The organism is Streptomyces sp. V3I7 (assembly GCF_030817495.1).
Lineage (GTDB): Bacteria > Actinomycetota > Actinomycetes > Streptomycetales > Streptomycetaceae > Streptomyces.
Window position 1 is genome coordinate 4,423,119 of the sequence record NZ_JAUSZK010000001.1, and the last position, 225,111, is coordinate 4,648,229.

The 225,111-nt window shown below is 70.9% G+C and carries 209 protein-coding genes, 3 tRNA genes, 2 pseudogenes and 1 riboswitch (2 of these 215 running past the window's edge); of the genes and pseudogenes, 124 read left to right on the plus strand and 90 right to left on the minus strand.

Annotation, left to right across the window (positions count from 1 at the left end; translation table 11 throughout):
• The 3 genes from QFZ74_RS20800 to QFZ74_RS20810 form a co-directional block, all read left to right on the plus strand.
• On the plus strand, positions 1-463 hold the 3' portion of the coding sequence (locus tag QFZ74_RS20800) for an anti-sigma factor (RefSeq protein WP_307622306.1). 473 nt of this gene lie to the left of the window's left edge; 463 of the gene's 936 nt are visible here — the last part of the coding sequence; the start codon falls outside the window, past its left edge; it ends in the stop codon at positions 461-463.
• A 267-nt stretch (positions 464-730) separates the two neighbouring features.
• On the plus strand, positions 731-1,177 hold the full coding sequence (locus QFZ74_RS20805; protein WP_307622307.1) for a sec-independent translocase: 447 nt from the start codon (positions 731-733) through the stop codon (positions 1,175-1,177).
• Between the two features lie 182 nt (positions 1,178-1,359).
• Complete coding sequence (locus tag QFZ74_RS20810) at positions 1,360-2,031, plus strand: hypothetical protein (protein ID WP_307622308.1); 672 nt, start codon at positions 1,360-1,362, stop codon at positions 2,029-2,031.
• A gap of 217 nt (positions 2,032-2,248) precedes the next feature.
• On the opposite strand, the gene QFZ74_RS20815 is transcribed toward QFZ74_RS20810, so the two are convergent.
• Genes QFZ74_RS20815 through QFZ74_RS20825 form a run of 3 tightly spaced genes read right to left on the minus strand, consistent with a single transcriptional unit; the run spans position 2,249 to position 5,344 of the window.
• Positions 2,249-3,382: an Mrp/NBP35 family ATP-binding protein gene (locus QFZ74_RS20815; protein WP_307622309.1), complete on the minus strand. Its 1,134-nt coding sequence runs from the start codon at positions 3,380-3,382 to the stop codon at positions 2,249-2,251.
• A gap of 44 nt (positions 3,383-3,426) precedes the next feature.
• The gene (locus QFZ74_RS20820; protein ID WP_307622310.1) at positions 3,427-4,056 is read right to left on the minus strand and encodes a DUF1003 domain-containing protein; all 630 of its coding nucleotides are present in this window, start codon (positions 4,054-4,056) and stop codon (positions 3,427-3,429) included.
• Positions 4,046-5,344, minus strand: a complete 1,299-nt coding sequence (locus QFZ74_RS20825) for a magnesium transporter MgtE N-terminal domain-containing protein (RefSeq protein ID WP_307622311.1) — start codon at positions 5,342-5,344, stop codon at positions 4,046-4,048. Before QFZ74_RS20825 ends, QFZ74_RS20820 begins: the two co-directional genes overlap by 11 nt.
• A 232-nt stretch (positions 5,345-5,576) precedes the next feature.
• On the opposite strand from QFZ74_RS20825, the gene QFZ74_RS20830 reads away from it, so the two are divergent.
• The gene (locus QFZ74_RS20830; RefSeq protein WP_373462421.1) at positions 5,577-6,323 is read left to right on the plus strand and encodes a hypothetical protein; all 747 of its coding nucleotides are present in this window, start codon (positions 5,577-5,579) and stop codon (positions 6,321-6,323) included.
• 47 nt (positions 6,324-6,370) lie between these two features.
• Here the strand turns inward: QFZ74_RS20830 and QFZ74_RS20835 are convergent, their stop codons facing one another.
• Positions 6,371-6,892: a hypothetical protein gene (locus QFZ74_RS20835; protein WP_307622313.1), complete on the minus strand. Its 522-nt coding sequence runs from the start codon at positions 6,890-6,892 to the stop codon at positions 6,371-6,373.
• A 70-nt stretch (positions 6,893-6,962) separates the two neighbouring features.
• Positions 6,963-8,111 (minus strand): magnesium and cobalt transport protein CorA, encoded by a 1,149-nt coding sequence (locus QFZ74_RS20840; RefSeq protein ID WP_307622314.1) that lies wholly within the window; start codon positions 8,109-8,111, stop codon positions 6,963-6,965.
• 510 nt (positions 8,112-8,621) lie between these two features.
• Between QFZ74_RS20840 and QFZ74_RS20845 the strand changes: the two genes are divergently transcribed.
• From QFZ74_RS20845 to QFZ74_RS20860, 4 genes and pseudogenes are all read left to right on the plus strand, one after another.
• Positions 8,622-9,218 carry a suppressor of fused domain protein gene (locus QFZ74_RS20845; RefSeq protein ID WP_307622315.1) on the plus strand — a complete coding sequence of 199 codons (597 nt, stop codon included), beginning with the start codon at positions 8,622-8,624 and terminating at the stop codon, positions 9,216-9,218.
• 189 nt (positions 9,219-9,407) lie between these two features.
• A pseudogene (locus tag QFZ74_RS20850) lies at positions 9,408-10,040 on the plus strand (DUF6758 family protein); the annotation flags it as partial.
• Positions 10,041-10,157: 117 nt separating this feature from the next.
• Entirely contained in the window at positions 10,158-11,015 is an 858-nt protein-coding gene (locus QFZ74_RS20855; protein WP_307622316.1) for a PHP domain-containing protein, read from the plus strand.
• 61 nt (positions 11,016-11,076) lie between these two features.
• On the plus strand, positions 11,077-11,679 hold the full coding sequence (locus QFZ74_RS20860) for a MarC family protein (RefSeq protein ID WP_307622317.1): 603 nt from the start codon (positions 11,077-11,079) through the stop codon (positions 11,677-11,679).
• A 134-nt stretch (positions 11,680-11,813) separates the two neighbouring features.
• Here the strand turns inward: QFZ74_RS20860 and QFZ74_RS20865 are convergent, their stop codons facing one another.
• Positions 11,814-11,966, minus strand: coding sequence for a hypothetical protein (locus QFZ74_RS20865; RefSeq protein ID WP_307622318.1), 153 nt, complete (start codon positions 11,964-11,966; stop codon positions 11,814-11,816).
• Positions 11,967-12,174: 208 nt separating this feature from the next.
• Between QFZ74_RS20865 and QFZ74_RS20870 the strand changes: the two genes are divergently transcribed.
• Complete coding sequence (locus tag QFZ74_RS20870) at positions 12,175-13,071, plus strand: NYN domain-containing protein (RefSeq protein WP_307622319.1); 897 nt, start codon at positions 12,175-12,177, stop codon at positions 13,069-13,071.
• A gap of 68 nt (positions 13,072-13,139) precedes the next feature.
• On the opposite strand, the gene QFZ74_RS20875 is transcribed toward QFZ74_RS20870, so the two are convergent.
• The gene (locus QFZ74_RS20875; RefSeq protein ID WP_307622320.1) at positions 13,140-14,012 is read right to left on the minus strand and encodes an alpha/beta fold hydrolase; all 873 of its coding nucleotides are present in this window, start codon (positions 14,010-14,012) and stop codon (positions 13,140-13,142) included.
• Positions 14,013-14,140: 128 nt separating this feature from the next.
• Positions 14,141-16,444 (minus strand): DEAD/DEAH box helicase, encoded by a 2,304-nt coding sequence (locus tag QFZ74_RS20880; protein WP_307624226.1) that lies wholly within the window; start codon positions 16,442-16,444, stop codon positions 14,141-14,143.
• 502 nt (positions 16,445-16,946) lie between these two features.
• On the opposite strand from QFZ74_RS20880, the gene QFZ74_RS20885 reads away from it, so the two are divergent.
• Entirely contained in the window at positions 16,947-17,729 is a 783-nt protein-coding gene (locus QFZ74_RS20885) for a ferritin-like fold-containing protein (RefSeq protein WP_307622321.1), read from the plus strand.
• A gap of 135 nt (positions 17,730-17,864) precedes the next feature.
• On the opposite strand, the gene QFZ74_RS20890 is transcribed toward QFZ74_RS20885, so the two are convergent.
• The 4 genes from QFZ74_RS20890 to QFZ74_RS20905 form a co-directional block, all read right to left on the minus strand.
• The gene (locus tag QFZ74_RS20890; protein ID WP_307624227.1) at positions 17,865-18,137 is read right to left on the minus strand and encodes a hypothetical protein; all 273 of its coding nucleotides are present in this window, start codon (positions 18,135-18,137) and stop codon (positions 17,865-17,867) included.
• A 210-nt stretch (positions 18,138-18,347) separates the two neighbouring features.
• Positions 18,348-18,575, minus strand: coding sequence for a DUF3107 domain-containing protein (locus QFZ74_RS20895; protein ID WP_307622322.1), 228 nt, complete (start codon positions 18,573-18,575; stop codon positions 18,348-18,350).
• A 129-nt stretch (positions 18,576-18,704) separates the two neighbouring features.
• Positions 18,705-19,346, minus strand: a complete 642-nt coding sequence (locus QFZ74_RS20900) for a TetR/AcrR family transcriptional regulator (protein WP_307622323.1) — start codon at positions 19,344-19,346, stop codon at positions 18,705-18,707.
• A gap of 178 nt (positions 19,347-19,524) precedes the next feature.
• Positions 19,525-19,749, minus strand: a complete 225-nt coding sequence (locus QFZ74_RS20905) for a hypothetical protein (protein WP_307622324.1) — start codon at positions 19,747-19,749, stop codon at positions 19,525-19,527.
• Between the two features lie 285 nt (positions 19,750-20,034).
• Here QFZ74_RS20905 and QFZ74_RS20910 point away from each other — a divergent pair, with 285 nt between their 5' ends.
• The 7 genes from QFZ74_RS20910 (at position 20,035) to moeZ (ending at position 29,340) form a co-directional block, all read left to right on the plus strand.
• Positions 20,035-21,117: an alpha/beta fold hydrolase gene (locus QFZ74_RS20910; protein ID WP_307622325.1), complete on the plus strand. Its 1,083-nt coding sequence runs from the start codon at positions 20,035-20,037 to the stop codon at positions 21,115-21,117.
• 437 nt (positions 21,118-21,554) lie between these two features.
• Complete coding sequence (locus QFZ74_RS20915) at positions 21,555-22,784, plus strand: DUF3152 domain-containing protein (protein WP_373462422.1); 1,230 nt, start codon at positions 21,555-21,557, stop codon at positions 22,782-22,784.
• Between the two features lie 258 nt (positions 22,785-23,042).
• On the plus strand, positions 23,043-24,878 hold the full coding sequence (locus tag QFZ74_RS20920; protein ID WP_373462423.1) for a glycosyltransferase: 1,836 nt from the start codon (positions 23,043-23,045) through the stop codon (positions 24,876-24,878).
• Positions 24,875-26,170: a hypothetical protein gene (locus QFZ74_RS20925; RefSeq protein WP_307622328.1), complete on the plus strand. Its 1,296-nt coding sequence runs from the start codon at positions 24,875-24,877 to the stop codon at positions 26,168-26,170. Before QFZ74_RS20920 ends, QFZ74_RS20925 begins: the two co-directional genes overlap by 4 nt.
• 234 nt (positions 26,171-26,404) lie before the next feature.
• The gene (locus tag QFZ74_RS20930) at positions 26,405-27,361 is read left to right on the plus strand and encodes an NAD(P)-dependent oxidoreductase (RefSeq protein WP_307622329.1); all 957 of its coding nucleotides are present in this window, start codon (positions 26,405-26,407) and stop codon (positions 27,359-27,361) included.
• On the plus strand, positions 27,349-28,098 hold the full coding sequence (locus tag QFZ74_RS20935; protein WP_307622330.1) for a spherulation-specific family 4 protein: 750 nt from the start codon (positions 27,349-27,351) through the stop codon (positions 28,096-28,098). Before QFZ74_RS20930 ends, QFZ74_RS20935 begins: the two co-directional genes overlap by 13 nt.
• Positions 28,099-28,161: 63 nt before the next feature.
• Positions 28,162-29,340 (plus strand): adenylyltransferase/sulfurtransferase MoeZ, encoded by a 1,179-nt coding sequence (gene moeZ / locus QFZ74_RS20940; RefSeq protein WP_307622331.1) that lies wholly within the window; start codon positions 28,162-28,164, stop codon positions 29,338-29,340.
• A gap of 71 nt (positions 29,341-29,411) precedes the next feature.
• Here moeZ and QFZ74_RS20945 read toward each other — a convergent pair whose 3' ends face one another.
• The 3 genes from QFZ74_RS20945 to QFZ74_RS20955 form a co-directional block, all read right to left on the minus strand.
• Positions 29,412-30,962, minus strand: a complete 1,551-nt coding sequence (locus QFZ74_RS20945; RefSeq protein WP_307622332.1) for an alpha/beta hydrolase — start codon at positions 30,960-30,962, stop codon at positions 29,412-29,414.
• A gap of 135 nt (positions 30,963-31,097) precedes the next feature.
• A complete protein-coding gene (locus QFZ74_RS20950) occupies positions 31,098-32,636 on the minus strand; it encodes an alpha/beta hydrolase (protein WP_307622333.1) in 1,539 nt (512 codons plus the stop codon).
• 123 nt (positions 32,637-32,759) lie between these two features.
• Entirely contained in the window at positions 32,760-35,474 is a 2,715-nt protein-coding gene (locus QFZ74_RS20955) for a lysylphosphatidylglycerol synthase domain-containing protein (protein WP_307622334.1), read from the minus strand.
• Between the two features lie 185 nt (positions 35,475-35,659).
• Here QFZ74_RS20955 and QFZ74_RS20960 point away from each other — a divergent pair, with 185 nt between their 5' ends.
• From QFZ74_RS20960 to nudC, 5 genes are all read left to right on the plus strand, one after another.
• Positions 35,660-36,046 carry an MGMT family protein gene (locus QFZ74_RS20960; protein ID WP_307622335.1) on the plus strand — a complete coding sequence of 129 codons (387 nt, stop codon included), beginning with the start codon at positions 35,660-35,662 and terminating at the stop codon, positions 36,044-36,046.
• A 267-nt stretch (positions 36,047-36,313) separates the two neighbouring features.
• Complete coding sequence (locus tag QFZ74_RS20965) at positions 36,314-39,760, plus strand: ATP-dependent DNA helicase (protein ID WP_307622336.1); 3,447 nt, start codon at positions 36,314-36,316, stop codon at positions 39,758-39,760.
• A gap of 126 nt (positions 39,761-39,886) precedes the next feature.
• The gene (locus QFZ74_RS20970; protein ID WP_307622337.1) at positions 39,887-43,405 is read left to right on the plus strand and encodes an ATP-dependent DNA helicase; all 3,519 of its coding nucleotides are present in this window, start codon (positions 39,887-39,889) and stop codon (positions 43,403-43,405) included.
• Between the two features lie 10 nt (positions 43,406-43,415).
• On the plus strand, positions 43,416-44,819 hold the full coding sequence (locus QFZ74_RS20975; RefSeq protein WP_307622338.1) for a dipeptidase: 1,404 nt from the start codon (positions 43,416-43,418) through the stop codon (positions 44,817-44,819).
• Between the two features lie 153 nt (positions 44,820-44,972).
• The gene (gene nudC / locus QFZ74_RS20980) at positions 44,973-45,917 is read left to right on the plus strand and encodes an NAD(+) diphosphatase (RefSeq protein ID WP_307622339.1); all 945 of its coding nucleotides are present in this window, start codon (positions 44,973-44,975) and stop codon (positions 45,915-45,917) included.
• An 85-nt stretch (positions 45,918-46,002) separates the two neighbouring features.
• On the opposite strand, the gene QFZ74_RS20985 is transcribed toward nudC, so the two are convergent.
• Positions 46,003-46,260 (minus strand): mycoredoxin, encoded by a 258-nt coding sequence (locus tag QFZ74_RS20985; protein ID WP_307622340.1) that lies wholly within the window; start codon positions 46,258-46,260, stop codon positions 46,003-46,005.
• 212 nt (positions 46,261-46,472) lie between these two features.
• Here QFZ74_RS20985 and QFZ74_RS20990 point away from each other — a divergent pair, with 212 nt between their 5' ends.
• The 5 genes from QFZ74_RS20990 (at position 46,473) to QFZ74_RS21010 (ending at position 50,381) form a co-directional block, all read left to right on the plus strand.
• Positions 46,473-48,671: an ATP-dependent DNA helicase UvrD2 gene (locus QFZ74_RS20990; protein WP_307622341.1), complete on the plus strand. Its 2,199-nt coding sequence runs from the start codon at positions 46,473-46,475 to the stop codon at positions 48,669-48,671.
• 162 nt (positions 48,672-48,833) lie between these two features.
• Complete coding sequence (locus QFZ74_RS20995) at positions 48,834-49,154, plus strand: hypothetical protein (protein WP_307622342.1); 321 nt, start codon at positions 48,834-48,836, stop codon at positions 49,152-49,154.
• Between the two features lie 174 nt (positions 49,155-49,328).
• Positions 49,329-49,697 (plus strand): WhiB family transcriptional regulator, encoded by a 369-nt coding sequence (locus QFZ74_RS21000; RefSeq protein WP_307622343.1) that lies wholly within the window; start codon positions 49,329-49,331, stop codon positions 49,695-49,697.
• Positions 49,694-50,023, plus strand: coding sequence for a hypothetical protein (locus QFZ74_RS21005; protein ID WP_307622344.1), 330 nt, complete (start codon positions 49,694-49,696; stop codon positions 50,021-50,023). The genes QFZ74_RS21000 and QFZ74_RS21005 overlap by 4 nt, the downstream gene beginning before the upstream one ends.
• Positions 50,024-50,171: 148 nt before the next feature.
• Entirely contained in the window at positions 50,172-50,381 is a 210-nt protein-coding gene (locus tag QFZ74_RS21010; RefSeq protein ID WP_307622345.1) for a hypothetical protein, read from the plus strand.
• A 48-nt stretch (positions 50,382-50,429) separates the two neighbouring features.
• Here the strand turns inward: QFZ74_RS21010 and QFZ74_RS21015 are convergent, their stop codons facing one another.
• Together QFZ74_RS21015 and QFZ74_RS21020 are read right to left on the minus strand one after the other, a co-directional pair.
• Positions 50,430-51,824 carry an AarF/ABC1/UbiB kinase family protein gene (locus tag QFZ74_RS21015; RefSeq protein WP_307622346.1) on the minus strand — a complete coding sequence of 465 codons (1,395 nt, stop codon included), beginning with the start codon at positions 51,822-51,824 and terminating at the stop codon, positions 50,430-50,432.
• On the minus strand, positions 51,817-53,025 hold the full coding sequence (locus QFZ74_RS21020; protein WP_307622347.1) for a TOMM precursor leader peptide-binding protein: 1,209 nt from the start codon (positions 53,023-53,025) through the stop codon (positions 51,817-51,819). The genes QFZ74_RS21015 and QFZ74_RS21020 overlap by 8 nt, the downstream gene beginning before the upstream one ends.
• Positions 53,026-53,252: 227 nt before the next feature.
• Here QFZ74_RS21020 and QFZ74_RS21025 point away from each other — a divergent pair, with 227 nt between their 5' ends.
• Positions 53,253-53,849, plus strand: a complete 597-nt coding sequence (locus QFZ74_RS21025) for a M48 family metallopeptidase (protein ID WP_307622348.1) — start codon at positions 53,253-53,255, stop codon at positions 53,847-53,849.
• A gap of 62 nt (positions 53,850-53,911) precedes the next feature.
• Here the strand turns inward: QFZ74_RS21025 and QFZ74_RS21030 are convergent, their stop codons facing one another.
• Complete coding sequence (locus QFZ74_RS21030; RefSeq protein WP_307622349.1) at positions 53,912-54,433, minus strand: NUDIX hydrolase; 522 nt, start codon at positions 54,431-54,433, stop codon at positions 53,912-53,914.
• Positions 54,430-55,881 carry a zinc-dependent metalloprotease gene (locus QFZ74_RS21035; RefSeq protein WP_307622350.1) on the minus strand — a complete coding sequence of 484 codons (1,452 nt, stop codon included), beginning with the start codon at positions 55,879-55,881 and terminating at the stop codon, positions 54,430-54,432. The genes QFZ74_RS21030 and QFZ74_RS21035 overlap by 4 nt, the downstream gene beginning before the upstream one ends.
• 192 nt (positions 55,882-56,073) lie before the next feature.
• Between QFZ74_RS21035 and QFZ74_RS21040 the strand changes: the two genes are divergently transcribed.
• The 4 genes from QFZ74_RS21040 to QFZ74_RS21055 all read left to right on the plus strand — a co-directional run bounded on the left by QFZ74_RS21040 (position 56,074) and on the right by QFZ74_RS21055 (position 59,316).
• Complete coding sequence (locus QFZ74_RS21040; RefSeq protein WP_307622351.1) at positions 56,074-57,201, plus strand: SDR family oxidoreductase; 1,128 nt, start codon at positions 56,074-56,076, stop codon at positions 57,199-57,201.
• Between the two features lie 155 nt (positions 57,202-57,356).
• Positions 57,357-57,818, plus strand: a complete 462-nt coding sequence (locus tag QFZ74_RS21045) for a molybdenum cofactor biosynthesis protein MoaE (RefSeq protein ID WP_307622352.1) — start codon at positions 57,357-57,359, stop codon at positions 57,816-57,818.
• 207 nt (positions 57,819-58,025) lie between these two features.
• The gene (locus QFZ74_RS21050) at positions 58,026-58,157 is read left to right on the plus strand and encodes a hypothetical protein (RefSeq protein ID WP_307624333.1); all 132 of its coding nucleotides are present in this window, start codon (positions 58,026-58,028) and stop codon (positions 58,155-58,157) included.
• Positions 58,158-58,218: 61 nt separating this feature from the next.
• Positions 58,219-59,316, plus strand: a complete 1,098-nt coding sequence (locus tag QFZ74_RS21055; protein ID WP_307622353.1) for a PDZ domain-containing protein — start codon at positions 58,219-58,221, stop codon at positions 59,314-59,316.
• A gap of 137 nt (positions 59,317-59,453) precedes the next feature.
• Here QFZ74_RS21055 and QFZ74_RS21060 read toward each other — a convergent pair whose 3' ends face one another.
• Positions 59,454-59,996, minus strand: coding sequence for a PPA1309 family protein (locus QFZ74_RS21060; RefSeq protein ID WP_307622354.1), 543 nt, complete (start codon positions 59,994-59,996; stop codon positions 59,454-59,456).
• Between the two features lie 175 nt (positions 59,997-60,171).
• Between QFZ74_RS21060 and QFZ74_RS21065 the strand changes: the two genes are divergently transcribed.
• From QFZ74_RS21065 to QFZ74_RS21080, 4 genes and pseudogenes are all read left to right on the plus strand, one after another.
• Positions 60,172-63,111: a UPF0182 family protein gene (locus QFZ74_RS21065; RefSeq protein WP_307624228.1), complete on the plus strand. Its 2,940-nt coding sequence runs from the start codon at positions 60,172-60,174 to the stop codon at positions 63,109-63,111.
• 41 nt (positions 63,112-63,152) lie between these two features.
• A tRNA-Met gene (locus QFZ74_RS21070) sits at positions 63,153-63,226 on the plus strand.
• A 218-nt stretch (positions 63,227-63,444) separates the two neighbouring features.
• A pseudogene (locus QFZ74_RS21075) lies at positions 63,445-65,281 on the plus strand (tetratricopeptide repeat protein).
• 493 nt (positions 65,282-65,774) lie between these two features.
• Positions 65,775-65,848 (plus strand) — tRNA-Met (locus QFZ74_RS21080).
• A 124-nt stretch (positions 65,849-65,972) separates the two neighbouring features.
• Here the strand turns inward: QFZ74_RS21080 and QFZ74_RS21085 are convergent.
• A complete protein-coding gene (locus tag QFZ74_RS21085; protein ID WP_307622355.1) occupies positions 65,973-66,389 on the minus strand; it encodes a Fur family transcriptional regulator in 417 nt (138 codons plus the stop codon).
• Positions 66,390-66,562: 173 nt separating this feature from the next.
• Here QFZ74_RS21085 and QFZ74_RS21090 point away from each other — a divergent pair, with 173 nt between their 5' ends.
• Positions 66,563-68,017, plus strand: a complete 1,455-nt coding sequence (locus QFZ74_RS21090; protein WP_307622356.1) for a catalase — start codon at positions 66,563-66,565, stop codon at positions 68,015-68,017.
• A 102-nt stretch (positions 68,018-68,119) separates the two neighbouring features.
• On the opposite strand, the gene QFZ74_RS21095 is transcribed toward QFZ74_RS21090, so the two are convergent.
• Positions 68,120-68,512: a cyclic nucleotide-binding/CBS domain-containing protein gene (locus QFZ74_RS21095; RefSeq protein WP_307622357.1), complete on the minus strand. Its 393-nt coding sequence runs from the start codon at positions 68,510-68,512 to the stop codon at positions 68,120-68,122.
• A gap of 182 nt (positions 68,513-68,694) precedes the next feature.
• Positions 68,695-69,492, minus strand: coding sequence for a histidinol-phosphatase (gene hisN, locus QFZ74_RS21100; RefSeq protein WP_307622358.1), 798 nt, complete (start codon positions 69,490-69,492; stop codon positions 68,695-68,697).
• Positions 69,493-69,834: 342 nt separating this feature from the next.
• Between hisN and QFZ74_RS21105 the strand changes: the two genes are divergently transcribed.
• A complete protein-coding gene (locus tag QFZ74_RS21105; protein WP_307622359.1) occupies positions 69,835-70,527 on the plus strand; it encodes a TetR/AcrR family transcriptional regulator in 693 nt (230 codons plus the stop codon).
• 34 nt (positions 70,528-70,561) lie between these two features.
• On the opposite strand, the gene QFZ74_RS21110 is transcribed toward QFZ74_RS21105, so the two are convergent.
• The 4 genes from QFZ74_RS21110 to QFZ74_RS21125 form a co-directional block, all read right to left on the minus strand.
• A complete protein-coding gene (locus tag QFZ74_RS21110) occupies positions 70,562-70,885 on the minus strand; it encodes a multidrug efflux SMR transporter (RefSeq protein ID WP_307622360.1) in 324 nt (107 codons plus the stop codon).
• Positions 70,886-70,973: 88 nt separating this feature from the next.
• Entirely contained in the window at positions 70,974-71,984 is a 1,011-nt protein-coding gene (rsgA, locus tag QFZ74_RS21115) for a ribosome small subunit-dependent GTPase A (RefSeq protein WP_307622361.1), read from the minus strand.
• 17 nt (positions 71,985-72,001) lie between these two features.
• The gene (aroA, locus tag QFZ74_RS21120) at positions 72,002-73,342 is read right to left on the minus strand and encodes a 3-phosphoshikimate 1-carboxyvinyltransferase (protein WP_307622362.1); all 1,341 of its coding nucleotides are present in this window, start codon (positions 73,340-73,342) and stop codon (positions 72,002-72,004) included.
• 126 nt (positions 73,343-73,468) lie between these two features.
• On the minus strand, positions 73,469-74,191 hold the full coding sequence (locus tag QFZ74_RS21125; protein WP_307622363.1) for a M50 family metallopeptidase: 723 nt from the start codon (positions 74,189-74,191) through the stop codon (positions 73,469-73,471).
• A gap of 60 nt (positions 74,192-74,251) precedes the next feature.
• Between QFZ74_RS21125 and QFZ74_RS21130 the strand changes: the two genes are divergently transcribed.
• The 10 genes from QFZ74_RS21130 (at position 74,252) to QFZ74_RS21175 (ending at position 84,403) form a co-directional block, all read left to right on the plus strand.
• Positions 74,252-75,067 (plus strand): SOS response-associated peptidase, encoded by an 816-nt coding sequence (locus QFZ74_RS21130; protein WP_307622364.1) that lies wholly within the window; start codon positions 74,252-74,254, stop codon positions 75,065-75,067.
• Position 75,068: 1 nt separating this feature from the next.
• A complete protein-coding gene (locus tag QFZ74_RS21135; RefSeq protein ID WP_307622365.1) occupies positions 75,069-75,695 on the plus strand; it encodes an alpha/beta family hydrolase in 627 nt (208 codons plus the stop codon).
• A 260-nt stretch (positions 75,696-75,955) separates the two neighbouring features.
• Positions 75,956-76,639, plus strand: a complete 684-nt coding sequence (gene sigR / locus QFZ74_RS21140; protein WP_307622366.1) for an RNA polymerase sigma factor SigR — start codon at positions 75,956-75,958, stop codon at positions 76,637-76,639.
• Complete coding sequence (gene rsrA / locus QFZ74_RS21145; protein ID WP_307622367.1) at positions 76,636-76,938, plus strand: mycothiol system anti-sigma-R factor; 303 nt, start codon at positions 76,636-76,638, stop codon at positions 76,936-76,938. The genes sigR and rsrA overlap by 4 nt, the downstream gene beginning before the upstream one ends.
• Positions 76,939-77,117: 179 nt before the next feature.
• Complete coding sequence (locus tag QFZ74_RS21150; protein WP_307622368.1) at positions 77,118-78,518, plus strand: HD-GYP domain-containing protein; 1,401 nt, start codon at positions 77,118-77,120, stop codon at positions 78,516-78,518.
• Entirely contained in the window at positions 78,515-79,774 is a 1,260-nt protein-coding gene (locus QFZ74_RS21155) for an HD-GYP domain-containing protein (protein ID WP_307622369.1), read from the plus strand. Before QFZ74_RS21150 ends, QFZ74_RS21155 begins: the two co-directional genes overlap by 4 nt.
• Before the next feature lie 111 nt (positions 79,775-79,885).
• Entirely contained in the window at positions 79,886-80,866 is a 981-nt protein-coding gene (locus tag QFZ74_RS21160) for a hypothetical protein (RefSeq protein WP_307622370.1), read from the plus strand.
• A gap of 125 nt (positions 80,867-80,991) precedes the next feature.
• Entirely contained in the window at positions 80,992-81,642 is a 651-nt protein-coding gene (gene def / locus QFZ74_RS21165) for a peptide deformylase (protein WP_307622371.1), read from the plus strand.
• A gap of 302 nt (positions 81,643-81,944) precedes the next feature.
• Positions 81,945-83,030, plus strand: a complete 1,086-nt coding sequence (cyc1, locus tag QFZ74_RS21170) for an epi-isozizaene synthase (RefSeq protein ID WP_307622372.1) — start codon at positions 81,945-81,947, stop codon at positions 83,028-83,030.
• On the plus strand, positions 83,027-84,403 hold the full coding sequence (locus QFZ74_RS21175; protein ID WP_307622373.1) for a cytochrome P450: 1,377 nt from the start codon (positions 83,027-83,029) through the stop codon (positions 84,401-84,403). The genes cyc1 and QFZ74_RS21175 overlap by 4 nt, the downstream gene beginning before the upstream one ends.
• Before the next feature lie 21 nt (positions 84,404-84,424).
• Here the strand turns inward: QFZ74_RS21175 and QFZ74_RS21180 are convergent, their stop codons facing one another.
• Entirely contained in the window at positions 84,425-85,390 is a 966-nt protein-coding gene (locus tag QFZ74_RS21180; RefSeq protein ID WP_307622374.1) for a GlxA family transcriptional regulator, read from the minus strand.
• A 93-nt stretch (positions 85,391-85,483) separates the two neighbouring features.
• Between QFZ74_RS21180 and QFZ74_RS21185 the strand changes: the two genes are divergently transcribed.
• Complete coding sequence (locus QFZ74_RS21185) at positions 85,484-85,726, plus strand: hypothetical protein (protein WP_307622375.1); 243 nt, start codon at positions 85,484-85,486, stop codon at positions 85,724-85,726.
• Here the strand turns inward: QFZ74_RS21185 and QFZ74_RS21190 are convergent.
• The 6 genes from QFZ74_RS21190 to QFZ74_RS21215 form a co-directional block, all read right to left on the minus strand.
• Complete coding sequence (locus QFZ74_RS21190; protein WP_307622376.1) at positions 85,639-86,652, minus strand: ribonucleotide-diphosphate reductase subunit beta; 1,014 nt, start codon at positions 86,650-86,652, stop codon at positions 85,639-85,641. The genes QFZ74_RS21185 and QFZ74_RS21190 overlap by 88 nt on opposite strands.
• Complete coding sequence (locus QFZ74_RS21195; RefSeq protein WP_307622377.1) at positions 86,652-89,033, minus strand: ribonucleoside-diphosphate reductase subunit alpha; 2,382 nt, start codon at positions 89,031-89,033, stop codon at positions 86,652-86,654. The genes QFZ74_RS21190 and QFZ74_RS21195 overlap by 1 nt, the downstream gene beginning before the upstream one ends.
• 146 nt (positions 89,034-89,179) lie before the next feature.
• A riboswitch (cobalamin riboswitch) is annotated at positions 89,180-89,288 on the minus strand.
• 87 nt (positions 89,289-89,375) lie between these two features.
• Positions 89,376-89,882 carry a GNAT family N-acetyltransferase gene (locus QFZ74_RS21200; RefSeq protein WP_307622378.1) on the minus strand — a complete coding sequence of 169 codons (507 nt, stop codon included), beginning with the start codon at positions 89,880-89,882 and terminating at the stop codon, positions 89,376-89,378.
• 83 nt (positions 89,883-89,965) lie between these two features.
• Positions 89,966-91,594, minus strand: coding sequence for a monocarboxylate uptake permease MctP (gene mctP / locus QFZ74_RS21205; RefSeq protein WP_307622379.1), 1,629 nt, complete (start codon positions 91,592-91,594; stop codon positions 89,966-89,968).
• Entirely contained in the window at positions 91,591-91,857 is a 267-nt protein-coding gene (locus QFZ74_RS21210) for a DUF3311 domain-containing protein (protein ID WP_307622380.1), read from the minus strand. Before QFZ74_RS21210 ends, mctP begins: the two co-directional genes overlap by 4 nt.
• Before the next feature lie 146 nt (positions 91,858-92,003).
• A complete protein-coding gene (locus tag QFZ74_RS21215) occupies positions 92,004-92,768 on the minus strand; it encodes a GntR family transcriptional regulator (RefSeq protein WP_307622381.1) in 765 nt (254 codons plus the stop codon).
• 283 nt (positions 92,769-93,051) lie between these two features.
• On the opposite strand from QFZ74_RS21215, the gene QFZ74_RS21220 reads away from it, so the two are divergent.
• Positions 93,052-94,554, plus strand: coding sequence for a glycoside hydrolase family 3 protein (locus tag QFZ74_RS21220; RefSeq protein WP_307622382.1), 1,503 nt, complete (start codon positions 93,052-93,054; stop codon positions 94,552-94,554).
• 23 nt (positions 94,555-94,577) lie between these two features.
• Here QFZ74_RS21220 and nagB read toward each other — a convergent pair whose 3' ends face one another.
• Positions 94,578-95,363: a glucosamine-6-phosphate deaminase gene (gene nagB, locus QFZ74_RS21225; RefSeq protein ID WP_307622383.1), complete on the minus strand. Its 786-nt coding sequence runs from the start codon at positions 95,361-95,363 to the stop codon at positions 94,578-94,580.
• A 468-nt stretch (positions 95,364-95,831) separates the two neighbouring features.
• Between nagB and QFZ74_RS21230 the strand changes: the two genes are divergently transcribed.
• Positions 95,832-97,298 carry a sensor histidine kinase gene (locus tag QFZ74_RS21230; RefSeq protein ID WP_307624229.1) on the plus strand — a complete coding sequence of 489 codons (1,467 nt, stop codon included), beginning with the start codon at positions 95,832-95,834 and terminating at the stop codon, positions 97,296-97,298.
• Between the two features lie 177 nt (positions 97,299-97,475).
• On the opposite strand, the gene QFZ74_RS21235 is transcribed toward QFZ74_RS21230, so the two are convergent.
• Positions 97,476-97,733, minus strand: coding sequence for a WhiB family transcriptional regulator (locus QFZ74_RS21235; protein ID WP_003992873.1), 258 nt, complete (start codon positions 97,731-97,733; stop codon positions 97,476-97,478).
• 322 nt (positions 97,734-98,055) lie between these two features.
• On the minus strand, positions 98,056-99,024 hold the full coding sequence (locus tag QFZ74_RS21240; protein WP_307622384.1) for a diacylglycerol kinase family protein: 969 nt from the start codon (positions 99,022-99,024) through the stop codon (positions 98,056-98,058).
• Positions 99,025-99,149: 125 nt separating this feature from the next.
• Here QFZ74_RS21240 and QFZ74_RS21245 point away from each other — a divergent pair, with 125 nt between their 5' ends.
• A complete protein-coding gene (locus QFZ74_RS21245) occupies positions 99,150-99,593 on the plus strand; it encodes a hypothetical protein (RefSeq protein ID WP_307622385.1) in 444 nt (147 codons plus the stop codon).
• Positions 99,594-99,850: 257 nt separating this feature from the next.
• Here the strand turns inward: QFZ74_RS21245 and QFZ74_RS21250 are convergent, their stop codons facing one another.
• The 3 genes from QFZ74_RS21250 to QFZ74_RS21260 all read right to left on the minus strand — a co-directional run bounded on the left by QFZ74_RS21250 (position 99,851) and on the right by QFZ74_RS21260 (position 102,038).
• Positions 99,851-101,062: an RNA polymerase sigma factor SigF gene (locus tag QFZ74_RS21250; protein WP_307622386.1), complete on the minus strand. Its 1,212-nt coding sequence runs from the start codon at positions 101,060-101,062 to the stop codon at positions 99,851-99,853.
• A 17-nt stretch (positions 101,063-101,079) separates the two neighbouring features.
• Entirely contained in the window at positions 101,080-101,493 is a 414-nt protein-coding gene (locus tag QFZ74_RS21255; RefSeq protein ID WP_307622387.1) for an anti-sigma regulatory factor, read from the minus strand.
• Positions 101,494-101,777: 284 nt separating this feature from the next.
• Entirely contained in the window at positions 101,778-102,038 is a 261-nt protein-coding gene (locus QFZ74_RS21260; RefSeq protein ID WP_307622388.1) for a UBP-type zinc finger domain-containing protein, read from the minus strand.
• A gap of 61 nt (positions 102,039-102,099) precedes the next feature.
• On the opposite strand from QFZ74_RS21260, the gene QFZ74_RS21265 reads away from it, so the two are divergent.
• Complete coding sequence (locus QFZ74_RS21265; RefSeq protein WP_307622389.1) at positions 102,100-103,695, plus strand: Na+/H+ antiporter; 1,596 nt, start codon at positions 102,100-102,102, stop codon at positions 103,693-103,695.
• A gap of 206 nt (positions 103,696-103,901) precedes the next feature.
• On the opposite strand, the gene QFZ74_RS21270 is transcribed toward QFZ74_RS21265, so the two are convergent.
• Both QFZ74_RS21270 and QFZ74_RS21275 read right to left on the minus strand, forming a co-directional pair.
• Positions 103,902-104,801 (minus strand): 1-aminocyclopropane-1-carboxylate deaminase/D-cysteine desulfhydrase, encoded by a 900-nt coding sequence (locus tag QFZ74_RS21270; RefSeq protein WP_307622390.1) that lies wholly within the window; start codon positions 104,799-104,801, stop codon positions 103,902-103,904.
• A 35-nt stretch (positions 104,802-104,836) separates the two neighbouring features.
• Positions 104,837-105,430 (minus strand): N-acetylmuramoyl-L-alanine amidase, encoded by a 594-nt coding sequence (locus QFZ74_RS21275; RefSeq protein WP_307622391.1) that lies wholly within the window; start codon positions 105,428-105,430, stop codon positions 104,837-104,839.
• 300 nt (positions 105,431-105,730) lie between these two features.
• Between QFZ74_RS21275 and QFZ74_RS21280 the strand changes: the two genes are divergently transcribed.
• From QFZ74_RS21280 to QFZ74_RS21295, 4 genes are all read left to right on the plus strand, one after another.
• Positions 105,731-107,137 carry a family 2B encapsulin nanocompartment shell protein gene (locus QFZ74_RS21280; protein ID WP_307622392.1) on the plus strand — a complete coding sequence of 469 codons (1,407 nt, stop codon included), beginning with the start codon at positions 105,731-105,733 and terminating at the stop codon, positions 107,135-107,137.
• Between the two features lie 112 nt (positions 107,138-107,249).
• Positions 107,250-108,458: a family 2 encapsulin nanocompartment cargo protein polyprenyl transferase gene (locus tag QFZ74_RS21285; RefSeq protein ID WP_307622393.1), complete on the plus strand. Its 1,209-nt coding sequence runs from the start codon at positions 107,250-107,252 to the stop codon at positions 108,456-108,458.
• Between the two features lie 139 nt (positions 108,459-108,597).
• Positions 108,598-108,840, plus strand: a complete 243-nt coding sequence (locus QFZ74_RS21290) for a hypothetical protein (protein WP_307622394.1) — start codon at positions 108,598-108,600, stop codon at positions 108,838-108,840.
• A 20-nt stretch (positions 108,841-108,860) separates the two neighbouring features.
• Entirely contained in the window at positions 108,861-109,193 is a 333-nt protein-coding gene (locus QFZ74_RS21295; RefSeq protein ID WP_307622395.1) for a DUF952 domain-containing protein, read from the plus strand.
• A gap of 17 nt (positions 109,194-109,210) precedes the next feature.
• On the opposite strand, the gene QFZ74_RS21300 is transcribed toward QFZ74_RS21295, so the two are convergent.
• Complete coding sequence (locus tag QFZ74_RS21300; RefSeq protein WP_307622396.1) at positions 109,211-109,627, minus strand: VOC family protein; 417 nt, start codon at positions 109,625-109,627, stop codon at positions 109,211-109,213.
• Between the two features lie 59 nt (positions 109,628-109,686).
• Complete coding sequence (locus QFZ74_RS21305) at positions 109,687-110,046, minus strand: helix-turn-helix transcriptional regulator (protein ID WP_307624230.1); 360 nt, start codon at positions 110,044-110,046, stop codon at positions 109,687-109,689.
• 151 nt (positions 110,047-110,197) lie between these two features.
• On the opposite strand from QFZ74_RS21305, the gene QFZ74_RS21310 reads away from it, so the two are divergent.
• On the plus strand, positions 110,198-110,545 hold the full coding sequence (locus tag QFZ74_RS21310; protein ID WP_307622397.1) for a hypothetical protein: 348 nt from the start codon (positions 110,198-110,200) through the stop codon (positions 110,543-110,545).
• A 115-nt stretch (positions 110,546-110,660) separates the two neighbouring features.
• On the opposite strand, the gene sodN is transcribed toward QFZ74_RS21310, so the two are convergent.
• A complete protein-coding gene (gene sodN, locus QFZ74_RS21315) occupies positions 110,661-111,056 on the minus strand; it encodes a superoxide dismutase, Ni (protein ID WP_307622398.1) in 396 nt (131 codons plus the stop codon).
• Between the two features lie 1,026 nt (positions 111,057-112,082).
• On the opposite strand from sodN, the gene sodX reads away from it, so the two are divergent.
• Positions 112,083-112,517, plus strand: coding sequence for a nickel-type superoxide dismutase maturation protease (gene sodX, locus QFZ74_RS21320; protein WP_307624231.1), 435 nt, complete (start codon positions 112,083-112,085; stop codon positions 112,515-112,517).
• On the opposite strand, the gene QFZ74_RS21325 is transcribed toward sodX, so the two are convergent.
• Positions 112,421-113,050 (minus strand): CGNR zinc finger domain-containing protein, encoded by a 630-nt coding sequence (locus QFZ74_RS21325; protein ID WP_307622399.1) that lies wholly within the window; start codon positions 113,048-113,050, stop codon positions 112,421-112,423. The two genes, sodX and QFZ74_RS21325, sit on opposite strands and share 97 nt — an antisense overlap.
• A gap of 99 nt (positions 113,051-113,149) precedes the next feature.
• On the opposite strand from QFZ74_RS21325, the gene QFZ74_RS21330 reads away from it, so the two are divergent.
• Positions 113,150-113,908, plus strand: coding sequence for a class I SAM-dependent methyltransferase (locus QFZ74_RS21330; RefSeq protein WP_307622400.1), 759 nt, complete (start codon positions 113,150-113,152; stop codon positions 113,906-113,908).
• A 79-nt stretch (positions 113,909-113,987) separates the two neighbouring features.
• Here the strand turns inward: QFZ74_RS21330 and QFZ74_RS21335 are convergent, their stop codons facing one another.
• Genes QFZ74_RS21335 through QFZ74_RS21345 form a run of 3 tightly spaced genes read right to left on the minus strand, consistent with a single transcriptional unit; the run spans position 113,988 to position 116,694 of the window.
• Positions 113,988-114,782 (minus strand): amino acid ABC transporter ATP-binding protein, encoded by a 795-nt coding sequence (locus tag QFZ74_RS21335; RefSeq protein WP_307622401.1) that lies wholly within the window; start codon positions 114,780-114,782, stop codon positions 113,988-113,990.
• Entirely contained in the window at positions 114,779-115,708 is a 930-nt protein-coding gene (locus QFZ74_RS21340; RefSeq protein WP_307622402.1) for an amino acid ABC transporter permease, read from the minus strand. Before QFZ74_RS21340 ends, QFZ74_RS21335 begins: the two co-directional genes overlap by 4 nt.
• A 29-nt stretch (positions 115,709-115,737) precedes the next feature.
• Complete coding sequence (locus tag QFZ74_RS21345) at positions 115,738-116,694, minus strand: ABC transporter substrate-binding protein (protein ID WP_307622403.1); 957 nt, start codon at positions 116,692-116,694, stop codon at positions 115,738-115,740.
• Positions 116,695-117,107: 413 nt separating this feature from the next.
• On the opposite strand from QFZ74_RS21345, the gene QFZ74_RS21350 reads away from it, so the two are divergent.
• Positions 117,108-118,331 (plus strand): NADP-dependent malic enzyme, encoded by a 1,224-nt coding sequence (locus QFZ74_RS21350; RefSeq protein ID WP_307622404.1) that lies wholly within the window; start codon positions 117,108-117,110, stop codon positions 118,329-118,331.
• 200 nt (positions 118,332-118,531) lie between these two features.
• Positions 118,532-119,497: a zinc-binding dehydrogenase gene (locus tag QFZ74_RS21355; RefSeq protein WP_307622405.1), complete on the plus strand. Its 966-nt coding sequence runs from the start codon at positions 118,532-118,534 to the stop codon at positions 119,495-119,497.
• Positions 119,498-119,578: 81 nt separating this feature from the next.
• Here the strand turns inward: QFZ74_RS21355 and QFZ74_RS21360 are convergent, their stop codons facing one another.
• Entirely contained in the window at positions 119,579-120,673 is a 1,095-nt protein-coding gene (locus tag QFZ74_RS21360) for a PadR family transcriptional regulator (RefSeq protein ID WP_307622406.1), read from the minus strand.
• A gap of 1 nt (position 120,674) precedes the next feature.
• Positions 120,675-121,652, minus strand: coding sequence for a DUF4097 family beta strand repeat-containing protein (locus QFZ74_RS21365; protein ID WP_307622407.1), 978 nt, complete (start codon positions 121,650-121,652; stop codon positions 120,675-120,677).
• Between the two features lie 177 nt (positions 121,653-121,829).
• Here QFZ74_RS21365 and QFZ74_RS21370 point away from each other — a divergent pair, with 177 nt between their 5' ends.
• Positions 121,830-122,009 carry a DUF6104 family protein gene (locus QFZ74_RS21370; RefSeq protein WP_030049542.1) on the plus strand — a complete coding sequence of 60 codons (180 nt, stop codon included), beginning with the start codon at positions 121,830-121,832 and terminating at the stop codon, positions 122,007-122,009.
• Positions 122,010-122,319: 310 nt separating this feature from the next.
• On the opposite strand, the gene QFZ74_RS21375 is transcribed toward QFZ74_RS21370, so the two are convergent.
• The 4 genes from QFZ74_RS21375 to QFZ74_RS21390 all read right to left on the minus strand — a co-directional run bounded on the left by QFZ74_RS21375 (position 122,320) and on the right by QFZ74_RS21390 (position 129,043).
• Positions 122,320-126,102 carry a multifunctional oxoglutarate decarboxylase/oxoglutarate dehydrogenase thiamine pyrophosphate-binding subunit/dihydrolipoyllysine-residue succinyltransferase subunit gene (locus QFZ74_RS21375; RefSeq protein ID WP_307622408.1) on the minus strand — a complete coding sequence of 1,261 codons (3,783 nt, stop codon included), beginning with the start codon at positions 126,100-126,102 and terminating at the stop codon, positions 122,320-122,322.
• A gap of 303 nt (positions 126,103-126,405) precedes the next feature.
• A complete protein-coding gene (locus tag QFZ74_RS21380) occupies positions 126,406-127,515 on the minus strand; it encodes a cell wall metabolism sensor histidine kinase WalK (protein ID WP_307622409.1) in 1,110 nt (369 codons plus the stop codon).
• A complete protein-coding gene (locus QFZ74_RS21385; RefSeq protein WP_307622410.1) occupies positions 127,512-128,252 on the minus strand; it encodes a response regulator transcription factor in 741 nt (246 codons plus the stop codon). Before QFZ74_RS21385 ends, QFZ74_RS21380 begins: the two co-directional genes overlap by 4 nt.
• Before the next feature lie 113 nt (positions 128,253-128,365).
• Positions 128,366-129,043, minus strand: a complete 678-nt coding sequence (locus QFZ74_RS21390; protein WP_307622411.1) for a spermidine synthase — start codon at positions 129,041-129,043, stop codon at positions 128,366-128,368.
• Positions 129,044-129,274: 231 nt separating this feature from the next.
• Here QFZ74_RS21390 and lon point away from each other — a divergent pair, with 231 nt between their 5' ends.
• Positions 129,275-131,704 (plus strand): endopeptidase La, encoded by a 2,430-nt coding sequence (gene lon / locus QFZ74_RS21395; RefSeq protein ID WP_307622412.1) that lies wholly within the window; start codon positions 129,275-129,277, stop codon positions 131,702-131,704.
• Between the two features lie 82 nt (positions 131,705-131,786).
• Here lon and QFZ74_RS21400 read toward each other — a convergent pair whose 3' ends face one another.
• Entirely contained in the window at positions 131,787-132,611 is an 825-nt protein-coding gene (locus QFZ74_RS21400) for a lysozyme (protein WP_307622413.1), read from the minus strand.
• A gap of 218 nt (positions 132,612-132,829) precedes the next feature.
• Here QFZ74_RS21400 and QFZ74_RS21405 point away from each other — a divergent pair, with 218 nt between their 5' ends.
• Entirely contained in the window at positions 132,830-133,321 is a 492-nt protein-coding gene (locus tag QFZ74_RS21405; protein ID WP_307622414.1) for a MarR family winged helix-turn-helix transcriptional regulator, read from the plus strand.
• 380 nt (positions 133,322-133,701) lie between these two features.
• Here QFZ74_RS21405 and QFZ74_RS21410 read toward each other — a convergent pair whose 3' ends face one another.
• A complete protein-coding gene (locus tag QFZ74_RS21410) occupies positions 133,702-134,490 on the minus strand; it encodes a protein phosphatase 2C domain-containing protein (RefSeq protein WP_307622415.1) in 789 nt (262 codons plus the stop codon).
• Positions 134,491-134,862: 372 nt separating this feature from the next.
• Here QFZ74_RS21410 and QFZ74_RS21415 point away from each other — a divergent pair, with 372 nt between their 5' ends.
• From QFZ74_RS21415 to QFZ74_RS21435, 5 genes are read left to right on the plus strand one after another with little or no spacing between them, the layout of a single operon-like run.
• Complete coding sequence (locus QFZ74_RS21415; RefSeq protein ID WP_373462424.1) at positions 134,863-137,649, plus strand: nitrate- and nitrite sensing domain-containing protein; 2,787 nt, start codon at positions 134,863-134,865, stop codon at positions 137,647-137,649.
• Complete coding sequence (locus QFZ74_RS21420) at positions 137,646-138,149, plus strand: roadblock/LC7 domain-containing protein (RefSeq protein ID WP_307622417.1); 504 nt, start codon at positions 137,646-137,648, stop codon at positions 138,147-138,149. The genes QFZ74_RS21415 and QFZ74_RS21420 overlap by 4 nt, the downstream gene beginning before the upstream one ends.
• A complete protein-coding gene (locus tag QFZ74_RS21425) occupies positions 138,146-138,571 on the plus strand; it encodes a DUF742 domain-containing protein (RefSeq protein ID WP_307622418.1) in 426 nt (141 codons plus the stop codon). Before QFZ74_RS21420 ends, QFZ74_RS21425 begins: the two co-directional genes overlap by 4 nt.
• Complete coding sequence (locus QFZ74_RS21430; protein ID WP_307622419.1) at positions 138,552-139,187, plus strand: ATP/GTP-binding protein; 636 nt, start codon at positions 138,552-138,554, stop codon at positions 139,185-139,187. Before QFZ74_RS21425 ends, QFZ74_RS21430 begins: the two co-directional genes overlap by 20 nt.
• Positions 139,188-139,213: 26 nt before the next feature.
• Positions 139,214-140,479 (plus strand): styrene monooxygenase/indole monooxygenase family protein, encoded by a 1,266-nt coding sequence (locus QFZ74_RS21435; RefSeq protein ID WP_307622420.1) that lies wholly within the window; start codon positions 139,214-139,216, stop codon positions 140,477-140,479.
• Here the strand turns inward: QFZ74_RS21435 and QFZ74_RS21440 are convergent.
• The 6 genes from QFZ74_RS21440 to QFZ74_RS21465 all read right to left on the minus strand — a co-directional run bounded on the left by QFZ74_RS21440 (position 140,440) and on the right by QFZ74_RS21465 (position 146,903).
• The gene (locus tag QFZ74_RS21440; protein ID WP_307622421.1) at positions 140,440-141,576 is read right to left on the minus strand and encodes a C40 family peptidase; all 1,137 of its coding nucleotides are present in this window, start codon (positions 141,574-141,576) and stop codon (positions 140,440-140,442) included. The genes QFZ74_RS21435 and QFZ74_RS21440 overlap by 40 nt on opposite strands.
• A gap of 348 nt (positions 141,577-141,924) precedes the next feature.
• Entirely contained in the window at positions 141,925-142,248 is a 324-nt protein-coding gene (locus QFZ74_RS21445) for a hypothetical protein (protein ID WP_373462425.1), read from the minus strand.
• Positions 142,241-142,891: a TetR/AcrR family transcriptional regulator gene (locus QFZ74_RS21450; RefSeq protein ID WP_307622423.1), complete on the minus strand. Its 651-nt coding sequence runs from the start codon at positions 142,889-142,891 to the stop codon at positions 142,241-142,243. Before QFZ74_RS21450 ends, QFZ74_RS21445 begins: the two co-directional genes overlap by 8 nt.
• Positions 142,892-142,947: 56 nt before the next feature.
• A complete protein-coding gene (locus QFZ74_RS21455; RefSeq protein WP_307622424.1) occupies positions 142,948-143,886 on the minus strand; it encodes a diiron oxygenase in 939 nt (312 codons plus the stop codon).
• A 111-nt stretch (positions 143,887-143,997) separates the two neighbouring features.
• A complete protein-coding gene (locus QFZ74_RS21460) occupies positions 143,998-145,506 on the minus strand; it encodes a penicillin-binding transpeptidase domain-containing protein (protein ID WP_307622425.1) in 1,509 nt (502 codons plus the stop codon).
• The gene (locus QFZ74_RS21465; protein WP_307622426.1) at positions 145,503-146,903 is read right to left on the minus strand and encodes an FtsW/RodA/SpoVE family cell cycle protein; all 1,401 of its coding nucleotides are present in this window, start codon (positions 146,901-146,903) and stop codon (positions 145,503-145,505) included. Before QFZ74_RS21465 ends, QFZ74_RS21460 begins: the two co-directional genes overlap by 4 nt.
• 265 nt (positions 146,904-147,168) lie before the next feature.
• On the opposite strand from QFZ74_RS21465, the gene QFZ74_RS21470 reads away from it, so the two are divergent.
• On the plus strand, positions 147,169-147,972 hold the full coding sequence (locus QFZ74_RS21470; protein WP_307622427.1) for a nuclease-related domain-containing protein: 804 nt from the start codon (positions 147,169-147,171) through the stop codon (positions 147,970-147,972).
• A gap of 192 nt (positions 147,973-148,164) precedes the next feature.
• Here QFZ74_RS21470 and ligD read toward each other — a convergent pair whose 3' ends face one another.
• Complete coding sequence (ligD, locus tag QFZ74_RS21475) at positions 148,165-149,046, minus strand: non-homologous end-joining DNA ligase (protein ID WP_307622428.1); 882 nt, start codon at positions 149,044-149,046, stop codon at positions 148,165-148,167.
• 71 nt (positions 149,047-149,117) lie between these two features.
• On the opposite strand from ligD, the gene QFZ74_RS21480 reads away from it, so the two are divergent.
• Both QFZ74_RS21480 and QFZ74_RS21485 read left to right on the plus strand, forming a co-directional pair.
• Entirely contained in the window at positions 149,118-150,227 is a 1,110-nt protein-coding gene (locus QFZ74_RS21480; protein WP_307622429.1) for a Ku protein, read from the plus strand.
• 441 nt (positions 150,228-150,668) lie between these two features.
• On the plus strand, positions 150,669-150,899 hold the full coding sequence (locus QFZ74_RS21485) for a hypothetical protein (RefSeq protein ID WP_307622430.1): 231 nt from the start codon (positions 150,669-150,671) through the stop codon (positions 150,897-150,899).
• 285 nt (positions 150,900-151,184) lie between these two features.
• On the opposite strand, the gene QFZ74_RS21490 is transcribed toward QFZ74_RS21485, so the two are convergent.
• Positions 151,185-151,598 carry a type II toxin-antitoxin system VapC family toxin gene (locus QFZ74_RS21490; RefSeq protein ID WP_307622431.1) on the minus strand — a complete coding sequence of 138 codons (414 nt, stop codon included), beginning with the start codon at positions 151,596-151,598 and terminating at the stop codon, positions 151,185-151,187.
• Positions 151,595-151,858, minus strand: a complete 264-nt coding sequence (locus tag QFZ74_RS21495) for a CopG family transcriptional regulator (protein WP_307622432.1) — start codon at positions 151,856-151,858, stop codon at positions 151,595-151,597. Before QFZ74_RS21495 ends, QFZ74_RS21490 begins: the two co-directional genes overlap by 4 nt.
• Before the next feature lie 490 nt (positions 151,859-152,348).
• Here QFZ74_RS21495 and QFZ74_RS21500 point away from each other — a divergent pair, with 490 nt between their 5' ends.
• The 3 genes from QFZ74_RS21500 to QFZ74_RS30465 all read left to right on the plus strand — a co-directional run bounded on the left by QFZ74_RS21500 (position 152,349) and on the right by QFZ74_RS30465 (position 153,795).
• Entirely contained in the window at positions 152,349-152,606 is a 258-nt protein-coding gene (locus tag QFZ74_RS21500; RefSeq protein WP_307622433.1) for a hypothetical protein, read from the plus strand.
• 82 nt (positions 152,607-152,688) lie between these two features.
• Complete coding sequence (locus QFZ74_RS21505; protein ID WP_307622434.1) at positions 152,689-153,204, plus strand: hypothetical protein; 516 nt, start codon at positions 152,689-152,691, stop codon at positions 153,202-153,204.
• A 276-nt stretch (positions 153,205-153,480) separates the two neighbouring features.
• Positions 153,481-153,795 carry an HNH endonuclease gene (locus QFZ74_RS30465; protein WP_373462491.1) on the plus strand — a complete coding sequence of 105 codons (315 nt, stop codon included), beginning with the start codon at positions 153,481-153,483 and terminating at the stop codon, positions 153,793-153,795.
• Between the two features lie 15 nt (positions 153,796-153,810).
• On the opposite strand, the gene QFZ74_RS21510 is transcribed toward QFZ74_RS30465, so the two are convergent.
• Entirely contained in the window at positions 153,811-154,518 is a 708-nt protein-coding gene (locus tag QFZ74_RS21510) for a hypothetical protein (protein ID WP_307622435.1), read from the minus strand.
• Positions 154,519-155,572: 1,054 nt separating this feature from the next.
• Between QFZ74_RS21510 and QFZ74_RS21515 the strand changes: the two genes are divergently transcribed.
• Entirely contained in the window at positions 155,573-155,791 is a 219-nt protein-coding gene (locus tag QFZ74_RS21515) for a hypothetical protein (protein ID WP_307622436.1), read from the plus strand.
• Positions 155,792-155,879: 88 nt separating this feature from the next.
• On the plus strand, positions 155,880-157,055 hold the full coding sequence (locus tag QFZ74_RS21520) for a phage major capsid protein (protein ID WP_307622437.1): 1,176 nt from the start codon (positions 155,880-155,882) through the stop codon (positions 157,053-157,055).
• Positions 157,056-157,220: 165 nt separating this feature from the next.
• Here the strand turns inward: QFZ74_RS21520 and QFZ74_RS21525 are convergent, their stop codons facing one another.
• Both QFZ74_RS21525 and QFZ74_RS21530 read right to left on the minus strand, forming a co-directional pair.
• Positions 157,221-158,012, minus strand: a complete 792-nt coding sequence (locus tag QFZ74_RS21525) for a hypothetical protein (RefSeq protein WP_307622438.1) — start codon at positions 158,010-158,012, stop codon at positions 157,221-157,223.
• Between the two features lie 241 nt (positions 158,013-158,253).
• A complete protein-coding gene (locus tag QFZ74_RS21530; protein ID WP_307622439.1) occupies positions 158,254-158,517 on the minus strand; it encodes a winged helix-turn-helix domain-containing protein in 264 nt (87 codons plus the stop codon).
• 128 nt (positions 158,518-158,645) lie between these two features.
• On the opposite strand from QFZ74_RS21530, the gene QFZ74_RS21535 reads away from it, so the two are divergent.
• Positions 158,646-158,864: a hypothetical protein gene (locus QFZ74_RS21535; RefSeq protein WP_307622440.1), complete on the plus strand. Its 219-nt coding sequence runs from the start codon at positions 158,646-158,648 to the stop codon at positions 158,862-158,864.
• A gap of 290 nt (positions 158,865-159,154) precedes the next feature.
• Here the strand turns inward: QFZ74_RS21535 and QFZ74_RS21540 are convergent, their stop codons facing one another.
• The 4 genes from QFZ74_RS21540 to QFZ74_RS21555 form a co-directional block, all read right to left on the minus strand.
• Positions 159,155-159,307 carry a hypothetical protein gene (locus tag QFZ74_RS21540; protein ID WP_307622441.1) on the minus strand — a complete coding sequence of 51 codons (153 nt, stop codon included), beginning with the start codon at positions 159,305-159,307 and terminating at the stop codon, positions 159,155-159,157.
• 92 nt (positions 159,308-159,399) lie between these two features.
• Positions 159,400-160,284 (minus strand): helix-turn-helix domain-containing protein, encoded by an 885-nt coding sequence (locus QFZ74_RS21545; protein WP_307622442.1) that lies wholly within the window; start codon positions 160,282-160,284, stop codon positions 159,400-159,402.
• A gap of 115 nt (positions 160,285-160,399) precedes the next feature.
• Positions 160,400-161,344: a site-specific integrase gene (locus tag QFZ74_RS21550; RefSeq protein WP_307622443.1), complete on the minus strand. Its 945-nt coding sequence runs from the start codon at positions 161,342-161,344 to the stop codon at positions 160,400-160,402.
• Between the two features lie 277 nt (positions 161,345-161,621).
• Positions 161,622-161,693: transfer RNA gene (locus tag QFZ74_RS21555), tRNA-Arg, on the minus strand.
• A gap of 164 nt (positions 161,694-161,857) precedes the next feature.
• On the opposite strand from QFZ74_RS21555, the gene QFZ74_RS21560 reads away from it, so the two are divergent.
• The 26 genes from QFZ74_RS21560 (at position 161,858) to QFZ74_RS21690 (ending at position 190,268) form a co-directional block, all read left to right on the plus strand.
• Positions 161,858-162,361: a response regulator gene (locus QFZ74_RS21560; protein ID WP_307622444.1), complete on the plus strand. Its 504-nt coding sequence runs from the start codon at positions 161,858-161,860 to the stop codon at positions 162,359-162,361.
• Positions 162,362-162,454: 93 nt separating this feature from the next.
• Positions 162,455-163,519 (plus strand): ArgS-related anticodon-binding protein NrtL, encoded by a 1,065-nt coding sequence (gene nrtL, locus QFZ74_RS21565; protein WP_307622445.1) that lies wholly within the window; start codon positions 162,455-162,457, stop codon positions 163,517-163,519.
• A 140-nt stretch (positions 163,520-163,659) separates the two neighbouring features.
• Positions 163,660-165,051, plus strand: coding sequence for a diaminopimelate decarboxylase (lysA, locus tag QFZ74_RS21570; RefSeq protein WP_307622446.1), 1,392 nt, complete (start codon positions 163,660-163,662; stop codon positions 165,049-165,051).
• A gap of 192 nt (positions 165,052-165,243) precedes the next feature.
• Positions 165,244-166,536: a homoserine dehydrogenase gene (locus QFZ74_RS21575; protein WP_307624232.1), complete on the plus strand. Its 1,293-nt coding sequence runs from the start codon at positions 165,244-165,246 to the stop codon at positions 166,534-166,536.
• 6 nt (positions 166,537-166,542) lie between these two features.
• On the plus strand, positions 166,543-167,601 hold the full coding sequence (thrC, locus tag QFZ74_RS21580; RefSeq protein ID WP_307622447.1) for a threonine synthase: 1,059 nt from the start codon (positions 166,543-166,545) through the stop codon (positions 167,599-167,601).
• Between the two features lie 299 nt (positions 167,602-167,900).
• On the plus strand, positions 167,901-168,818 hold the full coding sequence (thrB, locus tag QFZ74_RS21585; protein WP_307622448.1) for a homoserine kinase: 918 nt from the start codon (positions 167,901-167,903) through the stop codon (positions 168,816-168,818).
• Positions 168,819-169,220: 402 nt separating this feature from the next.
• Entirely contained in the window at positions 169,221-171,308 is a 2,088-nt protein-coding gene (rho, locus tag QFZ74_RS21590; protein ID WP_307622449.1) for a transcription termination factor Rho, read from the plus strand.
• A 246-nt stretch (positions 171,309-171,554) separates the two neighbouring features.
• The gene (locus tag QFZ74_RS21595) at positions 171,555-173,261 is read left to right on the plus strand and encodes a trypsin-like serine protease (protein WP_307624233.1); all 1,707 of its coding nucleotides are present in this window, start codon (positions 171,555-171,557) and stop codon (positions 173,259-173,261) included.
• Positions 173,262-173,459: 198 nt separating this feature from the next.
• Positions 173,460-174,581, plus strand: coding sequence for an LCP family protein (locus tag QFZ74_RS21600; RefSeq protein WP_307622450.1), 1,122 nt, complete (start codon positions 173,460-173,462; stop codon positions 174,579-174,581).
• A 148-nt stretch (positions 174,582-174,729) separates the two neighbouring features.
• Entirely contained in the window at positions 174,730-174,948 is a 219-nt protein-coding gene (gene rpmE / locus QFZ74_RS21605) for a 50S ribosomal protein L31 (protein ID WP_307622451.1), read from the plus strand.
• Positions 174,949-175,053: 105 nt separating this feature from the next.
• Positions 175,054-176,130 carry a peptide chain release factor 1 gene (gene prfA, locus QFZ74_RS21610; protein WP_307622452.1) on the plus strand — a complete coding sequence of 359 codons (1,077 nt, stop codon included), beginning with the start codon at positions 175,054-175,056 and terminating at the stop codon, positions 176,128-176,130.
• A gap of 102 nt (positions 176,131-176,232) precedes the next feature.
• Positions 176,233-177,072, plus strand: a complete 840-nt coding sequence (gene prmC, locus QFZ74_RS21615) for a peptide chain release factor N(5)-glutamine methyltransferase (RefSeq protein ID WP_307624234.1) — start codon at positions 176,233-176,235, stop codon at positions 177,070-177,072.
• Positions 177,073-177,142: 70 nt separating this feature from the next.
• Entirely contained in the window at positions 177,143-177,790 is a 648-nt protein-coding gene (locus tag QFZ74_RS21620) for an L-threonylcarbamoyladenylate synthase (RefSeq protein ID WP_307622453.1), read from the plus strand.
• Positions 177,787-178,464 carry a protein-tyrosine-phosphatase gene (locus QFZ74_RS21625; protein WP_307622454.1) on the plus strand — a complete coding sequence of 226 codons (678 nt, stop codon included), beginning with the start codon at positions 177,787-177,789 and terminating at the stop codon, positions 178,462-178,464. Before QFZ74_RS21620 ends, QFZ74_RS21625 begins: the two co-directional genes overlap by 4 nt.
• 347 nt (positions 178,465-178,811) lie before the next feature.
• Positions 178,812-180,050 carry a serine hydroxymethyltransferase gene (glyA, locus tag QFZ74_RS21635; RefSeq protein WP_307622455.1) on the plus strand — a complete coding sequence of 413 codons (1,239 nt, stop codon included), beginning with the start codon at positions 178,812-178,814 and terminating at the stop codon, positions 180,048-180,050.
• Positions 180,051-180,188: 138 nt separating this feature from the next.
• The gene (locus tag QFZ74_RS21640; protein WP_307622456.1) at positions 180,189-181,514 is read left to right on the plus strand and encodes an MraY family glycosyltransferase; all 1,326 of its coding nucleotides are present in this window, start codon (positions 180,189-180,191) and stop codon (positions 181,512-181,514) included.
• Positions 181,515-181,834: 320 nt separating this feature from the next.
• The gene (locus tag QFZ74_RS21645) at positions 181,835-182,281 is read left to right on the plus strand and encodes a hypothetical protein (protein WP_307624235.1); all 447 of its coding nucleotides are present in this window, start codon (positions 181,835-181,837) and stop codon (positions 182,279-182,281) included.
• A gap of 210 nt (positions 182,282-182,491) precedes the next feature.
• Complete coding sequence (gene atpB, locus QFZ74_RS21650; protein WP_307622457.1) at positions 182,492-183,328, plus strand: F0F1 ATP synthase subunit A; 837 nt, start codon at positions 182,492-182,494, stop codon at positions 183,326-183,328.
• A 74-nt stretch (positions 183,329-183,402) separates the two neighbouring features.
• A complete protein-coding gene (gene atpE / locus QFZ74_RS21655; protein WP_307622458.1) occupies positions 183,403-183,636 on the plus strand; it encodes an ATP synthase F0 subunit C in 234 nt (77 codons plus the stop codon).
• Positions 183,637-183,677: 41 nt separating this feature from the next.
• Positions 183,678-184,223, plus strand: coding sequence for a F0F1 ATP synthase subunit B (locus QFZ74_RS21660; protein WP_307622459.1), 546 nt, complete (start codon positions 183,678-183,680; stop codon positions 184,221-184,223).
• Positions 184,220-185,035, plus strand: coding sequence for a F0F1 ATP synthase subunit delta (locus tag QFZ74_RS21665; RefSeq protein ID WP_307622460.1), 816 nt, complete (start codon positions 184,220-184,222; stop codon positions 185,033-185,035). Before QFZ74_RS21660 ends, QFZ74_RS21665 begins: the two co-directional genes overlap by 4 nt.
• A 133-nt stretch (positions 185,036-185,168) precedes the next feature.
• On the plus strand, positions 185,169-186,761 hold the full coding sequence (gene atpA, locus QFZ74_RS21670) for a F0F1 ATP synthase subunit alpha (RefSeq protein ID WP_307622461.1): 1,593 nt from the start codon (positions 185,169-185,171) through the stop codon (positions 186,759-186,761).
• Between the two features lie 21 nt (positions 186,762-186,782).
• Positions 186,783-187,694: a F0F1 ATP synthase subunit gamma gene (locus tag QFZ74_RS21675; RefSeq protein ID WP_307622463.1), complete on the plus strand. Its 912-nt coding sequence runs from the start codon at positions 186,783-186,785 to the stop codon at positions 187,692-187,694.
• Positions 187,694-189,178 (plus strand): F0F1 ATP synthase subunit beta, encoded by a 1,485-nt coding sequence (gene atpD, locus QFZ74_RS21680; RefSeq protein WP_307622464.1) that lies wholly within the window; start codon positions 187,694-187,696, stop codon positions 189,176-189,178. Before QFZ74_RS21675 ends, atpD begins: the two co-directional genes overlap by 1 nt.
• A gap of 111 nt (positions 189,179-189,289) precedes the next feature.
• The gene (locus tag QFZ74_RS21685; protein ID WP_307622465.1) at positions 189,290-189,664 is read left to right on the plus strand and encodes a F0F1 ATP synthase subunit epsilon; all 375 of its coding nucleotides are present in this window, start codon (positions 189,290-189,292) and stop codon (positions 189,662-189,664) included.
• A gap of 157 nt (positions 189,665-189,821) precedes the next feature.
• Positions 189,822-190,268, plus strand: a complete 447-nt coding sequence (locus QFZ74_RS21690) for a DUF2550 domain-containing protein (RefSeq protein ID WP_307622466.1) — start codon at positions 189,822-189,824, stop codon at positions 190,266-190,268.
• A 100-nt stretch (positions 190,269-190,368) separates the two neighbouring features.
• Here QFZ74_RS21690 and QFZ74_RS21695 read toward each other — a convergent pair whose 3' ends face one another.
• On the minus strand, positions 190,369-192,090 hold the full coding sequence (locus QFZ74_RS21695; protein WP_307622467.1) for a glycosyl hydrolase family 18 protein: 1,722 nt from the start codon (positions 192,088-192,090) through the stop codon (positions 190,369-190,371).
• Positions 192,091-192,223: 133 nt separating this feature from the next.
• Between QFZ74_RS21695 and QFZ74_RS21700 the strand changes: the two genes are divergently transcribed.
• The 5 genes from QFZ74_RS21700 to QFZ74_RS21720 are packed head-to-tail and all read left to right on the plus strand — an operon-like array spanning position 192,224 to position 195,250.
• Positions 192,224-192,928, plus strand: a complete 705-nt coding sequence (locus QFZ74_RS21700; RefSeq protein WP_307622468.1) for a response regulator transcription factor — start codon at positions 192,224-192,226, stop codon at positions 192,926-192,928.
• Entirely contained in the window at positions 192,925-193,119 is a 195-nt protein-coding gene (locus tag QFZ74_RS21705) for a hypothetical protein (protein ID WP_307622469.1), read from the plus strand. The genes QFZ74_RS21700 and QFZ74_RS21705 overlap by 4 nt, the downstream gene beginning before the upstream one ends.
• Positions 193,116-194,579, plus strand: a complete 1,464-nt coding sequence (locus QFZ74_RS21710) for a sensor histidine kinase KdpD (RefSeq protein ID WP_307622470.1) — start codon at positions 193,116-193,118, stop codon at positions 194,577-194,579. Before QFZ74_RS21705 ends, QFZ74_RS21710 begins: the two co-directional genes overlap by 4 nt.
• Before the next feature lie 51 nt (positions 194,580-194,630).
• Positions 194,631-195,035, plus strand: coding sequence for a hypothetical protein (locus QFZ74_RS21715; protein WP_307622471.1), 405 nt, complete (start codon positions 194,631-194,633; stop codon positions 195,033-195,035).
• The gene (locus tag QFZ74_RS21720; protein WP_307622472.1) at positions 195,032-195,250 is read left to right on the plus strand and encodes a hypothetical protein; all 219 of its coding nucleotides are present in this window, start codon (positions 195,032-195,034) and stop codon (positions 195,248-195,250) included. The genes QFZ74_RS21715 and QFZ74_RS21720 overlap by 4 nt, the downstream gene beginning before the upstream one ends.
• A gap of 22 nt (positions 195,251-195,272) precedes the next feature.
• On the opposite strand, the gene QFZ74_RS21725 is transcribed toward QFZ74_RS21720, so the two are convergent.
• The gene (locus QFZ74_RS21725) at positions 195,273-195,845 is read right to left on the minus strand and encodes a cob(I)yrinic acid a,c-diamide adenosyltransferase (RefSeq protein ID WP_307622473.1); all 573 of its coding nucleotides are present in this window, start codon (positions 195,843-195,845) and stop codon (positions 195,273-195,275) included.
• 370 nt (positions 195,846-196,215) lie between these two features.
• Between QFZ74_RS21725 and QFZ74_RS21730 the strand changes: the two genes are divergently transcribed.
• The 3 genes from QFZ74_RS21730 (at position 196,216) to QFZ74_RS21740 (ending at position 200,404) form a co-directional block, all read left to right on the plus strand.
• Complete coding sequence (locus QFZ74_RS21730) at positions 196,216-197,064, plus strand: 3-hydroxyacyl-CoA dehydrogenase family protein (RefSeq protein WP_307622474.1); 849 nt, start codon at positions 196,216-196,218, stop codon at positions 197,062-197,064.
• 186 nt (positions 197,065-197,250) lie between these two features.
• Complete coding sequence (locus QFZ74_RS21735) at positions 197,251-197,574, plus strand: STAS domain-containing protein (protein ID WP_307622475.1); 324 nt, start codon at positions 197,251-197,253, stop codon at positions 197,572-197,574.
• A gap of 280 nt (positions 197,575-197,854) precedes the next feature.
• A complete protein-coding gene (locus QFZ74_RS21740; RefSeq protein WP_307624236.1) occupies positions 197,855-200,404 on the plus strand; it encodes an ATP-binding protein in 2,550 nt (849 codons plus the stop codon).
• A 100-nt stretch (positions 200,405-200,504) separates the two neighbouring features.
• Here the strand turns inward: QFZ74_RS21740 and nucS are convergent, their stop codons facing one another.
• Positions 200,505-201,176 carry an endonuclease NucS gene (gene nucS, locus QFZ74_RS21745; protein ID WP_307622476.1) on the minus strand — a complete coding sequence of 224 codons (672 nt, stop codon included), beginning with the start codon at positions 201,174-201,176 and terminating at the stop codon, positions 200,505-200,507.
• A gap of 357 nt (positions 201,177-201,533) precedes the next feature.
• Between nucS and QFZ74_RS21750 the strand changes: the two genes are divergently transcribed.
• The gene (locus QFZ74_RS21750) at positions 201,534-201,926 is read left to right on the plus strand and encodes an SCO5389 family protein (RefSeq protein WP_307622477.1); all 393 of its coding nucleotides are present in this window, start codon (positions 201,534-201,536) and stop codon (positions 201,924-201,926) included.
• A gap of 86 nt (positions 201,927-202,012) precedes the next feature.
• Here the strand turns inward: QFZ74_RS21750 and QFZ74_RS21755 are convergent, their stop codons facing one another.
• Positions 202,013-203,041 carry an LLM class flavin-dependent oxidoreductase gene (locus QFZ74_RS21755; protein WP_307622478.1) on the minus strand — a complete coding sequence of 343 codons (1,029 nt, stop codon included), beginning with the start codon at positions 203,039-203,041 and terminating at the stop codon, positions 202,013-202,015.
• A gap of 234 nt (positions 203,042-203,275) precedes the next feature.
• Here QFZ74_RS21755 and QFZ74_RS21760 point away from each other — a divergent pair, with 234 nt between their 5' ends.
• Positions 203,276-203,617 carry an ATP/GTP-binding protein gene (locus tag QFZ74_RS21760; protein WP_307622479.1) on the plus strand — a complete coding sequence of 114 codons (342 nt, stop codon included), beginning with the start codon at positions 203,276-203,278 and terminating at the stop codon, positions 203,615-203,617.
• A gap of 36 nt (positions 203,618-203,653) precedes the next feature.
• Here QFZ74_RS21760 and QFZ74_RS21765 read toward each other — a convergent pair whose 3' ends face one another.
• The 7 genes from QFZ74_RS21765 to mce form a co-directional block, all read right to left on the minus strand.
• Positions 203,654-204,532 (minus strand): ABC transporter permease subunit, encoded by an 879-nt coding sequence (locus QFZ74_RS21765; protein ID WP_307622480.1) that lies wholly within the window; start codon positions 204,530-204,532, stop codon positions 203,654-203,656.
• Positions 204,529-205,734 carry an ABC transporter ATP-binding protein gene (locus QFZ74_RS21770; protein WP_307622482.1) on the minus strand — a complete coding sequence of 402 codons (1,206 nt, stop codon included), beginning with the start codon at positions 205,732-205,734 and terminating at the stop codon, positions 204,529-204,531. Before QFZ74_RS21770 ends, QFZ74_RS21765 begins: the two co-directional genes overlap by 4 nt.
• 505 nt (positions 205,735-206,239) lie before the next feature.
• Positions 206,240-207,010 (minus strand): ABC transporter permease, encoded by a 771-nt coding sequence (locus tag QFZ74_RS21775; RefSeq protein ID WP_307622484.1) that lies wholly within the window; start codon positions 207,008-207,010, stop codon positions 206,240-206,242.
• Between the two features lie 3 nt (positions 207,011-207,013).
• A complete protein-coding gene (locus tag QFZ74_RS21780) occupies positions 207,014-207,967 on the minus strand; it encodes an ABC transporter ATP-binding protein (protein WP_307622485.1) in 954 nt (317 codons plus the stop codon).
• A gap of 83 nt (positions 207,968-208,050) precedes the next feature.
• Positions 208,051-208,986 (minus strand): cellulose-binding protein, encoded by a 936-nt coding sequence (locus tag QFZ74_RS21785; protein ID WP_307622486.1) that lies wholly within the window; start codon positions 208,984-208,986, stop codon positions 208,051-208,053.
• A 184-nt stretch (positions 208,987-209,170) separates the two neighbouring features.
• Complete coding sequence (gene scy, locus QFZ74_RS21790; protein WP_307624238.1) at positions 209,171-213,019, minus strand: polarized growth protein Scy; 3,849 nt, start codon at positions 213,017-213,019, stop codon at positions 209,171-209,173.
• Between the two features lie 209 nt (positions 213,020-213,228).
• On the minus strand, positions 213,229-213,669 hold the full coding sequence (mce, locus tag QFZ74_RS21795; RefSeq protein WP_307622487.1) for a methylmalonyl-CoA epimerase: 441 nt from the start codon (positions 213,667-213,669) through the stop codon (positions 213,229-213,231).
• 148 nt (positions 213,670-213,817) lie between these two features.
• On the opposite strand from mce, the gene QFZ74_RS21800 reads away from it, so the two are divergent.
• Together QFZ74_RS21800 and meaB are read left to right on the plus strand one after the other, a co-directional pair.
• On the plus strand, positions 213,818-215,020 hold the full coding sequence (locus tag QFZ74_RS21800; protein WP_307622488.1) for an acetyl-CoA C-acetyltransferase: 1,203 nt from the start codon (positions 213,818-213,820) through the stop codon (positions 215,018-215,020).
• A gap of 56 nt (positions 215,021-215,076) precedes the next feature.
• Positions 215,077-216,033 carry a methylmalonyl Co-A mutase-associated GTPase MeaB gene (gene meaB / locus QFZ74_RS21805; RefSeq protein WP_307622489.1) on the plus strand — a complete coding sequence of 319 codons (957 nt, stop codon included), beginning with the start codon at positions 215,077-215,079 and terminating at the stop codon, positions 216,031-216,033.
• A gap of 69 nt (positions 216,034-216,102) precedes the next feature.
• On the opposite strand, the gene QFZ74_RS21810 is transcribed toward meaB, so the two are convergent.
• The 4 genes from QFZ74_RS21810 to QFZ74_RS21825 form a co-directional block, all read right to left on the minus strand.
• Entirely contained in the window at positions 216,103-216,579 is a 477-nt protein-coding gene (locus QFZ74_RS21810) for a MarR family winged helix-turn-helix transcriptional regulator (RefSeq protein ID WP_307622490.1), read from the minus strand.
• A 95-nt stretch (positions 216,580-216,674) separates the two neighbouring features.
• Positions 216,675-217,430 carry an AIM24 family protein gene (locus QFZ74_RS21815; protein WP_373462492.1) on the minus strand — a complete coding sequence of 252 codons (756 nt, stop codon included), beginning with the start codon at positions 217,428-217,430 and terminating at the stop codon, positions 216,675-216,677.
• A gap of 44 nt (positions 217,431-217,474) precedes the next feature.
• Entirely contained in the window at positions 217,475-218,125 is a 651-nt protein-coding gene (locus tag QFZ74_RS21820) for an AIM24 family protein (RefSeq protein ID WP_307622492.1), read from the minus strand.
• 1 nt (position 218,126) lies between these two features.
• Entirely contained in the window at positions 218,127-218,765 is a 639-nt protein-coding gene (locus QFZ74_RS21825; protein ID WP_307622493.1) for an AIM24 family protein, read from the minus strand.
• A gap of 121 nt (positions 218,766-218,886) precedes the next feature.
• Between QFZ74_RS21825 and QFZ74_RS21830 the strand changes: the two genes are divergently transcribed.
• The 5 genes from QFZ74_RS21830 (at position 218,887) to QFZ74_RS21850 (ending at position 222,255) form a co-directional block, all read left to right on the plus strand.
• The gene (locus QFZ74_RS21830; protein WP_307622494.1) at positions 218,887-219,240 is read left to right on the plus strand and encodes a DUF3817 domain-containing protein; all 354 of its coding nucleotides are present in this window, start codon (positions 218,887-218,889) and stop codon (positions 219,238-219,240) included.
• The gene (locus tag QFZ74_RS21835; protein ID WP_307622495.1) at positions 219,237-219,536 is read left to right on the plus strand and encodes an MTH1187 family thiamine-binding protein; all 300 of its coding nucleotides are present in this window, start codon (positions 219,237-219,239) and stop codon (positions 219,534-219,536) included. The genes QFZ74_RS21830 and QFZ74_RS21835 overlap by 4 nt, the downstream gene beginning before the upstream one ends.
• Positions 219,537-219,578: 42 nt before the next feature.
• Positions 219,579-220,088: a MarR family winged helix-turn-helix transcriptional regulator gene (locus QFZ74_RS21840; protein WP_307622496.1), complete on the plus strand. Its 510-nt coding sequence runs from the start codon at positions 219,579-219,581 to the stop codon at positions 220,086-220,088.
• 43 nt (positions 220,089-220,131) lie between these two features.
• On the plus strand, positions 220,132-220,470 hold the full coding sequence (locus tag QFZ74_RS21845; protein ID WP_307622497.1) for a DUF3817 domain-containing protein: 339 nt from the start codon (positions 220,132-220,134) through the stop codon (positions 220,468-220,470).
• Positions 220,471-220,557: 87 nt separating this feature from the next.
• A complete protein-coding gene (locus QFZ74_RS21850) occupies positions 220,558-222,255 on the plus strand; it encodes a methylmalonyl-CoA mutase (RefSeq protein ID WP_307622498.1) in 1,698 nt (565 codons plus the stop codon).
• 37 nt (positions 222,256-222,292) lie between these two features.
• On the opposite strand, the gene QFZ74_RS21855 is transcribed toward QFZ74_RS21850, so the two are convergent.
• Positions 222,293-222,919 carry a TetR/AcrR family transcriptional regulator gene (locus QFZ74_RS21855; RefSeq protein ID WP_307622499.1) on the minus strand — a complete coding sequence of 209 codons (627 nt, stop codon included), beginning with the start codon at positions 222,917-222,919 and terminating at the stop codon, positions 222,293-222,295.
• A gap of 236 nt (positions 222,920-223,155) precedes the next feature.
• On the opposite strand from QFZ74_RS21855, the gene QFZ74_RS21860 reads away from it, so the two are divergent.
• The gene (locus tag QFZ74_RS21860; protein WP_307622500.1) at positions 223,156-224,127 is read left to right on the plus strand and encodes a tetratricopeptide repeat protein; all 972 of its coding nucleotides are present in this window, start codon (positions 223,156-223,158) and stop codon (positions 224,125-224,127) included.
• A 666-nt stretch (positions 224,128-224,793) separates the two neighbouring features.
• On the plus strand, positions 224,794-225,111 hold the 5' end (the start) of the coding sequence (locus QFZ74_RS21865; RefSeq protein ID WP_307622501.1) for a DUF6230 family protein. The gene runs 318 nt beyond the window's last position; the window shows 318 of its 636 coding nt (coding positions 1-318); its start codon is at positions 224,794-224,796; the stop codon falls past the right edge of the window.

A 225,111-nucleotide genomic window follows, 5' to 3' on the forward strand; every position in this document is an offset into this window, starting at 1 on the left:
CGCCTTCGTCGCCGCCGGCGCGGTGTCGCTGGCCGCGGTCGCCCTCGGCGGCGTGACCGCCGGCCTGCCCGGCGCCGCCGGGACGGACGCCCGCGGCGGCACCGGCGCGGAGAGCAACATGACCCCGGCGCGTACGACCGGCTCCGGCGGGGCGGCCACTCCCGACGCGCAGCGCCGCCGCTCGGCCGCGCCGCTGCTCGCCCAGAGCACCGCGTTCGCGGCGACCCCGGCGCCGCCGACCCTGATGTCGGCGCCACTGCTGCCCGGGATCACGGGCCCCTTCGGGCAGCGCCAGGACGTAGTGAACCCCCCGACCGCGCCCGGCGCGGCCGTCACGTCCCCGCTCATACGCCCGCTCAGCACCCCTCCGCCGGTCATCCTCACCTCGTGGCCCGCGGCCACCGAGTCCGCCACGGCCGGCCTGCTCTCCGCGCCCGCGACCGGCACGACGTCCTCTCCCTGACCCGCCGCGCAGCACGCCGGCCCCGGCCCCAGGGACCGCGGCCGGCGCGGCGCAGGGCAACCCCGCAGGTCAGGGCGATCGCCCGCGGCCCCGTAAGGCAAACAACGCGGAAAGCCCGAGCCCGCACGCCCGAGGAGCGCCCGGCACAGTACCGGTCGGCCAGGTGTGCCGGGTACCGTGGACCCGGCCCGGACCACGGCAGACCCCGCGACACAGACCGCCGAGGGGCTGAGGGCCGAGGGCCGAGGACATCGCAAGGAGCTTCAGGTGTTCAATGACATAGGACCGCTCGAGCTGGTGACGATCATCGTGCTCGCAGTGCTCGTCTTCGGGCCCGACAAGCTCCCGAAGGTCATTCAGGACACCATGCGGACGATCCGGAAGATCCGCGAGTTCTCCGAGAGCGCCAAGCACGACATCCGCAGCGAACTGGGTCCCGACTTCAAGGACTTCGAGTTCGAGGACCTCAACCCCAAGACCTTCCTCCGCAAGCAGATGGAGAAGGACGAGCTGGGGCTGAACGAGCTCCGTGGCAGCTTCGACCTGAAGAAGGAGATGGCCGAGGTCACCGACGCGGTCAACGGCCACGGCGGCGGGTTGCCCGCCCCGTCCGCCTCCGTCCCGTCCGCCTCCGCCCCGCGCGTCGACATGACCAAGAAGCCCGAGGAACCCGCCGGCCAGGAGCGCCCGCCCTACGACGCGGACGCCACCTGACCGTCGTACGCACGGCGTGATCCCGCCGTCCGCACGACCCACCCGCCGGGCGGTTTCCCAGCCGCTCCCACAGGTGTGGTTATGCTGCCGAGTTGTTGCGCGGACCGTACGCAGACATGCAAGGCCGCCCGAAGGGGGGCGGGCCGCCGCGGTCCGACCAGAGCGAGGAGGCGTCCGGGTACATGGAGACGACAAGTAGGGCAGCCGGGCAGGCGTCGGCCACCGAGGGCGGCCGGCAGTCCGCCTCGGCCCGGCGCAGCGTCGACGGCTACCTGCTGGCGCCCTTCCCGTGGTACGGCCTGGACGAGGCCTTCACGGGGCCGCGCTGGCTCATGCAGGTCGGTACGGCAGCCGACGGCGCCGTCCAGCACGGCTCGACCGGGCACGGTGACGAACCCTCCGTGCGCAACGAGCACACGGCCGCGTCCGCGTCCGACCCGCGCGAGAAGTTCGCCGTGGTCGTCACCGTGGCCGCCAACCCCGTACGCCGCAGCGCCGACGGCACGGGACTGCTGGAGGCCACCTCGGTGTCCTCGGCGGCGTGGCTGGCGGGCGTGGGGCTGCTGACGTTCACCTGGCCCGGGCAGATGGACCACACCCTGCGCGACGACTGGCTGGAGCAGCAGACGGAGACCGCCTGGGTGCTGGCCGACGACCTGTCCGGCCCGGCCTGGTCGACGCTGTCCCTGCCGGTCGACGGCGTGCCGACGCTCTTCCACTACCGGGAGTCCGAGTTCGGCTGGGTCCTCGCCGGGTCGACCCAGGAGGGCGTGCACCTGGGCGCGTACGGGCGCGGGATGAGCGCCTACGGTCTTGGCTTCGCCATGATCAAGGACATCAACGCCTACGCCTAGCCGGTGGGGCCCAGCGGAAAGGGGCGCCGTTGGTTCGCGGCGCCCCTTCGCCGTAGGGCTTGATGTGGTGTCGCGGGTGCGGGGCGCATGTGGCTGGTCGCTCCCCCAAAGCTCTCGACTTCGTTCGAGCAGGGAGGTACCCCCATCGCGGCGGAGCCGCAAATCGGACACAGTCCCGCGCCCCTGCGTCGGCTGCCCTTGAGCCGGCTGTGTGGCTCTAGAACTTGTTCCTCGGCGTGATGCCCAGGGACAGGCCCGACAGACCGCGCTGACGGCCGCCCAGCTTGCCCGCGATGGCGCGCAGGGCCGAGCCCGCCGGGGAGTCCGGGTCGCTCAGGACGACCGGCCTGCCGTCGTCGCCGCCCTCGCGCAGACGGACGTCGATGGGGATGGAGCCGAGGACCGGGACCGTCGTGCCGGTCGTGCGGCTCAGGCCGTCGGCGACCGTCTGGCCGCCGCCTGTGCCGAACACGTCGACCATCTCGTCGCAGTGCGGGCAGGGCAGACCCGACATGTTCTCGACGACGCCCACGATCTTCTGGTGCGTCTGCACCGCGATCGAGCCCGCGCGCTCGGCCACCTCGGCAGCCGCCTGCTGCGGCGTGGTCACGACCAGGATCTCGGCGTTCGGGATCAGCTGGGCCACGGAGATGGCGATGTCGCCGGTGCCCGGCGGCAGGTCGAGCAGCAGGACGTCCAGGTCGCCCCAGTACACGTCCGCCAGGAACTGCTGGAGCGCGCGGTGCAGCATCGGGCCGCGCCACACGACCGGGGCGTTGCCCGGGGTGAACATGCCGATCGAGATGACCTTCACGCCATTGGCCGAGGGCGGCATGATCATGTTCTCGACCTGGGTGGGCCGGCCGTCGGCGCCGAGCATGCGCGGCACGCTGTGGCCGTAGATGTCGGCGTCGACGACACCGACCTTCAGACCGTCCGCCGCCATCGCGGCCGCCAGGTTCACCGTCACGGAGGACTTGCCGACGCCGCCCTTGCCGGAGGCGACCGCGTACACCCGGGTGAGGTTGCCCGGCTTGGCGAAGGGGACCTCGCGCTCGGCCTGGCCGCCGCGCAGGGCCGCCGCCAGCTCCTTGCGCTGCTCGTCGCTCATCACATCGAGCGTGACGTCGACCCGGGTGACCCCGTCGACGCCGGAGACCGCCTCGGTCACGCGCTGCGTGATCGTGTCGCGCATCGGACAGCCGGAGACCGTCAGGTACACGGTGACCGCGACCGCTCCGTCGTCACCGATCTCCACCGATTTGACCATCCCGAGTTCGGTGATGGGGCGGTTGATCTCGGGGTCGTTCACCGTCGCCAGTGCCTCGCGCACCGCGTCTTCCGTAGCCATAGCACTGATGGTACGGCGCACGGTGGGGGCCACGGAAAGACCTCTCAGCGGTCGTCTGTGTCACGTACCGGCCGTTGTTGCCGCCGCTCGGGTGGCTCCGGACGCCCCGGCAGCTCCGCCGGGTAGGGAACCTCCCCGTCCTGCTGCCGCTTCTCCTCCAGCTCCCTGACCAGGTCCTGGAGCTCGGAGCGGATCCAGTCGCGGGTCGCCACCTCGCCGAGCCCCATGCGCAGCGCGGCGATCTCCCGGGTCAGGTACTCGGTGTCCGCGATCGACCGCTCGTTCTGCTTGCGGTCCTGTTCGAGGTTCACCCGGTCGCGGTCGTCCTGCCGGTTCTGCGCGAGCAGGATCAGCGGGGCCGCGTAGGACGCCTGGAGCGACAGGGCCAGCGTCAGGAAGATGAACGGGAACTCGTCGAAGCGCAGGTGCCGCGGCGCGCTGACGTTCCACAGCACCCACACGATGATCACGACCGTCATCCAGACGAGGAACCGTCCGGTGCCGATGAAGCGGGCGATCTTCTCCGACAGCCGCCCGAAGGCCTCCGGGTCCCATTCGGGCAGGATCCGGCGCTTGGGCGCGCGCGGCTGGTCGAGCCGGGCGCGCTGCGGCCGCGGCGCGGCGGTGGCCCCCGCCGGGGTGCGCTCGCGCGTGCTCTCCCGCTCAGGAGCCATTCGTGCCCGCCCCCTCCTCCGCCGGGCTCTCGTCGAGGTGGAACTCCGTCTCCCGCCAGTCGTCGGGGAGCATGTGGTCGAGGACGTCGTCCACGGTCACCGCGCCCAGCAGCGACCCGGACTCGTCGACGACGGGCCCCGCGACCATGTCGTACGCGGCGAAGAACCCGGCGATCACGGGCAGCGCGGCGTCCGGGGCGAGCGTCTGGAGCTCGTCGTCGACCAGCGAGCTGACCAGGGTGTACGGCGGGTCGCGCAGCAGGCGCTGGAAGTGGACGGTGCCCAGGTACTTGCCGGTCGGCGTCTCGTCGGGCGGGCGGCAGACGTAGACCTGGGCGGCGAGGGCGGGGGACAGGTCGGGGTTGCGGACGCGGGCGAGGGCGTCGGCGACGGTCGCGTCCGGCCGCAGCACGATCGGCTCGGTGGTCATGAGACCGCCGGCGGTGTGCTCCTCGTACTGCATCAGGCGCCGCATGTCCGCCGCGTCGTCGGGCGCCATCAGGCTCAGCAGCCGCTCCTTGTCGGCCTCCGGGAGCTCGGAGAGGAGGTCGGCCGCGTCGTCGGGGTCCATGGCCTCCAGGACGTCCGCCGCGCGCTCCTCCTTCAGCTTGCCGAGGATCTCGATCTGGTCGTCCTCCGGGAGCTCCTCCAGGACGTCGGCCAGACGGTCGTCGTCGAGAGCGGCGGCGACCTCGGCACGGCGCTTGGCGGAGAGGTGGTGCAGGACGTTGGCGAGGTCGGCGGGGCGCAGCTGCTCGAAGGTGGCGAGCAGGTTCTCGGCGCCCTGCCCGTGCTCCTCCAGGGCGAAGCCGGTGACGTCCGACCAGGGGACCGTCAGCGTCTCGCCCTTGGCCCGCCGGAAGGCGCCGCCCTTCTTGCCCTTGCGGACGAAGAGCCGGTCGACCTCCCAGTCCCGGCGGGCCGGCAGCTGCTGCACCGACAGGTCCAGGACGGTGACCTCCTCGCCGGTCTCGTCGAGCCTGACCCGCCGGTCGAGCAGTTCCCCGAAGACGAGGCGCTCGGTGGGCCGCTGCTCGAAGCGGCGCACGTTGAGCACGCCGGTGGCGATGACCTGCCCGGACTCGATGCTGGTCACCCGGGTCATGGGCAGGAAGATGCGGCGCCGGGTGGGCAGTTCGACGACCAGCCCGAGCAGCCGCGGCGGCCGCTTGCCGACGCGCAGCATCACGACCAGGTCCCGCACCCGGCCCACCAGGTCGCCGTTCGGATCGAAGACGGGGACACCGGCGAGGTGCGAGACGAAGATCCGGGGGGCGCCGGCTGCCATGGCTGTACTCCCTTGACGACCTCGTGCGGCGTCCTTCTCGTCCGAAGCGACATCCGAAGTGCCGCTGTACGCGCTCCTTGTCCCAATGGCCCGCTCAGTGGGGTTCAGGCTAGCCCGTCCTGATCCGGTACGCCCTGGTGAGCGGTCCGGACGGACTGGCTCCGCCGCGTCGCCGCAGCCCCGGTACGCTGCGGTACGCCCCCCCAGGACCGCCAGAAAGGCAGCCCCGCCCGTGACTGTGACTCCCCAGGGCCGAACGCGCCGCGCCGCACCGAGGATCGCGATGTGTGCGCTGGTCGTGGCGGGGACGGTGGCGCTCTCGGGGTGCGGCGGCGACGCGGACCCGGACGCCGGGACCAATGGGGTGGGCCGGCTGTCGGCCGCCAAGATCCAGACGAAGACCCGTACGGCGGCGGACGCGGCCGGGGCGGTGCGGCTGTCGGGGACGGTGGTCGCCGCCGGACGGACGTACACGCTGGACATGCAGCTGAAGGACGACGGCGGAACGGGGTCGGTCACCGCGAAGGGGAGCGCGTTCAAGCTGGTGCGCATCGGCAAGGAGCTGTATCTGAAGGCCGACGCCGCCTTCTGGAAGCACGCCGGCGGCGGCGGCTCGGCGACCGCGGACAAGCTGGGCGGCAAGTACGTGAAGGTGCCGCAGGACGACCCGGTGTACAAGAAGTTCAGCGGCTTCACCGACAAGGGCGTCCTCCTCGGCGGACTGCTGCCCCTGCACGGCAAGCTGGCCACGGACGGCCACCACGAGGCGTCCGGTGTGCGCACCGTCCGCATCACCGGCGACCACGGCTCGGGCGGCACCCTCGACGTCTCCCTGGAGGGCAAGCCGTACCCGCTGCGCCTGGTGCGTGGCGGTCACGCGGGCACGCTCAGCTTCTCCGACTGGGGCAAGGACTTCGCCCTGAAGGAGCCCGCGGGAGACGACACCGTGGACTACGGGCAGCAACTGCCGTCGTCCTGACGGCGGCGGCCGTGTGCCGTGACCAGGGTCTTTCGTGACGAGAGGCGCTACGCCCGCTTGCGTCCGCGCCGCTTCAGGAGCAGCCGGGGCAGCCCCGCCGGGATCGGCTGACGCGTCGTCGCCGGGGTCGGCATCGGAGGCTCGGCGAGGGAGCCGTCCGGCAGCGGAAGGAGCCCGCCCGTCGGGACCAGGCGCAGCACCCGGCACTCGCGCGCCCAGCGGCCCGTCATGGCCTCGCCGTCGGACGCGTTGAGGCGCTTGCCCTTCAGCTCCGCGACCGTCGCCTCCCACTCGGGGGAGCCCGGCGCCAGCTCGGACACCGTCGCCGTCCAGTCGACCAGCCGGCCGCCCTTGTCCTTGCCGCGCACGACCACCTCGGCGGTGCCGCCGTCGGTCAGTCCGGCCAGGGACTGCTCGCCGGGGCCGTCGCCGACCACACAGGCCGCGCCCTCGTGCCAGGCGTGCCACAGCGCCCGCGCGGCCGGAGCGCCGGCGCCCTTGACCCAGATGAGGCCGGACTTCTTGGTGGCCTCCTCGACGAGGGCCTGGTCGAGCAGCTCGCTAGTCATGTGCCCAAGCCTATCCAGCCGTCCGGCGGGCCCCCGGCCGTCGGCCGTCAGCGACCCCGGGCCGCCGCCCTCACAGCCAGCCGTTGCGCTTCAACGTGCGGTGGATGCCCAGACAGATGACCACGGTGACGCCCATGATCCCCGGGTAGCCGTACCTCCAGTGCAGCTCGGGCATGTGCTCGAAGTTCATGCCGTAGACGCCGCAGACCATGGTCGGTACGGCGATGATCGCCGCCCACGCCGTGATCTTGCGCATGTCCTCGTTCTGGGCGACCGACGCCTGGGCGAGGTTGGCCTGGAGGATGGAGTTGAGCAGTTCGTCGAAGCCCACGACCTGCTCGTGCACGCGGTCGAGGTGGTCGGCGACGTCGCGGAAGTACTTCTGGATGTCCGGGTCGATCAGCCGCATCGGACGCTCGCTCAGCAGCTGCATGGGACGCAGCAGCGGAGCGACCGCGCGCTTGAACTCCAGCACCTCGCGCTTGAGTTGGTAGATCCGCGCCGAGTCCACACCACGCGACACCCCGCCCTTGCGGCCTGGCGAGAAGACCTCGGTCTCCACGTCGTCGATGTCGTCCTGCACCGCGTCCACGACCGCCATGTAGCCGTCGACGACGTGGTCGGCGATGGCGTGCAGCACGGCCGAGGGGCCCTTGGCGAGCAGCTCGGGGTCGTCCTGGAGCCGGTGCCGCAGCGCCCGCAGGGAGCCCTGCCCGCCGTGCCGGACGGTGATGAAGAAGTCCCGGCCGGTGAAGCACATGACCTCGCCGGTCTCCACGACCTCGCTGTTGGCGGTGAGCCGGTCGTGCTCGACGTAGTGGATGGTCTTGAAGACGGTGAACAGCGAGTCGTCGTACCGCTCCAGCTTCGGGCGCTGGTGCGCCTGCACCGCGTCCTCCACGGCCAGCGGGTGCAGCCCGAACTCGCTTGCGATGCCCGAGAATTCGGCCTCGGTCGGCTCGTGCAGCCCGATCCAGACGAACCCGCCGTCCCGGCGTACCTGCCGCATCGCCTCCTGCGGGCTCAGCGGGCCCTCGCTCGGGACGCGGGCGCCCTCGCGGTAGACGGCGCAGTCGACGACGGCCGAGGGCGTCGACGGGTCGCGAGTGCTGTCGTACGGACCGGTGTCCATGCGCAGACCGTCCTTGAGCGGGCCGTCCTTGCGGAGCGAGGGGCGGGACGGGCGGACGGCGGCGCGCAGGTCGCGGATCATCGACATGGCGGGCTCCTTCGCAACGCGCAGCGAAGCGCAACGAAACCGCGGTGACGGGTGGAACCACCCGGAATGAGGACGTCCTGACCGCGGATGTCTGGCACGTCCACAAAGCGGGGAGCACCGCACCGTCGCGGTGACTGGCTTCACTGCTGATTCGGCTACTGACGCAGAGCAGGGTGCAGTTCAGCTGCGGATCAGACAGATCAGGCAAAACAGACGAAGTGCTCTTCCGCAGGCGGCAGGAGTGCGCGCGCAGTGATGAGGTGGCAGCCAGGCAGAGCGGGCCGGAGCGGCTACGTCAGAGGCCGGAAGAGCGCGTGGTACTGCACGGTCGACTTCGGTCCATCGCAGCCCCACCTCCTCCGGCCGGTCCCTCGTAAGGGAGATTCATCCGGGCCGGAACCTGATCGCAGACGCTTGACGTGCCGTCCCGAGCCACCGGCTCACAGTATCAGCCGCCCGAAGTGTCAAGGCGCCGCTTTGCCTGTCACTGACGAGATCTATGCTCACCGCATGGTTGATGTCCTTGCTCTGGTCGAGGCACGGTTGAGGACCGCGCTGGGCGAACCGGACGCGCGCGCCGCCGTCACGTTCCTGGGCGCGGACCGCGTCGAGGTACTCCGTTTCCAGGACCGCGATCACGAGGGTCCCGTGGTCCGCTACGCCACCCTCGGCATGTCGGCGAACCCCATGACGGACCCCACGGCGACGCTCGCCGACCCCGTCAAGGGCCCCCGCGCCGAGCTGGTCCTCTCGGTCCGCGCGGGCGTCGCCGACACCGGCAAGGTGCTCCGTCCGCTGGCCGTGCTCGCCGCGTCCCCGCAGGTGGAAGGGCTCGTGGTGGCTCCCGGCGCCTCTCTCGACGTAGGGGAACCGCTGTGGCCCGGCGCTCCGTTCAGCTCGGTCCTGGTCGCCGAACCGGGCGGCCTCGTCGAGGACCTGGAACTGGACGATCCGATGGACCCGGTGCGCTTCCTCCCTCTGCTGCCGATGACGGCGAACGAGGCCGCTTGGAAGCGTGTGCACGGCGCCCCGGCCCTCCAGGAGCGCTGGCTGGCGAAGGGCACCGATCTGCGGGATCCGGCCCGCCGCTCCGTCGCGCTGGACTGACCTGTCCGACCGTGATCCATCTCACCAACGGCGGCTGGTGCCAGGACAGTTGAGTGGGCCGACGGGGTGGCCCGCGCGGGGGTGGTCGGCGGGCCGCGCGGGGGCTCGCGGTCCGCGTTTCCGCCCGGACGGGTGATCGTCCTTGACGTGGGGGAGCGAGGGTAGGACCGTGGGGCCCTATGAGGGGCGGAACCCAGTTGCCCGAAGTGTGGTGGCCGGGTCAGGGCTCCCGGACTCTTCGCCGATTCCTGGCAGTGCGACGTGCACGGGACGGTGCATCCGCTGCAGCCCGTGATCCCGCCCAGCGTCGAGGCCCTCAGCGTCGTGGTGCATCGCACCCAGGTGCCGGTGTGGATGCCGTGGCCGCTGCCGGTCGGCTGGCTGTTCACGGGCGTGGCCTGCGCCGGCGACGACCGCAGCGGAGGCCGTGCGACGGCGGTGGCCTGCTCGGGCCCCGGGCCGCTCGGCGGCATGGGCGAGCTGATCCTGGTCGCCGAGGAGATCGGCGTCGGCCTCGGCGCGCGGTACGCGGGCATCGACGGCCCGGACCCGGGACCGCACATGAACGTCGAGAAGCCGCCCCAGGCCAAGATGCTGGCCGCCGGCCGTCCGACCCCGCTGTGGCACGTCTCCGACGCCCCCCACGACCGCGCCGTCTTCGCGGGCGAGGCGCTCGGGCTGTGGCTGTGGGCGGTGGTCTGGCCCGAGCAGACCGGACTGCTGATGTACGACGAACTCGTCCTCACCGACCTCCGCGACGCCGGCGCCGAACTCGACCTGGTGCCGTGCGGGGCGCTGTCGCCGAGACTGCTCAAGCCCTGAGACGGCGCGCACGGAATGTAGGGGGCGCATCGCGGCTGCGGGTGTGACAGGAGGACCTGCGGATCCCGCTATCCTTAGGTGTCACCTTCCGTCCTGTCACCGCCTGGAGCCCGCGTCGTGCGCATCGATCTGCACTGCCACTCCACGGCCTCCGACGGTACGGACACCCCGGCCGAGCTGGTGCGCAATGCCGCCGCGGCCGGTCTGGACGTCGTCGCGCTGACCGACCACGACAGCACCCGCGGATACGCCGAGGCCGTCGCCGCGCTGCCCCGGGGGCTGACCCTCGTGACCGGCGCCGAGCTGTCCTGTCGGGTCGACGGCGTCTCCATGCATCTGCTGGCCTACCTCTTCGACCCCGAGGAGCCCGCCCTGCTCGCCGAGCGCGAGCTGATCAGGGACGACCGGGTGCCGCGGGCCCAGGCGATGATCGCCAAGCTGAACGAGCTCGGCGTGCCGGTCACCTGGGAGCAGGTGAAGCGCATCGCCGGCGACGGCTCGGTCGGCCGCCCGCACGTCGCCTCCGCCCTCGTCGAGCTGGGCGTCGTACCGACCGTGAGCGACGCGTTCACGCCGGAGTGGCTGGCCGACGGCGGCCGCGCCTTCGTGAAGAAGCACGAGGCCGACCCCTTCGAGGCGATCCGGCTGGTCAAGAACGCCGGCGGCGTGACCGTCTTCGCACACCCGGCGGCCGCCAAGCGGGGCCGTACGGTGCCGGAGTCCACGATCGCCGAGCTGGCCGCGGCCGGCCTCGACGGCATCGAGGTCGACCACATGGACCACGACGCCGACGCCCGGACCCGGATGCGCGGGCTCGCGACGGATCTGGGGCTGCTGACCACCGGGTCCTCGGACTACCACGGCAGCCGCAAGGCGGTGGCGCTCGGCGCGAACACCACCGACCCCGAGGTGTACGGGGAGATCATCCGGCGGGCGACGGGGGCGTTCCCGGTGCCGGGGGCCGGGGGAGCCTGACACCCGCCCCGCGCCCGTTCCTCACCCTCTCTCCGTTCCTCCGCAAGGCCTGCTCTTCATCATGTTCGACCTCGCCGTCTTCGGCTCACTGTTCCTGACCCTTTTTGTCATCATGGATCCCCCTGGGATCACCCCGATCTTCCTGGCGTTGACCGCCGGGCGGCCCGCCAAGGTGCAGCGGCGGATGGCGTTCCAGGCCGTCTGCGTGGCCGGTGGCGTGATCGCCGTCTTCGGCGTGCTCGGCCACCAGATCCTCGACTACCTGCACGTCTCCGTCCCCGCGCTGATGATCGCGGGCGGGCTGCTGCTCCTGCTGATCGCGCTCGACCTGCTCACCGGCAAGACGGACGAGCCCAAGCAGACCAAGGACGTCAACGTCGCCCTGGTCCCGCTCGGCATGCCGCTGCTGGCCGGTCCGGGCGCCATCGTGTCGGTCATCCTGGCCGTGCAGAAGGCGCACAGCGTCACCACGCAGGTGTCGGTGTGGGCCGCGATTCTCGCGATCCACGTCGTGCTGTGGCTGACCATGCGCTACTCGCTGCTGATCATCAAGGTCATCAAGGACGGCGGCGTGGTCCTGGTGACCCGGCTCGCGGGCATGATGCTCTCCGCGATCGCGGTGCAGCAGATCATCAACGGCATCATGCAGGTGGTCAAGGGCTGACCCGGCGGCCATCGCGGGCACCCGGCGGCGCCCGCGCAAACGCAGAGCCCCCGCACGGCGTCGATGCCGTACGGGGGCTCTGAAGCTTCTGCGGTACTCCGCGTGCTACTTCATCACGTCACAACAAGTCCATGTCACGAGGCCGTGGATTCGGCCGGTCGGATCCACAGCCGCTGCCCGATCGAGGCGGCCTGCTGAACGATCCGGTTGACGGAGGCGGCGTCCACGACAGTGCTGTCCACGGGGGTTCCGTCGACCTCGTCGAGTCGCATGATTTCGAAGCGCATTGCTTCTCCCTTCGTCTGGTCATCCTCCTGAGGAGAACTACTGGCTACAGCTACACACCTCTTCAACGAGCTGCACCCTGAAAACATTCCCTACGCTAAGGAAATTTTTCGCGGCGCTAATTACCTGACGATGGGGGCCGTCGATGAGACGGATTGTGATCACTTGCGTTCGCAGCGTGACCGGTGGCGCAGAGGGACAATAAAGGCGATGAACGACGACCTCGCCGGCCTCCAAGCCCGCATCGACCGCACGAACGAGCTGCTCCATCGCATGCTCGCCGAAGTGGCGAAGACGCCCTCGACCCACGCGATCTTCGTCGACGCGGGCTATCTGTACGCGGCCGCGGGCCGGCTGGCCGCCGGGACGGAGGACCGCCGCGCCTTCGACCTCGACGCCGAGGGGCTGATCGAGGCGCTCATCGACCGTGCCCGCACGATCTTCGCGGACAGCAGGCTGCTGCGCGTCTACTGGTACGACGGCGCGCGCCGCCGCATCCACACCACCGAGCAGCAGTCCATCGCCGAACTCCCGGACGTGAAGGTCCGCCTCGGCAACCTCAACGCCAACAACCAGCAGAAGGGCGTCGATTCACTGATCCGCTCCGACCTGGAGTCCCTGGCCCGCCACCGCGCCATCAGCGACGCGGCGCTCATCGGCGGCGACGAGGACCTGGTGTCGGCGGTGGAGGCGGCACAGGGCTACGGCGCCCGAGTCCATCTCTGGGGCATCGAGGCGCCCGAGGGCCGCAACCAGGCGGAGCCCCTGCTCTGGGAGGTCGACAGCCAGCGCACCTTCGACCTGGACTTCTTCAAGCCGTACGTCTCCCGGCGCACCGCCGCCCCGGCCTACGACAGCACGGTCAGCCGCCCCACGCGCGAGGACGTCCGCTTCGTCGGCGCCCAGATCGCGGCCAAGTGGCTGTCCTCCCGCGGCCGGGACGCCCTCGGCGAGCTGCTCCCCGGCCACCCCTATCTGCCCGGGCCCGTCGACCAGGACCTGCTGGTCGAGGCCGAAGGGGTGCTCCAGTACTCCCTGCGCGGCCAGGCGGACCTGCGCCGCGCGCTGCGCGACGGCTTCTGGGGGCACCTCCAGACGCAGTACTGACGCGCCGTCCGCCCGCCTCTCTCCGCCCGCCTCTCTCCGTCCGCCTCTCTCCTTCCGACGACGGGACGCTACGGCCGTGCCGCGCGGTCCCAGAAGCCGGCGATCGCCCGGGCGGTCGGCAGCGGCTGGTCGGTGTTGGGGGAGTGCTCGGCGCCCTCGATGACCGTGCGGTGGGCCCCGAGGCGTACGGCCATCTCGTCCAGGAGCGCGACCGGCCAGGTGTCGTCGTGCGCACCCGACAGGACGTGGAACGGCAGCGGGAGCGCGGCCAGTTCGGCGACACGGTCCGGCTCGACGCACAACTGGGCGCCCGTGGCGAGAAGTTGAGCGGGCTTGGTGGCCAGCCAGCGCTGCCGCAGATCCTCCCGCTCGTCCAGCCCGCCGTCCAGCTCCTCCAGTTCCTCGGGTGCCTCCATGGCCCGCATGGCGACCCACACCTCGGCCATCGACATCACCGCGAGCGCGTCCCGCAGCAGCTTCACGCGCTCCCGCTGCGAGGGGGAGATCTGCGCCGGCCCCGAGGACATCAGGGTGAGCGAACGAAAGGGGGCGTGGTCGAGGAGCACGGCCGCGCGCGCGATCTGCCCGCCCAGAGAGTGCCCCAGCAGATGCACGGGCGTACCGAGCGCCTCCACCTGCGCGAGCACGTCCCGGGCCAACTCGCCCTGCGCGTACGCAGCTTCGTCGAGATCGGGGCCGGCGGACTCGTACTGTCCGCGTCCGTCCACGGCGACGGTGCGGTACCCGCGCTCCGCCAGCGTGCCGTGCAGCGGGTTGAAGTCCTCCTTGCTGCCGGTGAACCCGGGCAGCAGCAGCGCGACGCCCCTGGGCTCGACCCCGGGGGCCGCGGGAGCGTCGACGACGGCGAACTCACCGCGCGCGGTGCGCAGGGAGTAGGCACGCGCGCCGGGGGGCGGGACGAAGGTCGAAGGCCGGCTCATGTGCAGAGGTTATCGGGCGGCCGGCGAGGCCAGGAGGGCGCGGTTGCCCGGCGGAAACGGTGACGGCCCGGTCCCGCGTGAAGCGGGCCGGGCCGTCGGTGTTCCGTTGCCGAGTTCCGGATGCCGGATCAGGCCTCCGGGGCCTCCGAGGTCGCCGCGGTCTTGCGGGTGCGGCGCGCCTTGGGCTTGGCCCCGGCGGTCTCGGTCGCCTCCGTGGCGGCCGTGGCGGCCTTGCGCGTACGGCGGCGCGGGGCGGTCTCCGGCTCCTCGGCGGCCTGCGCCGGGATACCGGCACCCGCCGCCTCGGCGACGGCCTTGCGGGTCCGGCGCGCCTTCGGCGCGGCCTCGGCGACCTCGGCGGTCTCCGTGGCGGCCGCAGTGGCCTTGCGGGTGCGCTTCGGCTTCGCCTCCACGGCCTCGGCCGTGTCCACGGCGGCCTCGGCAGCGGCCGCGGTCTTGCGGGTGCGGCGCGCCTTGGGCTTGGCCTCGGCGGCCTCCGCCGTCTCGGTCGCCTCCGCGGCGGCCGTGGTGGCCGTGGTGGCCGTAGCGGCCTTGCGGGTGCGCTTGGGCTTGGCCTCGGTGCCCTCGGCCGTGTCCACGGCAGCCTCGGCGGCAGCCGCGCTCTTGCGGGTGCGCTTCGGCTTCACCTCGGCGACCTCGGCGACCTCGGCGGTCTCCGTGGTGGCCGCAGTGGCCTTACGGGTGCGCTTCGGCTTGGTCTCCGTGCCCTCGGCCGTGGCGACGGCCGTCTCGGCAGCGGCCTCCGCGGCCTTGCGGGTGCGGCGGCGCGGCTTGGACTCCGTGGCCTCGGCGGCCTCCAGGACCACAGGCGCCTCGGTCGTGCTCGCGACCGTCTCCGCCGTGCTCTCGGCCGGCTTGCGGGTACGGCGGCGGCTCGGCTTCTCGAGGGTGTCCAGCGCGGCCGGACCCTCCGCCGTCTCCACGGCGGCCGTGGCCTGCTCGGTCACCGGCGCGGTCGCGACCTGCTGCGGCTGCGCTCCGCCGCGCGTGCGGCGACGGCGACGCGGGGTACGGGGCGCGGCGGCCTCGTCCTCGGCGACCGCCTCGGCGGCCGGCGACGCGGACTCCACCGGAGCCGGTGCCGACGCGGAGTCGGCCGCTGCCCCGCCGCGCGTACGGCGACGACGGCGCGGCGTACGCTCCGGACGCTCGCGCTCCTCGGAGCGGGAAGCGCCGCGGGAGTCACCGCGACCGCCCCGGCCGCCGCGACCGCGGCCGCCGGTCTCGCCCAGGTCCTCCAGCTCCTCGGCGGCCAGCCCGGCGCGCGTACGCTCCGAGCGCGGCAGGACACCCTTGGTGCCCGCCGGGATGCCGAGGTCCTCGAAGAGGTGCGGGGAGCTCGAGTACGTCTCCACCGGGTCGTTGAAGTCCAGCTCCAGCGCCTTGTTGATGAGCTGCCAGCGCGGGATGTCGTCCCAGTCGACGAACGTGATCGCCGTACCCTTGGCGCCCGCGCGGCCCGTACGGCCGATGCGGTGCAGGTACGTCTTCTCGTCCTCGGGGGACTGGTAGTTGACGACGTGGGTCACGCCCTCGACGTCGATGCCGCGCGCGGCGACGTCGGTGCAGACGAGGACGTCGACCTTGCCGTTGCGGAAGGCGCGCAGCGCCTGCTCACGGGCGCCCTGGCCGAGGTCGCCGTGGACCGCGCCGGAGGCGAAGCCGCGGCGCTGGAGCTGCTCGGCGATGTCGGCGGCCGTGCGCTTGGTACGGCAGAAGACCATCGCCAGCCCGCGGCCGTCGGCCTGCAGGATGCGGGCGACCATCTCCGGCTTGTCCATGTTGTGCGCGCGGTAGACGAACTGCTTGATGTTCGCGACCGTAGCGCCCTCGTCGTCCGGCGCGGTGGCGCGGATGTGCGTGGGCTGCGACATGTAGCGGCGGGCGAGACCGATGACCGCGCCCGGCATGGTCGCCGAGAAGAGCATGGTCTGACGGCGGGCCGGCAGCATCTTCATGATCTTCTCGACGTCGGGCAGGAAGCCCAGGTCGAGCATCTCGTCGGCCTCGTCGAGGACCAGGCACCTGACCCGGCTGAGGTCCAGCTTCTTCTGGCCCGCGAGGTCGAGCAGCCGGCCCGGGGTGCCGACGATGACGTCGACGCCCTTGTTCAGCATCTCGACCTGGGGCTCGTACGCCCGGCCGCCGTAGATCGCGGCGACGCGCACGTTGCGCACCTTGCCGGCGGTCAGCAGGTCGTTGGTGACCTGCTGGCACAGCTCACGCGTGGGAACCACGATGAGCGCCTGCGGGGCGTCGGTCAGGTCCTCGGGACGGGCGCGGCCGGCCTCGACGTCGGCGGGGACGGTCACACGCTCGAGGAGCGGGAGGCCGAAACCGAGGGTCTTGCCCGTACCGGTCTTGGCCTGTCCGATGACGTCCGAGCCCGAGAGGGCGACGGGGAGGGTCATCTCCTGGATGGGGAAGGGGGCGATGATGCCGACGGCCTCCAGGGCCTCGGCGGTCTCGGGAAGGATTCCGAGTTCACGAAACGTCGTAGTCAGGGTGCTGCCTCTTCTGTGTGTGCGGCGCGAGGCGAGCGCGGGGGTCGTGTCAGACCGTGCCGGGACGTCGGCTGCCTTACGGGCGTACCGCGAAGGCAAGCCGTAGGACACGGGACCTCTGTCGACGCTCTAGCGCTCGAACCGCTGAGGGTCCCTCCGGCTTCGTACGCTTGGTGCCGTACTTGCGGCCGGGAGGGCTGTCAGGTCGGAGCCGATCGGGCCACCGACCGGGCATCCTCATGCGTGCGGCCTGTCGAAGTACGTCAAAACGCGTCGACGTACTCAGCAGGCGCATTACCACCATACCCCGGAATCGCACACATGCGACGGCCGGTTTGGTCACGTAGTCGTGGTCACACTGCTCGGCCAGGGGCTTCCCCCCGGCGAGCGGCGGGCTATTGTGCGCTTCATGACGAGCTCTGACAAGCCTGACAACGCCTCCGCCGCGCCCGCCGGATCCGCGGCCTCCGCCGACTCGTCCGAGGCGGTCGAGCGCACCGGTGTCGCCGCCCAGGACTGGGCCCGCGCGTCGGCCGAGCCGCAGTACCGCGCCGCGGTCGTGGACCTGCTCGGCGCGCTCGCCTACGGCGAGCTGGCGGCGTTCGAGAGGCTCGCGGAGGACGCCAAGCTGGCGCCGACGCTGGCGGACAAGGCGGAGCTGGCGAAGATGGCCTCGGCCGAGTTCCACCACTTCGAGCAGCTGCGTGACCGGCTCACGGAGATCGGCGAGGAGCCGACCGCCGCGATGCAGCCGTTCGTCGCCGCGCTCGACGGCTTCCACCGCCAGACGGCGCCCTCGGACTGGCTGGAGGGCCTGGTCAAGGCGTACGTCGGCGACTCGATCGCCAGTGACTTCTACCGTGAGGTGGCCGCCCGCCTCGACTCCGACACGCGCGAGCTCGTCCTCGCCGTCCTGGACGACACGGGCCACGCGGGCTTCGCCGTCGAGAAGGTACGCGCGGCCATCGACGCGGACCCGCGCGTGGGCGGCCGGCTCGCGCTGTGGGCGCGGCGTCTGATGGGCGAGGCGCTCTCGCAGTCCCAGCGGGTCGTCGCCGACCGGGACGCGCTGTCCACGATGCTCGTCGGCGGCGTGGCGGACGGCTTCGATCTCGCCGAGGTCGGCCGGATGTTCTCCCGCATCACCGAGGCGCACACGAAGCGGATGGCGGCGCTGGGTCTCGCCGCGTAGCCACTCCGTGAGGTCGGCCGGGTCGCGCTCCGTTCGGGGGTGGCCCGGCCGTTTTGCGTCTGCGGGTGCGTGTGCCGCCGGGCGCGCGGTTCCCCGCGCCCCTCGGCGGCTGCGCCGCCTCGCCGGTCTTCGGGTTTACGCCGGGGCGGAGCTGCGGCGCAGGGGGCGGGGCGTGGGACGGAGCAGCAGGGAGAGTGACGCCGCGGAGACGACGGCCGCGCCGAGCAGGCTGAGCAGGACCGTGCCCTGATCCAGCGCGCTGTGGGTGACGAAGTCACCGAAAAGGGCTCCGGCGATCGCGGTGGAGAAGACCAGCGGACGGGCGGGCAGGCGGTGGGCCAGGCGGTGCGTCGCCACCCACGCGAGCATCACTCCGAGCAGGGCGGAACCGACGGCTTCCACGATCAACAAGGGGGCCCTCCCGCTACCGGCATGCGCTTCACGGTCGTAGCCGGTCATACCCCTGACCTGCGGAATGCAACCCTCCTCGGTGGGGCGCATGTGCTCCACCCGTGGAGGTGTTCACACGAAGGGGCCCGGCGGCTGTGTGCCACCGGGCCTCTTCGGTTGTGTCAGCTGTGACAGCGACCGCTGTCGGCTCGTGACCGCCGGCGGTGACTACAGCGCGCTGAAGCCGACCTTGCGGGTGGTCGGCGCGCCGAGCTCCACATAGGCGAGACGGTCCGTCGGGACGAGGATCTTGCGACCCTTCTCGTCCTCGAGGCTCAGCAGCTGCGACTTTCCGGCCAGTGCGTCGGCCACCACGCGCTCGAGCTCCGCGCCGCTCAGCTCGCTCTCCAGAACGATCTCGCGGGGCGCGTACTGCACGCCGATCTTGACCTCCACGGCTATGTCCCTCCGACGGTCAGTGAAGTGCGCGGCCTGCCGCGCTGTACCCCGAACACATTAGCCCGGTGAGGGGACGTCCATGCTCCGCCCAAGAACGCCAGGAGCGAACAGCGGCCGCCGATGTTGTCAGTGGTGGTCGTTGCCGTGCAGCGGGAAGCCGGCGATGCCGCGCCAGGCGAGCGACGCCAGGAGCTGGACCGCCTGGTCGCGCGGGACGCTGCGGTCGCTGTGCAGCCAGGAGCGCGCGACCACCTGGGCGAGCCCGCCGAGGCCGGAGGCCAGCAGCATCGACTCGGCGCGGGACAGACCCGTGTCCTCGGCGATGATCTCGCAGATCGCCTCGGCGCACTCGTTGCTCACCTTGTCGACGCGCTCGCGCACCGCGGGCTCGTTCGTCAGGTCGGACTCGAAGACCAGCCGGAAGGCGCCGCCGTCGTCCTCCACGTACGTGAAGTAGGCGTCCATCGTCGCCCGCACGCGCTGCTTGTTGTCGATCGTCGACCCCAGCGCGGCCCGGACCGACTCGATCAGGGCCTCGCAGTGCTGGTCCAGCAGGGCGAGGTAGAGGTCGAGCTTGCCCGGGAAGTGCTGGTAGAGCACGGGCTTGCTGACGCCGGCGCGCTCGGCGATGTCGTCCATCGCGGCCGCGTGGTAGCCCTGGGCCACGAAGACTTCCTGCGCGGCACCCAGAAGCTGGTTCCGTCGGGCTCGGCGTGGCAGGCGCGTGCCCCGCGGGCGCGCCGCCTCTGTCTGCTCGATGGCTGTCACGCCGCCTCCCAAATCGTCCACGTGCGGTGTGCGCCGCGCGGCCATCGTACTTTTCGGTAACCGTGGTGCGCGCGGTGCGAGCGCAGAATTTCACGTACCGAGGGCGATAAAAACCGACCTAAGATCCGCAACCGGCACAGGTTACTCCCCGTGTCGTCCCGGATGTCAGCGGTAGTCGTCAGCGGTAGTCGTCCTCGTCGAGCGAGACGACGCGCGTCTGTTCGATCAGGTCGGCCTCGCTGGCGCGATCCGCGTCCTCGTCGGTGAGGGGGGTGTCGCGCTCCTCGGTGACGTCCGTGAGCTGCTCGGCGGCGTCGCCCTCGGGGGCCTCGACGTCGATCTCCGTGACGTCGGACTCCTCCAGTTCGGCGAGCTCCTCCGGATCGGTGGGGTCGAACTCCATGGCGGGCTCCCTTCCTAGTACGTCCCCGGAATGAGCAGGGGCCACAAACGGGTGCCCTGGTAAGAGCCTAGGAGACACCCGATGTGGACGCTATGCCATCCGGGGCCCGTTCCTCGTGTGGCGTTCGTGAACCGGGGCGGCGCCCGTGACAGTGGCTCCATGTGTGACTGTGGCTCCACGTGTGACCGCGGCTGCGCATGTGGCCCTGGCTCGGCGTGTGGCCCTGGCTCCGCCTGTGATGGCGAACACATGAACCAGAGCGTGATCGTCTCGTAACATTGCCGCATGTCTTCGACCGAGTTGCCGTCCGTGCCGGCCACCAGCGTCCTGCCGGAGGTGGCGCTCGTCAGGATCGCGGAGGGCGAGCGGCTCAGGTCAGTGGGGCTGCCGGGCGTCACGCTGTCGGTCCGGTCGCGGCCGCCCGCGCGCGAGGGACTGCCGCCCGCGCTGTACGTCCACGGGCTCGGCGGCTCCTCGCTCAACTGGTCGGCGCTGATGGCCGGACTCGACGGCGTCGTCGAGAGCGAGGCGCTCGACCTTCCCGGCTTCGGCGACTCCCCGCCCCCGGACGACGGCGACTACTCCATCACGGGGCACGCGCGCGCGGTGATCCGTTATCTCGACGCGACCGGGCGCGGCCCGGTGCACCTCTTCGGCAACTCGCTCGGCGGCGCGGTCACGACGCGCGTCGCCGCCGTCCGCCCGGATCTCGTGCGGACCCTCACGCTCGTGTCACCCGCGCTCCCGGAGCTGCGCGTGCAGCGCAGCGCGGTGCCGACGGGGCTGCTCAGCGTGCCCGGCGTCGCCGGGCTGTTCACCCGGCTCACCCGGGAGTGGACCGTCGAACAGCGGGTCCAGAGCGCCATGGCGCTCTGTTACGGGGACCCCGACCAGGTGACTCCGGAGGCGTTCCAGCACGCCGTGGATGAACTGGAACGGCGGCTGCGGCTGCCGTACTTCTGGGACGCGATGGCGCGCTCCGCGCGCGGGCTGGTGAACGCGTACACCCTGGGCGGCCAGCACGGGCTGTGGCGCCAGGCCGAACGCGTCCTCGCCCCAACCCTGTTGATCTACGGCGGCCGCGACCAGCTCGTCGGTTACCGCATGGCCCAGAAGGCCGCCCGCTCCTTCCGTGACTCCCGCCTGCTGTCGTTGCCGGAGGCCGGGCACGTCGCGATGATGGAGTACCCCGACATGGTCGCCGAGCGGGTCCGGGAACTTCTGGGCGAGGTGGGGGAGTTGGACCTTGTGGACGGAACAGAGGCTTCCGCCCGAGTGGGAGATGCCGTGGGCGACGGTGACTTCGGTTCCGCCGACGGTGGTGCGGCGGCCGGAGGCGCCGGCGCCGACGCGATTACGGGGAGCTGAGGGGCGAGGTGGGACGCCACAGTCGGCGCGGGCCGGCCGCCAAGGGTGACGGCGCGGACATCAAGGGCGACGGCGCGGACATATCGACGGGGCGACGGGCACGGGGCTCCGAGACGCCTCAGCCCGGACCTCAGCCCGGACGCCAGGGCGGGACGCGGGGTGGTGAGCCGGGGTCGGTTCCCGGGCAGCGGCCGGCTTCTGCGGCGGACGGTGTGTGCGGGTACGGGGGGCGGCAGGGGCAGTTCGCCGATGGTGCGTCGGGGCCGTTCGCTGGTGGTGCGTCGGTCCCCGGTGGTGCGTCGGCTCCTGGTGGTGCGTCCGTGTCCGGTGGTGCGGCGGCTCCTGGTGGTGCGTCCGTGTCCGGTGGTGCGTCGGTGCCGGGTGGCGCGGCCGCGCAAGGGGCGCGGCAGTTTCCGGGTGGTCCTTCTGTCCCGGGTGTGCCGCGGTTTCCTGACGGCACGCCCGCGCGTGGGGTGCCTCGTTTTCCTGACGGGACGCCCGCGCGTGGGGTGCCTCGTTTTCCTGACGGGACTCCGGCCCATGGGGTCCCGCGTGTTCCCGGCGGCACTCCCGCCCACGGCGTCCCGCAGGCCCGGGGTGGTCATCCCGAGCAGCGCGAAACCGGGGGCGGCTGGGGCGAGTTCACGGGGGCGCCCGGCGTGGACGTACCGCCGCAGCGGCGGATGCCCGCGGGCGGGCCCCGGCAGGAGTACATCGACGCGTTCGACGGCGACGATGTCTTCGCGCCCCGGCCGTCGGTGGGCGCCCAGCGCACGCACGCGTACGCCCCCGGAGCGCACCCGGCCCCCGACGAGGCCCCAGCGCACGACGAGGCGCTCCCCACCGGCCCGCCCGCGCCCGCCAAGGGAGGCAAGGGGCGGGCCTTCACCGGCATCGCGGCCGCCGCCGTCACCACCGTGCTCGCGGTGATCGTGGCCGGCCAGGTCGCCGACGACCGCGACGGCGCCGACGCGCAGTCCCGGGCCGAAGCGGGCGTCGACGCCCAGGGCACCGCCGCGCGCGATGCCGTGCCATCGCTCCCGCCCGCGGCGCCGGGCGTCGTCCCGCTGACGTACGCCCAGAAAATGGGCGTGAAGTACCCGCTCGGGGCCAGACTCAAGGGCTCGGGGAAGTTCTCCACGGTGCCCGGCTCCGCCAAGGCGCCGGGCGCGGGGCGCAAGTTCACCTACCGCGTCGACGTGGAGCAGGGGCTCGGCCTGGACGGCGAGCTGTTCGCGCAGGCCGTGCAGAAGACGCTCAACGACGGGCGCAGTTGGGCCCACGGCGGTGCCCGCACCTTCGATCGCGTCTCCTCCGGGCGGCCCGACTTCGTCATCACGCTCGCCAGTCCCGGGACGACTGCGCAGTGGTGCGCCAAGTCAGGGCTCGACACGACCGAGGACAACGTCTCGTGCGACTCGGCCGCCACCGAGCGCGTGATGATCAACGCGTACCGGTGGGCTCAGGGCTCGGTGACCTACGGGGACAAGATCTACTCGTACCGGCAGATGCTGATCAACCACGAGGTCGGCCACCGGCTGGGCTACGGCCATGTCACCTGTGACAAGGACGGCGACCTGGCGCCGGTCATGCAGCAGCAGACCAAGTTCCTCGACCACGACGGGATCCACTGCCGGCCCAACGTGTGGCCCTACCCCGGGAAGTGACGGGCGTCGTTCCGGGGCGTCGGGCATGACGTTCCGTGGGTGCTTGATCTCTTAGCGCGACAAAACGCGACCCGCACGGGAAAGTTACGACCGTTCACCCCTTTTGATGGCGCGACGGACAACCGTCCGTCGCGCGGCCGCCAACTCCGCATACCTTCGTGCCGCTGCGAGCCGCCGAAGCAACGGTGGCTCCCTGGACGGGAGATCGGGGGTGTGCACGTGCGCATCGGATTGCTTACGGAGGGTGGCTATCCGTATGTGAACGGCGACGCCAGGCTCTGGTGCGACCGGCTCGTGCGCGGGCTCGGGCAGCACGAGTTCGACATCTACGCGCTCAGCCGCACCCGGCAGCAGGAGGACGAGGGCTGGGTCCCGCTCCCGGAGCAGGTCGGCCGGGTGCGTACGGCGCCGCTGTGGTGCGCGGACGACGACGGAGTCGTGCACGGACGGCGCGCACGCCGGCGCTTCGCCGAGTGCTACGGGGAGCTTGCCCGGGCGATCTGCGGCGCCCCTGAGGGGCTGGACGGGGCGGCCTCGGTCGATGGTCGGAGCCGACTCGTCGGGGCGGACGGTGCCAGCGGTGCCAGCGGTGCCAGCGGTGCCAGCGGTGCTGGCGTTGTGGGCGGTGCCGGCGCTGCCTGTGTTGCGGGCGGTCCGGGCGGTCCGGCTGATCCTCGGCGGGCCGGGGACGGTTCCGCTGATCAGAAGGACCGTTTCGCCTACGCGCTGTACGGGCTCGCGGAACTGGCCCGTGAGGAGGGCGGACTGGTCGGCGCGCTCCGCTCCGAGAGCGCCGTGCACGCCCTGGAACGAGCCTGCCGCGCGCCCGGCGCCCCGCGCACGGCGCGCACCGCCCGCGTGCCCGACCTGCTCGCCGTCGCCGCACACCTCGAACGCGCCCTGCGCCCCCTCTCTCTCGACTGGTACGAGGACGACGACCTCGGCTCGGCCGACCTGTGCCATGCGACGGCCGGCGGCACGGCGGCGCTCCCCGGCCTGCTCGCCCGCCACTTCTTCGGCGTACCGCTGCTGGTGACCGAGTACGGCCTCCAACTGCGTTCGCACTACCTGGCCTCGGGCCCCGGCACCGCCGCCCCGGCCGTACGGGCGCTGCTCGCCGCCTTCCACCGCGGACTCGCCGCCGAGGTCTACCAGCGGGCCACGCTCATCACGCCCGGCAACGCCCACGCGCGCCGCTGGCAGGAACGGTGCGGCGCCGACCGCGCCAGGATCCGCACCGTCCACCCGGGCATGGAGGCCGACCGGTTCGCGGAGGTGGGCGAGTCCCCGGACCGCGGCGACCCCGGCACGCTCGTGTGGGTCGGCCGGGTGGAGCCCGCCAAGGACCTGGTGTCCCTGCTGCACGCCTTCGCGGAGGTCCGCAAGGCCGAACCCGAGGCCCGTCTGCGGATCCTGGGCGCGGCGGCCGGCGCCGAGGGCCAGGCATATCTGGGCCACTGCAAGGCACTTGCCGCCCAGCTCTTCCCCGACGAGGCGGACGGCGCGTACGCGGTCGGCGACAACCCCGTGTCCTTCGAGGAGATCGGCGGCCCGGAGGCCCCGACCCTCGCCGACGTCTATGCCGCCGGCGCGGTGATCGTCCTGTCCAGCGTCGTCGAGGGCTTCCCGGTCAGCCTGGTCGAAGCCATGTTCTGCGGACGGGCGACGGTGTCGACGGACGTCGGCGCGGTGGTCGAGGTCATCGGCGGTACGGGCCTGGTCGTCCCCCCGCGCAATCCGCGGGCGCTCGCCGAGGCGTGCGTGGCTCTGCTCCAGGACCCCGAGCGCCGTGAGCGCCTGGGCGCCGCCGCCCGCGCCCGCGCGCTGGAGCTGTTCACCGCCGAGCAGAACCTCGCGGCATTTCACGGAATTTACCTGGAGATCGTCGCGCACAGCCCGGTGGGCCACGTCGTCCTCGACGACACCGGCGAGCCCCTCCCGTTCGGCGCCCCGCCCGAATCCCGCATCCCCGGCCACTGGAGCGACCCCGCGCCCCGCACCGATCCGGCGCGCGGCGGCCCGAGTTGGGCCTCCGACACGCCTGACACGCCCGTACGAGGCACCCGTCTGGCAGCCCCGGAGGGGGCGCGATGACCGACCTGAGCAAAATCGACCACCCCACCGCCCCGGACAGTCCCGGCGCCTGGGACGCGCACTCGGAGGCGCGGCTGGAGAGCGACGCCGGGGGAGCGCCGGGCGAGGCCGACGCCGTCCCCGAGCCGCCCCCGACGCCCGTCGGCGTCGCAGCCGATCCGGAGACGGGCAAGAGCCGCAGACCCGCGGCCCGCCGTGGCGCGGCCGATCCCGTGAAGGCCCTGATGCGCCGCCACCGCGACCTGTGCGAGGGGGCCGTCGACCCCCTGGAGATCGCCGCCGGTCTGGAGGCGCACGGCGTGACCGACCGTACGGCCGCCCGCTTCCGCCACCGCGACGTCTTCTCCCTCGCCGAGGAGATGTACGCGCGCGTCCCCCGCGACGGCGACGCGCCCCCGCCCCCCGAGACGACCCCCGCCCCCAGGGCCCGCGCCGACTGGGCCCTGCTCGCGCTCCTCCCCGGCGCCCTGAGCGCGGCGACCGTGACCGGACTGCACCTCACCCACGGCCGGACCCGCTTCCTGGTCGCCGTCACCGGCGCCCTCGCGGTCGCCCTCGGCGTACGCGCCGCACTGCGCCGAGGCCCGCTGAGCATGCCCGCCGGCACCTCCGCCTGGCGCCTGGCAGCGCGCCCGCGCGCGTGGACCCTCTGGCTCCTCGGCTATGCCGCCTTCGGCGACGGCCTGCTCGGCGCCGTCGGCGGCGGTGGTCCCGACGGCCTGCCGAACGGTACGCCGGACGGCCCCTGGCCCACCGCCCTCGCACCGCTCCTGGCCCTCGCCTTCGCCTGCGCCCCAGCCACCTGGAGCGCGCATCTCTTCGCCGCGCGGGCGCGCCGCAGGCTCGCCGCCAGCCGCGGCCTGGAGGAGTTCACCACCGCCGTACAGCCGCTGCTGCTCGGCGCGTTCGCCCTGTTCCTGTGCGCCCTCGCGGCCCTGGCCGCCGTATGCGGCGCCGTCCTCGACGAGAGCGCCGCCTATCCCCAGACCCTCTCTCTGGGCGCCCTCCTCCTGCTCGCCCGGCTGCTCGGCATCCGGCACCTCTCCCACCTCGCCTCCGTCGCCCTCGCCGCGGCAGCCGTCGCCGAGGCGGCGGCTCCGGCCCTGGTGCTCAGCGGCCGGCTTCCGGGATGCGCCTTCCTGAGCGCCCCCGTCGACACCCTGGTGGAGGCCTGGGGTCCCGGCAGCGTGCCGGCCCTCGTCTGCACGGTGGCCGCGCTGACCCTGCTGTTCCGCGCCACCCGCACCCTCACCCGGGCCTCGGCCCACGCGCCGACGGGAGATCCCCGGTGACCGGTACGCGACGTCCCTCATGCCTCCCCTGTTTCCCACACCCCCCACTTCCCGCGCGGCGAGGCCGCCCACCGGACCCGGCCCCGCGCCCGGATCCGGACCACCCCAGGCCCCGGACGCCAGGTCAAGGCACCGCAGGCCACCGCACCACCCCCTCGAAGGAGAACGCCACATGACCACCTCCCGACCCGGAGCATCCGGTGCTCCCGGCGCGCACACCCCGGGAGCCGCGCGATGAGGGTCCTGCTGATCGGAGCCAACGGCTATCTCGGGCGTTTCGTCGCCGACCGGCTGCTCGCCGACCCGGCCGTCCAGCTCACCGCGCTCGGCCGCGGCGACGACGCCGACGTGCGCTTCGACCTCGCCACCGGCAGCCCCGGCGCGCTCACCCGCTTCCTCGACGCCGTCCACCCCGGGGTCGTCGTCAACTGCGCGGGCGCCACACGCGGGGGTGCCCGCGAACTCACCCGCCACAACACCGTGGCCGTCGCCACCGTCTGCGAGGCCCTGCGCCGCAGCGGCTGCGGTGCCCGCCTGGTCCAGATCGGATGCAGCTCCGAGTACGGCCCCAGCCAGCCCGGCTCCTCCACCGCCGAGGACGCCGTGCCCCGCCCCGGCGGCCCGTACGGCGTCAGCAAGCTCGCCGCCACCGAACTGGTCCTGGGCTCGGGCCTGGACGCCGTCGTCCTGCGCGTGTTCTCGCCGGCCGGACCCGGCACCCCGGCAGGCTCCCCGCTCGGCCGGCTCGCCGAGGCCATGCGCCGCGCCATGCAGTCCGGCGACGGCGAACTCAAGCTCGGCGGTCTGGGCACCCAGCGCGACTTCATCGACGTACGCGACGTCGCGCGCGCCGTGCACGCCGCCTCTCTCTCCGCCGCGCAGGGCGTCATCAACATCGGCTCCGGCCGAGCCGTGCGCCTGCGGGACGCCGCCGCCGTGCTCGCCCGCATCGCCGGATACGGCGGCGCCCTGCACGAACTCGACGGCCCGCCCGGCCCGTTGCGGTCCTCCCTCGGCCATCTTCGCCCCGAATCCGACCACGGCCCCGTCGCGTACCCGTACCCGGACGGCTGCGGCAGCTGGCAGCAGGCCGATGTGCGCACCGCGCGCGACCGGCTCGGCTGGCGGCCGCGGATCAACCTGGAGGAATCCCTCGCCGACATCTGGATGGAGGCGGCGTGCCGCATCTGACCCGCACCAGAACAGGCACCGCGAGCACCCGCGTCCGTACCGGTTTCGGGATCCCCGGCTATGCGCACCCCCTCGTCGCCCCGGCCGAGTGGGCCGAACTCACCCGGCCCGGCACGCCGTTGCACTGGGTCGTCCTCGACGTCGCGGGCGGCCCCGGCAGCCGCCCAGACCCGCACTGCCTGGAGGCGGCCGCCCGGTTGCGCACCGCGGGCGTCCGGGTCCTCGGGCGGCTGGACGCCGCCCATGGCGCCCGCACCTTCGTGGACCTGCTTCCCGAGGCGCAGCGCTACGCCGACTGGTACCGGGTCGACGGCTTCTACCTCGACCGCTGTCCGGCCGAGCGCGGCGCGCTCCCCGACGTACGGCGCACCGTCACCACGCTCCGCGCGATCCAGCCCGAGGCCCACATCGTCCTCGGCCACGGCACTCACCCCTACGCCGGCTACGCCGAGAACGCCGACCAGCTCGTGACCTTCTCCGGTCCCTGGTCCGAGTACCGCTGGTCGCAGGTCGCCGAGTGGACCGCCGACTACCCGCCCGACCGCTTCTGCCACTTCGTCCACGGCGTACCCCGCGGCCACCTGGAGGAGGCGCTGCGGATCGCCCGCTGGCAGGGCGCGGCGACGATCTACTTCACCGACCGCACCGATCGCGGCGGACGGATGGACCCGTGGGAGACCATGCCCGGCTACTGGGACGAGATCGTCTCGCACATCGGAACGGGTGTCTCGGAATGAAGAAGGCCGTGGCAGTGTTACAGGGAGAACGACTGTAGTGATCGACCGACCATCGGAGTCCCCGTGTCGCTGCCACCCCTGGTCGAGCCAGCTTCTGAGCTCACCGTAGACGAGGTTCGCCGGTACTCCCGCCACCTGATCATCCCCGATGTCGGAATGGACGGGCAGAAGCGGCTGAAGAACGCCAAGGTGCTCTGTGTGGGCGCCGGCGGTCTGGGCTCGCCGGCGTTGATGTACCTGGCCGCGGCGGGCGTCGGCACGCTCGGCATCGTGGAGTTCGACGAGGTCGACGAATCGAACCTGCAGCGCCAGATCATCCACAGCCAGTCCGACATCGGCCGCTCCAAGGCCGAGTCCGCGCGCGACACCGTCAAGGGCATCAACCCGTACGTGGACGTGATCCTTCACGAGGAGCGGCTCGAGGCCGACAACGTGATGGACATCTTCAGCCAGTACGACCTGATCGTCGACGGCACGGACAACTTCGCGACCCGCTACCTGGTCAACGACGCGTGCGTGCTGCTGAACAAGCCGTACGTGTGGGGTTCGATCTACCGCTTCGACGGCCAGGCCTCCGTCTTCTGGTCCGAGTACGGACCCTGCTACCGCTGCCTCTACCCGGAGCCCCCGCCGCCGGGCATGGTCCCCTCCTGCGCCGAGGGCGGCGTCCTGGGCGTGCTGTGCGCGTCCATCGGCTCCATCCAGGTCAACGAGGCCATCAAGCTCCTCGCGGGTATCGGCGATCCGCTGGTCGGCCGACTGATGATCTACGACGCCCTGGAGATGCAGTACCGCCAGGTCAAGGTCCGCAAGGACCCCAACTGCGCGGTCTGCGGCGAGAACGCCACGGTCACCGAGCTCATCGACTACGAGGCCTTCTGCGGCGCCGTCTCGGAGGAGGCCCAGGCGGCCGCCGCCGACTCCACGATCACTCCCAAGCAGCTCAAGGAGTGGATCGACGACGGCGAGAACATCGAGATCATCGATGTCCGCGAGCCGAACGAGTACGAGATCGTCTCCATCCCGGGCGCCAAGCTGATCCCGAAGAACGAGTTCCTCATGGGCAACGCCCTCCAGGACCTCCCGCAGAACAAGAAGATCGTCCTGCACTGCAAGACGGGTGTCCGCAGTGCGGAAGTCCTCGCGGTCCTGAAGTCCGCGGGCTTCGCGGACGCCGTCCACGTCGGCGGCGGTGTGATCGGCTGGGTCAACCAGATCGAACCGCAGAAGCCGGTCTACTGAGCCACGGCTCGCCCTGCTTTCCTGGCGGCGGGGGCCCTGGGCACCACGGGTGCGCGGGGCCCCCGCCGTCGTCATGAGCAGACCTTGCCGTCCTTGGGGACCTTGCCCTTCAGCAGGTAGGCGTTCACCGTCGAGTCGACGCATTCGCTGCCGTTCCCGTACGCGCCGTGGCCCTCGCCCTTCCAGGTCAGTTCCACGCCCACGCCCTTGCCGAGTTCGTCCGCCATCCTGCGGGCGCCCTCGTACGGGGTCGCGGGGTCCCCGGTGTTGCCGACGAGCAGGATCGGTGCCGCGCCCGGCGCGCTGACCTCCGGGGTGTCGTACTGCCCGGCCACCGGCCAGTCGTGGCACCAGCCGGCCGCGTCCCAACCGAGAAAGTCCCCGAAGACCGGCGAGATCCCCTCGAACTCGGGCAGCCGCCGCTTCGTCTCCTCGGGAGTCGGGCGCTGCCGGACATCCAGGCACGATATGACCCGTTGCGCATGGGTCCTCGTGCCGTAGTGCCCCGAGGAGTCACGGTCGTTGTAGCGGTCGGCGAGGGACAGCAACTCTGTGCCGTCGCCCTCCCGCGCCGCCCTCAGAGCACTGGTCAGCGTCGGCCAACTGGACCGGCTGTACAGCGGCAGGACGATGCCGGTGACCGCGAGACCCTGGGTGAGCCTTCGTCCGGAGGAGGTGGGGAGGGTCCTGGCGTCGAGGCGGCGGAGCAGGCCGGCGATCTCCCGTGAGCCCTTCCTCGGGTCCTGGCCCGTGGACTTGAGGTAGTCGTCCAGGGCCCGTTGGAAGCCCCGGGCCTGGTTCTCGGCGTGGCCCCAGGTGTCGGCGGTCGGGTCGACCACCGCGTCGAGGGTCATCCGCCCCACGTTCCGGGGGAACAAGTGGGCGTAGACGCCACCGAGTTCGGTGCCGTAGGAGATGCCGAAGTAGTGCAGATTGCGGTCGCCGAGCACCTGGCGCATCAGGTCCATGTCGCGGGCTGTGTCGGTGGTCGAGACGTGTGCCATGAGTTTTTCGGCGCTCCGTGCGCAGCCCCGGGCGAAGTCGGTGGCGTCCCTCAGGTACGCCTTCTCCTCGGCCGGCGTGTCCGGCGTCGCGTCCACGCGCTCGGCGGCCCGGATGGCCCGGTCGCCGCGACAGCGGACGCCTCCGCTCGCTCCGACTCCGCGCGGATCCCAGCTCACCAGGTCGTAGCGCTCATGCAACGCCGGGACGCTGGTGGCGTAGTACGGCATCGCCGACAGGCCGGAGCCGCCGGGGCCGCCGAAGTTGAACAGCAGCGAGCCGATGCGGTCGTGGCCCGTGGCACGCGACCGGATCAGTGCGAGGCCGATGGTCGTGCCGTCCGGCTTCGCCCAGTCCAGGGGGACCTTGAGCGTCGCGCACCGCCAGGCGTCGCTCGGTGTGGCGGAGTCGGCGGTGGCCTTGCACCGGCCCCACTCCAGCTTCTGCGATGTGAGCGAGGAAGGCAGCGCGGCGGTCGTCGGCGACCCCGATCCGGACCCCGGCCCCGAGGGCGGGCCGGTCGGATTCTTCTCCCCGTCCCCGCCCGACGGTCCCCCGCCGCACCCGGCCACCAGCACCGCCGCGACGAGCGCGGCCGCCCACCGTACGAAACGCATCATGCGCACCCCCCTCACGAGCCCGCCGCGCCTTCGCCGCGGTGAGCAGTCAGGCCATCGTAGGCCGATCGAGCCGAGCCCGCGGCAGCCTGTGGATAACGCTCTGACCTGCTGTTTTCTCGGGAAATCGGCGATGGCTCACGAACAGACCTTCCCGGTCGCCGGCACCTTCCCGTCCAGCAGATAGCCGTCCACGGCCCCCTGCACGCACTTGTTCTTGCTGTCGTACGCCCCGTGCCCCTGCCCCTTGTACGTCAGCTCGACGCCAACCCCCTTGCCGAGCGCCTCCACCATCCTGCGCGCCCCCTCGTACGGGGTCGCCGGGTCGCCGGTGTTGCCCACCACGAGGATCGGCGCCGACCCGGGTGCGCTCACGTCGGGATGGTCGGCGGCCCCGGGCACCGCCCAGTCGGTGCAGCTGACCAGGCCCCAGGCGAGGTAGTCCCCGAACAGCGGGGAGGCGGCGCGGAACTGGGGCAGCTTCTGCTCGACGTCGTTGGTCGTGTACCGGGGCTTCTCGTCCGCGCAGTTGATCGCCACGTTGGCCGCGGTGATGTTGCTGTACTCGCCGTCCTCGTTGCGTCCGTTCATCGAGTCCGACAGCAGCATCAGGATCTTTCCGTTGCCCTCGTAGGCCTCCTGGAGGCCCTCGGTGAGGTACTCCCAGAAGTCCTTGGAGTACAGGGACTGCGCGATGCCGTTCGTTGCGGCGGTCTGGGTCAGCTCGCGCGGGAAGACGCCGGGGATCGGCTTCTTCTCCAGGTCCTTGAGCAGCTTGGCGATGCGGTCCTTGACGTCCTGCGCGGTGTCGCCGATCGGGCAGTCGGTGACCTGGGACGTGCAGTCCTCGGCGAAGTTGTCGAGGGCGAGCTGGAAGCCCCTGGCCTGGCCGAGCGAGCCCTGCTCGGGGTTCTGCGTGGGGTCGACGACCGCGTCGAACACGGCCCGGCCCACGTGCTTGGGGAACAAGTGGGCGTACACGCCGCCCAGTTCGGTGCCGTAGGAGATGCCGAAGTAGTGCAGTTTGCGGTCGCCGAGGACCTGGCGCATCAGGTCCATGTCGCGTGCCGTGTCCGTGGTGCGCACATGCGGCAGTATCTTGGGGGAGTTCTTCTCACAGGCCCCGTTGAACTTCTCGGTGCGGTCGACCAGTTGTCGGACCTCGGTGTTGTCGTCCGGCATCGCGTCCTGCTGGAAGAACTCGTCGAGCTGGGCGTTGTCCTCGCACTCGACGGGCGCACTGCGGCCGACCCCGCGCGGGTCGAAGCTGACCAGGTCGTAGCGGGTGCGCAGTTTCGTGTAGTCCTGGCCGAAGGCGGGCAGTGTGGAGACGCCGCTGCCCCCTGGGCCGCCGAAGTTGAAGATGAGCGAGCCGATCCGCCGATCCGGGTCGCCGCTCGCCTTGGCCCGGATCAGCGCGATCCCGATCGTGGCGCCGTGCGGCTTGCTCCAGTCGAGGGGCGTCTTCATGGTGGCGCACTGCCAGGGGACGCCGCCGGGCAGCGGTGACGGGGACTCGCCGCCGCCCTCCGCCTCGGAAGGGGCCGGGCAGTCCTTCCAGTCCAGTTCCTGGGTCCTGAGATCCCCGTCCTCGGAGCCGTTGCTGCAGCTCACCAGCAGGGAGGGCAGCAGCAGAGCGGCGGTCAGGGCGACACGGATCCGGGAGGGGGTCAGCATGATCCCATCCTGGGTCCGTGTGCCACGGGGCGCTCGGGGCGCGGGCCGTACGAGGTACGGCCAGGAGGTACGACTCCTGCGCGGCCGCCCGCGCGCGGACGGCTGCCCCCGGGCCGATCGCGCCTACAGGGCTCCCTTGCGCGTGAGGTGGTTGAACGCGAGCCAGCCCGGCAGTACCGGCAGCCACAGGGTCAGCAGCCGGTAGAGCAGGACGGCCGGTGCGGCGACCTCCTTGGGGAGGCCGACGGCGATGAGACCGACCGTCAGGGTCGCCTCCACGGCGCCGACGCCGCCCGGCGTGGGCGCCGCCGACCCGAGCGCGTTGCCCGCGAGGAAGACGACCGCCACGCTGGCGATGCTGAGCGACGTCGTCTGGTCGCCGAACGCGCGGATCGAGGCGTCCAGGCACATCACGAAGCAGCCGGTCAGCAACAGCATGCCGCCGATCCCGGTGATCAGCTTCTGCGGCCGCTGGAGCACGTCGAGCATGCGCGGCACGACACCGGCGAACAGCGACCTAACGCGCGTGGAGATGAACTTCCGCAGGAACGGCACCGAGGTCACCACGAGCACGAGCACCGCCACCGTCAGCAGCCCCGCGATGACCGTCCGGGACGGCGACAGCGACGGCGTCTTCTCGGTGCCGGTCAGATAGCCGAAGGCCAGCAGCATCAGGATGTGGCAGCCGAGCCCGAACAACTGCGAGGCGCCGACACTCGCCACGGCGAGGCCGGGGCGCACGCCCGCGCGCTGGAGGAAGCGCGTGTTCAGGGCGACACCGCCGACCGCGGCCGGCGCGACGATCTTCACGAACGACCCGGCGACCTGTGCCGCCACGGTCCGCAGGAACGGAACCCGCTCGGGTACGAAGCCCAGGAGGGCCATCGCCGCGGCCACGTAGCTGAGCGCCGAGAACGCCACCGCCGCGGCGACCCAGCCCCACTGAGCGTTGGCGATCAGGGGGCCGAACCGGATGTGCGTGAGCTGCGTCAGCAGGAAGTACGCGCCGATGGCGCCGGCGATGAAGCTGATCAGCGTGCGCGGCCGCACCCGCTCCAGACGGGCCGGCTCCACGGGCGCCTGCGGCCTGATGCGCAGCACCTGGTGCCGGATCTGCGTGAGGAGATCCTCCTCGCGGGCCTCCTCCAGCGCCTCGTCGATGGCCCGCTTCTCGGCCCGCTGCTCGGCGCGCACCGTCTTCTTGTCGGGATTCTCCAGGGCCGGTCTGGTGTCCTCCGAGGCCTCCGCCAGGCGGGCCTCCTTGGCCTGACGGGACGCCTCGAGCACCGCCTCGCGCTCGCGCTGGGCCCGCTCCCGGGCCAGTTTGCGCAGCGTCGCGCGCGTGGAGCGGGTCAGGGCGATCGGCTGGAGCATCGGCAGGCAGTCGGCCACAGCGTCGGGGCCGAGGACGCCGACGGCCGAGGCCACCGTGCGTTCAGCGCCCACCCTGAGCCCCAGGGTGGTGACCATCTGCGCGATGTCCATGCGCAGCAGCAGGTCACCGGCCGCGATCTCGCCGCCGCGCAGATCGGTGAGGATCACGCTGCCGGAACGATCCACCAGAATCGCGTCACCCGCCAGCCTCCGGTGCGCGATGCGGCGGGCCTGGAGCGCCTGCACCTGATGCCAGGCATTGCGCAGCAGGTCGTCGGTGATCTCCTCGTCGGCCAGCGAGTCGAGCGTGCGCCCGCCGGTGTGCTCGTAGACCAGCATCACCGCGTCCGGGCCCAGCTCGGAGGTGGCGATCAGCTGGGGGGTGTTGGCGCCGGCCGCGGTGGCCGCGTACGCCAGCAGCGCCTCCTGCTCCAGCGCCTGGCGCAGGGACTGGAAGCTGCTGCGGGTGGCGAAGCCGCGCAGGGTCAGGTTGCGCCACACGCGGTAGAAGAAGCCCTGGGCCTGCTGCTCCCGGTCGACGACGGTGACGTCGAGGGGCGGGCCGTCCTCCAGGGTGACGAAGTAGCGCCGGCCGCGGTCGCCGTTCTCGCTGTCCGGGACCTCCTGGCGGGCGGCGGTCACGGGATGGAAGCCGACGTGCCGCAGCCCCGCGAGCAGGGTCTGCCCCGTCGGACGGACGTTGGGCGAGCCGACCGCGTACAGCGTCCCGTAGGCCACGGTCCAGCCGATGAGCACCGTCAGGATGATCGAGAACGGTGTCGTGTAGCCGGTGACCAGCATGGAGAACGCGTCGAGCAGCAGCACGATCCACAACACCGCGCGCCAGCGAGGTCTGCGGGACATGCCGACGGCTGTCATGTATGCGATGACAGGGGCGAGATAGCCGTGCACCGGGTCCGTCAGCGCGTGGACGTCGCCGGGATAGGGCTGGGTGAGCGCCTCCTGGATCGAGTGCGGGGCTGCCCGGGCGACCCATAGGTCGGTGGCCAGCGTCACGCCGTGGGCAAGGACCGCGGCGAGCACACCGTCGGCGATGCGCAGCCCGTCCCGTTTGATCAGCCGCTCGATCGCGAACGCCACGGGCACCAGCAGGATCGCGATGCTCGACGCGAGCCCCGCGATCTTGATGAGCAGGTCGGGCGCCTGACCGGTGCCCTTGTTGATGTCCTGCTCGAGGCCCGAGGTCGTGCCATGGGCGAACGCGGCGATCGCGAGCAGGACGACGATGCCTAGCACGCCCACCACGAACCGCATGAGGTCGGACGGACGGTGCACGCGCGCGGGGAGCAGCGGTTCGTCGCCCTCGACCTCGCCCGTGCGGCCGTCGTCGGGGACGCGCGCCTTCTTGTCGGCGTCGTCGTCGCCCGCGTCGGCCGGATTCCGGCGCGCCGCAGCGTCAGACGTGCCCTCCGCGCCTTCGGGAGGCACGCCCTGCTGCTTCATGGTCTCTTCTTGATCTCGTATCACCAGTCACCGCCCGCACGATGGTGGCATGCCCCGGCGACACACGGGGGCATCAGGGTGCAAATGCGGGGGCGCACAGTCTGCCGCAAACACCGCCGAAGGGCGACGGTGCGAGGGCCCGGGGCCGCCGCACGTTGTCGGTGGGGTCGGGCAGGATGGGAGGAATGAGCGAGCGGAGCTTTCCGGAGGACACCCACGCGGGGCACGGGGACGCGCTGCCCGAGTACGCCGAGCGGGTCCTCGACGTCGCCGAGCGGATTCCGCCGGGACGGGTCATGACGTACGGGGACGTCGCCGAGTGGCTGGAGGAGGGTGGCCCCCGGCAGGTCGGCCGTGTGATGGCCCTCTACGGGAGCGCCGTCCCGTGGTGGCGCGTGGTGCGCGCCGACGGGGTCCTGCTGCCCGGCGAGGAACTGCGGGCCCTCGGCCACTACCGCCAGGAGGGCACCCCGCTGAAGCAGGCGAGCCGGGCCGCCGAGGGCCACATGCCGCGGCTCGACATGAGACGGGCCCGGTGGGACGGCGGCGCGAGTGCGGAGGGTCACACCTGACAGCTTCCGCCATGGGAGGCCTCTTGGGGGAGCCTGTGGCTGTACGAGGGACACCAGGGACGCGTGTGACATGCCGTACGTTGACAAGCGTGGGACACGCGGGACGGGTGTGCTGCGAGGGCCACGAGGGATGAGGCAGAAGCGCCGCTTCCGTCCCCGTCACCGGCGTAGCGTCGTCGGCTGGGCGCGTCCCTCTCATCCCGCGGTCACTGCCCTCCGCGCGCGGCTGCCCGCCCACCAGTACGACCACCAGGACCGGCGAACCACGTGAGCTCCTCTTCTTCCACCAGCCGTCTGCCGCACCCCCCGGTGCGGCAGACGGCTGGTGGTGCCTACCGACTGGTGCGTACCCCTCCGGCGGTGCCGGACCCCCCTCGTCTGGACGCCGCCCAGCGCGCGGTGGTTGACCACCGGACCGGACCGCTGCTCGTCCTCGCCGGCCCCGGTACCGGCAAGACCACCACGCTCGTCGAGTCCGTGGCCGCGCGGATCGCGCGCGGCGCCGATCCCGAGCGGATCCTGGTGCTCACCTTCAGCCGCAAGGCTGCCGTCGACCTCCGTGACCGCATGGCCCGGCGCGTGGGCGCGGCACGCGCGCCCCGGGCGACCACCTTCCACTCGTACTGCTACGCCCTGGTCCGCGCCCACCAGGACAGCGACCGGTTCGCTGACCCGGTGCGCCTGCTCTCCGGTCCGGAGCAGGACGTGGCCGTCCGCGAGCTGCTCGCCGGTCAGCGGGACCTGGAGCAGCTCGGCCTCAAGCACGTGCGCTGGCCGGACGAGCTGCGTGCCTGCCTGACCACCCGCGGCTTCGCCGACGAGGTCCGCGCGGTCCTCGCGCGCAGCCGGGAGCTGGGGCTCGGCCCTGACGCCCTGGACGCGTTCGCGCGCCGCATCGGCCGCCCCGACTGGCGGGCCGCGGCCGCGTTCCTCGCCGAGTACCTCGACGTCCTCGACCTCCAGGGCGTGCTCGACTACGCGGAACTCGTCCACCGCGCGGTGCTGCTGACCCGCGACCCCGAGGCCGCCGACCGGCTCGCCACTCAGTACGACGCCGTGTACGTCGACGAGTACCAGGACACCGATCCCGCCCAGGTACGCCTGCTGTACGCCCTCGCGGGCGGCGGCCGCACCCTGGTCGCCTTCGGTGACCCCGACCAGTCGATCTACGCGTTCCGGGGCGCCGACGTGGGCGGCATCCTGGACTTCCCCGAGGCCTTCCCGCGCGCGGACGGTCGTCCGGCGCCCGTCGAGGTCCTGCGGTCCTCCCGCCGTTCCTCGGCCGGCCTGCTCGCCGCGACCCGGCTGCTGACCACGCGCATGCCGCTCACCCGTCTCCCCGCCGAGAAGGTGCGCGCCCACCGCGACCTCGCTCCCGCGCGCGAGGGCGGCCGCGTCGAGGTCTACACGTATCCGACGCCCGGCACGGAGCTGGACAACATCGCCGACATCCTCCGCAGGGCACATCTGGAGGACGGCGTCCCCTGGGGCGAGATGGCCGTCCTGGTACGCGCCGGCTCCCGCACCATCCCCGCCGTCCGCCGCGCCCTCACGGCGGCGGGCGTCCCGCTGGACATCGACGGCGACGACCTGCCCCTGCGCCACGAGCCGGCGGTGGCCCCGCTGCTGACCGCGCTCAAGGCCGTCGCGACGGCTGAGGCGACGCGGGCTTCCGAAGCGGTCGTACGGAGGGAGGACGAGACGGCCTCCTCTGAGGAGTACGCGGAGACCTCTGAGGAGCACGCGGAAACCTCTGAGGAGGGGGCGGAGGCCTCCGAGGAGGAAGCGGAGACACCTGAGGAGGTCGCGGAGGAGCCCTCCGTCGAGACTTCCTGGCTCGACACCGAGACCGCCCTCACTCTGCTCACCTCCCCGCTCGCCGGCATGGACGCCGCCGATCTGCGCCGGCTCGGCCGGGCCCTGCGCGAGGAGGAGCGGGCGGCCGGCAACCCGCTGCCGCCGCCCTCGGACGAGCTGCTCGCGCGGGCGCTCGCCGAGCCCGAGCGCCTTGTCGCGCACGATCCGGCGTACGCCCGGGGCGCCCAGCGCCTCGGCGCGCTGCTCAGGAAGGCCAGAGAGCGCCTCGCGGGCGGCGGCACGGCCGAGGAGGCGCTCTGGGACCTGTGGGCGGGCACGCCCTGGCCCGGACGCCTGGAGCGGGCCGCCCGGCGCGGCGGCGCGGCCGGCCGCAACGCCGACCGCGACCTGGACGCCATGTGCGCCCTGTTCGCGACGTCCGCGCGCGCGGAGGAGCGCACCGGAGGCCTGGGCGCCCTCAACTTCCTGGAGCAGATCGAGGCCGAGGACATCGCCGCCGACACGCTCACCCGGCGTGCCGTACGGCCCGACGCCGTGCGCCTGATGACCGCGCACCGCTCCAAGGGCCTGGAGTGGCGCGTGGTCGTCGTCGCCGGGGTTCAAGAGGGCCTGTGGCCTGACCTGCGCCGCCGCGGCTCGCTGCTGGAGGCCGACCGCATCGGCCGCGACGGACTCGCCGAACCCCTCACGCCCGGGGCACTGCTCGCCGAGGAGCGCCGCCTGTTCTACGTGGCCGCCACCCGCGCGCGGGAGCGGCTCGTCGTCACCGCGGTGAAGGCACCCTCCGACGACGGGGACCGCCCCTCCCGCTTCCTCACCGAGCTCGGTGTCGAACCCCAGGACGTCACGGGCCGCCCCCGCCGCCCGCTGTCCGTGGCCGCACTGGTCGCCGAACTGCGCGCCACGACGGTCGACCCGCGCGCGTCCGACGCCCTGCGCGAGGCGGCCGGCCGCCGCCTTGCCCGGCTCGCCGCGCTCACCGACGAGGACGGCCGCGCCCTCGTACCGTCCGCGCACCCCGACCGCTGGTGGGGCATGCACGAGCCGACCGAGAGCAAGGTGCCGCTGCGCAACCGCGACCAGCCCGTCGTGCTTTCCGGCAGCGCCCTCGACCAGCTCGCCAACACCTGCGCCCTGCAGTGGTTCCTCGGCCGCGAGGTGAAGGCCGACGCCCCCGCCACCGCCGCCCAGGGCTTCGGCAACGTCGTGCACGTCCTCGCCGACGAGGTCGCCTCCGGGCGTACGCCCGCCGATCTCGACGTCCTCATGGAGCGCCTGGACTCGGTGTGGAACGCGCTCGCCTTCGACGCGCCCTGGAAGTCGGCGCAGGAGAAGGAGCACGCGCGCGTGGCGCTCGAACGCTTCCTGACGTGGCACGTCGACTCAGGCGGCGCGCGGACGGGGCGTACGCCGGTGGCGAGCGAGCACGACTTCGACGTCACACTCGGAGCCGGTGACTTCGAGGTGCGCATCCGCGGCCAGATGGACCGCGTGGAGGCGGACGGCGAGGGCCGCGCGTACGTCGTCGACTTCAAGACCGGCAAGCACGCGCCCACCGCGCGCGAGGTGGAGCGGCACCCGCAGCTCGCCGTCTACCAGCTCGCCGTCCGCGAGGGTGCCGTCGACGACGCCTTCGACGGCACCCGTCCCGAGCCGGGCGGCGCCGAACTGGTCCATCTCCGGCAGGGGGCCGCCAAGCGGGACGGCGGCGAGAGCCGGCCCAAGGTGCAGGCACAGGAGCCGCTGGAGGGCGAGTGGGTCGGCGAGCTGCTGGCCACCGCCGCGGGCAAGGTCCTCGACGAGCGGTTCGCGCCGCAGACCGGCCAGCACTGCACGCACTGCGCGTTCCGCGCGTCGTGCAGCGCCCGGTCCGAGGGGCGGCACGTGGTCGAGTGACCCGCGTGAGCGCCCGGCCCCGAGACCGGCGTGACGCATGACACCACCCGCGCTGAGCTGCGCCGATCGCTGGTACGACGGTCGCCGCGACGCCCGCTGTCAGTGCCCGCCGCTAGCCTCTCCGACATGCCCGCCCGTATCACCGACCCCGAGCAGCTCAAAGAGCTCCTCGGTATCCCGTTCACCCCGGAGCAGACGGCCTGCATCACCGCGCCGCCCGCCCCGCAGGTGATCGTGGCCGGAGCCGGGTCGGGCAAGACCACGGTGATGGCGGCCCGCGTGGTGTGGCTGGTCGGCACCGGACAGGTGGCCCCCGAGCAGGTCCTCGGCCTGACCTTCACCAACAAGGCCGCCGGTGAACTCGCCGAACGCGTCCGCAAGGCACTCGTCAAGGCCGGCGTCACGGATCCCGACATCATCCACCCGGACAACCCGCCGGGCGAGCCGGTGATCTCCACGTACCACGCCTTCGCGGGCCGCCTCCTGACCGACCACGGCCTGCGCCTCGGGCTGGAGCCGACCTCCCGGCTGCTCGCCGACGCCACCCGCTACCAGCTCGCCGCGCGCGTGCTGCGCGAGGCACCCGGCCCCTACCCGGCGCTCACCCGCTCTTTCGCCGACCTCGTCAGCGACCTCCTGGCCCTCGACTCCGAGCTGGCCGAACACCTCGTACGCCCCGAGGACCTGCGCGCGTGGGACGCGGATCTGCTGCGCACCCTGGAGGGCGCCAAGCTCTCCAACGCCGACCTGCGAAAGATCCCCGAGACCGCGGCCGCGCGCCGGGAACTCGCCGGGCTGGTGCTGCGCTACCGGGCCGCCAAACGCGAACGCGACCTGCTCGACTTCGGCGACCAGATCGCCCTGTCCGCGGCGCTCGCCGACATCCCCGAGGTGGGCCGGGTGCTGCGCGACGAGTTCCGCGTGGTGCTCCTCGACGAGTACCAGGACACCTCGGTGGCCCAGCGCGTCCTGCTGTCGGGCCTGTTCGGCGGTGGCACCGGCCACCCGGTGACCGCCGTGGGCGACCCCTGCCAGGCCATCTACGGATGGCGCGGCGCCTCCGTCGCCAACCTCGACGACTTCCCCGAGCACTTCGCCCGCGCCGACGGACGGTCCGCCACCCGCCAGGCGCTCAGCGAGAACCGCCGCAGCGGCGGCCGTCTCCTCGACCTCGCCAACGGCCTCGCCGAGCCCCTGCGCGCCATGCACGCGGGCGTGGAGGCACTCCGTCCGGCCCCCGGCGCCGAACGCGACGGGACGGTCCGCTGCGCCCTCCTGCGCACCCATGCCGAGGAGATCGCGTGGATCGCCGACTCGATCGCCCACCTCGTCCGCACCGGCACGCCGCCCGGCGAGATCGCCGTGCTGTGCCGTACGGCGACCGACTTCGCGGAGATCCAGGGCGCGCTCGTCGCCCGGGACGTCGCCGTCGAGGTGGTCGGCCTGTCCGGGCTGCTGCACCTGCCCGAGGTCGCCGACCTCGTCGCCGTCTGCGAGGTCCTCCAGGATCCGGGGGCCAACGCCTCCCTGGTCCGCCTGCTGACCGGACCGCGCTGGCGCATCGGCCCCCGCGATCTCGCCCTGCTGGGACGGCGCGCCCGCCGACTCGTGGCCCACGCGCGCGTGGACGCCGACGACGACCCCGGCCGCCGGCTCGCCGAGGCCGTCGAGGGGACCGACCCCTCCGAGGTGATCTCGCTCGCCGACGCCCTCGACACGTTCCTGGAGTCGCCGATGGACGGCGAGGGGGACGACGACGGGCTGCCCTTCTCCCCGGACGCGCGCGTGCGCTTCGCGCGCCTGGCGACCGAACTGCGCGAGCTGCGCCGCTCCCTGTCCGACCCGCTGATGGACGTCCTGCACCGCGTCCTCGCCGTCACCGGCCTGGAGGTGGAGCTGTCGGCGTCCCCGCACGCGCTCGCCGCCCGCCGCCGCGAGACCCTGTCCAACTTCCTTGACGTCGCCGCCTCCTTCGCCGCGAGCGACAACGAGGCCACCCTGCTGGCCTTCCTCGGGTTCCTGCGCACCGCCGCCCAGTACGAGAAGGGCCTCGACAACGCGCTCCCGGGCGGCGAGAACACCGTCAAGGTGCTCACCGCCCACAAGTCCAAGGGTCTGGAATGGGACGTCGTCGTCGTCCCCGGTCTGGTCAACGGCACCTTCCCCAGCGCCCAGGGCCGCGAGAAGTGGACCGCCCAGGCCAAGGTGCTGCCGCACGTCCTGCGGGGCGATGCCGACACCCTCCCCGACATCGAGGGCTGGGACTCCCGGGGCATGAAGGCCTTCCACGAGGCCATGAAGGAGCACCAGCACACCGAGGAACTCCGCCTCGGCTACGTCACCTTCACCCGCCCCCGCTCCCTGCTCCTCGGCTCCGGTCACTGGTGGGGCCCCGCCCAGAAGAAGCCGCGCGGACCGTCCGACTTCCTCCAGGCCCTGCACGACCACTGCGCCGCCGGGTACGGCGAGATCGAGGCCTGGGCGGACGAGCCGGAGGAGGGCGAGGAGAACCCCGCCCTGCACGAGGCGACCGCCGACCAGGCATGGCCGCTGCCCCTGGACGCGACCGCCCTGGCCCGCCGCCACGCGGCCGCCGCCACGGTCCTCGCCCACCTGGAGAACCTCGCCTCCGAGGCCTACGGCCACCCCGCGCCCACCCGCGCCCCGGCGGCCTACGACGACCCGGACTGGCCGCCGCCCCCGGAGGAAGAGCCGCTCCACGACGAGCCCCCCTACGACGAGCTCCCGTACGACGAAGAGGGCGCGTACGGCGACGAGTTCCCGGGCGCCGAGGACCACGACGACCCGGCCCACTGGGACGCCTGGAGCACCGCCCGCCCGACCGTCCCGCACCAGTCGACCGCCCCCACCGTCGAGGGGGACACCCGGCCCCGCGCCACCGAGCCCGAGCCCCTCACGCCCGAGGAGGCCCGCGCCATCGCGTCCTGGGACCGCGACCTCGACGCGCTCACCGGCGAACTCCTGCGCGCCCGCCGGAGCGTCACGGACGTACCCCTGCCCGCCACGCTCACCGCGACCCAGCTGCTGCTCCTGGCCGAGGACCCGGACGGACTCGCGCAGGAGCTCGCGCGCCCCATGCCGCGCCCCCCGCAACCGGCCGCGCGCCGGGGCACCCGCTTCCACGCCTGGGTGGAGGCCCGATTCGAGGAGCTGACGCTGCCCATGCTGGAGCCGGACGAGCTCCCCGGCGGCGACGCCGAGATCGCCGACGAACGCGACCTCGAAGCCCTCAAGGAGGCGTTCGAGCGCACCGAGTACGCGCAGCGCACGCCCTACCGCGTCGAGGCCCCGTTCCAGTTCACGCTCGCCGGCCGCGTCGTCCGGGGCCGCATCGACGCCGTGTACAAGGTGGGCGACGGCGACGAGGCGACGTACGAGATCGTCGACTGGAAGACCAGCCGCACGCGCAGCGCCGACCCGCTCCAGCTCGCGGTGTACCGGCTGGCCTGGGCCGAGCAGCAGGGCGTGCCACCCGAGTCCGTCACGGCCGCCTTCCTGTACGTGCGCACCGGCGAGGTCGTACGGCCCGAGGGCCTGCCGGACCGGGCCACGATCGAGCGGCTGCTCACCGGGGAACCGGGATGTGACGTACCGCCCAATCAGGATGTCGCCGCGGGCCGATAGGCTCGTGACCATGAGCCAGACCCCGGACAGCGCCGTCCGCGCGTACATCGAGCAGCACCGCGCCCCCTTCCTCGACGACCTCGCCGAGTGGCTGCGCATCCCCTCCGTGTCGGCTCAGCCCGACCACGCACCCGATGTACGGCGCAGCGCCGAGTGGCTGGCAGCCAAGCTGAAGGAGACCGGTTTCCCGGTCGTCGAGGTCCTTCAGACCCCGGGCGCCCCTGCCGTCTTCGCCGAGTGGCCCACGGACGACCCCGAGGCGCCCACGGTCCTCGTCTACGGCCACCACGACGTCCAGCCCGCCGCCCGTGAGGACGGCTGGGACAGCGAGCCCTTCGAGCCCGTCGTCCGCGAGAACCGCCTCTACGCGCGCGGGGCCGCCGATGACAAGGGCCAGGTGTTCTTCCACACGCTCGGTGTCCGCGCCCACCTCGCAGCCACCGGCCGCACCGCCCCCGCCGTCTACCTCAAGCTGCTGATCGAGGGCGAGGAGGAGTCCGGCTCCCCGAACTTCCGCGCCCTGGTGGAGAAGCACGCCGAGCTGCTCGCCGCCGACGCCGTGATCGTCTCCGACACCGGCATGTGGTCCGAGGACACCCCGACCGTGTGCACCGGCATGCGCGGCCTCGCCGAGTGCGAGATCCGGCTGTACGGCCCCGACCAGGACATCCACTCCGGCTCCTTCGGCGGCGCCGTGCCCAACCCGGCGACCGCCGCCGCCCGCCTCGTGGCCGCCCTGCACGACGAGCACGCGCGCGTGGCGATCCCCGGCTTCTACGACGGCATCGTCGAGCTCACCGACCGCGAGCGCGAACTCTTCGCCGAGCTGCCCTTCGACGAGCGGCAGTGGCTGCGCACGGCGAAGTCGTATGCCACCCAGGGCGAGGCCGGGCACACCACGCTGGAGCGTATCTGGGCCCGGCCCACCGCCGAGGTCAACGGCATCGGCGGCGGTTACCAGGGCCCCGGCAGCAAGACGATCATCCCGTCCTCGGCCACCGTGAAGCTCTCGTTCCGGATGGTCGCGGGCCAGGAGCCCGAGCACATCGAGAAGGCCGTCCGCGCCTGGGCCTCCGCGCAGGTGCCCGACGGGATCCGGCAGGAGATCACGTTCGGCGCGGCCACGCGTCCGTGCCTCACCCCGCTCGACCACCCGGCCCTGCAGTCCGTGGTCCGCGCCATGGGCCGCGCGTTCGGCACCACGGTCCGCTTCACCCGCGAGGGTGGTTCCGGACCGGCCGCCGACCTCCAGGAGGTCCTCGGCGCCCCCGTCCTGTTCCTGGGCATCTCCGTCCCCTCGGACGGCTGGCACGCCCCGAACGAGAAGGTCGAGCTCGACCTCCTCCTCAAGGGCGTCGAGACGGCCGCCTACCTGTGGGGCGACCTCGCGGAGAACTGGCGACGTGCGTCCTGATCCGGCGCGGCCCGGACCGGCACCGCGGGCGGGGCACACTGGAAGAACCGCCCCGTATGCCCGGACCGGGCCCGACTCGGTCCCCTCCCGCTCTACGAGCCGCTGAACCATCCGCCGACACGAACCGTTCCACTGGGGGAGTTGGAAGCACCCGTGACCACCTGGACCGACCACACCGCCGACCGACCCATCTCGCTCACCGCCCCGAGCGGCATCGACCGAGCCGCCCACCACCGGCTCGACGAGGCCTGGCTCGCGGCGGCGTGGAGCCACCCCACGACCCGCTGCTTCGTGGTCTCCGGCGGACAGGTCCTCATCGACGAGACGCCGGACGGCCGGACCGAACTCGTCATGACCCCCTCCTTCGAGGCCCCTCTCACCGAGGCGCACCGCTACTTCCTCGGCACCGACGAGGACGGCGTCAGCTACTTCGCACTCCAGAAGGACGCGCTGCCCGGCCGCATGGACCAGTCCGCGCGCCCGGCGGGCCTGCGCGAGGCCGGGCTGCTGCTGTCCCCGAGGGACGCGGGCCTGATGGTGCACGCGGTCGGCCTGGAGAACTGGCAGCGCACCCACCGCTTCTGCTCCCGCTGCGGCGAGCGCACCGTGATCGCGGCGGCCGGCCACATCCGCCGCTGTCCCGCCTGCGGCGCCGAGCACTACCCGCGCACCGACCCGGCCGTGATCATGGCAGTCACGGACGAGGACGACCGCATCCTTCTCGGCCGCCAGGTGCACTGGCCGGAGGGCCGCTTCTCGACGCTCGCGGGTTTCGTCGAGCCGGGCGAGTCCATCGAGCAGTCGGTGCGCCGCGAGGTCTACGAGGAGGCCGGCATCGTCGTCGGCCCGGTCGAGTACGTCGCCAGCCAGCCCTGGCCGTTCCCGTCCAGCCTCATGCTGGGCTTCCTGGCCCGTGCGACCTCGACCGAGATCGAGGTCGACGGCGACGAGATCCACGAGGCCCGCTGGTTCTCCCGGGAGGAGCTGTGCGCCGCCTTCGAGTCCGGCGAGGTGCTGCCCCCGTACGGCATCTCCATCGCGGCCCGCCTGATCGAGCTCTGGTACGGCAAGCCGCTGCCGACGCGCAGCTCTTTCTGAGACGGCCGGACGCCGACCGGCGCCGCACACGGCAAAGAGGCCCCCGCCCGGGGTGGGCGGGGGCCTCGTGCGTGGCGGGGGAGCGTCAGGCTCCGAGCGCCTGCTTCACCTGGGCCAGGCTCGGGTTCGTCATCACGACCTCGCCGCCACCGTCGGAGGGGTGCACGAGGACGGTCGGAACCGTCTGGTTTCCGCCATTGGCCTTCTCCACGAACGCGGCCGACGCGGGGTCCTGCTCGATGTTGATCTCGGTGTACGCGATGCCCTCGCGGTCCAGCTGGCTCTTCAGCCGACGGCAGTAGCCGCACCACGTCGTGCTGTACATCGTCACAGTGCCCTGCATGTCTCTCGCGCTCCTTAGAAGGCCGAGGATCGGTGGTTCCAGGGGGAGGAACGTACGCGACCGGGTCACCATTCCCGCCGAGGTCCGCGGGCGCAGGCGCCCCCTACCGCTCGCCGCCGCCCGACGTGACGCCTTCCGCATTAGTACGACTGCAAGGGCCTGCCTGTGGACAACCAGCGCAGCAGTCCCTCGCGACCTGGCAGCATGGCCATGTGACAGCAGCAACGCACTCCTCCCTCTTCCCGCAGGTACCGGACTCGGCCGACGCGGTGCTCGAAGGGCTCGACCCCGAGCAGCGCGAGGTGGCGACCGCCCTGCAGGGTCCGGTGTGCGTGCTGGCCGGCGCCGGTACGGGCAAGACGCGGGCGATCACCCACCGCATCGCCTACGGCGTACGAGCCGGGTTCTTCCCGCCGTCCAGCGTGCTCGCCGTCACCTTCACCAACCGCGCCGCCGGCGAGATGCGCGGCCGGCTGCGCCAGCTCGGCGCCCAGGGAGTCCAGGCCCGCACCTTCCACTCCGCCGCGCTGCGCCAGCTCCAGTACTTCTGGCCGAAAGCGATCGGTGGCTCCCTGCCCCGCCTCCTCGACCGCAAGATCCAGCTCGTCGCGGACGCGGCCGCCGCCTGCCGCCTCCGCCTCGACCGGGGCGAGCTGCGCGACGCCGCTGCCGAGATCGAGTGGTCCAAGGTCACCCAGACCGTCCCGGCCGACTACGCGCTCGCGGCAGCGAAGGCCGGCCGCGAGACGCCCCGCGATCCGGCCGAGATCGCCCAGCTCTACGCCGCCTACGAGAACCTCAAGCGGGACCGCGCGGTGATCGACTTCGAGGACGTCCTGCTGCTGACCGTCGCGGTTCTCCAGGACCGGCACGACATCGCCGAACAGGTCCGCTCCCAGTACCAGCACTTCGTCGTCGACGAGTACCAGGACGTCAGCCCCCTCCAGCAGCGCCTGCTGGAACTGTGGCTCGGCGACCGGGACAGCCTGTGCGTCGTCGGCGACGCCAGCCAGACGATCTACTCGTTCACGGGAGCGACCCCCGACCATCTCCTCGACTTCCGCGGCCGCCATCCCGGCGCCACCGTCGTCAAGCTGGTCCGCGACTACCGCTCCACGCCCCAGGTGGTGCGCCTCGCCAACGGCCTGCTCTCCCAGGCGCACGGCCGCGCCGCCGACCACCGGCTGGAGCTGGTCTCCCAGCGCGCCCCGGGCCCCGAACCCGTCTACACCGAGTACACCGACGAACCCGCCGAGGCCGAGGGTGCCGCCCGCCGCATCCGAGAGCTCATCGACGCCGGTGTCCCGCCGGGCGAGATCGCCATCCTGTTCCGCACCAACTCCCAGTCGGAGACCTACGAGCAGGCGCTCGCCGACGCCGGGGTCCCCTACCAACTGCGCGGTGCCGAGCGGTTCTTCGACCGTCCCGAGATCCGCAAGGCGGGCATCGCCCTGCGCGGCGCGGCCCGCTTCGGTGGCAACGACGCGCTCCTGGACGACGTCGTGGACCTGCCGTCACAGGTGCGCGCGGTCCTGTCGGGGGAGGGGTGGACCACCGAGCCGCCCGCCGGCTCGGGCGCCGTCAGAGAGCGGTGGGAGTCCCTGGCCGCACTCGTCAGCCTCGCCCACGACCTCGCCGCGGCGAGACCCGCGGCCACTCTGAGCGACTTCGTGACCGAGCTCGACGAGCGGGCGGGCGCCCAGCACGCCCCCACCGTCCAGGGCGTCACCCTCGCCTCGCTGCACTCGGCCAAGGGCCTGGAGTGGGACGTCGTCTTCCTCGTCGGCGTCGCCGAGGGCATGATGCCGATCACCTACGCGAAGACCGACGAACAGATCGAGGAGGAACGGCGCCTGCTCTATGTGGGCGTGACCCGCGCGCGTGAGCGGCTGCACCTGTCCTGGTCGCTCTCCCGGTCCCCCGGCGGCCGGGCCAACCGCCGCCCCAGCCGCTTCCTCGACGGACTGCGCCCCGGCTCCCCGACCACCGTCGGCCGCTCCGCCGCCGGTGCGACCGGCGGAATCGAGCGCGGCTACACGAGCGCGGCCGCGACCGCCGTGCCCCGGCGGGCGCAGCGCAGCCCGGCCCGCTGCCGGGTCTGCGGCCGCACGCTCACCGACGCGGGCGAGATGAAGCTGATGCGCTGTGAGGACTGCCCCTCCGACATGGACGAGGGCCTCTACGAGCGGCTGCGGGAGTGGCGGGCGGAGCAGGCACACCGCATCGGCCAGCCGGCGTTCTGCGTCTTCACGGACAAGACGCTGATGGCCATCGCCGAGGCGGCTCCCGACGACGACGGTGAGCTGGCCCGCATCCCGGGCGTCGGAGTACGCAAACTCAACCGTTACGGAACGGAAGTTCTGGCCATCTGCGCAGGCCGGGAAGGTGCGGGAGCGGGCGACGAAGTCTGATGCCAACTCGTCGAAAAAATAGTTTGCGCATGCCCTGGCAATCCCCATAGGTTCTAGACACGGAACAGCGGCCTTCTCGAAGGCCCTGATTCCGTGCTGTACTTCCATATCCGAGCGGGCTGGTTCCCCAGTCCCCCGAAGCGCCGAGAGGAGGCGAGCCCAGTGATCAGCATCAACGCCATCAGCACCGCCAAACTGACCGATTGCTCGGCCGTCTTCCTGTCCATGCTCGGCGCCTCGAACCCGGGCACCGGTCTGTCCGGCATCCGTGCCGTGCGTCCGGCCTCCCCCGATTCCCTTGCGGGTCTTCCCATCCGTGAGCGCAATGAGCGACCGACGAAGGCACTGGAAGCAGTAGCGGCACAGGCGCACGCCTATGCCTTTACGGCGGCCGGTGCCGGATTCCGGAAGCAGACGACGCAGCAGCAGCACCACCTGATGTGGGCCTTCCGTGGGCCAGAACCCTGGAGTGATCCAGCCTGATCGCCGATCAGGCCGGCGCCTTCAGGGCCGCGGAACCCCATCCGGGATCCGCGGCCCTTCTGTTTGCCCCGAACGGGGACGACGGAGCGAAGGGGCCTCGGGACAAGAAAAGAACCCGGTACCACGCCGACAACCGGCCCACCGGCCGGACCGACCAGACGAGGAAGACGACCCGTGCAACTCGAAGCGCACGCCCCGTCCGTACCGCCTTCCGAAACGATCCCCCCGCCCGGCCTCACGGAGGACTCCACCTTGACCCCGCTCACAGCGCTCACCGCGCTCGACGACGCCATCGAGAACCTCGGCGTACCCGTCCCCTGCCGCTCCTACGACCCGGAGGTCTTCTTCGCCGAGTCGCCCGCGGACGTGGAGTACGCCAAGTCCCTCTGCCGTACCTGCCCGCTGATGGAGGCCTGCCTCGCCGGCGCCAAGGAACGGCGTGAGCCCTGGGGCGTCTGGGGTGGCGAGCTGTTCATCCAGGGCGTCGTCGTCGCCCGGAAGCGGCCGCGTGGCCGCCCGCGCAAGAACCCGGTCATGGCATGAACACCATCACCGCAGGAACGATCGACCGTCCCCTCACGCACGACCCCAAGAAGCAGGCCCCGATGAAGCCGTCCACCAGCGAGCCCGCAGGCTCCGCAACCCCGGAATTCACCACCACCGGCGCGACCGACACGCGTCAGAACAGGACCCGAGAGATGCAACTCATCCCAGAAGCCCTGGCTCGTGCGCATATGGCCGACCGGCTGCACGACGCCGAGCGGGAGCGCCGGGCCGTGAGCCTGGCGGCCGCCCGCCGGATGCAGCGCCGGGCCGAGCGCGCCTCGCTGCGCGCCCGCCGGGCGCTCGCCATGGCGGTCATGCAGTAGGTCACGCCGTAGCCGACCACGGCCGATGTGACGGCCTCCCGGCACCGGGAGGCAGCCGCTCCCCGCGGGGGCCGGTCCGAGCGAACGGACCGGCCCCCGCGGTGCGTTGTGACCGGGGAACCACGGGCGCCGGAGCTATCGTCGGCGGGTGACGAGCCTTCCCGGAGACAGTGACCACGACAGCCGCACCACGGAGAGCGACCCCGTCGTCTGCGCGCGCTGCGGTGCTCAGGCACAGGGCCCCCAGCCCACCTGGAGCTGCTCCGTAGAGAACGAAAGACGTCGCTACTTCTGCGACACCTGCGCCCGGGAGAACCTCAGGGCCATCGAAGGGCGGCTGGATTCGACCTGGTGGTGACGCGGGCCGCCGCGCCGCACGTCGGCCCGCGGCCGCCCCGCAGCGGGGTCACGCCTTCGCCAGTGGCTCCTCCACGTCGAGTTCGCTCTCGTCGAGTTCCTCCTCCGGGACGAACCCCGGCAGCCACTCCTCCAGTTCCTCGCGCAGCCGTACCGTCGCGCCCAACTGGCACAGGACGCCGATCGTGCTCAGAGTCACCCGGTGTATCAGGAGGTACGCCGGGGGCAGGTTGAGCTGCTTGCCCAGCTGGTATGCGGGGGAGCGGGGGTCGGCGATGCGGGCGGCCTGGCTGCGCATCCAGGTGCGGGTGAACGTGAACGCGTCCACCTGGGCCGGTTCGATGATCGGCAGGAGGTAGTCCAGGACCGCGTCCGGCTCCAGTTCCATGGACTCCTTGATGAAGCCCTCCGCGCACAGCAGTTCATGGACCGCGTCGGCCTCGCCGTCGAGGGCCAAGTGCAGGGAGCACCCGATCGGCGTCGGCAGACCTCCGGGGAGGCGGTCGACGGTGCCGAAGTCCAGGACGCCCAGCCGCCAGGAGTCCTCGTCGTCCGAGTCATCCGAAGTCCCGCGAAGCAGACGGAAGTTGCCCGGATGTGGGTCGGCGTGCAGGAGGCCGGTGCGGGCCGGGCCGGAGAACAGGAAGCGGGCCAGCAGTTGGCCGGCGCGGTCGCGCTGCTCCTCCGTGCCCTCCGTGATGATCTCCGAGAGCGGGATCCCGTCGATCCACTCCGTGATCAGTACCTGGTCGCTCTGGTGCACCACCGCGGGGACCAGTATGTCGGGGTCGTCCGCGAACTCCTCCGCGTGCACCCGCTGGGCCTGTGCCTCCAGCTCGTAGTCCAGCTCCTCGGAGACGCGGTCCCGCAGTTCGGCGATGAGGGGCTTGATGTCCATGCCGGGGATGAGCGGCCCCAACAGACGTGCGAAGCGGCCGAGTTGGTTGAGGTCGGACAGCAGGGCCTCGCCCGCCCCGGGGTACTGCACCTTGACCGCCACCTCGCGGCCGTCGTGCCACACCGCCCGATGCACCTGTCCGATCGACGCCGCCGCCGCGGGCTTGTCCTCGAACTCCAGGAACCTCTCCCGCCAGTCCGCGCCCAGCCGCTCTTCGAGCACGGAGTGCACGGTGCGGGTCGGCATCGGCGGGGCCGCGTCCTGGAGCTTGGTCAGGGCGGCGCGGTAGGGGCCGGCGATCTCCTCGGGAAGCGCCGACTCGAAAACGGACAGGGCCTGCCCGAACTTCATCGCACCCCCCTTGAGCTCGCCCAGGACCTTGAACAGCTGCTCCGCCGTGCGCTGTTGCAGCTCGCGGCCGACGATCTCCGCGGACTCGCCGACGATCCGCTTGCCCAGGCCCCAGGTCGCGCGCCCGGCGAAGCCGAGCGGCAGTGCGGCGAGCTTGGCGGTACGGGTGACCGCCTTCCGGGGAAGATCAGACATGCGCCCTCCAGGTCCCAGTCGGCCGCGCCGCGTCTGACATGCTTCGTCGCTCCGCCGACGGCCGTTGCTGCGTCATTGTCTCCTGCCGCTCCCCGTTCGTTGAGGAGTGTTCCCCCTTACCTCTCTCCGTGGCTCCGCAGGGGCATGCGGGATGCGGGCGGACCGGCCGCGTGCGCCAGTGCAGTGCGGGCACGGACACCTCCCAGCGCACGCCCGCGCTCGACGGCGGCTCCCCGTCGAGGAAGGCCAGCGCATGCGCCGCGGCCAGCCCCGCGACGGTCGTCGCCAGCGCCACGTCACAGGGGACCGGCGGGCCTGCTCGCCGGGAGCGCCATTGCGCGACCAGGCGGGGCCAGGTCGGGTCCCGGTCCGTGCGGTCCTGGTGCAGACAGCCCGCGCAACTCGTCTCGCCCGGCAGCACGAGCGGCCCGACGACACCCGTTCCCTCCACGACACCCGTGTACAGATGCGGCGTTCCGGATGCCAGGAGCTCTTCCGCCGCGGCCGGATCGGGGGCCTGCACCAAGACGTCGTCCCGCGGGGCGAGGATCACCAGCGAGAAACCGGGCTCCTCGGCATCGCACGGGTGACCGCGGCGCGGCGGGCGGTCCGGTGCCGCCCGGCGGACGGACTGCCGTGCCGCCTCGCCCCTGCGTTCGCCTACGGACTCCGCAGGCAGCCCGCCCGGGGTCACGTCCCACGGCTCCACGCAGCCCCCGTCGCGCGCATCCACCTCGCCGATTCCGGCGGCCGCCAGCAGCGAGGCCAGCACGCTGCCGACCCGGCCCGCGCCCCGCACCTGCACCCGCAGGGAACGCCGGGCAGCGAGGCGGCCGATGGCGCCGCCCGGTTCGGACGTGATCAGGGAGAGCGAGGCCAGATCGGGGCGCAGCCGGTCCAGGACCGCCTTCTTCCCGCGCAGCGCCTCGGCCGCCGGGCCGCCTCCGCGCGCGTCGTCGACCAATCCCGCTCGCGCCAACCTCCGCACCAGCGTGTCGACATGACCGTCGGGCAGCTGCATGCGCCGGCCTTCCTCCCGCAAGAGCGGGATCCCCCGTGTGCCGTTGAGCAGGTCCAGGAAACTGCCCGTCGCCATGTCCATCGGGCCGAGTGTCATCGCGTGCGCCGGAGTCATTCCGAACTGCACGGTGTTGAGGTCACGCCAGCCGCGCCTGAGCGCGGGTTTCACCATCGGATGCATGACAGGCCCCCGTCGATTCGTCCAACTCCGGGAAGATCGTGGTCGGTCGGAGGAACCGGTCCCGTCCCTGCCGACTCGTGCCAGCATGCACGGTGCCGCGAACGGCTGCCGAAAGTTGTCCACAGGCCGCGGGAATCGTCGTACAAATCAGACGCGTGGTGGCGGGACCCGCATCGATCCGTCCCGGAGCCGGGACTTCCACCCTGCCCAGCGGGTAACGTCGGGGCGTGTCCGCCGACCCACCGCACCGTGCCGGAATGCCCTCACGCAGCACGACGAGCCTGCCGCCGAGCGGCTCGGTGGCGAGCGCGATCGAGGTCCGCAGGAGCGCCCGCCGGCGTCGGACGGTCTCCGCCTACCGCGAGGGCGACCGCACCGTCGTCCTGATCCCGGCCCGCATGTCCGAGGCGGAGGAGCAGCGCTGGGTCACCGTCATGCTCGACAAACTGGCCGCCCAGGAGAGCAAGCGGGTGCTGGGCGATGCCGAGCTGGCCGAGCGGGCCGAGCGGCTGTCGGAGCAGTACTTCGGTGGACGGGCCCGGCCCGCGTCCGTGCGCTGGGTCACCAACCAGAACACGCGCTGGGGTTCGTGCACCCCGGCCGAGGGCAGCATCCGCCTCTCCCACCGGCTCCAGGGCATGCCCGAGTACGTCGTCGACTACGTCCTCTGCCACGAGCTCGCCCATCTGCTGGTGCCCGGTCACGGGCCCCGTTTCTGGCGGCTGCTGGACGCGTACCCGCGCACCGAGCGCGCCCGCGGCTATCTCGAGGGCGTGGTCGCCGCCGGCCGGCTGCCCCAGGTGCCGGGGGCGCGCGGCGAATGACGAAGGGGCGCCCGCTGTCGCAGGGCGCCCCTTTCACGTAGAGCGCGGCACTCCGCGCGCGATCAGAGGCGCGCGAGCGTCGCTTCCAGCAGGCGTACGACCGACTCGTCGGCCACGCCCGGAACCTCGTCGTAGGCGAACCAGCGCAGATCGAGCGACTCGTCGCTGATGGCGTGGGCGGTGTCGCGCGGGGCCAGGGCCGCGTACTGGACGTCGAGGTGCCAGTGGCAGGGCGCCGGGATCGGATGCCGGTCCAGGCGCACCGGGCCGCCGGGCAGCAGGGTCAGACCCGCGATGCCGGACTCCTCCGTGGCCTCGCGCAGGGCGGCCGCCTCGACCGAGGCGTCCCCGGGCTCGCAGTGTCCGCCCATCTGGAGCCACATCTGCAGCTTCTTGTGGAGGGTCAGCAGGACCCGGCCGCGCTCGGGGTCGATCACCAGGGCACTGGCGGTGAGGTGACCCGCGTGGCAGGCCTTCCACATGCCGTCCGGGTGGGCCGCCAGGTGATCGAGGTAGTCCTGGCGCAGCTCGGGCTGGTCCTCGTACCTCTTCAGGACGAGGACGGCGTCGTCGTGGAGGCTCACTCGCTGTCGTCGCTGTTCTTGTCGTCGTTCTTCGGCTCGTCCTTGCGCAGGTCGGGCTTCTCGCCGGAGCCGCCGGCCGCCGCCTCGCCGAGCATCTTGTCCCACTCGGAGAAGTCCATCTGCTCGCGGTGCACGAAGCCGTCCGGGTCGTCCAGGTCCGTGGCCGTCGGCAGCATGTCCGGGTGGTGCCACAGGTCGTCGCGGCCGTCGACACCGCGCGCGTCCGTGAGCGAGGCCCACAGGCGGGAGGCGTCGCGCAGACGGCGTGGGCGCAGCTCCAGGCCGATCAGCGTGGCGAACGTCTGCTCCGCCGGACCGCCCGAGGCGCGGCGCCGGCGCAGGGTCTCGCGCAGGGCGTCGGCCGACGACAGACGCGGCTTCGCGGCGGCGTGGACCACCGCGTCGACCCAGCCCTCGACCAGCGCCAGAGCCGTCTCCAGACGGGCCAGGGCGGCCTTCTGCTCCGGCGTGTCCTCCGGCTGGAACATCCCCTGCTGGAGCGCGTCCTGGAGCTGCTCGGGGTTCTGCGGGTCGAACTGGCCAACCACGTCCTCCAGCTTGGCCGTGTCGACCTTGATCCCGCGCGCGTAGCCGTCGACGGCGCCGAACAGATGCGAGCGCAGCCACGGCACGTGCGCGAACAGGCGCTGGTGGGCGGCCTCGCGCAGGGCCAGGTAGAGCCTGACCTCCTCCTTCGGTACACCGAGGTCCTTGCCGAACGCCTCGATGTTCGCCGGCAGCAGCGCGGCCTTGCCGGCCGGGCCGAGCGGCAGGCCGATGTCGGTCGAGCCGACGACCTCGCCCGCGAGCACGCCGACGGCCTGCCCGATCTGCGTACCGAACATCGCGCCGCCCATGGAACGCATCATGCCGATCAGCGGGCCCGCCATGGCCTGCATCTCCTCCGGCAGGACGTCGCCCATGGCCGTGCCGACGCGCTCGGCGACCGGGTCGACGAGCTCCTTCCACGCCGGCAGGGTGGCCTCGACCCACTCCGCGCGGGACCACGCCACGGCGGAGCCCGAGCCGGACGGCAGCGACGTGGCGTCGTCCAGCCACAGGTCGGCCAGGCGCACGGCCTCCTCGACCGCGCTGCGTTCGGCGGCGCCGACGCTCGCGTCCTTGACGCCGTCCGCGGTGCCCTGGGAGACCGTCTGCCGCGCGATCTGCTTGGCCATGTCCCAGTTCACCGGGCCGCCCTCGAAGGAGAGCATCTGACCCAGCTGCTGGAAGGCGGCTCCAAGATCGCTGGGGTTCAGCGAGCCGAACATGGCAGCGAGCGGATTGTCGGCGCCGGGGCCGCCAGGGCCGCCGAATCCGGGCAACCCGATCCCGAACGGGTTGGCCGGGTCCTGACCACCGCCGCTCTGCTGGTCCTTCTTCTTGCCCTCGTCGCCGTTCTCCGGCTCCTCCGGCGGAAGGCCGAATCCGAATGGGGTGTCACTCACGGGGTTCCTCGGCTGGTTAGGCCGCCGGTCTTCTCCGGCGGCGCGGCTGCCCGACAACACCACCCAGCGTAGACACCTGGAACCGATCGGGCCTCGGTGCTTCGCCGGCTCTGGGCCTGCGGCAGGATGGATGCCACCTGGTACAGGCGCGTCACGCGCACCCGTACTGAAGACAACCTCTGGAGACGCCCGGTGAGTTCCCCAGATCCGCAGGTTCGCGCAGCGCGAAACCCGTCAACGCGAAATACGTCGGTCCCACCCCCGGTGCGCGGACCCGTCGTCGCGGTCACCGGGGCCGCCACCGGGATCGGCGCGCTGCTGACCGAGCGGCTCGCCGCGTCCGAGGAGATCAAGCAGGTCATCGCCATCGACGAGCGGCGCGGGGAGTGCGCCGAGGCGCAGTGGCACATCCTCGACGTGCGGGACCCGGCGATCGCGGACAAGCTGCGCGGCGCGGACGCCGTCGTGCACCTGGCGCTCGACCTGGACCTGGAGACCGACGCGGCGGCCCGCACCGCGTACAACGTGCGGGGGACGCAGACCGTGCTCACCGCCGCCGCGGCCGCCGGCGTGCACCGGGTCGTGCTGTGCACCTCCTCGATGGTCTACGGGGCGCTGCCGGACAACGAGCTGCCTCTGTCGGAGGACGCCGAGCTGCGCGCCACGGCCGAGGCCACGGGCGTCGGGGACCTGCTGGAGATCGAGCGGCTGGCGCGCCGCGCGCCCCGGGCGCACCCCGGTCTGAACGTCACCGTGGTCCGCCCCGCCGTGCTCGTCGGAGGCACCGACACCGCGCTGACCAGGTACTTCGAGTCGCCTCGGCTGCTCGTCGTGGCCGGATCGCGGCCCGCGTGGCAGTTCTGTCACGTCGAGGACCTGTGTGGTGCGCTGGAGTACGCCGTGCTGGAGAAGGTCGAGGGGGAGCTGGTCGTCGGCTGTGACGGATGGCTCGAACAGGAGGAGGTCGAGGAGCTCAGCGGCATCCGCCGGATGGAGCTTCCGTCGGCAGTCGCCCTGGGGGCGGCGGCCCGTCTGCACCGCATCGGGCTCACCCCGTCGCCCGCCGGGGACCTCGCGTACACGATGTACCCCTGGGTCGTCAGCGGGAGCCGGCTGCACGACGCCGGATGGCGGCCGCGGTGGACCAACGAGGCGGTGCTCGCGGAGCTCCTCGAGGAGGTCTCCGGGCGGCACACGGTGGCCGGCCGGCGGCTAGGCCGCAAGGACGCCACGGCTGCGGGGGCCGCGGGCGCGACGGTCGCGCTGCTCGGCGCGGCGGCGGTGGTCCGCCGGGCCAGGAAGGCGCGGCGGCGGATCTGAGCCGGGTACGAGGGATCCCGCGCGCGGGGGTCACGTGACGGCCCGCGCGCGTGCGCGCACATTGGGGCCCGCGCAGTACTCCGAACGGTGAAGCGCGCGCGTGCCCGGTGACGCGAGGTTTCCGCGTTGTCCGAGGGGTGCGGCACGATGGACGTATGGCACACACGAACGATCACCCCGGTGAGCAGGCGGCGCAGGATCCCATCAAGCTGATCGGCGTCCGCGAGACCCCGCTCTCCGTGGACGAGGTGTACCGGGCGGTCGGGGACGAGGCGGCCGGGGGTATCGCGCTCTTCGTGGGGACCGTGCGCAACCACGACGGGGGCGCCGACGTCGACGAACTCGGGTACTCGTGCCACCCCAGCTCCGAGGCGGAGATGCGGCGGGTCGCCGAGAAGGTCGTCGCCGAGTACCCGGTGCGGGCCCTCGCCGCGGTCCACCGGGTGGGGGACCTCAAGGTCGGGGATCTCGCCGTCGTCGTCGCGGTCGCCTGCCCGCACCGGGGCGAGGCCTTCGACGCCTGCCGGAAGCTGATCGACGACATCAAGCACGAGGTGCCGATCTGGAAGCACCAGCGGTTCTCCGACGGGACCGAGGAGTGGGTCGGCGCCTGCTGAGCCCCCGTCCGGAGCACCCGCGCACCTCGCCAAACGGCCTACCGGATCCTTCCGGTTACAGCGCCGGGTGCTCCGGTTGCGTAACCGTACCCCTGCCGTGAGCGTTGTTCCTGCGGATGGTTAATCTGCTGATCAGTCAGTCGCAGACGCTCGTTTTGGGGTTGGGAGGCCGGCATGGCGGCGCTCGCCTGGTTGTTGATTCCGTTTGTGGCTGCGATAGCCGCGGGCCTGTGGGGAAGCTGGGCCAACCGGACCCGCAGGACGCGCAGCGACGGCCCGGAACTCGACGGGTACGCCCGGTTCCGCGCGGCCATGGAGAAGTCCCACACCGGCTCCTGAGGCGACTGTGACGAGGGTGCCCTGACGGTGTGCTGACAGGCGCGTCCCGTACTGTCGAGACATGCCACGCCGCACTGCGACGATGCTCGCCTCCACCCTGATGCTGATCGCGCTCCTGTGTGCGGGAGTGCTCACCCCCGTCCCCTACGCGGCGATGTCGCCGGGGCCGACGGTGAACACGCTCGGGGACCACGCGGGCGAGCCGGTACTGCAGATCTCCGGACACCGGACGTACGCGACCTCCGGACACCTGAACATGACCACGGTGCGGGTCACCAGTGCCGACTACCGCATGAACCTGGTCGAGGCCGTCTACGGCTGGCTGGCGCACGACGACAAGATCGTGCCGCACGACACGCTCTACCCGGACGGCAAGACCGAGGAGCAGTCCACCCAGGAGAACGCCGAGGAGTTCAGTCAGTCCCAGGAGAGCGCCAAGGTCGCCGCCCTGAAGAAGCTGGACGTCCCGGTGAAGTCCTGGGTGATCGTCTCCACCGTCATCAAGGGCTCCCCGGCCGAGGGCCGGCTGCACGCCGGTGACGTGATCAAGTCCGTCGACGGCACGACGGTCAGGCAGCCCTCCGACGTCGCCAAGCTGGTGACCAAGCACAAGCCCGGCCAGGACGTCGTCTTCACCGTCGTCCCCGCCAAGGAACAGGCCGCCGCGGAGAAGCAGCACACCACCGCGACGAAGACCGAGAACGTCACCATCCGGACCACGACGTCCAAGGACACCGGCGCCCGGCGCGCCATCGTCGGCATCTCCGCCGGGACCGACCACACCTTCCCGTTCAGCATCGACATCAAGCTCGCCGACGTCGGCGGGCCGAGCGCGGGCCTGATGTTCGCCCTCGGCATCTACGACAAGCTCACCCCGGGCAGCCTCACCGGCGGCACGTTCGTCGCCGGCACCGGCACGATCGACGACGACGGCACCGTGGGCCCGATCGGCGGCATCGAGATGAAGACCGTCGGCGCGCGCGAGAAGGGCGCCCAGTACTTCCTGACCCCCGCCGACAACTGCGCGGCCGCGGCCAAGGACACCCCGAGCGGGCTCACACTGGTCAAGGTCAAGACGATCGGCGACGCGCTCGGCGCCCTCAAGGACATCCGCGACGGCCACACCGCCGACCTGCCGAAGTGCACCGTCAAGGGCTGACGTATCAGGCCTGGCGGGCCTAGCGGGCCTCGCTGTTACGCGGCTGGGGGCGCCCCTCGTCATGAGGGGCGCCCCCAGCGTCGTACCAGGGCCGGGCGGGCGCCGTGACCGCGAGGCGGCCGACGGGCGCCCGCGGCTCAGTCCTCGAAGGTCGCCATCAGCGCCTCGGCGAGGCCGGGCACCAGGTCGGGGCCGGTGAGGACCTCCGTCGGGGAGTCCTTCTCGCGCAGCCGCAGGGCGGACTCGCGGGCGCCGTCGCGCAGGACGCCGACCGTCATACGGACCTCCTGGCGCTCGGGGTGGGAGGCCACCCACTTCGTCAGCTTCGCCTCGTCCAGGCCCTGTGGGACCTGGGCCTCGGCGGACGGCGGCAGCATCAGGCGCTCCACGGTGAGGGCGCAGCCCACCACCGGGTCGGGCCAGGCGATGGTGCCGAGGAACTCGTCCAGCGGCTTGTCCGCCGGGATCTCGTCCTGCTCGATCGGGGTGAGTCCGGCGGACTCCGTCTCGTCGGCCAGACCGAGCTGGTCCGCGAGGGCGGGCTCCTGCGAGCGCAGGCGTGCGGTGTCTACGAGGGCGAAGAGGCGAGCGGGGCGGCCCCAGCCGAGGCCGGAGGCGTACTCGTCGATCTCGAGTACGGCCCGCGTGAGCGGGTTCGCTGCCATGGGTGTGTTGGACATGGTCACAATCCTGCCTCGTTCCTCACCGGAATCGGGAACCGAGTGAACGCTGAGTAAGTTGCATAGGTGTGGGCCCGCGACCGGGGGGCGCACCGGACGGCCCGCGGACAGCGGGACCTGACGCAACGACAGCGAACCAACACCGAACTTCGAGGTGCGCACCTTGGCTTTCCAGATGCCGGACCGCGGCGGGGGCCCCACGGGTCCGCGGATCAGAGTGGGCCGCCCGTCCCGGCGCGCCCGGACCCTGCTCATGACCCTGGGCGTGCTGGCCGCGCTCGGCATGGCGTTCACGATGTTCGCGGGCTTCTGGACGGACTGGCTGTGGTACCGCTCGGTGCACTACTCGTCCGTGTTCACCACCACCCTGTGGACCAAGATCGGGCTGTTCTTCGTCTTCGGTCTGCTGATGGCGGTCGCGGTCGGCTTCAACATCTGGCTCGCGCACCGGATGCGGCCGCCGCTGAGCGCCATGTCCACCGAGCAGCAGAGCCTCGACCGCTACCGGATGAGTGTCGCGCCGTACAAGACGTGGCTGCTGCTCGGCATCACCGCCCTGGTGGGCCTGATCGCAGGCGCCTCCGCGGCGAGCCAGTGGCGGACCTGGCTGATGTGGGTCAACAGCGTGCCCTTCCACCAGAAGGACCCGCAGTTCCACCTGGACGTCTCCTTCTACGCCTTCGACCTGCCCTGGTACCGCTTCCTGCTGGGCTTCGGCTTCGCCACCGTGATCCTGTGCGTGATCGCCGCCGCGCTGACGCACTATCTGTACGGCGGACTGCGCGTCACCAGCCCGGGAGCGCGCGCCACGGCCGTGGCGACCGGCCATCTGTCGGTGCTCATCGGCGTCTTCGTGGCCCTGAAGGCGGTCGCCTACTGGCTCGACCGGTACGGACTGGCCGTCAAGTCCAGTGACTTCAAGGCGACGGGCAACTGGACGGGCCTGAGGTACGTCGACGCCAACGCCTATCTGCCCGCCAAGACCATCCTGTTCTGCATCGCCGTCATCTGCGCGCTGCTGTTCTTCGCCACCCTGTGGCGGCGGACGTGGCAGTTGCCGGTCATCGGCTTCGGACTGATGGTCCTCTCGGCGATCCTCATCGGCGGCCTGTACCCGGCCATCGTCCAGAAGTTCCAGGTCCAGCCCAACGAGCAGACCAAGGAAGCCCCGTACGTCCAGAAGAACCTGGAGGCGACCCGCAAGGCGTACGGCATCGACGACACCGAGGTCACCGAGTACAACGGGACCAGCACCACCGAGGACAAGACCAAGCTGCGCGACGACGTCGGCAGCACGGCGAGCATCCGGATCATGGATCCGAACATCGTCTCGCCGACGTTCCAGCAGCTCCAGCAGATGCGGAACTACTACGCCTTCCCGACCAACCTCGACGTCGACCGCTACAGCACCAAGAGCGGCAAGGACCAGGACACGGTCATCGGGCTGCGCGAGCTGAACCTGGCCGGCATCCCGAAGAACAACTGGATCAACGACCACTTCCGCTACACCCATGGATTCGGCGCGGTCGCGGCCAAGGGCACCGAGGCCGACTCCGCGGGGCGCCCCGTCTTCACCGAGTACAACCTGCCGTCCAAGGGCGACCTGGGCTCGTACCAGCAGCGGATCTATTACGGCGAGAAGACCAACACCTACTCCATCGTCGGCGGTCCCCAGAAGGAGATCGACTACTCCGACGACGACGAGAAGACCAGGACCACCAGCTACCGGGGCAACAGCGGCGTCAACCTCGCCAGCCCGGTCAACCGGGCCGCGTACGCGATGGCGTTCAACGAGCCGCAGATCCTCTACTCCGGTGCGATCGGCAAGGGTTCGCGGATCCTGTACAACCGCACGCCCAAGGAGCGCGTCGAGGCGGTCGCGCCCTGGCTGACCATCGACGGCGACGCCTATCCGGCGGTCGTGGGGCACCGCATCCAGTGGATCGTCGACGCCTACACGACCACGAACGGATACCCGTACGCCTCCCGGACGACCCTCGGTGACACGACGGCCGACTCGCTGACCGCGACGAACAACTCGCGCGCGGTGGTGGCACAGCAGAACCAGGTCAACTACATCCGCAACTCGGTGAAGGCGACCGTCGACGCGTACACCGGCGAGGTCAAGCTCTACCAGTGGGACACCAAGGACCCCGTCCTGAAGACCTGGATGAAGACCTTCCCCGGCACGGTGAAGGCCAAGGCGGACATCTCCAGCGGCCTGATGCAGCATCTGCGGTACCCGCAGGACCTGTTCAAGGTCCAGCGCGAGCTGCTCACGCGCTACCACGTGACGGACGCGCAGACCTTCCTCACGGGCAGCGAGGTGTGGCAGGTGCCGGCCGACCCGACGCCCAACAAGTCGAACAGCGCGGTGCCTCCGTACTACCTGAGCATGAAGATGCCCGGGCAGAAGTCGCAGGCGTTCTCGCTGTCGACGACGTTCACGCCCAACGGCCGCTACAACCTGAGCGCGTTCATGTCGGTCGACGCCGAGGCGGGCACCGGTGACTACGGCAAGATCAGAATCCTGAAGCTGCCGACGAGCACCAACGTCGACGGACCCCGGCAGATCCAGAGCCAGTTCAACTCCGAGCAGTACATCGCCGAGGCCATCAGGCTGCTCAAGGGCGGCGACTCCGAGGTCGAGTACGGCAATCTGCTGACCGTTCCGCTCGACGGCGGGCTGCTGTACGTGGAGCCGGTCTATGTGCGCGGCGGCGGGCTCAAGTACCCGCTGCTGCGCAAGGTCCTGGTGACGTACGAGGGCAGGACCGCCTTCGAGGACACGCTCGACGAGGCGCTCGACAAGGTCTTCGGGGCCAAGGGGGCGACCACCCCGCCGCCGGACACCGGCACCGGGAACCCGCCGCCGGGCAGCCCGACGGTCCGGCAGGCGCTGGACGACGCGCAGAAGGCGTTCGACGCGGGGCAGGAGGCCCTGCGGAAGAACGACTTCGCGGCGTACGGCAAGGCGCAGAAGGATCTGGAGGACGCGCTGAAGCTGGCCGCGGAGGCGCAGTCCAAGGCCGATAAGGCCGCCGGCGGCAGCTCCGGCAAGGCAGGCGGGGGCGATTCCGGCAAGGGTGGTGACGGGGGCGCTTCGAGCGGCTGACCAGCACCCCTCCGTTCCGTGGTACGGTTGTCAAACAACGGCGCGGGGTGGAGCAGCTCGGTAGCTCGCTGGGCTCATAACCCAGAGGTCGCAGGTTCAAATCCTGTCCCCGCTACTGATAATCGAAGGCCCGGATCCTCCAGGGATCCGGGCCTTCGTGTGTGTGTACACCGGCGGCGAACTCATGTGCCGATGAGCTCGAACGCCGTGCCGCCGCCGGGAGTTGGGACTTTTGTGTTTGACTTGTCTCTCTGTGGGCATGTCGACAAAACGCTGAAGTGACCTCACGGGCTGCGCTATACCGGGTGTACGCAGGTTGCAGGTGGTGCGACGATGGACGTTATGGGGGACAAGGCAACTCTGTTGGAGACAGGGCGTTTTGTGCACGCCGCTGAACTCGTACAGCCTCCTGGCCCGGACGAGTCCGGCGAGGCTGCCGAGGCGGCGATCGAAGAGGTACGTCAGCGACTCGCGGCGGAGGCCGGCGACGTCGAGGCGATGAGTGTCCTCGGGGCCATGCTGCTGCGGCGGGGCGATCTCGACGGCGCCGAGCCTCATCTGCGGGCGGCCACCGCGGCCGGAGACCGTGCCGCGGCCAACAATCTCGGTGTTCTGCTACACCAGCGCGGGTACGGCGACGAGGCAGCCGGATGGTGGCGGATCGCCGCTGTCGCCGGCTCCGTCGCCGCCGCGCACGCGCTGGGCCGCCACCACCGGGAGCGCGGGGACGAGCCCGCCGCCGAGTACTGGCTGCGCCAGGCCGCCGAGCAGGGACATGTGCTCGGCGCGTACGCGCTCGCCGACCTGCTCGAACACCGCGGGGACTCCGGCGCCGAGCGCTGGATGCGGGTCGCCGCGGAGCGGGGGCACCGGGAGGCGGCGTACCGGCTGGCGCGCACGCTCGACCGCGGTGCCGGGGCCGACCGGGACGCCTGGGCCGAGGGCACGGCCGACGAGGCCGCCGTGGAGGAGGCCGAGCAGTGGTACCGGCAGGCCGCCGCGCGCGGACACCGGCGGGCCGCGCTGCACCTCGGGGTGATCCTGGAGAAGCGGGGCGAGCTGAAGGAGGCCGGGCGCTGGTACCTGACCTCCGCCAAGGACGGGGAGGCTCGGGCCGCCTGCGCGCTCGGCTTCCTGCTGCGCGACGCCGGGGACACCGAGAGCGCGGCCGTGTGGTGGCTGCGGGCCGCGCAGGACGGCGACGGCAACGCGGCGAACGCGCTGGGCGCGCTGCACGCCGAGCGCGGGGAGACGCAGACCGCCGAGCGGTGGTACCGGGCGGCGATGGACGCCGGGGACGACAACGGGGCGTACAACCTCGCGCTGCTCTGCGCCGAGCAGGGGCGTACCGCGCAGGCCGAGCAGTGGTACCGGCGCGCGGCCTACGCCGGGCACCGGGAGGCGGCGAACGCGCTCGCGATCCTGCTGCTCCAGGCCGGCGACGCGGCGGGGGCGGAGCCGTGGTTCTCCAAGGCGGCCGAGGCGGGGAGCGTGGACGCCGCGTTCAACCTCGGGATCCTCTACGCCGGGCGGGGCCGGCACACGCTCGCGCTGCGCTGCTACGAGCGGGCTGCGGCGTCCGGGCACACCGAGGCGGCGCTCCAGGTCGGGATCGCGCGGTTGCGTGAGGGGGAGCACCAGGAGGCGGAGCGGTATCTGCGGTGCGCGGCGGGCGCGGGGAGCGCCGAGGCGGCGTACCGGCTGGCCGCGCTGCTGGACGCGCGGCGGCCCTCGGAGTCCGAGCACGAGCTAGGGGAGTCGCTGCACGAGAAGACCGAGTGCGAGGAGTGGTACGAGGCGGGCCGCCTCGCAGGGGCACCGGCGGGCACAGGTGCGGGTCGGCATGCTCGCGGCGGCGCGGGGTGACGTGATCGGGGCCGCGCGGTGGTACCGGGAGGCGGCCGAGGCCGGATCGCGGAACGGGGCGTTCAATCTTGGGCTGCTGCTGGCCCGGGAGGGGAGCGAGCCGGAGGCCGCGGTGTGGTGGACGCGGGCGGCTGACGCCGGGCACGGGCGGGCGGCGTTGCGGCTGGCCCTGGTCTACGCGCGTCGCGGCGAGCTGGCCGAGGGACAGCAGTGGGCGGACCGGGCGGTGTCGCTGGGGCCGGCGGAGGTCGCGGAGCGGGCGGGGCGGTTGCGGGACGCGTTGCTGGAGGAACTCTCAGCGTGAGCGCTGCGCTGGGCTTGGGTGGGGGTTTGCCCACCCACCCGCCCGACTCGGTTGGATAAAGGGTCACCCACCCGGGGCTCCGCCCCGGACCCCGCCGGGGGCTCTGCCCCCTGGGCCCTCTGGGCCCTCTGGGCTCCCTGGCCCCTGGGCTCCCTGGGCTCCCTGGGCCCCCTGGCCCCCTGGCCCCTGGGCCCCCTGGCCCCCTGGGCCCCTGGCCCCCCCGGGCTCCCGGCGCCCCCCGGGGCGGTTTCGACGCCGGGCCGCCCGGGCGGGCTGCCGTGTTGCGGGCTCTGTCGGGGGCCCCTGGCCCCCGGATTCGGCGTCCAGTGTCGGGTGGGGGCGGCCACTCTTCTGGGTGGCTGCGTTGCCACTTCGGCGTGCTCCCGTCCCGTTCCCCCCTGCATCCGCCCCCTCTCTTGTCCCTTGCTCCCCATCACCCTCAGGAGCGGATTTGCGTTTCTGTTCGGCGTTCGCGTAATGTCTCATTCATCGACGCGGGGTGGAGCAGCTCGGTAGCTCGCTGGGCTCATAACCCAGAGGTCGCAGGTTCAAATCCTGTCCCCGCTACTGAAGGCCTAGGGCCGGAATCCAGAGATGGGTTCCGGCCCTAGGTGTTTTGCGTGTGCTGCATGGCATGCGTTCAGGCCCCCGGCGCGTATGTGCGTGCGCCGGGGGCCTGAAAGATTTCGGGTCAGGCTGACGTGCAGTTCGGGCACAGGCCTCGGTAGGTGACTTCCACGTCCGAGACCTTGAAGCCGAAGCGTTCCGAGGTCGGGAGGTCGGCCAGGGGGTTGCCCGTGGGGTGGACGTCGCGGATCGTGCCGCACTGGGCGCAGATCAGGTGGTGGTGGGGGCGGTGCGCGTTGGGGTCGTAGCGCTTGGCCCGGTTGTCCGTGGTGACTTCCAGGACCTCGCCCAGGGAGACCAGCTCACCCAGCGTGTTGTAGACGGTGGCCCGGGAGATCTCGGGCAGCTTGACGGCGGCCCGTGCGTGGACCTCGTCGGCCGTCAGATGGACGTGCTCGCCGTCGAGGACCTCGGCCACGACGCGCCGCTGCGCGGTCATCCGCCATCCGCGGCCGCGCAGCCGTTCCAGAAGGTCACTCATGGGCGTCAGCCTAACAGGAGAGGGGCCGTGTTCCGAATAGGTGTGATTTTGGAGCGCTGCTTGACTTAGACATTGTCCATTGTAGGATCGTGCTCGACTTTGGCCAAGGGCTAGAAGTGACAGCAGTCAGCAGTCAGCAGTCAGCAGTGCTCAGCAAGACGCAGGAGGCGCACGTGACGCAGGGACCGCTCACGACGGAGGCCGGTGCACCGGTGGCCGACAACCAGAACAGTGAGACCGCGGGTGTCGGCGGGCCCGTCCTCGTTCAGGACCAGGTGCTGCTGGAGAAGCTTGCGCACTTCAACCGCGAGCGGATCCCGGAGCGGGTCGTGCACGCTCGTGGCGCCGGCGCCTATGGCACCTTCACGGTGACCGCGGATGTCACGAAGTACACCCGCGCCGCGTTCCTCTCCGAGGTCGGCAAGCGGACGGAGACGTTCCTGCGCTTCTCGACCGTGGCCGGCGACCTGGGCTCCGCGGACGCCGTGCGCGACCCGCGCGGCTGGGCGCTGAAGTTCTACACCGAGGAGGGCAACTACGACCTCGTCGGCAACAACACCCCGGTCTTCTTCATCCGGGACGCGATCAAGTTCCCCGACTTCATCCACACGCAGAAGCGCGACCCGTACACCGGCAGCCAGGAGGCCGACAGCGTGTGGGACTTCTGGGGGCTGTCCCCGGAGTCCACGCACCAGGTGACCTGGCTCTTCGGTGACCGGGGGATTCCTGCCTCGTACCGGCACATGAACGGGTACGGCTCGCACACCTACCAGTGGAGCAACGAGGCCGGCGAGGTCTTCTGGGTCAAGTACCACTTCAAGACCGACCAGGGCATCAGGAACCTCACCCAGGCCGAGGCCGACAGGCTCGCCGGTGAGGACCCCGACTCCCACCAGCGCGACCTGCGCGAGTCCATCGAGCGCGGTGACCTCCCGTCCTGGACCGTGCAGGTGCAGATCATGCCGGCGGCCGACGCCGCGACGTACCGGTTCAACCCGTTCGACCTCACCAAGGTGTGGCCGCACGAGGACTACCCGCCGATCGAGATCGGCCGGCTGGAGCTCAACCGCAACCCGGAGAACATCTTCGCCGAGGTCGAGCAGTCCGTCTTCAGCCCCGCGCACTTCGTGCCGGGCATCGGGCCCTCGCCGGACAAGATGCTCCAGGGCCGCCTCTTCGCGTACGGCGACGCGCACCGCTACCGCGTCGGCATCAACGCCGACCAGCTGCAGGTGAACCGGCCGCACGCGACCGAGGCGCGCACCAACTCGCGGGACGGCTTCCTGTACGACGGACGCCACAAGGGCGCGAAGAACTACGAGCCCAACAGCTTCGGCGGGCCCGCGCAGACCGGGCGCCCGCTCTGGGAGCCGTACGACGGCTTCACCGGCGGCACCGGCAGCCACCCGACCCCGGTGCACTCCGAGGACGATGACTTTGTGCAGGCGGGCAACCTGTACCGCCTGATGTCCGAGGACGAGAAGGGGCGCCTCGTCGACAACCTGGCCGGCGCCATGGCCCCGGTCTCGCGCGACGACATCGTCGAGCGGGCCATCGCCAACTTCCGTGCGGCGGACGCTGACTTCGGCAAGCGGCTGGAGGCCGCGGTCCAGGCCCTGCGCGGCTGACACACCAGCACGTACGGGGCGTCGGGACGTCGTACCCGTATGGGGCCGCTTGTCGTGGTGGCGGTGGGCCGGTTCCCCTCGGGGGCCGGCCCACCGGTGCGTTCAGGCGGGGATCTGCTGCCGGGCCGGGGCCCAGCACCGGATGATGTCGCGGACCGAGACGATGCCCGCGGGCTCACCGCGCTCCAGGACGATCAGATGACGGAAGCCGCCGTGCGCCATCGCGCCGGCCGCCGCCTCCAGGGTCCAGGTCGGAGCGGCGAACACGACCTCGTTGGTGGTGTGGGCGTGGGTGCGCTCCGTGTCCGGATTCTGGCCGAGGGCCACGGAGTTGAGGATGTCGCGTTCGGTGAGGATGCCGATGCCGCCGACGTCCGGGTCGAGGACGACGGCGGCGCCGACGTGCCGGGCCGACATCAGGGCGGCGGCCTGCCGGAGAGTGTGTGCGGGGCCGATGGTGAGGACCACTGTGCTCATGGCGTCGCGAACGAGCATGGAATGGAGCCACCTCCTACGAATCCATGAGTGCGTTCATGGATTCACAAGTTCACATGTGGGGGTGGTCTCAGGGTGGCAGGTAAAGCGGAGGTCAACAAGAGGGCGTGCGCGGCCTATTGAGGGCGCACGCGCGCCATCTGTGGGTCGCGGCAGCGCTGTTGAGAGCCTCCGGCTCGCCGTCAGCGCTGGTTGAGGTAGCCCAGCAACTCGTCGTGGAGCGTGCCGTTCGAGGCGGCCGCGTTGCCGCTGTGCGGGCCCGGGCGGCCGTCGAGGCCGGTGAAGGTGCCGCCCGCCTCGGTGACGATGATCGCGTTCGCGGCCATGTCCCACAGGGACAGCTCGGGCTCCGCGCACATGTCGACCGACCCCTCGGCGACCATCATGTACGGCCAGAAGTCGCCGTATGCGCGCGTGCGCCAGACCTCGCGGGTGAGGTCGAGGAAGCCGTCCAGACGGCCCTGGTCCTCCCAGCCGGTCAGCGAGGAGTACGCGAAGGACGCGTCCGTCAGCCGCGTGACGCCGGAGACGTGGAGACGGCTCGCGGAGGACAGGCTGCGGCCCGTGAAGGCGCCGTGGCCCTTCGCGGCCCACCAGCGGCGGCCGAGCGCGGGGGCGGAGACGAGGCCGACGACGGGCTGGTAGCCGCCCTCGCCCGCCTCCATGAGGGAGATGAGCGTGGCCCAGACCGGTACGCCGCGTACGTAGTTCTTGGTGCCGTCGATCGGGTCGATCACCCAGCGGCGGGGGCCGGTGCCCTCGATGCCGTACTCCTCGCCGAGCACCGCGTCCCGGGGGCGGGCGCGCTGGAGCTGGCCGCGGATGAGCTCCTCGGCGGCCTTGTCGGCCTCGCTCACCGGCGTCATGTCCGGTTTGGTCTCGACCTTGAGGTCGAGGGCCTTGAAGCGGGACATGGTCGCGGCGTCGGCCGCGTCGGCGAGGACGTGGGCCAGACGCAGGTCATCGAGGTAGTCGGGCATGTAGGGAACCGTATCCGGGCGGGACACGACGCGGCTACACGGGGATGGGTGCGGTCTGGGTGTGGGGTGGGGATACGACTGCTCCAGGTGTTGGGCGAGTGAAGCGTGGGGCGGGGCGGTGGCTGACGCCCCTTGCGCGGCGACGGACGTACCCGCCGCGGGACGCAGACGCCGGAACGCGGTGCCGGAACCCTTCCGCGCCGTACCTCGTAACCCGGCAACCCTCGCGGCTCACCGCGGCTCACCGCGGCCGAAAGGCGCCCCCCGGTGCCTTTGCGAACCCTTGACAGTGGTGTGGTCCGCGTCAAACCTGGGCGCAGTGCCGATCGCCCCAGGGAGGCGATGATGCCTGCTGTCCGGGAGTCCCTCTTGGACGCCGCCTTCGCGGCGCTCGCGCGCCGGCCGTGGCCGACCGTGCGGATGGTGGACGTGGCCGCGGCGGCCGGGGTGTCCCGGCAGACCCTCTACAACGAGTTCGGGAGCAAGGAAGGGCTCGCACGGGCGCTCGTGCGCAGAGAGGCCGACGGGTATCTCGCGGGCGTGGAGCGGGCGCTGGCCGGTACCGCCGGCACCTCCGGTACTGCCGGCACCTCCGGTACTGCCGGCACCTCCGGTACTGCCGGCACCTCCGGTACCTCCGGTACCGCCGACACCTCCGATCCGCGGGAGCGGCTCACGGCCGCCGCCGAGTGGACTGCCTCCGCCGCCCGGGACAACGCGCTCGTCCGGGCCATGCTCACCGGCTGCTGGAGCGAGCGGTTGCCCGCGCCGACGCTGTCCTCGGTGCCGTCCTCCTCCGTCGTACCGGCGCAGCGCAGGGCGGACGGCGCGTTGCCATCGCCGGGCGACTTCGTGCAGATCGTGCGGGACCGGGCCGTGGCGGTCCTCGCCGAGGCGGCCGCCGCCGACCGCGGCGAACTCGGCCGTTCCTGCGAGCTGGCCGTGCGGCTCGCGCTGTCCTGCGTGGCCGCGCCGCCCGGGGACGGCGGGGTCGCCGAGCTGATCCGCGGTGCTCTCCGTCGACAGCCCGTATGAGCCCGGGGCCGGGACGGGACAGGGAAACCGGGACCTACTGCCCCGACCCCGCCAGCTGGAGTCCGATCACGCCCGCGATGACCAGGCTGATCGAGATGATCTTCAGCATGGAGACCAGGTCGCCGAGGAAGATCATGCCGTAGATCGCGGTGCCCGCCGCGCCGATGCCGGTCCACACCGCGTAGGCCGGGCCGACGTCCAGCCGTTTCAGGGCGAGCGTCAACAGGCCGAAGCTGCCGAGGGCGAAGACGCAGAAGGCGAGGGTCGGCCACAGCCGCGTGAAGCCGTGGGAGAGCTTGAGGCACACCGCGAAGCCGGTTTCGAGCAACCCGGCCACGATGACCAGCAGCCACGCCATGCGGTGTCCCTCCGTAGTCCGGCTCGGTGCGATTATGCACTTGCCGGGCTCGCGTCAACCCAAACACGAGCAGCCCGGCGCAAGAAGGTCAGTCGCCCTCCGTGCGCTCCCGGGTGGCGAGCAGGCGGCGCAGGGAGTAGAGCCGCGCCGGGTCCGCGTGGCCCTCGGCCACCCAGGCGTCCAGCGCGCAGTCCTGCTCGTCGTGACTGCACGCGCGCGGGCAGCCCTCCGTGCCCGGCACCAGCTCGGGGAAGGCGTGGATGACGCGGGACGGGTCGATGTGCGCGAGGCCGAAGGACCGTACACCGGGGGTGTCGATGACCCAGCCCTCCTCGTCCCCCAGCGGCAGCGCCAGCGCGGAGGTCGTCGTGTGGCGGCCGCGGCCCGTCACCGCGTTGACGTGTCCGGTCGTACGGCGGCGGTCCTCGGGGACCAGCGCGTTGACGAGGGTCGTCTTGCCGACGCCGGAGTGGCCGACGAAGGCGGTGACCCGGCCGTCCAGATGCTCGCGCACCCGGTCCGCGGCGTCGCCGTTCTCCAGCTCCTCGCGGCTGGTGACGACGTAGGGGATGTCCAGATCGCCGTACAGCTCCAGGATCTTGTCCGCGGAGGCCAGGTCCGACTTGGTCAGGACCAGGAGCGGCTCCAGGCCGGCGTCGTACGCGGCGACCAGGCAGCGGTCGATCAGCCGGGGGCGCGGTTCGGGGTCGGCGAGGGCGGTGACGATGGCGAGCTGGTCGGCGTTGGCGACGACCACGCGCTCGTACGGATCGTCGTCGTCCGCCGTGCGGCGCAGGACCGACGAGCGCTCCTCGATGCGGACGATCCGCGCGAGGGAGTCCTTCTGGCCGGACAGGTCACCGACCAGGGCGACCCGGTCGCCCACGATCGCCGCCTTGCGGCCCAGTTCGCGGGCCTTCATCGCCATGACGATCCGGCCGTCGACGAGGCACGTCAGACGGCCCCGGTCGACGGTGAGGACCATGCCCTCGGCGGCGTCCTCGTGCTTGGGCCGGATGTTCGTCCGCGGCCGGTTGCCCTTGCGGTTCGGGCGCGAGCGGATGTCGTCCTCGTCGGTGTGCTTGCCGTAGCGGCGCATGACTGGTTCCCGCGTCCCTATGCCCCGAGCATCCCGGTCCACAGATCCGGGAAGTCCGGCAGGGTCTTCGCCGTCGTCGCCACGTTCTCGATCTGCACCCCCTCGACGACCAGGCCGATGATCGCTCCGGCCGTCGCCATGCGGTGGTCCTCGTACGTGTGGAAGATGCCGCCGTGCAGCTTGCGCGGGCGGATGTGCAGGCCGTCGGCGGTCTCGGTGACGTCGCCGCCGAGCTCGTTGATCTCCTTGGTGAGCGCGGCCAGCCGGTCCGTCTCGTGCAGCCGCAGATGCGCCACGCCCCGCAGGGTCGAGGGGGAGTCCGCGAGGGCGGCGACCGCCGCGATGCCCGGGGTCAGCTCACCGACGTCGCTCAGGTCCACGTCGATGCCGTGGACCGAGCCGGAGCCGGTGAACTCCAGGCCGTACTCGGTGAGCGTGCAGGAACCGCCCATCTCGGTGAAGATCTCGCGCAGCCTGTCACCCGGCTGGGTGGTCCGCGACGGCCAGTCCGGGATGACGACCTTGCCGCCGGTGACCAGGGCCGCGGCCAGGAACGGCTGGGCGTTCGACAGGTCCGGCTCGATGGTCAGGTCGCGGCCGAGCAGGGCGCCCGGCGTGACCCGCCAGACGTTCGGCTCGCCGCCCGACTCCGGGGTGTCCACCTGGGCGCCGACCGCGCGCAGCATGTCGACGGTCATGCGGATGTGCGGCATGGACGGCAGCGAGGCGCCGGTGTGGCGGACCTCGACGCCCTGGTTGAAGCGCGGGCCGGACAGCAGCAGCGCCGACACGAACTGGGACGACGAGGAGGCGTCGATCGACACCGGGCCGCCCTCCAGCGCACCGCTGCCGTGCACCGTCATCGGCAGCGCGCCCCGGCCGTCGTCGTCGATCCGGGCGCCGAGGGCGCGCAGCGCGTCGATCACGCCGTTCAGGGGGCGCTCGTACGACCGCGGGTCGCCGTCGAAGCGGACGGAGCCGTCGGCCAGCGCGGCGACCGGCGGCAGGAAGCGCATCACGGTGCCCGCGTTGCCGACGTCGACCGTGGCCGGGCCGCGTACCCCGGCGGGCAGCACACGCCAGGCCTCGCCGGTGCCGTCGGGGCCCCCCGCGACGGAGGAGCTGGACGACACCGTCTCCTCGATGCCGACGCCCAGGGCGCGCAGGGCACCGGCCATCAGCAGGGTGTCGCGGGAGCGCAGCGGCCGGCGCAGCCAGCCGGGCTCGGAGGCGAGGGCGGCGAGCACGAGGGCGCGGTTGGTGACCGACTTGGACCCGGGCACGTGGACCGTCGCGTCGACGGCTCCGCTCGCGTGCGGGGCGGTCCAGAGGGCGGTGTGTGCGGGGTTAACGGTCATGCGCCCCACTTTAGTGGTTGGGGATGAGCGGAGATCTTGATCAAAAGTGGCGAAACCCGAACGAAATCTGGGCAGGGGAACATGCCACGCACCTATGCGTTCGCTCGGGGTCGCCGGGCCGGCCGCTCAGCCCTCGATCAGCCAGCGGCCGCCGCCTATGAGGCAGCACAGCGACACCGCGTGGAAGAGGAACAGCCACAGGCCCGCCGGAACGTGCGTGAGCCGGGACAGCTGGTCCGCGTCCGAGTCCCCGGCCCCTCCCCGCATCCGCTTGGCCTGGAGCTCGAAGGCCGGGCGCACCCCGCCGACCAGCAGGAACCACACCGCCACGCACGCGAACACCGCCTGCACCTGCGGCACCGCCAGCCAGGACACCAGCAGGAACGTCCCGCCCGCGACGATCACGGTCAGCGCGCCGTACGCGTTGCGGATCATCACCAGCATCGCCAGCAGCAGGGCGGTGGCCAGCCACAGCAGCAGCGTGACGTGCCCGGCGGTCAGCAGCGCGGCGCCGCCGAGGCCGAGCAGCGGGGGAGCGGTGTAGCCGGCGGCGGCGGTGAGGATCATGCCGATGCCGTGCGGCTTGCCGCGGCTCACGGTCAGGCCGCTGGTGTCGGAGTGCAGCCGGATGCCGGTGAGGGTGCGGCCGGTGAGCAGGGCGACCAGGCCGTGGCCGCCCTCGTGGGCGATGGTCACGGCGTTGCGCGAGACGCGCCAGAGTCCCGGCGGGACGACCGCGGCGAGCGCGAGCGCCAGGGTGCCGAACACCACCCACGGGTCCGGGTCGGGCTGGCTCCCCACGAGGCGGTCCCAGAGGTCGGGCAGCGCGGTGGCGGCGGTGCTGTCCATGGTCTTGTGGTGACTCCCTCGGGGTCCTCGGGTGGCTTCGAATCTGGCAGTGTGGCACGTATGTGCGGACGGTATGCAGCGAGCCGGAGGCCCGAGGACCTTGCCGGGACCTTCGGGGTGGAGAAGTGGGAGCCGGAGGAGACCCTGGCGCCCGACTACAACGTGGCTCCGACCAAGGAGGTCTACGCCGTCCTCGACCGTCCCTTGAAAGACGCCGCCGACCCGGATCCGGTTCGCCAGCTGCGCAAGCTCAAGTGGGGTCTCGTCCCGTCCTGGGCCAAGTCCCCCGAGGGCGGCGCCCGGATGATCAACGCGCGCGCTGAGACGGTGCACGAGAAGCCGTCGTACCGCCGCGCCTTCGCCGCCCGCCGCTGCATCATCCCCGCCGACGGGTACTACGAATGGGTCACCGGCCGGCAGGAGCGCGACCTGGAGGTCGAGGGCAGGACGAAGCGGCCGCGCAAACAGCCGTACTTCGTGCTGCCCGCCGACGGATCGGTGTTCGCGATGGCCGGACTGTACGAGTTCTGGCGGGACCGGACGCTTCCCGACGACCATCCGCAGGCCTGGTGGGTGACCTGCTCGGTGATCACCACCGAGGCGGAGACCGACCCGCTGGCGGTGGCCCCGGCCGATGGCCCCCACTCCCTCGCCGAGATCCACCCCCGGATGCCGCTGATGCTCACCCCCGACCGCTGGGACGCCTGGCTGGACCCGACCCGGACGGACGTCGCCGACCTGCGCTCCCTGCTGGCGCCGCCCGCCCCCGGGCTGATGCGTGCCTACCCGGTCTCCACGGCCGTCAGCAACGTCCGCAACAACGGCCCGGAGCTGCTCAAGGAGCTGGACGGTCCGGAAGAGGGCACACTCTTCTAGCGTGATCGAGATTGTCGAGACCGACGCGGGAACCGCACGCATCACCTGGCACCGGGCGCCCGACGCGCGGCTGGTGCTGGCCCTCGGCCACGGGGCCGGCGGCGGCATCGAGGCACGGGACCTCCAGGCGCTCGCCCGGGTGCTCCCGGAGCACGGTGTCACCGTGGCCCTCGTCGAGCAGCCCTGGCGGGTCGCGGGCAAGAAGGTCGCCCCGGCGCCGAAGACCCTGGACGCCGGCTGGCGCGGCCTCTGGCCCGCGCTGACTGGGATGGAACTGCCGGTGATCTCCGGCGGCCGGAGCGCGGGCGCGCGCGTGGCCTGCCGTACCGCCGCCGAGCTCGGGGCGCGCGCCGTCCTCGCGCTCAGCTTCCCGCTGCATCCGCCGGGCAAGCCCGAGAAGTCCCGCGCCGACGAGCTGCTGGCGGCCGGGGTGCCCACGCTCGTCGTCCAGGGCGCGGGCGACCCCTTCGGGCGGCCCGAGGAGTTCCCCGACGGCGACTACGCGATGGTCGAGGTGCCGCACGGCGACCACGGCTTCGCCGTGCCGAAACGGGCGGAGACCACCCAGGACGAGGCCCTGCGGATCATCACCGACGGGGTCGCGGAATGGACCGCTTCACTCCGCTGACGACCCCGGGAATGCCGTGCACCGGACTTCTGTTGTCCCGGACGTCGGTGTTGAGTACCGGCGCCGATGACGTCATAGGAGAGGAAGTCCGCCGCATGGGTTCGACCGTCTGCCCGAGCCGCTGCAGCCGCCCCGACCTGGACTGGACGGTGCTGCACGCGGCGAAGACCGCTCCTATTCGAGGGGCGGCGGGTACGGGTCGTGTTCTATCCTCCGATTCGAGTGGGATCGGCATCGGTCCTGCCCGGGAACTTGAGGAGGTGGGTCCGGTCACCGGTACCGACGCAGGGACCGACAACGGCCAGGCGGAGCAGCCCGAGGGCCGGGGCACGAGCATGGAATCGTCCGCCGAGCGCAGCGCGCGCTTCGAGCGGGACGCGCTCGAGTTCCTCGACCAGATGTACTCGGCCGCCCTGCGCATGACGCGCAACCCGGCCGACGCGGAGGACCTGGTGCAGGAGACCTACGCCAAGGCGTACGCGTCCTTCCACCAGTTCCGCGAGGGCACGAACCTCAAGGCGTGGCTGTACCGGATCCTGACCAACACCTTCATCAACTCGTACCGCAAGAAGCAGCGCGAACCCCAGCGCAGCGCGGCCGAGGAGATCGAGGACTGGCAGCTGGCGCGCGCCGAGTCGCACATGTCGACCGGTCTGCGCTCGGCCGAGTCGCAGGCGCTCGACCACCTGCCGGACTCGGACGTCAAGGAAGCGCTGCAGGCGATCCCCGAGGAATTCCGCATCGCCGTGTATCTCGCCGATGTAGAGGGCTTTGCCTACAAGGAGATCGCGGACATCATGGGGACCCCCATCGGTACGGTGATGTCCCGGCTGCACCGGGGCCGCCGTCAGCTGCGCGGCATGCTGGAGGACTACGCCCGTGACCGTGGTCTGGTCCCGGCCGGCGCCGGAGAGTCGAACGAAGCGAAAGGCTCGGGCTCATGAGCTGCGGAGAGCCGCACGAGACGGACTGCAGTGAGGTCCTGGACCACCTGTACGAGTTCCTCGACAGCGAGATGCCGGACGTCGACCGCGACAAGTTCCAGCACCACTTCGAGGAATGCTCCCCGTGCCTGGAGAAGTACGGCCTGGAGCAGGCCGTGAAGAAGCTGGTCAAGCGGTGCTGCGGGCACGACGACGTGCCGAGCGACCTGCGGGCGAAGGTGATGGGCCGGATCGACCTGATCCGCTCCGGCCAGGCCGTGCCCGAGCACGACGTGACGGCCACGGCACATGAGTCCTGAGTCCTGAGTCCTGACCCGCGCCGCGGGCTCTGATCCCCCGGCGCCCCGTCACCGCACGCCCATGATCTGACCGCGGGGTCATCACTCGAACGTGCTAATCCCCGGCCATGGGCCCACGCATTCCCGATCTCCGTCCTAGGCTCCGGAGCCTGGACAGGCATGGTCGGGGGTGGGTGGTCATGAAGTCGGTTCCCGCGCGGGCCCGCGTGTACGTGGCCTGTGTCGCCCTCGCCGCCCTGCTCTGTCTGCTGCCGCTGCCGGAGGTCCGCGCCCCCTGGGGGGCCCTCGCGCTGCTCGCCGCGCTGTACGCCGCCTTCGAGCACGTCGTCCGCCGCCGCTTCTCCGGCGCCTTCCATCCCGTCCTGCTCGCCGGGGCGTTCCTGCTGCCCGCGCCCGCCGCCGCGCTCGTACCGCTGCCCGGCGCCCTGCTCGCCGGCCCCGGCCGGCCGGGCCCGCTGCGGCGGATCTGGCGGGCCGCCCAGTCGGCGCTCGCCGTGTGGTGCGCGGCCCGGGTGCACGGGGCGCTGGGCGGCCGGGACGCGGTCGCCGGCTCCGACTTCCCGTACGCGCTCGTGCCCGCCGGGGCCGCCGTGCTGGTGTTCTGCCTGGTGCTGGCCGTGCTCGACGGCGGCCTCCTCGCGTTCGGCGCGGGCATGGCGCCCGCGCCCCTGCGACAGCGCGGAAGCGTGCCGGTGGGCCGGGCCTGGCGCGGGCTGCTGTCCCGTTCGCTCGCGCCCACCGCGGTGCACGGGCTGGCCGGGCTGATGATGGCCGTGCTGTGGCGCAGCCCGTACGGGCCGGTCGCCGCGCTGCTCGTGCTGCTGCCGATGTGCGTGTCCTGGTGGGTGTTCGCCCAGTACCACCGGGAGCGCGCCGCCCATCAGGCGACGATCCGCGCGCTGGTGCAGGCCGTCGACATCAAGGACGGCTACACGCGCGGGCACAGCGAACGCGTCGGACAGGCCTCCGTGATGATCGCCCGCGAGCTGGGCATGGACGACGAACGCGTCGAGACGCTGCGGTTCGCCGGGATCCTGCACGACGTGGGCAAGCTGGGCGTGCCCACGCGGCTGCTGCGCAAGGACGGTCCGCTGACCCCTGAGGAGCGGCGCGTGATCGAACTCCACCCGGAGTACGGCCACGAGATGGTGCGCGGGATCTCCTTCCTCGGCGAGGCCCGCGCCGCGATCCTGCACCACCACGAGCGGCTGGACGGGAGCGGGTACCCGTACGGGCTGGTGGGCGGTCAGATCCCCGAGTGCGCGCGGGTGGTGGCCGTCGCCGACGCCTTCGACGCGATGACGTCCACCCGCTCCTACCGCAGGGCACGGCCCGTCGCGGTGGCGCTGGAGGAGCTGGAGCGGTGCGCGGGCGCGCAGTTCGACCCCCTGATGGTCGGCGCGCTGGTCCGGGCGCTGGGTCGGCGGGGCGCCGCGGCGGGCGACGGCTGGCATCCCGCCGTGACCGCGGACGAGACGCCCGCGCCGGTGCCGGCGGCCGTACCGCCCGAGCCCGTCGCCGACGCAGACGGAGCGGGAAACAGGGCGAGACCGGGCGCGAGACCCGGAGCGCACCGATGACCGCGCTCCGCCTCGTCCACGTCAGCGCCGCGTTCGTCGCCGCCGTCTGCGTCACCGTCACCCTCGCGGCCGGCCTCGTCGAACCCGGCGTCGCCCTCGCCTTCGCCGCGCTCACCGCCGTCGGCGAACTGGCCCTGCCCCGGGCCCCGGAAGCGGCCCGCGCCACGGGCACCGGCGCCCCCGTCGGCCAGCCCGCGCCGCTCGGCGCCGCGGGCGCGCTGGCGTACGCCCTGCTCGGCGAGGTCGCCGGACGCCCGGCCGTCCACGGCGCCGCCCAGGTCGTCACCGTGGTCCTCGCCGCCTGCCTGCTCGGCAGCGTCCCGCACATCTGGAGCGGGCGCACGACCACGGCCGACCACCTGGCGCGCCGGGTCCTCACCGTCGCCTTCGCCGCCGTCTGCTTCCAACCCCTGTACGGCAACGGCCTGTTCGAGGCCTGGAGCGGGCCCGCCTACGTCCTGCTGCTCGTCGCCCTCCTCGTCCTGACCGCCCTGTGCGACACCGTCCTGGCCGCCGCGCTGGCGCACTCCCGCACCCGTTGGCCGTTCGGCCCGCTGCTGCGGGACGAGCTGCGCGGGCTGCTCGGGATCGGGTCGGCGGTGTGCGCGACGGGGGCGGTGATGGCGCTGGCGGTCGCCGTCGTCGGGCTGTGGGCGCTGCCCGTGTTCAGCCTGCCGCTTCTGCTCACCCAGCTGGCGCTGCGCCGGTACGCGGCCGTGCGGGCGACCTACCGGCAGACCATCGCCTCCCTCGCGCGGGCCACCGAGATAGCGGGGTGCACCCCGGTGGGGCACGCCCGCCGCGTCGCCGCGCTCAGCGAGGCCGTCGGCCGGGACCTGGGGCTGTCCGGGAGCGAGCTGACCGTCCTGGAGTACGCCGCCCTGATGCACGACATCGGCCAGTTGAGCCTGGTCGACCCGGTCCCGGCCGGGGCCACCGGCACGCTCCCGCTACAGGAGCAGCGGCGCATCGCGCTGCTGGGCGGGGCGGTCGTACGGCAGACGGGGGTCGACGCGGCGGTCGCCGTGGTCGTGGAGCGGCAGGCCGACCCCTACCGGGAGCAGCCGCTCGCCGCCCGGATCGTGCGGGCGGTGAACGCGTACGAGGAGAAGGCGCACGAGCCGGGCGCGGGCGGTGCGCTGCGGGCGCTGGAGGAACTGCGCCTGGGGACCGCGGGGGAATATGCGCCGGAGGTCGTGGAGTCGCTGGCCCGGGTGCTGTCCCGGGACTGTCTGACACTGCCTGTGGCTGGGTAACCCATGGGTAATGAGCGGCCCTCCCGCCGTACGTGGTTGGATGCGAGGGAGAGGGTGTCCGGGGGCAGCGGCCAGCCCACTGCGCGGAAATGGAACTGGCAGGCGGGAATCGTGAGGATCTTCGGCAAGGGACGGCACCGGCCCTCCGCCTCCTGGCGGCAGGCCACCGACAGGGCGTTCACGCTCATCGGCGACGGCCGGTACGAGGACGCGGGCGAGTTGCTGACACGTGCCGCCGACCTGGAGCCCTGGCTGTCGGAGTCCTGGTTCAACCTCGCCCTGCTGCACAAGTTCCGGCACGACTGGGAGCAGGCCCGCGCGGCCGGGCTGCGCGCCGTCGCCCTGCTCGACCGGGAGGCCGGGGCGCCCGACTGGTGGAACGTCGGTATCGCCGCCACCGCCCTGCAGGACTGGTCGCTGGCCCGGCGCGCCTGGCAGGCGTACGGGCTGCGGGTGCCCGGCGGGGCCGCGATGACCGGAGAGCCGCTCGGCATGGAGCTCGGAAGCGCGGCGGTGAGGCTGTCCCCGGAGGGGGAGGCCGAGGTCGTGTGGGGCAGGAGGCTGGACCCGGCGCGGATCGAGGTGCTGTCGATCCCACTGCCCTCGTCCGGCCGGCGCTGGGGCGAGGTCGTCCTGCACGACGGGGTGCCGCACGGCGAGCGCACCACGGCCGCCGGGCACTCCTACCCCGTCTTCGACGAGATCGAGCTGTGGGCCCCCTCGCCCGTGCCCACCTGGGTGGTCCTCCTGGAGGCCGCCACCGAGGCCGACCGGGACGCCCTGGAGCAGCTCGCCGCGGACGCCGGTTTCGCGGCGGAGGACTGGTCGTCGTCCGTACGGCTGCTGTGCCGGATGTGCTCGGAGTCACGGATGCCGTCCGACGAGGGGGACGGATTCCATCCCGACCCGCACGACCACAGCGAGCCAGGCCACCCGGGCCCCCTCGGCCACCGCACCGACGGGCAGCTGTGGGTGCCGGAGCGCGAGTGCGGGGTGGCTGCGCCGGCTTCGCTGGTGAGGGGGTTGCTGGATGGGTGGGTTGCGGACAGCCCTGACTCTCGGGACTGGCGGGATCTCGAAGAGGTCTGTTGAGCGCCGTGGCCGACCGCGGGTGCGTCGTGGCTGGTCGCGCAGTTCCCCGGGCCCCTAAAGGGCGCGATCCCCGTACCCTGTATCAGCATCTCCCCCCGTACATGTGTAGGAAGGCATCGTCGGTCATGGCGCAGCAGGACACCGATCAGCAGCACGCGGGCGTGCTCCCCGTGGACGACGAGGGCTTCCTCATCGACACCGAGGAGACCGAGGAGCGCGAGACCGCCTGGCGGGAGCGCGGGACCTCGCGCCCGATCACGGTCGTCGGCAACCCGGTGCTCCACAAGGAGTGCAAGGACGTCACCGAGTTCGGCGAGGAGCTCCAGCAGCTCGTCGCCGACATGTTCGCCAGCCAGCGCACCGCCGAGGGCGTGGGTCTGGCCGCCAACCAGATCGGCGTCGACCTCAAGGTCTTCGTGTACGACTGCCCGGACGACGAGGGCGTGCGCCACGTCGGCGTGGTGTGCAACCCGAAGCTGGTCGATCTGCCCGCGGAGCGGCGCAGCCTGGACGACAGCAACGAGGGCTGCCTGTCCGTGCCGACCGCCTACGCGCCGCTCGCCCGCCCGGACTACGCCGAGGTGACCGGGCAGGACGAGAAGGGCAACCCCGTCAAGGTGCGTGGCACGGGCTACTTCGCCCGCTGCCTCCAGCACGAGACCGACCACCTGTACGGCTACCTGTACATCGACCGCCTCTCCAAGCGGGAACGCAAGGACGCGCTGCGGCAGATGGCCGAGAACGAGCCGCGCTACCCCGTGGTCGCCAACGACTGATGGCTGACGTCTGATGGCTGACGTCTGACGCCTGCCACGACGCCCGGTCGGGATCGATCCCGACCGGGCGTCGTCGTTTTCGCTCATCAGTCCGTCGCACATTCGATCCTTTGTGCGGCTCTACTGATCCCTCATCAGTCACGCAAGGGTAGATTCTCGGCACACTGGGGTAGTGAGTGGAGCAAATCCGTTCCCAGATCGGTCAGTTGTGGTGCTGAATGGGAAGTGCGGGGATACGCAACGGCGCACGCCCGGCACAACCGGAGGGGTGTGCGCTCCTGGCGGCTGAGAGGGGTCAGTTCGTGCACGCTTTCTCACACGGCACCACATCGACGCCCACGGCGGTGGCGGTACCGCCGTCGCTCGCACTTGAGGAGATCGAGGCGGCGTTTCCCCGGCAGCTGCATCCGTATTGGCCGCAGCTCCAGGAGAAGACGCGCCTCTGGCTGCTCGAAAAACGGCTCATGCCCGCGGACAAGGTGGCGGAACATGCCGACGGCCTGCGCTACACGGACCTGATGGCCGGGTACTACCTCGGCGCCCCCGACGAGGTGATGCAGGCGATCGGCGACTACAGCGCCTGGTTCTTCGTCTGGGACGACCGGCACGACCGCGACGTCGTGCACGGCCGCACCGCCGACTGGCAGCGGCTCAGGGCCCGGCTGCACACGGCACTTGACGCCCCCGGGCACCATCTGCACCACGCGGATCCCGTGGTGGCCGGTTTCGCGGACAGTGTGCTGCGGCTGTACTCCTTCCTGCCGCACACCTGGAACGCCCGCTTCGCCCGCCACTTCCACGCGGTGATCGACGCCTACGACCGCGAGTTCCGCAACCGCACCGAGGGACGCGTGCCCGGGGTCGAGGAGTATCTCGCCCTGCGGCGGCTCACCTTCGCGCACTGGATATGGACGGATCTGCTGGAACCGAGCGCCGGCGTCGAACTGCCCGACCAGGTGCGAAAACACCCGGCATTCCGGCGGGCGGCGTTACTGAGCCAGGAGTTCGCCGCCTGGTACAACGACCTGTGCTCACTTCCCAAGGAAATAGCGGGAGATGAGGTCCACAACCTCGGAATCAGCCTCATCACCCATGAGGAAATGAATCTGGAAGAGGCGGTGGCGGACCTCCGGCGGCGCGTCGATTCCTGCGTCACGGAATTCCTCGAAGTGGAAGGCGCGGTCCTGGAGTTCGCCGACCAGCTCGCCGACGGAACGACCCGCGGAAAGGAACTCGACGCCGCCGTCCGGACCTGCGTCGGCAATATGCGGAACTGGTTCAGTTCCGTCTACTGGTTCCACCACGAATCAGGCCGGTACCGGGTCGACAGCTGGGACGACCGGTCCACGCCCCCGTACGTCAACAACCAAGCGGCAGGTGAGAAATGACCGTCGAGTCCGTGAATCCCGAAACCGAGGCCCGCTCGGCGACGGAACTGTGTGAGCCGCCCCTCGCGGGCGGCGGGGTCCCGGTCCTCGGCCACGGCTGGAAGCTGGCCCGCGATCCGCTGGCCTTCCTGTGCCGACTGCGCGACCACGGCGACCTCGTACGCCTGAAACTCGGCCCGAAGACGGTGTACGCCGTCACCGCGCCCGCCCTCACCGGGGCTCTGGCGCTCAGCCCCGACTACATCGTCGCCGGCCCGCTCTGGGAGTCCCTGGAGAGCCTGCTCGGCAAGGAGGGCGTGGCCACCGCCAACGGCCCCCTGCACCGGCGCCAGCGGCGCACCATCCAGCCCGCCTTCCGGCTCGACGCGATCCCCGGGTACGGGCCGATCATGACCGAGGAGGCGCATGCGGTGGTGGAGCGCTGGCGCTCCGGCGAGGTGCTCGACGTGACCGCGGAGTCGTTCCGCGTGGCCGTCCGCGCCGCCGCCCGCTGCCTGATGCGCGGCAGCTACATGGACGCCCGCGCCGACCGTATCTGCGCCGCGCTCGCCACCCTGTTCAGTGGCATGTACCAGCGCATGGTCGTCCCGCTCGGACCGCTTTACCGCATACCGGTGGCGAGCAATCGCGAATTCAACCGGGCCCTGGCCGATTTGCACCTGCTGGTCGACGAGATCGTCGCCGAGCGCCGGGCGAGCGGTCAAAAACCGGACGATTTGCTGACGGCCTTGCTGGAAGCGAAGGACGAGAATGGCGAGCCCATCGGGGAACAGGAGATCCACGACCAGGTCATCGCCATCCTCACCCCGGGAAGCGAAACCGTCGGCTCCATGGTCATGTCGCTGCTCCTCGTTCTCACCGAGCATCCGGATGTCGGTGACAAGATCCGCGACGAGGTGAAATCCGTCGTGGGTGACCGGCCGGTCGCATTCGAGGACGTCCGCAAGCTGAGGTACACCGCGAATGTCGTCGTCGAGACCATGCGGCTGTATCCCGCCGTCTGGATATTGACCCGCCGGACGGTGGCCGACACCGAGCTCGGCGGCTATCGCATCCCGGCGGGCGCGGACGTCATCTACAGCCCCTATGCCCTCCAGCGCGACCCGCGTTCCTACGACCGGCACGAGGAGTTCGACCCGGAGCGCTGGCTCCCCGGGGGGTCCAAGGAGGTCCCGAAGCACGCGATGGCCCCGTTCGGCGTGGGCAACCGCAAGTGCCCGAGCGACCACTTCTCGATGGCCGAACTCACGCTGTTCACCGCGGCGATCGCCGCCGCCTACCGCTTCGAGCAGGCCCCCGGCTCCGACCCCAGGCCGCGCATCGGCATCACGCTGCGCCCGCGCCGCCTGATGGTGCGGGCCCTGCCCCGCTGACCGGTGCGCGAGAGCGCGCGTTCAGGCGGCCTCCGGGCCCCTGAACGCGCGCCGGTACGCGTGCGGGGTCGTGCCCAGCGCCCGGACGAACTGGTGGCGCAGCGCCGCCGCCGTACCGAAGCCGGTGCGGCCGGCGATCGCGTCCATGGTCTCGTCCGTGCCCTCCAGCAACTCCTGGGCGGCGAGCACGCGTTGGCGCAGGATCCAGCGGTAGGGAGTGGTGCCCGTCTCCTGCTGGAAGCGGCGCGCGAAGGTGCGCGGGGCCATGTGGGCGCGGGCGGCGAGCTGCTCGACGGTGACCTCCTGGTCGAGATTGCGCTCCATCCAGGCCAGCACCTCCCCGACGGTGTCGCACGCGCCCTTCGGCAGCGGCCGCTCGACGTACTGCGCCTGCCCGCCGTCCCGGTGCGGCGGCACCACCATCCGCCGGGCGATCTTCTTGGCGACCTCGGGGCCCTGCTCCTTGCGCACGATGTGCAGACAGGCGTCGATGCCCGCCGCGGTCCCGGCGGAGGTGATCACCGGGTCCTCGTCGACGTAGAGCACGTCCGGCTCGATGATCGCCCGCGGATTGCGCAGGGCCAGCTCCGTGGCCTGCCGCCAGTGCACACTGCACCGCCGGCCGTCCAGCAGCCCGGCCGCGCCGAGCACGAAGACGCCGGAGCAGACGCTCAGCACCCGGGTCCCGCGCGCCACGGCCCGGCGCAGGGCGTCGAGCAGCTCCGGCGGGTAGTCGCGCGTGACGTAGCCGGTGCCGGCCGGCACGGCGATCAGGTCCGCCTCGTCCAGCCGGTCGAGTCCGTACGGCGTCGAGACGGTCAGGCCGCCGACATGGGTGTCCAGCGTCGGACCCTCCGCCGAGACCACGGCGAAGTCGTACACCGGCAGGCCCTCGTCGCTGCGGTCGATGCCGAACACCTCGCACACGACACCGAGCTCGAAGGGATGCACGCCGTCGAGGAGGACGGCGGCCACGTTCTTCAGCATGTCGTCAGTGCGCCTCGGATATGGCAGGAAATCGAGGGAGTGCGGCAGTCCTGCCACTGACGGTAAGGAGTATCCGGCGCGACAGTGGTGTCCATGAACGGAAACCAGATCGAAGGCCTCGTCGGAATGCTCTCCGTCCTCGCGATCCTCGTCCTCCTGGTCCTCCCGTCAGTGCTCGGCATCGTGCGCGAGCGGCGCATCGACCGGCAGCTGCGGGAGTCCCAGGAGGGACGCGGGAGCGAAAGGGATCAGAAGTCCTCGTCCAGGTCGACGGTGCCCTCCACCGCCACCTGGTACGCCGAGGCGCGGCGCTCGAAGAAGTTCGTCAGCTCCTGAACACCCTGGAGTTCCATGAAGGAGAACGGGTTCTCCGAGCCGTACACCGGGGCGAAGCCGAGCCGCGTCAGACGCTGGTCGGCGACGCACTCGAGGTACTGGCGCATCGACTCGGTGTTCATGCCCGGGAGACCGTCACCGCACAGGTCGCGCGCGAACTGCAGCTCGGCCTCGACGGCCTCCCGCAGCATGTCGGTGACCTGCTGCCGGAGCTCGTCGTCGAACAGCTCCGGCTCCTCCTTGCGGACGGTGTCGACCACCTCGAAGGCGAAGGACATGTGCATCGTCTCGTCGCGGAACACCCAGTTGGTGCCGGTCGCGAGACCGTGCAGCAGACCCCGGCTGCGGAACCAGTAGACATACGCGAAGGCGCCGTAGAAGAACAGGCCCTCGATGCACGCCGCGAAGCAGATCAGGTTCAGCAGGAAACGGCGGCGGTCCGCCTTGGTCTCCAGCCGCTCCAGCTTCTCGACCTCGTTGATCCACTTGAAGCAGAACCCGGCCTTCTCGCGGATGGAGGGGATGTTCTCCACCGCGTCGAACGCGGCCGCGCGGTCCTCCGGATCGGGCAGGTAGGTGTCCAGCAGCGTCAGATAGAACTGGACGTGCACGGCCTCCTCGAAGAGCTGACGGCTCAGGTAGAGCCGCGCCTCGGGGGAGTTGATGTGCTTGTACAGCGTCAGCACCAGGTTGTTCGCCACGATCGAGTCACCCGTGGCGAAGAACGCCACCAGACGGCCGATCAGGTGCTGCTCCATGGGGGACAGCTTCGCGAGGTCGGCGACGTCCGAGTGGAGGTCGACCTCCTCCACGGTCCAGGTGTTCTTGATCGCGTCCCGGTAGCGCTCGTAGAAGTCCGGGTAGCGCATGGGGCGGAGCGTCAGCTCGAAGCCCGGGTCCAGGAGGTTGGCGTTTCGGTTGGACATTACTGGCAGGCCTCGCAGGACTCGGGGTTCTCAAGGGAGCAGGCGACGGCGTCGGCCTCGGCCACCTGCTGGACGGGGATGGTGGGCTGCGCCTTGCCGGCGGCGCGGGCGATGCGGGTCGCCGGGCGCGAGCGCAGGTAGTACGTCGTCTTCAGGCCCTGCTTCCAGGCGTACGCGTACATCGAGGAGAGCTTGCCGATGGTCGGCGTCTCCATGAACAGGTTCAGCGACTGCGCCTGGTCCAGGTACGGGGTGCGGGCCGCGGCCATGTCGATCAGACCGCGCTGCGGGATCTCCCACGCCGTGCGGTACAGCGCCCGTACGTCCGCCGGGATCCACGCGAAGTCCTGCACCGAGCCGCTCGATTCGCGCAGCGCCTCGCGGGTGCGGGCGTCCCAGACGCCGAGCTTCTTGAGTTCCTCGACCAGGTAGGAGTTGACCTGGAGGAACTCGCCGGAGAGCGTCTCGCGCTTGAAGAGGTTCGAGACCTGCGGCTCGATGCACTCGTAGACGCCCGCGATCGAGGCGATCGTGGCCGTCGGCGCGATGGCCAGCAGCAGCGAGTTGCGCATGCCGGTCGCGGCGATCCGCTCGCGCAGCGCCGCCCAGCGCTCCGGCCAGGTGAGCTCGACGTCGAAGTGGTCGGGGTGCAGCACGCCCCGGGCGGTACGGGTCTTCTCCCAGGCCGGGAGCGGCCCGTGGCGCTCGGCGAGGCCCGCGGAGGCCTCGTACGCGGCGAGCATGATGCGTTCGGCGATCCGCGTGGACAGGGCGCGCGCCTCGGCGGAGTCGAAGGGCAGGCGCAGCTTGAAGAAGACGTCCTGCAGACCCATGGCGCCGAGACCGACCGGACGCCACTGGGCGTTGGAGCGGCCCGCCTGCTCGGTCGGGTAGAAGTTGATGTCCACGACGCGGTCGAGGAAGGTCACGGCCGTGCGGACCGTCTCGTCCAGCCGCTCCCAGTCGATGTCCCCGGTCGCTGTGTCGACGAAGGCGCCCAGGTTCACCGAACCGAGGTTGCAGACCGCCGTCTCGCCGTCGTCCGTGACCTCCAGGATCTCCGTGCAGAGGTTGGAGGAGTGCACGACGTGGCCCGGCAGCGCCGTCTGGTTGGCGGTGCGGTTGGCGGCGTCCTTGAACGTCATCCAGCCGTTGCCGGTCTGCGCGAGGGTGCGCATCATGCGGCCGTACAGGTCGCGGGCCGGCATGGTCTTCTTCGCGAGACCCGCGGCCTCCGCCTTGCGGTACGCGGCGTCGAACTCCTCGCCCCACAGGTCGACCAGCTCGGGCACGTCCGCCGGGGAGAACAGCGACCACTCGGCGTCGGCGTTGACCCGGCGCATGAACTCGTCCGGGATCCAGTGCGCGAGGTTGAGGTTGTGCGTACGGCGCGCGTCCTCACCGGTGTTGTCGCGCAGCTCCAGGAACTCCTCGATGTCGGAGTGCCAGGTCTCCAGGTAGACGGCCGCGGCGCCCTTGCGCCGGCCGCCCTGGTTGACCGCGGCGACCGAGGCGTCGAGGGTCTTCAGGAACGGGACGATGCCGTTGGAGTGCCCGTTGGTGCCGCGGATCAGCGAACCACGGCTGCGGATACGGGAGTATGAGAGCCCGATGCCGCCCGCGTGCTTGGAGAGCCGGGCCACCTGGTGGTAGCGGTCGTAGATGGAGTCCAGCTCGTCCAGCGGGGAGTCGAGGAGGTAGCAGGACGACATCTGGGGGTGCCGCGTACCGGAGTTGAACAGCGTGGGGGAGGACGGGAGGTAGTCGAGGCGGCTCATGAGCCCGTAGAGCGCGGCGACTTCGTCGACGGAGCGGGTGCTGTCGTCCTCGGCGAGACCGGCGGCGACGCGCAGCATGAAGTGCTGGGGCGTCTCGACGACCTTACGGGTGATCGGGTGCCGCAGCAGGTAGCGGCTGTACAGCGTGCGCAGGCCGAAGTAGCCGAAGCGGTCGTCGGCGGCCGGGTCGACCAGCGCGTCGAGCCGCTCGGCGTGCAGCCGGACGAACTCGGCGGTGCGGTCGGCGATGAGACCTTCCCGGTGTCCCACGGCGACGGACTCGGTGAAGGTCGTGGAGCCCTGCGAGGCGGCCTCGGTGCGGATGCCGATGGCCAGCAGCCGGGCGGCCAGCCGGGAGTAGGCGGGGTCCTCGGAGATGAGACCCGCGGCCGCCTCCGTGGCCAGCTCGCGCAACTCCCGCTCGTCCGCCCGCGCGGACCGGCCGCGCAACGCGGCGGCTGCGACCCGGCCGGGGTCGGCGTCGGGGAGGTCGGCGGTCAGCTCGGTGAGCGTCCGCAGCAGCGCGGCACCGGGACCGTCGGTCTCGGTACCTGCGTCAAGAACGCCTGCTGCTGAAGCCGGGTCTGCTGGCGCGATGGTCACGTGGGGGCTCTCCCTCGCTCGGCACGGGGCCTTGCGGAGGGCGGCAGGGCAGCACACGAGCGCACGCGGCGTCGCGTCCACCGGCCCATTCCGCGAGGCCCGGACGTCGAAACACCCGGACCGGACGGCCGGGCGCACTGTCGACAGGTCCTCGGACTGACGCTCGTACGGCCCCGCTCGGCCCCGCTCAACCGGGGGGACGGACGCGTACAAGTACACCGTTGCGGGACAGTTCCGGATTCGCACCGGATTCCCCTGCGACGACAGCGAGCATGAGCATACATCTTGTGCCGGGTGGTGAGCGCGCCCCCATATGTTGTGTCGCGGTAACTCCGGAACGTGTCAGAGTGTCAACTCATAGGTGATCAGCACGAGGTCCTCCAGGTCCGGGAGTGGCTGCCAGTCCCGCTCGGGTGTGCGGACGAAGCCCAGCCGTTCGTAGATGCGGTGGGCGGCGTGCATGATCCCCAGGCTCGACAGCACGACGCGCGTGCAGCCGTCCGTGGCCCGAGCCCGCTCGACGCACGCCCGGACGAGCGCCTCGCCGATGCCCCGGCCGCGGGCGTCGTGGCCGACCGCGAGCATCCGTATCTCGGCCTCCCCGGGTCCGGCGATGTCCGCCATGGGGCCGGGGGACGGCACGAAGGTGACGCCGCCGAGGACGCGGTCGTCGTCGGCCGCCACCAGGACCTCGGCGGCGGCCGCCCGCCCGGCGACGTCCTTCAGCACCGCGAGGTAGGTGTCGTCCTCGCCGAAGGTGAGCAGCCCGTCCCGCAGATAGGCCTGGCCGGTGATCTCACCGAGGGTCTCGTACTCGCCGGGCTCCGCGCTCCTGATCACGATGTCCATGGAGCCGAGTGTGCCCGACGGGTACGACAACGGGCCGCCGGTTTTCTCCGGCGGCCCGTCGGTGACGTACGACGTGCTCGGTTCTAGTGCGAGGCGCCCGCCGTCGCCGGCGGCAGCTCCGTCTGGACGCCCGGGTCGCCCGCGTCCGCCGTGTAGTCCTCGGGACGCGTCTCGTCGACGCCGTCCGGGGCCTTGACGGCCTTCAGGACGAAGGTGAGGACGACGGTGACGGCCACGTTCAGGACGAACGCCGTGAGGCCGATGTAGCCGATCTGGCCGATGCCGGGGATCTCGGCCGCCGAGCCGCCGAAGTGCTTCTGCGTCGGGGAGGCGACCCCGTACGCGGCGAGGGTGCCGTAGATCATGCCGACGGCCCAGCCGGCGAGCAGGGCCCATCGGTGGAACCAGCGCGTGAACAGGCCGCCGACCAGCGACGGGAAGGTCTGGAGGATCCAGATGCCGCCCAGGAGCTGGAAGTTGATGGCCACGGTCTTGTCCATGGTCAGGACGAAGACCAGCGCGCCGACCTTCACCAGCAGCGAGACCAGCTTGGAGACCTTGGTCTCCTGCGCGGCGGTCGCGTCGGGCTTGATGAAGTCCTTGTAGATGTTGCGGGTGAACAGGTTGGCCGCCGCGATCGACATGATGGCCGCCGGGACCAGCGCGCCGATGCCGATGGCCGCGAAGGCGACGCCCGCGAACCAGGACGGGAACATGTCCTCGAACAGCTGCGGGATGGCCAGCTGCCCGTTGGTGACCTTGATCCCGGCCGCGATCGCCATGAAGCCCAGCAGCGCGAGCAGGCCCAGCATCAGGGAGTACAGCGGCAGGATCGTGGTGTTGCGCCGGATCACGTCACGGCTCCGGGAGGACAGCGTCGCGGTGATCGAGTGCGGGTACATGAACAGCGCGAGCGCGGAGCCCAGCGCCAGCGTGGCGTACGTCCACTGGCCCGCCTCCGGCGGGAAGACGGCGCCGCGCGGCTTGCCCGTGGCCGGGTTGGTCTGCGCGAAGGCCTCGCCGGCCTTGGCGAAGATGTGGTCGAAGCCGCCGAGCTTGATCGGGATGTAGATGATCGCCACCGCGATGACGATGTAGATCAGCGTGTCCTTGACGAACGCGATCAGCGCGGGGGCCCGCAGACCCGACGAGTACGTGTACGCGGCAAGCACACCGAAGGCGATCAGCAGCGGCAGGTCCTTGACGAACCAGTTCGTGCTCTCGCCACCGCCGACGCCCATCACGTCCAGTACGGCCTGGATGCCGACCAGCTGGAGCGCGATGTACGGCATGGTCGCGAGGATGCCGGTGAGCGCCACCGCCAGCGACAGCCCCTTCGAGCCGAAGCGGCCGCGCACGAAGTCCGAGGTCGTCACGTAGCCGTGCTTGTGCGAGACCGACCACAGGCGGGGCAGGAACGTGAAGATCAGCGGGTACACGAGGATCGTGTACGGCACCGCGAAGAAGCCCGCCGCGCCCGCCGCGTAGATCGCCGCCGGGACCGCCACGAACGTGTAGGCCGTGTACAGGTCGCCGCCGAGCAGGAACCAGGTGATCCAGGTACCGAACGACCGCCCGCCCAGGCCCCATTCGTCCAGGCTGTGCTCGTTCTCGGCCTTGCGCCACCGCGCGGCCAGGAAGCCCACGACCGTGACGGCCAGGAAGAAGAAGACAAAGACGCCGAGAGCGACGCCGTTCACGCCGTCCTTCACTTCGCCGCACCCCCCTTCGCGGCCTTGCGGCTCCGCTGGTCACGCTGCCACAGCTGGTACGCGAGCATGGTGAGCGCGGTCGAGATGAGCACCCACAGCATCTGGTACCAGTAGAAGAACGGGATCCCGATGAACGCGGGGTCCGTCTTGGCGTACGAGCCGACCCACAGGGTCGCCACGAACGGCGCGACGAGACACAGGGCGATGACGACGCGCACCGGTGTGACCACCGGTGGTCTTGCTTCTTCGGGTGTAGCGGGCATGCGGCGGCTCCGTCCCCTCGCTGATCAGCGGCGTAATGAGCAGGCAATGTAGGTGACGGTGCCACGCAGTGGAACCCCTCGTCCGCATATCGGTCCCGAACAGAAACCTGCGGGTGGCGGAGGGGTTGGAGCTGACGGGGCGTCGGTCAGTCCTGAGGCCTCTTGAGGCGCGCGACGAACTTGTAGCGGTCGCCGCGGTAGACCGAGCGCACCCATTCCACCGGCTGGCCGTCCCGGTCCAGCGAGTGCCGGGAGAGCATCAGCATCGGCAGGCCGACGTCGGTGCCGAGCAGGCCCGCCTCGCGCGGCGTCGCCAGCGACGTCTCGATGGTCTCCTCGGCCTCCGCGAGGTGGACGCCGTACACCTCGGCGAGCGCGGTGTAGAGCGACGTGTACTTCACCAGGCTGCGGCGCAGCGCCGGGAAGCGCTTCGCGGACAGATGAGTGATCTCGATGGCCATGGGCTCGCCGTTGGCCATGCGCAGCCGCTCGATGCGCAGCACCCGGCCGCCGGAGGCGATGTCGAGCAGTTCGGCGAGCCGGTCGTCGGCGGTGACATAGCCGACGTCGAGGAGCTGCGAGGTCGGCTCCAGTCCCTGGGCGCGCATGTCCTCGGTGTAGGAGGTGAGTTGCAGCGCCTGGGAGACCTTCGGCTTGGCGACGAAGGTGCCCTTGCCCTGGATGCGTTCGAGCCGCCCCTCGACGACGAGCTCCTGGAGGGCCTGGCGGACGGTGGTGCGGGAGGTGTCGAACTCGGCGGCGAGCGTGCGCTCGGGCGGGACCGGGGTGCCGGGCGCCTGGGTCTCCGTCATCTCGAGCAGATGCTTCTTCAGGCGGTAGTACTTGGGCACCCGCGCGGTACGGACGGTGGCCCCACCCTCGTTCTCCGCACTGCTGACGTCGGTGGTCATGCTCCGCCTTCCCGGCTCCGGCTGCCGAAGCGACCGACGTCCCGTCGGCCGCGGCTCACATCGTGGCACGGCCGCCTGCGGCACGAGCGGCGCCCGGCGCCCGCATGCTCCGTGATCTCTCTGTATACCTTCGCGTCCCTTGCTGGTCTAGTCCACCAACGCGGCCTCGGCGGCACCGGACGCGGGGCGCCACGCGGGAACACCCTTGACAGGCCTATTGGTCTGGGCCAGGCTCCGGTGTTGGTCTACACCATTGGCCCGGTTCGTGAAGGGATGTCACCCCATGACGACACTCGCCGGCGGCACCGACACCCTGACCCCGGACGCCCTGACGGTGCTCCAGCCCGGGTTCACCGGCACCACCGCCCCCGACTGGCTGTTGCGTCGGCTCGGCGAAGGACTGTCGGCCGTGGGTCTGTTCGGTCGCAACATCACCTCGCCCGAGCAACTGGCCGCCCTCACCGCCCAGTTGCGCGCCGAGCGCGAGGACGTCCTGGTGGCGATCGACGAGGAGGGCGGCGACGTCACGCGGCTGGAGGCGCGCACCGGATCGAGCTTCCCCGGCAACCACGCGCTCGGCACCGTCGACGACGAGGACCTCACCCGCGAGGTGGCCCGCGAGATCGGCCGCCGCCTCGCCGCCTGTGGCGTGAACCTCGACTGGGCGCCGTCGGTCGACGTCAACTCCAACCCCGCCAACCCGGTCATCGGCGTCCGCTCCTTCGGCGCCGGCACCGACCTGGTCGCCCGGCACACCGCGGCCTTCGTCACCGGCCTGCAGTCGGCCGGGGTCGCCGCCTGCGCCAAGCACTTCCCCGGCCACGGCGATACCTCCGTCGACTCCCACCTCGCGCTGCCCCGCATCGACGCGAGCACCGACGTGCTGAACTCCCGCGAACTCGTGCCCTTCCGTGCCGCGATCGCCGCCGGCGCCCAGGCCGTGATGAGCGCCCACATCCTGGTCCCGTCCCTGGACCCGGACCGCCCGGCCACCCTCTCCCACCGCATCCTCACGCGCCTTCTGCGCGGCGAACTCGGCTACGAGGGCCTGATCATCACCGACGGCATGGAGATGCGCGCCATCACCACCACCTTCGGCCTCGAACGCGGCACCGTCCTCGCCCTCGCCGCCGGCGCCGACACCATCTGCGTGGGCGGCGGCCTCGCCGACGACGAGACGGTCCGCCACCTGCGGGACACCCTGGTCGACGCGGTCAGAACGGGCGAACTCGCCGAGGAACGCCTCGCGGACGCGGCGGCGCGGGTACGGCGGCTGGCCCGGCGGCCGGCGGAGGCGGCGCCCGCCTCCGCCCCCGAGCCGCGGGAGGACATCGGCCTGGCCGCCGCCCGGCGCGCGCTCGCGGTGACGTCCCCGGAGCCGTTCGAACCGCTGACCTCGCCGCCGTACGTCGTCGCCCTCAGCTCCGCCGCGAACATCGCCGTCGGGGAACAGACCCCGTGGGGCGTCGCCACCGAGCTGGACCTGCTGCTGCCCGGCACGAAGGCGGGCACCTTCGCGGGCGAGCCGGGGGAGTCGGCGGGACGGGCCGCCCTGGCCGCGGCGGGGGAGCGCCGGATCGTCGCCGTGGTGCGCAGCGAGCACCGGCACCCCTGGATGGCCGCCGCCCTCGACACCCTCCTGACGGCCCGCCCGGACACGATCGTCGTCGAGATGGGCGTCCCCCAGGCCACCCCGCGGGGCGCCCTCCACCTCGCCACCCACGGCGCGGCCCGCGTCTGCGGCCGTGCTGCGGCAGAGGTGATCGCGGGACGGGTGGCGCCGTAGGGAGGGTGTCGACGGTGGCAGGGTCAAATGCCCTGCCACCCCGGCTTGTTGGCGTACGAGTGCCGGAAGTAGGGCGCCAGCTTCAGTTTCGACGCGGCCGCCTCGTCGGTCACCACCGTGGCGTGTGGGTGGAGTTGGAGTGCTGAGGCGGGGCAGATCGCCGCGACCGGGCCCTCGACGGTCGCGGCGACCGCGTCCGCCTTGCCCTCGCCGGTGGCGAGCAGGACCAGGTGCCGCGCCTCCAGGATCGTGCCGATGCCCTGGGTGACGACATGCTGCGGTACCTGTGCGACGTCGCCGCCGAAGAAGCGCGCGTTGTCGCTCCGGGTCTGTTCCGTCAGCGTCTTGATCCGGGTGCGCGAAGTGAGCGACGAACAGGGCTCGTTGAAGCCGATGTGCCCGTCCGTGCCGATTCCGAGCAGCTGGAGGTCCACACCGCCGGCCGCCGCGAGCGCCCGCTCGTACGCCGCGCACGCGCCCGGCACGTCCTCGGCCGTGCCGTCCGGCCCCAGGAACGCGCTCATGGGGATGGCGAGCGGCTCCAGCACCTCCCGGCGCAGCACCGAACGGTACGACTCCGGGTGGTCCGCGGGCAGTCCGACGTACTCGTCGAGCTGGGCGATCCGCGCGCGCGAGGTGTCGACCTCGCCGGAGCGGACCCGGGCCGCCAGCGCCCGGTAGACGGGAAGCGGGGTGGAGCCCGTGGCCACCCCGAGCACGGCGTCGGGCTTGTGCCGCAGCAGCCGGGCGACGGCCTCCGCGATCAGTTCACCGCCGCCGGCGGCGTCCGGAACGATGACGACTTCCACGCTGGGCCCGCCGTTTCGAAGAGGACGAAGAAAGAAGTGGTTTAGACCAATCTAGCAGCGACGGAGTCCCCGAGTGCACCCCCGATGTGGCGGAAATCGCCGTCGCCATCCGATCCCCTACCCCGCTCCTGCGGGCTAGGCTGCGGGGTGCCGTCTGTGAACATCCTCCAACGCATGGACACGCATCGTGGTCTAGTCCACAATGCGTAAGTGGATTTCGTGCGCTAAGCGCGCGACGCAGCCGCGTTCTTCCGCCTTCCCCGCACAGGAGGGCGGACCGAGGATCCGGAGCTCTCTGCCCTGACTGCCCCGGTTCCTCACCTTCGGCCGACCGGGACCGCACACCCCACGGCCGATGCTGCTCCGGGCTGCGGTGCCGGGAGGGTTGAGGGTCCCTCCCAGGCGCCGCGGCCCGCGGGTGTCTCCGGGCCCGTACGACCCCCCGGGTACGCTCGCACTGTGCCCTCCATGAACGAACTCGTACGCCAGCACACAGCCCTCGACGACTCCGATCTCGAGTGGCTCCACCTGCTGGTCTCGGAGTGGCAACTGCTCTCCGACCTCTCCTTCGCCGACCTGGTCCTGTGGATCCCCACGCGCGACGGCACCCGGTACGTCTCGGTCGCCCAGATGCGGCCCAACACGGGCCCGACCTCGTACCAGGACGACATGGTCGGCCACCTCGTCCCGCGCGGCCGGCGCCCCATGCTGGACGCGGCCCTCGACGAGGGCCGGATCGTGCGCGAGGGCGACCCCGAGTGGCGCGAGGAGGTCCCGGTCCGGGTCGAGTCGATCCCCGTCCGGCGCGAGGGCCGCGTCCTCGGCGTCATCGCCCGCAACACCAACCTGCTCACCGTGCGCACCCCGAGCCGGCTGGAGCTCACCTATCTCCAGAGCGCCTCGGACCTCGCGCAGATGATCGCGGCCGGCTCCTTCCCGTTCCCCGACCAGCAGGTCGACATGGACGCCTCGCCCCGCGCCGGCGACGGCCTGATCCGGCTCGACGCGGACGGCATAGTCCAGTACGCCTCCCCGAACGCGCTCTCCGCCTACCACCGCCTCGGCCTCGCCGCCGACCTCGTCGGCCACCACCTCGGCCAGATCACCGCCGAACTCGCACCGACCCGGGGGCCGGTGGACGAGGCACTCGCCAAGGTGGCCAGCGGCTGGGCGCCGCGCGAGTTCGAGATCGAGGCCAACGACGGTGTGATCCAGTTCCGGACCATCCCGCTCAAGCCCAAGGGCACCCGCATCGGTTCGCTGGTGCTGTGCCGGGACGTCACCGAACTGCGCCGCCGCGAACGCGAGTTGATCACCAAGGACGCGACCATCCGGGAGATCCACCACCGGGTGAAGAACAACCTCCAGACGGTGGCCGCCCTGCTCCGCCTCCAGGCCCGCCGTATCGACTCCGCCAGCGGCCGGGAGGCGCTGGAGGAGGCCGTGCGCCGCGTGGGCTCGATCGCGATCGTGCACGAGACGCTCTCCCAGAACCTGGACGAGCGCGTGGAGTTCGACGAGATCGCCGACCGCGTGCTCGCCATGGTCGCCGAGATCTCGCCCGGCCGCGTCACCGGCCGGCGCAGCGGACGCTTCGGCGTGCTCGACGCCGAGGTCGCCACCCCGCTGTCGATGGTCCTGACCGAGATCCTCCAGAACGCCTTGGAACACGGCTTCCGCGAGGGCGACACCGGCACGGTCGAGGTCTCCGCGGTGCGCGGCGGCACCACCAAGGAGGCCCGCCTCCTCGTCACCGTCCAGGACGACGGCATCGGCCTGCCCGAGGACTTCGACCCGCACCGCTCGGGAAACCTGGGCCTGCAGATCGTACGAACCCTGGTCGAGGGCGAGTTGGGCGGCACGTTCGACATGTCGCCGGCGCCCGAGGGCGGTACGCGGGTCCTGCTGGACATTCCGGTGCGAACGCAGAAGTAGCCCGGAAATCGGGGAAGTTTCCCGGAAAGCTCAGGGAGGTCCCCCGAAACGCAATGGAGCCCCGGACCAGTGGTCCGGGGCTCTTTGTCTATTGCTGCGCGCTGCGGCTCGGGGGCGGGAGAAGCGCACGCGCTGTACGCGCCGCCAAGCTCAGGCTGTCAGATCGTGGGGGGTGTGTCAGGCGGAGGCCTGACGGGCCCGGTTGCGGGCGGCGCGGCGCTTCATGGCGCGGCGCTCGTCCTCGCTGAGACCACCCCAGACGCCGGAGTCCTGGCCGGACTCGAGCGCCCACTGCAGACACTGCTCGATGACGGGGCAGCGCCGGCAGACGGCCTTGGCTTCCTCGATCTGCAGCAGCGCAGGACCGGTGTTGCCGATGGGGAAGAAGAGCTCGGGGTCTTCCTCGCGGCAAACGGCGTTGTGACGCCAGTCCATGGCTGCTACCTCTCCTTGGATGTTACGTGCAGGTTGCTTGTGAATGTGAACGCTTTCACGAATCCCTCAACAGATGAAGGGCCGCACGACAGGATCGTCCCTGGCGTGCTCCTGGGTTTGAAGAGGGGTTCTGGTGATCAGCGGATGCCAATGTTACGGGCCGTCCCGATCGCCACGTAGAGACTCGCAAACCTCAGCGGCGGATACAACCCCTTCCGGAAAGTTTTTTTTGATTCCTCGGTGTCGACTAGGTCACAGCCGTACTTCCATGGGGTGGATCCTGGCCTAAACGTTCGAGTGAAAGGAGTTTGCCTCGATCCACTCACACAATCACACGCAGTGCTCGGCGAACGCCTGTGAACGTCACGCTTGTACGCAGTCCGAGGTGGTCGCCGTCCATCTGGAGGGGCAATGGCACCTTGGAATGCAAGGTGAACCGGTCCAGATCGTGCAGCGACAAGGCATGTCTGCTATGCGGTCCCCGCTCGGGGGACGAAGTGAGCAACTGGGTTCCATACCGGGCAACCGCGGCCGTCGACAGGCGGCTGAGACCGAGTACGTCGAGGCCTTTATCGAACGAGGCCTTAGGCGACGTGTACATCGGGCGATTGCCGAGATACGTCCACGGGGATGTGTTCGAGACTATGGCGACCACCAGATCGGTGACCGGATCCGCGTCCGCCCGCTCCAGCGTGACCGTGCCGTGCCGGCGGTGCGGTTCGCCGAGGAACTGCCGGACGACCTGACGGACGTACAGCGCGTGCGTCGACTTCTTGCCGCGCTCGCGCTGCTGCTCGACCCGGCCGACCACGCCCGCGTCGAAGCCGAGCCCCGCGTTGAAGGTGAACCAGCGGGCCGGAACCGTCTCGTCCGCGGTGCCGGGCGTGCCCGAGGTCAGCCCGAGACCGATGATCCGCTCCCGCTTCTCGCGGAGGGCGTCCAGGAGGGCGCCGGTCGCCTCGACCGGGTCGTTGGGCAGGCCGAGGGCGCGGGCGAAGACGTTGGTGGAGCCGCCGGGAACCACGGCGAGGCCGGGCAGGCGCTCGGGGTCGGGGCCGGCGTGCAGCAGACCGTTGACCACCTCGTTGACGGTGCCGTCACCGCCGAGGGCCACCACCAGGTCGACGTCCTGGCCCGCCGCCGCCTGCCGGCCGAGGTCGCGCGCGTGCCCGCGGTACTCGGTCATGACCACGTCGAGCTTCATCTCGCTCGCCAGTGCGTGGATCAGTACGTCGCGCGTACGTGCGCTTGTGGTGGTTGCCGCCGGATTGACCACGAGAAGTGCACGCATGACTGGCAGCGTACCTACTGGGGGGTACCGAGCCCAGAGCCGGTTGGGAATCCGGTAAGAAGAAGGGGCGTGAGCCTGGCCACCGGGCGGCCCGGGGCGCGAGGAGCCAGGGCTACTCTTCTGATGTGAGCAGTGAGCAGAGCCCCGCCCCCACGCCCGAGGCCGCCGAAGGCCCCCGCCCGCGCCGGCTGACGTACGCGGCGGCGCTGGCCGCACTCGAAGGAGCGGCCCTGCTGGCCGCGGGTGTGCTGATGCTCGTCCTCGGAGTGACGGGCGACCCGGACGGACGGCGCCAGGCCGTCACCGGGGGAGTCACGGTGCTCGTGCTCGCCCTGCTGCCGCTGTTCGCCGCGCGCGGGCTGCTCCTGCGCCGCAGCTGGAGCCGCGGCCCCGCCGTGATCACGCAGATCATGGCGCTGCCGGTGGCCTATAGCCTGCTCCAGGCCGACAGCGTCGCCATCCCCGCCGGCATCGCGCTCGCCGCGGTCGCGGTGACCTCGCTGGTCCTGCTGGTCAACCCGGCGACGACCCGGGCCCTCGGCGTGAAGGGACCGGGCCGCACCGACTAGGGCCTGTCGTTTGGATAATCCCGGCATCGCGGGGCCTGGCACGCACATCTGCCGCGTTGTCGTCGGTTGCCAACTCCCCCACGCTCGGCTCCGCTCGCGCGGGGGGACCCCCATCGCGTTGACGCCCTCCTCCGCCTTGCAGCTGCACGCACCAGACCCCGCTCGGGTCGGTCGAGAAGTACCGCACCTCACAGCCGGCCTGATCCAAACGACAGACCCTAGCCGTACCGCGTGTTCCTCTGTTCCTCGTACGAGGACTACTCCTCCACCAGGAGCTTCTCCCGCAGCTGCGCCAGCGTGCGCGCCAGCAGCCGCGAGACGTGCATCTGCGAGATGCCGACCTCTTGCGCGATCTGCGACTGCGTCATGTTGCCGAAGAAACGCAGCAACAGGATCCGCTTCTCGCGCGGCGGCAGATCCTCCAGCAGCGGCTTGAGCGACTCGCGGTACTCGACGCCTTCGAGAGCCTCGTCCTCGGCGCCGAGGGTGTCGGCGACCGCGGGAGACTCGTCGTCGGTGTCGGGGACGTCCAGCGACAGGGTGGAGTAGGCGTTCGCCGACTCCAGGCCCTCCAGGACCTCCTCCTCCGAGATGGCGAGCTTCTCGGCCAGCTCGTGGACCGTGGGGGAGCGGCCGTGCTGCTGGGACAGCTCGGCCGTGGCCGTGGTGAGCGCCAGCCGCAGCTCCTGCAGGCGGCGCGGGACGCGCACGGCCCAGCCCTTGTCGCGGAAGTGCCGCTTGATCTCGCCGACGACCGTCGGAGTGGCGTACGTCGAGAACTCCACGCCGCGGTCGGGGTCGAAGCGGTCCACGGACTTGATCAGGCCGATGGTGGCGACCTGCGTGAGGTCGTCCAGCGGCTCACCGCGGTTGCGGAACCGGCGCGCCAGGTGCTCGACGAGCGGCAGGTGCATGCGGACCAGCCTGTTGCGCAGTTCCGCGTACTCGGCGCTGCCGTCCTTCAGCGCGCGCAGCTCGACGAACAGCGCGCGCGCCCCGCTCCGGTCCTGGGGGGCGTGCTGCGTGCCCTGTGCGTTCTGGGCGCCCAGCGCTTCGTCCTCGGAGTTTCGCTCGTGCTCGCTCATCGTCCCCGTTGCCCTTCCCCGAGCTCCCGCCTCCTCCCTCACGGCCGGCTTCGCTCGGGCGGGGGTGCCTCCCTGGTCGGTGGGCACGGCCCCGGTCCGTCCCTCCGGCGCCGCGCCGCGCGTGGCATCGGCCACGTCCCGCCGCGCGCCGTCCGGGGTGCCCGGCCGCACGGATTCGTCCTCCGGGTGCGGCCTGGCCTGCTCGGGAATGCCGTCGACGCCCTCGGCGCCGTCCGCCAGGAACCGGGAGGATTCCCCAGGGCCCTCGCTCCGGCTCTGTCCCTCGCTGTCGGCGCCGCCCGGGCGCGCGGAGCCCCACGAGCCGGGGGCAGTGCCCGCGTTCTCGCCCGGCAGCTCCCGTGTGCCGCGCTCTTCGTCCCGCACCGGCCCGTCCCCGTTCCTCACGCCGGCCCGGGACCCGCGCCGCGCTGTTTGTAGAGGCTGATCGACACGGTCTTGTCCTCGTCGACGGCCGACGAGACCTTGCCCGCCAGGGCCGACAGCACGGTCCAGGCGAAGGTGTCCCGCGAGGGCGCGTTGCCGTCGGTCGTCGGTGCGGACACCGTGACCTCGAGCGAGTCGTCGACGAGCCGGAAGACGCAGCTGAGCACCGAGCCGGGCACGGCCTGCTGGAGCAGGATGGCGCAGGCCTCGTCGACCGCGATGCGCAGGTCCTCGATCTCGTCCAGGGTGAAGTCCAAGCGGGCCGCGAGTCCGGCCGTGGCCGTCCGCAGCACCGACAGGTAGGCACCCGCTGCCGGCAGCCGGACTTCCACGAAGTCCTGGGCCGCGGGCTCGCCTGCGATCTGGGACACCCTCACCTCCAAGGTGGTACAAGCTTCTCGGGGCCGAGGGTCGCCCCTCGGGGTAACGCGATTGCTGGTTCAGCGGTGACGCTATCGCGCTCCGAACGTTCGTGTCCCCGGGACCCCGTCCCCCTGGTGTCACTCACAGTAAACCTGTGGATACGCTCCGTGTCTAGGGGTCTGCGGGCCCAATTGGGAAGAGCGCGCGCCGGATTGACGTACCCAGACGTCAGACGCGCGAACCGTTCGAACCGGCGGTCGTCATGCAGTGTCACACGACTTCGTGGCCGACGTCACACGAGTACATGATCGACGTAGCACCAGCGCCAGTCCTCGCCCTGCTCGAAGGTCCGCATGACCGGGTGACCGGACGTCTCGTGGTGCTTCGTCGCGTGCCGGTACGGCGAGGAGTCGCAGCAGGCGACGTGGCCGCACGTCAGGCACATCCGCAGCTGGACCGGGTTCGTGCCGAGCGCGAGACACTCCGGGCAGGTCCCGTCCTGCGGCTCGGGCTCCGGGTGCGGCAGCGCGCCGGCGTGCGTGCACTGTTTCATGATTGCCAGATTACGACGGGCCGGCCGGGAGCCGCGCGGACAATCGAGGGCGGGCGAGGACATGGACGTGATGCCGCTGCTGTTGCTGGTGGCGGGCAGTACGGTGGTCGCCGCGGCCGCCCGGCGCACGCCCGTCCCGGCGCCCCTGCTCCTGGTCGCGGTCGGGCTGGCCGTCTCGTACATCCCCGGCATGCCGGACTACACCCTCGACCCCGAGGTCGTCCTCCCGCTGCTGCTGCCCCCGCTGCTGTACACCTCGGCCTCCGACAGCTCCTACCTCGACCTGCGGGCCCAGCTGCGGCCCGTCGCGCTGCTGTCGGTCGGCTACGTGCTCTTCGCGACCTTCGTCGTCGGCGGGGCGGCCTACGCGCTCGTGCCCGGGCTGCCGCTGCCCGCCGCGCTGGTGCTGGGCGCGGTGGTGGCGCCCCCGGACGCGGTCGCGGCGACGGCGGTGGCCCGCCGGCTCGGACTGCCGTCCCGGATCACGACCATCCTCCAGGGCGAGTCCCTGCTGAACGACGCCACCGCGATCACCGCCTACAAGGTGGCCGTCGCGGCGGCGGTCGGCGAGGCCGCCACCTGGTCCGGCGCGGGGGTCGAGTTCCTGGTCGCGGCGGTCGGTGGCGTCGCCGTCGGCCTGGTGCTGATGGTCCCACTGCACTGGCTGCGCACCCACCTGAAGGAACCGCTCCTGCAGAACACGCTCTCGCTGCTCGTCCCGTTCGTGGCGTACGGCGTCGCCGAGCAGCTGCACGCCTCCGGCGTCCTCGCGGTCGTGGTCGTCGCCCTGTATCTGGGGCACCGCGCGTGGGAGGTCGATTTCGCCACCCGGCTCCAGGAGGACGCCGTGTGGAAGATGGTCGCCTTCATCCTGGAGTCCGCCGTCTTCGCCCTCATCGGACTGCAACTGCCCATCGTCCTCAGGGGCCTGGAGGCGTACGACGCCGCCGACGCCGCCTGGTACGCGGTGGCCGTCTTCCTGGTGGTCGTCGCCACCCGGTTCGTCTGGATCTATCCGGCGGCCTTCCTGCCGCGGCTGCTGTCGGCGCGGATCAGGGAACGCGAGGCCAACCCCACCTGGCGGAGCCCGGTGGTCACCTCCTGGGCCGGGATGCGCGGGGTGGTGTCCCTGGCCATCGCGTTCTCCATCCCGCTGACCGTGCACGGCGGCGCCCCGTTCCCACAGCGCAACCTGATCCTGTTCCTGACGTTCACGACGGTCATCGGCACGCTGGTGGTCCAGGGGCTGACGCTGCCCCCGCTGATCCGCCGGCTGCGGTTCCCCGCCCCGGACCCGCAGGCCCAGACCCTCGCCGAGGCCAACGCCCAGGCCCAGGCCTCCCGCGCCGCCGAGACCCACCTCGAAGAACTCCTCGCCGACGAACGCAACGCCCTGCCCCCGCCCCTCGCCGACCGCCTCATCGGCGTCCTGGAACGCCGCCGCAACGCCGTCTGGGAGCGCCTCGGCGCCCCGAACCCGGTGACCGGTGAATCGGTCGACGACACCTACCGCCGCCTCTCCCGCGAAGTGATCGGCACCGAACGCGCGGTCTTCGTCAAACTCCGCGACCTGCGCTACATCGACGACGAAATGCTCCGCACCCTGCTGCGCCGACTGGACCTGGAGGAGGCGGCGGCTTATCGGGAGGCGGCGTAGCGGGGGGCCGGTGGGCTGCGGGGCGCCCTGCTTGGCGGCGAGCGGTCGGGCGGGGACGGTGGCGGTCGGGCGGTGGATGGGTGCCGCGCGGGCGTGTTTCGGCGTAGCCGTTGAGGCGTGCGCGCGTCGAGCGGTCATACGGTGCGGGCGGGGGCGCGTGCGCAGCGGCGGCCTATCGCAGCGGCGGCCTGCGGGGTGCTCCCGGTCTACCCGTCGGGGAACGGTCTGCCCGTGATCACCGCGGCGACCGTCGTGCCGCGCGGGAAGGAGCCCTCGGCGGTCAGGGTGGTCAGGCCGTAGAGCAGCTTGGCGACATAGTGGCGTTCCACGGGGAGGCCGTGGCGCTGTTCGAAGTCGTCGGCGAAGCCTTCGAGTTCGGGGGTGGTGTGGGCGTAGCCGCCGAAGTGGAAGCGTTCGTCGAGCGACCAGGTGCCGCGTCGGGCGCCGAAGGCGTGCTCCTGGAGGGTCTGGGTGTCGGCGGCCAGGAAGCCGCCCTTGAGGACCGGTATGCCGAGGGCCCGCTGCTCGGGAGCGAGTCCGGCGGCCAGTCCGGCCAGCGTGCCTCCCGTGCCGCAGGCGACCGCGACGACGTCGGCCCGTCCCCGCAGTTCCTCACCGAGCGCCCGGCAGCCGCGTACCGCCGCCGCGTTGCTGCCGCCCTCGGGGACGACGTGGGCGCTCTCGGCGTCGGCCGCTCGCAGGAGGGCGGCCAGGGTGTCCGGGTCGGTCTTGTGGCGATACGTCGATCTGTCGACGAAGTGCAGGCGCATGCCGTTCGCCGCGCAGCGGGCGAGGGAGGGGTTGAGGGGGCGGCCGGCCAGTTCGTGGCCGCGGACCACACCGATCGTCGTGAGGCCCAGGAGCCGGCCCGCGGCGGCGGTGGCACGGAGGTGGTTGGAGTACGCGCCGCCGAACGTGACCAGCGGACGTCCCGCCGCGGCCTCGATGTTGGGTAGCAGCTTGCGCCACTTGTTGCCGATGAGTTCCGGGTGGATCAGGTCGTCGCGCTTGAGCAGGAGACGGACGCCGTGCCGGGCGAACCGGTCGTCGGCCACGTCCTCCAGGGGCGAGGGGAGCCGGGGGGCGAGCGCGGCGTAGCTGGTCACGGCTTCATTGTCGCCCCCGCGGTCGATCCGGGCCGTCAGTCCTTCAGGCGGTCCCTGATCCGCTCGCGCATCCCGGCCATCGTGAAGCCGCGCGGATCCACCTTCCCCGGCTGCCACTCCAGGTGCCCGATGACCGAACGCTCCGTCCACCCGTGATGGCGGCAGAGCGCGGCCGCGGCCTTCTCGATCGCCTCCAGCTGGACCTCGGGCCACGGGTCGTCGCCGTCGCCCAGGTTCTCGCACTCGAACCCGTAGAAGTACCGGTTCCCGTCGGTGTCGGCCGTGTTGTCCGGCGGCAGCCGCTTCTCGGCGATCACCGCGCGGAGCACGTCGGGGTCGCCGAGCCCGGCATGGTTGGCGCGGCCGTGGCCGACGAGGTGGACCCGGCCGTCCTTGGTGATCACGCCGTGGCAGAGCGGGCCCGGCAGCTCCGGGGGGCCGCTGCGGCACAGGTCCACCGTCCGCCGGCTGCCCTGGGTGACCGTGTGGTGGATCATCACGCCGTGCACGGGCCCCCACGGACCCTTGTGGTTGCGGTTGTGGCGCTCCCAGTCGCCGACCTCGACGACGGTGAGCCCCTCTTCCCTCAAGGCGTCCAGAAAAGCCCTCGCGGACATGGGTGAGGCCATGGGTGCCTCCTTCGCTCCGTGTCCGGCGGCCACCGGGCGTGGCCGCCTCGTATCGCTGCTTCTCCGAAAACGGACGTCCCGGACCACGCGTTCGTACAGCGTGCGAGCCGATCCGGACAACTTCCGGAGGTGGGATCCCCCGTCAAATCGCCGTCTTTTCCCACTAGTTCGATGATCCATTCCCGCTCGATCGGGTAATGGCAGCGACACGGTCCGTGATGGAAGCTGGTTGTGCGATTGATGCACCGGCGCAGTTCGGCTCCGGTGCACGACTGGGCATGACTGGGAGGGCAGTTCTCTATGTCGGTAGGCGAAGAGGTCCGCACGGATCAGAGCAAGCCGCAGCAGTCTCTCGGTACGGCGGCAGCGCGGAACCTGGCCACCACCACCAAGTCCGTGCCTCAGATGCAGGAGATCAGCTCCCGCTGGCTGCTGCGCACGCTGCCATGGGTGAACGTCCAGGGCGGCACGTACCGGGTGAACCGGCGGCTGACCTACGCGGTCGGCGACGGCCGCATCACCTTCGTGAAGACCGGCGACCGCGTCGAGGTCATCCCGGCGGAACTGGGCGAGCTGCCGGCCCTGCGCTCGTACGAGGACGAGGAGGTCCTCTCGGAGCTGGCCCAGCGCTGCCGCCAGCGCAACGTCGCCCCGGGCGAGGTGATCGCCTCGTTCGGCAGCCAGACCGACGATGTGTACCTGCTCGCGCACGGCAGGGTCGAGAAGATCGGCACCGGCCCGTACGGTGACGACGCGGTCCTCGGAGTCCTCGCCGACGGCGCGTACTTCGGCGAGCAGGCGCTCCTCGACCCGGACGCCATCTGGGAGTACACGGCCCGCGCCGACACGGCCTGCACGATGCTGATCCTCTCCCGCCGGGACTTCGAGCAGGTCGCGGAGCGCGCCGACTCCCTGCGCGAGCACCTCCAGGAACTGCGCGCGCTCCCGGCGCAGCGCACCAACAAGTACGGCGAGAAGGAGGTCGACCTCGCCGCCGGCCACACCGGCGAGCCGGACATCCCGCACACCTTCGTCGACTACGAGGCGAGGCCCCGCGAGTACCAGCTGAGCATCGCCCAGACCGTGCTGCGCATCCACTCGCGCGTGGCCGACCTCTACAACCAGCCCATGAACCAGACCGAGCAGCAGCTGCGGCTCACCGTCGAGGCGTTGAAGGAACGCCAGGAGCACGAGCTCATCAACAACCGCGAGTTCGGGCTGCTGCACAACTGCGAGTACGACCAGCGGATCCAGCCCCACGACGGCGTGCCCAGCCCGGACGACATGGACGAGCTGCTCTGCCGACGGCGCGGCACCAAGCTGTTCCTCGCCCACCCGAAGGCGATCGCCGCGTTCGGCCGCGAGCTCAACAGCCGCGGACTCGTGCCGGAGACCGTCGACATCGGCGGCAATCGCATCCCCACCTGGCGCGGGGTGCCGATCTACCCGTGCAACAAGATCCCCGTCACCGAGGCGCGGACCACCTCGATCATCGCCATGCGTACCGGCGAGGAGGACCAGGGCGTCGTCGGGCTGCGGCAGTCCGGCATCCCGGACGAGATCGAACCGAGCCTTTCCGTGCGCTTCATGGGCATCAACGAGCAGGCCATCATCAAGTATCTCGTGACGGCCTACTATTCGGCGGCGGTCCTGGTGCCGGACGCGCTCGGCGTCCTGGAGAACGTCGAGATCGGCCGCTGGAGGTGACGTTTCCGCACGTCGCGGCCGTGTCCGCGCCCGTGGGCGTGGGTAAGCCCTCGTGGTACAAGCCCAGTTGGGCCGGACGCGCCATCGTCCGCGGCCTCCGCGAGGGAGAAGCATGGCCGAGTTCATGACGGAGACGAAGCAGCGTCCCACCGGGTCGCTGGAGACACGTGAGCGACGAAGGCCCGCACCCGCCGCCGACGGGGCGGGCCCCCTCGAGGGCCCCCGCGACGGCTATCTCGACGGGTGCTTCGACGGGCAACCGGACCGGCAGCCCGAGGGGACCGGGGACGGGCAGGCCGACGGCCACGAGGCCGCGGTGATCCTGGAGCACGCGCGCACCCTGGTCGACCCGGGGCTGCGCGCCGCCCTGGAGTCGCTCCCTGATTCGATGCGCCGGGTCGGGCTCTACCACTTCGGGTGGGAGCACGCCGACGGCACACCGGCCGCGGGCAACGCGGGCAAGGCGATACGCCCGGCCCTGGCCCTCACGGCGGCCGCCGCGCTCGGCGGACCGACGGCCCGTACAGGGGCCGTACGGGCGGCGGCGGCCGTGGAGCTGGTGCACAACTTCACGCTGCTGCACGACGACGTGATGGACCGGGACACCTCCCGCAGGCACCGGCCCACGGCCTGGACCGTGTTCGGCGTCCCCGACGCGATCCTCGCCGGGGACGCCCTGCAGGCGCTGGCCCTGCGGCTGCTCGCCGAGGACCCGCACCCGGCGGCCGGGGCGGCCACCGCCCGGGTCGCGGACTGCGTCGTCGAGCTGTGCGCGGGCCAGCACACGGACACGGCCATGGAGCTGCGCGCCCCCGGCGAGGTCACCCTCGACGAGGTGCTCACCATGGCCGAGGCCAAGACCGGCGCCCTGCTCGGCTGCGCCTGCGCCCTCGGCGCGCTGTACGCGGGCGCAGGGGAGGAGGAGGTGGCGGCGATGGACCGGTTCGGCCGTGAGGCCGGCCTCGCCTTCCAGCTGATCGACGACGTCATCGGCATATGGGGCGACCCGACCCGTACCGGCAAGCCGGCCGGTGCGGACCTCGCCGCCCGCAAGAAGTCGCTGCCGGTGGTGGCGGCCCTGGCCTCCGGCACCCCGGCGGCCGCGGAACTCGCCGAGCTGTACGCCCGGCCCTACGCGGAGGAGGACCTGGAGAGGACCGTGCTCGCCGTGGAGCGTGCGGGCGGCCGGGACTGGGCGCAGGCCCAGGCGGCCGACCGGATGGCCACGGCCGTGCAGGAACTGGCCCGCGCGACCCCCGATCCGGAGCGGGCGGACGGTCTGCTCGCCCTGGCGGAGTTCGTCACGCGCCGCAGCGCCTGAGCCCAGCCCACCGGCTCTCGGCCGACGACGCCCGTCGTCGGCCGGCAGCCGCCGGTGTTCGTGTCCATGTCCATGTGCTGCGTGCTGCCCGTTCCTGGGCGGAGAGCGCCGGATCGCCGGCCGACCTACCCTTGAAGACATGGACAGCCAGGCCGGCCGGGCCCGTCGGGACCAGCACGCCTGCCCCGTCTGCGGTCAGCCCGTGGACACGGTGGTGCGGCGGCACAAGACGCTGGGCGCCTGGGTCCCGGTGTGGGGCGCGGGACCCTGCCACAACCCCGACTGCGCGGCGTCCGTGGAGTCCTCGGCCCCTGCTCCGGCCCCCGCCCCAGCTCCCGGGCCGCAGCAGCCGGCCCAGGAATCCGCGGAGGAGAACCCGTGAGCGTCCCGTAGCGTGGCCGCATGCCGAAACTCCCGTACATCTTCCACATCACGGAACGCGCCCTGTGGGACGCGGCGCGCGAGCACGGCGCCTACGAGATGTCGACCCGCGGCCGCACCCTTCAGGAGGAGGGCTTCGTCCACTTCTCCACCCGCGACCAACTCCCGCGCGTGGCCGCCTTCCTGTACGGCTCCTACGACGGCCCGGACGAGCTGGTGGTGCTGAGCGTGGACCCGGCCCGGCTCGGTGTCCCCGTGAAGTACGAGTCCGTGGCACCGGGCGGCGAGGAGTTCCCGCACGTGTACGGCCCCGTCCCGGTCGACGCCGTGGTGGACGTACGGCCCTGGAGCTGACGGCCGTACGCCGTGCGTCAGTCCCCGGACCGCTCCATGAAGCGCAGCATGTTCCCGGCCGGGTCGCGGAACGCGCAGTCGCGCACCCTGTACGGCTGGTCCGTCGGCTCCTGGAGCACGTCCGCCCCGGCCTCCTGGACGCGCGCGAACAGGGCGTCGCAGTCGGTCGTGGTGAAGTTGACCCCGCGCAGCATGCCCTTGGCGAGCAGTTCGGCCATCGCCTGCTTGTCGGCGGGGGAGGCGTCCGGGTGTGCGGCGGGCGGCTCCAGCACGATCTCCACATCCGGCTGGAGCGGTGAGCCCACGGTCACCCATCGCATCCCCTCGAAGCCGACGTCGTTGCGCACCTCCATGCCGAGCACGTCGCGGTAGAAGGCGAGCGCCTTGTCGTGGTCGTCCACGGCGATGAAGCACTGCTTGAGTTTGATGTCCATGGGCTCACGCTAGGCCGCCGGCCACCTTCCCGCCCCGCCGAGGCAAGGGCGGCGACGGGTCAGTACGACGGCTTGTGCCGCCGTGGCCGGGTGAACGCGCGGGCCACACAGGGCGGGATCACCGCGCTCTCCTCGTGCGACCGCGCCCGGTACGCGCTCGGGGTCTCACCGACCAGCTCCGTGAACCGTGAGCTGAAGGAACCCAGCGAGATACAGCCGACGGCCATGCAGACCTCGGTCACCGTGAGGTCGCCGCGGCGCAGCAGCGTCTTGGCCCGCTCGACGCGCCGGGTCATGAGGTAGCTGTACGGAGTCTCCCCGAACGCCTTACGGAAGCTGCGCTGGAAGTGGCCCGGGGACATCAGCGCGGTACGCGCCAGTTCGGTCATGTCGAGCGGCTCGGCGTACTCGCGGTCCATCCGGTCGCGCGCCCGCCGCAGACGCACCAGATCCTCGATGCTGCTCACCCCACCACGATGCCACGCGCCCGGCCGGATCGTGCCGGTCTCTGGCGTCCGACGACGATCGCAACTACCAAGGGGAGCACTGATCTTGAAGGGAAGTGCCGCTGTGCGAGTCCACATCGTCTGGTGGGACCTGGCCGGTTCCGGGCAGACCATCGAGTCCCTGCGCGCGTACCTGCGCGACGAGTCCGTCGCCGCGTTCTCCGAGGTGCCCGGGCTCCGGCTCAAGACCTGGCTCTCCGACGAGGAGACCAACCGCTGGGGAGCCGTCCTGCTGTGGGAGACGGAGGAGGCCACACGCGGCCCGCTGCCCAGCCGCGCGCTGGAACTCATCGGCCACCCACCGGCGTTCAGCCACAGCTTCGACGTGGAGGCCGTCACCGAGGGCCACTACGAGACGGAGCGGCTGACCCTGCGCGGATTGGTCTTCGCCGAGCCGCACGAGGCGAGCTGAGAAAAGCCCGCACCCGGACCGTCGTCCACCACCGCGTGCGGCGGGACACGGCCCGGGTGCGGGCAGCGGAACCCCGCGCATCTGCAACGCGCGGTCCCGCAAGGCCGAGCGGAGATCAGGCCTTCTTGGTCTCCCAGAAGATCTTGGCGACCTGGTCGATGTAGTCCAGGGCCTTCTGACCGGTGGCCGGGTCCGTAGAGGCCTTGGCGGCCGACAGGGACTTGACGGCGTCGTTCAGGAGCGTGTGCAGCTCCGGGTAGCTGTCGAAGTGCGGCGGCTTGAAGTAGTCGCTCCAGAGCACGTCCAGGTGGTGCTTCGCGAGCTCGGCGCGCTGCTCCTTGATCACCGTGGCACGGATCTGGAAGTGGGGGTCCTCGTTGGCGGCCATCTTCTCCTGGATGGCCTTGACCGACTCCGCCTCGATGCGGGCCTGAGCCGGGTCGTACACACCGCAGGGCAGGTCGCAGTGCGCGCTGACCTTGACCGTGGGGGCAAACAGGCGGGAAAGCATGGAGCATTCCTTCCTCGTGATCGTCTTCTCAGGTGGGACATTACTCCCTGGAGCACGGGTTTTCTCGAGTGCCCCTGTGGGCTTAGGGCAAAAGTCCCGGGTTGGCGGCTGTGGGTCGGGGTCTTGGCCATGCGTGGCCGTCATGTCCCTCGCAGGGGTGAACGGGGCAGGTTTGTGTGATGGCGCAGAGGCTGGGAACGCATGATCGGTGGTGGTAGTTGAGTTCCCTGCAACCGGGGGGAGGAACCAGTGGCGCGCAAGCGGGGGCGGAAGCGGGAACACCTGGGCTTTGCCGAGGCTCGTGCCACCGGCCCCACGAGCACCCGGGACGGGCGGCTGCGCGCCGCGATCAGTGAGCTGATCGCGCTGGCCCGCGAGAACGCCGACCACCTCGCCGCCTGTGTCCTTGACCCGCACGGCAACCCGATCGGCACACCACTCACGATCCCGGCCGGGAGACCATGGGCCGGGGCAGACGTGGAAAGGCGTTCCGCCGCACGGTGGCCGGCATTCCCACCGCCCGCTTCCGCGAACGCCTGCGCGGCATGACTCACCACGCCGGCCTCGTGGTGATTGCCGTCGACCCCGCCTACACCAGCCGCTGGGGCGGCCAGTACTGGACCGCACCCCTGCAGCAGCAGTCCAGGAACAAGACTCAGGTCACCCGGCACAACGCCGCCTCGGTGGCCATCGGACGGCGCGCCCTCGGGCACGGGATTCGGCGTCGGCCAGGTGTGACCGGCCACCACCGGAGGATGGTGGCGCGGAGGGCTACCGGCCAGGCCACATCCCTACCCCGGGCGTGCGGGACCGCGAGTCCACCCAGGACAGCGGGCACGCCCACCCAGGGCGGCAAGACCCGACCGTGCCGAAGTGGCCAACTCGCGCTGTTCCCCGGCCCCCAGGACCGTTCGGAGGGCCACCGGACCAGACGTCGGGATCACGGTGAGTTGACCAACACCGGCCAACAGCCCTAGGAACGGTGAGACTGAGACTGTGGAGGAACGGATCGGGGAGGTGCCGGGGATGCCGGAGCTGTCGCAGGAGCCGGAGCGGGGAAGGCCCGCGCCGCCCTTCGGACTGGCCGAGGTGACGGGCCCGTCGATGGTGCCCACGCTCCATCACGGCGACCTGCTCCTGCTGCGGTACGGGGCCGTGGTCAGGCCCGGTGACATCGTCGTCCTGCGTCATCCGTTCCAGCAGGACCTGCTGGTCGTCAAGCGGGCCTCGGAGCGGCGCGAGGACGGCTGGTGGGTGCTGGGGGACAACCCGTACGCCGGTGGGGACAGCACCGACTACGGGACCGTGCCGGAGGAGCTGATCCTCGGCCGGGCCCTCGCGCGGTACCGGCCGCGCAAGCCCGGTCAGCGCTCGCCGCTGGCGCTGGTGCGCTGGGCGCTGTCGGCGGCCCGGCCCGTCTTCCCCGACCGGTCGGCCTCCAGGCGCTTGCGGGCGCGGTAGGCGGCGACGTTGGCGCGGGTCGCGCAGCGGTCGGAGCAGTAGCGCCGTGAGCGGTTGGTCGAGGTGTCGAGGTAGGCGTTGCGGCAGGGCGCGGCCTCGCACAGGCCGAGGCGGTCGACGCCGTACTCGGTCAGATGGAACGCCAGGCCCATCGCGGCGATGGCCGCGAAGCCCGCGGTGGCGTTGGACGGATGGTCGGCCAGGTGCATGTGCCACAGCGGCCGGCCGTCGTCGTCCCGGTGGTCGTGCCCGGAGATCTGCGGGCTCACCGGGAACTCCAGGAGCAGGGAGTTCAGCAGGTCGACCGCGAGGGTCTCGTCGCCCTGGTCGGCCGCCTCGAAGACGCCGCGCAGCCGGGCCCGCACCGACCGGAAGCGCGTGACGTCGGCGTCGGTGGCGCGGCGGGCCGCCGACTGGTTGACGCCGAACAGGTCGCGGACGGCCTCGACCGAGGTCAGGGAGTCCTTGCCCCGCGCCGGTTCCTCGCTGTTGACGAGACGGACGGCGTAATCCGAGTAATAGGCCAGTTCCACTTGTAGTCCTTACGGATGCGCTCTAGGGTCATGCCTGCGGTCGGGTAATAGACGGTCGCGCTTTCAGGGTATTACAGGTGCGAGGGGAAGGGGATCTCCATGACTATCAGTACGGGAACCGACTGGGCCGCGTGGCAGGAGAGCTGGGACCGGCAGCAGGAGTGGTACATGCCGGACCGCGAGGAACGGTTCCGGATCATGCTCGACATGGTCGAGGCGCTCGTCGGCACCGCACCCCGCGTGCTGGACCTCGCCTGCGGCACCGGCAGCATCACCGCCCGGCTGCTCGCCCGCTTCCCCGAGGCCACGAGCACGGGCGTCGACCTCGACCCCGCCCTCCTCGCCATCGCCGAGGGCAGCTTCGCGGGCGATGACCGGGTCACCTTCGTCGAGGCCGACCTGAAGGATCCCGACTGGCGCGCCCGGCTGCCGTACGAGTCGTACGACGCCGTCCTGACCGCCACCGCCCTGCACTGGCTGCACGATGAGCCCCTCGCCGCCCTCTACGGCCAGGTCGCCGAACTCGTGCGCGACGGCGGTGTGTTCATGAACGCGGACCGCATGATCGACGAGAGCACGCCCCGGATCGACGCGGCCGAGCGCGCCCTGCGCCACGCCCGCATGGAACAGGCGCGCCGGGCCGACGCCCTGGACTGGGCCGAGTGGTGGCAGCTCGCGGCGCAGGACCCGGTCCTGGCCGGGCCCACGGCCCGCCGCTTCGAGATCTACGGCGAGCACGCCGACGGCGACATGCCCTCCGCCGCCTGGCACGCCCGCGTACTGCGCGAGAAGGGCTTCGCGGAGGCCCGTCCGGTGTGGTGCTCGCCCTCGGACACCCTGCTGCTCGCGCTCAAGTAGGGCTCCGGGCCACCCGGTTCGATGCCGGGCATGCGGAAGGGGGCGGTACGAGGATCACGTACCGCCCCCTTGCGCTCGCCTACAGCACCTTGGACAGGAAGGACCGGGTCCGCTCGTGCTGGGGGTTGGTCAGGACCTCCCGCGGATGGCCGGACTCGACCACCACGCCGTCGTCCATGAAGACCAGCGAGTCGCCGACCTCGCGCGCGAAGCCCATCTCGTGCGTGACGACGATCATCGTCATGCCGTCCTCCGCGAGGTCCCGCATGACGTCGAGCACCTCGCCGACGAGCTCCGGGTCGAGCGCCGAGGTCGGCTCGTCGAAGAGCATCAGCTTCGGCTCCATCGCGAGCGCGCGGGCGATGGCGACGCGCTGCTGCTGACCACCGGAGAGCTGGGCCGGGTAGTGGCCCTTGCGGTCACCGAGGCCCACGCGGTCCAGCAACCGCTCGGCGCGCTCCCGGGCGACGGCCTTGGTCTCGCGCCGGACCTGGAGCGGTGCCTCCATGACGTTCTCCAGCGCCGTCATGTGCGGGAAGAGGTTGAAGCGCTGGAACACCATGCCGATGTCCCGCCGCTGCGCCGCGACCTCCTTCTCCTTCAGCTCGTAGAGCTTGTCGCCCTTCTGCCGGTAGCCGACCAGGTGGCCGTCCACGGACAGGCGGCCCGCGCTGATCTTCTCCAGGTGGTTGATGCACCGCAGGAAGGTGGACTTGCCGGAGCCGGACGGGCCGATCAGGCAGAACACCTCGCGCGGGTTCACCTCCAGGTCGATGCCCTTGAGGATGTGCGCGAGCCCGAAGGACTTGTGTACGCCCTCGGCCTTGACCATCGGCCCGCGGCTGGTGCTCTCGCTCTTGCCGATACCGGTCATCGGGCCACCTCCGGGCGACGGAACGAACCGAACAGACGGAGGTTCTGCTTCAGGCGCTGCAGCGGGGTCGGCGGCAGGCTGCGCGTCGAGCCGCGGGCGTAACGCCGCTCCAGGTAGTACTGGAAGACGCTGAAGACGCTGGTCAGGATCAGGTACCAGATCGACGCCACGAAGTACAGCTCCACCACGGCGAGCGAGGCGCTGGAGATGTCCGTGGCCCGCTTGATCAGCTCGTTGAACTGCACGGCGTAGGCCAGCGACGAGGTCTTCAGCATGTTGATGAACTCGTTGCCGGTCGGCGGCACGATCACGCGCATCGCCTGCGGGAGAACCACGCGCCGCAGCGTCTTGCCCTGGGTCATGCCCAGTGCGTGCGACGCCTCGGTCTGCCCCTCGTCCACGGACTGAATGCCCGCGCGGACGATCTCGGACATGTACGCGGCCTCGTTGAGGCCCAGGCCGAGCAGCGCCGCCAGGAACGGCGTCATGACCTGGTTCATCTCGTCCTTGTAGAACCCCAGGTTGAGGATGGGGAAGATGAGGGCGATGTTGAACCAGAGCAGGAGCTGGACCAGGACCGGCGTCCCGCGGAAGAACCAGATGTAGAGCCACGCCACGTAGCTCGTGACCGGGTTCGACGACATCCGCATGACCGCGAGGATCACGCCCAGGACCAGGCCGAGCACCATCGCCAGCACGGAGATGTAGAGCGTGTGCCAGACGCCGGACAGGATCGTCGGGTCCGTCAGGTAATCGGGGATGACGGCGTAGTTGATCTTCGCGTTGGAGAACGCGAGCCCGATCAGTACCAGGATGGCGATGACCGCGGCGGCGGCCACCCAGCGGCCCCAGTGGCGTACGGGGATGGCCTTGATGTGCTCCGGCGGCACGGTGGACGCCGGAGCCTTGTCGACAGTGTCAGTCAAGGTGACTGCCCTTCAGGGTCGTGCAGGGCTCAGGAGCCGCCGTTGATCTTGGCCTCGGTCACGGCGCCGTCCGTGACGTTCCACTTCTTGAGGATCTTCTGGTAGTCGCCGTTCTTGACGATCGCGTCCATGGCCGCCTGGAGCGCGTCGCGCAGCTGGGTGTTGCCCTTGCTGACGCCGATGCCGTACGGACCGGCCTCGATCTGGTCGCCGACCACCTCGAAGTCCTTGCCCGCGCCCGAGGTCTTCGCGTTGTACGCGGCGACCGGGAAGTCGTTGAGGTCCGCGACGGACGCGCCCTGCTTGAGGCGGAGCAGCGCCTCGGGGTCGGTGTCGAAGGTCTGGAGCTTGATGGCCTTCTTGTGGTCCTTGGCGCACTTCTTGTTCTGCGCCTTGGCGATGCCCTCGGAGGTGGTGCCGCGCTGGAGCGCGACGACCTTGCCGCACAGGTCGTCCAGGGTCTTGATGCCCTTGGGGTTGCCCTTCTGGACGAGGATCGAGGTACCGGCGGTGAAGTAGTCGACGAAGTCGATGCCCTGGCCGGCCTTCTTGCCCGTCTCCGAGTCGATGCCGTTCTGGCGGTCCTTCGTGTCGTTCATCGCCGACATGACCACGTTGAACCGCTTCGACTGCAGACCCACGATGAGCTGGTCGAACTTGCCGTTCTGGAACTGGAACTTCACGCCCAGCTGCTTGCCGAGGGCGTCCGCGATCTCCGGGTCGATGCCGACGGCCTTGCCGCCCTGCATGTACTCGACCGGCGGGTACGCGATGTCGGAACCCACCTTGATGACGCCCGCCTTGCGGATGTCGGCGGGGAGCTTGTCTGCGAGCGGGGCGTTGGCCGTGGTGGAGCCGCCCCCATTGGCCTTGTCTGTCTGGTCACCGCAACCGGTGAGCAGCAGGGCGCCGGCGACCGCGATCGCACCGACCGCTGCTAGCCGGGAGTGCGCCGCGGTCGTACGACGGGTGGAGCTTGCGGTCATCGTGGGTTCCTCCGGCGGTGGATGGATTGCCGATGGGTCGACGAGAACACACACCTTCGCGTGTTGCGACCTCGCGGGTTGACCGCATCCTGCCACCCGAGCTGGGCCATTCAGGGGAGTCGCAATGTCAAAATCGCATAACGGGTGGTCCCGAACCCCCGCAGATCGTACATCCGCCAGACGATCCCCTGAACCGACCGAGATGTGACCTTGCGCCCATGGGACTCGTCGCCGGGGCCGTCCGTCCGGTAAGAAGGTTCTTTACTCCCCTCATCCGGGGCAGGGCGCGTTGTGCGGCGCGCCCGTCGTGTCGTGCCCGTCCGTGACAGACGAATCGGGTGGTACACGGTCCCGCCCGCTCTCCACCAGGAGCGGTCAACCCTCAACCATGCATACCTAAGGGGTACAACGAAGTGGCAGCGGAGATCGTCAATCCTCGCAGCGACAGCGGTACGGATCAGGACGGCGGGCCCGAGCCCCTCGACTCCTTCGACCCGGCCTTCGCGCTCCACCGCGGCGGCAAGATGGCCGTGCAGGCCACCGTGCCGGTCCGCGACAAGGACGACCTGTCCCTCGCGTACACGCCCGGCGTCGCGCGCGTGTGCACCGCGATCGCGGAGCAGCCGGAGCTGGTCAACGACTACACCTGGAAGTCGTCCGTCGTCGCTGTCGTCACCGACGGTACGGCCGTCCTCGGCCTCGGCGACATCGGCCCCGAGGCCTCCCTCCCGGTCATGGAGGGCAAGGCGATCCTGTTCAAGCAGTTCGGCGGCGTCGACGCGGTGCCGATCGCGCTCGCCTGCACGGACACCGACGAGATCGTGGAGACCGTCGTCCGCATGGCCCCCTCCTTCGGCGGGGTCAACCTGGAGGACATCTCGGCGCCGCGGTGCTTCGAGATCGAGAAGAGGCTCCAGGAGCGGCTCGACATCCCGGTCTTCCACGACGACCAGCACGGCACCGCCGTCGTGACGCTGGCCGCGCTGCGCAACGCCGCGCGGCTGAGCGGCCGCGAGATCGGGCAGCTGCGCGCCGTCATCTCGGGTGCCGGCGCCGCTGGTGTCGCCATCGCGAAGATGCTGGTCGAGGCCGGTATCGGGGACGTCGCGGTGACCGACCGCAAGGGCGTCGTCTCCGCCGACCGGGAGGACCTGACGCCGGTCAAGCGCGAGCTGGCCTCGTTCACCAACAAGGCGGGCCACACCGGGTCGCTGGAGGACGCGCTGGCCGGCGCCGACGTCTTCATCGGCGTCTCCGGCGGTACGGTCCCGGAGGAGGCCGTCGCCTCCATGGCCGAGGGTGCCTTCGTGTTCGCGATGGCCAACCCCAACCCCGAGGTGCACCCCGACGTCGCCCACAAGTACGCGGCGGTCGTCGCGACCGGGCGCTCGGACTTCCCGAACCAGATCAACAACGTGCTGGCGTTCCCCGGCATCTTCGCGGGCGCGCTCCAGGTGCGGGCCTCCCGGATCACCGAGGGGATGAAGATCGCCGCGGCGGAAGCCCTGGCCTCCGTGGTCGGCGACGATCTCGCGGCCGACTACGTGATCCCCTCGCCGTTCGACGAGCGGGTCGCCCCCGCGGTGACGGCGGCGGTCGCCGCCGCCGCCCGGGCCGAGGGCGTTGCCCGTCGCTGACGTCGGGCTGAATGGCCCCGCCCGTTTGGGCGGGGCCATTTCTCCATTCCCGCCCGTATGCGGTGGGCTGGGTGGTCGTTCGGGGGCTGCGCCCCGCCCCCCGCTTCGGTATGGCTGGGACTTTCGTCGTCGTGCAAGAGGGCGTGTGTCACAGGCCCGTGCGGTTCCGTCCGCCGGGCCGAGAACCTATCGTCAAGTCCATGTTCGCTGTCTACGCCGCCCGAATCGACCGGGACCAGCCGCTCACCGGCCTTGAGTTGGGGGAGCGCCCGGCCCCCGAGGCCCGCCCCGGCTGGAGCACCGTGAACGTCCGGGCCGCCTCCCTCAACCACCATGACCTCTGGTCGCTCCGCGGCGTCGGCCTCCCGGAGGAGCGGCTGCCGATGATCCTCGGCTGCGACGCCGCCGGCATCGACGCGGACGGCAACGAGGTCGTCCTGCACTCCGTCATCGGCCAGACCGGTCACGGCGTCGGCCCCAAGGAGCCCCGCTCCATCCTCACCGAGCGCTACCCGGGCACCTTCGCCGAGCAGGTTTCCGTGCCGACCTGGAACATCCTGCCCAAGCCCAAGGGGCTCTCCTTCGAGGAGGCCGCCTGTCTGCCCACGGCCTGGCTGACGGCGTACCGGATGCTCTTCACCAACGCCGGGGTGCGCCCCGGCGACTCGGTCCTCGTGCAGGGCGCGGGCGGCGGCGTCGCCACCGCGGCGATCGTGCTCGCCAAGGCGGCCGGGCTGCGGGTCTTCGCCACCAGCCGGGACGAGACCAAGCGCAAGCGGGCGCTGGAGCTCGGGGCCGTGGAGGCGGTGGAGCCGGGTGAGCGGCTGTCGCAGCGCGTGGACGCCGTCATCGAGACGGTCGGCGCCGCGACCTGGTCCCACTCGGTGAAGTCGCTGCGGCCGGGCGGCACCATCGTCATCTCCGGTGCCACGAGCGGCGACCGGCCGTCCCACGCCGAGCTGACCCGGATCTTCTTCCTCGAACTCAAGGTCGTCGGCTCCACGATGGGCACCAAGGAGGAGCTGGAGGACCTGCTGTCCTTCTGCGCCGCCACCGGTGTGCGCCCCGTCATCGACGAGGTCCTCCCCCTCGACCGCGCCCGCGAGGGCTTCGAACGGATGGAGTCGGGCGGCCAGTTCGGAAAGATCGTGCTCACCAACAGCTGATCGCCGCCGCCGTACGACGGCCGGTCCGGGCGCCCCCCGGACCGGCCGTCGGCGTCTGCGTGGGCGTCTGCCTCTGCCGGGTCAGACCGTCGGGCGGCGCAGTATCGCGCCGATGTGGGCCGCAGCCGTCGACAGATGCCGCCGGGCGTCGTCGAGTTGGCCCGGCGTGACCCCGTGGTCGCGGGCCGCGTCGCGGATGTCGTCCCGGAAGCGGTCCAGCAGTCGGTCGAGGTCGCGGACCGGGTCGCCGGTGGGGCTCTCGTGCGCCCAGGCCGGTTCGTACGCCGCCGGGAAGTCCTCGGGGGTCTCGGTGTACTCCGGCGCGGGCGCCGACTTGGCGGAACCGGAACCGGAACCGGAACCGGAACCGGAACCGGAACCGGAACCGGCGCCGGCGCCGCTGCCGGGGCGGCCGAAGCTGTAGTCCTTCCCGAACTCCTTGCCGAACTCGCCGAACTCCTTGGCCAGTTCGGTCAGCCCCTCGCGAACGCCATTGGGCCAGTCGCCCCGGGTGAAGTGGTCCTGCACCCGTTCCTGGACCCGCTGTGCGATGCGCTGGACCTCCTCCTGGGCCTGGGCCCGTGCCCGCGCCTGGGCCTCCTGGGCCTGGTGGCGGGCGCGCTGGGCCTCCTCGCGGGCGCGGCGGCTCTCGTCCTTGGCGCGCCGGGCCTGCTCCTTCCACTCCTGCTTGGCGCGGCGCATCTCCTCCTTGGCCGCGCGCCAGGCCTCCTTGTCGCCCCGGTCGCCGTACTCCCCGAAGGTGCCGCGCTCGCCGTACGCCGGCCCGCGCCTCGCCTCGGAGGCGGCGGCCCGCACCTCGCGGCGCAGATCGCCCGCGGCGCCGCGCACGTCCGCCCGTATTTCGGCGGCGAGTTCGGCGACCGACTCACCGATCTCCAGCTCCAGATCGGCCAGTTCACCGCTGCGGTCGGCCAGTTCGGCGCGGCCGGCGTCGGTGATGGCGTACACCTTGCGGCCGCCCTCGGTGGTGTGGGTGACCAGGCCCTCGGCCTCCAGCTTGGCCAGCCGGGGGTAGACGGTGCCCGCCGACGGTGCGTACAGCCCCTGGAAACGCTCCTCGAGGAGGCGGATCACCTCGTAGCCGTGGCGCGGGGCCTCGTCGAGCAGCTTGAGCAGGTAGAGGCGGAGGCGGCCGTGGGCGAAGACGGGAGGCATGTCAGAGCACCTTCTTGTCGGTCGTGCCGTCGGCCGGGGTGCTGCTCGCGCCGCCACCCTGGCCGGAATCTGCATTCTCCCCCGTGTCGTCCGGTGCTCCGGCCGTGCTCCCGGCGGGCTTCGCGCCCGCTGCCGAAGACTTGGTGCCGTCCGAGCCGGCGATGTCCTCGTCCTCCCGGGGCGGGCGGCGCAGCAGCGCGATGGAGCCGGAGACCGTCGTGGCCCGGAGCTTGCCGTTGCCCGCGCCGAGGCGGCCGGTGATCTTGTGGGCGCCCCACTGGCCGTGGACGCGCAGTCCGTCGAAGGCGTTGGAGATCGTGCCGCTCGCCGTGTTCGCCTCCACCTCCGCGTCCGCCGGATGCGGCAGACGTATGGCGATCTCCCCGGAGACGCTGGTCAGCCGGACGTCGGTCGGCCCGTCCGGATCGAGGTCGATGATCACCGAGCCGCTGACCGAGTCGGCCCGCACGGCGGAGCCCGCGCCTTCGAGGACGGTCAGGTCGCCCGAGACGGAGTTGAAGCGCAGATCGCCGGTGACGGCCTGGGCCTCCAGGTTCCCCGACACCGTGTCCGCGCGCACCGGGCCGGACAGCCCGACGAGTGTCGTGTCACCGGTGACGCCCTTGACCACCGACGTCCCCCGGATCCCCGAGACCACGGCGCCGGCGCCGACCACGCCCACCTCCACGCGCGTGTCCGCCGGGACCGCGAGGGAGACCACGGCGCTGCGCCGCCAGCCCTTGCGGTCGAGCCACTTGAGGAAGCCCTTCCAGGGCAGGTCCTCGTACGCCACGGTCAGCGTGCCGCCCTCCTGGGTCACCACCAGGGGCGGTCCCTCGATCGAGGTGACCTCCAGGCGGGCGGAACCCTCCTCGGTGCCCACGACGTTGACCGTTCCGTTCACGATGCGCACATGCAGGTCGCTCACGGGAGCGTCGAAGGTGAGTTTCCTCGGCTCGGCGACGGACCACTCGGACATGGTGCTGGACCTCCTCGACCGACACGACACGCCATATCGCGTCTTCCTGAGAACACGATATATCGCGGCTTTGGAAAGTCAAGGCACTTGTTCCACCACCAGTTGCTTAGGCTGTCGGCATAACCCGAGTGCACCCGAGCCCACCGGAGTGCAGACGTAGCGCAGGAGAGACAGCCCATGTACTTCACCGACCGCGGCATCGAGGAGCTGGAGAAGCGGCGCGGCGAGGAGGAGGTCACTTTCGAGTGGCTTGCCGAGCAGCTGCGGACCTTCGTCGACCTCAACCCGGACTTCGAGGTTCCGGTGGAGCGCCTGGCGACCTGGCTGGCCCGGCTCGACGACGAGGACGACGACTAGGGCCTGTCGTTTGGATCATCCCGGCGTCGCGGGGCCTGGCACGCACATCTGCCGCGTTGTCGTCGGTTGCCAACTCCCCCACGCTCGGCTCCGCTCGCGCGGGGGGACCCCCATCGCGTTGACGCCCTCCTCCGCCTTGCAGCTGCACGCACCAGACCCCGCTCGGGTCGGTCGAGAAGTACCGCACCTCACAGCCGGCCTGATCCAAACGACAGACCCTAGCGGGACCGCGGACAAGCCGAAGGGCCCGGCACCGGAAATCCGGTGCCGGGCCCCTCCGCGTCAGGCCGCGTCAGGCCACTTCAGAGGCTCACGCCTCGAAGACCTCGCGGACCAGCTGCTCCTGCTCGGCCTGGTGGCGCTTCGCGGAGCCCACCGCCGGGGACGAGCCGTGCGGGCGCGAGATGCGGCGCAGGCGCTCGCCGTGCGGGACGTCCGCGCCGACCGCCAGGTCGAGGCAGTCGATCAGGTTGAGAGCCATGAACGGCCAGGCACCCTGGTTCGCCGGCTCCTCCTGCACCCACAGGTACTTCTCGGCACCCGGGTACTTGTTGACCTCGGCCTGGAGCTCGGCACCCGGCAGCGGGTACAGGCGCTCGAGGCGGATGATCGCCGTGTCCGTGGCGCCGCGCTTCTTACGCTCGGCCTCCAGGTCGTAGTAGACCTTGCCCGCGCAGAAGACGACCTTGCGCACCGCGGCCGGGTCCACCGACGCGTCGCCGATGACCGGGCGGAACTCGCCCGACGTGAACTCCTCCGCCTTCGAGGCCGCGGCCTTCAGGCGCAGCATCGACTTCGGGGTGAAGACGACCAGCGGCTTGTGGTGCGGGTTGTGCACCTGCCACCGCAGGAGGTGGAAGTAGTTCGACGGCAGGGTCGGCATGGCGACCGTCATGTTGTTCTGGGCGCAGAGCTGCAGGAAGCGCTCCGGGCGGGCCGACGAGTGGTCGGGGCCCTGGCCCTCGTAGCCGTGGGGGAGGAGGAGCGTTACGCCGCTCGTCTGACCCCACTTCTGCTCCGCGGACGAGATGAACTCGTCCACGACCGTCTGCGCGCCGTTGACGAAGTCGCCGAACTGCGCCTCCCACATCACCAGCGCGTCCGGGCGGGCGAGCGAGTAGCCGTACTCGAAGCCCATCGCCGCGTACTCGGAGAGCAGCGAGTTGTAGACGTTCAGCCGGGCCTGGTCCTCGGAGAGGTAGAGCAGCGGCGTGAAGTCCTCGCCCGTGGCGCGGTCGATGAGGACCGCGTGGCGCTGGCCGAAGGTGCCGCGCTGGGAGTCCTGGCCCGCCAGGCGGACCGGGGTGCCCTCGAGGAGCAGCGAACCGATGGCCAGGGTCTCGCCCATGCCCCAGTCGATCGTGCCGTCCTCGACCATCGCCGCCCGGCGCTGCAGCTGCGGCAGCAGACGCGGGTGGACGGTGATGTTGTCGGGGATGTTGACCTGCGACTCGGCGATCCGCTTGACGGTCTCCGAGGAGATCGCGGTCGGGACCGCGACCGGGAAGCCGTCCTGCGGCGCCTGGGACTCGCCCTGCGGCGACTGGGCCGTGGCCTCGCGGACCTCGGTGAAGACCTTCTCCAGCTGGCCCTGGTAGTCCTGCAGCGCCTGCTCGGCCTCTTCCAGGGTGATGTCGCCGCGACCGATCAGGGACTCGGTGTAGAGCTTGCGCACCGAGCGCTTCTTGTCGATCAGGTCGTACATCAGCGGCTGGGTGAAGGCCGGGTTGTCCGACTCGTTGTGACCGCGGCGGCGGTAGCAGATGAGGTCGATCACCACGTCCTTGTTGAACGCCTGGCGGAACTCGAAGGCCAGACGGGCAACCCGCACGACGGCCTCGGGGTCGTCGCCGTTCACGTGGAAGATCGGGGCCTCGATCATGCGGGCCACGTCCGTCGCGTACATGGAGGAACGCGAGGACTCGGGGGCCGCGGTGAAGCCGACCTGGTTGTTGATGACGATGTGGACCGTGCCGCCGGTGCGGTAGCCGCGCAGCTGCGACATGTTCAGGGTCTCGGCCACCACGCCCTGGCCAGCGAAGGCCGCGTCGCCGTGGATCGCCACCGGCAGGACGGTGAAGTCCGTGCCGCCCTTGTTGATGATGTCCTGCTTGGCGCGGGCGACGCCCTCCAGGACCGGGTCCACCGCCTCCAAGTGCGAGGGGTTGGCGACCAGGGAGACCGCGATCTGCTCGCCGTCCAGGCCCGTGAAGGTGCCCTCGGCGCCCAGGTGGTACTTCACGTCGCCGGAGCCGTGCATCGACTTCGGGTCGAGGTTGCCCTCGAACTCGCGGAAGATCTGCGCGTACGACTTGCCGACGATGTTGGCCAGGACGTTCAGGCGGCCGCGGTGGGCCATTCCGATGACGACCTCGTCCAGACGGGACTCGGCGGCGCTGTCGATGACCGCGTCCAGCAGCGGGATGACGGACTCGCCGCCCTCCAGCGAGAAGCGCTTCTGGCCGACGTACTTCGTCTGCAGGAAGGTCTCGAAGGCCTCGGCCGAGTTCAGGCGGCGCAGGATGCGCAGCTGCTCCTCGCGCTCCGGCTTGGTGTGCGGGCGCTCGACGCGGTCCTGGATCCACTTGCGCTGCTTGGGGTCCTGGATGTGCATGAACTCGATGCCGGTGGTGCGGCAGTACGAGTCGCGCAGCACGCCGAGGATGTCGCGCAGCTTCATCATCGACTTGCCGGCGAAGCCGCCGACGGCGAACTCGCGCTCCAGGTCCCACAGGGTGAGGCCGTGCTCGGTGATGTCCAGGTCGGGGTGCTTGCGCTGCTGGTACTCCAGCGGGTCGGTGTCGGCCATGACGTGGCCGCGGACCCGGTAGGAGTGGATCAGCTCGAAGACGCGGGCGGCCTTCGTGACGTCGTCGTCGTGGCTGGCGTCGATGTCCTTGAGCCAGCGGACCGGCTCGTAGGGGATGCGGAGCGCCTCGAAGATCTCGTCGTAGAAGCCGTTCTCGCCGAGGAGGAGGTTCGCGACCTGGCGCAGGAACTCGCCGGAGGCGGCGCCCTGGATGACCCGGTGGTCGTAGGTCGACGTGAGCGTCATGACCTTGGAGACACCGAGCTTGTTCAGGGTGTCCTGGCTGGTGCCCTGGAACTCCGCGGGGTAGTCCATGGAGCCGACGCCCATGATGACCGACTGGCCGGGCATCAGACGCGGGACCGAGTGGACGGTGCCGAGGCCGCCGGGGTTGGTCAGGGAGACCGTGACACCGGTGAAGTCGTCCATCGTCAGCTTGCCGTCGCGGGCGCGGCGGACGATGTCCTCGTAGGCCTGCCAGAACTCGAAGAAGTTCAGCGTCTCGGCCTTCTTGATCGCCGCGACGACCAGCTGGCGGTCGCCGTTGGGCTTGACCAGGTCGATGGCGAGACCGAGGTTGACGTGCGGCGGCTTGACGAGGGTGGGCTTCCCGTCCTTCTCGCCGAACGACCAGTTCATCGCCGGCATGGCCTTGATGGCCTGCACCATCGCGAAGCCGATCAGGTGCGTGAAGGAGATCTTCCCGCCCCGGGCGCGCTTCAGGTGGTTGTTGATGACGATGCGGTTGTCGAACAGCAGCTTCACCGGGACCGCGCGGACCGAGGTGGCGGTCGGCAGCTCCAGCGAGGCGTTCATGTTCTTGGCGACCGCGGCGGCGGGACCGCGCAGCGTGATCAGCTCGGGACCCTCTGGCGCCTCGCCCGCGGGCTTCGCCTTCGGCGCGGCGGCGGGCTGGGCGGCCTTCGCCGGGGCGGCGGCCGCGGGCTTCGCGGCGGCGGGCGCCGGGGGCGCGGCCGGGGCAGCGGGCTGTGCGGCGGCGGGAGCCGGCGCCGGAGCCGCCGGGGCGGCCGGAGCGGGCGTGGTGGTGGTCGCTGCGGCCCCCGCGGCCGCAGTACCCGCCGGAGCCTGCGAGGCGGCGGCCCCCGGCTTGTAGTCGGCGAAGAAGTCCCACCAGGCACGGTCTACCGAATTCGGGTCCTGGAGGTACTGCTGATAGATCTCGTCGACGAGCCACTCATTGGGACCGAACGCAGCAGCGGGGTTCTTCCCCGCTTGATCGTCGGTCGAGATGCTCGATGCGTTACTCGGGGACTGTGGCGACACGGCGGCAACCGCCCTCTTCCGCTTCACAAGGTGATGGACAGCGGGAATAAAGGCTACGCCTCCCCGGGCGAGAAGGTCAGGTCGGGCTGGTCCTTCGTCGCGCAAGTCACATCGGAAAGTGTGTTTCGAGGGTGAATTTGGCGGGAAACAAGCGGGGTTAGCCTACGGCGGGGGTACGGCGATCAGCGCTCAGGGACCCTGCTGACGTGCGAGGTCGCCGCTCGAAGGGGGCTCGTACCTGCTCACACGTGTCCAGCTGCGGGGACGTTCGTGGATCTTGTCACTCCGGGGTCGAACTGTACGTCAACCCGATGCGGACAGATCTCCCGGAAGGCTGATGAAGATCCGGCAGCCGCGCTCGGATTCGGCCACGCCGATCCGGCCACCGTGCAGATCCACGGCCCAGCGGGCGATGGCGAGGCCGAGTCCGGTGCCGCCGTCGCTGCCGGGCCCGTGCGGACGGCTGACGGCGCCCCGGTTGAACCGCTCGAAGACGTGGCGCCACTCCGACTTCGGGATGCCCGGACCCTCGTCCAGGACCTCCAGCTCCAGCGACTCCGGCTGCTGCCCGCGCCGCGCCCGCACCGTGACGCGGCCGTGCGGCGGGCTGTGCTTGACCGCGTTGTCGATCAGGTTGGCGACGACCTGGTGGATGCGCTCGGGGTCCGCGTGCGCGGTCAGCTCCGGCGGGGACACGTCGAGGTGCAGATGGACGTCGGTGCGCTGGTGGCTCCCGGAGCCGGAGGCGATGCCCGCGCGCGCGGAGGCGACCATGTTGGCCTCCTTGAGCACGCCCGAGAGGTACGGCCACACCTCGAAGCGCCGCTTGCGCAGCGGGACGACGCCGTTGTCCAGCCGTGACAGGTCCAGCAGCGTCTCCACCAGCCGGCCGAGCCGCTCGGTCTGCTTCAGGGCCGTGCGCATCGTCTCGGGATCCGCCTCGGCGATGCCGTCGACGACGTTCTCCAGGACCGCGCGCAGGCCCGCGATGGGGGTGCGCAGCTCGTGCGAGACGTTGGCGACGAGCTCCTTGCGCTGGAGGTCCTGCGCCTCCAGCTCGTCGGCCATCGCGTTGATCGTCTGGGCCAGGTCGCCCAGCTCGTCCCGGCGGTTCTCCCGCACCCGGCGGGTGTAGTCGCCCTGCGAGATGGACCGGGCAACCGCGTTCATGTCGTCCAGCGGCGCGGTGAGCGAGTGCGCCACGAACTGTGTGATCAGCAGCGTGGCGATCATCGAGAAGACGGTGATGAAACGGATCTCCGTCTTGGTGGTCACCGCGATCATCGACAGACCTGTGGTGATCAGCACCGAGATGACCACCAGTCCGCCGAGCTTGGTCTTGATCGAGAACGGGCGTACGCCGCCCCAGGGCTCCCTGGGGCTCCTCCGTGGGGCCGGCCGCCCGCCGCTCATGGCGTCGGGGTCTCCAGCGCGTACCCGACGCCGTGCACCGTGCGGATCCGCTCGGCGCCGATCTTCCGGCGCAGGGCCTTGATGTGGCTGTCGACGGTCCGGGTGCCGGAGGCGTCCGCCCAGTCCCACACCTCGGCGAGCAGCTGCTCACGGGAGAGCACCGCGCGCGGGGTGTTGGCCAGGCAGACCAGCAGGTCGAACTCGGTCGGGGTGAGGTGGACGTCCTCGCTGCGCACGCGCACCCGGCGCTGCGCGTGGTCGATCTCCAGCTCGCCGAGGCGCAGGATGCCCGAGCGCGGCGTGGCGGCGGCGAGCGCGGCGCGCTCCACCCGGCGCAGCAGCACGTGGACGCGCGCGGCCAGTTCGCGCATCGAGAACGGCTTGGTCATGTAGTCGTCGGCGCCGACGCCGAGACCCACGAGCATGTCCGTCTCGTCGTCGCGGGCGGTGAGCATCATCACCGGCACCGGGCGCTGGGCCTGCACGCGGCGGCAGACCTCCAGGCCGTCGAAGCCCGGCAGCATGATGTCGAGGATCAGCAGGTCAGGCTGCCAGGCCTCGGCGGTGTCGACGGCGGCCGGTCCGTCGCCCGCGGTTTGCACGAGGAATCCCTCGGCGCGCAGCCGGGCCGCGATGGCGTCGACGATCGTCGCGTCGTCCTCGACCACCAGGACTCGGCGCTGCGCGCCCTGGGTGGCCGCCGCCGTGCCGTTGTGCGAGGTGTGTGTCTGCTCCATCGCCCGCCCCTGAAGTGTGCTTTCCGGAATCCGTGGGGTGATCCCATGTCTGCGTTTGACGCTTGAATGATCTGCGTCAGGGCAGCACATTACGGGGACAGGCCGGGCCGTCGCTATCCAGGTCGTACGGCGAGGTGCACGGCGTCCGGAACTCCCCGGGCAACGGGGACCTCTTTGGTACGCACCTGCCGGAACCCGGCATTCCGCAAGGTTTCCTCAAACCCGGAGGAGGGCTGCGCCGACCATACGGCAAGCACTCCGCCGGGCCTCAACGCCCTTGCGCAGCCTGCCAGTCCGGCCGGGGAGTAGAGGCCGCCGTTGTCCTCGGTGACAGTCCAGCCCGGACCGTTGTCGATGTCCAAGCACAGTGCGTCGAATGTGGCACATCTCTCATTGACGTACGTCAGGAGGTCGCTCTCGACGATCTTCGTCCGCGGGTCGGCCAGCGCGGCCGCGGTCACGGCGGACAGCGGGCCCTCGCGGTGCCAGCCGATCACGGCCGGCTCGCGCTCGACGACCGTGATCCGGCCCCAGCGGGGATCCGCCGCCGCGTGTGCGAGTGAGAACCCCACGCCCAGGCCGCCGATCAGCACGTCCGGTTCCGCCCGCCCGTCCAGCGCGTCGTACGCCGCGTCGACGAGCAGCCGCTCCGAGCGGCCGTCGGAGGTGTCCATCAGGAAGCAGCCGTTGGCGATGATCTGGAGAAGGTCGCCGTGCCTGCGCAGGACCACTTCGCCGTACGGGCCCTCGCGGCGGTCCAGGACATGGGGGGTGTCGTGCGCGGCGGTCATGGCCCCATCATCCCCGAACGGGGCTTGGCGGGCAGGGGAATTACGGAGGACCGCGGCGCGTAGACGTGGAGGAGAGCGCGCGCCGGACAGGTTCACCCGACCGAGGCCGGTCCGGAGGCCGGTCCGAGGTCTTCGGAGTCGATCGCTCAGAGCGAACAGCCCCTGGGGAACAATGGACGACTCACGTGCATTGAGTCCATGTAACTCAAGTTGATTGCTCTAGGGGAGATCATGGCTGCTGAGTCCACGGCGTCCACGCCGCTCACCCTGCCCGTGCTGCCGCTCGACGGCGAGGTCGTGCTGCCCGGCATGGTGGTCCCGCTCGACCTGAACGACCCGGACGTACGGGCCGCGGTGGAGGCCGCCCAGGCCGCCGCCCGCTCCGCGCCCGGCAAGCCCCGGGTCCTGCTCGTGCCGCGCATCGACGGGACGTACGCGAGCACCGGTGTGCTCGGCACGGTGGAGCAGGTGGGCCGGCTGGCCGACGGCGACCCGGGCGCGCTGATCCGCGGCCGCGACCGGGTGCGCATCGGCGCAGGTACCACGGGCCCGGGCGCCGCGCTGTGGGTCGAGGGCACCCGCGTCGACGAGCAACTGCCCGACCCCCTGCCCGGTCATGTCACCGAACTCGTCAAGGAGTACAAGGCGCTCGCCACCAGCTGGCTGCGCAAGCGCGGCGCCTGGCAGGTCGTCGACCGCGTCCAGGGCATCGACGACGTCTCCGCGCTCGCCGACAACTCCGGTTACTCACCCTTCCTGACCCTGCAGCAGAAGGTCGAGCTGCTGGAGACCGCCGACCCGGTGGCCCGGCTCAAGCTCGCCACGCAGCGGCTGCGCGACCACCTCGCCGAGCAGGACGTGGCCGAGTCCATCGCCAAGGACGTCCAGGAGGGCGTCGACAAGCAGCAGCGCGAGTTCCTGCTGCGGCGCCAGCTGGAGGCCGTCCGCAAGGAACTGCGGGAGCTGAACGGCGAGGACGGCAAGGATCCTGCCGAGGAGTCCGACGACTACCGCGCCCGCGTCGAGGCCGCCGACCTGCCGGAGAAGGTCCGCGAGGCCGCCCTCAAGGAGGTCGACAAGCTGGAGCGCGCCAGCGACCAGTCGCCCGAGGGCTCCTGGATCCGCACCTGGCTCGACACGGTCCTCGAACTGCCCTGGAACGAACGGACCGAGGACGCCTACGACATCCAGGGCGCCCAGGCCGTGCTCGACGCCGAGCACGCCGGACTGGACGACGTCAAGGAGCGGATCACCGAGTACCTGGCGGTGCGCAAGCGGCGCAGCGACCGGGGTCTCGGTGTGGTCGGCGGGCGGCGCGGCGGTGCCGTGCTCGCCCTGGTCGGGCCGCCCGGCGTCGGCAAGACCTCGCTGGGCGAATCGGTGGCCCACGCCATGGGCCGCAAGTTCGTCCGCGTCGCCCTCGGCGGTGTGCGCGACGAGGCCGAGATCCGCGGCCACCGGCGTACCTACGTCGGCGCCCTGCCCGGCCGCATCGTGCGTGCCGTCAAGGAGGCCGGGTCCATGAACCCGGTGGTCCTGCTGGACGAGATCGACAAGGTCGGCTCCGACTTCCGCGGCGACCCGGCGGCGGCCCTGCTGGAGGTCCTCGACCCCGCGCAGAACCACACCTTCCGGGACCACTACCTGGAGGTGGAACTGGACCTGTCCGACGTCGTCTTCCTGGCGACGGCCAACGTCCTGGAGGCCATCCCGGAGGCCCTGCTCGACCGCATGGAGCTGGTCCGCCTGGACGGCTACACCGAGGACGAGAAGGTCGTCATCGCCCGTGACCACCTGCTGCCGCGCCAGCTGGAGCGGGCGGGCCTGGACACCGGCGAGGTCACGCTCGACGAGAGCGCGCTGCGCAAGCTGGCCGGCGAGTACACGCGCGAGGCGGGCGTGCGCACCCTGGAGCGCTCGATCGCGCGGCTGCTGCGCAAGGTCGCGGCCCAGCACGAACTGGGCGAGCGCGAGCTGCCGTTCACCGTGCGGGACGAGGACCTGCGCGGTCTGATCGGCCGGCCGCACCATGTGCCCGAGTCCGCCCAGGACCCGGCCGAGCGCCGTACGGCGGTCCCGGGTGTGGCGACCGGCCTCGCGGTGACCGGCGCGGGCGGTGACGTCCTCTACGTCGAGGCGTCACTGGCCGACCCGGAGACGGGGGCGTCGGGCCTGACCCTCACCGGTCAACTGGGCGACGTGATGAAGGAGTCGGCGCAGATCGCGCTGAGCTTCCTGCGCAGCCGCGGCGCCGAACTGGAGCTGCCGGTGGCCGATCTGAAGGACCGGGGCGTGCACATCCACTTCCCGGCGGGCGCGGTGCCGAAGGACGGGCCGAGCGCGGGCATCACGATGACGACGGCCCTCGCCTCCCTGCTCTCCGGCCGCGCGGTGCGCACGGACGTGGCGATGACCGGCGAGGTCTCGCTCACCGGCCGGGTGCTGCCGATCGGCGGCGTGAAGCAGAAGCTGCTCGCCGCACACCGGGCCGGGGTGACGACCGTCGTCATCCCCAAGCGCAACGAGCCCGACCTGGACGACGTCCCGGCTGAGGTACTGGACAAGCTCGACGTCCACACGGTCACGGACGTACGCGAGGTCCTCGAACTGGCCCTGTCGGCGGCCGTGCAGGACGCCGCGGAGGTTCCGGCGGCGGCGTGACGGACGCGGCCGGACGGATCGAAGGCCCGGGTCCCGTGAGGGAGGCCCGGGCCTTCGCCGTACCGGTGGCACCTGGCGCGCGTCAGCCGTTGGCGAGGGCCACGACGCGGTCCAGAGCTCCGTTGAACTTGTCGTGATCACCAACCGTCGGGCCGGTCGAGGTGTACTGCCACATGGTGTAGTACCCCCAGCCCGCCGGCAGCGTCCCCGGATCCGTCGCATACCGCGCGATCCACAGCGGGTTGTTGGCAGCGAAGCCGCCGTAGTTGCCGGTGCACTGGGTCCACCAGCTGGTGGCCGTGTAGATGACGGCCCAGCGGCCGGTGCGGGCGTGGTACTGGTTGATGAAGTCGGCGATCCAGCTGACCATCCCGCTCTGGGTCTTGCCGTAGCAGGCGGCGCCGTAGGGGTTCCACTCGATGTCGAGCACGCCCGGCAGGGTCTTGCCGTCCTGGGACCAGCCGCCGCCGTGGTCGACGAAGTAGTTGGCCTGGGTGGCGCCGGTCGTGGTGTCCGGGGTCGCGAAGTGGTACGCGCCGCGGATCATGCCGACGTTGTAGGACCCGTTGTACTGCTGGGCGAAGTACGGGTTCGTGTAGTACGTGCCTTCGGTCGCCTTGGTGTACGCCCACCGGACCCCGCTGTTCCACAGGGTCGACCAGGCGACGTTGCCCTGGTAGCCGGAGACGTCGACGCCCTCGGTCTGGGTGGCGTCACCGGAGCTGGGCGTGCCGCCCTGGCCGTCGTGGGCGGCGACGCCCATGCCCATGAAGGCGGAGCCGCGGGCGGGGGCGGTCGCCGCGTCGGCGCTGGAGAGGGGAAGGGTGAGGGACAGCGCCGCGAGCAGTCCGGCCACGAGGGCGGTGAGGGCGCGGGGGCGGAGCGAACCAGGTCTGTGCACGGGCATGACGTGCCTCCGAGGTGTTGGTGGGGAGCCGCGGATGACGCACTGGCGTGAGCATGCCATTCAGTGGTGCGGCCTCGACGCTACGCACGTAGACCCGGGCTGGGAAGAGGGGCAGGAGGCTGCCGTTGGTCTACTCCTGCGAAATACTTACGGAGCTGCGGCAATGGCGTCGTTTGGCAGAAACTTTCAGGACCGCGAAACCGATCAGGGGTGCTGACGTGCACGAGAAGGCAAACGGCGACGGACCGCACGTCGCCGGAGGGGTGGCGCCGAGTGGTGCAGACCAGGAGTTCCTGGATCTGGAGCGCGAGTTGACGGTGCTGCTGCGGCGGGCCCGGGCCAGCCAGGGGGAGATGGCCCGCGAGGTCCACCCCGATCTGGAGCCCGCCGCCTACGGCCTCCTCGTGCGCCTCGACGAACACGGCAGCCAGCGTGCCACCGAACTCGCCTGCTACATCGGCGTCGGCAAGGCCACCATGTCCCGCCAGCTGCGCGCCCTGGAGGAACTCGGCCTGGTCGCCCGCGAACCGGACCCCGCCGACGGCCGGGCCTGGCTGGTCACCCTGACCGACGAGGGCCGCGGCCGGGTCGGCAGCGTCCGCGACGCCCGCCGCGCCCGCTACGTCCGCAAGCTCGCCCACTGGGACCGCCACGAGGTCGCGGAACTGGCCCGACTGCTCCACCGGTTGAACGCGGGCGCGGGGGAGTAGCCCGCCCTGGGACCGGGCCGGGCTGTGGCTGATTGCGTGTGGCGCCGGCCGGCCGGGTCGCGTGCTCGCTCGTTTTGCGTGGTCCCGGGGGCGTTGGACCGGCCCGGTTGCCGCGCTGGTTGAACGCGGGCGCGGGGGAGTAGCCCGCCCTGGGACCGGGCCGGGCTGTGGCTGATTGCGTGTGGCGCCGGCCGGCCGGGTCGCGTGCTCGCTCGTTTTGCGTGGTCCCGGGGGCGTTGAACCGGCCCGGTTGCCGCGCTGGTTGAACGCGGGCGCGGAGGAGTGGCCCGGGCCGGCTGTCTGCTCCCGGCGTGGGGCTCCAGCCGCCAGGGTCGCGTGCTCGCCCGTTGGCGCGGGCCCCGGGCGTCGCTGCTCCGGGGTCAGAGCTCGGCGTACACCACCGTCGCGTCGTCGTGGGTCTTGCCGCGGCGCAGGAAGGCGCGCTCGTCGCGGTCCGCGGTCTCCAGGGTGCGTACGCGGTCGATCAGGGCCCGCGCACCCTCCTTGCGGACGAGGGCGAGGCAGTCCGCCCACTCGCCCGCACCGAACTTCTCGACCCAGCGGGCCGCCCCGTCGGTGAGCGCCGCCAGGGCGCGGACCTCCCGGCGCGGGAGGGTGCCGGTGACCGCGCGGGAGGCGGCCGAGGGATCGGCGGCGGCGGTGAAGAAGCCGCCCTCCTTGTTGCGGACGGTGGCGTCGGCGACGGCGTCGCTGATCAGGAGGGAGCGAGGGACACGGGAGAGCCGGTCGTCCAGGACCGGGGTGACCGTGCCGTCCGGGGACTCCAGGAGCAGGGCGGAGTCCGACAGCACCAGGTACTCCACGCGGGCGGCCGACCAGCGGGCCAGGACCACCGTCGCCTGAGGGGTGCGTGGGTGAGAAAGGTCACAGGTTTGAGCGTGGGCGTCCGCGGTGCGGCTGATGGCGCGGGCGAGGATCTCCGGCAGCGTCAGATCTCGGTCGGAAACGGTCAGTTCGGCCAGTGCCCCGCCGAGTCTCGCCGTGAACCAGGGAACGGAGTGCTCGCATCCGGTCCCGCTCTCCGGTGGTGTCACCCCGTCCAGGGCGATCACGCAACCCCCCTGCCCGCAGGCCGGTAGTCCGACAGCGGCGAAGTCCTCGTTGGGGCGGGCGGGGTCGCCGGGTTCCGAAATGACTTCAGTGCGCATCGGGTCAGTCTGCACGAGCCCTTCACAGGCGCCGCCAAAGGACGGCATCCGTTCCCGAATTGACGCCCGCGGGCCTGGTCGCCGCCGGGTTTGTGCGGGATTGGACCGTTCCGGGAAGGCGTGGCGGCGAATACTGCCAAAGGCTGCCCCCCGAGTCCAACCGGCCCGCCGGAAGACGTTCATGTGGCCGGTCGAGTAACTTGCCCGTCAACTCCCCTCCGAGGTTCACTCCTTGAGGTGGCGGGTCAGGTGATGCTCGACCACTGACCACTGGCACTGGGAGTGTCGGGCACCGGCCGTACGGGTCGTACGCGCCGGCCCGGCATCGACTTGACGGAGTGCCACCCGGGCCCATGGGTACACGAGTTCAGAATGCGAGCACCGGTGCAGAAAAAGCGGCCTCGGCGCAAAGGCAATCAGACGGCTCCTGAGGGGGCCGCCGAGCGCACCCCCGTCGGCCGTGGCCGGCCGACCCACGTACGCAACCGGCTCATCGTCGTCGTGGCCGTCGTGGCCGCCGCGACGGCAGCCGCGGGCGCCCCGTCCGTCCTGGCCGCCTCCGGGCAGGTGAGCGACTCCCAGGAGCTGGTGACCCTCGCCGGGCGCACCCAGGACGCCCTCGCGCTCGCCCACTCCCTGGCCGACGAGCGCGACGAGGTCACCTCCTACATCGCGGCCGGACGCCCCAGGACCAGCGCGCCCTCCGGGCAGCGCAGCGCCCGCGTCGACCGGCAGGTCGCCGAACTGCGCGCGGAATCCGGCGCCCCCGCCTCGCTGCGCGAGGACCTCGACGCCGTCAAGACCGCGCGCGAGAACGCCCTGAGCGGCAAGAGCACGGCACTGGAGGCGCACCAGGCGTACACCGACGTCATCGTCGGACTGCACCAGCTCGCCGAGCAGCTGGCCGAGCGGATGTCCGCCCGGTCGGGCTCCGGCGCCTACGCGCTCGTCGACCTGGACGCGGCCGTCCAGCAGTCCGCCGCCGCCCGCGGTCTGCTCCTCGCCGCCCTCAACGTCCCGGGGACCCCCCAGACGGTCGTCAGCCCGGTCACCGGTCTGCCCGTCACGACCACCGTCCCCACCGCGCAGGGCAGAAAGCAGCGCGACGCGCTCACCGCCGTCGCCCAGCAGGCCCGGCTGCGGGCCGACGCCGCGCTCGCCGACTTCCGCGACAGCGCGCCCGACTCCGCCGTGGCCTCGTACGACTCCACGGTCACCGGCACGGACGTCAACTCCGCCGCGAGGTACCTCGCCGTCCTCACCGCGCAGCCGACGCTCTCCACGAACGGCGCGGCGGTCAGCGCCAAGAGGCTGGACGCGGCCCTGTCCGCCCGCGTCGACCTGATGCGCGGCGCCGAGTCCGCCCTCTACAACCGGCGCGCCAAGGACCTCGCCCAGACGCGGGACGAGGACGTCACCGCGCTGGAGATCCGCATCGCGGTGCTCGGCGCCCTGATGCTGGTCTCCATCGGCGTCTCCACCGCCATGGCGCGCACCCTCACCCAGCCGCTCTCGGTGCTGCGCCGCGGCTCCGCCCGCCTCGCCCAGGCCGCGGACCCGCTGGCCGAGGAACCGATCAAGTACACCGGCCGCAACGACGAGTTCGCCCAGGTCGTCCGCTCCGTCAACGCCCTGCAGGCGTACGCCGAGACCCTGCGCGCCGGCGCCGCCCCCCTCAACGAGCGCATCGCCACGCTGGAGTCCGACCGCAAGCACCTGGTCGCCCAACGCCAGCAGATGGCGGACGCCCGTGAGAAGCTGCGCGCGGAACTCGCCCACGCCACCGAGCAGATGGAGCAGCTCCGCCTCAGCATCGGCGGCACGTTCGTCAACCTCGCCCTGCGCACGCTGGGCCTGGTGGAGCGCCAACTGGCCGTCATCGAGAGCCTGGAGGAGCGCGAGCAGGACCCCGACCGGCTCGCCACCCTCTACAAGCTCGACCACTTCGCCACGGTCATGCGCCGGTACAGCGAGAACCTCCTGGTCCTCACCGGCACCGAGCACCTCCAGCAGCGCCCCGACCCGGTCCCGCTCGTCGACGTCGTGCGCGCCGCGGTCAGCGAGGTCGAGCGCTACGAGCGCGTCCGGATCGCCGCGCTCCCCCCGCACGCCCATGTGGCGGGCTTCGTGGCCGACGACCTCTCCCACCTGCTGGCCGAACTCATGGAGAACGCCACCGCGTTCTCCCCGCCGGACATGCCCGTCGAGGTCTCCGGCTGGCTGCTGGAGAGCGGCGAGATCATGCTCTCCGTGCAGGACGAGGGCATCGGCATGACCGAGGAGCGCATGGCGCGCCTCAACGCACGCCTCACCGCCTTCGACCCCGAAAGCCCGTACGACCACGAGGGCGGCGACGGCCTCGGCCTCGGCCTGTACGTCGTGGCCCGCCTCGCGCACCGCCACGGTGTCCGCGTCCAGCTGCGCGAGCAGAAGCAGGGCGGAGTGGCGGCGGTCGTCGTCCTCACCCCGTCCCTGCTGGCGCAGGCCCCGGCCACGGCCGGCCCGGCCACCACCGTGCGCGGCGGCGGGCAGGGCTACTCCCTGCCGGGAGCGGACGCCGAGGCCAACTCCAACGTCCTCCCGGCCCGTCCGGTCCAGGGGGACCCGCTGGTCGCCCTCGCCGAGAAGGCCGTACGGGACGCGGGACAGGCTCCGACGACAGGCGACACGACCGCCCCGACCGCCGCCCCGGCCACCCCCCTGGCCCCTGCGGAGACCCCGGCCGAGAGCACGATGGAGCTGATGGCCCCGGTGGCCCCCGCGGGCCCCATCGCCCCCGCGGACCCCGTGACCCCCGCGGACCTCTACGCGATAGGCCCCGACATCCACGAGCGGACCCCGGACGCCACCGCGCCCGGCACCTCCGGCACCTCCCCGGCGTCCGACGACGCCGCCGAGGAGGAGGTCATCACCAACAAGGGCCTTCCCAAGCGCACACCCAAGATCACCGCACCCGTCCAGGCCCCGCGCCAGCGGACCGGCTCCGTCGACGCCGAAGCCCTGCGGCGACGGCTCGGCGGCTTCCACCGCGGTGCGGACGCCGGCCGCCGTGACGTCGAGGCGGAGATCGAACAGACGACCCGCAACCAACGGCCCGACGCCGCACCACCCCAGGCGCAAGCAGCCGCGGGGGGCACAGTCGAGGAGGCAACCAGTTGACCGCGCCCAGCACCTACGGGCTGAGCAATGAAGCCCGTAACCTGCACTGGCTGCTGACCAATCTGGTCGAGGAGGTGCCGGGCATCCAGTCGGTCGCCGTGGTCTCCTCCGACGGCCTGCTGCTCCTGGCCTCCGACCCGGGCGTCGCCCGCGGGGCCCGGGAGTCCTACGGCGAGCGGCGCAGCGGGCCTCGCGGCTCCGCCGCCGACCTCGCGACCATCGTCTCGGGCATCGGCTCGCTGACCATCGGCGCCGCCAAGCTGATGAAGTACGGCGGCGTGAAGCACACGATGGTCGCGATGGACGAGGGCAGCCTGTTCGTGATGTCGGTCAGCGACGGCTCGCTGCTCGGCGTCCACGGCTCCGCCGACTGCGACATGAGCGTGGTGGCCTACCACATGGCGCTCTTCGTGGGCCGCGCCGGCCACGTCCTGACGCCCGAACTCCGCAGCGAGCTTCGAAAATCCCTGGAGTCCGATTCCACGGGGAGCGCCCGATGAACAGCAGTAACTCCAAGAACAACCTCCCGGTACGCGGAGGCGGTCGCAAGGCCGCCCGCGTCCGCCCCTATTCGCTCACCGGCGGCCGTACCCGCTTCGGCCACGTCCTGCTCGTCGAGACCATGGTGGCGAGCACCGCGGCTCTGGAAGCCGGCGAGGAGCGAAAGGAACTGACGAACGGTTCCCTCAGTACCCGGGTCATGCCGGAGATGAGGGCCATCGTCGAACTCTGCCGCCGTATGCGTACGGTGGCAGAGATCGCCGCGCTGCTGCAGATGCCGCTCGGCGTGGTCCGCGTGCTCCTGAGCGACCTGGCGGACCAGGGAAAGATCCGCGTGTACGGAACCGGAACCGGTCACGGCGTCGGCCGCCCGGACCGCGCTCTGCTGGAAAGGGTGCTGAATGGACTCCGCCGTCTCTGACGCCGCCGGCGTCGCCCGCTTCGTCGATCCCGACGAGGAACCGAAGTCCTGGCAGACGGACCGCACCCGCGCTCCCGTCGCCACGAAGATCGTGGTGGCGGGCGGCTTCGGCGTCGGCAAGACCACCCTGGTCACCGCCGTCTCGGAGATCACGCCTCTGCAGACAGAGGCGGCCATGACCGAGGCGAGCGAGGAACACGACGACCTCTCCGACACCCCGGACAAGCGGACCACCACCGTCGCCATGGACTTCGGGCGCATCACGCTCGACGAGGACCTGGTGCTCTACCTGTTCGGCACGCCCGGACAGCAGCGCTTCTGGTTCATGTGGGACGACCTGGTGCGCGGCGCGATCGGCGCCGTCGTGCTGGCCGACACCCGCCGCCTGAAGGACTGTTTCCCCGCGCTCGACTACTTCGAGAGCTGCGGACTGCCGTACATCGTCGCCGTCAACCAGTTCGACGGCAGCGATCGGTTCGACCCGGAGGACGTACGCGAGGCCTTGACCATCCCCGCGCACATACCCGTCATGATCATGGATGCGCGCCGCCGGATTTCGGCGATCGAGACCCTCCTTACCCTGGTCGGCCACGCGCTGGCCGAAACCCCCGAGTGAACCCTCTCTAGGAGCACCACACCCTCATGCGGAAGATACTCGTCGTCGGAGCCGGCCAGTCCGGGCTCCAGCTGGCCCTCGGACTCCAGTCGCACGGATACGAGGTCACCCTGATGTCGAACCGGACCGCGGACGAGATCCGCGCCGGGCGCGTCATGTCGACACAGTGCATGTTCGACACGGCACTGCAGCACGAGCGCGATCTCCAGCTGAACTTCTGGGAGTCCCAGGCCCCGAAGATCGAAGGGCTCGGCGTCTCGGTCGCGGCCCCCGGTTCCTTCGACCCGGGCCCCTCGCAGCGCGCGATCGACTGGGTCGGCAAGCTGGACGGGTACGCGCAGTCGGTCGACCAGCGCGTGAAGATGGCCGGCTGGATGGAGACCTTCGCCCAGCGCGGCGGTCAGCTCGTCATCCACGGTGCCGCCGTCTCCGACCTCGACTACTTCTCCCGCGCCTACGACCTGGTGCTGGTCTCGGCCGGCAAGGGCGAGCTGGTCCAGATGTTCGGCCGCGACGCCTCCCGCTCCCCCTACAGCGAGCCGCAGCGCGCGCTGGCGGTGTCGTACGTGCACGGCATGGGCCCGCGCCCGGAGCACCCGGAGTTCGACGCCGTCCGCTGCAACCTGGTCCCGGGTGTCGGCGAGCTGTTCGTCATGCCGACCCTGACCACCTCCGGCCGCGCGGACATCCTGTTCTGGGAGGGCATACCCGGCGGCCCCCTCGACGTCTTCAACGGCGTCAAGGACCCCGCGCAGCACCTCTCCCTGACCCTGGAACTCATGGAGAAGTTCCTGCCCTGGGAGTACGACCGCGCCCGCAAGGTCGAGCTCACCGACGCCGGCGGCACCCTCGCCGGCCGCTACGCCCCGACCGTCCGCAACCCCATCGGCCGGCTCCCCGGCGGCGGGCTGGTCCTCGGCGTGGCCGACGTGGTCATCGCCAACGACCCGATCACCGGCCAGGGCTCCAACTCGGCGTCCAAGTGCGCGGCCACCTACCTCGCCTCGATCCTCGAGCGCGGCGAGCGGGAGTTCGACGAGGCCTGGATGCAGGCCACGTTCGACCGCTACTGGGACATCATGCAGCACACCACCAAGTGGACGAACGCCATGCTGGCCCCGCCGCCGGAGCACATCCTGAACCTCATCGGCGCGGCGGGCCAGCTCCAGCCGGTCGCCGACCGCTTCGCCAACGGCTTCGACAACCCGGCCGACTTCGAGAACTTCTTCTACGAGCCGGCCAAGGCCGAGGCCTACCTCGCCGAGGTGGCGGGCGCGGCCGCGGAGGCGTAACCCTCGTTGCTCCCGTGCAGCGCGCTCGCGGGAAGCCTCGGCGGTGCGTAGCGCCCCAGAGGCTTCCCGCGAGGGTCGGGCCGTACGGCACCGAGCACCGGGTTGGCCGCGATCGGTGACACCTTGACGTGCGCCCCCGGCCGCGGCGCCTGCACCACCATCCCGCCGCCGAGGTACAGGGCGACGTGCGTGGCCTCGGGGAAGTACACGACGAGGTCGCCGGGCCGCAGCGCGGACAGCGGCACGTGCCGCAGCCGCGCCCACTGCTCCTGACTGGTCCGCGGGATCGGTTTGCCCGCGTGGTCCCAGGCCTGCGAGGTCAGCCCCGAGCAGTCGTACGCCCGCGGCCCCTGCGCGCCCCACACGTACGGCTTCCCGAGCTGGTCCACCGCGTAGCGCACCGCCCGCTCGCCCTCAGCCGACGGGGCCCGGCTGCCGCTCAGGGCTCCTGACGCCATCATCCGGTCCTGGGCCTTGGCGATCCCGTCGCGCTCGAACGCGGCCAGCGCCGCGAGCTGGTCGCCGCTGAGCGAGGAGATCATCTCCTCGACGCCGGCGAGCCGCGCCCGTACGTCGTCGCGCTGCTTCTCCTGCTGCCGGGCGAGGGCGACCTGCTCGTTCAGCGCCGAGCGCGCCCGGCGCGCGAGCGTGTCGGCCCGCCGTTCGCCGGTGGTGAACCGCCTCAGCGTCCGCGCCCGCTCCCGCGCCAACTGCCCGATCACATGGCCCTCTTCGAGCGCGTGCTGGGGATCGCGGGCGAGCAGCAGCCGTACGTACGGCGAGATGTCCGTGCTGCCCTGGTACTGCTGGCGGGCCAGCCGGCCGGCCGCGCGGCGGCTGTCGTGCAGGGCGGTGCGGGCGCGGGCGAGGTCGCGTTCCAGCCGTCTCGCGTCGGCACGGCGCTCCTTCAGCTTCTCCTCGGTGGCGTTGTAGGCCTCGGTGGCCTGCTCGGTCTCGCGGTACAGCCGCTGAAGGTCCGTCAGCAGCTGCGAGACGGACCGCTGGGGGTCGGGCGCGGCCGTGGCGGGGACGGGAACGAGGGCGGCCTGGACCGCCACCGTGGCCGTGCAGATCAGACGCAGAAGCCGTCCTGACACGTCATCACCTCCGGTGCGAAGGGAGCAGCGGGATCTGTCCGCTCCTCTGTGCACCGTGAGCCTTAGACATACGCGGGCGATCCGCGCGCCCGGTGTACGCGGTCCGGAGCAACCACGTCACCCGTCCGCGTCATCCGGCTTGCCGGACGGCGTGGCGTGTGGCTAGGGCCTGTCGTTTGGATCATCCCGGCGTCGCGGGGTCTGGCACGCACATCTGCCGCGTTGTCGTCGGTTGCCAATGCTCCGCGTTGACGCCCTCCTCCGCCTTGCAGCTGCACGCACCAGACCCCGCTCGGGTCGGTCGAGAGGTACCGCACCTCACAGCCGGCCTGATCCAAACGACAGACCCTAGGCGGGCGGCTGGGTGCCGGGACCGGTCTCCGGCTCGGTGCCGGGCTTCGACCACGGCCACTTCAGGCGGCCGCGCTTCTTCCCCTCCGGGTCGTACACGTACTTCCACCCCTGCACGAGCCCGAGCCTCCTGCTGTGGCCGCGGGGCTCGCGCCGGTAGACCAGGACGGCGGGCGGGCCGCCGTGGGCGTCCGGGACCGGGATGCGGTACGTCTTCGGGGGGTGGCCGGTGGCGCCCAGCAGTACGGGCAGCACGCGCCCGTCCATGGGGCCGCCCTCGAAGGGGGTGTCCTGACTCTTCACGCCACCAGTCTCAGTCATCCGCCGGCGCGGCGACGAGTGCGGCCGTCTGCGGGTCGCGGGCGGCGGTCACCGCCAGGGAGGCGGTGAACTGCTCGACCAGCCAGTCGCGCAGCTCGGCGGCGGGCGGCTGCTTGTCCTCGTCGAGCCGGATGAGGGAGGCCGCCTCCACGGCCGCGATCCACACCCGCACGGTCATGCGCAGGCGCGGCCCCGGATCCGTCGCGCCGAGGTGGCTGAGGATGTGCTCGGCGGCGGCCCGCCGCACCCCGTCGACGAGGGCGGTCGTCCGGCTGGTCTCCACGACGCTGCCGCCGCGCAGCAGCGCGCTGAAGCCGGTGTCGTGCTCGTCGACGAACGCGAGGTAGCGGTCCAGCGCACGGGCGAGGCGCGGGACGAGCGGCCCCTGGCGCGGCTCGTCGAAGCACTGCTTCAGCTGCTCGGCCGCCGACCCGAGCGCCGCCTCGTACAACTGCTGCTTGCCGCCGGGGAAGTACCGGTACACCAGCGGGCGCGAGACCCCGGCCGCCTCGGCCACGTCGTCGATCGACACGTCCTCGGGCTGTCGGTGCGCGAAGAGCGACAGCGCGGCGTCGAGCAGCGAGGCACGACGCGCCTCGACGCTGAGCCGGCGGTAGGCGGGAGCGGCGGCCTGCTGGGTCATGACCGGCAGCGTATTACCGGATCGGCACCCACGGCCCCGCACTCCGGTCACTCCGGTTAAGCCAGCAGTCCCGACGACTTCCACATGCGCCGGCCGACACCCCGCAGGACGCCGATCTCGTCCAGGAAGTCCGTCAGCCGCTTCGCCCCGGTCTGCATGACCTCCCGCCGGTGGGCGCTCGCCCTGACCTGGGCCAGCGCCTCCCGCCGGTCCAGGCCCACGTTCGTGTAGACCTCGGGATTGATGAAGGCCACGGAGAAGACGCGGGCGAACTCGCCGGAGGTGAGCCGGGTGAACTCCTGGGACCAGCGGGGAGCCGTCATCATCTGGCGGCGCAGCTCCTCGCGGGCGTAGCGCACGTGCCGGGCCTCCTCGACCACATGGATCCGGGTCACCCCGCGGATCAGCGGCTGGACCCGTTCGTCGGGGAAGGTCAGCCGCTGCATCCAGTCCAGGATCTCCTCGCCGAGCAGCGTCGCCGTGAAGGAGCCCGGGGTGGTCGAGACCGTCTTGAACAGGCGCCCCAGGTTGTGGTGGAAGCGGCCCACCGGGTACCAGGGCGTGTCCCCGTGCGCGATCAGCCGGGCGAACATCTTGGAGTGGCGGCACTCGTCCTCGATCTCGGTGAGCGCGTAGCGCACGTGCGCGCTGGTCGCCGCCTTGTCGTAGATGTGCCGGGTGAGCAGCTGCATCAGGATGATCTCGAACCAGATGCCCAGCGAGGCCAGCGCCGCCGCCTCGTGCTGGGAGAGCAGGATCCGCTGCTCCTCGCCCATCCGCCGCCACAGCGGGGTGCCGTACAGCGACACCAGCTCCGGTGGCCAGAACCACTTGCCCTCCTCGAAGGGCGCGTCCCAGTCCAGCTCCTCGTCCGGGTCGAAGGAGTGCTTCGCGGAGGAGGCGAGCAGCCGCCGGGCGACCTGCTCCCGGTCCTTGAGCAGACCGAGCGCGTCACGCATGCCGCCCGGCGCGTCGGCTTCCGTCAGGGTCGTCATCGCTCCCTCACTCAGTCACCGCGGGTACGCATTCCCTTCTTATGAGACTGCTCGTCAGCAAGTCAGTCAATCCCCTGTACGTCAATTGCCGCCGCCTCTCGTGCGGTTGAGTCAGCGGCGATGCGCGGGCCGGCCGCCCGCCCCGCGACGCTGGTCCGCGTCCCGCAGCCCGAGCACCGCCTCCATCACCGACTTCGCGATCGGCGCCGCGTCCCCGCCCCCGCTGATGTCTCCCCGGTCCGCAGACGCGTCCTCGACCACCACCGCGACGGCCACCTTCGGCTCCAGATCGTCGTCCGCCTGCGCCCAGGACACGAACCAGGCATACGGCGTACCGGAGTTGTCGACGCCGTGCTGCGCGGTGCCGGTCTTGCCGCCGACCGTCGCGCCCGGGATCGCCGCGTTGGTGCCGGTGCCCTCCCGCACCACGTCGGTCATCAGCTCCCTCAGCCGCGCCGCCGTCGTCGGCCGCATCGCCTGCCGCACGTCATGAGTGCCGGCGCCCTCGACCGTCTCGCCGCCCTTGCGCGTGGTCCGCTCCACCAGATACGGCTCCCGCACCTGCCCGCCGTTCGCCACCGCCGCCGCCACCATCGCCATCTGAAGCGGCGTCGCCCGCGTGTTGTACTGCCCGATCGACGACAGCGCCAACTGCGCCCTGTCCACGGTGGTGTCGAAGGTGCTCTGCGCCACCGAGAACGGGATCTTCAACCCGGTGTCGTTGAAGCCGAACGCCTGGGCCGTCGACACCATGTCCTCCGCGCCGACGTCCACGCCGAGCTTCGCGAACACCGTGTTGCACGACCACGCGAAGGCCACCCGCACCGAGGCGTCCGCACAGTCCTCGGACTCGTTCGTCAGCCAGGTCCGGGTGCCGGGCAGCGTGTACGGGTCGGGGGAGTCCGTCCGCTCGTCGAGGTCCGTCACCACCCCGGCGTCCAGCGCCGCCGCCGCGGTGACCACCTTGAACGTCGAACCCGGCGGATACGTCTGCCGGACCGCCCGGTTGAGCATCGGCTTCCGCGGATCGCGGTTCAGCCGCGCCCAGGCCGACGTCACCGCGTCCCCGTTCCCGGACAGCTCCGCCGGGTCGTACGACGGCGTGGACACCAGCGCCAGCACCCGCCCCGTCGACGGCTCCACGGCCGCCACCGCCCCCTTGCGCCCGGCCAGCCCCCGGTACGCCGCCTCCTGCGCCGCCCGGTCCAGCGTGGTGACGACGTTGCCCGACGGGCTGCGCGCCCGCGTGACGTCGTTCCACAGCGGCAGCGGCGCCAGCATCGGATCGGAGCCGGACAGGATCCCGTCCTCCGTGTGCTCCAGGAGCGTCGTCCCGTACACCTGCGAGGCGAAGCCGGTCACCGGGGCGTACAACGGGCCGTCCGCGTACGTCCGTTCGTGCCGGAGCTGCTCGCCGCTGTCCCGGGTGCCGGTGACCGACCTGCCGCCGACCAGGATGTCGCCGCGCGGCTGGGCGTAACGGGCGATCGTGGCACGGCGGTTGGCCGGGTTGGCGTCGTACGTGCTCGCCTCGAAGACCTGGACCCGGGTGGCGTTGACGAGCAGCGCCAGGAGGAGCAGGGCGCAGAAGACGCCCGCGTGCCGGATGTACGTCGTCACGGGGCCACCCGCGCTGTCCCGTACGCCCGGCGTTGCTCGGGCTGTCCGTACGGCGCGCCCTGCCGCCGGGCAGAGTCGCTGAGCCGGATCAGCAGCGCGGTGATCGCCCAGTTGGTGACGACCGAGGAGCCGCCCTGCGCCAGGAACGGCATTGCCATGCCGGTCAGCGGGATCAGGCCGGTCACCCCGCCCGCGATGACGAACACCTGCAGCGCCACGATCGAGGCGAGGCCGACCGCGAGCAGCTGCCCGAACGGGTCGCGCAGGGCGAGGCCCGCCCGGTAGCCGCGCTCCACGAGGAGGCCGTACAGCAGGAAGATCGCCGACAGTCCGGCCAGCCCCAGCTCCTCGCCCGCCGTCGCCAGGATGAAGTCCGACTTGGCCGCGAACCCGATCAGGATCGAGTGGCCGAGGCCGAGCCCGGAGCCCAGCATCCCGCCCGCCGCGAAGGCGAACAGCGACTGGGCGAGCTGGTTGGGGCCCTGCCCCGCCCTGATCGTCGCGAACGGGTCCATCCAGTCCTCGACCCGGCTGTGCACATGCGGCTCCAGCCACCCGACGGCGACCGCGCCCAGCACGGCCAGCAGCAGCCCCACCGCGATCCAGCCGGTGCGGCCGGTGGCGACGTACAGCAGCACCACGAACAGGCCGAAGAACAGCAGCGACGTGCCGAGATCGCGCTCCAGCACCAGCACCCCGACGCTGATCAGCCAGATGGCGACGATCGGCCCGAGCACCCGGCCCGTGGGCAGCTGCACGAACCACACCCGGCGCCCCGCGTACGCGAGCGCGCCCCGGTTGGCCGCCAGATAGGCGGCGAAGAACACCGCGAGGAGCACCTTGGCGAACTCGCCCGGCTGGATGGAGAACCCGGCGATCCGGATCCAGATCCGCGCGCCGTTCACCGCCGGGAAGAGGATCGGCAGCGTGAGCAGACCGAGGGCCGTGACCACACTGACGTAGGCGTAGCGCTGGAGCACACGGTGATCGCGCAGCAGCAGGACCACCACGATGAAGAGGCCCACGCCGAGCGTGGACCACACGAGCTGGGCGGGGGCGGCCCGGTCGCCGGGCGTCTCCAGGTCGAGCCGGTAGATCAGGACCAGTCCGAGGCCGTTGAGCAGCACCCCGATGGGCAGCAGCAGGGGCTCGGCGTACGGCGCCCGGATCCGCACCGCGAGATGCGCGAGCAGGGCGAGCACCCCGAGCCCGGCGCCGTAGCCGACGGCACCGGGCGGCACGGAGCCGGTCCGCGCCAGGCCGACGTGGCAGTAGCCGTACAGGGACAGCAGCACGGCCAGCACGATGAGCGCGAGCTCGATGCCGCGACGCCGGGGCAGACGTGCGACGGGCGGGAGGCGGTCCGTCGCCGACACGGTGGTTCCGGCCTTCGTCATGTCCGGAACCTACCCAAAGGGGGATGCTTGCGCGCCTTGGCGGGGGCCCTCGCGTGGCGTGGGTGCGGGGTGGGGCGGGTACCCGCTCTGGGCGTAGGCGCGACGGTGGCGGTTCGGGTCGTGTGGTGGTGGGGCGGGTGCCCGCTCTGGACCCGTCGGCGCGTGGGCGGCCGGGCGCGCGTCCGGCGTGGGCGCGACGGTCGGCGGTTCGCGCGCTTGCCCCGGGCGGGCCCTGCCTGGTCCCATGGTCAAGGGGTGATGGCACATGAGCGAACTGCGCGTCGTGCCGACCTGGAGGCACGGCCAGGAGCGGCTGTACGTCTGCCTCACGGACGGCAGGAACATCGCCTGGTACGACCGTGACACGACCAGGGTCAACCTGCTCAGCGCCGACCGCAGGGACGACGTCCTCGAAGCGCTGGACCCGTTCATCACGGTCCCGGTGACCATCGGGCCGCCCCCGGTCCCGACCCCGGCGGAGCTGGCCCGGCTGAACCTCCACCCGGACGACGACCTCGCCCCGAACCGCCCTGGCGAGGCCCTGCTGATCGCCCTCGACCGCGAACCCGCCCCCTCCCGCCGCCTCCGCCCCGACCCGCGGCGCCGGGCCCTCCAGGCCGAGCAGACGGTCGGCGAGGTCCTCGACCGGCTCGACGGCGCCGGCTGGCACGCCCTGCACTCCCTCCCGCTGCCCGGCGGCGACCGCATCCACCACCTCCTCATCGGCCCCGGCGGCCTCTTCGCCCTGCACACCCTGTACGCCCGCAAGCAGCGCGTACAGCTGGCCGACCCGATGGTCACCGTGGGCCGCCGCGAGGCACTCCCGCTGCTGCGCCGGGTCCGCGCCGACGCCGACCGCGCCTCGTACGCGCTGACGGCCGAGGTCCACCCGGTTCTGGTGCTGGTGGCCCCGTCACACGTGTCCGGGACGTCGATGCCGCGCGACGTCCACGTCCTGCGGGAGACGGAGGTCGCGGGGCTGGCGAGGCTGGGGGGCACCCTGAAGCCGGCGGACGTGGAGGGGCTGCACGCGATGGCGCGGGATCGGGGGACTTGGGAGGCGGCGTAGCGGGGGTGTGCGTGTAGGGGGACTTGGGAGGGGCGTAAACGGGGGGTGTGCGTGTACGGGGACTTGGGAGGGGCGTAAACGGGGGGTGTGCGTGTACGGGGACCTGGGAGGGGGGCGTAACGGGGATGTGCGTGTACGGGGTCGTCGTGGTCGGTCAGGGCAGTGCGGCCGCGACGGGGTCGTCGTGGTCGGTCAGGGCAGTGCGGCCGCGCGCTCGGTATCGAGCAGCGGGGCCATCAGGTCGCCGAGGTCACGCAAACGGGCCGCCATGTCCGACGCCTGGATCACGAGGTGCTCGGGCGCCCCACACTCCTCGACCTCGGCCCAGGTCACCGGCGCGGACACGGTCGGCTCGGCGCGCGCCCGCAGCGTGTACGGGGTGGCCGTGGTCTTGCGCGCGGCGTTCTGGCTCCAGTCCACGAACACCTTCCCCGGCCGCAGGCTCCGCGTCATCCGGTGCACCACCAGCCGCGGCAGCGCCCGCTCGGCCTCCACCGCCAGCCCCTTCGCGTAGTCCGACGCCCGCTGCGACGAGGCCGCGCGCACCGCGGCCAGCAGATGCAGCCCCTTCGCCCCGGACGTCTTCACGTACGCCTCGATGCCGTCCGCGGCCAGCCGGTCCCGCAGCCAGAGCGCGACCTCGCAGCACTGCACGATCGTCGCGGGCTCCCCGGGGTCGAGGTCGAAGACCAGCCGGTCGGCCTCGCCCGGCGCCGCGATCACCCACTGGTGCGTATGAAACTCCGTGACGAGGTTCGCCGCCCACATCAGTGAGGCCAGGTCCTGCACCAGCACCATCCGCGCGGGCCCCTCCGAGCGCGGCACCTCGGCGGTCGTGACCCACTCGGGCGTACCGGGCGGCACGTTCTTGGTGAAGAAGCGCTGACCGTCGGGGCCGTCCGGGTAGCGCAGGAAGGACGCAGGCCGGTCACGGAGGTGGGGGAGCAGCGCGTCGGCCGCGGACGCGTAGTAGTGCAGCAGCTCGCCCTTGGTGAAGCCGGTCGCCGGATACAGCACTTTCTCGAGATTGCTGAGCGCGACCCTTCGCCCCTCCACCTCGGTGATAGGCGTCATACGATGACAATCTCATAGAAACCGGAAGAAACCGGAAACCGGAAGAAGCCGTTCGAACCCGGAACGGGAGGGTGCAGCACGTGCGATCCATCTGGAACGGCGCGATCTCGTTCGGCCTCGTCAGCATCCCGATCAAGCTGGTGAACGCCACCGAGAGCCACTCGATCTCCTTCCGCCAGATCCACACCGAGGACGGCGGCCGCGTCCGCTACCGCAAGGTCTGCGAGCTGGAGGACCGCGAGGTCAGCGGCGCGGAGATCGGCAAGGGGTACGAGGACGCCGACGGCACGATCATCCCGATCACCGACGAGGAGCTGTCCCACCTGCCGATCCCCACCGCGCGGACGATCGAGATCGTGGCCTTCGTCCCGGCCGACCGGATCGACCCGCTGCAGATGTCCGCGGCGTACTACCTGGCCTCGGGCGGCGCCCCGGCCGCCAAGCCGTACACGCTGCTGCGCGAGGCGCTGAAGCGGAACAACAAGGTCGCCATCGCCAAGTACGCCCTGCGCGGCCGCGAACGCCTGGGCATGCTCCGCGTGGTCGGCGACGCCATCGCCATGCACAGCCTGCTGTGGCCGGACGAGGTCCGCTCGCCCGAGGGGGTCGCCCCCGACGTGGAGGTCACGGTCCGCGACAAGGAACTCGACCTCGCGGACGCCCTGATGGACACCCTCGGCGAGGTCGACCTGGCCGACCTGCACGACGAGTACCGCGAGGCCCTGGAGGAGGTCATCGCCGCGAAGGCGGCCGGCGAGACCCCGCCCGAGACGCCGTCCCCGGCGGCGAGCGGCAAGGTGCTCGACCTGATGGCGGCCCTGGAGAAGAGCGTGCGGGCCGCGAAGGAGTCGCGGGGCGAGGAAGCTGCGGAGGAGGCGGACGTCACCCACCTCCCCAAGCGCCGCGCCACGCCGAAGGAGACGGGCGCGAAGAAGTCGACGTCCACGCGGGCGAAGAAGACGGCGGCCTCGGCGAGTTCCGCGAGGAAGTCGACGTCGAAGACGGCGCAGCCGGAGCGCAAGGCGTCGGGCGGGGCGGGACAGACGAAGAGCACGGCGAAGACGACGACGTCCAAGCCGGCGCCGAAGTCGGCGTCGAAGTCAGCCTCCAAGTCGACGTCCAAGGGGACGGCCAAGAAGACACAGGCGAAGAAGGCGACGCCCCGCAAACGCCCCGCCTGATCCTCCTGGCCCTCGACTCCCGCCCTCGCATCTGACGCCCGATCCGACTTCAGTGAATCCGCACATCGATTGCACGACTACGTCGCGAAGGCCACGGAATCGGCGACGGCCCGCGTCAGACTACGCACGGTTGGCGCGGAGTGTCCGTTTCCCGATCACCCTGGCAATGCGCCCGAGGGGTCGATCCCGTAAAGCATGTGGAGATTCGTCGCAGATTCCATTTCCATTTCCGCACAGGAGGGTGGCACTCCGTTCAACTTCCGTGCTGGAAAGCCGCCTTGACTGGATGCCCGCAGCTCACCGTGGTTTGATCCGGGGGGCCGCCGGGGTTGCGCGCGAAGGATTTCCGGAACGCATGTCTCCCGCCTGCGGTCGCGGCCTGCAACTGTCCCCAGCAAGGCCGCTCCCCGTGTAGTACTTCGATGCGAAGGGAAGTCCCCCATGAACTCCGCTCCCCAGGTCCACACCGCTGAGATCGCCGACGCCGAGCTCGACAACATCGCCGGTGGCCTGAACCCGCAGGTCGGCATCACCGCCGGTGCCACGTCCATCAGCAGCGCGGACGCCCTGGCCACCGTCGACGCCCTCGGCAACCAGGCCGTCGGTGCCGCCACCGGTGCCGTCGCCGGCGCCACCGCCATCAACCAGGCGGGCGTCAACGTCTCCCTCTGAGCACGCACGTGACCTGACCGCCTTCCGATGAGGCACCCGCCGGCTCCCCCGAGCCCGGCGGGACGGCAAGGCGGCCCAGGAACAAGCTGCACAGACGACGAGGCTCCTGGCGGGCACGACATCTCACCTTGGGTGGGATGGTCGGGCTTCGCTGGGAGCTTTGTGCGTTGGTCAACGCGGCGGTCTGAGCGAATCCCGGACGTAGACGCCGGCAACCGAGAAAAACGATCGAGTACTCGTCTCTCGACCCGTTCCGCCCTGTACGGCGATGTCTGGGCGCCGGAGTCAGATCTTGATGACGGTGGCGCGTCCACCGCACAGGGTGATGAGGTCTTCGGGGTCGGAGGTCAGGATCGTGGCAGGGCCGGGTGCCGCGAGAGCGGTCGCGCTGACCATCGCGTCGATGGCGTACTTGTGGCCGTGCAGCCCGGCGTCCGCGAGGAGAGCAGATGCGTGCCGGGCGATGGGCTCGCTGACCGGTTCGACGACAAGTCGGGAGAGCGTCCATTCGAGGGCCGGACGGTTGATCCGTGGGTGGACCACTTCCACGAGGGTGGCCGAGGAGACGACCACCCGCAGATCGTCGGCGTGAGCGAGGGCGAGCCAGCCGGTGACCGTGCGGTCGCGCAGGACGGCCTTGGCCAGCCCTTCGCTATCGAGAACCAGGGTGCCGCCCGGGCTGGCGGGCGAGCGGGTCACGCGGCGTCCGCCCCACCGTGTGTCTGCTGACGCCGGACCTTGTGGAGCTGGTCTCGCAGCGCCTGGATCTCCTCGTCCGTGACGGGACCGTGCTCGGCCTCGGCGACCTGGAGGAGTTCGTTGAGGTTGTCGCGTTCGATCTGGCGGGCCACTGCGGCGGCCACGTAAGCAGACAACCCCGAGGGCCCGCTCCGGGCCTTGGCGGCTTCGGCGATGTCGCGTGGCATAGTGATCGAGTACTTGCCGGTAGGCTCACTCATGCTACTCATCCTACTCCTCATCCTCTCCCTGTCGGTCGGAGTAGACCTGGCAGACGGATCGCCCTACGGCTCGCTTTGGCGAGGCCAAAGACGCCTCCGCGGGAAGTACCAGGGACGTCAGGGCGCTAGGAAGCACGAAAAAGGCGCTGATCTGCATTTCTGCATCTCAGCGCCTTGATCCGGAGTGCCCCGGCAGGATTCGAAACCTGCGCACACGGCTCCGGAGGCCGTTCGGTGGTGCGGAGCGTAGCACGGGCCGTGACCGGCCCGAAGAGCAGAAGCAGCGGCCGTAGGCCGCTTGCGTAGGACAGCAAAGGCACACGGCCTCCGCGGCCGTGTGTGAGGGCTTTCGTTCGCTCCGATGGGTACGGGAACGTTGCGCGATAGAAGGCGTTTAAACACTTTTCCTTGTCGATTATTCAAGGGCCGTTTAAACACCTCTTGCAAGTCAACCTTGATTCCGCCACCCGGAACGAGTTACAACACTTCCATGATCCTCGACATCACGACCAAAGCCGAAGCCGAGAGATTGCCCGCCTTCGAGGTGTGCGCCGAGCCTGAGGTAGGCGCGTACTACTTGTGGGCGGACTTCACGGATGAGGATCACACGTTCTTTGTGCGACCCGTGACCGTGGACGAATCGGGCTGTCTGGTCGATGTGTTCGGCATCCGTGACGGCGTCGTGAAGTACTTGGGCCGAGACAAGTTCATACGGGAAAGCGGCAGGCTTTGCCTCCTCGAAGAGTAGGCGTGACAGGAGAAGACCGCGCTACGGCCCCGGAAACTCCGGGGCTTTTTCTATGCCCGTGAACGATTGGAGGAACTGTCCAATGACCCAATTTGCCACCGAGACCGCCTATTCCACGGAAGCACAGTGGGATGCCGAGTACGAGCCGAGGGGGCACGCCACCTCGTCCCGTGGACCGTGGTTTGGCCTGAGCCAGGATGCGGCGTTCGCCATGGCGCAGTGCGCGGCCTTGGCCACCGATGCTCGGCTTCTCGGCTACGCGGTGGCCCGCGCGGACCGGTACGGCCACTCCGAGTACGGCCGAGGGGAACTAGTGCGGCTGATGGGGGTCGATGCCGCGAACGTACGGAGAGCGATAGCGAAGCTGAAGGCCGCGGGGGTCCTCGCGCCGGAAGCCGACGCACGTTGCCTTCTCATGGCCTACGAATTCCGAGGCGGCGGCAAGACGCCGAACGACCCGAAGCGATGCTCTCGCCATGGTGTGACGGGTGCCGCTACCCGTGAGCTGGCAAGCGTGCCGTCTCTGCCGAAGCAGCGTGACGCTGCGCTGTTCGCACTGGATCTTTACCGGGGTAACGACGATAAAGCGTGCGCCTGACGCCCCGCACCAGTGCTCTGACCTGGGCAAACGCGGGTTTCCCTATAGAGCCTGGGCCCCGGAGGGAACAGTGCAGCCCTGGCCGAAGCCAGGGGCGATAGCAGTAGAGCCCTGGCCGAGTAAGGCCAGGAGCAACAGCAGTAAATCCCCTGGCCGATTGAGGCCAGGCTGAGAGCACTACTACGGGCACCCCGTCGAGGGTGCCCTACCTATTTCCTATCTATGGGCGCCCCCTCGAAAGGGCGCCCTTCTTCTGGAGTATCTATGGCTTATTTGATGTGCAGCCGCTGTAAGCGGCTCTACTCCCTCGGCTCACGGTGTGAGCCGTGCACCTCGGCCGCAGCGAAGCGGCGGGAGCAGAAGAGACAGCACACGCGCCCTTCGCCCTGGGCGCGTGGTTACAACACTCAATATCGGAAGGCTAGGGCCGCGATCCTCGCGGCTAACCCTGTCTGCTCTATCTGCAATGCTCGGCCGGCCACCACGGCCGATCACATAGTTCCGCTCAGTCGAGGCGGAACGAATGACATTGAGAACCTTCGCCCGGCCTGCGGGCCGTGCAACTTCAGCCGAGGCAACAGGACGGCCTAGGTGGCGCTCGCTAGTTCACTCGGTTCCAGTGGGTTCCGTGGAACCCAACTCGTCAATTGCACGCTGAATCGCTCGCTGTCGTTGGCGCTCTTGATTCAGATCTCTCCGAGTTTCTTTGAGGGTTTTGGACATCTCACGCAAAGCCTTGGCGGCGTCATGAACACCGTACTCGGTCATGGAGAGAAGGCTGTACCGGATCGAGAGATCGAGGATGTAGGTCAGGGGCTCTTGTGGTCTTCCATGAGCATCCTCGAATTCGACGGTGGCTGTGTATTTCATCGGCAGTCCGGCTTCACGCCGATCAGCCCCGACGTCAAAGAGTGCGGTGATGCGTTTGCGTGGAGGCAGTGACGGAATCCCTTGGGTGAGCAACGGTGTCGACTGTAGAGGATATCCATCGCTATCCAGGGTAGATGTCAAGGGCGGATCTATCTTGATCTTGACATTCTTGGCGAGGGTTTGCCCCATGTTCTCAATCACGAAGTCAAAGGCTTGACGCCATACCGGGTTGTCTTGGATGTCAACCACGACAAATGGCTGGGCTTGCTCTTCGCGCAGTTGCCGAGCCAGGGTCACCTGTTGGCGCGCGTAGAGCGCAGCCGCCAAGGCGATAGCCACGGTGAAGAGGGTCAGCAGAGCCGTAGCGACCGCCGAGGCGGCCGACCAATCTTCGGAGGTCCAGGCGCCGAAGTCGACTGCCAGCAGCATGGATTCGCTTGTCATGGGCGCAGGCTAGTGCATCGAAGCATGGGTAACGAGACGTTTGGCGTATCAGGGAAGCGGGGTTCCGCTCACAGACCCACGGCCAGGAGGAGGGGGATGGGAAAAGGATTCCGGGCTACATCCCCGCACCCGCCTCTTTCCCTCTTTTTGCGTGCCTGAGGACATAGGACGGCGGTGGCAGCGGATGCGGACGTATCCGCACGTCAGAGCGCGTATTCGCATGCAATGCCTAGGGACATGCCTGAGGACATTCGGGGGACGGTTGTCCTCAACCATTCGATAGGAGATCAACAGTGAAGCGATGCCCGTATTGTCGTACCCGCACCTTGGAGCGGGCCCGGAATGGGAACGTTAAGGCGACCTGCGGGCAGCCTGATTGTTTGAAGGCCCGAGCGCGGGAGCGCAAGCGTGCGGTGCGCGCTAAGGCCGCTGGGCAGGCCCCTGCGGGGCTGGTGGACCCCGCCCCGTCTATGGAGGAGGCTGAGGGCGCGTTTATGGCGCCTTGGGGGCAGGTGTACGCCTCGGAGGTCGAGGCGTGGGCCGACTGCCTGTTGACGGGTGGCCTAGAAGGTTTGGGCAATGTCTTGCCCGAGGAGCAGTACGAGCGACAGCGGATGTTGGCCGGCGGCAGTGATGGCACGTTCGGCGGTCTACTCGGCTAACGGCCGAGGTGATCGGCATCACCCATAGTTTTGTGGTGGGTTTCGCAACCTAACCCGTCTATAGATTATGAAACTTCGGGTGATCGAGGTTGGGTAGGGCACTGGGCGGTGCGACCGGAGCGGCTCGGTTTCATGGCATTTCCAATGCTGGCCATGGATCGGGCCGCTTCGTGTTTTCCGTACCGGACGCTCTCGCCCCATCGTCATTCGAAGGAGGTGAGACATGGATAGCACGGTCGCTCTGACGTGCTGGACGTGTGAGCGTGAGTTTGCCACGGAGTACCGGACAGGCAGACCGCGCCGATATTGCTCTGATGATTGTCGAGCACTAGCGCACAAGATTCGTCGCAGAGTGCGCTACGCGGAACAAGCCGAGCTTCGGCGCCTGGCTCATGTCGTTCCGTTCTGAGCGTGAAGCCTATCGGCGCGAATCGCCAGGGCCGATCAATTACGGCTTCTTCCTGAACATCTCCTGGTTCTACTCGACCGAGGAGATAGGAGAGCTGATTAGTAGATGGCAGGAGAAAGTCGAAGCCTGCACAAATGAAACGGCGCGGGCTGAATGGCTCGACCGTATAAAAAAGCTTCGCGCGTTCCTGCGCGAACAGTAACCGCCTGAGTCTATGCCGCCCCACCCATTCGGGTGTTGGGCGGTTTTTTCATGGCCGCTACCCGGCCCCAATCCGAAGAAGGTTCTTAATGTCTATTCAGGACACTTACAAGAAGCAGGCGAACGCCGCTCTTGAGGAGCGTGCGAAGCTGGTTACCGAGCTTCGCTCTATCGAGGCCGATTCGAGGCTCTCTGCCGTTGAGAAGCGTGAGCGTGTCGAGCGCATCGACAAGGACCTTCACCGCCTGGAGGCCGAGGCCCGAGACGCTGTTGAGCGTGGCGAGCGCGAGGCGGAGGTTCGCACCCTGGCAGAGCGCGCGGGCATGGCGTCCGCCCTCACTGGTAGTTCGGCACTGCTTGGCGATCGCGAGGACGAGTGGCGCACGCTTATGCCGTCTCTCGGCGAATATCGCGCTCTGATCTCCGAGTCTGTTCCCGTGGATGGTGGATATACCGTTCCTCAGGAGATCTCCGGCAAGTACATCGATGCTCTGAAGGCCAAGTCCACTTTCCTGCGCGGCCTGCCGGCCGACAGTATCATTCCTTTCACTTCGGCTACTCTCTCCGTTCCGCAGCTTGTTTCCTCCACGGGTGCTGACTATGCCGCCGAGGGGCAGCAGATCCCCGAGGGGCAGATGGTTTGGGGTGAGGTCAAGTTTGATGCGAAGAAGATCGGCGAAATTCAGTGGGCTTCGACTGAGGTGCTGGAGGATTCCGCGCTTGATCAGCGGCGGGTGATCGCCGAGAACCTTCTTCGCGACGCTTCCCTCAAGTTCGATGCCGACGCTTTCACTGGCTCGGGTGCGAACCCGATCAAGGGCATCGTGTCTCAGGGCACGTCTACGACCCTCGGCACCGGAAAGGTCACGGTCACGTATGACGACCTGGCCGACGCCGTGGCCCGTATCGAGGCCACGAACGGAACTCCCTCGGTTGTGTGGGCTTCTATCGACATGGCTGCGGCTCTGCGTAAGGAGAAGGCTGCGGGGTCGGGCATTTACCAGGGCGGTTCCCCGACGGATTCCCCGGCTTCCACGGCTTGGGGCCTGCCGATCCTTCCTAGCGCGTTCCTTCCCGCTAAGACTGTCGTCGTTGCCGACGGCTCCCGCATCGTGGTCGGTATCCGTCGCAATGCCACGGTGAAGGTGAGCGAGGATGCGCGGTTTGATTCCGATCAGGTCGGCTTCAAGCTGACCATGCGCATGGCTGGCGTTTCTCTGGCCGAGGCCACTTCGGCTCAGGTCATCAAGGCTGCCGCCAGTTAGTTTTTTTCGGCCCAGTCAAGAAACCGTTCAGCGCGTCGAGGACGCGCCGACCCGTGACGCGCTGCTGTCCCCGTCCTCGTCCCCAACCCATGTGGGCCTGGCGGGCGAAGGCTAGGAGCAACGACCCCCCGCACCCTTCTGGGTGGCGGGGGGCTTTCGTCGTTTTCAGCGCCAACCAACCCGGGGTCCTTTATAGCCGATGCGTACAAGCTGGTCATTGATCGTCTTGCAGCCATCTACCTGCTCGGTCTGAATATGCACACCAAACAATTCGCAGCTCATATTTTTCGAATCCAGGAACTCGGGCCCCAGGAATACAAGGACCGAGCCGATAGTGAGCCCCGCGGCAGGGACCCCGAGAAGGAAAGCCGCGAATAGGCGGAAGTTCGGGCGACGCCACACCGGGAACAGTCCGTCCCGGCTGTCAATTGGATCCACTGGCGTTTCCAAGAGATGAGCGCTCGCGCATTCGACGTCATGTTTCCCTCCATCGACCAGGACAAGAAATTCGGCCGATTGGCCAGTCTTGAATAGGCCCTTGTTCACCGCAACCTTGTTGCCGGTGATCGTTGTTCGGGGAGCTGGTGCCGAAGTGGGGTTAGCCTGAACCGAGAGCACCGAGACCACGGGTGTCTTGAAGTCGAAGACAAGTGAATCGTCTCCGCTGGTAAAATCCTGCTCTCGGACATCGCGTTTGCCCGTATTCTTGAGGATGAGGGTCACCAAGCGGGGCCGCGCGATTGAGGCTCCATCATAGTTGACATCGAACGAGTGTGAATGCGTGTTGGGGTCCAGCAGTGGGGAGTTTGATGCCTCAATCCACAAGAGATGCCGCCTTGGCTTGGCGGCGTAAAGCGTACCCCAAACTGCAAGACCTCCGAATAGTGCCGCCACTAGGACGGTGATTACGGTATTCCAGAAGTCGTTTGACCCAATGTAGCTTTCGGCGGTGATCATCCTGTACCCCGGGCTCCTCTCCCCACAGACAGCGCGTAGGCATGCCAGGGGTGCCCGCACCTCGCACTCCTGTGCATCCCTCGAAGTCACACGAACACGGCCAGGGCCGGACAGCCTAGAGCCTCCGACGGCCTTGCGGCCATCCGGTCACGCTCGACATGACAAGCCCCCTGCACCGTCGGGTGCAGGGGGCTTTCGTCGTTTTGCAGGGCGTTTGCGGCCCTCAGCAGGCAACTGCCCTCTACTGCCCTTCGGGCTGGTCCTGTGAGTCGGCGATGAACGTTCCCTTGGCGGGCAGCGTGACGGCGAGGCCGCGTTCCCGCAATTCCTGAACCGCTCTCCGTGCTGTGCCAATGGCTACGCCGTACTGCTCAGCCAAGGCTCGCTCCCCTGGCAGGCGAGCCCCAGGGTGAAGCTTCCCCGAGGCCACCTCGGCAGCGATGTGGTCAGCGACCTGCCGGTAGACGTACTCGGCGGCTTCCGGATCGATGGGCGTGTCTGCCATGGCTCGAAGCTAGGTCGGTACACAGCTGCGTGCAGCTTGCGGTAGCGGCATAGAGCGGCATGTAGCGGTGCGGAGCAGCCTGTAGCAGTATGGGCTAGTCACGTTGGAGAGGGCCAAGGAGAGGCCGCATGCCTGCCGAGAAAATGGACTCCGCAACCGCCGCTACCTATGACCAGGGCCTCGCCGTGGCCGTACGGCTGAAGCGTGCGCTCGACGCGCACGGCATCACCCTTCCTTCCCTGGCCGGCACTTGGCCCGTTCACGGAATGGCGATGGTCGAGCTCGGGGGATGCCGGGCCGAGGTGGCCGAGGCCCTGGCCGTCATCCTCGAAGAGGCCGGGCAGTGAGGCTCTTCGCTGGCCAGCTCGTATACGACCCCATAGAAGGCCGGAACGGCCACATCATCCCGAGCGGCGGCCACGATGAAGTCCACCCCGCCCGAGTGTGCGTATGGCTCGAACCTGAGGGCGGCGGGCTCGAATGGTTGGCCGATACAGACGATCTTGAACCGCCCCGAGGGGGCACCGCGGCCTAGGTCTCCGCAGAGACGACGGCAGCCCCCGCACGCCTTCGGTGCGGGGCTCGTCTGGCCTGTAGGACAGGGCGTGTAAACGCTCTGTCGGGCGGTATTACTGCGTCACACGCGGCGCGTGTGACCAGTCGCCGCAACGGTCGTTCCGGGCTTGAGCTTGAGCCAGGCGGCATACAGGTCGAGGGCGCGGGCAACGGCTTCGGTCGTGGTCTCCGCGTTCGTCACACGCATGATGTCGGACAGGGCGGCATCGATCATGGGCGTCCTACGGACCGACAGGGAACGGCTCACAGTCACAACTCTCCTTGCAGGATGGGCGTTCGGGGTTTCGGGGCCTGTCAGACCGAGTTCTAGGAAGCCGCGAGGAAGGTGGCGGCATGGTTCAGCTCGTCTTGGCAGGAGCGGCAGACGCCGCCCTGGTGGCCGAGACGGAACGGGGCCTCACAGACTTCGCACTGGGCCCGCTCAACGGGCCGAGAGGGCGCCTGAGCGGCGGCCTGGGCGGTCCTCTCCGGGGTGAAGTTCTTCAGCCGGTGAGTGATCAGGCCGGGGACAGAGCTGACGTGCTCGGGGAGGTTCTGCGTGAGGCACTGAAGGATGTCTTCGCTGCGGTAGTCCTCGCGCAGCCAAGGGACGACCCTCGGGGCTAGGCGGCCTATCTCCTGATCCGAGAGAGGCAAGCTCTTGTGCAGGCTCAGCCGCTCAAGGATGCGACGGCCCTCACGGGCCATCTCGCGGCCGATCTTGTGCAGGAAGGCAGTCTCTCCATTCCCGCCCTGCTCGGGGGTCTCAGGAGCGAGCGGAGCGGCTTCCTGAGCCTGGACGGGGGTAGGGGTGGTGTCTTTCTTGCTCTCCGTCTTTTCTCCCTTGGGAGAGCCGCCGACAGCCCGACCAGTCGTCTCACCGACCGTCGCCATGTGGTTAGTCGGGGAAGTCTCGGACTCCGGGGTGTCGGAAACGGTCGTGACAGTCACCCATCGACCGGTCTCCGGGTCCTGGAGCTTGGCGCGCTTGACGTAGCCAACCTCGACCAGCTCGTTCATGGCCTTGGAGACAGAGCGCCGGCCGTTGGGGACCTGGGCGCAGATCTTCTCGACGGTGGCCCCGGTGCCGTCGGGCAGGGAGAGGAGCCTCACCAGCAAGCCGACGGCTTCGAGGGAGAGGCGCCCGTGCCGCGCGATGACATTGGGGATCTGAACGTACGCGGAGCTGTGCTTAGTACGCTGTACCTGCATCGAAGACTGAACCTCTTCGGTGTCAGACCCCGGAGTGTTGGTAGCACTGCCGGGGTCACTCTTTTTTGGGGGAAGGGCAGTTGCGGCCAGGTGCCGCCATTGCGGACTGCTGCTGTCAGTACCGGTCGCCGAGGCGGCGAACGGCCGTCACGGCGCGATCAGAGGCCATGTCGGCGCCGTACCGGCGCAACATGCTCCGGTCCTTCCAGCCGCCGACTTCCATCACGTCCTCGGGGGAGACTCCCGCGGATAGCAGATCGTGAGTCCAGGTGTGGCGGTGCATGTGGGGCGCTACGTGCCCGTACCCGGCCTGTTCGGCGCGACGGTTGATCACGCGGTAGAGCCCGCTGTACTTCAGGCGTCCTCGGCCACGGGTGCCGAGCCAGAGCCACCCGCCCCCGGCGTGGCGGTGTCCTTCACGGGCTCGGAGGTAGCGGCGTAGGGCCATTACGGTCTTCGGCTGCAACGGCACGATGCGGCCCGCACGGGATGCGCGTGCACCCTTGACCGGGGGAACCTGCAACAGCCCCTCTTCGAGGTGCAGGCTGTCCACGGTGAGCCTCAGCAGCTCATCCGCTCGAAGTCCCTCAGTGAGAACGCGAATGATTGCGTGATCGCGGGTCCGCTCGAAGTCACGCACTCGGGGGCTGCCGCCCCCGGTCGCCTTCAGTACGTCCTCGATGAACTCGGCACTGAGCGTCTTCGGCGCCGCGTCCTGCGGGACGCTGTAACGCTGCAACCTCTTGTCGTCCCACGGGTGCGGGTACTCGTACTCCTCGGCGAGCCAGGTGAAGAGGTGCCGAAGGTTGCGCTGCTTCGTGTTCGTGCCACCCGTGAAGCTCTCATGCTGCTTCTGGTCGTGCGTGCGCTGGTACCAGCGGAAGAAGCGGTTCAGGGTGTCGACATCGCACGCGGTGAAGTCAGCGCAGATGCGCTCTTTCGTCATCCAGTGATGCAGCGCAATCGCAGCGTCTTTGTACGCGCCGATGGTGCGCGGAGCGTACGGGCGGCCGTTCCTGTTGGTCTTCGTTCGAAGCGCGTCGGCGAACTCAGCGATCATCGATTCCCGCTCTGCGACAGCAGTAGCGGTCTTGCTCTTCGGTGCGCTGGTGGTGGGGGAGCGGTCGGGCTTGCTACCCGCCGCTCGGAGCGGGCTCTTCCGAGTCCTCTCGGCACTGCTCGGCATCCATGGCTCCTGGGGAGTCTGGAGCTAGGCGAGCTGCGCCGGCGAGCGTCTTCTAGGCAACAAGAAAGCCGCTTGGCAGTTCGCCTAGCACTCTGGCTAGGGCTACCAAACGGCTTCTTGAAGCACATTTTCGCAGGTCACTGCGGTTCTGTGCCCCCGGCAGGATTCGAACCTGCGCACACGGCTCCGGAGGCCGTTGCTCTATCCCCTGAGCTACGGGGGCGTGTCGATTGTGGAGCTGACTGCTCGCGGCGACGGGTAGAACACTACCAGCTCCGGTGGGGTGTTCAGGAACGGGTTTTGGGGCGGGGGCGGGGTGGGTCCCTCGCGCGGGTGGAAGTGGGGAAAAGCCGGACGCGGTGGCCCGTGCGGACCTACTCTCGAGTTGTGTCGGGCGCGTCGGGTCGGGTGCTTGTTGTCGACGACAACAAGGTCATCCGGCAGCTGATCAGGGTCAATCTCGAGCTGGAGGGTCTCGAGGTGGTGACCGCGGCTGATGGTGCCGAGTGTCTTGAGATCGTTCACCATGTGCGGCCCGACGCCGTGACTCTCGACGTCGTCATGCCTCGGCTGGACGGGATCGGTACCGCCGCCCGGCTCCGTGCCGACCGGCGCACTCGTGATCTTCCTCTCGCCATCGTCAGCGCCTGTACGCAGCACGAGATCGAGAGCGGCCTCGACGTCGGGATCGACGCCTTCCTCGCCAAGCCCTTCGACCCCGCCGAGCTCGTACGCGTCGTACGGCAGCTCCTCGAGTGCGGAAGGGACAGGCGGAGTGGGGACGGAGGCGGTGACGGTGACGGTGACGGCAGCGTCCTCGACATCGACGGTGCGTCGGGCCTTGCCGCAGAGCGGAGCGGGCACACCGAGCGCGCCGCCGGGCCCGCCTGAGCCTGCCCAAGTCCGCCCCCACCCCCATCCAAACCCCACCCCCACCCCAAACCACCTCGCACCCCCACCCCCCTCCTCCCATACCCTTGTCCCGTGACTCCCGTCGAGCTCTCCCGTACCGTGCTGGGCGCGGTGCGTCGTGCTGTCTCGGTGGGGGAGCTGGACGTCGGGGTGCCGGAGCGGGCGCAGGTGACCGTGCCGGGGCCCGGGGGGTGGGGGGACTACGCCACCAACGTCGCGCTCCAGCTCGCCCGGGCCGCCGGGCAGCCGCCCCTCCGGGTGGCCGAGATCCTGCGGGCGCATCTCCTCGACGCGGACGGTGTCGGTGACGTCGTCGTCACCGGGCCCGGGTTCCTCAACTTCAGCCTGCGCAGCGACGCCGGCCCGGTCGCCGCCCTCGTGCGGGAGATCCGGGAGCGCGGCGCCGCCTACGGTCACGGTGACGCCCTCGCCGGAGAGGTTGTCGAGCTGTGGGTGCCGTACGACGTCCGGGCCGAGGTCGTCGCTGATGTGCTCGGGCGGATCATCGCGACCCAGGGTGGCCGGGTCGAGGTCGTGCACGAGGAGCCCGTCAATCTGCGGCCCGTTCCAGCGCCCGAGGATCCCGCGCCGCTCGGGGCCGACGCCGCCCAGTGGGCCCTGCTCCACCCCGCCCTCCACGACCGGCCGCGCATCACCGCCGATCACCTGGTCCAGCGCGAGGGCAACCCCCTCTTCCGCGTCCGCTACGCCCACGCCCGCACCCGGGCGCTCACGCGCAACGCCGCCGACCTCGGCTTCACGGCCGACCCCGGTGACGTGGACGCGCCCGAGCTCGTCACCGCCCTCGCCGACCACCCCCGTTTCCTCGCCGTGGCCGCCGCCCGCCGCGCCCCCGACCTGCTCGGTGACGTGGACGCCTCCGAGCTCGTCACCGCCCTCGCCGACCACCCCCGAGTCCTCGCGGCGGCTGCCGCACGCCGTGCCCCCGACCGGCTCGCCCGGCATCTCGTCACCGTCGCCGACGCCGCGCTGCCCTTTCTGTTCACCGTCCTCCCGCTCGGCGAGGAGAAACCCTCGGCCGCCCACCGCGCCCGGCTCGCGCTCGCCGAAGCCGCCGGGACGGTGCTGGCCGGCGGCCTCTCCCTGCTCGGCATCGACGCACCCGATCACCTTTGAGAGCGGAGAGGGCGAGCTGCGGTCACCAGCACCAGCGGCCAGAGTGGACCCGAGCGACCGTGACCAGCGGTCAGCCGCCGAGTCCCGCCCCCGCCCCCTGCGCCCCAGAGACAGACTGAGAGATCCAGAGAGCCACCGTCATGAGCCGTTCCGCACACCCCGCCGGGCCCCGCTACGCCGACGTCCTCCCCGAGGGCCACTACCACGCGCCGCCCGCCGACCTCAACGCTCTCGACCCCAAGGTCTGGTCCCACACCGTCACGCGCACCGACGACGGAGTCGTCAGCGTCGGCGGGATCGAGGTCACCCGGCTCGCCGAGGAGTTCGGCACGCCGGCGTACGTCCTCGACGAGACCGACTTCCGGGCCCGGGCCCGTGCCTGGCGCACCGCCTTCGGCACCGACGCCGACGTCTTCTACGCGGGCAAGGCGTTCCTGTCGCGCGCCGTCGTGCGGTGGCTGCACGAGGAGGGGCTGAACCTCGACGTCTGCTCCGGCGGCGAACTCACCACCGCCCTGTCCGCGGGCATGCCCGCCGAGCGCATCGCCTTCCACGGCAACAACAAGTCGGAGGACGAGATCCGCCGGGCCGTCGAGGCCGGCGTCGGACGGATCGTCCTCGACTCCTTCCAGGAGATCGTCCGGGTCGCCCACATCGCCCAGTCCCTCGGCACGCGGCAGAAGGTGCAGATCCGCATCACCGTGGGCGTCGAGGCGCACACGCACGAGTTCATCGCCACCGCCCACGAGGACCAGAAGTTCGGGGTCCCGCTGGCCGGTGGGCAGGCCGCCGAGGCCGTACGGCGGGCCCTTCAGCTCGACGGGCTCGAACTCATCGGCATCCACAGCCACATCGGGTCGCAGATCTTCGACATGTCCGGGTTCGAGGTCGCCGCCCACCGGGTGGTCGGGCTCCTCAAGGACATCCGCGACGAGCACGGCATCGAGCTGCCCGAGATCGACCTCGGGGGCGGGCTCGGTATCGCCTACACGAGCGACGACGACCCGCGTGAGCCGCACGAGATCGCCAAGGCGCTGACGGAGATCGTCACGCGTGAGTGTGAGGCCGCCAAGCTGCGTACGCCTCGCATCTCCGTCGAGCCCGGCCGCGCGATCGTCGGACCCACCGCCTTCACGCTGTACGAGGTCGGCACCATCAAGCCCCTCGACGGGCTGCGGACGTACGTCTCCGTCGACGGCGGCATGTCCGACAACATCCGCACCGCGCTGTACGACGCCGAGTACAGCGTCGCGCTCGTCTCGCGCACCTCCGACGCCGAGCCGATGCTCGCCCGGGTCGTCGGCAAGCACTGCGAGAGCGGCGACATCGTCGTGCGCGACGCGTTCCTGCCCGCCGACCTGGCGCCGGGGGACCTCATCGCGGTGCCGGCCACCGGCGCGTACTGCCGGTCCATGGCCAGCAACTACAACCACGTGCTCCGGCCGCCCGTCGTCGCGGTGAACGACGGCGAGGCCCGGGTCATCGTCCGGCGGGAGACCGAGGAGGACCTCCTGCGGCTCGACGTCGGCTGACAGCCGGAGCAGACCCGGAGCAGACCCGGAGCAGACCCGGAGCACACCCCGCACTCCGGGACCGGAGGGCACGCGCTGCCCTCCGGTCCCGGAAAAATGAAAGAGGCGTCTCATGATCCGGACTTTGGGCAGAAATCCCCCTCCGGTACGTGAGACTGGTTCAACGGTCGACTCATGAGGAAACGAGGTCGGATGATGCGTACGCGTCCGCTGAAGGTGGCGCTGCTGGGCTGTGGGGTTGTCGGCTCAGAGGTGGCGCGCATCATGACGACGCACGCCGACGACCTCGCCGCGAGGATCGGCGCCCCGGTCGAGCTCGCGGGGGTGGCCGTACGGCGGCCGTCCAAGGTCAGGGAGGGCATCCCGGCCGACCTCGTCACCACCGACGCCACTGCCCTGGTCAAGCGCGGGGACATCGACGTCGTGGTCGAGGTCATCGGCGGCATCGAGCCCGCCCGTACGCTCATCACCACCGCCTTCGAGCACGGCGCCTCCGTCGTCTCCGCCAACAAGGCCCTGCTCGCCCAGGACGGGGCCGCCCTGCACGCCGCCGCCGAGGAGAACGGCCGGGACCTCTACTACGAGGCCGCCGTCGCCGGCGCGATCCCGCTGATCCGGCCGCTGCGCGAGTCCCTCGCCGGCGACAAGATCAACCGCGTGATGGGCATCGTCAACGGGACGACCAACTTCATCCTCGACAAGATGGACTCGACGGGGGCGGGCTATCAGGAGGCCCTCGACGAGGCCACCGCGCTCGGGTACGCCGAGGCCGACCCCACCGCCGACGTCGAGGGCTTCGACGCCGCCGCCAAGGCCGCCATCCTCGCCGGGATCGCCTTCCACACGCGCGTGCGCCTCGACGACGTCTACCGCGAGGGCATGACCGAGGTCACCGCCGCCGACTTCCGCTCGGCGAAGGAGATGGGCTGCACCATCAAGCTCCTCGCCATCTGTGAGCGGGCCGCGGACGGGGGGTCCGTCACGGCGCGCGTGCATCCCGCGATGATTCCGCTGAGCCACCCGCTCGCCTCCGTGCGCGGCGCGTACAACGCCGTCTTCGTCGAGTCCGACGCGGCCGGGCAGCTCATGTTCTACGGGCCCGGTGCCGGCGGTGCGCCGACCGCATCCGCCGTGCTCGGTGACCTCGTCGCCGTCTGCCGTAACCGGCTCAACGGGGCCACCGGGCCCGGCGAGTCGGCGTACGCCGCGCTGCCCGTCTCGCCCATGGGCGACGTCGTCACGCGGTACCACATCAGCCTCGACGTCGCCGACAAACCGGGTGTCCTCGCCCAGGTGGCGACCGTCTTCGCCGAGCACGGGGTGTCCATCGACACTGTTCGGCAGCAGGGCAAGGACGGCGAGGCCTCTCTCGTCGTCGTAACCCACCGCGCGTCCGACGCCTCCCTGTCCGGGACCGTCGAGGCGCTCCGGGGGCTCGACACCGTGCGCGGTGTCGCCAGCATCATGCGGGTTGAAGGGGAGTAACGAGCAATGACCCACCAGTGGCGCGGAATCATCGAGGAGTACCGGGACCGGCTGCCGGTGTCCGACTCCACGCCGGTCGTGACGCTCCGCGAGGGCGGTACGCCGCTCGTGCCCGCCCAGGTGCTCTCCGAGCGCACGGGCTGCGAGGTCCATCTGAAGGTGGAGGGTGCCAACCCCACCGGGTCCTTCAAGGACCGCGGCATGACCATGGCGATCAGCAAGGCCAAGGAGGAGGGCGCCCAGGCGGTCATCTGCGCCTCCACGGGCAACACCTCCGCCTCCGCCGCCGCGTACGCCGTGCGCGCGGGGATGGTCTCGGCCGTCCTCATCCCGCAGGGCAAGATCGCGTTCGGCAAGCTGGGCCAGGCCCTCGTGCACGGCGCGAAGATCCTCCAGGTCGACGGCAACTTCGACGACTGCCTCGCGCTCGCCCGTGGACTGAGCGACAACTACCCGGTGGCGCTGGTCAATTCGGTCAACCCGGTGCGCATCGAGGGGCAGAAGACGGCCGCCTTCGAGATCGTCGACATGCTGGGCGACGCCCCGGACATCCATGTGCTGCCGGTCGGCAACGCGGGCAACATCACCGCGTACTGGCGGGGGTACCGGGAGTACGCCGCCGACGGCATCGCCGGCCACACCCCGCGCATGTGGGGCTTCCAGGCGTCCGGCAGTGCGCCGATCGTGCGCGGTGAGGTCGTCAAGGACCCGTCGACCATCGCCACCGCCATCCGTATCGGCAACCCCGCCTCCTGGCAGTACGCCCTCCAGGCGCGCGACGAGTCGGGCGGCCTCATCGACGAGGTGACGGACCGTGAAATCCTGCGCGCCTACCGGCTGTTGGCCGCGCAGGAGGGCGTCTTCGTGGAGCCCGCGTCCGCCGCGTCGGTGGCCGGTCTGCTCAAGGCGGCCGAGCAGGGCAAGGTCGATCCGGGCCAGCGCATCGTGTGTACCGTCACCGGCAACGGTCTGAAGGACCCCGACTGGGCCGTCGCCGGAGCCCCGCAGCCGGTCGTCGTCCCGGTCGACGCGGCCGCCGCGGCCGAGCGGCTGGGCCTCGCCTGACGTACCGACGGGGAGTCCCGAGGGAGTCCCCCGGCGGCCTTCTCGCCAGGGGGACTCCCTCGAACTCCCCGGGACTCCTATAAGGGGGTGCACGAGGGGCTTGCGACACGCATCGTGCGCCTCCTGTGCGCCCTATGTCGCCGCGGAACCTTCCTTCGATAGGCTGTAGGGAACCCGCCCGCTGCATATGCCTTCGCATACGGCGCGGTGCCGTGCCGCTCTTGCGGCCTGAGGGCCTTCCCACGTGTCCGTATCGCAGTCATTCGACCTTCACGCAGCTCAAGGAGAGTCATCGAGCGATGGCCGGTCCAGCGTTCCGTGCCGCCGCCGTCCGGGTGCGCGTCCCCGCCACCAGCGCCAACCTCGGTCCGGGCTTCGACGCCTTTGGCCTCGCGCTGGGGCTCTACGACGACGTGGTCGTCCGGGTGGCCGACTCCGGGCTGCACATCGACATCGCGGGTGAGGGCGGCGACACGCTCCCGCGCGACGAGCGGCATCTGCTCGTACGCTCCCTGCGCACCGCTTTCGACCTGCTCGGCGGGCAGCCCCGCGGCCTGGAGATCGTCTGCGCCAACCGCATTCCGCACGGGCGCGGCCTCGGCTCCTCCTCCGCCGCCATCTGCGCCGGCATCGTAGCCGCGCGGGCGGTCACGATAGGCGGAGAGGCGCGGCTCGACGACACGGCGCTGCTCGAACTCGCCACCGAGATCGAGGGGCACCCCGACAACGTGGCGGCCTGTCTGCTCGGCGGTTTCGCCTTGTCCTGGATGGAGGGCGGCTCCGCCCGCGCCATCAGGGTGGACCCGGCCGATTCCATCGTTCCGGTGGTTTTCGTGCCCGGAAAACCGGTGCTCACCGAGACCGCCCGCGGTCTGCTCCCGCGCACCGTGCCGCATGTCGACGCCGCGACCAACGCGGGCCGCGCCGCCCTGCTCGTCGAGGCGCTCACCCGGCGCCCGGAGCTGCTGCTGCCCGCCACCGAGGACCGTCTGCACCAGGAGTACCGCGCCCCCGCCATGCCGGAGAGCGCCGCACTGGTGGAGCGACTGCGCGCCGACGGGATCCCGGCCGTCATCTCCGGTGCCGGCCCGACCGTCATGGCGCTGACCGACGAGGACACCGCCGACAAGGTGGAATCCCTGGCCGGCGCGGACTGGGCAGCCAACCGGCTGAGCCTCGATGTGCGGGGAGCGAGCGTGCTGCCGCTTGCGCACTGACACACGATTGCCGGATTTCGAGAGGGGGAATGTTTGTTGGATCCGGTAGTGTTAACCTCAAGTCTGCACCCGACCTCCACCATGGCGAGGTGCTTCATGTCCCCGTCCGGGACAGACATTCTTCCGGGAGCCTCCCAAGCCACTCCATGTTCCGTACGTCGTACCTGGGCAGCATGCCGTACGTGACATTGAGCAGGCCGCAGGGCACGCTCCGGAATCGGTGCTACCACGCCACGTGACACAGGCTGTGACGATTCAGGTAGCGCCATCACCAGATATCTCTTCCGCCGTTTCGGGCGGACCACCGCCCCGGCTTGGTTCACAGAGACAGGACCACTGCCGGACAGCACAACCGGTCGCCGAGCCAGACAGGCCGACGTCCGCTCCAGGGAAGGACCCTTCGTGAGCGACACCACCGATCTGATGGGCGCACGTGTCGAGGAGACCGCTGCCGCGCCCGCCACGGACTCCGCGCCTGCCACCGGTGCCGGCTCCCGTCGGCGCCGCGGTACCGGCCTCGACGGCATGGTGCTGGCCGAGCTGCAGCAGGTCGCATCCGGCCTCGGCATCAGGGGTACCGCGCGGATGCGCAAGAGCCAGCTGATCGAGGTCATCAAGGAGGCGCAGGCCTCCGGCGGCGCCGCTCCGGCTGCCAAGTCCGGTGACGCCGCCGAGGCCAAGCCGAAGCGCCGCGCCACCTCCCGCACCCGTACGGGCGACGAAGCCGAGAAGAAGGCGGAGTCGGCCACCGGGGCCCCCGCCGAGAAGGCCCAGCAGCAGATCGACATTCCTGGTCAGCCGGCTGGGGGCCCCTCCCGCGATGGGGGTACCTCCCGCGCGAGCGCAGCCGAGCGTGGGGGAGAAGCCGAGCGTGGGGGAGACGAGGGCGCCGGTGAGCGCCGCCGCCGTCGTGCGACCGCCGAGGCGGGCAGCCCCGAGACGGTTTCCGCCGAGGCGAAGGGCGAGTCCCCCAAGCTCTCGGCTTCGCTCGAGCAGGGAGGTGCCCCCACCGCCGAGGCGCCCGCGCAAGGCGAGGCCAAGGGCGACGCCGGCGAGGGTGCCGAGGGCCGTGGCCGCCGCGACCGCCGAGAGCGTGGCCGTGACCGTGACCGCGATCGTGACCGTGACCGCGACCGCGACCGCCGCGGCAAGGGCGGCGACGACCAGCAGGGTCAGGGCCGTCAGGACCGTCAGCAGCAGGGCCAGGGCGGCGGCCGTCAGGACCGGCAGCAGCAGGACGACGACGACTTCGAGGGTGGCCGCCGTGGCCGTCGCGGCCGCTACCGCGACCGCCGTGGCCGTCGTGGCCGCGACGAGATGGGCGGCCCCGAGCCGCAGCTGGCCGAGGACGACGTCCTGATCCCCGTCGCGGGCATCCTCGACATCCTCGACAACTACGCCTTCATCCGGACCTCCGGCTACCTGCCGGGCCCGAACGACGTGTACGTCTCCCTCGCCCAGGTCCGCAAGAACGGCCTGCGCAAGGGCGACCACATCACCGGTGCGGTCCGTCAGCCCAAGGAAGGCGAGCGCCGCGAGAAGTTCAACGCGCTGGTCCGCCTCGACTCCGTCAACGGCATGGCGCCCGAACACGGCCGCGGTCGCCCGGAGTTCAACAAGCTGACGCCGCTGTACCCGCAGGACCGGCTCCGCCTGGAGACCGAGTCGGGCGTGCTGACCACCCGCATCATCGACCTCGTGTCGCCGATCGGTAAGGGCCAGCGCGGTCTGATCGTGGCCCCGCCGAAGACCGGCAAGACCATGATCATGCAGGCGATCGCCAACGCGATCACGCACAACAACCCCGAGTGCCACCTGATGGTCGTTCTGGTCGACGAGCGTCCGGAAGAGGTCACCGACATGCAGCGGTCGGTCAAGGGCGAGGTCATCTCCTCGACCTTCGACCGTCCGGCCGAGGACCACACCACGGTCGCCGAGCTCGCCATCGAGCGCGCCAAGCGTCTGGTGGAGCTGGGTCACGACGTCGTCGTGCTGCTCGACTCGATCACGCGTCTGGGCCGTGCGTACAACCTCGCCGCCCCCGCCTCCGGCCGCATCCTGTCCGGTGGTGTCGACTCGACCGCGCTGTACCCGCCGAAGCGCTTCTTCGGTGCCGCGCGCAACATCGAGGACGGCGGCTCGCTCACCATCCTGGCCACGGCGCTCGTCGACACCGGTTCCCGCATGGACGAGGTGATCTTCGAGGAGTTCAAGGGCACCGGCAACATGGAGCTCAAGCTCGACCGGAAGCTCGCCGACAAGCGCATCTTCCCGGCGGTGGACGTCGACGCGTCCGGTACCCGTAAGGAAGAGATCCTGCTCGGCGCCGAGGAGCTCAGCATCGTCTGGAAGCTGCGCCGGGTGCTGCACGCGCTCGACCAGCAGCAGGCGATCGAGCTGCTCCTCGACAAGATGAAGCAGACGAAGTCGAACATCGACTTCCTGACGCAGATCCAGAAGACGACGCCGGCCCCCGGGAACAACGACTAGTCGTTCGTCCTTCGCCGGCGCAGTCCACCAAGGGCCGTCCCCTTTCACGGGGACGGCCCTTCGGCTTGTCGCCCTCCGGGATAAGATCTCGCCCTTCGGTCGGCTTTTCGACCGTCGTATCTCTTATCCCTAGGGGGGACTTGAGTGGGTACACCCACGTCCGGGGGCGGACGGCACAGACGCCGGATACGTATCGCCCTTCCCGTCGCCGCGGCCGGTGTCGCCGCGGCCGTCGGCGCCGCGCTGATGGTCTCGTCCGCCGGTGCCGCGAGCGCCGCGCCGACGCCCACGGTGAAGCCGGCGCTCGGCTCACCGTCGTACGCCACGCTGGAGAAGCGCATCGCCGGCGCCCTGGCCGGTGACGACACCGCCGGGCAGACGACCACGAAGTCGTCGCAGAGCGCGAGCACCGGCACCGTCGACGCGAAGATCATCGGTGGTCAGCAGACCACGATCTCCACGGCGCCGTTCATGGCCCAGCTCTGGTACTACGACGACCGGGGCACCGCCGACGAGAGCGACGACATCGGCTTCTTCTGCGGCGGCTCCGTCGTCTCACCGACGAAGATCCTCACCGCCGCGCACTGTGTCCAGGGCTACGACTGGAACGCCAACGGCGCCGTCCTCACGGGCACGTCGCAGTTGCCGACCAGCGACAGCTCCGGTGGCACGGACCTGCACGGCGGCACCGCCACCGGCGTCCAGCGCCAGTGGAACCACCCGTCGTTCAGCATGCGCACGATCGACAACGACATCGCCGTGCTCACGCTGGCCGCTCCGGTCCGGGCGACGCCGATCCGGATGGTGACCTCCGGCGACACCGCCTCGTACACGGCGGGCAAGAGCGCCACGCTCTACGGCTGGGGCCGCACCAGCTCCACCAGCCAGGACATCTCCGAGACGCTGAAGACGGCGACCCTGCCCCTGCAGTCGGACACCACCTGCTCGCGCTACTACGACACGGACTTCATCGCCGGCCACATGGTCTGCGCGGGCGACCCGGCCAGCGGCAGCGACGCCGGCACCACCTCCGCCTGCAACGGCGACTCCGGCGGCCCGCTCATCGTCGACAACCGGATCGTCGGCGTCGTCTCCTGGGGTGTGCAGGACTGCGTCGCGAAGGGCGCGTACAGCGTCTTCTCCAAGGTGCGGACGTACGTCGGCGCCGCCTACGCGCAGGTCGACGACGCGAACCTCAGCTACGCCGACGCCAAGGCCGACCTGTGGGTGCGCAACGCCTCCACCAAGACCGGCTACGAGAAGGACTCCAAGGGCACCTCGTTCGCCACACGCGAGTCGTGGGGCGACTGGAACGGCGTCAACGTCGTCCTGCAGACCGACCTCGACCGGGACGGCATCCAGGACCTCGTCGTCCGCGAGAGCTCCACGGGCGACGTCTACTGGATGCACTACGTCGTGTCGAGCGGCTCCTGGTCCCGGTCGAAGATCTTCAGCGGCTGGACGACCCGGACCCGCATCGTCGTCCCGGGCGACGTCACGGGTGACTATCTGCCCGACCTGCTGTCCGTCGACTCCGCCGGCGCCCTGTGGATCTACCCCGGCAAGGGCAACGGCACCTTCGCCACCCGCGTGCAGGTCGGCACCGGCTGGAACCAGTACAACTCCCTGCGCGGACACGGCGACTTCACCGGCGACGGCAAGGCCGATCTGATCGCGCGCCAGAAGAGCACCGGCGACATCTACCTGTACAAGGGCACCGGAACCTCGGGCAGCGGGGCCTTCTCGACGCGGGTCAAGGTCCGCTCCGGCTGGACGTACAACGCCTTCGACGCCGTCGGTGACATCACCGGCGACGGCAGGGCCGACTTCCTCGCCCGCACCACCGGCGGCACGCTCTACCTGTACAAGGGCACCGGCAAGGCGACCAGCGAGATCTTTGCCACAAGGGTCTCCGTCGGCACCGGTTTCCAGCAGTACGACATCTTCGGCTGAAACCGCAGGTGAGCGGGGCACGCCCCGGCCCGCCCCGCTACCCACCGTGCCCACCGCACCACGCGGTGGGCACGGTGCGTTGTGCAACGCTTTCCCGAGTTTCGCCCGCTGACCAGGCGAAGCACGACGATGGTGCGGGCGACCTGGTCCGGCCTCGCGGCAGGGGGTACACGACCCGATACGAGAACCGAGGAGCACATGTCCGCCCAGAGCACTCCGGACCCCGGCATACCCGAGCCCGGCGCGTACGGCCCCGGCCGCATCGAGGGCCGCCGCCGTACGACCCGCGGCAAGGCCCTGCGGATCGCGGCCTGGACGGCGGCCGGCATCGTCGCGCTGGGCGGCACGGGTGCCGGCTACGTGTACTTCAAGCTCAACGGCAACCTCAAGAGCGTCGACATCGACCAGGCCCTCGGCGCCGACCGGCCGCGCAAGGTCGACAACGGCTCCGAGAACATCCTGGTCCTCGGCTCGGACACCCGCGCCGGCGGCAACGCCAAGCTCGGCGGCGGTGACGACGACGGAAGCTCCCGCTCCGACACGGCGATGATCGTCCACGTCTACCAGGGGCACCGCAAGGCGAGCGTCGTGTCCATCCCGCGCGACACCCTCATCGACCGGCCGTCGTGCACCTCCGCCGACGGCACCGAGCACCCCGCCGCCTCCGACGTCATGTTCAACTCCGCGTACGCCACCGGCGGCGCGGCCTGCACCGTGCGGACCGTCGAGTCCCTCACCGGCATCCGCATGGACCACTACCTGGAGGTCGACTTCGCCGGCTTCCAGCGGTTCGTCGACGACCTCGGCGGCGTCAAGGTCACCACGACCAAGCGCATCAGCGACCCCAACAGCCATCTGCACCTGGCCGCCGGCACCCACCGGCTCACCGGCCGCGAGGCCCTCGGCCTGGTCCGCACCCGGCACGGCGTCGGCGACGGCTCCGACCTCGGCCGCATCCAGCTCCAGCAGGCCTTCGTCAAGGCCCTGGCCGACCAGGCCAAGCAGGTCGGCGTCCTCACCAGCCCGCAGAAGCTGTACCGGCTCGCCGACACCGCCACCAAGACCGTCACCACGGACTCCGACCTGGGCTCCGTCAACTCCCTGATGGACTTCGCGAACGGCCTCAAGGGCATCGGCCCCGCGCACATGACGATGGTCACCATGCCGGTCCAATACGACCCCGCCGACCCCAACCGCGTCCTCGTACGGAAGGCGAAGGCCCGGCTGATCTGGCACGCCCTGGAGCACGACCGGCCGATCCCGGCGTCCGCCACCAAGGGCGCGGCGACCGGCGGCGCCAAGGGCGTCGTCCGGTCCTGACCGGCCCGCCCGCCGCCGGGGAATAGTCGGCCGCCGCCCCCGGTTTTGGGGTATGGCGCCAGTCCTGGCAGACTGGTACGTCGGCTCCGGTTCACGCGGCCGCAACCCGCGGACGCGACCCGGCGCCCTCCCGGATCTAGGAGACACCTTGAAGCGCGACATCCACCCCGAGTACGTCGAGACGCAGGTCAGCTGCACCTGTGGCGCGTCGTTCACCACTCGTAGCACCATCGGCTCCGGCACCGTCCGTGCCGAGGTCTGCTCCGAGTGCCACCCGTTCTACACGGGCAAGCAGAAGATCCTCGACACCGGTGGCCGTGTGGCCCGCTTCGAGGCCCGCTTCGGCAAGGCCGCCGGCTCCAAGTAGCGAGCCCCCATTCGCCGGTCCACGGCTGCGCCCGCCCCAGGGCGCGCCGGGACCGGCGTTTTTGGTCGCCCGCCCCTTTTGCCCGCACGTATTCAGGAGCCCACCATGTTCGAGGCTGTCGAGGAACTGGTCGGTGAACACGCCGACCTGGAGAAGAAGCTCGCCGACCCGTCGGTGCACGCCGACCAGGCCAACGCGCGCAAGCTGAACAAGCGCTACGCCGAGCTCACCCCGATCGTCGCCACGTACCGCTCCTGGAAGCAGCACGGTGACGACGCCGAGACCGCACGTGAACTGGCCGCCGACGACCCGGACTTCGCCGCCGAGGTCAAGGAGCTGGAGAAGCGGCGCGAGGAGCTCACCGAGAAGCTGCGCCTCCTGCTGGTCCCGCGCGACCCCAGCGACGACAAGGACGTCATCCTCGAGATCAAGGCGGGCGCGGGCGGCGACGAGTCGGCCCTGTTCGCCGGCGATCTGCTGCGCATGTACCTGCGCTACGCCGAGCGCGTGGGCTGGAAGACCGAGATCATCGACTCCACCGAGTCCGAGCTGGGCGGCTACAAGGACGTCCAGGTCGCGGTCAAGACCAAGGGCGGCCAGGGCGCGACCGAGCCCGGCCAGGGCGTGTGGGCCCGGCTGAAGTACGAGGGCGGCGTGCACCGCGTGCAGCGCGTGCCGGCCACCGAGTCCCAGGGCCGTATCCACACCTCCGCCGCCGGCGTCCTGGTGACCCCGGAGGCCGAGGAGATCGACGTCGAGATCAACCCGAACGACCTGCGCATCGACGTCTACCGGTCGTCAGGCCCCGGCGGCCAGTCCGTCAACACCACCGACTCCGCGGTGCGCATCACGCACATCCCGACCGGTGTGGTGGCCTCCTGCCAGAACGAGAAGAGCCAGCTCCAGAACAAGGAGCAGGCGCTGCGTATCCTGCGCTCCAGGCTGCTCGCCGCCGCGCAGGAGGAGGCCGAGCGGGAGGCCGCGGACGCCCGCCGCAGCCAGGTCCGCACCGTCGACCGCTCCGAGAAGATCCGGACGTACAACTACCCGGAGAACCGCATCTCGGACCACCGCGTCGGTTTCAAGGCGTACAACCTGGACCAGGTCCTGGACGGCGAGCTCGACGCGGTCATCCAGGCCTGCGTCGACGCGGACTCGGCGGCGAAGCTCGCGGCCGCGTAGGGCGGACCGGCACGACGCCGCGCAAGGCGACAACGAAGCACCGAGCACCGGAGGACGAGCGTGCAGCATCATCTTGGGGGGCGACCCCCGAACCCCCGCGGTCTGCTGCTCGCGGAGGTGGCCCAGGCCACCCAGCGGCTGGCCGACGCCGGCGTGCCCTCGCCGCGCAACGACGCGGAGGAGCTCGCCGCCTTCGTGCACGGCGTCAAGCGCGGCCAGCTGCACATGGTCAAGGACGCCGACTTCGACGCCCGGTACTGGGAGGTCGTGGCCCGCCGCGAACAGCGCGAGCCGCTGCAGCACATCACCGGGCGCGCCTACTTCCGGTACCTGGAACTCCAGGTCGGGCCGGGCGTGTTCGTGCCGCGCCCGGAGACCGAGTCGGTGGTCGGCTGGGCCATAGACGCCGTACGCGCCATGGACGTGGTCGAGCCGCTCATCGTCGACCTGTGCACCGGCTCGGGCGCCATCGCGCTCGCGCTCGCGCAGGAGGTGCCGCGCTCGCGCGTGCACGCCGTGGAACTCTCCGACGAGGCGCTCCGCTGGACCCGCAAGAACGTGGAGGGGTCCCGGGTCGACCTGCGCCAGGGCAACGCCCTGGACGCCTTCCGCGACCTGGACGGCCAGGTCGACCTCGTCGTCTCCAACCCGCCGTACATCCCGCTCACCGAGTGGGAGCACGTCGCCCCCGAGGCCCGGGACTACGACCCCGAACTCGCCCTGTTCTCCGGCGAGGACGGCCTCGACCTGATCCGCGGCCTGGAGCGCACCGCGCACCGGCTGCTGCGCCCCGGCGGCGTCGTCGTGATCGAGCACGCCGACACCCAGGGCGGCCAGGTGCCGTGGATCTTCACCGAGGAGCGGGGCTGGGCCGACGCGGCCGACCACCCCGACCTCAACAACCGCCCGCGGTTCGCGACCGCCCGCAAGGCGCTGCCGTGAGCGTCCCGAAGGCAGTTTTTCCTGAAGTCCCGCAGTACGTGTACTTCGTGTACGAGGAGGCCCGCTAGACATGGCACGGCGATACGACACCAATGACGCGACCGACCGTGTGACGGGTCTGCGCGAGGCCTCCTCCGCCGTCCGCCGGGGCGAGCTCGTGGTGCTGCCGACCGACACGCTGTACGGCATCGGCGCCGACGCCTTCTCCGCGGAGGCCGTCGCCGACCTGCTCGCCGCCAAGGGCCGGGGGCGCAACATGCCCACCCCTGTCCTCATCGGCTCCCCGAACACGCTGCACGGCCTCGTCACGGACTTCTCCGAGCAGGCCTGGGAGCTCGTCGACGCGTTCTGGCCGGGCGGCCTGACGCTCGTCGCCCGGCACCAGCCGTCCCTGCAGTGGGACCTCGGGGACACCCGGGGCACCGTCGCCGTGCGCATGCCGCTGCACCCGGTCGCCATCGAGCTGCTCACCGAGGTCGGCCCCATGGCCGTGTCCTCGGCGAACCTCTCCGGCCACGCCGCCCCCGAGGACTGCGACGCGGCCCAGCGGATGCTCGGCGACTCCGTCTCCGTGTACCTCGACGCCGGCCCGACGCCCGGCAACGTCCCGTCGTCGATCGTCGACGTCACCGGCGCCGTGCCCGTGCTGCTGCGCGAGGGCGCCCTGACCGCGGACGAGCTGCGCAAGGTCGTACCCGACCTCGAGGTGGCGAATTGACAGCCCCTGGAGCGGGGCGCGGCATAGGCCTTGGGGAAAGCCCCGCGGAGATCACGACGACGTTCGGGTTTCCGCGCGACACCTTCCGCATCCTTCACGTCAGCACCGGCAATGTGTGCCGCTCGCCGATCACCGAGCGGCTGACCCGCCATTTCGTGGCGGAGCGGCTCGGCGTACTCGGCGGCCCGCTGGTCGTCGAGAGCGCGGGCACCTGGGGCCACGAGGGTGCGCCCATGGAGGCCCACGCGGAGACCGTGCTCGCCGAGTTCGGCGCCGACCCGGGCGGCTTCACGGGCCGTGAACTCCTCGACGACCACGTGATCATGGCGGACCTGGTGCTGACCGCGACCCGCGACCACCGAGCCCAGGTGATCTCCATGGGCCACTCCGCGGGCCTGCGCACCTTCACGCTGAAGGAGTTCACCCGCCTGGTCCGCGCGATCGACCCGACGACCCTGCCGTCCCTGGACGACGGGGTGGTCACCCGCGCCCGCGCCCTGGTCCGCGCCGCCGCCGCCCTGCGCGGCTGGCTCCTGGCCCCGGACGCCGAGGCCGACGAGGTCCACGACCCCTACGGCGCCCCACTGCCCTTCTTCCGCTCCGTCGGCGACGAGATACACGACGCCCTGGACCCGGTGGTGACGGCGCTGACCGGGGTGCCTGCGCGGATGTGACGCGGGCGGGGCCCTCCGGGAGCGAGGGGGCGTGGGGGATCGGTCCCCTATGGCGTACCGCTGACGTTCTTGCGTCCGGTCGGGGGGCGAGATACACGACGCCCTGGACCCGGTGGTGACGGCGCTGACCGGGGTGCCTGCGCGGATGTAGCTGACGGGCGGTCCGTGTGGATGGGGTGTGTCCGCGCGGATGTGGTGTGTCCGCGCGGATGTGGTGCGTCCGCGCGGATGTGGGGCCGGGCGGCTTTTGTCGGGGGAGTGGTGGCGATACCGGGCGCCGCGTATCGCCCGGGCCTACATTGGACCTACGCCGGACCCATGTCCCCGCCGTCGCCCGGGAGCCCACCATGGCGGTCACCCCTACCCTTGAGACGGACGTCCTGCGCCACCAGGACCCCGAAGTCGCCGAGATCCTGCTCGCGGAGCGCACGCGGCAGGCGACGACGCTCCAGCTGATCGCCGCCGAGAACTTCGCGTCCCCGGCCGTCCTGGCCGCGCTCGGCTCCCCGCTCGCCAACAAGTACGCCGAGGGCTACCCCGGCGCCCGCCACCACGGCGGCTGCGAGCTGGCCGACGTCGCCGAGCGGGTCGCCGTCGACCGCGCCACGGCGCTGTTCGGTGCCGCCCACGCCAACGTCCAGCCGCACTCCGGCTCCCTGGCCGTCCTCGCCGCGTACGCCGCCCTGCTGCGCCCCGGGGACACCGTCCTCGCCCTCGGCCTGCCCTACGGCGGCCACCTCACGCACGGCTCCCCGGCGAACTTCTCCGGCCGCTGGTTCGACTTCGTGGCGTACGGGGTGGACGCCGAGACCGGGCTCATCGACCACGACCAGGTACGGGCGCTGGCCAGCGCCCACCGTCCCAAGGCGATCGTGTGCGGCTCCATCGCCTACCCCCGGCACATCGACTACGCCTTCTTCCGGGAGGTGGCCGACGAGGTCGGCGCCCATCTCATCGCCGACGCCGGCCATCCCATCGGACTCGTCGCCGGGGGAGTGGCGCCCAGCCCGGTGCCGTACGCCGACATCGTCTGCGCGACCACGCACAAGGTGCTGCGGGGGCCGCGCGGCGGGATGATCCTGTGCGGCGCGGAGCTGGCCGAGCGGGTCGACCGGGCCGTGTTCCCGTTCACCCAGGGCGGCGCGCAGATGAACGCCGTCGCCGCCAAGGCGGTCGCGTTCGGCGAGGCGGCCACCCCGGCCTTCAGGAGGTACGCCCGCCAGGTCGTCGCCAACGCCCGGGTACTGGCGGCCGAGCTGGCCGACGAAGGCCTCGCCGTCACCACCGGCGGCACGGACACGCACCTCATCACCGTCGACCCCGCCCCGCTCGGCGTCGAGGGACGTACCGCCCGCGGCCTGCTCGCCGCCGCCGGCCTGGTCCTCGACTGCTGTGCGCTGCCGCACGCCGACGCCCGGGGCCTGCGCCTGGGCACGGCCGCGGTCACCACCCAGGGGATGGGCGAGGCCGAGATGGCCCGGATCGCCGTGCTGCTGGCCGGTGTCCTGCGCGGGGAGATCGACGTCACAGGGGCCCGTGCGGAGGTCCGCGAGCTGGCCGGTAGATTTCCGCCGTACACCGGCTGAGCGGGGGCAGACGCACTGGTGCGGACCTCGTGCGCGGCGCGGGTGCAACCGTTGCCCGCCGCCGGGAAGTCCCCATACATATGTGTGCATCGCTAGTGTGTGGGGCTGTGATGGCCAGCGAGACCTGTGGGGAAGCTTGTGCGTGAATACCTGCTGACGCTCTGCATCACGGCCGCGGTGACGTATCTGCTGACAGGGCCGGTACGGAAATTCGCGATCGTGGCGGGAGCCATGCCGGAGATCCGGGCACGTGACGTGCACCGGGAACCAACTCCGCGCCTCGGCGGGATCGCGATGTTCTTCGGCCTGTGCGCGGGCCTGCTGGTCGCCGATCACCTGACCAGCCTCAACGAGGTCTTCGCCAAGTCCAACGAGCCGCGCGCGCTGCTCTCCGGGGCGGCGCTGATCTGGCTGATCGGCGTCCTGGACGACAAGTTCGAGATCGACGCCCTGATCAAGCTCGGCGGCCAGATGATCGCCGCCGGCGTCATGGTCATGCAGGGTCTGACGATCCTGTGGCTGCCCATCCCCGGCGTCGGCAACGTGGCTCTGACCCAGTGGCAGGGCACGCTGCTCACGGTCGCGCTCGTGCTGATCACGATCAACGCGGTGAACTTCGTGGACGGCCTCGACGGCCTGGCCGCGGGCATGGTGGGCATCGCGGCGACTGCGTTCTTCCTGTACTCGTACCGGATCTGGTACTCCTACGGCATCGAGGCCGCCGCCCCGGCGACGCTGTTCGCCGTGATCCTCATGGGCATGTGCATCGGCTTCCTGCCGCACAACATGCACCCGGCGCGGATCTTCATGGGCGACTCCGGCTCGATGCTGATCGGCCTGGTGCTGGCCGCGGGCGCGATCTCGATCACCGGTCAGGTCGACCCGGACGCGCTGAAGCTGTTCGCCGGTTCGGAGAAGGCGGCCGTGCACCAGACGGTGCCGGTCTACATCCCGCTGCTGCTGCCGCTGACCATCATCGCCGTGCCGGCCGCCGACCTGATCCTGGCCATCGTGCGCCGGACCTGGCGCGGCCAGTCGCCGTTCGCCGCCGACCGCGGGCACCTGCACCACCGGCTGCTGGAGATCGGCCACTCGCACAGCCGGGCGGTCCTGATCATGTACTTCTGGTCGGCGCTCATCGGCTTCGGTGCGCTGGCCTACTCGGTGAACTCCGCGTCGATGTGGATCGTGCTCGGCGTCGTCTTCCTGAGCGCGATCGGTCTGATCCTGCTTCTGCTGCCCCGGTTCACCCCGCGGGCGCCCCGCTGGGCCGAGCGCTTCGTGCCGCCGCGCTACCGCCACCGTGAGGCCCTGGCGGCCGTCGTGGCGGGCGACGCGGCGCAGCCGCTCTCCGGGGATCGCGAAGCCCCCGTTCCGGCCGGCGTCGCGGGCGTCAACGGAGCGACCGCCATCGGCGCCCGTACGCGCTTCCTGGATCGGCGCAAGGCCGGAACGCCGCGCTGACGCCCCCTCCTTACCAAGCGGGCAAGGTAAGAATCTGACTAGAGCATTGCCAACTCGTGGGGGAGCAAAGGCCCCCAATATCAGACAAGTCGGTTCTGTTTTTGCTCAGACGCGCGCTTTCACCCTCATGTGTGACACCGGGCACACCAAGCAGGTAAAGACCTCATCAAATAGTTTGTGATACGGTTCACGAGAACCCCGGACAGAACCGAAGGACCGTAATGCGACGGTCCCTTGGCGCGAGGAATTCACCCCTCGAGCCGGGACTACGCTCGTCCATGACGACACCCCTGCCCCCTTGTGAAAGCGGAGTTGCCGCCATGCCGTCCAATGACGCCCGGATCCTGGCCCAGACCGCCGTACCCACGGCTGTCGTCGGTGCGATCGCCACCGTCGTCAGCGCAGTGGTCGCGGGCGGCAAGGGCGCGATCGGGGCCGTCGTCGGAACGCTGGTCGTGATCCTCTTCATGGGGATCGGCCTCTACGTCCTGCAGCGGACCGCCAAATCGCTTCCGCATCTCTTCCAGGCCATGGGTCTGATGCTCTACGCGGCGCAGTTGCTGCTGCTGTTCATCTTCGTCGCGATCTTCAAGAACACGACGCTGTTCAACCCCCGGTCCTTCGCCATCACGCTCGTGGCGACGACGCTCGCGTGGATCATCGCGCAGGCGCGCGCCCACATGAAGGCCAAGACGCTTTACGTCGAGCCCGACTCGACGTCCTCCTTGAACGGTGACAAGCCCGAGAAGTCGGGGCGCTCGTCGTGAGAGGTAGGGCCGGGATAAAGGCGCACGAGAGATGCTGCTATCGTCCGATGCCAACTGCGGCATCGCGGGCGCGGGCATACGAGCTGACGCCTGCTCAATCGCGAGGCAAGATGCCCCACAGCCGCCCCCACACCCGTAACACCAGTCCCGTGCCGAACCGCGGCCGCACGCCGCGCCGACACCACGAGGTTGCCGTACCTATGCGCCACGATGAAGGAGCCCGCGGTGAGTGCTGATCCGACGCAGACGCTCGCTTTCGACTCGAGCTGTCACCTGTTCACCGGGTGCGGCTTCCCGGCTCCGGGCCTGCACTCGTTCCTGTTCAAGCCCATCTGGGGTGACGCGAACAGCAACCTGTACTTCAACAAGCCGATGCTGCTGGCGTTGCTCGGCTCGATCATCGTGGTCGGCTTCTTCTGGGCTGCTTTCCGCAAGCCGAAGATCGTCCCGGGCAAGCTCCAGATGGTCGCCGAGGCCGGCTACGACTTCGTCCGGCGCGGCGTCGTCTACGAGACGATCGGCAAGAAGGAAGGCGAGAAGTACGTTCCGCTGATCGTCTCGCTGTTCTTCTTCATCTGGATGATGAACCTCTGGGCGATCGTTCCGGTCGCCCAGTTCCCGGTCACGTCGATCATCGCCTACCCTGCGGTGCTCGCCCTGATCGTGTACATCGTCTGGGTCAGCCTCACCTTCAAGCGGCACGGCTTCGTCGGCTTCTTCAAGAACGTCACCGGCTACGACCCGTCGCTCGGGCCGGTGCTTCCGCTGGCCATGCTCATCGAGTTCTTCTCGAACCTCATCGTGCGGCCGTTCACCCACGCTGTGCGACTCTTCGCGAACATGTTCGCCGGTCACACGCTCCTGCTGCTGTTCACGATCGCGAGCTGGTACCTGCTGAACGGCATCGGGATCGCCTACGCCGGCGTCTCGTTCATCATGACCATCGTGATGACCGCCTTCGAGCTGTTCATCCAGGCCCTGCAGGCGTACGTCTTCGTGCTGCTGACCTGCACCTACATTCAGGGCGCGCTGGCCGAGCACCACTGAGCGCTCCCCGTCTCCACCCCGTAGTCGTCCGGTGGCCAACCCCCACCGGTCCGTAAAGAAAAGGAAGAACTGGCATGTCCCAGACCCTTGCTGCTGCTGTTTCCGGCTCGCTCGGTTCGCTCGGTTACGGCCTCGCCGCCATCGGCCCGGGCGTCGGCGTCGGCATCATCTTCGGTAACGGCACGCAGGCTCTCGCCCGCCAGCCCGAGGCTGCCGGCCTGATCCGCGCCAACCAGATCCTCGGTTTCGCCTTCTGTGAGGCCCTGGCCCTGATCGGCCTGGTCATGCCGTTCGTCTACGGCAAGTGATCTACGGATCCACGACAGCCCACTAGACGGAAGGCACTGATATGAGCCACCTGGTTCAGCTTGCGGCTGAGGGAGCCGAGAATCCCCTCATCCCGCCGATCCCAGAGCTCGTCATCGGCCTGATCGCTTTCGTCATCGTCTTCGGCTTCCTCGCCAAGAAGCTCCTTCCGAACATCAACAAGGTTCTGGAGCAGCGCCGCGAGGCCATCGAGGGCGGTATCGAGAAGGCCGAGGCCGCGCAGACCGAGGCCCAGAGCGTCCTCGAGCAGTACCGTGCCCAGCTCGCCGAGGCTCGCCACGAGGCCGCGCGCCTGCGCCAGGAGGCTCAGGAGCAGGGCGCCGAGCTCATCGCCGAGATGCGGGCCGAGGGCCAGCGTCAGCGCGAGGAGATCGTCACCGCCGGACACGCGCAGATCGCCGCCGACCGCAAGGTCGCCGCTGCCACGCTGCGTCAGGACGTCGGCCGCCTCGCCACGGAGCTGGCCGGCAAGCTGGTCGGCGAGTCCCTTGCGGACTCCGCCCGTCAGAGCCGTGTGATCGACCGCTTCCTCGACGAGCTCGAGGAGAAGGCCGAGGCCACGCGATGAACGGAGCGAGCCGCGAGGCACTGGCAGCCGCACGTGAGCGTCTCGACGCGCTGACGGACTCCACGTCCGTGGACGCGGGCGCGCTCGCGGACGAGCTGGCGGCCGTCACCGCGCTGCTCGACCGCGAGAGGTCGCTGCGTCGGGTCCTCACCGACCCGGCGCAGCCCGCCGAGGCGAAGGCCGACCTGGCCCACCGCCTCTTCGGCGACAAGGTCAGCGGTCCCGCCGTCGACCTGGTGGCCGGCATGGTGCGGTCCCGCTGGTCGCAGCCGCGTGACCTGGCCGACGCGCTGGAGGAGCTGGCGAACCTCGCCGACCTCACCGCCGCGCAGAAGGCGGGCCGGCTCGACGACGTCGAGGACGAGCTGTTCCGGTTCGGCCGGATCGTCTCCTCGAACCCCGAGCTGCGCGCCGCGCTGACCGACCCCGAGGCCGACGCCTCGGCCAAGGTCGAGCTGCTGCACCGGCTGCTCGGCGGCCGGGCGGACAAGACCACCGAGCGTCTGGTGACCCGCCTTGTGACCGCGCCGGCGGGACGTAGCCTGGAAGCGGGACTCGAGTCCCTGTCCAAGCTCGCCGCCGAGCGCCGGGACCGCATGGTCGCCGTCGTCACCTCGGCGGTACCGCTGAGCGACTCGCAGAAGCAGCGTCTGGGCGCGGCCCTGGCGAAGCTCTACGGCCGCAAGATGCACCTGAACCTGGACGTCGACCCGAACGTGGTCGGCGGCATGCGGGTGCAGGTCGGCGACGAGGTCATCAACGGCTCCATCGCGGACCGGCTCGAGGACGTCGCTCGCCGCATGGCGGACTAGCAGCACATAGACAAGCAGTACGTACTCACCACGGCCCTGGTTGGGCCGTAACAGAGGATTCACCTCTTTCAGGGGGGAGTCCCCAGCCCCCCAAGTGAAACTTCGGGCCCAACAAGGAGAGCAGGGAACCCAGATGGCGGAGCTCACGATCCGGCCGGAGGAGATCCGGGACGCGCTGGACAACTTCGTCCAGTCGTACAAGCCGGACGCGGCCTCGCGCGAGGAGGTCGGTCACGTCACCCTTGCCGGCGACGGCATCGCGAAGGTCGAGGGTCTGCCCTCGGCCATGGCCAACGAACTGCTGAAGTTCGAGGACGGCACCCTCGGCCTCGCGCTCAACCTGGAAGAGCGCGAGATCGGCGCCATCGTCCTCGGTGAGTTCAATGGCATCGAGGAGGGCCAGCCGGTGCACCGCACCGGTGAGGTGCTCTCCGTGCCGGTCGGCGAGGGCTACCTCGGCCGTGTCGTCGACCCGCTCGGCAACCCGATCGACGGCCTCGGCGACATCGAGACCAGCGGTCGTCGTCCCCTTGAGCTGCAGGCCCCCACGGTCATGCAGCGCAAGTCGGTGCACGAGCCGATGGAGACGGGCTACATGGCCGTCGACGCGATGACCCCGATCGGCCGCGGTCAGCGTCAGCTGATCATCGGTGACCGCCAGACCGGCAAGACCGCCCTGGCCGTCGACACGATCATCAACCAGCGCGACAACTGGCGCTCGGGCGACCCGAAGAAGCAGGTCCGCTGCATCTACGTCGCCGTCGGCCAGAAGGGCTCCAGCATCGCTGAGGTCCGCCGCGCGCTGGAGGAGAACGGCGCGCTGGAGTACACGACCATCGTCGCCGCCCCGGCGTCCGACCCGGCCGGCTTCAAGTACCTGGCGCCGTACACCGGTTCGGCCATCGGTCAGCAGTGGATGTACGAGGGCAAGCACGTCCTCATCGTCTTCGACGACCTGACGAAGCAGGCCGACGCCTACCGTGCCGTCTCCCTGCTGCTGCGTCGCCCGCCGGGCCGCGAGGCCTACCCGGGTGACGTCTTCTACCTGCACTCCCGTCTGCTGGAGCGCTGTGCCAAGCTCTCCGACGACATGGGCGCCGGCTCGATGACCGGTCTGCCGATCGTCGAGACCAAGGCCAACGACGTCTCGGCGTTCATCCCGACCAACGTCATCTCCATCACCGACGGCCAGTGCTTCCTGGAGTCGGACCTGTTCAACGCCGGTCAGCGCCCCGCGCTGAACGTCGGTATCTCCGTCTCCCGTGTCGGTGGTGCCGCCCAGCACAAGGCGATGAAGCAGGTCTCCGGTCGTCTGCGTGTCGACCTGGCCCAGTACCGCGAGCTGGAGGCGTTCGCCGCCTTCGGTTCCGACCTCGACGCCGCGTCGAAGGCCCAGCTGGACCGCGGTAGCCGCATGACCGAGCTGCTCAAGCAGAAGCAGTACGACCCGATGGCCACCGAGGACCAGGTCGTCACCATCTGGGCCGGTGGTACGGGCCGTATGGACGACGTCCCGGTCTCGGACGTCCGGCGCTTCGACAAGGAGCTGCTGGAGTTCCTGCACCGCAAGCACCAGGGCCTCATGACCTCCATCAAGGAGGGCGGCAAGATGTCGGACGACACCCTGACGGCGCTGGGCGACGCGATCTTCGACTTCAAGAAGCAGTTCGAGACCTCCGACGGCAAGCTGCTCGGCGAGGACGCTCCGGCCGCCGCCGCCAAGTGACGTAAGGAAGGGACCTGACTCATGGGAGCCCAGCTCCGGGTCTACAAGCGTCGCATCCGATCCGTCACCGCGACCAAGAAGATCACCAAGGCGATGGAGATGATCGCCGCCTCGCGCGTCGTCAAGGCGCAGCGCAAGGTGGCGGCCTCCAAGCCGTACGAGACCGAGCTCACCCGCGCGGTCAAGGCGGTCGCCACGGGGTCGAACGTCGACCACCCGCTCACCACGGAGGCGAAAAACCCGACCCGTGCCGCGGTCCTGCTCCTCTCGAGCGACCGCGGTCTGGCCGGCGCCTTCAACGCCAACGCCATCAAGGCGGCGGAGCAGCTGACCGAGCGCCTGCAGCGCGAGGGCAAGGACGTCGAGACGTTCATCGTCGGCCGTCGCGGTATCGCGCACTACAACTTCCGTGAGCGCGAGATCGCGGGGTCGTGGACCGGTTTCACCGACCAGCCCACGTACCAGGACGCCAAGAACGTCGCGGCGCCGCTGCTCGAGGCCATCGAGAAGGACGACGCGGACGGCGGTGTGGACGAACTGTTCATCGTCTACACCGAGTTCGTGTCGATGATGACGCAGGTCGCGAAGACCGAGCGTCTGCTGCCGCTGAACATCGACGAGGTCGGCGAGAAGCACGAGGGCGAGATCCTTCCCCTCTACGACTTCGAGCCCTCGGCGGAGGATGTCCTCGATGCTCTGCTGCCGCGCTACGTGGAGAGCCGTATCTACAACGCGCTTCTCCAGTCGGCCGCTTCGAAGCACGCCGCCACGCGGCGCGCGATGAAGTCGGCCACCGACAACGCGGGCGATTTGATCGACAACCTCACCCGTCTTGCCAACGCGGCCCGCCAGGCCGAAATCACCCAGGAAATCAGCGAGATCGTCGGCGGTGCCAGCGCCCTGGCCGACGCGACCGCGGGGAGTGACCGCTAATGACCACCACTGTTGAGACCGCCACGGCCCCGGGCCGCGTCGCCCGGGTCATCGGCCCGGTCGTCGACGTGGAGTTCCCCGTCGACGCGATTCCGGAGATGTACAACGCGCTGCACGTCGAGGTGGCCGACCCGGCCGCCGCGGGCGCGAAGAAGACGCTGACCCTCGAGGTCGCCCAGCACCTGGGCGACGGCATGGTGCGCACCGTCGCCATGCAGCCGACCGACGGTCTGGTCCGCCAGACCCCGGTCATCGACACCGGCGAAGCCATCACCGTCCCGGTCGGCGACTTCACCAAGGGCAAGGTGTTCAACACCCTCGGTGAGGTGCTGAACTCCGAGGAGAAGCACGAGGGCGAGCGCTGGTCCATCCACCGCAAGGCTCCGAACTTCGACGAGCTCGAGTCGAAGACCGAGATGTTCGAGACCGGCATCAAGGTCATCGACCTGCTCACCCCGTACGTCAAGGGCGGCAAGATCGGCCTGTTCGGCGGCGCCGGCGTCGGCAAGACGGTGCTCATCCAGGAGATGATCTACCGTGTCGCCAACAACCACGACGGTGTCTCCGTGTTCGCCGGTGTCGGTGAGCGCACCCGTGAGGGCAACGACCTCATCGAGGAGATGACCGACTCGGGCGTCATCGACAAGACCGCCCTGGTCTTCGGCCAGATGGACGAGCCCCCGGGCACGCGTCTGCGCGTCGCGCTGGCCGGCCTCACCATGGCCGAGTACTTCCGTGACGTCCAGAAGCAGGACGTGCTGTTCTTCGTGGACAACATCTTCCGCTTCACGCAGGCCGGTTCCGAGGTGTCGACCCTGCTCGGCCGTATGCCCTCCGCGGTGGGCTACCAGCCGAACCTGGCCGACGAGATGGGTCTCCTCCAGGAGCGCATCACCTCGACCCGTGGTCACTCGATCACCTCGATGCAGGCGATCTACGTCCCCGCGGACGACCTGACCGACCCGGCCCCGGCCACCACCTTCGCCCACCTCGACGCGACGACGGTTCTCTCCCGTCCGATCTCGGAGAAGGGCATCTACCCGGCCGTGGACCCGCTGGACTCCACGTCCCGGATCCTGGACCCGCGGTACATCTCGCAGGAGCACTACGACACCGCCATGCGGGTCAAGAACATCCTGCAGAAGTACAAGGACCTCCAGGACATCATCGCGATCCTCGGTATCGACGAGCTCAGCGAGGAGGACAAGCTCGTCGTCCACCGCGCGCGTCGTGTGGAGCGCTTCCTGTCCCAGAACACGCACGTCGCCAAGCAGTTCACCGGTGTGGACGGCTCGGACGTGCCGCTGGAGGAGACGATCCGCGCGTTCAACATGATCTGCGACGGCGACTTCGACCACTTCCCCGAGCAGGCCTTCTTCATGTGCGGCGGTATCGAGGACCTGAAGAAGAACGCCAAGGAACTGGGCGTCGAGCTCGAGGACCTGAAGAAGAGCGAGCAGAAGCTGGCCGCCGAGGTCGGCTGAGCCCCGTGCTCTTGACGAGGGGGCGGGTGCGTCCCGCCCCCTCGTCCACACCTACTAGAATTGACCCCAACACCCGGCACAACCGCCGGGTGGTGACCCGAGGAGCCACTCTTGGCTGCTGAGCTGCACGTCGAGCTGGTCGCCGCCGACCGCCAGGTCTGGGCCGGCGAGGCCACCCTGGTCGTCGCGCGCACCACGTCCGGCGACATCGGCGTCATGCCCGGTCACCAGCCGCTGCTCGGTGTGCTGGAGTCGGGCCCGGTGACCATCCGTACGAGTGATGGTGGAACGGTCGTCGCCGCGGTGCACGGCGGTTTCATCTCGTTCGCGGACAACAAGCTGGCCCTGCTGGCCGAGGTCGCCGAGCTGTCGGACGAGATCGATGTCCAGAGCGCTGAGCGCGAGCTCGAGCGCGCGAAGGCGGAGGGCGACGCCGCCGCCGAGCGTCGTGCGGACGTCCGACTGCGGGCTGCGGCGGCAAGCTGACCCAGCTCGCTCGACGCGATGACGTCTCTCAGCCGCGGCTGGGACCGGATAGTCTCCGGTCCCAGCCGCGGCTGAGGCGGATGTGGGTGTTTTTTACGTTCCATTACCTGGTTCTACTACCTGGTTCCACTACTGGGAGACGAGGAGGTCGGTGCCGATGATCCTCGCTCTGACTGTGTGTGGGATCGTGGTCGCGCTCGTGCTGGTGGGACTGTTCCTGTTCGGCCTCCGGCGCCGGCTCATCCAGCGCTCCGGCGGCACCTTCGACTGCAGCCTGCGCTGGGACGTGCCCGAGAAACCGGACCTCAGCGGCAAGGGCTGGAGCTACGGCGTCGCCCGCTACAACAGCGACCGCATCGAGTGGTACCGCGTCTTCTCCTACGCCCTGCGCCCGCGCCGCGTCCTGGAACGCTCGGCGATCGAGGTGGCCGGCCGGCGTGTGCCCGAGGGTGAGGAGGAGCTGGCTCTGCTCTCCGACGCCGTCATCCTCGTCTGTGTCCACCGGGGCACGCGTCTCGAACTCGCCATGAGCGAGGACGCGCTGACCGGATTCCTCGCGTGGCTGGAGGCAGCCCCGCCCGGACAACGAGTGAATGTGGCGTAGCCGCGTTCACTCGTTGGTGGGGGTCCCGGACGGAGTCTGGGGGAGCGTCAACGTCGCGTGAGTTCTTACTGGCATCGCTGAGTTCTTACGGACAACTGCCTTACGACAGCCCGCTGTTGACGGCGCTCACCAGCTCGCCGCCCGCGGTGTCGCCGCTGAACTCCCAGAAGAAGGCGCCGCCGAGGCCCTGTTGCCTGGCCCAGGCCATCTTGGTGCCGATCGTCGCCGGAGTGTCGTACGACCACCAGTTGCCGCCGCAGTGGGCGTACGCCGTGCCCGCGATGGTGCCGGTGGATGGGCAGGAGTTCCTGAGCACCTTGTAGTCCTCGATGCCCTGCTCGTACGTGCCCTGCGCGGCGCCCGTGGCCGTGCCGCCCGGGGCGTCCTGGGTGACGCCGGTCCAGCCGCGGCCGTAGAAGCCGATGCCGATGAGCAGCTTGCTCGCGGGAACCCCCTTGGCCTTGTACCTGGCGATCGCGTCGGCCGTGGTGAAGCCCTGCGTGGGGATGCCGGAGTACGAGGTGAGCGGGGAGTGGGGGGCCGTGGGGCCCTGGGCGTTGAAGGCGCCGAAGAAGTCGTACGTCATCACGTTGTACCAGTTGACGTACTCGGCCGCGCCCGCGTAGTCGGCGGCGTCGATCTTGCCGCCGGAGGAGGCGTCGGCGGTGGTGGCCGCGGTGACCAGGGCGGCGGAGCCGAACTTGGCGCGCAGGGCGGACAGGACGTTCTTCAGCGCCGCCGCGCCGCTGGAGTCGCAGGACAGGCCGCAGGCGCCCGGGTACTCCCAGTCGATGTCGATGCCGTCGAAGACGTCGGCCCAGCGCGGGTCCTTCACCAGGTCGTAGCAGGACTGCGCGAACGCCGCCGGGAAGTTGCCGCGCAGGGGCTGGTCCCAGGTGTCGGCCACGCCGCTCACCGACTGGTCGGCGGTGAACGCCTTGTCGTAGTCGGCGTAGGAGTCGCCTATCGCGCACCGGCCGCCGGTGACGTTGCCGAAGGCGTAGTTGATGTGCGTGATCTTCGCGGCGGAGCCGGACGTCACCAGGTTCTTGACGTTGTAGTTGCGGCCGTAGATGCCCCACTCGGTGAAGTAGCCGAGCTTGACCTTGGCGCCGCCGGCCGGGGGAGTGGTGCCGCCGCCGGTGGTGTGCACGGCCACCGCGCCGCCGGCCGGGCCGGTCTGGCCGGCGGTGTCGCGGGCCCGGACCGTGTAGGAGTAGTCCGTGCCGGCGGTCAGACCGGTGTCGGTGTACGAGGTCGTCGTGACGGTGGCGACCTTCGCGCCGTCGCGCAGGACGTCGTAGTCCTTGACGCCCTTGTCGTCCGTCGCGGCGCTCCAGGACAGTCGCACCGAGGTGTCGGTGACGTCGGAGGCGCTCGGTGTGCCCGGAGCGGACGGGGCGGCGTCGCCCGGGACGGTCGTACCGTCGCAGCTGTCGCCGTTCAGCAGGCAGTGGGACGGGGAGCCGGAGCCCGCGCCGTTGAAGCCGAAGGAGACGGAGACCCCGGGGGCGAGGCTGCCGTTGTACGACTTGTTGCGGGCGGTCCAGTGGGTGCCGGCGGAGGTGACGTCGGCGTCCCAGGCCGAGGTGACGGACGTACCGGAGGGGAAGTCCCACTCGACGGTCCAGGAGCTGATCGTGGTGCTGCCGGTGTTCTTGACGGTCCACTTGCCCTCGAAACCGGTGCCCCAGTCCTGGGACTTGGTGTACGTGGCGGTCGCGGAGCCTGCCGCCTGGGCGGGGCCGGCCAGGCCGACCAGACCGGCGAGGGGGAGTAATAAGGCCGCGAGAGAGACTGCGACTCTGTTTCCGAAGCGCATGCTGCGCCTCCTCGGGGGGTGAGGTGGGGGTAGGGGGCATCGACGGAGCCTGCACACCCACAGTGCCGCGAGAATAGAAAGGTCTGGACCAGCGGTCAATAGGTCTGGACCAGCAAGGAGTTGAGGAGGGTGCATGACGGAGGCGGGGCAGGCGGGGCAGGGTGGTGTGGTGCTCGTCGTGGACGACGACGCGGCCATCCGTCGCTCCCTCGAACGCGGGCTCAGACTCAGCGGGTTCACCGTCCGCACGGCCGGAAGCGGCCCGGACGCGCTGACGGCCGTGCGGGAGACGCCGCCGGACGTGCTCGTCCTGGACGTCTCGATGCCCGGCATGACCGGCATCGAGGTGTGCGGCCGACTCCGCGAGGAGGGGTGGGACCTGCCGGTGCTCATGCTCTCCGCGCTCGACGAGACCGCCGACCGGATCGCCGGGCTCCAGGCGGGCGGCGACGACTACCTGGTCAAGCCGTTCGCACTCCAGGAACTCGTGCTGCGGCTGCGCGCCCTGCTGCGCCGCCGCCCGCCGGCCGGACACGAGGTGCTGACGGTCGCCGGACTGGTCATCGACCCCGCCGCGCGCACCGCCCAACGCGACGGCCGTGCCCTGGAGTTGACCCGGCGCGAGTTCGAACTCCTGGAAATCCTCGCCCGCAACGCCGGACTCGTCCTCACCCGCGACCAACTCCTGGAACGGGTCTGGGGCTACGACGTCGACGTGCGCACCGACGCCGTCGACACCTTCGTCAGCTACCTGCGGCGCAAGCTGGAGGCGGGCGGGGAGCGGCGGCTGGTACACACCGTGCGCGGAGTGGGCTTCGTCCTCAGGGAGCAGGCGTGAGACTGTCCACTGCCAGGGAGCGGCGCCTGTGCGGCGCGGGGTTCGGTGTCGGCGTGCGCGTGGTAGGTCCTGGTGCGGCCTTCGGCGGCGGCTCGCGGCCGGGCGCCTCGGTGGGGTTGCCCGCGCGCGCGACCTGGGCGGTCACCGTCCGGGGCGTGCACACCGGCTTCGTCCTCAGGGAGCAGGCGTGAGACTCTCAACGCGTATCGGCCTCGCGGTGGGCTGCGCCGTGCCCGTGCTCGTGCTGGCCTCCGGGTGGCTGCTGCTCACGCTGGTCGGCCGGGACCTGCACCGGGCCGAGGACGACCATCTGCGCCGGCGGGCCGCGGCCGCCGCCGTCGACGCCCGGGCCCTGCTGCGCGCCTCGGCGGGCGGGCGGCCCCGGGCCGTCGACAGCCGGGAGCGGCGCCTGTACAGCGCGGCGCTCGACGTCGGGATACGCGTCGTCGGACCGGACACCGTCTTCAGCGGCGGCCCACAGCCCGACGCCTCGGTGACACTGCCCGACGACGCCAGAGGACCGGTCACCGTACGCGAGGGCCGCCGCGGCTGGCGCGCGCTGTCCCGCACGGTCCGTACCCCCCGCGCCTCGGGCACCCTGTGGGTCTTCGCGCCCGACACCGCCGACCGCACCCAACTCCTGCTCGTACGGCGGCGCATGGTCCTCACCGCGCTGCTCGCCGCGCCCCTGTCCGGGCTGCTCGCCTGGGGCCTCGCCACCGGCGCCACCCGCCCGCTGCGCCGCCTCACCCGCCGTACCGCGGGCCTCGACCCGCGCACCAGCGCCGCACGGCCCCGCCACGAGCCGACCGGGGTCACGGAGGTCGACGAACTCGCCGCCACGGTGAGCATGGTCCTCGCGCGCTACGACGAACAGGCCGCCCGCGCCGCCGGCGCCCTGAACACCGCCCGCTCCTTCTCGTCGGCGGCGGCGCACGAATTGCGCACCCCGCTGATGAGCATGGGCACCAACCTCGACATCCTCGCCGAGCACCCGGGCCTCCCCGGCGAGGACCGCGCCGAGGTGCTCGCCGACCTGCGCCACGAGCACGCCCGGCTGCTCGGCCTGCTCGTGATGCTGCGCGAACTCGGGCGCGGCGACCTCGTGGAGGCCGAGGCGTTCCAGACCGTGAACCTCACCGAGGTCGCCGACGCCGCGGTGGCCGAGGCGCGCCGCCGCGCCCCGGACGCCCGGATCACCCTGAGCGCACCCCCGTCCCTCGCCGTCCACGGCTGGGAGCCCGGCCTGCGGCTGCTGTGCGACAACCTGGTCGGCAACGCCCTCGCCCACGGCCAGGACGCGCACGGCGGGGCGGAGGTGACCGTCGCCGTCCACGACGCGGACGGCCAGGCGGTGATCACGGTGGACGACCGCGGACCCGGCGTCCCGCCCGAGGCGCGCGAGAAGGTCTTCGAGCGCTTCCACCGGGGCCCGCACAGCACGGGCTCCGGGCTCGGCCTGACCCTGGTCGCCCAGCAGGCCGCGCTGCACCGGGGGAGCGTCACCGTGACGCAGGGGGCGGACGGCATCGGCGCCCGCTTCGAGGTGCGGCTGCCGTCGGCGGGCGGTGAACTCCCCGCACGGCGGGACTGGCTGAGCGGGACGGCCGGGGCAAACCGGTCACAGAATTTCCCCAAGGACCGTCCCTAACCTGCGTCGGGTCGGACGGACGTCAGGGCCGTCCGGGAAAAGGAGACGCAGATGACCATGCGACGACGGCCGCGCACCCTGCTCGTCGGGCTGGCCGCGGCCGCCCTGCTCGCGGGTGCCGCGGGAGCGGCCGCGGCCGACGGGCCCTCCGCCGCGCCGAAGCCGGCCGGCGACGGCGCCAAGGCGCTGTGCAAGCGCGTACCGAAGATCGACCGCCGCATCGACCGGGCCCTGAAGCGGCTCGACGCGGGCCCCGCCCGGCGCGGCTCCGTCGAGCGGCTTCAGCGGCGCGTCGAGAACGCCAGGAAGGCCGGCCACGACGAGGTCGCCACGTTCCTGGAGCACCGCCTGGAGTTCCGCAAGTCCCTCGTGCCGACGCTGAAGCAGCGCAAGGACGACCTGGCGGACGTCCGGACCTGGTGCGAGGACAACGACGGCGGCAAGGACGCGCGTTGACGCGCCCACCCAGGGCGGCCGCCGCGGCGCTCCTCGTCCTCGCGGCCGCGGTCCTGACCGCCGGCTGCGACGGGGACCGCGCCCCGGCGGCCACGCCCTCCGCGACCTCCTCGGCCACCCCCTCCGGCTACGAGGAGATGCGGCAGAAGGTCGCGGACGCCGAGTCGGCCGTCGGGCGGGCGGAGAAGGACGCCACCGACGACGGCGACCGCTGAGGACCGGTGCGGGGAAGCGGGCTCAGCGCTCCCCGCCCGGCACCCACAGCACGTCTCCCACGTCCTTGTTGGCCGTACGGGCCAGGATGAACAGCAGGTCCGACAGCCGGTTGAGGTAGGTCGCGGTGAGCGGGTTCATCACCTCGCCGTGGACCTCCAGCGCCGCCCAGGTGGAGCGCTCCGCGCGGCGGACGACCGTGCAGGCCTGGTGGAGCAGGGCCGCGCCCGGGGTGCCGCCGGGGAGGATGAAGGAGCGCAGCTTCTCCAGACGTTCGTTGAAGCGGTCGCAGTCCGCCTCCAGCCGGTCGATGTAGAACTGCTCGACCCGCAGCGGCGGGAACTCCGGCTTCTCCACCACCGGAGTCGACAGGTCCGCACCCACGTCGAACAGGTCGTTCTGGACCCGGGTGAGGACCTGGACGACCTCCTCGTCCAGCGCGCCGAGCGCGAGGGCCGTGCCGATCGCCGCGTTCGCCTCGTTGGTGTCCGCGTAGGCCGAGATCCGCGGATCGGTCTTGGCCACCCGGCTCATGTCGCCGAGCGCCGTCGTGCCCTTGTCGCCGGTCCTGGTGTAGATGCGCGTCAGATTGACCATACGGTCAGCCTAGGGGGTGCCTCGTCGGTCAGGCCGGGCTCGCGGCGTCTGGCACCGCGCCTCGCCGCGTTGTCGTCGGTTGCCGATTCCCCCAAGCTCTCGGCTTCGCTCGAGCAGGGGGGACCCCCACGCATCGACGCCCTCCTCCGCCTTGCGATGCACGGCACCAGACGCCGCTCCCTGATCCGGCCTGACCGACGAGGCACCCCCTAGCCGCTCAACTGTCCGATGCCGCGGGCGGAATGGGCCCCGCCGGTGTGATGTCCGTCGGATGGGACGTGACGCGCGTTACTAACCCGTCACACAGCGCCTTCTTGGCGCTAGGGTCCGCCGAACAAGGGATACGTGAACAGCGTGTAGGGGAGTCGGAGTGGCAGGGAAGCTCGCCGTCATCGGGGCCGGTCTCATGGGGTCCGGTATCGCTCAGGTCTCCGCGCAGGCGGGCTGGGACGTCGTTCTGCGCGACGTCACCGACGAAGCCCTGCGACGCGGCACCGACGGCATCAAGGCCTCGTACGACAAGTTCGTCGGCAAGGGGAAGATGACGGTCGAGGACGCCGAGGCCGCCCTCGCCCGGATCACCGCCACCACCGATCTGGACGCCGCGGCCGACGCCGACATCGTCGTCGAGGCGGTCTTCGAGAAGCTGGAGGTCAAGCACGAGATCTTCCGCGCGCTCGACAAGCTCGTGCGCGAGGACGCCGTGCTCGCCTCCAACACCTCCGCCATCCCGATCACCAAGATCGCGGCGGCCACCGAGCGCCCCGAGCGGGTCGTCGGCGTGCACTTCTTCTCGCCGGTGCCGATGATGCAGCTCGTCGAGCTCGTCCGCGGCTACAAGACCAGCGACGAAACCCTCGCCACCGCACGGGAGTTCGCCGAGTCCGTCGGCAAGACCTGCATCGTCGTCAACCGCGACGTGGCCGGCTTCGTGACCACCCGGCTCATCTCGGCGCTCGTCGTCGAGGCGACCAAGCTCTACGAGTCGGGCGTCGCCACCGCCGAGGACATCGACCTCGCCTGCAAGCTGGGCTTCGGCCACGCCATGGGCCCGCTCGCCACGGCCGACCTCACCGGCGTCGACATCCTGCTGCACGCCACCGGCAACATCTACACCGAGTCGCAGGACGAGAAGTTCGCGCCGCCGGAGCTGATGCGCCGGATGGTTGACGCCGGTGACATCGGCCGCAAGAGCGGGCAGGGCTTCTACACGTACTGAACCTCGCGTGCGTACCGCCGCCGTCACCGTACAAGCCCCGGGTGTGTCACACCCCGGGGTGAATTCGGTATCGGTTCGCTCACGGACGGCAACTTCGGCGCCGCTGATGCAGTCAGACACAGCACCGTCACGGAGTACTCGGGGTACGACACGGGGTCCGACGCCGCAACTCACGGGGAGCGCATTATGCACATCAGGGGCGACCACGCCGAGCTGGTCGTCGGGGGCCGCCTCGACGTCCGCAGCGCGGCGGACGCCCGTACGGTCCTGCACTCGGCCGTCGACGACGGAGTCGGCGATCTCGTGCTCGACCTGTCCGAACTCGACTCCTGGGACGCCACCGGACTCGGGGTGATCATGGGGGTCCACCGACGGGCCGGCCGCTGCGGCCGCCGCCTGGTGCTGCGCCGCGTACCGCCGCAGATGCAGCGCCTGCTGGTGGCGACCCGGCTGCACCGGATCCTGGCCATCGAGGGAGGCATCGGGGTGGAGTCCCTGCCCCGGGTCTGAAGGCCCCGGCCGCGCCCCGGCCGCGCCGCGGACGGGACGCGTGCGACGGGGGAATCGGGCCGCACACCGCGCCGCGCGCCCTGCGCAATCCTCGCGAGACCGTGACGTCTCGGGCGGCGCGGCACCCCCGACTGTCGCGGACGCTGTGCGAAGGTTTAAGGTTCGGTCGCCCGCGCCTCGACACCCTGGAGCGGGCCCGGACCGGAAGCGACAGCGCTATGTGCGGCAGGCCGGGAGGGGCCGGACACGGGCACATGACGCTTTTGGGGGCTTGAGACCTATGGACCCGATCAACCGGGGACCCGAGGAGTACGGCCAGGACGGCGAGGGCCACGCGCCGCGCCAGCGCCCGCCGAGGGACTCCCTCACCCAGGACTTCGGTCACAGCGCGCCCGCCCGCGTCCGCACGGCGCGGGTCGTCTCGGGCGACTTCCTGCTGACCGTCAATCCCGTCGACGGCAGCGAGATCGAGGCCTGCCCGCCGGCCGACCGGCCGGCGCGGCCCGTGAAGCTCACCGCGGCCGAGCGCGCCGAGGCCGCCCACGCGGACCGTCCGCCCACGCCGGCCGGCCCCGCCCGGCCCGAACTGCCGCTGCTGGAGCGCCAGGACGAGCGCGAGCGCCTGGTACGCCTGCTCGCCCGCGGCCGCTCCATACGCCTCACCGGCGCCGCGGGATCCGGCCGCACCTCGCTGCTCGACCTCGTCGCCGACGACTGCTTCGACCTCGCCCCCGACGGAGTGGTCCGCCTCAGCGGCTTCGACCGCACGGTCGGCGAGCTCTTCCACGACCTGTTCCACGCCGTCTACATGGCGCCCGGCCACCGGCCCGAACAGGACGAACTGCTCGCCCTGGTCCGGGAGATCGCCGCCGTCGTGGTCGTCGACGACCTCGCCTTCGGCGGCGCCGCGCTCGACGAACTGCTCGACGCCACCCCCGAGTGCGCCTTCCTGTTCGCCGCCACCCCCGACGTGCCCGAGCCGACCGCTGACTCCGGCGTCGAACTGGTCGCCCTCGACGGCCTCAAGCGCGCGGCGAGCGTGGAGCTCCTGGAGCGGGCCGCGGGCCGCGCCCTCACCGAGGAGGAGTCCAACTGGGCCGGGGACCTCTGGTTCGAGTCGGAGGGGCTGCCCCTCAGGTTCGTCCAGGCCGGTGCCCTGCTCAGGCAGCGCGACCACCGCGACGCCGAGGCGCGCGCCGTGGACGAGTTCGGCGTCTTCCAGGATGCCCAGGACGTCCAGGGCGAGGCGCCCGCAGCCCCGTACGACGCCGAGGACGGCGGACACATACCCCTGCCCTCCCTCGGCGAGGCCGCGGGCCCCGCGCCGCTGCTCGCCGCCCGGCTGAGCCCCTCCGCCCGCGAGGCGCTGCGCTTCGCCGTCGCCCTCGACGGCGAGATGCCGCACCAGGCGCACCTGCCCGCACTGGTCGGCGACACCCACGCCGACGCCGCGCTCGGCGAACTCACCGCCTGCGGACTGGTCTCGCCGGTCGGCGCCCGCTACCGGCTCGCGGCCGGCGTCGCCGACCAGCTGCGGGCCGCCGGATACGGCGACGACGTCGAGGCCCGCGCGCGGACCGCCGCCCGGCACTACACCTGGTGGGCCGGACACGCCTCCGTCACCCCCGAGCGCGTGTGCGCCGAGGCCGACGCCGTGCTCGCCACGCTGGCCGTCCTGGTCCCGCTCGGACCGGACGAGGCCGCCGCCGACGAGGACGGGGAGAACGGCACCCCGAACGCCACCCTGAGCCTCGCCCGCAGCGCCGCGCCCGCCTTCGCCGCGGGGCTGCACTGGGGTGCCTGGGAGCGGGTGCTGCGCTTCGGCGTCGAGGCCGCCCGCCCGGCCGGTGACGTGACCGAACAGGCCTACTTCCACCACGAGTTGGGCATCCTCGCGCTCTGCGGCGGACAGTACGAGCGGGCCCGCGCCGAGCTGGAGGCCGCGATCGGCCTGCGCGGCGCGCTCGCCGACAAGCACGGCACCGTCACCGGCCGCCGCGCCCTCGCCCTGGTCGCCGACCGCACCGGCGACGTGTCCATCGCGGCCGCGGCCGCCGTCACCGAGGAGTTGGCCGCCGTACGACCGGGGGAGCAGGCCCCGGCCCGGTCCGGTTCCCTCGCGCCCTTCCCGACGCTGCGGCAGTCCGTGACCGACACCGCGGTGACCCAGCGGGCCTCCGTGCCCGCCGCGTCCCCGGCCGCGACGCCGCACTCCACGGCGAAGCAGCGCGGGCTGCGGCGGGTGGTCCGGCGCAACGTGGTGGCCGGCGGCGCCGGCGCACTGCTCGTCGCCGTGCTCGGCACGGTCGTGACGCTCGGCATGAGCTCCCACGACAGCGCCGACGACCCGTCCGACCACGTGAACGTCAACCCGTCCGCGACGCAGGGCTTCGACGACGGCGGCACGGGCGCGGGCACCCCGGGGAAGGACGGCAAGGGCGACACCGGCACCGCCACCAGCCGGCCGACCGACCCGGGCCCCGACGGCACCTTCGGCACGGCGGATGACCCGACGCCGTCGGCGAGCACGGCCCGGCCCTCGGACGAGCCGAGCGGGACGAAGAAGCCGAGCGAGCCCGGCACGTCGAGCAAGCCGTCGTCGCCGAAGCCGAGCAGCAAGGCGCCGAGCAGCAAGTCCCCGACGCCGACCAAGACGAGCCCGCAGCCTCCTTCGGACACTCCGCCGGGCACCCCGTCCGGTACGCCGTCCCAGAGCCCGACGGAGTCGTCGACCCCGTCGACCACCGACACCGCGAGCGGTCCCGCCTCCAGTGCCTCCGCGAGCAGCTCGGGAAGCGCTCCGCGAGGCGGCTCCGGGCTGGTCATCTGACGGCACGCACGCACGAAGGGCCGGGTTCCGCTTTCGGAACCCGGCCCTCGTCGTCGTACACGGCGCTGCCGCCGTGCCTCACAACGCTGTCGCCTTTGCCTCAGAACAGGCGCAGCTTGTCGTCCTCGATGCCGCGGAGCGCGTCGTAGTCCAGCACCTGGCAGCCGATGTTCCGGTCGGTCGCGAGGACGCGGGCCTGGGGCTTGATCTCCTGCGCGGCGAAGATGCCGCGGACCGGGGCGAGATGCGGATCGCGGTTGAGCAGGTCGAGGTAGCGCGTGAGCTGTTCCACGCCGTCGATCTCACCGCGCCGCTTGATCTCCACGGCGACGGTCCGGCCCTCGGCGTCCCGGCACAGGATGTCGACGGGGCCGATGGCGGTCATGTACTCGCGGCGGATCAGCGTGTAGCCCTCGCCGAGCGTCTCGATGCGGTCGGCGAGCAGCTCCTGGAGGTGCGCCTCCACGCCGTCCTTGATCAGGCCGGGGTCCACGCCGAGCTCGTGCGAGGAGTCGTGCAGGACCTCCTCCATCGTGATGATGAGCTTCTCGCCCGCCTTGTTGATGACGGTCCACACGCCCGCGTCCTCGCCGCCGCCTTCCTTGAGCGTGCAGGGCGGCGACATCCAGTTCAGGGGCTTGTAGGCCCGGTCGTCGGCATGGATGGAGACGCTGCCGTCCGCCTTGACCAGGATCAGGCGGGGAGCCGAGGGGAGGTGGGCGGTGAGCCGGCCGGCGTAGTCGACGGAGCACCGGGCGATGACGAGACGCATGGTCGGCAACGCTACTCGACACCCGGCGCTCGACGCGATTCGCCTGCCCCGCCGCGACCCCCGCCGCCCTGTCGGACACGTCACGCCCGCCTCGCCGGGGCTCTCCCGTCACCGGTTCCGACCGGGTCTCTCCGGTCCGTCCCGTTTCTCTGGGTATCCGGTGTTCATCCTTGGCCGATTGTGTGCCCCTCGGGATCGGCGCATGTGCGCATTCTCCTGGTGCCGCCACCTGCCGTTGCCTACCGTAGTAAACGGGAGGTCGCGGCGTGTGTACGCAGCGTGTTCGATAGTCGGTGCCGTGAACTTCCTTTCCGTGTCCGGCAACCCCCGCAGTCCGGGGGTGCGAGAGGAGAACCCATGTCGCTCGACGTCTCACCGGCCCTACTCGAACAGGCCGAGCGAGGCGAGGTCGACGAAGCCGCCTTCGTCGACTGCGTCCGGACCTCCCTGCCCTACGCATGGGAGATGATCAGCTCCCTGGTGGCCCAGCTGAAGGTGGACGGCGGAGACTTCGCCGACAACCAGACGCCTCCGCCGGACGAGCAGGCACGGGGTCAGCTGCTGCGCGCGCTCGCCAGCGACGCGATACGCGGGGCTCTCCAGCGGCACTTCGGTGTACGGCTGGCCTTCCAGAACTGCCACCGGGTGGCGGTGTTCCCGCTCGACGTCGCGGTCGACGAGAAGCTGTCCCGCTTCACCTCGGTACGCAGCCAGGTGCTGAACCAGTCGCCGGAGTTCCGCGACTGCTGACGGCGCTGAGCCGTTCGCTTGCCGCTCCACCGCGGGAGGTGCATTCGGTACGGGGCGGCAGGCTCACCGCACGGCGGACGGCTCGCTCAGCGGAGATGGGGGAGCACCTCGGCGCCCAGGCGCCGTACGTTCTCCTCCGTCGCCGCGAGGTCGCCCGAGCCCTCCACGAGGAGGGCGAAGCGGGTGATGCCGGTCCGCTCCGAGGTCGCCGCGAGCCGGTCGGCGCACAGCCGCGGCGTGCCCACCGGGTGCAGCCCGCAGAGCAGTTCGGTGTAGGCGACCGGGTCGCGCATCGCGCGCGCCCGGCCGTCGACCGTGACATGGGCCTCGAGCCCTTGCCGCAGCCAGCCCGGCATGGCCTTCAGCAGGGTCTCCACCGCGTCCGTGCGCCGGTCCGCGATCTGGCAGACGCCCGCCGAGACATGCGCCGCGCCCGCGATCTCCGCGGCCGGCCGTCCGGCGGCGCGCGCGAACTCCCGCCAGCGGGCGACCATTTCGGCCTTCTCCTCGTCGCCGATGTGCATCCCGAGCAGCATCGGCAGCCCGCGCTCGGCGGCCAGCCGTACGCTCGCCGGCGAGGTGCAGGCCACCACGACCTCCGGGCCCGGCGTCTCCGTGAGCGCCTCCGACGGCCTTGGTACGACGGGGACTTCACGGAACGTGAAGCGCTCGCCCGAGGCGCCGACCGCCGGTTCGCGCAGCCAGCGCATCAGCAGATCGAGTGATTCCGGGAACCCGCGCTCGTACGCCGCGAGTCCGGAGCCGAACACCTCCAGGTCCACCCAGGGCCCGCCGCGCCCCACGCCCAGCGTGAAGCGCCCGCCGCTCGTCACATGCAGCAGCGCGGCCTGTTCGCCGAGGGCGACGGGGTGGACGGTGGGCAGCACGCTGACCGCCGTGCCGACCCGGATGCGGCGGGTACGGCCCAGCAGCAGCGCGGCCAGGGTGATCGCGGACGGACAGGTGCCGTACGGCACGAAGTGGTGCTCGGCCAGCCAGACCGTGTCCAGTCCGGCCTCCTCGGCCACCTCCGCGGAGCGGACCGCCCGGTGCAGGGTCTCCCCCTGACCCTGACCCGGGAACTGGGCCGCCAGCACAAAACTTCCGACGTGCATGTGCGATTCCTGCTCTCTCGGCTCCGACACGGAGCTCCCCCACCCGGCATAACCGGCCGACACGTGACGAGGTCACGGCCTGGCGAAGAGATTTCCGGATTGTCTGCGGAATACGGTGCTCCGGAGGGGGACTTGTGGGGATCGGCCAGGATTGACGCCCTACGCGTACCCAGACGGCCGCCGCGTACGCTGGAGACGGCCCCTGCTCCCCGTACCGCCCCTGTGAGGTGTCCCGTGTCCCCGCGTCGCAACCGATCCAAGGGCCCGAAAGGGGCGGCCTCCGCCGGCCGGAGCGCCGAGGGCGACCGCGCCGGCCGCTACGGGGGCTGGCAGTCCATGGAGAGCTGGCAGGGCGAGGACTGGAACGTCCGGCATGTGGCCGGGGCGAGCGCGGAGGGCAAGACGTACCGCTGCCCCGGCTGCGACCAGGTGATCCCCTCCGGCGTCCCGCACGTGGTGGCCTGGCCCGAGTTCGCGGGCGTCGACGACCGCCGGCACTGGCACAAGGCGTGCTGGAACGCGAAGGACCGCCGCACCACGCGGGTGTGGCGGTCCCGTAACGGGCCGAGATTCTAGGCTCTTTCGTTCGGATCAGGCCGGATCCGGCCGGGCTCAGACGTCCCGGCGCTGGAGCAGTGCGCAGGCCGCCGCGAACACGGCCGCCGTCACGCCCACGATGATCCACAGCGGCTCCCACCCCGACGGGCCGGACTGGCTGAGGGAGTTGGAGTAGAAGACGCTCAACTGGTTCGGGATCGAGTACTCCAGCAGGGCCGCGCGCAGCTTCTCCAGCGACGACGCGAACATGAACAGGGCGAGCACCAGCGGCGCGAGCAGCAGGCCGATCATGATGGTGATGGCGCCGGCCGAGTGCCGGATGATCGAGCCGACGAGCAGTGACAGCAGTCCGAGCAGCGCGATGTAGAGGCTGATGCCGACCGTGGCCTTCATCCAGTCCCCGCCGGACGGGGCCGGGGCGCCGTGGCTCTCCAGCATGGACACCTGGGCGAGGGCCACGAGGGTGGTGGACACCAGCGTGACCACGAAGGCGACCAGGAAGAACACGATCGCCTTCGCCGTGAGCACGCGCACCCGCGAGGGGCAGGCGGTCATCGTCGTGCGGATCATGCCGGTGCCGTACTCGGAGGCCGTGGTCAGCACGCCGAGCGTGATGATCGGCATGCTGCCGAGGAGCAGTCCGAAGAAGCCGAAGCCGAGCGCGTTCTCGGTGGACAGGTCGGAGGAGGTGCTCGCGATCAGCGCGCCGGCGGCCAGCCCGACGCCGAGCACCAGCACGACGAAGACCCCGAGCGTCCACACCGTCGAGCGCACCGACCTGATCTTCGTCCACTCGGAGGCGAGCGCGTGCCCGAGGTGCGTGCGCACCACCGGGATCGGCGAGGTATAGCCGGGGTGCGCACCGCCGGGCGCCGCCTGCCAGGGGGCGGCGGCGGGAGCGGCCTGCGGCATCGGGGGCTGGTGGGTGCTCATCGGACGTCCTCGGGCTTGGTCAGGTCGGAGGGTGCGGGTGCCGGGGCGGGCGCGGCGGGCGGCGGTGCCTGCTCGGCGGCCGGCGGGGCGGCGTGCGGGGCCGGGTGGGCGTACGGGTTCGGCTGCCCGGTGCCGGGAGCGGACGGAGTGCCGTACGGCGAGGGGGCGGGCGCGCCCGGGTGGGGCGGCGGCGGGGCGTACCAGCCCGGCTGGCCCTGGCCCGGCACCGGCATCGGAGGCTGGGCGCCGGGCGGCACCGGCTGCTGGAGGGCAGCCTTCTGGTCGATGGTCGAGCGGTAGTCCACGGCGCCCTGCGTCATCCGCATGTACGCCTCCTCCAGCGACGCCTGGTGCGGCGACAGCTCCCACAGGCGTACGTCCGCCTCGTGCGCCAGGTCGGAGATGCGGGGGAGCGGCAGCCCGGTGACGCGCAGCGCCCCGTCCTGCTCCGGCATCACATGGCCGCCCGCCTCGGTCAGCGCGGCGCTCAGCTTCTCGCGCTGCTGCGGCTCGGTGTCCGGGGTGCGCACGCGCGCGAAGCCGGCGGAGTTGGCCGCGATGAAGTCCCTGACGCTCATGTCGGCGAGCAGCTGCCCGCGCCCGATGACGATGAGGTGGTCCGCGGTCAGCGCCATCTCGCTCATCAGGTGGCTCGACACGAACACGGTCCGGCCCTCGGCCGCGAGCGCCTTCATCAGGTTCCGCACCCAGAGGATGCCCTCGGGGTCGAGACCGTTGACCGGCTCGTCGAACAGCAGCACCCGGGGGTCGCCGAGGAGGGCCGCGGCGATGCCGAGGCGCTGTCCCATGCCGAGCGAGAAGCCCTTGGAGCGCTTGCGGGCCACGTCCTGGAGGCCGACGACGCCGAGCACCTCGTCCACGCGCCGGGCCGGGATGCCCGACAGCTGGGCCAGGGACAGCAGATGGCTGCGGGCGCTGCGGCCGCCGTGCACGGCCTTGGCGTCGAGCAGCGCGCCGACCTGGCGCGGGGCGTTCGGCAGCCTGCGGTAGGGATAGCCGCCGATCGTCACCGTGCCGGACGTGGGGTTGTCCAGACCGAGGATCATCCGCATGGTCGTCGACTTGCCCGAGCCGTTGGGGCCGAGGAAGCCGGTGACTGCGCCCGGCCGTACGTGGAAGGAAAGATTCTGCACGGCGGTCTTGTCGCCGTACTGCTTGGTAAGGCCGACAGCCTCGATCATGCTCCGCACCCATCGCAAGGTTCAGGACGGCGGGGCCCACGCCCCCGTAAGCGTAGAGTAGACAACTGTTCGGCCATGGCGGTGCAAGAGATCCTTTTAGCTCGATCGTGTGATGAGCGGCTCGTGGGCTTGCAACGCCCTGGGCCAGCCGGGTTAGCTGCGTGTGCGATCTGGCGCACAGGAGACGGTGCCAGTGTGCGGGGCCCCCACTTCACCAGAGCGATGGAGCAGGGCCTCCCCGTCACTTATGCCGAACCTATGCGGCCAGGTCGAAGGGAGCCGGCCTCCTGGGACCGGACCATGCACACGATGCGTGACACCACCCTGGGCTGAGTACGCCGGGGACCAGTGCGCTCAAGACCGTTCGGAGCGTGCGGCTGATCGGGTTTGTGCCTGGACAGTCCAAAGGAACGGTTAGGAGGATATCGGGACACTGTCCCTGCCTCATTCCCATGGAGGGCGCCCGGCCCTTCAGCGCGCGAGGCGCGGGCCGGGGCACCGCCCACTATGCGTCCCGCTTCCGCAGGAGCAGATATCCACCCGCGATCGCCGCGATCACCCACAGCCCCATGATCCCCAGTCCGCCCCAGGGGCCGTACGGGGTGTCGTCGCCGACCCGGGGGACCACCTGCATGATGCGGCTCCCGGCCTGGTCGGGCAGGAACTGGCCGACCTTCTTCGTCGCGTCGACGTTCCCGAGGATGTTGGAGATCAGGAAGAAGAACGGCATCAGGATGCCGAGCGACAGCATCGGCGAGCGCAGCATCGCGGCGACTCCCATCGAGAACAGCGCGATGAGCGTCATGTAGAGCCCGGCGCCGATGACCGCCCGGAGCACCCCGGGGTCGCCGAGCTGGGTCCGGTGGGTCCCGAGCATCGCCTGCCCGAGGAAGAACGCGGCGAAACCGGTCGCCATGCCGACGACGAGGGCGAGTCCGCCCGCCACCGCGAGCTTGCTGAACAGGAAGGTCCCGCGCCGCGGGACCGCGGACAGCGAGGTGCGGATCATGCCGGTGCTGTACTCGTTGGACACGACCAGCACCCCGAACACGATCATCGCGAGCTGCCCGAGGGTCATCCCCGCGAAGCTGACGAAGGTGGGGTCGAAGGAGAGCCGCCGATCGGGTGGCATCTGGTCGAACTGACTGCGCGACAGGGCCGAGATCAGCATCCCGAGCGCGATGGTGACGACCACAGCGAGGGACAGCGTCCACAACGTGGACGCCACGGACCGGATCTTCGTCCACTCGGACCGGAGCACCTGGACAGCCGCCATGGCTCAGGCTCCCTTCCCGTCGGCGCCCCAGCCCCGTGGGGCGGAAGGGGGGTCGGTGTGCGCGTGGTACTCCACCGACTGAGCCGTCAGCCGCATGAACGCCTCCTCCAGTGAAGCCTGCTGGGGACTGAGCTCGTACAGCACGACACCGCCCCGGGCGGCGAGCTCCCCGATCCGCTCCGCCTTGCCGCCCTCGACCTCCAGCGTCCCGTCGCCGGGCCGCGTGACCGCGATGCCGTCCTCCTGGAGCACGTCCAGCAGCCGCTCGGGCTGCGGGGAGCGCATCCGGACGTACGAGCGCGAGTTCTCCCGGATGAAATCGGCCATGGAGGTGTCGGCGAGCAGCTTGCCCTGGCCGATGACGACGAGGTGGTCGGCGGTGACGGCCATCTCGTTCATGAGGTGGCTCGACACGAACACCGTCCGCCCCTGCGCGGCCAGCGACTTCATCAGGTTCCGGATCCAGTGGATGCCCTCGGGGTCGAGCCCGTTGACCGGCTCGTCGAACATCAGGATCCGCGGGTCGCCGAGCAGCGCGGCCGCGATGCCGAGCCGCTGCCCCATGCCGTACGAGAACCCCTTGGCCTTCTTCCGCGCCACCGCCGTGAGTCCGACGGTGTCCAGCACCTCGTGCACCCGGCGCTCGGGGATGCCGTTGCTCTGCGCGAGGCACAGCAGATGGTTGAAGGCGCTCCGCCCGCCGTGCACGGCCTTGGCGTCCAGGAGCGCCCCGATGTATGTGAGGGGGTCCTTCAGCTGGTCGTAGTGGCGGCCGTCGATCCGCACGTCGCCGGCGGTGGGGCGGTCGAGGCCGAGGACCATGCGCATGGTGGTGGACTTCCCGGCCCCGTTGGGACCGAGAAAACCCGTGACGACCCCCGGCTCCACGCGGAAGCTGAGGTCGTCCACCGCGGTCTTCTCGCCGTACCGCTTGGTCAGCCCGTCGAGCTCGATCATGCGGCCACGCTAAGACGCGGCAAGGCCCCCTGCCACCGGAGCGGCAGGGGGCCTCGCCGTGGTGCTCGGCGTACGCCGGGGTGTTACCGGGACTGCTGCGCCGGGACGCCCCGGGAGATCGGCTCGTCCTCGGCGGGCGCGCCGGCGGCGGCCACCGCGGCACCCGTGAGCGTGGCCAGCATCTCGCGGACGTTCGTCAGCTGGGCGTTGATGGAGTCGCGGCGGTTGGTGAGAGCCGCGAGCTCGCGCTCGGATTCCGAACGGATGCGGTCGGCCTTGGCGTTCGCGTCGGCCACGATGTCCTCGGCCTGGCGCTGGGCCGTCTCCACCGTCTGGCGGGCACGGCGCTCGGCGTCGGTGCGCAGCTTCTCCGCCTCCAGACGGAGCTGCTCGGCGCGGTGCTCGATCTCGGCGAGGCGCTTCTCGGCCTTCTGCTGACGCGAGGCCAGGTCGCGCTCGGATTGCTCGCGGCGCTTGGCCAGGTTCGTCTCGAAGTCCGCGGCGGCCTGCGCGGCCTTGGCGCGGGTCTCCTCGAAGAGGGCGTCCGCCTCCTCGCGCTTGGACTGCGCGTCCTTCTGCGCGTCGGAACGCAGCTGGGACGCTTCGCCCTTGGCCTTCTCGACGATCCGGACGCCCTCGTCCTCGGCCTTGGCCTTGCGGTCCGCGGCGAAGGACTCCGCGTCGTTGCGTACCTGCTGGGCCGCCGACTCGGCGAGCTCACGGTGCTGTTCGGACGCGCGCCGGGCCTCCTCGCGCAGGTCCTTGGCCTCCTCCTCGGCGAGACGGAGGATCTTCTCGACACGGGCGCCGAGACCCGCGTACGACGGCTCGGCGTCGGTGACGGCGGTCTGGGCGTTCTGGGTCTCGAGGTGGAGTTCCTCGATGCGCTTTTCCAGAGCGGTGATGCGGGCGAGAGCGCTGTCACGGTCGGAGACGAGCTTCGAGATCCGTTCGTCCACCTGAGCGCGGTCGTATCCACGCCGCACAAGCTCGAAGCCGTAGGGGGAAGTGTCGCTCATGGGGTTCCTGTCGAATGAGACCGGTGAGGTGATAGGGGGAATCCTAGGGGCCCAAGCGATGTGTCATCGAGCGGATACGTGTTTGATCTGGAGAATGACACCTCTTTCGGGTGGCTGAGCGCGGGACAGCTTGCCAAATACTTGGGCAAAGGCCCCCAGGAGACACGCAAATCACGCTCCACGGCTAGCCCTCCGACGACTTGCCACCCGAACGAGGTGCCCCCACGGTGGCCCCCGCCTTGACCCCGCCGTCCTTGCCGGCCGCCGGCGCCTCGAAGGACTCCAGCGCCTCCAGCACCGACTGCACGCGCGAGATCTCGGAGTTGATGTCCTCGCGGCGCCGCATCAGGATCTCCAGCTCGCGCTTGCCCTCCTCGACCGTGCGCTTCGCCTCGCGGATCGCCTCGGCCTTGAGCTCCTCGGCCTCCTTGACGAGCGAGTTCTTCTTCTGCCCGGCCTCCTTGAGCAGCCCCTCGGCCTTCTTGACCGCGGCGATACGGACCTTGCCCGCCTCGGAGTTGGCCTCCGAGACGATCTCCTTGGCCTGCGCCCGCGCCTCGGCGAGCTGCTCCTCGGCGGCCTTGACCAGCGCGTCGCACCGGTCGCCGGCCGACTTCATCGCCTCGGCCGACTCACGGCGCGCCCGCTCGTGCAGCTGCTCGATCTCGGTGGTGATCCGCTCACGCAGCTCCTCCGCGCGCTCGCGGATCGCGGTGGCGTCCCGGCGGGCGCCGACGAGCAGCTCGTCCGCGTCCGTACGAGCCTTCTCCACACGGGAGTTGCCCTCGATCGTCGCCTCCGAGACCAGCCGATCGGCCTCCTTGCGGGCCGCGCCGACCATGGTGTCGGCCTGCGCCTCGGCGTCCGCCGTGGTCTTGTGCGCCTGCGCCTGCGCCTCGGTGAGCAGCTTGTCGGCCTCGGCCGTGGTCTCCGTGATGAGCTTGTCGACCTGCTCGGCCGCCTCCGAACGCCGCTTGTGGGCGTCCTTGCGGGCCTCGTCCAGCGTCCGGTCGGCCTCCTCCCGCGCGGAGTTGACCAGGTTCTCGGCCTCGGCGTGCGCGTCCGCCCTGACCCGCTCGGACTCGCTGCGGATCCGGTCGGCCTGCGCCTGCGCGGCGCCCACCGTCTCGGCGGCCTCGGCACGCAGCCGCTCGGCGTCGCCGGATGCGTCCGCGATCAGCTCCTCGGCCTTCGCGACGGCCTCGGCACGCACCCGGTCGGCCTCACGGGCCGTCTCCGACTGCAGCCGCTCCGCCTCGCTGCGGGCCTCGGTGATGAGGGTGTCCGCCTGCGTCGCGGCGTCCGAACGGATGCGGTTGGCGTCCGCCCGGGCGTCGGCACGGGTGCGCGAGGCGTCCTGGTCGGCCTGGGACGCGGTCTCGGAGGCCTCCGTACGCACCCGCTGGGCGTGCGCGGACGCCTCCGAGCGCAGCCGCTCGGCCTCGGCGACGGCCTCCGCCATCGTCCGCTCGGCGAGCGCCTTGGCGGCCTCGGCCTCCTCGTTCGCCGCGTGGCGCAGGCGCGTTGCGTCCTCGCTCGCGCGGTCCCGCTCGGCGTAGGCGTCGGAGCGGACCCGGTCCGCCTCCTCCTCGGCCTCCCGGCGCGTGCGGTCCGCCGCGTGCTCGGCGGCGGAGCGCAGACCGGTGACCTCTTCCTGCGCCTGCTCGTGCAGCCCGGCGACGGAGTCCCGTACCTGCTGGGCGTGCTGCTCGGCGGCCGAGACCATCTCGGTGGCGCGCCGGTCGGCCTCCTCGACCAGCCGGATCGCCTCGGCCTGCGCCTCCTCCACGCGCTTGCGTGCGGAAGCCAGCAGTTCCTCGCTGCGCTCGCGGGCCCGCTCGCGCTCCTGGTCGGCCTCCTGGCGGGCGGAGCCGAGGAGTTCCTCGGCCTCGCGACGGCGCCGGGCGGCCTCCTCCTGGGCGCCGGCCAGGGTCTCCGACGCCTCGGTGCCCAGCCGCTCGGCGGCGGCCTGCGCCTCGGCCCGGACCCGGTCCGCGGTCTCCTGGGCCTCCGACTTGAGCCGCTCGGCCTCGGCCGCGGCCTCCGAACGCAGCCGTACGGCGACGGCCTCGCCCTCGGCGCGCGAGGCGGAGGCGTCCGACGCGGCCTCGTCGCGCAGCCGCGCGGCCTCCCGCTCCGCCTGCTCCTGGAGCGTACGGATCCGCTCGGCGGCCTCGGCACGCAGCCGATCGGCCTCCTCGCCGGCCTCGCGGCGGATCCGGGCGCCCTCCTCGCGGGCCTCGGTCAGCGCCTGCTCGGCGGCGGCGAGGCGCTCCTCGGCCTCGGTGTGCAGCCGGGTCAGTTCCTCGGCGGCCTCGGTCCGCCGGGTCTCGACGGCCCGCTCGGTCTCCGCGCGCAGCTCGCGCGCGGCCGTCTCGGCCTCCGTCGTGAGCGTCTCGGCCCGCTCGGCGGCCTCGGTGCGCAGCCGCTCGGCCTCCTCGCGGGCGCGCTCCAGCGTCTCCTCGGCCTGCTTGCGCAGACCGGTCGCCCGCTCGATGGCCTCGGCGCGGACCTTCTCGCTGTCCGTCGTGGCGCTCTGGCGCAGCTCGTCGGCGTCGGCCTTGGCCTTGGACAGCAGCTCCTCGGCGGACTTCGCCGCCTCCTCGATCTGCTGGACGGCCTCGCGCCGGGCCTCGGCGCGGATGCTCTCGCCCTCCGCGACCGCGTCACCGCGCAACTGCTCGGCCTCACCGCGCAGTCGGCGCGCCTCCTCCTGGAGCTCGACCGTCTTGGCGCGGTAGTCCTTGGTGTCGTCCTTCGCCGCGCCCTTGAGCTGCTCGGCGATGTCGTGCGCCTCGGCACGCAGCCGGTCGGCCTCGCTCTCCGCCTCGCTGCGGATCCGCTCGGCCTCCTCGGTGGCGGCCTTGGTGGTGTTACGGGCCTCCTCCGCCGCCTTGTTGAGGACGTCCTCGGCGGTCTTGGCGGCCTTGGACAGCTGGGTCGCGCTCTCCTCGGCGGTGATCGTGCGGGCCCGCTCCGAGGCCTCGGCGACGATCTTCTCGGCCTCGGTACGGGCGTCCGCGAGCGCCTGCTCGGCCTCGGCCTTGGTGCTCTCGGCGTCCTTGGTCGCCTCGCCGACGAGACGGGCCACCTGCTCCTTGGCAGTGCGCGTGCGCTGCTCGTTGGCGGCCTCGGCACTGGCCAGCGCCTTGGACGCGGCCGTCTCGGCCTCCGTGACCAGCTTCTCGGCCTCGGTCTGCGCCTTGCGCAGCGCCTCCTCGGCCTCGGCCATGCGCTGCTCGGCGGCGCGGCTCAGCTCGGCGGACTGCCGGCGCGCGGCGTCGGACTCGTTCGCCGTCGAGCTGCGCAGCTGCTCGGCGTGGTCGGCGGCCTCCTGGGCCTGCGTCGACGCGGCGTTCAGCAGCCGCTCGGCGTCGGTGCGGGCGCGGCGCAGCAGCTGCTCGGCCTCGGCGCGCGCGGACTCCGCCTCGCTCTGCAGCCGCTGGCGGGCCTCGCTCGTCAACCGCTCGGCCTCGGCGCGGGCGGCGGCCATGGCCTGCTCGGCCTCGGCACGCGACTCCTCGATCAGCCGGCGCGCCTGCGACTCCGAACGGGCACGCAGCTGCTCGGCCCACGCCACGTTCTCGTTGACGTGCGACTCGACGGTCTGCCGGCGCTCGGCCAGCTCCTGGTCGAGCTGCTGGCGGCGGTTGATCGCCTCCTGGTGCAGCTCCGACTGCAGCCGGGCGGCCTGCTCGGCGTGCTCCTGGAGCAGCCGCTGAGTCTGCGCCCGGACCTGGGCCAGCTCGCGCTCGGCGTCCTGGCGCAACTGGTCGGCCTGCATCTGCGCATTACGCAGCAGCTGCTCGGCCTGATAGCCGATGTCACCGCCCTCGAAGGCGGGCCGGGACATGATGGTGCGCCGCGCCTCATGCAGCTTGGCGCGCAGCACCTCGACCTGGTAGCCGAGGTCCTCGGCGTGCTGGATCGCCTTTTCCCGCTCGGTCTTCAGCCGCTTCATCTCGGCCTCGAACCGAGTGAGGTGGTCGACGTCAGCCGCCGGCTCTCGCTCCTGGCTCTCGTAGCCCCGCACTGCGCGGTCCATCCGTCCCCTGGTCGCAAGCCTGTCTCAAAGAGCACCGTCCATCCGCCGAACGGGGCCCCCGGGGAATGGTGTCAGATCTGCGGCGGAGCATGGGCTGCCGCCCCGACGCTCGCCCCCCGAAACCCGGACCCCGGCATGCGGTCGCCCTGGGTGCAGCGACGACCGCCCCCAACCCTACCGGCCCATATGTACGTCAGTCAGTGCTCAGGTGACTCAACAGCCGCCGATGTGACCAGTTCTGTCAGGACGCCATGGCAGTCCTTGGGGTGGAGAAAGGTGATCCGGGACCCCATCGAACCGCGCCGGGGCTCGTCGTACAGGACGCGTACGCCCTTCTCGCGGATGCTCGCGGCGTCCCCGTCGACGTCCGCCGTCCCGAACGCGATGTGGTGCACACCCTCGCCGTTCTTCGCCAGCCACTTGCCGACCGCCGAGTCCTCCCGGGTCGGTTCGAGGAGCTGGAGGTACGAGGCGCCCCCGTCGGACGTATCGTTGATCTTGAGCATGGCCTCGCGCACGCCCTGCTCCTCGTTGACCTCGGTGTGGAACACCTCGAAGCCGTACGTGGCACGGTAGAACTCGACGGTCGCGTCGAGGTCGTGGCAGGCAATCCCGATGTGGTCGATTCGCGTCAGCATGGTTTCAGTGCAGCGCTCCGGAGGTGGTTACGCAACGTGCGCGCGATCACACCGTACGCCCGATGACGGGGTGGACCACCGCTCAGTACATTCGACGTAAACCCTCGTTCACTCCTCAGCTCGTGCAGCTGGAAGGGGATCGCACCTCATGTCAGGAACGAACAGCACGACGTCGGTCATCGTCGCCGGTGCCAGGACGCCGATGGGGCGCCTGCTCGGCTCGCTCAAGTCCTTCTCCGGAGCCGACCTCGGCGGCTTCGCGATCAAGGCCGCTCTGGACCGTGCGGGGATCGGCGGCGACCAGGTGCAGTACGTGATCATGGGGCAGGTGCTCCAGGCCGGTGCCGGCCAGATCCCGGCGCGCCAGGCCGCGGTCAAGGCCGGCATCCCGATGAACGTCCCGGCGCTCACGGTCAACAAGGTGTGCCTGTCCGGCCTGGACGCGATCGCACTGGCCGACCAGCTCATCCGCGCGGGTGAGTTCGACGTCGTCGTCGCCGGCGGCCAGGAGTCCATGACCAACGCCCCGCACCTGCTGCCGAAGTCCCGTGACGGCTACAAGTACGGCGCGGTCGAGATGGTCGACGCGATGGCCTACGACGGCCTGACCGACTCCTTCGAGGGCGTCGCCATGGGCGAGTCCACCGAGAAGCACAACAAGCGCCTGGGCATCCAGCGCCCCGAGCAGGACGAGATCGCGGCGCTGTCCCACCAGCGGGCCGCCGCCGCGCAGAAGAACGGCGTCTTCGAGGCCGAGATCACCCCGGTCGAGATCCCCCAGCGCAAGGGCGAGCCGGTCGTCTTCAGCAAGGACGAGGGCATCCGCGCCGACACCACCGCGGAGTCCCTGGGCAGGCTGCGCCCGGCGTTCGCCAAGGACGGCACGATCACCGCCGGCTCCGCCTCGCAGATCTCGGACGGCGCGGCCGCCGTGGTCGTGATGAGCAAGGCCAAGGCCCAGGAGCTCGGCCTGGAGTGGATCGCCGAGATCGGCGCCCACGGCAACGTGGCGGGCCCGGACAACTCCCTGCAGTCCCAGCCCTCCAACGCGATCCTGCACGCCCTCAAGAAGGAGGGCCTGGAGGTCTCCGACCTCGACCTGATCGAGATCAACGAGGCCTTCGCCGCCGTCGCGGTCCAGTCAATGAAGGACCTCGGGGTGTCCACGGAAAAGGTGAACGTCAACGGCGGCGCCATCGCCCTGGGGCACCCGATCGGCATGTCCGGCGCCCGTCTCGTGCTGCACCTCGCGCTGGAGCTCAAGCGCCGGGGCGGCGGAGTCGGCGCGGCCGCGCTGTGCGGTGGCGGCGGCCAGGGCGACGCGCTGATCGTGCGGGTGCCGAAGGCGTAAGCATTCCCTTGTACGTCTGCATGTCTGTACGTCGGTGAAGTGAACGGAGCTGTGTGATGCAGGACGTCTCCTCTCTGGTGGCCCAGGCCAGGGAAGGCCGGCCGCGGGCCGTGGCCCGGCTGATCTCCCTGGTGGAGGGGGCGTCCCCGCAACTGAGGGAGGTGATGGCCGCGTTGGCCCCGCTCACGGGCAACGCGTACGTCGTGGGCCTCACCGGCTCGCCGGGCGTCGGCAAGTCGACCTCCACCTCCGCGCTGGTGACGGCGTACCGCAAGCAGGGCAAGCGGGTCGGCGTCCTGGCCGTCGACCCGTCCTCGCCGTTCTCGGGCGGCGCCCTGCTCGGCGACCGCGTCCGGATGTCGGAGCACGCCTCCGACCCCGGCGTCTACATCCGCTCGATGGCCACCCGGGGGCACCTGGGCGGCCTCGCCTGGGCCGCCCCGCAGGCGATCCGCGTGCTGGACGCGGCGGGCTGCGACGTGATCCTGGTCGAGACGGTCGGCGTCGGCCAGTCGGAGGTCGAGATCGCCTCCCAGGCCGACACCAGCGTGGTCCTGCTCGCCCCGGGCATGGGCGACGGCATCCAGGCCGCCAAGGCGGGGATCCTGGAGATCGGCGACGTGTACGTCGTCAACAAGGCCGACCGTGACGGCGCCGACGCCACGGCCCGCGAGCTGAACCACATGCTCGGCCTCGGCGAGAGCCGCGGCCCCGGCGACTGGCGGCCGCCCATCGTCAAGACGGTCGCGGCCCGGGCCGAGGGCATCGACGAGGTCGTCGAGGCGCTGGAGAAGCACCGCGCCTGGATGGAGGAGCACGGGGTGCTGGCCGAGCGCCGGAGGGCCCGCGCCTCCCGCGAGGTGGAGACGATCGCCGTGACGGCCCTGCGCGAGCGCATCGGCGACCTGCACGGCGACCGCCATCTGGACGCCCTGGCCGAGCGCGTCGTCGCCGGCGATCTGGATCCGTACCGGGCCGCGGACGAACTGGTGGCGGGCCTCACGCAGGCCTGAGCCCCAAGAGACGGGCGGCGGGCGGGACTTCGCAGTCCCGCCCGCCGCCCGTCTCGAGGTCTCTCCCCGTCAGAGGCGCCCCCGCTGCCCCCTCAGGTGCTCGGCGATCGGCTTCAGCGCGCCCGACAGCTCCGCCAGGGCCTCCGGCGACAGCAGGTCGATGAAGTGGCGGCGCACGGAGGCCACATGGTGCGGGGCGACCTTCCGCATCGTCTCCATGCCGTGCTCGGTGAGCACGGCGTACAGCCCCCGCCGGTCGGACTCGCAGTTCTCACGCCGCACCAGATCGGCGTTCTCCATGCGCGTGATCTGGTGGGAGAGGCGGCTCTTGGACTGGAGGGTGACGGACGCGAGGTCGCTCATCCGCATCCGCACGTCCTCCGACTCGGACAGGTTCACCAGGATCTCGTAGTCGTTCATCGTCAGGCCGAACGGCTGGAGATCCTTCTCGAGCTGGTACGTCAACAGCTTGTTGACCTCCAGGTGGGTGCGCCAGGCGCACTGCTCCGCATCGGTCAGCCAGCGCGTGGCCGTCTCGGTCTCCATGAATGAAGTCTACCTAAGAAGTTGAAAGGCGAACTAGAAAGAGTGGTGTGACGGAGGTGTGCATGCGTTCGATGTCACACTCCGCAGACTACCGCTCACAGCCCGAAGCGACGCTGGAGGTCACCCAGCTGTCCGGGAAGGCGCGGTGCGCCCAGGGGCTCACCGTGGCCGCCGAGTACCCCTCCTCCGCCCGGCACTCCCGGCTCGTGCGGGACCGCTCCCGTCGCCTGCTCCGCCATCAGCGTCTCGGTCGACTGGAGCAGCACCGTGCCGGCGCCGACGAACTCGAACTGGTGCTCCTCGCCGGAGGCCCCGCCGATGCCCGTCATCGCACGTAGACCGCCCATGACACCGGTCATGTAGCCGTGGTCGTAGTGATGGCACGGCGAGGGGCAGTCGGCCCAGCCGACCAGTGCCTGCGGATCGACCCGGATCGGCGGTTCCATGAACACCACCGGACCGTTGGAGGCGGCCACGAACTTTCCGTTTCCGATGAGGGTCAGGAAGCCCGGCACGATCGACTGCTTGAGCGCGAGACTTGGCTCAAAAGCGAGGAGGTTGCCCGAGCGAACGGTCAGATTGCCGTCCTGAAGGTCGTAGGAGTTCACGTCGAAGGCCCGGTCGGCGAGCAGCATCTTGCCCGAGCCCGCCGCCACGACCCAGTCGCTCGCGTGCAAAGGCGAATGGAACGACGTTCGCACCAGCCGGTCGAGCCCGCCGTGCCCGATCCCGTCGAACTGGATCGCCCCGTAGTAGGCGATCATCTTCCCCTTCTGCAGGAACCACTGGCTCCCCTTGAGCTCGACGCAGAAGGTGTACGCGTTCACGTTGTCGTCGCTCGGCAGCGTCATCGGGTCGTGGATCACGGGACCGGCGCCGGCGTTGCCGTATGCGTTCACAGCTTCTCCTCCGAGGCCTGGACGTACACCGCGCCGCTGCCGCTGAGTTCCAGCTGGAACGCCTCGCCGGAGCCGCGTCCCACCATGTCCCGCCAGCCCAGCGCGGTGGAGAGCTTGTTGCGTACGTCGCCGTGGTGGGCGACGTAGGCCTGGGGGTCGACATGGACCGGCCGCTGGGGCGTGACGGGCAGCTCCAGGACGCCGCCGTGCGCCATCACGGCCACCGCCCCGTGTCCCTTCAGGGTCGTGGTGAACAGCCCCTGACCGGTGACCTGGCCCCGGACCATCCCCATGACGCCGCCCTGGGCGCCCATGAACATGGTCCCCTGCTGGAGCGTGCCCTCGAAGGCGAGCAGCCGGTCGGCCTCGACGTAGAGGGTGTCGCCACTGAGGCGGATCACCTGGACGTGGTGGCCGCCGTGGCCGAACAGCACGGTGCCGCTGCCCTCCACGGTCATCAGGGGCGCGGCCTCACCGGCCACCCGCCGCCCGATCATCGACATGACGCCGCCCTGACCGCCCTGGATGTTGGGCGTGAACGACACGTCGCCCCGGTAGGCGAGCATCGCGCCGCGCTGGCTGAAGAACCGCTGACCGGGCACGACGGTCGCCTCGACCATCTTCGAGTTGATCTCGCGCAGACTCATCTCACACGTCCCCCGCGATCGTGTTCCGCTCGCTCGGCTGCACGTACACCAGACCGTCCCCCTCGAACCGGATCTGGAAGGCCTCGCCCCCGCCCTCGCCCATGAACGTGCGGGAGGTCACGCCGGACTGGAAGGACTGGTGCAGGTTCCCCTGGTGGGCGATGTACGCCCCCGGGTCGACGGTCAGCGGGTACTGCGGGCTTACCCGCAGCACGGTCGCCGGCCCGTCGGACATCAGGGCCGCCTGCCCGTGCCCCTCGACGGTCGTCGTGAACAGGCCGTTGCCCTGGGAGGCGCCGCGCAGCCCCGTGAACGTCGTCCCGGTGCGCAGCCCCCCGTCCGTCGCGAGCAGATTGCTCGACTCCACGTACAGCTTGTCCCCCTGGAGCGACACCAGGTTGATCTCGGACGCGCGGTCCGCGAACCAGCAGGTGCCCTGCCCCCTCACCTCCATCACGGTCATCTGCTCACCGGTGAGCCGCCGGGTCACCATCCCCCGCAGTCCCTCACCGCCACCACTCAGCTTCTTGAAGGCCATCTGCCCGTCGTACGCGACCATCGAGCCGTTCTTCGCCTTCACGGCGTCCCCGGTCATGTCGACGGCGAGCACCTTGCTCCCTTGGAGCCGGAACGTCGCCACGGTGCGACGTTATCGGCAGGGCGGGGGCCGCGGACAGGCCGGTCCGGCGGTTTGCCACAATGGGCGGGCGTTTGTGCTCACGTTCACAAAGCGACGACGACTCTCCCACCGAAGGTGACCCGTGGACATCAAGACCGCTTCCGCCCTGCGCCGTCTGCGCCTGGTCTCCGCCCCCGAGGCGGTGTCGTTCCTCATCCTGCTCGTCTGCTCGGTGCTGAAGCGGACGACGGAGTTCAACGCGGTGCCCGTGATGGGCGCCGTCCACGGCATCCTCTTCGTCCTGTACGTGGTCTTCTGGGCCGACGCCTGGAACCGCGCCAAGTGGAGCCCGAAGACCGCGGCCCTCTACTTCGTCCTCTCGGTCCTGCCCACCGGCGGCTTCTTCGCCGAGCGCAAACTCAAGCGCGAGGCCGAGGACGCGGTCGGCGCGGCCATCGCCGCCGGCGCCCGCAAGGAAGAGGTCGCCGGCGCATGATCGTCGCCTTCTCCGTGACCCCGCTGGGCGTCGGCGAGGACGTGGGGGAGTACGTCGCCGACGCCATCCGGGTCGTGCGCGAATCCGGCCTGCCGAACCGCACCGACGCCATGTTCACCTCGATCGAGGGGGAGTGGGACGAGGTCATGGACGTCGTGAAGCGCGCCGTCGCCGCCGTGGAGGCGCGCGCGCCCCGCGTCTCCCTCGTCCTCAAGGCCGACATCCGCCCCGGCGTGAGCGACGGGCTCACCTCCAAGGTGGCCACGGTCGAGAGGTATCTTGCTCCCGAAAACTGAGACAGCGCTGACCGGCATATGACCGGCCGGTAGGGTCGAAGCGTGTCCAAGCCTCTCAGTCTCCCCTTCGATCCCATCGCCCGAGCCGACGACCTCTGGAAGCAGCGCTGGGGCAGCGTGCCCTCCATGGCCGCGATCACCTCGATCATGCGCGCGCACCAGATCCTGCTGGCCGAGGTCGACGCGGTGGTCAAGCCGTACGGGCTGACGTTCGCGCGCTACGAGGCGCTGGTGCTGCTCACCTTCTCCAAGGCAGGCGAGCTGCCGATGTCGAAGATCGGCGAGCGGCTCATGGTGCACCCGACGTCCGTGACGAACACCGTCGACCGGCTGGTGAGGTCCGGTCTGGTGGCCAAGCGCCCCAACCCCAACGACGGGCGCGGCACGCTCGCCGCCATCACCGACAAGGGCCGCGAGGTGGTCGAGGCGGCCACCCGCGACCTGATGGCGATGGACTTCGGCCTCGGGGCGTACGACGCCGAGGAGTGCGGGGAGATCTTCGCGATGCTGCGGCCGCTGCGGGTCTCGGCGGGCGACTTCCAGGAGAGCTGACCCGGGGCAAGATCTCCCGGAACGGGTGGTTACGCTCGTCCTCATGAAAAAGAGCGTGCTGACCCGCTACCGCGTGATGGCCTACGTCACCGGTGTGCTGCTGGTCCTGCTGACCCTCGGTGTGATCGCCAAGTACCTCCTGCACATGGACGGTGCCGCGGACTTCACGCGCGTCATCGGCATCGCGCACGGCTGGCTCTACGTCGTCTACCTGGTCTTCGCCTTCGACCTGGGCTCCAAGGCGAAGTGGCCGGTCGGCAAGCAGCTGTGGGTGCTGCTGGCCGGGACGATCCCGACCGCCGCGTTCTTCGTGGAGCGCAGGATCTCCCGCGAGCTGGAGCCGGCCGTCGAGGACGCCGCTCCCGCCGTCGCCAAGGCGTAGATCCACCGCCGCGAAAACCGCCGCACGAACGAACGTGCGGCGGTTTGCCATCGACAGTTACTAGGACGTCCTAGTAAATTCGATGGTATGGACGACGCCATCGAGGACGGCCGCCGACGCTGGCAGGCCCGCTACGACGCCTCCCGCAAGCGCGAGGCCGACTTCACCACGCTCTCCGGCGACCCCGTGGAGCCGGTGTACGGCCCCCGGCCCGGGGACCGGTACGACGGCTTCGAGCGGATCGGCTGGCCCGGTGAGTACCCGTACACCCGCGGCCTCTACCCGACCGGCTACCGGGGGCGTACGTGGACCATCCGGCAGTTCGCCGGGTTCGGCAACGCCGAGCAGACCAACGAGCGCTACAAGATGATCCTCGGCAACGGCGGCGGCGGGCTGTCCGTGGCCTTCGACATGCCGACGCTCATGGGCCGCGACTCCGACGACCCGCGCTCGCTGGGCGAGGTCGGGCACTGCGGCGTGGCCATCGACTCCGCCGCCGACATGGAGGTCCTGTTCAAGGACATCCCGCTCGGCGACGTCACGACCTCGATGACGATCAGCGGCCCGGCCGTCCCCGTCTTCTGCATGTACCTGGTCGCGGCCGAGCGCCAGGGCGTGGACCCGGCGGTCCTCAACGGCACGCTCCAGACCGACATCTTCAAGGAGTACATCGCCCAGAAGGAGTGGCTCTTCCAGCCCGAGCCGCACCTGCGCCTGATCGGCGACCTCATGGAGCACTGCGCGGCCGGCATCCCCGCCTACAAGCCGCTCTCCGTCTCCGGCTACCACATCCGCGAGGCCGGCTCCACGGCCGCGCAGGAGCTGGCGTACACGCTCGCGGACGGCTTCGGCTACGTCGAGCTGGGCCTGTCCCGCGGCCTCGACGTCGACGTCTTCGCGCCGGGTCTGTCCTTCTTCTTCGACGCGCACGTCGACTTCTTCGAGGAGATCGCCAAGTTCCGGGCCGCGCGCCGCATCTGGGCCCGCTGGATGCGGGACGTCTACGGCGCGAAGTCCGAGAAGGCCCAGTGGCTGCGCTTCCACACGCAGACCGCCGGGGTCTCCCTGACCGCGCAGCAGCCGTACAACAACGTCGTGCGCACGGCTGTCGAGGCGCTCGCGGCGGTGCTCGGCGGCACCAACTCGCTGCACACCAACGCCCTCGACGAGACCCTCGCCCTGCCGAGCGAGCAGGCCGCCGAGATCGCGCTGCGCACCCAGCAGGTCCTGATGGAGGAGACCGGGGTCGCCAACGTGGCCGACCCGCTGGGCGGTTCGTGGTACGTCGAGCAGCTGACGGACCGGATCGAGGCCGACGCGGAGAAGATCTTCGACCAGATCAAGGAGCGCGGACTGCGCGCCCACCCCGACGGGCGGCACCCCATCGGCCCGATCACCTCCGGCATCCTGCGCGGGATCGAGGACGGCTGGTTCACCGGCGAGATCGCGGAGTCGGCGTTCCGCTACCAGCAGGCCCTGGAGAAGGGCGACAAGAAGGTGGTGGGTGTCAACGTCAACACCGGCTCCGTCACCGGCGATCTGGAGATCCTGCGGGTCAGCCACGAGGTGGAGCGCGAGCAGGTGCGGGTGCTGGCCGAGCGCAAGGCCGCCCGCGACGAGGCCCGCGTGAAGTCGTCCCTGGACGCCATGCTCGTCGCCGCCCGCTCCGGCACCAACATGATCGAGCCGATGCTGGACGCGGTCCGCGCGGAGGCGACCCTCGGCGAGATCTGCGACGCCCTGCGGGACGAGTGGGGCGTCTACACGGAGCCGGCCGGGTTCTGAGCCCGGCCGCGTGACGGAGGCCTCGCGGTCCGGTCCGTCAGCCGGCCCGCGACGCCCCCGCGAGTCCCAGCAGCAGGAGGCTGGTGAAGCTGCGCACCCAGGCCTCGTCCGCCGGTTCGTCGCTGACCAGCATGCGGTGCACCACCGCGCCCGCCACCACGTCGTAGATGAGGTCGACGGCGCGGGCCGCCGCCTCCGGGTCCGGTTCCGGGGGGAGTTCGCCGCGGCGCTCCGCGCGGGCGCGGCCCTCGTGGACCAGGCGCTTCTGGCGGTCCACGACGGAGGCGCGCAGGCGCTCGCGCAGCGCCTCGTCGCGGGTCGCCTCGGCGACCACCGCGATCAGGCCGTTCCTGGCCTCCGGGCGGTTCAGGATGGCCGCGAACTGGAGCACCACGCCCTCGATGTCGGCGGCGAGACTGCCGCGGTCGGGGACCTGAAGCTCGTCGAAGAGCTCGGCCACCGCGTCGACGACCAGTTCGTACTTGCCCGGCCAGCGCCGGTAGAGCGTCGTCTTCGCCACCCCGGCCCGCGTCGCCACGTCCCCCAACGTGAGCTTCGACCAGCCGAGTTCGACCAGCGCCTCGCGCGTCGCGGCGAGGATCGCGGTGTCCGCGGCCGCACTTCGGGGACGGCCCGTGCGGTGGGCGGGGGTGCGGCTGTGCATGGCACGACCATAACCGGCTGGTTGCCGGTGATCGTGAGGCACGTCACCGGGGACCGGTGTTGCGGGAGGGGCGTATGCCATTACGCTACGAGTCGTAGCGAAAGCTTGCGCGGGACGTGCGCGGGCGGACGCGCACGAGTGACGAACACGAGTGATGACCACACGGCGCCGAGTGGGGACCCGGCGCTTTTCACTTCGTTTTTCACACACGCGCCGTAACGGGGGAGGATAGACGTATGCAGCCACGGAACATGTCCATGAGCGGCGTCGTCGACCTCGCCGCGGTGAAGGCGGCCCAGGAGGCCAGGGCCAAGGCGGAGCAGGCGCGCGCCGAATCCGCCCGGCAGGGCGGGACGGGAGCCGTCTCCCCGGCCGACCTGGTCATCGACGTCGACGAGGCCACCTTCGAGCGCGACGTACTCCAGCGCTCCGCCGAGGTGCCCGTCGTCATCGACTTCTGGGCCGAGTGGTGTCAGCCCTGCAAGCAGCTGAGCCCGGTCCTGGAGCGTCTGGCCCTGGAGTACGACGGGCGCTTCGTGCTCGCCAAGGTCGACGTCGACGCCAACCAGATGCTGATGCAGCAGTTCGGGGTCCAGGGGATCCCGGCCGTCTTCGCCGTCGTGGCGGGACAGGCGCTCCCGCTCTTCCAGGGGGCCGCGAGCGAGCAGCAGATCCGCGAGACCCTCGATCAGCTGGTGACGGTCGCCGAGCAGCGCTTCGGGCTGACCGGCCTGACCGTCGACCCGGACGCCGAACGCGGCCCCGAGGAGGCCGTCGCGGAGCCGGCCGGCCCGCACGACGCGGCGCTGGAGGCGGCCGTGCAGGCGCTCGACGCCGGCGACCTCGGCGGCGCGGTGCAGGCGTACAAGAACGTGCTGAACGAGGACCCGGGCAACACCGAGGCCAAACTGGGCCTGGCCCAGGCCGAGTTGCTCCAGCGGGTGCAGGGCGCCGACCCGCAGCAGGTGCGCCGCGAGGCGGCGGACAACCCGGCGGACGTCGAGGCCCAGATCGCCGCGGCGGACCTGGACCTGGTGGGCGGTCACGTCGACGACGCCTTCGGGCGGCTCATCGACGCCGTGCGGCGCACGGCGGGCGACGACCGGGACGCCCTGCGGCGGCGGCTGCTCGAACTCTTCGAGGTGGTGGGCTCGGAGGACCCGCGGGTCGTCAACGCCCGCCGGTCGCTGGCGCGCGCTTTGTTCTGAAATCCGGACATGTGTCGGGGCGGGGCGAGAGCCCCGCTCTGACCAGTCGCTAAACGCCGGTACATGTGACCGCCGGGTGAAACTTTTGCTGACGTCATGTCAGGGCAGCCGCGTTTTACCAAATCTTGGCAATCGCGGCCGCTGTTACTCGGAGTAAATCGCGAGCGTTGTTCTGTCTGAATCCGTCCAGGCATCAACGACTTTGTTCTCCCCTTGGATGCCACCGAATGTTGCACCCCGGTGTCGCTGGGTCGCCGTTCGGTTACCCCGTCGTTACTGCCTAGTAATGACCCCCCTTGTGCGGGCGGCGAGAATGCACCACGATCGGCGGCGCTCGGTCCATTTCCGCACGCCGACACCCAGTCGGGCGGGCGGCCAATCTGGGTCCCCACCGGGCAGAGCCGGCGGCAGTGGCGCCGGCTCTAGGGCAGGGGGGTCTTCGCCACCGGTGAAGCCTGCCCGGCAGGGTTGTGCGTGATGCGTGTCAGGCGCGACCAGTGGTTGTCGCTCGGGGGTGATCGCCGGTGATTCGGGCGCGGTTCGCGCCTTCGAGCGCGGGCGCTCTCCTTTCCGAGGACGTAGCACTTCTCCCATCCCTGTGACCGGCCGAGCCGCCGACTGGGGCCAGGCCGGGGCCAGGAGATGTACGTCCGAGAAGGAGGAAATATGGAGTCCCAGGTGCGTGGCGGGACCAGATGGAAGCGGTTCGCTGTGGTCATGGTGCCCAGCGTCGCCGCCACGGCAGCGATAGGTGTCGCCCTCGCGCAGGGCGCCCTGGCCGCGTCGTTCAGCGTGTCCGGTCAGTCGTTCAAGGTGACGGCGGACCGGCTCGAGGGTGACGGCTTCGCGCAGTACGGCGCCCTCGACGAGGGTTACACGCTCAAGGGTGACAAGACGGTCCACCCGGTCGCCGTGTCGTCGTTCCAGCACGCCAACATCACCAACATGTGCCAGTCGGTGGTCACTCCGGGCATCCCGGTGCTC

Coding starts and splice junctions, on each gene's coding strand:
- QFZ74_RS21820 (WP_307622492.1), bottom strand. CDS start 218,125: ATGAGTCTGCGCGAGATCAACTCGAAGATGGTCGAGGCGACCGTCGTG.
- QFZ74_RS21285 (WP_307622393.1), top strand. CDS start 107,250: ATGGCCGAGTTCATGACGGAGACGAAGCAGCGTCCCACCGGGTCGCTG.
- QFZ74_RS21855 (WP_307622499.1), bottom strand. CDS start 222,919: ATGCACAGCCGCACCCCCGCCCACCGCACGGGCCGTCCCCGAAGTGCG.
- QFZ74_RS21785 (WP_307622486.1), bottom strand. CDS start 208,986: ATGAGCGACACTTCCCCCTACGGCTTCGAGCTTGTGCGGCGTGGATAC.
- QFZ74_RS20815 (WP_307622309.1), bottom strand. CDS start 3,382: ATGGCTACGGAAGACGCGGTGCGCGAGGCACTGGCGACGGTGAACGAC.
- QFZ74_RS21060 (WP_307622354.1), bottom strand. CDS start 59,996: ATGTCCAACACACCCATGGCAGCGAACCCGCTCACGCGGGCCGTACTC.
- QFZ74_RS21550 (WP_307622443.1), bottom strand. CDS start 161,344: ATGATCGCTGAGTTCGCCGACGCGCTTCGAACGAAGACCAACAGGAAC.
- QFZ74_RS21715 (WP_307622471.1), top strand. CDS start 194,631: ATGACCATGCGACGACGGCCGCGCACCCTGCTCGTCGGGCTGGCCGCG.
- QFZ74_RS21335 (WP_307622401.1), bottom strand. CDS start 114,782: ATGACCGGTATCGGCAAGAGCGAGAGCACCAGCCGCGGGCCGATGGTC.
- QFZ74_RS21365 (WP_307622407.1), bottom strand. CDS start 121,652: ATGTCCGAGTGGTCCGTCGCCGAGCCGAGGAAACTCACCTTCGACGCT.
- QFZ74_RS21445 (WP_373462425.1), bottom strand. CDS start 142,248: ATGACTGAGACTGGTGGCGTGAAGAGTCAGGACACCCCCTTCGAGGGC.
- QFZ74_RS21545 (WP_307622442.1), bottom strand. CDS start 160,284: ATGCAGGTACAGCGTACTAAGCACAGCTCCGCGTACGTTCAGATCCCC.
- QFZ74_RS20910 (WP_307622325.1), top strand. CDS start 20,035: ATGTCTTCGACCGAGTTGCCGTCCGTGCCGGCCACCAGCGTCCTGCCG.
- QFZ74_RS21125 (WP_307622363.1), bottom strand. CDS start 74,191: ATGGACAGCACCGCCGCCACCGCGCTGCCCGACCTCTGGGACCGCCTC.
- QFZ74_RS21260 (WP_307622388.1), bottom strand. CDS start 102,038: ATGAAACAGTGCACGCACGCCGGCGCGCTGCCGCACCCGGAGCCCGAG.
- QFZ74_RS21385 (WP_307622410.1), bottom strand. CDS start 128,252: ATGGAGCAGACACACACCTCGCACAACGGCACGGCGGCGGCCACCCAG.
- QFZ74_RS20860 (WP_307622317.1), top strand. CDS start 11,077: ATGTTCGACCTCGCCGTCTTCGGCTCACTGTTCCTGACCCTTTTTGTC.
- QFZ74_RS21055 (WP_307622353.1), top strand. CDS start 58,219: ATGCCACGCCGCACTGCGACGATGCTCGCCTCCACCCTGATGCTGATC.
- QFZ74_RS20960 (WP_307622335.1), top strand. CDS start 35,660: ATGAGCGAGCGGAGCTTTCCGGAGGACACCCACGCGGGGCACGGGGAC.
- QFZ74_RS21690 (WP_307622466.1), top strand. CDS start 189,822: ATGATCCTCGCTCTGACTGTGTGTGGGATCGTGGTCGCGCTCGTGCTG.
- QFZ74_RS21530 (WP_307622439.1), bottom strand. CDS start 158,517: ATGGCAGACACGCCCATCGATCCGGAAGCCGCCGAGTACGTCTACCGG.
- QFZ74_RS21220 (WP_307622382.1), top strand. CDS start 93,052: ATGACGACACTCGCCGGCGGCACCGACACCCTGACCCCGGACGCCCTG.
- QFZ74_RS21265 (WP_307622389.1), top strand. CDS start 102,100: ATGGACGTGATGCCGCTGCTGTTGCTGGTGGCGGGCAGTACGGTGGTC.
- QFZ74_RS21770 (WP_307622482.1), bottom strand. CDS start 205,734: ATGATCGAGGCTGTCGGCCTTACCAAGCAGTACGGCGACAAGACCGCC.
- QFZ74_RS21150 (WP_307622368.1), top strand. CDS start 77,118: ATGAAGTCGGTTCCCGCGCGGGCCCGCGTGTACGTGGCCTGTGTCGCC.
- QFZ74_RS21275 (WP_307622391.1), bottom strand. CDS start 105,430: ATGGCCTCACCCATGTCCGCGAGGGCTTTTCTGGACGCCTTGAGGGAA.
- QFZ74_RS21085 (WP_307622355.1), bottom strand. CDS start 66,389: ATGAGTGACCTTCTGGAACGGCTGCGCGGCCGCGGATGGCGGATGACC.
- def (WP_307622371.1), top strand. CDS start 80,992: ATGGCGCAGCAGGACACCGATCAGCAGCACGCGGGCGTGCTCCCCGTG.
- QFZ74_RS21740 (WP_307624236.1), top strand. CDS start 197,855: ATGGACCCGATCAACCGGGGACCCGAGGAGTACGGCCAGGACGGCGAG.
- QFZ74_RS21215 (WP_307622381.1), bottom strand. CDS start 92,768: ATGACCACCGACGTCAGCAGTGCGGAGAACGAGGGTGGGGCCACCGTC.
- QFZ74_RS20885 (WP_307622321.1), top strand. CDS start 16,947: ATGACGAGCTCTGACAAGCCTGACAACGCCTCCGCCGCGCCCGCCGGA.
- QFZ74_RS20865 (WP_307622318.1), bottom strand. CDS start 11,966: ATGCGCTTCGAAATCATGCGACTCGACGAGGTCGACGGAACCCCCGTG.
- QFZ74_RS20925 (WP_307622328.1), top strand. CDS start 24,875: ATGACCGACCTGAGCAAAATCGACCACCCCACCGCCCCGGACAGTCCC.
- QFZ74_RS21850 (WP_307622498.1), top strand. CDS start 220,558: ATGGACGACGCCATCGAGGACGGCCGCCGACGCTGGCAGGCCCGCTAC.
- QFZ74_RS21695 (WP_307622467.1), bottom strand. CDS start 192,090: ATGCGCTTCGGAAACAGAGTCGCAGTCTCTCTCGCGGCCTTATTACTC.
- lon (WP_307622412.1), top strand. CDS start 129,275: ATGGCTGCTGAGTCCACGGCGTCCACGCCGCTCACCCTGCCCGTGCTG.
- QFZ74_RS21155 (WP_307622369.1), top strand. CDS start 78,515: ATGACCGCGCTCCGCCTCGTCCACGTCAGCGCCGCGTTCGTCGCCGCC.
- mce (WP_307622487.1), bottom strand. CDS start 213,669: ATGCTGACGCGAATCGACCACATCGGGATTGCCTGCCACGACCTCGAC.
- QFZ74_RS21755 (WP_307622478.1), bottom strand. CDS start 203,041: ATGCACGTCGGAAGTTTTGTGCTGGCGGCCCAGTTCCCGGGTCAGGGT.
- rsrA (WP_307622367.1), top strand. CDS start 76,636: ATGAGCTGCGGAGAGCCGCACGAGACGGACTGCAGTGAGGTCCTGGAC.
- QFZ74_RS20905 (WP_307622324.1), bottom strand. CDS start 19,749: ATGGAGTTCGACCCCACCGATCCGGAGGAGCTCGCCGAACTGGAGGAG.
- QFZ74_RS21190 (WP_307622376.1), bottom strand. CDS start 86,652: ATGTCCAACCGAAACGCCAACCTCCTGGACCCGGGCTTCGAGCTGACG.
- QFZ74_RS21200 (WP_307622378.1), bottom strand. CDS start 89,882: ATGGACATCGTGATCAGGAGCGCGGAGCCCGGCGAGTACGAGACCCTC.
- thrB (WP_307622448.1), top strand. CDS start 167,901: ATGGCCGGTCCAGCGTTCCGTGCCGCCGCCGTCCGGGTGCGCGTCCCC.
- QFZ74_RS21110 (WP_307622360.1), bottom strand. CDS start 70,885: ATGGCGTGGCTGCTGGTCATCGTGGCCGGGTTGCTCGAAACCGGCTTC.
- QFZ74_RS21240 (WP_307622384.1), bottom strand. CDS start 99,024: ATGCGTGCACTTCTCGTGGTCAATCCGGCGGCAACCACCACAAGCGCA.
- QFZ74_RS21415 (WP_373462424.1), top strand. CDS start 134,863: ATGCGAGCACCGGTGCAGAAAAAGCGGCCTCGGCGCAAAGGCAATCAG.
- QFZ74_RS21725 (WP_307622473.1), bottom strand. CDS start 195,845: ATGGTCAATCTGACGCGCATCTACACCAGGACCGGCGACAAGGGCACG.
- QFZ74_RS21485 (WP_307622430.1), top strand. CDS start 150,669: ATGAACTCCGCTCCCCAGGTCCACACCGCTGAGATCGCCGACGCCGAG.
- QFZ74_RS21500 (WP_307622433.1), top strand. CDS start 152,349: ATGATCCTCGACATCACGACCAAAGCCGAAGCCGAGAGATTGCCCGCC.
- QFZ74_RS21780 (WP_307622485.1), bottom strand. CDS start 207,967: ATGATCGAGCTCGACGGGCTGACCAAGCGGTACGGCGAGAAGACCGCG.
- QFZ74_RS21105 (WP_307622359.1), top strand. CDS start 69,835: ATGATGCCTGCTGTCCGGGAGTCCCTCTTGGACGCCGCCTTCGCGGCG.
- thrC (WP_307622447.1), top strand. CDS start 166,543: ATGACCCACCAGTGGCGCGGAATCATCGAGGAGTACCGGGACCGGCTG.
- QFZ74_RS20835 (WP_307622313.1), bottom strand. CDS start 6,892: ATGACTAGCGAGCTGCTCGACCAGGCCCTCGTCGAGGAGGCCACCAAG.
- QFZ74_RS21005 (WP_307622344.1), top strand. CDS start 49,694: ATGAACACCATCACCGCAGGAACGATCGACCGTCCCCTCACGCACGAC.
- QFZ74_RS21425 (WP_307622418.1), top strand. CDS start 138,146: ATGAACAGCAGTAACTCCAAGAACAACCTCCCGGTACGCGGAGGCGGT.
- QFZ74_RS21675 (WP_307622463.1), top strand. CDS start 186,783: ATGGGAGCCCAGCTCCGGGTCTACAAGCGTCGCATCCGATCCGTCACC.
- QFZ74_RS21835 (WP_307622495.1), top strand. CDS start 219,237: ATGATCGTCGCCTTCTCCGTGACCCCGCTGGGCGTCGGCGAGGACGTG.
- QFZ74_RS20845 (WP_307622315.1), top strand. CDS start 8,622: ATGGTTGATGTCCTTGCTCTGGTCGAGGCACGGTTGAGGACCGCGCTG.
- QFZ74_RS21185 (WP_307622375.1), top strand. CDS start 85,484: ATGAACGGAAACCAGATCGAAGGCCTCGTCGGAATGCTCTCCGTCCTC.
- QFZ74_RS21750 (WP_307622477.1), top strand. CDS start 201,534: ATGTCGCTCGACGTCTCACCGGCCCTACTCGAACAGGCCGAGCGAGGC.
- QFZ74_RS21765 (WP_307622480.1), bottom strand. CDS start 204,532: ATGAGCACCCACCAGCCCCCGATGCCGCAGGCCGCTCCCGCCGCCGCC.
- QFZ74_RS21280 (WP_307622392.1), top strand. CDS start 105,731: ATGTCGGTAGGCGAAGAGGTCCGCACGGATCAGAGCAAGCCGCAGCAG.
- QFZ74_RS21600 (WP_307622450.1), top strand. CDS start 173,460: ATGTCCGCCCAGAGCACTCCGGACCCCGGCATACCCGAGCCCGGCGCG.
- QFZ74_RS21810 (WP_307622490.1), bottom strand. CDS start 216,579: ATGGAGACCGAGACGGCCACGCGCTGGCTGACCGATGCGGAGCAGTGC.
- QFZ74_RS20875 (WP_307622320.1), bottom strand. CDS start 14,012: ATGAGCCGGCCTTCGACCTTCGTCCCGCCCCCCGGCGCGCGTGCCTAC.
- QFZ74_RS21735 (WP_307622475.1), top strand. CDS start 197,251: ATGCACATCAGGGGCGACCACGCCGAGCTGGTCGTCGGGGGCCGCCTC.
- QFZ74_RS21180 (WP_307622374.1), bottom strand. CDS start 85,390: ATGCTGAAGAACGTGGCCGCCGTCCTCCTCGACGGCGTGCATCCCTTC.
- QFZ74_RS21235 (WP_003992873.1), bottom strand. CDS start 97,733: ATGGACTGGCGTCACAACGCCGTTTGCCGCGAGGAAGACCCCGAGCTC.
- QFZ74_RS21505 (WP_307622434.1), top strand. CDS start 152,689: ATGACCCAATTTGCCACCGAGACCGCCTATTCCACGGAAGCACAGTGG.
- QFZ74_RS21045 (WP_307622352.1), top strand. CDS start 57,357: ATGGCACACACGAACGATCACCCCGGTGAGCAGGCGGCGCAGGATCCC.
- atpB (WP_307622457.1), top strand. CDS start 182,492: ATGAAGGAGCCCGCGGTGAGTGCTGATCCGACGCAGACGCTCGCTTTC.
- QFZ74_RS21210 (WP_307622380.1), bottom strand. CDS start 91,857: ATGCCCGCTACACCCGAAGAAGCAAGACCACCGGTGGTCACACCGGTG.
- QFZ74_RS30465 (WP_373462491.1), top strand. CDS start 153,481: ATGTGCAGCCGCTGTAAGCGGCTCTACTCCCTCGGCTCACGGTGTGAG.
- QFZ74_RS21380 (WP_307622409.1), bottom strand. CDS start 127,515: ATGAGCGGCGGGCGGCCGGCCCCACGGAGGAGCCCCAGGGAGCCCTGG.
- QFZ74_RS21595 (WP_307624233.1), top strand. CDS start 171,555: ATGGTCTCGTCCGCCGGTGCCGCGAGCGCCGCGCCGACGCCCACGGTG.
- QFZ74_RS20930 (WP_307622329.1), top strand. CDS start 26,405: ATGAGGGTCCTGCTGATCGGAGCCAACGGCTATCTCGGGCGTTTCGTC.
- QFZ74_RS21130 (WP_307622364.1), top strand. CDS start 74,252: ATGTGCGGACGGTATGCAGCGAGCCGGAGGCCCGAGGACCTTGCCGGG.
- QFZ74_RS21860 (WP_307622500.1), top strand. CDS start 223,156: ATGCAGCCACGGAACATGTCCATGAGCGGCGTCGTCGACCTCGCCGCG.
- meaB (WP_307622489.1), top strand. CDS start 215,077: ATGCAGGACGTCTCCTCTCTGGTGGCCCAGGCCAGGGAAGGCCGGCCG.
- QFZ74_RS20945 (WP_307622332.1), bottom strand. CDS start 30,962: ATGATGCGTTTCGTACGGTGGGCGGCCGCGCTCGTCGCGGCGGTGCTG.
- QFZ74_RS21175 (WP_307622373.1), top strand. CDS start 83,027: ATGACCGTCGAGTCCGTGAATCCCGAAACCGAGGCCCGCTCGGCGACG.
- QFZ74_RS21370 (WP_030049542.1), top strand. CDS start 121,830: ATGTACTTCACCGACCGCGGCATCGAGGAGCTGGAGAAGCGGCGCGGC.
- sodX (WP_307624231.1), top strand. CDS start 112,083: ATGCCGGAGCTGTCGCAGGAGCCGGAGCGGGGAAGGCCCGCGCCGCCC.
- ligD (WP_307622428.1), bottom strand. CDS start 149,046: ATGACGCCTATCACCGAGGTGGAGGGGCGAAGGGTCGCGCTCAGCAAT.
- QFZ74_RS21345 (WP_307622403.1), bottom strand. CDS start 116,694: ATGACCGCAAGCTCCACCCGTCGTACGACCGCGGCGCACTCCCGGCTA.
- QFZ74_RS21015 (WP_307622346.1), bottom strand. CDS start 51,824: ATGTCTGATCTTCCCCGGAAGGCGGTCACCCGTACCGCCAAGCTCGCC.
- QFZ74_RS21360 (WP_307622406.1), bottom strand. CDS start 120,673: ATGCCTCCCGTCTTCGCCCACGGCCGCCTCCGCCTCTACCTGCTCAAG.
- QFZ74_RS21455 (WP_307622424.1), bottom strand. CDS start 143,886: ATGACGACCCTGACGGAAGCCGACGCGCCGGGCGGCATGCGTGACGCG.
- QFZ74_RS21410 (WP_307622415.1), bottom strand. CDS start 134,490: ATGCGCACTGAAGTCATTTCGGAACCCGGCGACCCCGCCCGCCCCAAC.
- QFZ74_RS21435 (WP_307622420.1), top strand. CDS start 139,214: ATGCGGAAGATACTCGTCGTCGGAGCCGGCCAGTCCGGGCTCCAGCTG.
- QFZ74_RS21355 (WP_307622405.1), top strand. CDS start 118,532: ATGTTCGCTGTCTACGCCGCCCGAATCGACCGGGACCAGCCGCTCACC.
- QFZ74_RS21020 (WP_307622347.1), bottom strand. CDS start 53,025: ATGCATCCGATGGTGAAACCCGCGCTCAGGCGCGGCTGGCGTGACCTC.
- QFZ74_RS21510 (WP_307622435.1), bottom strand. CDS start 154,518: ATGACAAGCGAATCCATGCTGCTGGCAGTCGACTTCGGCGCCTGGACC.
- QFZ74_RS20985 (WP_307622340.1), bottom strand. CDS start 46,260: ATGCAGGGCACTGTGACGATGTACAGCACGACGTGGTGCGGCTACTGC.
- prfA (WP_307622452.1), top strand. CDS start 175,054: ATGTTCGAGGCTGTCGAGGAACTGGTCGGTGAACACGCCGACCTGGAG.
- glyA (WP_307622455.1), top strand. CDS start 178,812: ATGGCGGTCACCCCTACCCTTGAGACGGACGTCCTGCGCCACCAGGAC.
- QFZ74_RS21515 (WP_307622436.1), top strand. CDS start 155,573: ATGTCGTTCCGTTCTGAGCGTGAAGCCTATCGGCGCGAATCGCCAGGG.
- rsgA (WP_307622361.1), bottom strand. CDS start 71,984: ATGCGCCGCTACGGCAAGCACACCGACGAGGACGACATCCGCTCGCGC.
- QFZ74_RS21575 (WP_307624232.1), top strand. CDS start 165,244: ATGATGCGTACGCGTCCGCTGAAGGTGGCGCTGCTGGGCTGTGGGGTT.
- QFZ74_RS20825 (WP_307622311.1), bottom strand. CDS start 5,344: ATGGCAGCCGGCGCCCCCCGGATCTTCGTCTCGCACCTCGCCGGTGTC.
- QFZ74_RS21815 (WP_373462492.1), bottom strand. CDS start 217,430: ATGACGCTGCCGAGCGACGACAACGTGAACGCGTACACCTTCTGCGTC.
- atpD (WP_307622464.1), top strand. CDS start 187,694: ATGACCACCACTGTTGAGACCGCCACGGCCCCGGGCCGCGTCGCCCGG.
- QFZ74_RS21465 (WP_307622426.1), bottom strand. CDS start 146,903: ATGACGAAGGCCGGAACCACCGTGTCGGCGACGGACCGCCTCCCGCCC.
- QFZ74_RS21065 (WP_307624228.1), top strand. CDS start 60,172: ATGCCGGACCGCGGCGGGGGCCCCACGGGTCCGCGGATCAGAGTGGGC.
- QFZ74_RS21330 (WP_307622400.1), top strand. CDS start 113,150: ATGACTATCAGTACGGGAACCGACTGGGCCGCGTGGCAGGAGAGCTGG.
- QFZ74_RS20840 (WP_307622314.1), bottom strand. CDS start 8,111: ATGTCGATGATCCGCGACCTGCGCGCCGCCGTCCGCCCGTCCCGCCCC.
- QFZ74_RS21540 (WP_307622441.1), bottom strand. CDS start 159,307: ATGATCGATGCCGCCCTGTCCGACATCATGCGTGTGACGAACGCGGAG.
- atpE (WP_307622458.1), top strand. CDS start 183,403: ATGTCCCAGACCCTTGCTGCTGCTGTTTCCGGCTCGCTCGGTTCGCTC.
- hisN (WP_307622358.1), bottom strand. CDS start 69,492: ATGCCCGACTACCTCGATGACCTGCGTCTGGCCCACGTCCTCGCCGAC.
- QFZ74_RS20820 (WP_307622310.1), bottom strand. CDS start 4,056: ATGGCTCCTGAGCGGGAGAGCACGCGCGAGCGCACCCCGGCGGGGGCC.
- QFZ74_RS21295 (WP_307622395.1), top strand. CDS start 108,861: ATGCCGAAACTCCCGTACATCTTCCACATCACGGAACGCGCCCTGTGG.
- QFZ74_RS21450 (WP_307622423.1), bottom strand. CDS start 142,891: ATGACCCAGCAGGCCGCCGCTCCCGCCTACCGCCGGCTCAGCGTCGAG.
- QFZ74_RS21535 (WP_307622440.1), top strand. CDS start 158,646: ATGCCTGCCGAGAAAATGGACTCCGCAACCGCCGCTACCTATGACCAG.
- QFZ74_RS21525 (WP_307622438.1), bottom strand. CDS start 158,012: ATGATCACCGCCGAAAGCTACATTGGGTCAAACGACTTCTGGAATACC.
- QFZ74_RS20975 (WP_307622338.1), top strand. CDS start 43,416: ATGAGCCAGACCCCGGACAGCGCCGTCCGCGCGTACATCGAGCAGCAC.
- QFZ74_RS21800 (WP_307622488.1), top strand. CDS start 213,818: ATGTCAGGAACGAACAGCACGACGTCGGTCATCGTCGCCGGTGCCAGG.
- QFZ74_RS21700 (WP_307622468.1), top strand. CDS start 192,224: ATGACGGAGGCGGGGCAGGCGGGGCAGGGTGGTGTGGTGCTCGTCGTG.
- QFZ74_RS21775 (WP_307622484.1), bottom strand. CDS start 207,010: ATGGCGGCTGTCCAGGTGCTCCGGTCCGAGTGGACGAAGATCCGGTCC.
- nucS (WP_307622476.1), bottom strand. CDS start 201,176: ATGCGTCTCGTCATCGCCCGGTGCTCCGTCGACTACGCCGGCCGGCTC.
- QFZ74_RS21470 (WP_307622427.1), top strand. CDS start 147,169: ATGAGCGAACTGCGCGTCGTGCCGACCTGGAGGCACGGCCAGGAGCGG.
- QFZ74_RS21845 (WP_307622497.1), top strand. CDS start 220,132: ATGAAAAAGAGCGTGCTGACCCGCTACCGCGTGATGGCCTACGTCACC.
- QFZ74_RS21620 (WP_307622453.1), top strand. CDS start 177,143: ATGGCACGGCGATACGACACCAATGACGCGACCGACCGTGTGACGGGT.
- lysA (WP_307622446.1), top strand. CDS start 163,660: ATGAGCCGTTCCGCACACCCCGCCGGGCCCCGCTACGCCGACGTCCTC.
- QFZ74_RS21665 (WP_307622460.1), top strand. CDS start 184,220: ATGAACGGAGCGAGCCGCGAGGCACTGGCAGCCGCACGTGAGCGTCTC.
- QFZ74_RS21645 (WP_307624235.1), top strand. CDS start 181,835: ATGCCGTCCAATGACGCCCGGATCCTGGCCCAGACCGCCGTACCCACG.
- QFZ74_RS21495 (WP_307622432.1), bottom strand. CDS start 151,858: ATGAGTGAGCCTACCGGCAAGTACTCGATCACTATGCCACGCGACATC.
- QFZ74_RS21230 (WP_307624229.1), top strand. CDS start 95,832: ATGAACGAACTCGTACGCCAGCACACAGCCCTCGACGACTCCGATCTC.
- QFZ74_RS21300 (WP_307622396.1), bottom strand. CDS start 109,627: ATGGACATCAAACTCAAGCAGTGCTTCATCGCCGTGGACGACCACGAC.
- QFZ74_RS21095 (WP_307622357.1), bottom strand. CDS start 68,512: ATGCTCGTTCGCGACGCCATGAGCACAGTGGTCCTCACCATCGGCCCC.
- aroA (WP_307622362.1), bottom strand. CDS start 73,342: ATGACCGTTAACCCCGCACACACCGCCCTCTGGACCGCCCCGCACGCG.
- QFZ74_RS21400 (WP_307622413.1), bottom strand. CDS start 132,611: ATGCCCGTGCACAGACCTGGTTCGCTCCGCCCCCGCGCCCTCACCGCC.
- QFZ74_RS21290 (WP_307622394.1), top strand. CDS start 108,598: ATGGACAGCCAGGCCGGCCGGGCCCGTCGGGACCAGCACGCCTGCCCC.
- QFZ74_RS20950 (WP_307622333.1), bottom strand. CDS start 32,636: ATGCTGACCCCCTCCCGGATCCGTGTCGCCCTGACCGCCGCTCTGCTG.
- QFZ74_RS20955 (WP_307622334.1), bottom strand. CDS start 35,474: ATGAAGCAGCAGGGCGTGCCTCCCGAAGGCGCGGAGGGCACGTCTGAC.
- QFZ74_RS21660 (WP_307622459.1), top strand. CDS start 183,678: ATGAGCCACCTGGTTCAGCTTGCGGCTGAGGGAGCCGAGAATCCCCTC.
- QFZ74_RS21390 (WP_307622411.1), bottom strand. CDS start 129,043: ATGACCGCCGCGCACGACACCCCCCATGTCCTGGACCGCCGCGAGGGC.
- QFZ74_RS21520 (WP_307622437.1), top strand. CDS start 155,880: ATGTCTATTCAGGACACTTACAAGAAGCAGGCGAACGCCGCTCTTGAG.
- QFZ74_RS20870 (WP_307622319.1), top strand. CDS start 12,175: ATGAACGACGACCTCGCCGGCCTCCAAGCCCGCATCGACCGCACGAAC.
- sodN (WP_307622398.1), bottom strand. CDS start 111,056: ATGCTTTCCCGCCTGTTTGCCCCCACGGTCAAGGTCAGCGCGCACTGC.
- QFZ74_RS20880 (WP_307624226.1), bottom strand. CDS start 16,444: ATGACCCTCCCCGTCGCCCTCTCGGGCTCGGACGTCATCGGACAGGCC.
- atpA (WP_307622461.1), top strand. CDS start 185,169: ATGGCGGAGCTCACGATCCGGCCGGAGGAGATCCGGGACGCGCTGGAC.
- QFZ74_RS20970 (WP_307622337.1), top strand. CDS start 39,887: ATGCCCGCCCGTATCACCGACCCCGAGCAGCTCAAAGAGCTCCTCGGT.
- QFZ74_RS20810 (WP_307622308.1), top strand. CDS start 1,360: ATGGAGACGACAAGTAGGGCAGCCGGGCAGGCGTCGGCCACCGAGGGC.
- QFZ74_RS21305 (WP_307624230.1), bottom strand. CDS start 110,046: ATGGACCGCGAGTACGCCGAGCCGCTCGACATGACCGAACTGGCGCGT.
- QFZ74_RS21430 (WP_307622419.1), top strand. CDS start 138,552: ATGGACTCCGCCGTCTCTGACGCCGCCGGCGTCGCCCGCTTCGTCGAT.